Origin of the sequence: Curtobacterium sp. MCSS17_011, assembly GCF_003224275.1 — a bacterium.
Classification (GTDB): Bacteria; Actinomycetota; Actinomycetes; order Actinomycetales; family Microbacteriaceae; genus Curtobacterium.
In genome coordinates this window covers 1-223,145 of record NZ_QKLE01000004.1, presented here as the reverse complement: position 1 = coordinate 223,145, position 223,145 = coordinate 1, and the positions used below count along the sequence as shown (strand labels likewise).

The 223,145-nt window shown below is 70.8% G+C and carries 222 protein-coding genes, 1 tRNA gene, 2 rRNA genes and 1 pseudogene (1 of these 226 running past the window's edge); 106 read left to right on the top strand and 120 right to left on the bottom strand.

The window, feature by feature from the left end:
- The 3 genes in view from DEJ17_RS04925 to DEJ17_RS04915 are tightly spaced (at most 26 nt apart) and all read right to left on the bottom strand, a layout consistent with a single transcriptional unit that may run on beyond the window.
- Positions 1 to 221, bottom strand: the start of a protein-coding gene (locus DEJ17_RS04925; RefSeq protein ID WP_220033609.1) for a sugar ABC transporter substrate-binding protein. Its footprint begins 1,153 nt before the window's first position; the window shows 221 of its 1,374 coding nt (coding positions 1-221); its start codon is at positions 219 to 221; its stop codon lies off the left edge, out of view.
- A gap of 26 nt (positions 222 to 247) precedes the next feature.
- The gene (locus DEJ17_RS04920) at positions 248 to 1,189 is read right to left on the bottom strand and encodes a carbohydrate ABC transporter permease (protein ID WP_181421048.1); all 942 of its coding nucleotides are present in this window, start codon (positions 1,187 to 1,189) and stop codon (positions 248 to 250) included.
- Positions 1,190 to 1,200: 11 nt separating this feature from the next.
- Positions 1,201 to 2,175 (bottom strand): carbohydrate ABC transporter permease, encoded by a 975-nt coding sequence (locus DEJ17_RS04915; protein ID WP_258366661.1) that lies wholly within the window; start codon positions 2,173 to 2,175, stop codon positions 1,201 to 1,203.
- Between the two features lie 201 nt (positions 2,176 to 2,376).
- Between DEJ17_RS04915 and DEJ17_RS04910 the strand changes: the two genes are divergently transcribed.
- Both DEJ17_RS04910 and DEJ17_RS04905 read left to right on the top strand, forming a co-directional pair.
- Positions 2,377 to 3,657 (top strand): Gfo/Idh/MocA family protein, encoded by a 1,281-nt coding sequence (locus DEJ17_RS04910; RefSeq protein ID WP_375342554.1) that lies wholly within the window; start codon positions 2,377 to 2,379, stop codon positions 3,655 to 3,657.
- Between the two features lie 76 nt (positions 3,658 to 3,733).
- Entirely contained in the window at positions 3,734 to 4,747 is a 1,014-nt protein-coding gene (locus tag DEJ17_RS04905) for a LacI family DNA-binding transcriptional regulator (protein ID WP_258366660.1), read from the top strand.
- A gap of 70 nt (positions 4,748 to 4,817) precedes the next feature.
- Here DEJ17_RS04905 and DEJ17_RS04900 read toward each other — a convergent pair whose 3' ends face one another.
- A complete protein-coding gene (locus DEJ17_RS04900) occupies positions 4,818 to 5,273 on the bottom strand; it encodes a helix-turn-helix domain-containing protein (protein WP_110892325.1) in 456 nt (151 codons plus the stop codon).
- A 96-nt stretch (positions 5,274 to 5,369) separates the two neighbouring features.
- On the opposite strand from DEJ17_RS04900, the gene DEJ17_RS04895 reads away from it, so the two are divergent.
- Positions 5,370 to 6,065 (top strand): SDR family oxidoreductase, encoded by a 696-nt coding sequence (locus tag DEJ17_RS04895; RefSeq protein WP_110892324.1) that lies wholly within the window; start codon positions 5,370 to 5,372, stop codon positions 6,063 to 6,065.
- A 12-nt stretch (positions 6,066 to 6,077) separates the two neighbouring features.
- Here the strand turns inward: DEJ17_RS04895 and DEJ17_RS17680 are convergent, their stop codons facing one another.
- The 6 genes from DEJ17_RS17680 to serS all read right to left on the bottom strand — a co-directional run bounded on the left by DEJ17_RS17680 (position 6,078) and on the right by serS (position 9,700).
- Positions 6,078 to 6,218 carry a hypothetical protein gene (locus DEJ17_RS17680; protein WP_181421047.1) on the bottom strand — a complete coding sequence of 47 codons (141 nt, stop codon included), beginning with the start codon at positions 6,216 to 6,218 and terminating at the stop codon, positions 6,078 to 6,080.
- Positions 6,219 to 6,310: 92 nt separating this feature from the next.
- Positions 6,311 to 6,874 (bottom strand): GrpB family protein, encoded by a 564-nt coding sequence (locus DEJ17_RS04885; protein ID WP_110892322.1) that lies wholly within the window; start codon positions 6,872 to 6,874, stop codon positions 6,311 to 6,313.
- The gene (locus tag DEJ17_RS04880) at positions 6,871 to 7,389 is read right to left on the bottom strand and encodes a GNAT family N-acetyltransferase (protein WP_181421046.1); all 519 of its coding nucleotides are present in this window, start codon (positions 7,387 to 7,389) and stop codon (positions 6,871 to 6,873) included. Before DEJ17_RS04880 ends, DEJ17_RS04885 begins: the two co-directional genes overlap by 4 nt.
- Positions 7,390 to 7,403: 14 nt before the next feature.
- A tRNA-Ser gene (locus DEJ17_RS04875) sits at positions 7,404 to 7,488 on the bottom strand.
- Positions 7,489 to 7,571: 83 nt separating this feature from the next.
- Positions 7,572 to 8,435, bottom strand: coding sequence for an HAD family hydrolase (locus tag DEJ17_RS04870; RefSeq protein WP_110892320.1), 864 nt, complete (start codon positions 8,433 to 8,435; stop codon positions 7,572 to 7,574).
- Positions 8,432 to 9,700, bottom strand: coding sequence for a serine--tRNA ligase (serS, locus tag DEJ17_RS04865; protein WP_110892319.1), 1,269 nt, complete (start codon positions 9,698 to 9,700; stop codon positions 8,432 to 8,434). Before serS ends, DEJ17_RS04870 begins: the two co-directional genes overlap by 4 nt.
- A 55-nt stretch (positions 9,701 to 9,755) precedes the next feature.
- On the opposite strand from serS, the gene DEJ17_RS04860 reads away from it, so the two are divergent.
- The gene (locus DEJ17_RS04860) at positions 9,756 to 10,826 is read left to right on the top strand and encodes a diacylglycerol kinase family protein (RefSeq protein WP_110892318.1); all 1,071 of its coding nucleotides are present in this window, start codon (positions 9,756 to 9,758) and stop codon (positions 10,824 to 10,826) included.
- Between the two features lie 86 nt (positions 10,827 to 10,912).
- Here the strand turns inward: DEJ17_RS04860 and pheA are convergent, their stop codons facing one another.
- From pheA to DEJ17_RS04840, 4 genes are all read right to left on the bottom strand, one after another.
- On the bottom strand, positions 10,913 to 11,869 hold the full coding sequence (pheA, locus tag DEJ17_RS04855) for a prephenate dehydratase (protein ID WP_110892317.1): 957 nt from the start codon (positions 11,867 to 11,869) through the stop codon (positions 10,913 to 10,915).
- 62 nt (positions 11,870 to 11,931) lie between these two features.
- Positions 11,932 to 12,477 carry a MarR family winged helix-turn-helix transcriptional regulator gene (locus tag DEJ17_RS04850; protein ID WP_110862455.1) on the bottom strand — a complete coding sequence of 182 codons (546 nt, stop codon included), beginning with the start codon at positions 12,475 to 12,477 and terminating at the stop codon, positions 11,932 to 11,934.
- A gap of 28 nt (positions 12,478 to 12,505) precedes the next feature.
- The gene (locus DEJ17_RS04845; protein ID WP_110892316.1) at positions 12,506 to 12,988 is read right to left on the bottom strand and encodes a hypothetical protein; all 483 of its coding nucleotides are present in this window, start codon (positions 12,986 to 12,988) and stop codon (positions 12,506 to 12,508) included.
- Positions 12,985 to 14,370, bottom strand: coding sequence for a molybdopterin-dependent oxidoreductase (locus DEJ17_RS04840; RefSeq protein ID WP_110892315.1), 1,386 nt, complete (start codon positions 14,368 to 14,370; stop codon positions 12,985 to 12,987). Before DEJ17_RS04840 ends, DEJ17_RS04845 begins: the two co-directional genes overlap by 4 nt.
- A gap of 87 nt (positions 14,371 to 14,457) precedes the next feature.
- Here DEJ17_RS04840 and DEJ17_RS04835 point away from each other — a divergent pair, with 87 nt between their 5' ends.
- Genes DEJ17_RS04835 through DEJ17_RS04825 form a run of 3 tightly spaced genes read left to right on the top strand, consistent with a single transcriptional unit; the run spans position 14,458 to position 17,198 of the window.
- Positions 14,458 to 15,897 carry a glycosyltransferase 87 family protein gene (locus tag DEJ17_RS04835; RefSeq protein WP_110892314.1) on the top strand — a complete coding sequence of 480 codons (1,440 nt, stop codon included), beginning with the start codon at positions 14,458 to 14,460 and terminating at the stop codon, positions 15,895 to 15,897.
- 5 nt (positions 15,898 to 15,902) lie between these two features.
- Positions 15,903 to 16,955 carry a GTP 3',8-cyclase MoaA gene (gene moaA / locus DEJ17_RS04830; protein WP_110892313.1) on the top strand — a complete coding sequence of 351 codons (1,053 nt, stop codon included), beginning with the start codon at positions 15,903 to 15,905 and terminating at the stop codon, positions 16,953 to 16,955.
- 3 nt (positions 16,956 to 16,958) lie between these two features.
- Entirely contained in the window at positions 16,959 to 17,198 is a 240-nt protein-coding gene (locus DEJ17_RS04825; RefSeq protein WP_110892312.1) for a MoaD/ThiS family protein, read from the top strand.
- A 305-nt stretch (positions 17,199 to 17,503) separates the two neighbouring features.
- On the opposite strand, the gene DEJ17_RS04820 is transcribed toward DEJ17_RS04825, so the two are convergent.
- The 5 genes from DEJ17_RS04820 to DEJ17_RS04800 are packed head-to-tail and all read right to left on the bottom strand — an operon-like array spanning position 17,504 to position 21,675.
- Positions 17,504 to 18,544, bottom strand: coding sequence for an ABC transporter ATP-binding protein (locus DEJ17_RS04820; RefSeq protein ID WP_110892311.1), 1,041 nt, complete (start codon positions 18,542 to 18,544; stop codon positions 17,504 to 17,506).
- Positions 18,541 to 19,341, bottom strand: coding sequence for an ABC transporter permease (locus DEJ17_RS04815; RefSeq protein WP_110892310.1), 801 nt, complete (start codon positions 19,339 to 19,341; stop codon positions 18,541 to 18,543). Before DEJ17_RS04815 ends, DEJ17_RS04820 begins: the two co-directional genes overlap by 4 nt.
- Before the next feature lie 3 nt (positions 19,342 to 19,344).
- The gene (gene modA / locus DEJ17_RS04810; RefSeq protein WP_110892309.1) at positions 19,345 to 20,148 is read right to left on the bottom strand and encodes a molybdate ABC transporter substrate-binding protein; all 804 of its coding nucleotides are present in this window, start codon (positions 20,146 to 20,148) and stop codon (positions 19,345 to 19,347) included.
- Positions 20,145 to 20,561: a molybdopterin-binding protein gene (locus DEJ17_RS04805; protein ID WP_110892308.1), complete on the bottom strand. Its 417-nt coding sequence runs from the start codon at positions 20,559 to 20,561 to the stop codon at positions 20,145 to 20,147. The genes modA and DEJ17_RS04805 overlap by 4 nt, the downstream gene beginning before the upstream one ends.
- 58 nt (positions 20,562 to 20,619) lie before the next feature.
- Entirely contained in the window at positions 20,620 to 21,675 is a 1,056-nt protein-coding gene (locus tag DEJ17_RS04800) for a ThiF family adenylyltransferase (RefSeq protein ID WP_181421045.1), read from the bottom strand.
- A 95-nt stretch (positions 21,676 to 21,770) separates the two neighbouring features.
- Between DEJ17_RS04800 and DEJ17_RS04795 the strand changes: the two genes are divergently transcribed.
- Positions 21,771 to 23,423 carry a glycosyltransferase family 39 protein gene (locus DEJ17_RS04795; protein ID WP_181421044.1) on the top strand — a complete coding sequence of 551 codons (1,653 nt, stop codon included), beginning with the start codon at positions 21,771 to 21,773 and terminating at the stop codon, positions 23,421 to 23,423.
- A 63-nt stretch (positions 23,424 to 23,486) separates the two neighbouring features.
- Here DEJ17_RS04795 and DEJ17_RS04790 read toward each other — a convergent pair whose 3' ends face one another.
- The 5 genes from DEJ17_RS04790 to DEJ17_RS04770 form a co-directional block, all read right to left on the bottom strand.
- Positions 23,487 to 24,419 (bottom strand): 4-(cytidine 5'-diphospho)-2-C-methyl-D-erythritol kinase, encoded by a 933-nt coding sequence (locus DEJ17_RS04790; protein ID WP_027466065.1) that lies wholly within the window; start codon positions 24,417 to 24,419, stop codon positions 23,487 to 23,489.
- A gap of 9 nt (positions 24,420 to 24,428) precedes the next feature.
- The gene (locus DEJ17_RS04785) at positions 24,429 to 25,733 is read right to left on the bottom strand and encodes an O-acetylhomoserine aminocarboxypropyltransferase/cysteine synthase family protein (protein WP_110892306.1); all 1,305 of its coding nucleotides are present in this window, start codon (positions 25,731 to 25,733) and stop codon (positions 24,429 to 24,431) included.
- Positions 25,730 to 26,791: an LLM class flavin-dependent oxidoreductase gene (locus DEJ17_RS04780; protein WP_110892305.1), complete on the bottom strand. Its 1,062-nt coding sequence runs from the start codon at positions 26,789 to 26,791 to the stop codon at positions 25,730 to 25,732. The genes DEJ17_RS04785 and DEJ17_RS04780 overlap by 4 nt, the downstream gene beginning before the upstream one ends.
- 87 nt (positions 26,792 to 26,878) lie before the next feature.
- Positions 26,879 to 27,877: a RimK family alpha-L-glutamate ligase gene (locus DEJ17_RS04775; protein ID WP_110892304.1), complete on the bottom strand. Its 999-nt coding sequence runs from the start codon at positions 27,875 to 27,877 to the stop codon at positions 26,879 to 26,881.
- Positions 27,878 to 27,973: 96 nt separating this feature from the next.
- Positions 27,974 to 28,816, bottom strand: a complete 843-nt coding sequence (locus DEJ17_RS04770; RefSeq protein WP_110892303.1) for a helix-turn-helix transcriptional regulator — start codon at positions 28,814 to 28,816, stop codon at positions 27,974 to 27,976.
- 101 nt (positions 28,817 to 28,917) lie between these two features.
- On the opposite strand from DEJ17_RS04770, the gene DEJ17_RS04765 reads away from it, so the two are divergent.
- Positions 28,918 to 29,658 carry an SDR family oxidoreductase gene (locus DEJ17_RS04765; RefSeq protein WP_110892302.1) on the top strand — a complete coding sequence of 247 codons (741 nt, stop codon included), beginning with the start codon at positions 28,918 to 28,920 and terminating at the stop codon, positions 29,656 to 29,658.
- Between the two features lie 84 nt (positions 29,659 to 29,742).
- On the opposite strand, the gene DEJ17_RS17525 is transcribed toward DEJ17_RS04765, so the two are convergent.
- From DEJ17_RS17525 to rsmI, 6 genes are all read right to left on the bottom strand, one after another.
- Positions 29,743 to 30,078 carry a hypothetical protein gene (locus DEJ17_RS17525; protein WP_146239628.1) on the bottom strand — a complete coding sequence of 112 codons (336 nt, stop codon included), beginning with the start codon at positions 30,076 to 30,078 and terminating at the stop codon, positions 29,743 to 29,745.
- Between the two features lie 191 nt (positions 30,079 to 30,269).
- Complete coding sequence (locus tag DEJ17_RS17520; protein ID WP_146239627.1) at positions 30,270 to 30,542, bottom strand: hypothetical protein; 273 nt, start codon at positions 30,540 to 30,542, stop codon at positions 30,270 to 30,272.
- Positions 30,543 to 30,634: 92 nt separating this feature from the next.
- Entirely contained in the window at positions 30,635 to 31,486 is an 852-nt protein-coding gene (gene rsmA, locus DEJ17_RS04755; protein WP_110892300.1) for a 16S rRNA (adenine(1518)-N(6)/adenine(1519)-N(6))-dimethyltransferase RsmA, read from the bottom strand.
- 2 nt (positions 31,487 to 31,488) lie between these two features.
- Positions 31,489 to 32,421, bottom strand: a complete 933-nt coding sequence (locus DEJ17_RS04750; RefSeq protein WP_110892299.1) for a TatD family hydrolase — start codon at positions 32,419 to 32,421, stop codon at positions 31,489 to 31,491.
- The gene (gene metG, locus DEJ17_RS04745; RefSeq protein ID WP_110892298.1) at positions 32,418 to 33,986 is read right to left on the bottom strand and encodes a methionine--tRNA ligase; all 1,569 of its coding nucleotides are present in this window, start codon (positions 33,984 to 33,986) and stop codon (positions 32,418 to 32,420) included. Before metG ends, DEJ17_RS04750 begins: the two co-directional genes overlap by 4 nt.
- A gap of 134 nt (positions 33,987 to 34,120) precedes the next feature.
- On the bottom strand, positions 34,121 to 34,942 hold the full coding sequence (rsmI, locus tag DEJ17_RS04740) for a 16S rRNA (cytidine(1402)-2'-O)-methyltransferase (RefSeq protein ID WP_110892297.1): 822 nt from the start codon (positions 34,940 to 34,942) through the stop codon (positions 34,121 to 34,123).
- Between the two features lie 65 nt (positions 34,943 to 35,007).
- On the opposite strand from rsmI, the gene DEJ17_RS04735 reads away from it, so the two are divergent.
- Positions 35,008 to 36,639, top strand: a complete 1,632-nt coding sequence (locus DEJ17_RS04735; RefSeq protein WP_110892296.1) for a dolichyl-phosphate-mannose--protein mannosyltransferase — start codon at positions 35,008 to 35,010, stop codon at positions 36,637 to 36,639.
- A 114-nt stretch (positions 36,640 to 36,753) separates the two neighbouring features.
- Here DEJ17_RS04735 and DEJ17_RS04730 read toward each other — a convergent pair whose 3' ends face one another.
- The gene (locus DEJ17_RS04730) at positions 36,754 to 37,416 is read right to left on the bottom strand and encodes a TetR/AcrR family transcriptional regulator (protein WP_181421043.1); all 663 of its coding nucleotides are present in this window, start codon (positions 37,414 to 37,416) and stop codon (positions 36,754 to 36,756) included.
- 171 nt (positions 37,417 to 37,587) lie between these two features.
- On the opposite strand from DEJ17_RS04730, the gene DEJ17_RS04725 reads away from it, so the two are divergent.
- From DEJ17_RS04725 to DEJ17_RS04695, 7 genes are all read left to right on the top strand, one after another.
- The gene (locus DEJ17_RS04725) at positions 37,588 to 39,129 is read left to right on the top strand and encodes an MFS transporter (protein ID WP_110892294.1); all 1,542 of its coding nucleotides are present in this window, start codon (positions 37,588 to 37,590) and stop codon (positions 39,127 to 39,129) included.
- A gap of 233 nt (positions 39,130 to 39,362) precedes the next feature.
- Complete coding sequence (locus DEJ17_RS04720) at positions 39,363 to 40,223, top strand: sulfurtransferase (protein ID WP_181421042.1); 861 nt, start codon at positions 39,363 to 39,365, stop codon at positions 40,221 to 40,223.
- 99 nt (positions 40,224 to 40,322) lie between these two features.
- Complete coding sequence (locus DEJ17_RS04715; protein WP_110892292.1) at positions 40,323 to 41,390, top strand: NAD(P)-dependent oxidoreductase; 1,068 nt, start codon at positions 40,323 to 40,325, stop codon at positions 41,388 to 41,390.
- Positions 41,391 to 41,394: 4 nt separating this feature from the next.
- The gene (locus DEJ17_RS04710) at positions 41,395 to 41,925 is read left to right on the top strand and encodes an ATPase (RefSeq protein ID WP_110892291.1); all 531 of its coding nucleotides are present in this window, start codon (positions 41,395 to 41,397) and stop codon (positions 41,923 to 41,925) included.
- A gap of 91 nt (positions 41,926 to 42,016) precedes the next feature.
- Positions 42,017 to 43,849, top strand: coding sequence for a thioredoxin domain-containing protein (locus DEJ17_RS04705; RefSeq protein ID WP_110892290.1), 1,833 nt, complete (start codon positions 42,017 to 42,019; stop codon positions 43,847 to 43,849).
- 39 nt (positions 43,850 to 43,888) lie between these two features.
- A complete protein-coding gene (hrpA, locus tag DEJ17_RS04700) occupies positions 43,889 to 47,737 on the top strand; it encodes an ATP-dependent RNA helicase HrpA (protein ID WP_110892289.1) in 3,849 nt (1,282 codons plus the stop codon).
- A 19-nt stretch (positions 47,738 to 47,756) separates the two neighbouring features.
- Complete coding sequence (locus DEJ17_RS04695; protein ID WP_071246991.1) at positions 47,757 to 48,125, top strand: VOC family protein; 369 nt, start codon at positions 47,757 to 47,759, stop codon at positions 48,123 to 48,125.
- On the opposite strand, the gene DEJ17_RS04690 is transcribed toward DEJ17_RS04695, so the two are convergent.
- Positions 48,106 to 48,663, bottom strand: a complete 558-nt coding sequence (locus DEJ17_RS04690; protein ID WP_110892288.1) for a YbaK/EbsC family protein — start codon at positions 48,661 to 48,663, stop codon at positions 48,106 to 48,108. The genes DEJ17_RS04695 and DEJ17_RS04690 overlap by 20 nt on opposite strands.
- Positions 48,664 to 48,704: 41 nt before the next feature.
- Between DEJ17_RS04690 and DEJ17_RS04685 the strand changes: the two genes are divergently transcribed.
- The 5 genes from DEJ17_RS04685 to DEJ17_RS04665 all read left to right on the top strand — a co-directional run bounded on the left by DEJ17_RS04685 (position 48,705) and on the right by DEJ17_RS04665 (position 52,962).
- Positions 48,705 to 49,358: a CatA-like O-acetyltransferase gene (locus tag DEJ17_RS04685; protein ID WP_110892287.1), complete on the top strand. Its 654-nt coding sequence runs from the start codon at positions 48,705 to 48,707 to the stop codon at positions 49,356 to 49,358.
- 33 nt (positions 49,359 to 49,391) lie between these two features.
- Positions 49,392 to 49,772 (top strand): VOC family protein, encoded by a 381-nt coding sequence (locus DEJ17_RS04680; RefSeq protein ID WP_110892286.1) that lies wholly within the window; start codon positions 49,392 to 49,394, stop codon positions 49,770 to 49,772.
- 39 nt (positions 49,773 to 49,811) lie between these two features.
- Entirely contained in the window at positions 49,812 to 50,834 is a 1,023-nt protein-coding gene (locus DEJ17_RS04675) for a Gfo/Idh/MocA family protein (protein ID WP_110892285.1), read from the top strand.
- Positions 50,831 to 51,859, top strand: a complete 1,029-nt coding sequence (locus DEJ17_RS04670) for a Gfo/Idh/MocA family protein (protein ID WP_110892284.1) — start codon at positions 50,831 to 50,833, stop codon at positions 51,857 to 51,859. The genes DEJ17_RS04675 and DEJ17_RS04670 overlap by 4 nt, the downstream gene beginning before the upstream one ends.
- Positions 51,860 to 51,954: 95 nt before the next feature.
- A complete protein-coding gene (locus tag DEJ17_RS04665; RefSeq protein ID WP_110892283.1) occupies positions 51,955 to 52,962 on the top strand; it encodes a LacI family DNA-binding transcriptional regulator in 1,008 nt (335 codons plus the stop codon).
- 64 nt (positions 52,963 to 53,026) lie between these two features.
- Here the strand turns inward: DEJ17_RS04665 and DEJ17_RS04660 are convergent, their stop codons facing one another.
- Together DEJ17_RS04660 and DEJ17_RS04655 are read right to left on the bottom strand one after the other, a co-directional pair.
- Positions 53,027 to 53,701 (bottom strand): triacylglycerol lipase, encoded by a 675-nt coding sequence (locus DEJ17_RS04660; protein WP_110892282.1) that lies wholly within the window; start codon positions 53,699 to 53,701, stop codon positions 53,027 to 53,029.
- 77 nt (positions 53,702 to 53,778) lie between these two features.
- On the bottom strand, positions 53,779 to 54,552 hold the full coding sequence (locus DEJ17_RS04655) for an alpha/beta fold hydrolase (protein ID WP_146239626.1): 774 nt from the start codon (positions 54,550 to 54,552) through the stop codon (positions 53,779 to 53,781).
- A gap of 82 nt (positions 54,553 to 54,634) precedes the next feature.
- Here DEJ17_RS04655 and DEJ17_RS04650 point away from each other — a divergent pair, with 82 nt between their 5' ends.
- The 3 genes from DEJ17_RS04650 (at position 54,635) to DEJ17_RS04640 (ending at position 57,130) form a co-directional block, all read left to right on the top strand.
- Positions 54,635 to 55,159, top strand: coding sequence for a hypothetical protein (locus tag DEJ17_RS04650; RefSeq protein ID WP_110892280.1), 525 nt, complete (start codon positions 54,635 to 54,637; stop codon positions 55,157 to 55,159).
- A 21-nt stretch (positions 55,160 to 55,180) separates the two neighbouring features.
- Complete coding sequence (locus DEJ17_RS04645; protein ID WP_110892279.1) at positions 55,181 to 55,729, top strand: dihydrofolate reductase family protein; 549 nt, start codon at positions 55,181 to 55,183, stop codon at positions 55,727 to 55,729.
- A 102-nt stretch (positions 55,730 to 55,831) separates the two neighbouring features.
- A complete protein-coding gene (locus DEJ17_RS04640) occupies positions 55,832 to 57,130 on the top strand; it encodes an NAD(P)/FAD-dependent oxidoreductase (protein ID WP_071406544.1) in 1,299 nt (432 codons plus the stop codon).
- A 239-nt stretch (positions 57,131 to 57,369) separates the two neighbouring features.
- On the opposite strand, the gene DEJ17_RS04635 is transcribed toward DEJ17_RS04640, so the two are convergent.
- A complete protein-coding gene (locus DEJ17_RS04635; protein WP_110892278.1) occupies positions 57,370 to 58,284 on the bottom strand; it encodes an SDR family oxidoreductase in 915 nt (304 codons plus the stop codon).
- A 94-nt stretch (positions 58,285 to 58,378) separates the two neighbouring features.
- Here DEJ17_RS04635 and DEJ17_RS04630 point away from each other — a divergent pair, with 94 nt between their 5' ends.
- Positions 58,379 to 58,951 (top strand): TetR/AcrR family transcriptional regulator, encoded by a 573-nt coding sequence (locus DEJ17_RS04630; protein WP_110892277.1) that lies wholly within the window; start codon positions 58,379 to 58,381, stop codon positions 58,949 to 58,951.
- Positions 58,952 to 59,017: 66 nt separating this feature from the next.
- Positions 59,018 to 60,232 carry an acyltransferase gene (locus tag DEJ17_RS04625; RefSeq protein WP_110892276.1) on the top strand — a complete coding sequence of 405 codons (1,215 nt, stop codon included), beginning with the start codon at positions 59,018 to 59,020 and terminating at the stop codon, positions 60,230 to 60,232.
- 134 nt (positions 60,233 to 60,366) lie between these two features.
- Here DEJ17_RS04625 and DEJ17_RS04620 read toward each other — a convergent pair whose 3' ends face one another.
- Positions 60,367 to 61,338, bottom strand: coding sequence for a DUF2382 domain-containing protein (locus tag DEJ17_RS04620; RefSeq protein WP_110892275.1), 972 nt, complete (start codon positions 61,336 to 61,338; stop codon positions 60,367 to 60,369).
- Positions 61,339 to 61,399: 61 nt separating this feature from the next.
- On the bottom strand, positions 61,400 to 62,089 hold the full coding sequence (locus DEJ17_RS04615) for a hypothetical protein (RefSeq protein ID WP_258366659.1): 690 nt from the start codon (positions 62,087 to 62,089) through the stop codon (positions 61,400 to 61,402).
- Positions 62,090 to 62,226: 137 nt separating this feature from the next.
- Between DEJ17_RS04615 and DEJ17_RS04610 the strand changes: the two genes are divergently transcribed.
- Positions 62,227 to 63,420: an NAD(P)/FAD-dependent oxidoreductase gene (locus tag DEJ17_RS04610; RefSeq protein ID WP_110892274.1), complete on the top strand. Its 1,194-nt coding sequence runs from the start codon at positions 62,227 to 62,229 to the stop codon at positions 63,418 to 63,420.
- Positions 63,421 to 63,463: 43 nt separating this feature from the next.
- On the opposite strand, the gene DEJ17_RS04605 is transcribed toward DEJ17_RS04610, so the two are convergent.
- Both DEJ17_RS04605 and DEJ17_RS04600 read right to left on the bottom strand, forming a co-directional pair.
- A complete protein-coding gene (locus DEJ17_RS04605) occupies positions 63,464 to 64,333 on the bottom strand; it encodes a UbiA family prenyltransferase (RefSeq protein WP_110892273.1) in 870 nt (289 codons plus the stop codon).
- 42 nt (positions 64,334 to 64,375) lie between these two features.
- Positions 64,376 to 65,962 carry a long-chain fatty acid--CoA ligase gene (locus DEJ17_RS04600; protein WP_110892368.1) on the bottom strand — a complete coding sequence of 529 codons (1,587 nt, stop codon included), beginning with the start codon at positions 65,960 to 65,962 and terminating at the stop codon, positions 64,376 to 64,378.
- Between the two features lie 44 nt (positions 65,963 to 66,006).
- Between DEJ17_RS04600 and DEJ17_RS04595 the strand changes: the two genes are divergently transcribed.
- From DEJ17_RS04595 to DEJ17_RS17515, 3 genes are all read left to right on the top strand, one after another.
- Complete coding sequence (locus tag DEJ17_RS04595; protein ID WP_110892272.1) at positions 66,007 to 66,528, top strand: recombinase family protein; 522 nt, start codon at positions 66,007 to 66,009, stop codon at positions 66,526 to 66,528.
- 183 nt (positions 66,529 to 66,711) lie between these two features.
- On the top strand, positions 66,712 to 67,959 hold the full coding sequence (locus DEJ17_RS04590) for an MFS transporter (protein WP_110892271.1): 1,248 nt from the start codon (positions 66,712 to 66,714) through the stop codon (positions 67,957 to 67,959).
- 99 nt (positions 67,960 to 68,058) lie between these two features.
- The gene (locus DEJ17_RS17515; RefSeq protein ID WP_146239625.1) at positions 68,059 to 68,247 is read left to right on the top strand and encodes a hypothetical protein; all 189 of its coding nucleotides are present in this window, start codon (positions 68,059 to 68,061) and stop codon (positions 68,245 to 68,247) included.
- Between the two features lie 81 nt (positions 68,248 to 68,328).
- Here the strand turns inward: DEJ17_RS17515 and DEJ17_RS04585 are convergent, their stop codons facing one another.
- Both DEJ17_RS04585 and DEJ17_RS17510 read right to left on the bottom strand, forming a co-directional pair.
- Positions 68,329 to 69,150, bottom strand: a complete 822-nt coding sequence (locus DEJ17_RS04585; RefSeq protein WP_110892270.1) for an ornithine carbamoyltransferase — start codon at positions 69,148 to 69,150, stop codon at positions 68,329 to 68,331.
- Positions 69,151 to 69,307: 157 nt separating this feature from the next.
- On the bottom strand, positions 69,308 to 69,586 hold the full coding sequence (locus DEJ17_RS17510) for a hypothetical protein (RefSeq protein ID WP_146239624.1): 279 nt from the start codon (positions 69,584 to 69,586) through the stop codon (positions 69,308 to 69,310).
- 275 nt (positions 69,587 to 69,861) lie between these two features.
- On the opposite strand from DEJ17_RS17510, the gene DEJ17_RS04575 reads away from it, so the two are divergent.
- The gene (locus tag DEJ17_RS04575) at positions 69,862 to 70,188 is read left to right on the top strand and encodes a hypothetical protein (protein ID WP_110892268.1); all 327 of its coding nucleotides are present in this window, start codon (positions 69,862 to 69,864) and stop codon (positions 70,186 to 70,188) included.
- A gap of 97 nt (positions 70,189 to 70,285) precedes the next feature.
- Positions 70,286 to 70,537, top strand: coding sequence for a hypothetical protein (locus DEJ17_RS04570; protein WP_110892267.1), 252 nt, complete (start codon positions 70,286 to 70,288; stop codon positions 70,535 to 70,537).
- Positions 70,538 to 70,569: 32 nt separating this feature from the next.
- On the opposite strand, the gene DEJ17_RS04565 is transcribed toward DEJ17_RS04570, so the two are convergent.
- The gene (locus DEJ17_RS04565) at positions 70,570 to 71,247 is read right to left on the bottom strand and encodes a DUF402 domain-containing protein (protein ID WP_146239623.1); all 678 of its coding nucleotides are present in this window, start codon (positions 71,245 to 71,247) and stop codon (positions 70,570 to 70,572) included.
- A gap of 169 nt (positions 71,248 to 71,416) precedes the next feature.
- On the opposite strand from DEJ17_RS04565, the gene DEJ17_RS04560 reads away from it, so the two are divergent.
- Positions 71,417 to 72,178 carry a DUF3626 domain-containing protein gene (locus tag DEJ17_RS04560; RefSeq protein WP_258366658.1) on the top strand — a complete coding sequence of 254 codons (762 nt, stop codon included), beginning with the start codon at positions 71,417 to 71,419 and terminating at the stop codon, positions 72,176 to 72,178.
- A 60-nt stretch (positions 72,179 to 72,238) separates the two neighbouring features.
- Here the strand turns inward: DEJ17_RS04560 and DEJ17_RS04555 are convergent, their stop codons facing one another.
- From DEJ17_RS04555 to DEJ17_RS04545, 3 genes are all read right to left on the bottom strand, one after another.
- A complete protein-coding gene (locus DEJ17_RS04555; protein ID WP_110892265.1) occupies positions 72,239 to 72,916 on the bottom strand; it encodes a DUF998 domain-containing protein in 678 nt (225 codons plus the stop codon).
- Positions 72,913 to 74,334: an MFS transporter gene (locus DEJ17_RS04550; RefSeq protein ID WP_220033608.1), complete on the bottom strand. Its 1,422-nt coding sequence runs from the start codon at positions 74,332 to 74,334 to the stop codon at positions 72,913 to 72,915. The genes DEJ17_RS04555 and DEJ17_RS04550 overlap by 4 nt, the downstream gene beginning before the upstream one ends.
- Before the next feature lie 70 nt (positions 74,335 to 74,404).
- Positions 74,405 to 75,106 carry a class I SAM-dependent methyltransferase gene (locus DEJ17_RS04545; protein ID WP_181421041.1) on the bottom strand — a complete coding sequence of 234 codons (702 nt, stop codon included), beginning with the start codon at positions 75,104 to 75,106 and terminating at the stop codon, positions 74,405 to 74,407.
- Between the two features lie 149 nt (positions 75,107 to 75,255).
- Here DEJ17_RS04545 and DEJ17_RS04540 point away from each other — a divergent pair, with 149 nt between their 5' ends.
- On the top strand, positions 75,256 to 75,825 hold the full coding sequence (locus DEJ17_RS04540; RefSeq protein WP_110892365.1) for a helix-turn-helix domain-containing protein: 570 nt from the start codon (positions 75,256 to 75,258) through the stop codon (positions 75,823 to 75,825).
- A gap of 86 nt (positions 75,826 to 75,911) precedes the next feature.
- Here the strand turns inward: DEJ17_RS04540 and DEJ17_RS04535 are convergent, their stop codons facing one another.
- Positions 75,912 to 76,328 (bottom strand): hypothetical protein, encoded by a 417-nt coding sequence (locus tag DEJ17_RS04535; RefSeq protein ID WP_146239622.1) that lies wholly within the window; start codon positions 76,326 to 76,328, stop codon positions 75,912 to 75,914.
- A 570-nt stretch (positions 76,329 to 76,898) separates the two neighbouring features.
- Between DEJ17_RS04535 and DEJ17_RS17505 the strand changes: the two genes are divergently transcribed.
- The 3 genes from DEJ17_RS17505 (at position 76,899) to DEJ17_RS04520 (ending at position 79,313) form a co-directional block, all read left to right on the top strand.
- The gene (locus DEJ17_RS17505; protein ID WP_146239621.1) at positions 76,899 to 77,150 is read left to right on the top strand and encodes a hypothetical protein; all 252 of its coding nucleotides are present in this window, start codon (positions 76,899 to 76,901) and stop codon (positions 77,148 to 77,150) included.
- Positions 77,151 to 77,200: 50 nt separating this feature from the next.
- Positions 77,201 to 77,503 (top strand): hypothetical protein, encoded by a 303-nt coding sequence (locus DEJ17_RS17500; RefSeq protein ID WP_146239620.1) that lies wholly within the window; start codon positions 77,201 to 77,203, stop codon positions 77,501 to 77,503.
- A gap of 1,165 nt (positions 77,504 to 78,668) precedes the next feature.
- Positions 78,669 to 79,313 carry a hypothetical protein gene (locus tag DEJ17_RS04520; protein ID WP_146239619.1) on the top strand — a complete coding sequence of 215 codons (645 nt, stop codon included), beginning with the start codon at positions 78,669 to 78,671 and terminating at the stop codon, positions 79,311 to 79,313.
- Positions 79,314 to 79,514: 201 nt separating this feature from the next.
- Here DEJ17_RS04520 and DEJ17_RS04515 read toward each other — a convergent pair whose 3' ends face one another.
- Both DEJ17_RS04515 and DEJ17_RS04510 read right to left on the bottom strand, forming a co-directional pair.
- Positions 79,515 to 79,916: an ester cyclase gene (locus tag DEJ17_RS04515; protein WP_181421040.1), complete on the bottom strand. Its 402-nt coding sequence runs from the start codon at positions 79,914 to 79,916 to the stop codon at positions 79,515 to 79,517.
- A 16-nt stretch (positions 79,917 to 79,932) separates the two neighbouring features.
- Positions 79,933 to 80,886, bottom strand: a complete 954-nt coding sequence (locus tag DEJ17_RS04510) for a DMT family transporter (protein WP_258366657.1) — start codon at positions 80,884 to 80,886, stop codon at positions 79,933 to 79,935.
- 71 nt (positions 80,887 to 80,957) lie between these two features.
- On the opposite strand from DEJ17_RS04510, the gene DEJ17_RS04505 reads away from it, so the two are divergent.
- The 10 genes from DEJ17_RS04505 to DEJ17_RS04460 all read left to right on the top strand — a co-directional run bounded on the left by DEJ17_RS04505 (position 80,958) and on the right by DEJ17_RS04460 (position 91,027).
- Entirely contained in the window at positions 80,958 to 81,812 is an 855-nt protein-coding gene (locus tag DEJ17_RS04505; protein WP_110892258.1) for a LysR family transcriptional regulator, read from the top strand.
- A gap of 63 nt (positions 81,813 to 81,875) precedes the next feature.
- Positions 81,876 to 83,090 carry a sensor histidine kinase gene (locus DEJ17_RS04500; RefSeq protein WP_258366656.1) on the top strand — a complete coding sequence of 405 codons (1,215 nt, stop codon included), beginning with the start codon at positions 81,876 to 81,878 and terminating at the stop codon, positions 83,088 to 83,090.
- Positions 83,078 to 83,773: a response regulator transcription factor gene (locus DEJ17_RS04495; protein WP_110892257.1), complete on the top strand. Its 696-nt coding sequence runs from the start codon at positions 83,078 to 83,080 to the stop codon at positions 83,771 to 83,773. The genes DEJ17_RS04500 and DEJ17_RS04495 overlap by 13 nt, the downstream gene beginning before the upstream one ends.
- A gap of 53 nt (positions 83,774 to 83,826) precedes the next feature.
- Positions 83,827 to 84,639: a fructosamine kinase family protein gene (locus DEJ17_RS04490; RefSeq protein WP_110892256.1), complete on the top strand. Its 813-nt coding sequence runs from the start codon at positions 83,827 to 83,829 to the stop codon at positions 84,637 to 84,639.
- Positions 84,640 to 84,718: 79 nt separating this feature from the next.
- Complete coding sequence (locus tag DEJ17_RS04485; protein ID WP_258366653.1) at positions 84,719 to 86,887, top strand: glycosyltransferase family 39 protein; 2,169 nt, start codon at positions 84,719 to 84,721, stop codon at positions 86,885 to 86,887.
- Positions 86,888 to 86,922: 35 nt separating this feature from the next.
- Positions 86,923 to 87,645, top strand: coding sequence for a response regulator transcription factor (locus tag DEJ17_RS04480; RefSeq protein WP_110892255.1), 723 nt, complete (start codon positions 86,923 to 86,925; stop codon positions 87,643 to 87,645).
- On the top strand, positions 87,642 to 89,300 hold the full coding sequence (locus tag DEJ17_RS04475) for a cell wall metabolism sensor histidine kinase WalK (protein ID WP_110892254.1): 1,659 nt from the start codon (positions 87,642 to 87,644) through the stop codon (positions 89,298 to 89,300). The genes DEJ17_RS04480 and DEJ17_RS04475 overlap by 4 nt, the downstream gene beginning before the upstream one ends.
- A 100-nt stretch (positions 89,301 to 89,400) precedes the next feature.
- Positions 89,401 to 89,670: a hypothetical protein gene (locus DEJ17_RS04470; protein WP_110892253.1), complete on the top strand. Its 270-nt coding sequence runs from the start codon at positions 89,401 to 89,403 to the stop codon at positions 89,668 to 89,670.
- Between the two features lie 48 nt (positions 89,671 to 89,718).
- A complete protein-coding gene (locus DEJ17_RS04465; protein ID WP_146239618.1) occupies positions 89,719 to 90,261 on the top strand; it encodes a hypothetical protein in 543 nt (180 codons plus the stop codon).
- Positions 90,262 to 90,520: 259 nt separating this feature from the next.
- Positions 90,521 to 91,027: a hypothetical protein gene (locus DEJ17_RS04460; RefSeq protein WP_258366652.1), complete on the top strand. Its 507-nt coding sequence runs from the start codon at positions 90,521 to 90,523 to the stop codon at positions 91,025 to 91,027.
- 66 nt (positions 91,028 to 91,093) lie between these two features.
- Here the strand turns inward: DEJ17_RS04460 and DEJ17_RS04455 are convergent, their stop codons facing one another.
- Positions 91,094 to 91,729 carry a LuxR C-terminal-related transcriptional regulator gene (locus DEJ17_RS04455; RefSeq protein ID WP_110892251.1) on the bottom strand — a complete coding sequence of 212 codons (636 nt, stop codon included), beginning with the start codon at positions 91,727 to 91,729 and terminating at the stop codon, positions 91,094 to 91,096.
- 228 nt (positions 91,730 to 91,957) lie between these two features.
- On the opposite strand from DEJ17_RS04455, the gene DEJ17_RS04450 reads away from it, so the two are divergent.
- The 3 genes from DEJ17_RS04450 to DEJ17_RS04440 all read left to right on the top strand — a co-directional run bounded on the left by DEJ17_RS04450 (position 91,958) and on the right by DEJ17_RS04440 (position 100,934).
- Positions 91,958 to 93,250, top strand: coding sequence for a bifunctional glycosyltransferase family 2/GtrA family protein (locus tag DEJ17_RS04450; protein WP_110892250.1), 1,293 nt, complete (start codon positions 91,958 to 91,960; stop codon positions 93,248 to 93,250).
- A gap of 326 nt (positions 93,251 to 93,576) precedes the next feature.
- Entirely contained in the window at positions 93,577 to 99,147 is a 5,571-nt protein-coding gene (locus tag DEJ17_RS04445) for a glutamate synthase-related protein (RefSeq protein WP_110892361.1), read from the top strand.
- Entirely contained in the window at positions 99,144 to 100,934 is a 1,791-nt protein-coding gene (locus DEJ17_RS04440) for a sulfite reductase subunit alpha (protein WP_110892249.1), read from the top strand. The genes DEJ17_RS04445 and DEJ17_RS04440 overlap by 4 nt, the downstream gene beginning before the upstream one ends.
- A gap of 421 nt (positions 100,935 to 101,355) precedes the next feature.
- Here the strand turns inward: DEJ17_RS04440 and DEJ17_RS04435 are convergent, their stop codons facing one another.
- Genes DEJ17_RS04435 through DEJ17_RS04420 form a run of 4 tightly spaced genes read right to left on the bottom strand, consistent with a single transcriptional unit; the run spans position 101,356 to position 104,330 of the window.
- Positions 101,356 to 101,751 carry an ATP-dependent DNA ligase gene (locus DEJ17_RS04435; protein WP_110860885.1) on the bottom strand — a complete coding sequence of 132 codons (396 nt, stop codon included), beginning with the start codon at positions 101,749 to 101,751 and terminating at the stop codon, positions 101,356 to 101,358.
- 8 nt (positions 101,752 to 101,759) lie between these two features.
- Complete coding sequence (locus tag DEJ17_RS04430) at positions 101,760 to 102,953, bottom strand: S9 family peptidase (protein ID WP_110892248.1); 1,194 nt, start codon at positions 102,951 to 102,953, stop codon at positions 101,760 to 101,762.
- Between the two features lie 4 nt (positions 102,954 to 102,957).
- Entirely contained in the window at positions 102,958 to 103,863 is a 906-nt protein-coding gene (locus DEJ17_RS04425; RefSeq protein ID WP_110892247.1) for a hypothetical protein, read from the bottom strand.
- Positions 103,863 to 104,330, bottom strand: coding sequence for a hypothetical protein (locus DEJ17_RS04420; RefSeq protein ID WP_110892246.1), 468 nt, complete (start codon positions 104,328 to 104,330; stop codon positions 103,863 to 103,865). The genes DEJ17_RS04425 and DEJ17_RS04420 overlap by 1 nt, the downstream gene beginning before the upstream one ends.
- A gap of 79 nt (positions 104,331 to 104,409) precedes the next feature.
- Here DEJ17_RS04420 and DEJ17_RS04415 point away from each other — a divergent pair, with 79 nt between their 5' ends.
- Positions 104,410 to 104,793 carry a helix-turn-helix transcriptional regulator gene (locus DEJ17_RS04415; protein WP_110892245.1) on the top strand — a complete coding sequence of 128 codons (384 nt, stop codon included), beginning with the start codon at positions 104,410 to 104,412 and terminating at the stop codon, positions 104,791 to 104,793.
- Positions 104,793 to 105,788: an SRPBCC family protein gene (locus DEJ17_RS04410; RefSeq protein ID WP_110892360.1), complete on the top strand. Its 996-nt coding sequence runs from the start codon at positions 104,793 to 104,795 to the stop codon at positions 105,786 to 105,788. The genes DEJ17_RS04415 and DEJ17_RS04410 overlap by 1 nt, the downstream gene beginning before the upstream one ends.
- On the opposite strand, the gene DEJ17_RS04405 is transcribed toward DEJ17_RS04410, so the two are convergent.
- The 5 genes from DEJ17_RS04405 to mvk are packed head-to-tail and all read right to left on the bottom strand — an operon-like array spanning position 105,785 to position 111,047.
- Entirely contained in the window at positions 105,785 to 106,936 is a 1,152-nt protein-coding gene (locus DEJ17_RS04405) for a hydroxymethylglutaryl-CoA synthase (RefSeq protein ID WP_110892244.1), read from the bottom strand. The two genes, DEJ17_RS04410 and DEJ17_RS04405, sit on opposite strands and share 4 nt — an antisense overlap.
- Positions 106,933 to 107,997, bottom strand: coding sequence for a hydroxymethylglutaryl-CoA reductase (locus tag DEJ17_RS04400; RefSeq protein ID WP_110892243.1), 1,065 nt, complete (start codon positions 107,995 to 107,997; stop codon positions 106,933 to 106,935). Before DEJ17_RS04400 ends, DEJ17_RS04405 begins: the two co-directional genes overlap by 4 nt.
- Positions 107,990 to 109,072, bottom strand: a complete 1,083-nt coding sequence (locus DEJ17_RS04395) for a phosphomevalonate kinase (RefSeq protein ID WP_071247060.1) — start codon at positions 109,070 to 109,072, stop codon at positions 107,990 to 107,992. Before DEJ17_RS04395 ends, DEJ17_RS04400 begins: the two co-directional genes overlap by 8 nt.
- Positions 109,069 to 110,070, bottom strand: a complete 1,002-nt coding sequence (gene mvaD / locus DEJ17_RS04390; RefSeq protein ID WP_110892242.1) for a diphosphomevalonate decarboxylase — start codon at positions 110,068 to 110,070, stop codon at positions 109,069 to 109,071. The genes DEJ17_RS04395 and mvaD overlap by 4 nt, the downstream gene beginning before the upstream one ends.
- Complete coding sequence (gene mvk, locus DEJ17_RS04385; RefSeq protein WP_110892241.1) at positions 110,064 to 111,047, bottom strand: mevalonate kinase; 984 nt, start codon at positions 111,045 to 111,047, stop codon at positions 110,064 to 110,066. The genes mvaD and mvk overlap by 7 nt, the downstream gene beginning before the upstream one ends.
- Before the next feature lie 124 nt (positions 111,048 to 111,171).
- Here mvk and DEJ17_RS04380 point away from each other — a divergent pair, with 124 nt between their 5' ends.
- The 4 genes from DEJ17_RS04380 to DEJ17_RS04365 all read left to right on the top strand — a co-directional run bounded on the left by DEJ17_RS04380 (position 111,172) and on the right by DEJ17_RS04365 (position 114,793).
- The gene (locus tag DEJ17_RS04380) at positions 111,172 to 112,776 is read left to right on the top strand and encodes a Mur ligase family protein (RefSeq protein ID WP_110892240.1); all 1,605 of its coding nucleotides are present in this window, start codon (positions 111,172 to 111,174) and stop codon (positions 112,774 to 112,776) included.
- 36 nt (positions 112,777 to 112,812) lie between these two features.
- Positions 112,813 to 113,271, top strand: coding sequence for a MarR family winged helix-turn-helix transcriptional regulator (locus DEJ17_RS04375; protein ID WP_181421038.1), 459 nt, complete (start codon positions 112,813 to 112,815; stop codon positions 113,269 to 113,271).
- 97 nt (positions 113,272 to 113,368) lie between these two features.
- The gene (locus tag DEJ17_RS04370; protein WP_027466009.1) at positions 113,369 to 113,791 is read left to right on the top strand and encodes an organic hydroperoxide resistance protein; all 423 of its coding nucleotides are present in this window, start codon (positions 113,369 to 113,371) and stop codon (positions 113,789 to 113,791) included.
- 27 nt (positions 113,792 to 113,818) lie between these two features.
- Positions 113,819 to 114,793 carry a zinc-binding dehydrogenase gene (locus tag DEJ17_RS04365; protein ID WP_110892358.1) on the top strand — a complete coding sequence of 325 codons (975 nt, stop codon included), beginning with the start codon at positions 113,819 to 113,821 and terminating at the stop codon, positions 114,791 to 114,793.
- Between the two features lie 70 nt (positions 114,794 to 114,863).
- On the opposite strand, the gene DEJ17_RS04360 is transcribed toward DEJ17_RS04365, so the two are convergent.
- The 4 genes from DEJ17_RS04360 to DEJ17_RS04345 form a co-directional block, all read right to left on the bottom strand.
- A complete protein-coding gene (locus tag DEJ17_RS04360) occupies positions 114,864 to 115,568 on the bottom strand; it encodes a DUF4396 domain-containing protein (RefSeq protein WP_220033607.1) in 705 nt (234 codons plus the stop codon).
- Position 115,569: 1 nt separating this feature from the next.
- A complete protein-coding gene (locus DEJ17_RS04355) occupies positions 115,570 to 116,310 on the bottom strand; it encodes a ZIP family metal transporter (protein ID WP_110892239.1) in 741 nt (246 codons plus the stop codon).
- Positions 116,311 to 116,448: 138 nt separating this feature from the next.
- Positions 116,449 to 117,906: a sugar porter family MFS transporter gene (locus DEJ17_RS04350; RefSeq protein WP_110892238.1), complete on the bottom strand. Its 1,458-nt coding sequence runs from the start codon at positions 117,904 to 117,906 to the stop codon at positions 116,449 to 116,451.
- A gap of 155 nt (positions 117,907 to 118,061) precedes the next feature.
- Positions 118,062 to 118,598 (bottom strand): hypothetical protein, encoded by a 537-nt coding sequence (locus DEJ17_RS04345; RefSeq protein ID WP_110892237.1) that lies wholly within the window; start codon positions 118,596 to 118,598, stop codon positions 118,062 to 118,064.
- A gap of 133 nt (positions 118,599 to 118,731) precedes the next feature.
- Between DEJ17_RS04345 and DEJ17_RS04340 the strand changes: the two genes are divergently transcribed.
- Positions 118,732 to 119,637: a LysM domain-containing protein gene (locus DEJ17_RS04340; RefSeq protein WP_258366651.1), complete on the top strand. Its 906-nt coding sequence runs from the start codon at positions 118,732 to 118,734 to the stop codon at positions 119,635 to 119,637.
- 182 nt (positions 119,638 to 119,819) lie between these two features.
- Here DEJ17_RS04340 and pgi read toward each other — a convergent pair whose 3' ends face one another.
- The 4 genes from pgi to DEJ17_RS04320 form a co-directional block, all read right to left on the bottom strand.
- Positions 119,820 to 121,541, bottom strand: a complete 1,722-nt coding sequence (gene pgi / locus DEJ17_RS04335) for a glucose-6-phosphate isomerase (protein WP_110892236.1) — start codon at positions 121,539 to 121,541, stop codon at positions 119,820 to 119,822.
- Positions 121,542 to 121,734: 193 nt separating this feature from the next.
- The gene (locus DEJ17_RS04330) at positions 121,735 to 123,966 is read right to left on the bottom strand and encodes a cation-translocating P-type ATPase (RefSeq protein ID WP_110892235.1); all 2,232 of its coding nucleotides are present in this window, start codon (positions 123,964 to 123,966) and stop codon (positions 121,735 to 121,737) included.
- Complete coding sequence (locus DEJ17_RS04325) at positions 123,963 to 124,181, bottom strand: heavy-metal-associated domain-containing protein (RefSeq protein ID WP_027466002.1); 219 nt, start codon at positions 124,179 to 124,181, stop codon at positions 123,963 to 123,965. Before DEJ17_RS04325 ends, DEJ17_RS04330 begins: the two co-directional genes overlap by 4 nt.
- A 26-nt stretch (positions 124,182 to 124,207) precedes the next feature.
- Complete coding sequence (locus DEJ17_RS04320) at positions 124,208 to 124,498, bottom strand: metal-sensitive transcriptional regulator (RefSeq protein WP_027466001.1); 291 nt, start codon at positions 124,496 to 124,498, stop codon at positions 124,208 to 124,210.
- Between the two features lie 82 nt (positions 124,499 to 124,580).
- Between DEJ17_RS04320 and DEJ17_RS04315 the strand changes: the two genes are divergently transcribed.
- The 10 genes from DEJ17_RS04315 to DEJ17_RS18010 all read left to right on the top strand — a co-directional run bounded on the left by DEJ17_RS04315 (position 124,581) and on the right by DEJ17_RS18010 (position 130,354).
- Entirely contained in the window at positions 124,581 to 125,792 is a 1,212-nt protein-coding gene (locus tag DEJ17_RS04315; RefSeq protein WP_110892234.1) for an AraC family transcriptional regulator, read from the top strand.
- A gap of 160 nt (positions 125,793 to 125,952) precedes the next feature.
- A complete protein-coding gene (locus DEJ17_RS04310) occupies positions 125,953 to 126,411 on the top strand; it encodes an Asp23/Gls24 family envelope stress response protein (RefSeq protein ID WP_110892233.1) in 459 nt (152 codons plus the stop codon).
- Positions 126,408 to 126,599, top strand: coding sequence for a DUF2273 domain-containing protein (locus DEJ17_RS04305; protein WP_017885412.1), 192 nt, complete (start codon positions 126,408 to 126,410; stop codon positions 126,597 to 126,599). Before DEJ17_RS04310 ends, DEJ17_RS04305 begins: the two co-directional genes overlap by 4 nt.
- The gene (locus DEJ17_RS04300) at positions 126,596 to 126,910 is read left to right on the top strand and encodes a hypothetical protein (protein ID WP_110892232.1); all 315 of its coding nucleotides are present in this window, start codon (positions 126,596 to 126,598) and stop codon (positions 126,908 to 126,910) included. Before DEJ17_RS04305 ends, DEJ17_RS04300 begins: the two co-directional genes overlap by 4 nt.
- Before the next feature lie 9 nt (positions 126,911 to 126,919).
- Entirely contained in the window at positions 126,920 to 127,495 is a 576-nt protein-coding gene (locus tag DEJ17_RS04295; RefSeq protein ID WP_110892231.1) for a DUF6286 domain-containing protein, read from the top strand.
- Entirely contained in the window at positions 127,492 to 128,055 is a 564-nt protein-coding gene (locus tag DEJ17_RS04290) for a hypothetical protein (RefSeq protein ID WP_110892230.1), read from the top strand. The genes DEJ17_RS04295 and DEJ17_RS04290 overlap by 4 nt, the downstream gene beginning before the upstream one ends.
- An 83-nt stretch (positions 128,056 to 128,138) precedes the next feature.
- Entirely contained in the window at positions 128,139 to 128,312 is a 174-nt protein-coding gene (locus tag DEJ17_RS04285; RefSeq protein WP_071246087.1) for a CsbD family protein, read from the top strand.
- A 77-nt stretch (positions 128,313 to 128,389) separates the two neighbouring features.
- Positions 128,390 to 129,190, top strand: coding sequence for an Asp23/Gls24 family envelope stress response protein (locus tag DEJ17_RS04280; RefSeq protein ID WP_110892229.1), 801 nt, complete (start codon positions 128,390 to 128,392; stop codon positions 129,188 to 129,190).
- On the top strand, positions 129,187 to 129,603 hold the full coding sequence (locus tag DEJ17_RS04275) for an MFS transporter permease (RefSeq protein ID WP_110892228.1): 417 nt from the start codon (positions 129,187 to 129,189) through the stop codon (positions 129,601 to 129,603). Before DEJ17_RS04280 ends, DEJ17_RS04275 begins: the two co-directional genes overlap by 4 nt.
- Positions 129,604 to 129,703: 100 nt before the next feature.
- Entirely contained in the window at positions 129,704 to 130,354 is a 651-nt protein-coding gene (locus DEJ17_RS18010; protein WP_258366648.1) for a gamma-glutamylcyclotransferase family protein, read from the top strand.
- On the opposite strand, the gene DEJ17_RS04265 is transcribed toward DEJ17_RS18010, so the two are convergent.
- The 4 genes from DEJ17_RS04265 to DEJ17_RS04250 form a co-directional block, all read right to left on the bottom strand.
- Positions 130,330 to 131,316 carry an NAD(P)-dependent oxidoreductase gene (locus DEJ17_RS04265; RefSeq protein ID WP_110892227.1) on the bottom strand — a complete coding sequence of 329 codons (987 nt, stop codon included), beginning with the start codon at positions 131,314 to 131,316 and terminating at the stop codon, positions 130,330 to 130,332. The genes DEJ17_RS18010 and DEJ17_RS04265 overlap by 25 nt on opposite strands.
- Positions 131,313 to 134,030: an alpha/beta fold hydrolase gene (locus DEJ17_RS04260; protein ID WP_258366647.1), complete on the bottom strand. Its 2,718-nt coding sequence runs from the start codon at positions 134,028 to 134,030 to the stop codon at positions 131,313 to 131,315. The genes DEJ17_RS04265 and DEJ17_RS04260 overlap by 4 nt, the downstream gene beginning before the upstream one ends.
- On the bottom strand, positions 134,027 to 135,100 hold the full coding sequence (locus DEJ17_RS04255; protein WP_110892353.1) for a 3-oxoacyl-ACP synthase III: 1,074 nt from the start codon (positions 135,098 to 135,100) through the stop codon (positions 134,027 to 134,029). The genes DEJ17_RS04260 and DEJ17_RS04255 overlap by 4 nt, the downstream gene beginning before the upstream one ends.
- A 68-nt stretch (positions 135,101 to 135,168) precedes the next feature.
- Positions 135,169 to 136,347 (bottom strand): RimK family alpha-L-glutamate ligase, encoded by a 1,179-nt coding sequence (locus tag DEJ17_RS04250; RefSeq protein ID WP_110861118.1) that lies wholly within the window; start codon positions 136,345 to 136,347, stop codon positions 135,169 to 135,171.
- Positions 136,348 to 136,434: 87 nt separating this feature from the next.
- On the opposite strand from DEJ17_RS04250, the gene DEJ17_RS04245 reads away from it, so the two are divergent.
- Positions 136,435 to 136,917 carry a RimK/LysX family protein gene (locus DEJ17_RS04245; RefSeq protein ID WP_110892226.1) on the top strand — a complete coding sequence of 161 codons (483 nt, stop codon included), beginning with the start codon at positions 136,435 to 136,437 and terminating at the stop codon, positions 136,915 to 136,917.
- A 116-nt stretch (positions 136,918 to 137,033) separates the two neighbouring features.
- Here the strand turns inward: DEJ17_RS04245 and DEJ17_RS04240 are convergent, their stop codons facing one another.
- Positions 137,034 to 137,624: a TetR/AcrR family transcriptional regulator gene (locus DEJ17_RS04240; RefSeq protein ID WP_110892225.1), complete on the bottom strand. Its 591-nt coding sequence runs from the start codon at positions 137,622 to 137,624 to the stop codon at positions 137,034 to 137,036.
- A 62-nt stretch (positions 137,625 to 137,686) separates the two neighbouring features.
- Here DEJ17_RS04240 and DEJ17_RS04235 point away from each other — a divergent pair, with 62 nt between their 5' ends.
- A complete protein-coding gene (locus tag DEJ17_RS04235; RefSeq protein WP_220033606.1) occupies positions 137,687 to 138,889 on the top strand; it encodes an MFS transporter in 1,203 nt (400 codons plus the stop codon).
- Here the strand turns inward: DEJ17_RS04235 and DEJ17_RS04230 are convergent.
- A complete protein-coding gene (locus DEJ17_RS04230; protein ID WP_110892223.1) occupies positions 138,795 to 139,148 on the bottom strand; it encodes a YciI family protein in 354 nt (117 codons plus the stop codon). The genes DEJ17_RS04235 and DEJ17_RS04230 overlap by 95 nt on opposite strands.
- Positions 139,149 to 139,213: 65 nt before the next feature.
- Between DEJ17_RS04230 and DEJ17_RS04225 the strand changes: the two genes are divergently transcribed.
- The 4 genes from DEJ17_RS04225 to DEJ17_RS04210 all read left to right on the top strand — a co-directional run bounded on the left by DEJ17_RS04225 (position 139,214) and on the right by DEJ17_RS04210 (position 143,277).
- The gene (locus DEJ17_RS04225; RefSeq protein WP_110892222.1) at positions 139,214 to 140,488 is read left to right on the top strand and encodes a sensor histidine kinase; all 1,275 of its coding nucleotides are present in this window, start codon (positions 139,214 to 139,216) and stop codon (positions 140,486 to 140,488) included.
- Positions 140,470 to 141,177, top strand: coding sequence for a response regulator transcription factor (locus tag DEJ17_RS04220; protein ID WP_110892221.1), 708 nt, complete (start codon positions 140,470 to 140,472; stop codon positions 141,175 to 141,177). The genes DEJ17_RS04225 and DEJ17_RS04220 overlap by 19 nt, the downstream gene beginning before the upstream one ends.
- 145 nt (positions 141,178 to 141,322) lie before the next feature.
- Positions 141,323 to 142,204, top strand: coding sequence for an ABC transporter ATP-binding protein (locus DEJ17_RS04215; protein WP_110892220.1), 882 nt, complete (start codon positions 141,323 to 141,325; stop codon positions 142,202 to 142,204).
- Complete coding sequence (locus DEJ17_RS04210) at positions 142,201 to 143,277, top strand: ABC transporter permease (RefSeq protein WP_110892219.1); 1,077 nt, start codon at positions 142,201 to 142,203, stop codon at positions 143,275 to 143,277. The genes DEJ17_RS04215 and DEJ17_RS04210 overlap by 4 nt, the downstream gene beginning before the upstream one ends.
- A 67-nt stretch (positions 143,278 to 143,344) precedes the next feature.
- Here DEJ17_RS04210 and DEJ17_RS04205 read toward each other — a convergent pair whose 3' ends face one another.
- Entirely contained in the window at positions 143,345 to 144,376 is a 1,032-nt protein-coding gene (locus DEJ17_RS04205; protein WP_110892218.1) for a YeiH family protein, read from the bottom strand.
- Positions 144,377 to 144,433: 57 nt separating this feature from the next.
- Here DEJ17_RS04205 and DEJ17_RS04200 point away from each other — a divergent pair, with 57 nt between their 5' ends.
- Positions 144,434 to 145,099: a hypothetical protein gene (locus tag DEJ17_RS04200; RefSeq protein ID WP_110892217.1), complete on the top strand. Its 666-nt coding sequence runs from the start codon at positions 144,434 to 144,436 to the stop codon at positions 145,097 to 145,099.
- Here the strand turns inward: DEJ17_RS04200 and DEJ17_RS04195 are convergent.
- A complete protein-coding gene (locus DEJ17_RS04195) occupies positions 145,093 to 145,704 on the bottom strand; it encodes an LppP/LprE family lipoprotein (RefSeq protein ID WP_181421037.1) in 612 nt (203 codons plus the stop codon). The two genes, DEJ17_RS04200 and DEJ17_RS04195, sit on opposite strands and share 7 nt — an antisense overlap.
- 133 nt (positions 145,705 to 145,837) lie before the next feature.
- Between DEJ17_RS04195 and DEJ17_RS04190 the strand changes: the two genes are divergently transcribed.
- Positions 145,838 to 146,668 carry an alpha/beta hydrolase gene (locus DEJ17_RS04190; protein WP_181421036.1) on the top strand — a complete coding sequence of 277 codons (831 nt, stop codon included), beginning with the start codon at positions 145,838 to 145,840 and terminating at the stop codon, positions 146,666 to 146,668.
- Between the two features lie 146 nt (positions 146,669 to 146,814).
- Entirely contained in the window at positions 146,815 to 147,159 is a 345-nt protein-coding gene (locus DEJ17_RS04185; protein WP_110892214.1) for a hypothetical protein, read from the top strand.
- 119 nt (positions 147,160 to 147,278) lie between these two features.
- On the opposite strand, the gene DEJ17_RS04180 is transcribed toward DEJ17_RS04185, so the two are convergent.
- Both DEJ17_RS04180 and DEJ17_RS17675 read right to left on the bottom strand, forming a co-directional pair.
- Positions 147,279 to 148,643 carry an MFS transporter gene (locus DEJ17_RS04180; protein ID WP_110892213.1) on the bottom strand — a complete coding sequence of 455 codons (1,365 nt, stop codon included), beginning with the start codon at positions 148,641 to 148,643 and terminating at the stop codon, positions 147,279 to 147,281.
- 216 nt (positions 148,644 to 148,859) lie between these two features.
- Positions 148,860 to 149,030, bottom strand: coding sequence for a hypothetical protein (locus tag DEJ17_RS17675; protein ID WP_181421035.1), 171 nt, complete (start codon positions 149,028 to 149,030; stop codon positions 148,860 to 148,862).
- A gap of 161 nt (positions 149,031 to 149,191) precedes the next feature.
- On the opposite strand from DEJ17_RS17675, the gene DEJ17_RS04175 reads away from it, so the two are divergent.
- The 4 genes from DEJ17_RS04175 (at position 149,192) to DEJ17_RS04160 (ending at position 151,838) form a co-directional block, all read left to right on the top strand.
- Positions 149,192 to 149,962: a LamB/YcsF family protein gene (locus tag DEJ17_RS04175; protein ID WP_110892212.1), complete on the top strand. Its 771-nt coding sequence runs from the start codon at positions 149,192 to 149,194 to the stop codon at positions 149,960 to 149,962.
- Positions 149,959 to 150,591, top strand: coding sequence for an allophanate hydrolase subunit 1 (locus tag DEJ17_RS04170; protein WP_110892211.1), 633 nt, complete (start codon positions 149,959 to 149,961; stop codon positions 150,589 to 150,591). The genes DEJ17_RS04175 and DEJ17_RS04170 overlap by 4 nt, the downstream gene beginning before the upstream one ends.
- Positions 150,588 to 151,472, top strand: coding sequence for a biotin-dependent carboxyltransferase family protein (locus DEJ17_RS04165; RefSeq protein WP_110892210.1), 885 nt, complete (start codon positions 150,588 to 150,590; stop codon positions 151,470 to 151,472). The genes DEJ17_RS04170 and DEJ17_RS04165 overlap by 4 nt, the downstream gene beginning before the upstream one ends.
- A gap of 63 nt (positions 151,473 to 151,535) precedes the next feature.
- Positions 151,536 to 151,838, top strand: coding sequence for a putative quinol monooxygenase (locus DEJ17_RS04160; protein WP_110892209.1), 303 nt, complete (start codon positions 151,536 to 151,538; stop codon positions 151,836 to 151,838).
- Between the two features lie 46 nt (positions 151,839 to 151,884).
- Here the strand turns inward: DEJ17_RS04160 and DEJ17_RS04155 are convergent, their stop codons facing one another.
- The 4 genes from DEJ17_RS04155 to DEJ17_RS04140 all read right to left on the bottom strand — a co-directional run bounded on the left by DEJ17_RS04155 (position 151,885) and on the right by DEJ17_RS04140 (position 154,987).
- Positions 151,885 to 152,067, bottom strand: a complete 183-nt coding sequence (locus tag DEJ17_RS04155) for a hypothetical protein (protein ID WP_027465973.1) — start codon at positions 152,065 to 152,067, stop codon at positions 151,885 to 151,887.
- 61 nt (positions 152,068 to 152,128) lie between these two features.
- A complete protein-coding gene (locus DEJ17_RS04150; protein ID WP_258366644.1) occupies positions 152,129 to 153,214 on the bottom strand; it encodes a DUF2891 domain-containing protein in 1,086 nt (361 codons plus the stop codon).
- A complete protein-coding gene (locus DEJ17_RS04145) occupies positions 153,201 to 154,283 on the bottom strand; it encodes a DUF979 domain-containing protein (RefSeq protein WP_110892208.1) in 1,083 nt (360 codons plus the stop codon). The genes DEJ17_RS04150 and DEJ17_RS04145 overlap by 14 nt, the downstream gene beginning before the upstream one ends.
- Positions 154,280 to 154,987, bottom strand: coding sequence for a DUF969 domain-containing protein (locus DEJ17_RS04140; RefSeq protein WP_027465970.1), 708 nt, complete (start codon positions 154,985 to 154,987; stop codon positions 154,280 to 154,282). Before DEJ17_RS04140 ends, DEJ17_RS04145 begins: the two co-directional genes overlap by 4 nt.
- A gap of 97 nt (positions 154,988 to 155,084) precedes the next feature.
- On the opposite strand from DEJ17_RS04140, the gene DEJ17_RS04135 reads away from it, so the two are divergent.
- Positions 155,085 to 155,729 carry a GntR family transcriptional regulator gene (locus tag DEJ17_RS04135; RefSeq protein ID WP_181421034.1) on the top strand — a complete coding sequence of 215 codons (645 nt, stop codon included), beginning with the start codon at positions 155,085 to 155,087 and terminating at the stop codon, positions 155,727 to 155,729.
- An 82-nt stretch (positions 155,730 to 155,811) separates the two neighbouring features.
- Here DEJ17_RS04135 and DEJ17_RS04130 read toward each other — a convergent pair whose 3' ends face one another.
- Complete coding sequence (locus DEJ17_RS04130) at positions 155,812 to 156,390, bottom strand: TetR family transcriptional regulator (RefSeq protein WP_146239617.1); 579 nt, start codon at positions 156,388 to 156,390, stop codon at positions 155,812 to 155,814.
- A 55-nt stretch (positions 156,391 to 156,445) separates the two neighbouring features.
- The gene (locus tag DEJ17_RS04125) at positions 156,446 to 156,916 is read right to left on the bottom strand and encodes a hypothetical protein (RefSeq protein WP_146239616.1); all 471 of its coding nucleotides are present in this window, start codon (positions 156,914 to 156,916) and stop codon (positions 156,446 to 156,448) included.
- Between the two features lie 237 nt (positions 156,917 to 157,153).
- On the opposite strand from DEJ17_RS04125, the gene DEJ17_RS17495 reads away from it, so the two are divergent.
- The 4 genes from DEJ17_RS17495 (at position 157,154) to DEJ17_RS04105 (ending at position 161,540) form a co-directional block, all read left to right on the top strand.
- Positions 157,154 to 157,693, top strand: a complete 540-nt coding sequence (locus tag DEJ17_RS17495; protein WP_146239615.1) for a hypothetical protein — start codon at positions 157,154 to 157,156, stop codon at positions 157,691 to 157,693.
- Positions 157,694 to 158,315: 622 nt separating this feature from the next.
- Complete coding sequence (locus DEJ17_RS04115) at positions 158,316 to 159,782, top strand: DUF6421 family protein (protein ID WP_110892203.1); 1,467 nt, start codon at positions 158,316 to 158,318, stop codon at positions 159,780 to 159,782.
- Positions 159,779 to 160,462 (top strand): SDR family NAD(P)-dependent oxidoreductase, encoded by a 684-nt coding sequence (locus DEJ17_RS04110; protein ID WP_110892202.1) that lies wholly within the window; start codon positions 159,779 to 159,781, stop codon positions 160,460 to 160,462. The genes DEJ17_RS04115 and DEJ17_RS04110 overlap by 4 nt, the downstream gene beginning before the upstream one ends.
- A gap of 4 nt (positions 160,463 to 160,466) precedes the next feature.
- Entirely contained in the window at positions 160,467 to 161,540 is a 1,074-nt protein-coding gene (locus tag DEJ17_RS04105) for a low specificity L-threonine aldolase (RefSeq protein WP_110892201.1), read from the top strand.
- A gap of 9 nt (positions 161,541 to 161,549) precedes the next feature.
- Here DEJ17_RS04105 and DEJ17_RS04100 read toward each other — a convergent pair whose 3' ends face one another.
- Positions 161,550 to 163,043: a CitMHS family transporter gene (locus DEJ17_RS04100; RefSeq protein ID WP_110892200.1), complete on the bottom strand. Its 1,494-nt coding sequence runs from the start codon at positions 163,041 to 163,043 to the stop codon at positions 161,550 to 161,552.
- Between the two features lie 153 nt (positions 163,044 to 163,196).
- Here DEJ17_RS04100 and DEJ17_RS04095 point away from each other — a divergent pair, with 153 nt between their 5' ends.
- Both DEJ17_RS04095 and DEJ17_RS04090 read left to right on the top strand, forming a co-directional pair.
- Positions 163,197 to 164,906, top strand: a complete 1,710-nt coding sequence (locus DEJ17_RS04095; protein ID WP_110892199.1) for a sensor histidine kinase — start codon at positions 163,197 to 163,199, stop codon at positions 164,904 to 164,906.
- Entirely contained in the window at positions 164,903 to 165,559 is a 657-nt protein-coding gene (locus DEJ17_RS04090) for a response regulator (RefSeq protein WP_110892198.1), read from the top strand. The genes DEJ17_RS04095 and DEJ17_RS04090 overlap by 4 nt, the downstream gene beginning before the upstream one ends.
- Positions 165,560 to 165,632: 73 nt before the next feature.
- Here DEJ17_RS04090 and DEJ17_RS04085 read toward each other — a convergent pair whose 3' ends face one another.
- From DEJ17_RS04085 to DEJ17_RS04060, 6 genes are all read right to left on the bottom strand, one after another.
- Entirely contained in the window at positions 165,633 to 166,904 is a 1,272-nt protein-coding gene (locus DEJ17_RS04085) for an endo-1,4-beta-xylanase (RefSeq protein WP_110892197.1), read from the bottom strand.
- Positions 166,905 to 167,090: 186 nt separating this feature from the next.
- A complete protein-coding gene (locus DEJ17_RS04080; protein ID WP_258366643.1) occupies positions 167,091 to 169,244 on the bottom strand; it encodes a beta-galactosidase in 2,154 nt (717 codons plus the stop codon).
- Complete coding sequence (locus DEJ17_RS04075; RefSeq protein WP_110892196.1) at positions 169,241 to 170,149, bottom strand: carbohydrate ABC transporter permease; 909 nt, start codon at positions 170,147 to 170,149, stop codon at positions 169,241 to 169,243. The genes DEJ17_RS04080 and DEJ17_RS04075 overlap by 4 nt, the downstream gene beginning before the upstream one ends.
- Positions 170,146 to 171,093 (bottom strand): carbohydrate ABC transporter permease, encoded by a 948-nt coding sequence (locus DEJ17_RS04070; RefSeq protein WP_110892195.1) that lies wholly within the window; start codon positions 171,091 to 171,093, stop codon positions 170,146 to 170,148. Before DEJ17_RS04070 ends, DEJ17_RS04075 begins: the two co-directional genes overlap by 4 nt.
- A 12-nt stretch (positions 171,094 to 171,105) precedes the next feature.
- On the bottom strand, positions 171,106 to 172,443 hold the full coding sequence (locus DEJ17_RS04065) for an ABC transporter substrate-binding protein (RefSeq protein WP_110892194.1): 1,338 nt from the start codon (positions 172,441 to 172,443) through the stop codon (positions 171,106 to 171,108).
- Between the two features lie 147 nt (positions 172,444 to 172,590).
- Complete coding sequence (locus DEJ17_RS04060; RefSeq protein ID WP_209050904.1) at positions 172,591 to 173,652, bottom strand: LacI family DNA-binding transcriptional regulator; 1,062 nt, start codon at positions 173,650 to 173,652, stop codon at positions 172,591 to 172,593.
- 258 nt (positions 173,653 to 173,910) lie between these two features.
- Between DEJ17_RS04060 and DEJ17_RS04055 the strand changes: the two genes are divergently transcribed.
- Positions 173,911 to 174,459 carry a hypothetical protein gene (locus tag DEJ17_RS04055; RefSeq protein ID WP_110892192.1) on the top strand — a complete coding sequence of 183 codons (549 nt, stop codon included), beginning with the start codon at positions 173,911 to 173,913 and terminating at the stop codon, positions 174,457 to 174,459.
- Between the two features lie 261 nt (positions 174,460 to 174,720).
- Complete coding sequence (locus DEJ17_RS04050; protein WP_146239614.1) at positions 174,721 to 176,043, top strand: family 20 glycosylhydrolase; 1,323 nt, start codon at positions 174,721 to 174,723, stop codon at positions 176,041 to 176,043.
- Between the two features lie 65 nt (positions 176,044 to 176,108).
- Here the strand turns inward: DEJ17_RS04050 and DEJ17_RS04045 are convergent, their stop codons facing one another.
- Positions 176,109 to 177,050, bottom strand: coding sequence for a LysR family transcriptional regulator (locus tag DEJ17_RS04045; RefSeq protein ID WP_017886883.1), 942 nt, complete (start codon positions 177,048 to 177,050; stop codon positions 176,109 to 176,111).
- 120 nt (positions 177,051 to 177,170) lie between these two features.
- On the opposite strand from DEJ17_RS04045, the gene DEJ17_RS04040 reads away from it, so the two are divergent.
- Together DEJ17_RS04040 and DEJ17_RS04035 are read left to right on the top strand one after the other, a co-directional pair.
- On the top strand, positions 177,171 to 178,133 hold the full coding sequence (locus DEJ17_RS04040) for a putative oxygenase MesX (protein WP_110892190.1): 963 nt from the start codon (positions 177,171 to 177,173) through the stop codon (positions 178,131 to 178,133).
- A gap of 20 nt (positions 178,134 to 178,153) precedes the next feature.
- Entirely contained in the window at positions 178,154 to 179,203 is a 1,050-nt protein-coding gene (locus tag DEJ17_RS04035) for a methionine synthase (protein WP_110892189.1), read from the top strand.
- A gap of 187 nt (positions 179,204 to 179,390) precedes the next feature.
- On the opposite strand, the gene DEJ17_RS04030 is transcribed toward DEJ17_RS04035, so the two are convergent.
- From DEJ17_RS04030 to DEJ17_RS17490, 3 genes are all read right to left on the bottom strand, one after another.
- A complete protein-coding gene (locus tag DEJ17_RS04030; RefSeq protein ID WP_181421033.1) occupies positions 179,391 to 179,786 on the bottom strand; it encodes a DUF1648 domain-containing protein in 396 nt (131 codons plus the stop codon).
- A gap of 52 nt (positions 179,787 to 179,838) precedes the next feature.
- Positions 179,839 to 180,042, bottom strand: coding sequence for a PLD nuclease N-terminal domain-containing protein (locus tag DEJ17_RS18175; protein ID WP_375342556.1), 204 nt, complete (start codon positions 180,040 to 180,042; stop codon positions 179,839 to 179,841).
- A gap of 71 nt (positions 180,043 to 180,113) precedes the next feature.
- Positions 180,114 to 180,845, bottom strand: coding sequence for a hypothetical protein (locus tag DEJ17_RS17490; RefSeq protein ID WP_146239613.1), 732 nt, complete (start codon positions 180,843 to 180,845; stop codon positions 180,114 to 180,116).
- Between the two features lie 262 nt (positions 180,846 to 181,107).
- Here DEJ17_RS17490 and DEJ17_RS04020 point away from each other — a divergent pair, with 262 nt between their 5' ends.
- From DEJ17_RS04020 to DEJ17_RS04010, 3 genes are all read left to right on the top strand, one after another.
- The gene (locus tag DEJ17_RS04020; RefSeq protein WP_110892186.1) at positions 181,108 to 181,533 is read left to right on the top strand and encodes a hypothetical protein; all 426 of its coding nucleotides are present in this window, start codon (positions 181,108 to 181,110) and stop codon (positions 181,531 to 181,533) included.
- A 535-nt stretch (positions 181,534 to 182,068) separates the two neighbouring features.
- Complete coding sequence (locus tag DEJ17_RS04015) at positions 182,069 to 183,304, top strand: acyl-CoA dehydrogenase family protein (RefSeq protein WP_110892185.1); 1,236 nt, start codon at positions 182,069 to 182,071, stop codon at positions 183,302 to 183,304.
- A 125-nt stretch (positions 183,305 to 183,429) separates the two neighbouring features.
- Positions 183,430 to 184,419, top strand: coding sequence for a carboxypeptidase-like regulatory domain-containing protein (locus tag DEJ17_RS04010; protein WP_110892184.1), 990 nt, complete (start codon positions 183,430 to 183,432; stop codon positions 184,417 to 184,419).
- 199 nt (positions 184,420 to 184,618) lie between these two features.
- Here the strand turns inward: DEJ17_RS04010 and DEJ17_RS04005 are convergent, their stop codons facing one another.
- The 6 genes from DEJ17_RS04005 to nrdH form a co-directional block, all read right to left on the bottom strand.
- Positions 184,619 to 185,311 carry an HAD family hydrolase gene (locus DEJ17_RS04005; RefSeq protein WP_110892183.1) on the bottom strand — a complete coding sequence of 231 codons (693 nt, stop codon included), beginning with the start codon at positions 185,309 to 185,311 and terminating at the stop codon, positions 184,619 to 184,621.
- Positions 185,312 to 185,351: 40 nt separating this feature from the next.
- Positions 185,352 to 185,594 carry a hypothetical protein gene (locus tag DEJ17_RS04000; RefSeq protein WP_146239612.1) on the bottom strand — a complete coding sequence of 81 codons (243 nt, stop codon included), beginning with the start codon at positions 185,592 to 185,594 and terminating at the stop codon, positions 185,352 to 185,354.
- A gap of 208 nt (positions 185,595 to 185,802) precedes the next feature.
- Positions 185,803 to 186,804, bottom strand: coding sequence for a class 1b ribonucleoside-diphosphate reductase subunit beta (nrdF, locus tag DEJ17_RS03995; protein ID WP_110892181.1), 1,002 nt, complete (start codon positions 186,802 to 186,804; stop codon positions 185,803 to 185,805).
- A gap of 94 nt (positions 186,805 to 186,898) precedes the next feature.
- Positions 186,899 to 189,004, bottom strand: coding sequence for a class 1b ribonucleoside-diphosphate reductase subunit alpha (gene nrdE, locus DEJ17_RS03990; RefSeq protein WP_110892180.1), 2,106 nt, complete (start codon positions 189,002 to 189,004; stop codon positions 186,899 to 186,901).
- A gap of 17 nt (positions 189,005 to 189,021) precedes the next feature.
- Complete coding sequence (nrdI, locus tag DEJ17_RS03985) at positions 189,022 to 189,438, bottom strand: class Ib ribonucleoside-diphosphate reductase assembly flavoprotein NrdI (RefSeq protein ID WP_027465945.1); 417 nt, start codon at positions 189,436 to 189,438, stop codon at positions 189,022 to 189,024.
- Between the two features lie 111 nt (positions 189,439 to 189,549).
- Positions 189,550 to 189,783 carry a glutaredoxin-like protein NrdH gene (gene nrdH / locus DEJ17_RS03980; RefSeq protein WP_017886897.1) on the bottom strand — a complete coding sequence of 78 codons (234 nt, stop codon included), beginning with the start codon at positions 189,781 to 189,783 and terminating at the stop codon, positions 189,550 to 189,552.
- 355 nt (positions 189,784 to 190,138) lie between these two features.
- On the opposite strand from nrdH, the gene DEJ17_RS03975 reads away from it, so the two are divergent.
- Together DEJ17_RS03975 and DEJ17_RS03970 are read left to right on the top strand one after the other, a co-directional pair.
- Positions 190,139 to 191,344: an MFS transporter gene (locus DEJ17_RS03975; RefSeq protein WP_110892179.1), complete on the top strand. Its 1,206-nt coding sequence runs from the start codon at positions 190,139 to 190,141 to the stop codon at positions 191,342 to 191,344.
- Positions 191,345 to 191,535: 191 nt separating this feature from the next.
- A complete protein-coding gene (locus tag DEJ17_RS03970; protein ID WP_110892178.1) occupies positions 191,536 to 192,354 on the top strand; it encodes an aldo/keto reductase in 819 nt (272 codons plus the stop codon).
- Between the two features lie 5 nt (positions 192,355 to 192,359).
- Here DEJ17_RS03970 and DEJ17_RS03965 read toward each other — a convergent pair whose 3' ends face one another.
- A complete protein-coding gene (locus DEJ17_RS03965; protein ID WP_110892177.1) occupies positions 192,360 to 192,698 on the bottom strand; it encodes a hypothetical protein in 339 nt (112 codons plus the stop codon).
- Between the two features lie 118 nt (positions 192,699 to 192,816).
- On the opposite strand from DEJ17_RS03965, the gene DEJ17_RS03960 reads away from it, so the two are divergent.
- The 3 genes from DEJ17_RS03960 (at position 192,817) to DEJ17_RS03950 (ending at position 194,856) form a co-directional block, all read left to right on the top strand.
- Positions 192,817 to 193,647, top strand: a complete 831-nt coding sequence (locus tag DEJ17_RS03960; RefSeq protein ID WP_146239611.1) for a LysM peptidoglycan-binding domain-containing protein — start codon at positions 192,817 to 192,819, stop codon at positions 193,645 to 193,647.
- A complete protein-coding gene (locus DEJ17_RS03955; RefSeq protein WP_146239610.1) occupies positions 193,644 to 194,234 on the top strand; it encodes a hypothetical protein in 591 nt (196 codons plus the stop codon). The genes DEJ17_RS03960 and DEJ17_RS03955 overlap by 4 nt, the downstream gene beginning before the upstream one ends.
- Positions 194,235 to 194,334: 100 nt before the next feature.
- On the top strand, positions 194,335 to 194,856 hold the full coding sequence (locus DEJ17_RS03950; RefSeq protein ID WP_027465941.1) for a ribonuclease H: 522 nt from the start codon (positions 194,335 to 194,337) through the stop codon (positions 194,854 to 194,856).
- Between the two features lie 154 nt (positions 194,857 to 195,010).
- On the opposite strand, the gene DEJ17_RS03945 is transcribed toward DEJ17_RS03950, so the two are convergent.
- On the bottom strand, positions 195,011 to 197,581 hold the full coding sequence (locus DEJ17_RS03945; RefSeq protein ID WP_110892174.1) for an RNA helicase: 2,571 nt from the start codon (positions 197,579 to 197,581) through the stop codon (positions 195,011 to 195,013).
- Between the two features lie 122 nt (positions 197,582 to 197,703).
- On the opposite strand from DEJ17_RS03945, the gene DEJ17_RS03940 reads away from it, so the two are divergent.
- Positions 197,704 to 198,717 carry an LLM class flavin-dependent oxidoreductase gene (locus tag DEJ17_RS03940; protein ID WP_110892173.1) on the top strand — a complete coding sequence of 338 codons (1,014 nt, stop codon included), beginning with the start codon at positions 197,704 to 197,706 and terminating at the stop codon, positions 198,715 to 198,717.
- Positions 198,718 to 199,195: 478 nt separating this feature from the next.
- On the opposite strand, the gene DEJ17_RS03935 is transcribed toward DEJ17_RS03940, so the two are convergent.
- Positions 199,196 to 201,676 (bottom strand): glycoside hydrolase family 3 protein, encoded by a 2,481-nt coding sequence (locus DEJ17_RS03935; RefSeq protein ID WP_110892172.1) that lies wholly within the window; start codon positions 201,674 to 201,676, stop codon positions 199,196 to 199,198.
- Positions 201,677 to 201,851: 175 nt separating this feature from the next.
- On the opposite strand from DEJ17_RS03935, the gene DEJ17_RS03930 reads away from it, so the two are divergent.
- Positions 201,852 to 202,442 carry a TetR/AcrR family transcriptional regulator gene (locus tag DEJ17_RS03930; protein ID WP_110892171.1) on the top strand — a complete coding sequence of 197 codons (591 nt, stop codon included), beginning with the start codon at positions 201,852 to 201,854 and terminating at the stop codon, positions 202,440 to 202,442.
- Positions 202,443 to 202,490: 48 nt separating this feature from the next.
- On the opposite strand, the gene DEJ17_RS03925 is transcribed toward DEJ17_RS03930, so the two are convergent.
- Complete coding sequence (locus DEJ17_RS03925; RefSeq protein WP_110892170.1) at positions 202,491 to 202,922, bottom strand: hypothetical protein; 432 nt, start codon at positions 202,920 to 202,922, stop codon at positions 202,491 to 202,493.
- Positions 202,923 to 203,115: 193 nt separating this feature from the next.
- On the opposite strand from DEJ17_RS03925, the gene DEJ17_RS03920 reads away from it, so the two are divergent.
- Positions 203,116 to 203,979 carry an NAD(P)-dependent oxidoreductase gene (locus DEJ17_RS03920; protein ID WP_110892350.1) on the top strand — a complete coding sequence of 288 codons (864 nt, stop codon included), beginning with the start codon at positions 203,116 to 203,118 and terminating at the stop codon, positions 203,977 to 203,979.
- A gap of 3 nt (positions 203,980 to 203,982) precedes the next feature.
- On the opposite strand, the gene DEJ17_RS03915 is transcribed toward DEJ17_RS03920, so the two are convergent.
- Together DEJ17_RS03915 and DEJ17_RS03910 are read right to left on the bottom strand one after the other, a co-directional pair.
- The gene (locus DEJ17_RS03915) at positions 203,983 to 205,545 is read right to left on the bottom strand and encodes a methyltransferase (RefSeq protein ID WP_258366642.1); all 1,563 of its coding nucleotides are present in this window, start codon (positions 205,543 to 205,545) and stop codon (positions 203,983 to 203,985) included.
- A gap of 20 nt (positions 205,546 to 205,565) precedes the next feature.
- Complete coding sequence (locus tag DEJ17_RS03910; protein ID WP_110892169.1) at positions 205,566 to 205,931, bottom strand: helix-turn-helix transcriptional regulator; 366 nt, start codon at positions 205,929 to 205,931, stop codon at positions 205,566 to 205,568.
- A gap of 102 nt (positions 205,932 to 206,033) precedes the next feature.
- On the opposite strand from DEJ17_RS03910, the gene DEJ17_RS03905 reads away from it, so the two are divergent.
- A complete protein-coding gene (locus DEJ17_RS03905) occupies positions 206,034 to 207,290 on the top strand; it encodes an MFS transporter (RefSeq protein ID WP_110892348.1) in 1,257 nt (418 codons plus the stop codon).
- A 10-nt stretch (positions 207,291 to 207,300) separates the two neighbouring features.
- Here DEJ17_RS03905 and DEJ17_RS03900 read toward each other — a convergent pair whose 3' ends face one another.
- Positions 207,301 to 207,750: a TIGR02611 family protein gene (locus DEJ17_RS03900; protein WP_110892168.1), complete on the bottom strand. Its 450-nt coding sequence runs from the start codon at positions 207,748 to 207,750 to the stop codon at positions 207,301 to 207,303.
- A 130-nt stretch (positions 207,751 to 207,880) separates the two neighbouring features.
- On the bottom strand, positions 207,881 to 208,213 hold the full coding sequence (locus tag DEJ17_RS03895) for a TraR/DksA C4-type zinc finger protein (RefSeq protein ID WP_110892167.1): 333 nt from the start codon (positions 208,211 to 208,213) through the stop codon (positions 207,881 to 207,883).
- 50 nt (positions 208,214 to 208,263) lie between these two features.
- Between DEJ17_RS03895 and DEJ17_RS03890 the strand changes: the two are divergent.
- A pseudogene (locus DEJ17_RS03890) lies at positions 208,264 to 209,301 on the top strand (LLM class flavin-dependent oxidoreductase).
- Between the two features lie 108 nt (positions 209,302 to 209,409).
- Entirely contained in the window at positions 209,410 to 209,856 is a 447-nt protein-coding gene (locus DEJ17_RS03885) for a DUF2510 domain-containing protein (protein ID WP_181421031.1), read from the top strand.
- 100 nt (positions 209,857 to 209,956) lie between these two features.
- Here DEJ17_RS03885 and DEJ17_RS03880 read toward each other — a convergent pair whose 3' ends face one another.
- From DEJ17_RS03880 to DEJ17_RS03825, 13 genes are all read right to left on the bottom strand, one after another.
- Complete coding sequence (locus DEJ17_RS03880; RefSeq protein WP_110892165.1) at positions 209,957 to 210,937, bottom strand: site-specific tyrosine recombinase XerD; 981 nt, start codon at positions 210,935 to 210,937, stop codon at positions 209,957 to 209,959.
- Between the two features lie 38 nt (positions 210,938 to 210,975).
- The gene (locus DEJ17_RS03875; protein WP_110892164.1) at positions 210,976 to 211,575 is read right to left on the bottom strand and encodes a DUF1349 domain-containing protein; all 600 of its coding nucleotides are present in this window, start codon (positions 211,573 to 211,575) and stop codon (positions 210,976 to 210,978) included.
- Positions 211,572 to 212,147 (bottom strand): NUDIX hydrolase, encoded by a 576-nt coding sequence (locus tag DEJ17_RS03870; protein WP_110892163.1) that lies wholly within the window; start codon positions 212,145 to 212,147, stop codon positions 211,572 to 211,574. The genes DEJ17_RS03875 and DEJ17_RS03870 overlap by 4 nt, the downstream gene beginning before the upstream one ends.
- A gap of 180 nt (positions 212,148 to 212,327) precedes the next feature.
- Positions 212,328 to 214,043 carry a CTP synthase gene (locus DEJ17_RS03865; RefSeq protein ID WP_110892162.1) on the bottom strand — a complete coding sequence of 572 codons (1,716 nt, stop codon included), beginning with the start codon at positions 214,041 to 214,043 and terminating at the stop codon, positions 212,328 to 212,330.
- Positions 214,044 to 214,168: 125 nt separating this feature from the next.
- Positions 214,169 to 215,863 carry a DNA repair protein RecN gene (recN, locus tag DEJ17_RS03860; RefSeq protein ID WP_110892161.1) on the bottom strand — a complete coding sequence of 565 codons (1,695 nt, stop codon included), beginning with the start codon at positions 215,861 to 215,863 and terminating at the stop codon, positions 214,169 to 214,171.
- 36 nt (positions 215,864 to 215,899) lie between these two features.
- On the bottom strand, positions 215,900 to 216,823 hold the full coding sequence (locus DEJ17_RS03855) for an NAD kinase (RefSeq protein WP_071245131.1): 924 nt from the start codon (positions 216,821 to 216,823) through the stop codon (positions 215,900 to 215,902).
- Positions 216,820 to 217,632 carry a TlyA family RNA methyltransferase gene (locus DEJ17_RS03850; RefSeq protein ID WP_258366641.1) on the bottom strand — a complete coding sequence of 271 codons (813 nt, stop codon included), beginning with the start codon at positions 217,630 to 217,632 and terminating at the stop codon, positions 216,820 to 216,822. The genes DEJ17_RS03855 and DEJ17_RS03850 overlap by 4 nt, the downstream gene beginning before the upstream one ends.
- A 13-nt stretch (positions 217,633 to 217,645) precedes the next feature.
- On the bottom strand, positions 217,646 to 217,792 hold the full coding sequence (locus tag DEJ17_RS17670; protein ID WP_181421030.1) for a hypothetical protein: 147 nt from the start codon (positions 217,790 to 217,792) through the stop codon (positions 217,646 to 217,648).
- A gap of 10 nt (positions 217,793 to 217,802) precedes the next feature.
- Entirely contained in the window at positions 217,803 to 218,792 is a 990-nt protein-coding gene (locus DEJ17_RS03845) for an HAD-IIA family hydrolase (protein WP_110892159.1), read from the bottom strand.
- A gap of 13 nt (positions 218,793 to 218,805) precedes the next feature.
- The gene (locus DEJ17_RS03840) at positions 218,806 to 219,615 is read right to left on the bottom strand and encodes a hypothetical protein (protein ID WP_110892158.1); all 810 of its coding nucleotides are present in this window, start codon (positions 219,613 to 219,615) and stop codon (positions 218,806 to 218,808) included.
- The gene (locus DEJ17_RS03835) at positions 219,606 to 220,886 is read right to left on the bottom strand and encodes a hypothetical protein (RefSeq protein WP_146239609.1); all 1,281 of its coding nucleotides are present in this window, start codon (positions 220,884 to 220,886) and stop codon (positions 219,606 to 219,608) included. The genes DEJ17_RS03840 and DEJ17_RS03835 overlap by 10 nt, the downstream gene beginning before the upstream one ends.
- Before the next feature lie 76 nt (positions 220,887 to 220,962).
- Positions 220,963 to 221,079: ribosomal RNA gene (gene rrf, locus DEJ17_RS03830) — 5S ribosomal RNA — on the bottom strand.
- A gap of 154 nt (positions 221,080 to 221,233) precedes the next feature.
- Positions 221,234 to 223,145 (bottom strand): 23S ribosomal RNA (locus DEJ17_RS03825); the annotation flags it as partial.

The following is a 223,145-nucleotide window of genomic DNA, read 5'->3' as shown; positions in this document are numbered from 1 at the left end:
GTGATCTTCACGGTGATGTCCGGGTTCGCGCGGTGGAACGCGTCGGCGACGGCCTGGTACGCGGGCTGCTGGTTGGCGTCCCAGAGCCAGTAGCTCACGGTGCGCGCACCCGACCGCTTCGTCGTGCGGCGGCCGGGCGACGAGCAGGCGGCGAGCGCACCGAGGGCCAGGGCGGAGGCGCCGCCGGCGAAGAGCGTGCGGCGGGTCAGTTGGTTCGTCATGGTGTTCGTCCTGTCCGACAGCCGGGTCACTTGATCCCGGAGAAGCCGATGGAGTTGACGATCCGCTTGGCGAAGACGCCGAACAGCAGGATCATCGGGAGCGCCGCCACCAGGGTTGCGGCCATGAGCCCGGCCCAGTCGGTGCCGGACTGCGGGGTCTGCGACTTGAAGACGCCGAGCGCGACGGTCAGCACCCGTGAGCTGTCGGTGTACGACACCATGAGCGGCCAGAAGTAGTCGTTCCAGCTCGTGATGTACGTCAGCACGGCGAGGGTGGCGATCGGGGCGGCCGCCATCGGGATGACGAGCCGGAAGAACACGCGGACCTTGCCGGCGCCGTCGATGAGCGCCGCCTCTTCGACCTCCTTCGAGATGCCGAGGAAGAACTGCCGCAGGAAGAACACCGCGAACGGGGTCATGAACATCGTCGGCAGGGCGATGCCGAGCAGGTTGTCGACGAGCCCGAGCTGCTTGATGAGCGTGAAGTTCGGCAGCAGCGTGAAGATCGCGGGGACCATCAGCCCGGCCAGGAACACCCCGAACACCCTGTCGCGACCGGGCCAGCGCAGCCGGGCGAAGGCGTAGGCGGCCGCTGCCGAGAAGAACACCTGGCCGACGGTGACGAGCGTCGACACCAGGATCGAGTTGAGCAGGTACCGCCAGAAGTTCAGTGCGGCGCCGGAGCCGCCCTGCGCCAACGCCGCTTCGGTGGACTGCAGGCCGAAGACCCGCTCGAACCCGCCCAGGCTGAACCCGACGGGCAGCAGCGAGGTGGGGTCGGAGTTGATCGCGGTGTTCGACGACAGCGCGGTGCGCAGGATCCAGTAGAACGGGAACAGGGTGACGACGATGACGAGGATCATCGCGACCCAGGCGAGCACGCGGCCGAGCGACGGGCGACGACGGTGGCCGGCCCCCATCCGCGGCGGGCGGGACGTGGTGACGGAACGGGTGAGTGTCGTGGTCATGGCGCTTCCGTTCAGTCCAGGTCGGACTCACCCGAGCGGGTGAGGCGGTACTGGATGATCGTGATGATGCTGAGGACGATGAGGAGCGCGACCGAGACCGCGGACGCGTAGCCGAACTGGAACCGGCCGAACGCAAGGTTGTAGATGTAGTTCTGCACGACGTTCGTGGCGTTCGCGGGGCCGCCCTGCGTGGTGACGGCGACGGTGTCGAACACCTGGAACGACCCGATCACGGTGATGATGAGCACCAGGGACAGGATCGGGCGGAGCAGCGGCACCGTGATGCGCCAGAACATCTTCCACTCGCTCGCACCGTCGATGCGTCCGGCCTCGTACACGGTCTCGGGCAGCGACTGCAGGCCGGCGAAGATGAGCAGCGCCGTGTAGCCGACGTGCCGCCAGACGTTGATGAGCGCGATCGAGGGGATGCCCCAGACGTCGCTCTGCAGGAACGGGATGCGGTCGAGCCCGAGTGCGGCGAGCATCTCGTTGCCGATGCCGAGCTGGGTGTCGAGGATCCAGAGCCAGACGAGGGCGGCGACGACGTTCGACACCAGGTACGGCGCGAGCACGATGCCGCGCACGAAGGTCGACTTGGTCAGGCGGTGCATCATCACGGCGATGAACAGCGCGACGACGGTCTGGATGACGATGTTGATGAGCACGTACTCGACGGTCACCACCATCGAGTGCCAGAAGATCGAGTCCTGCACCAGTCGGGCGTAGTTCTGCAGGCCGGTGAACTCGGGCTCGGTGAGCAGGTTGTACGAGGTGAAGCTCAGGGAGATGCCCCGCACGGTCGGCCAGGCGAGGAACACCGCGAACCCGACGGCTGCCGGTGCGATGAAGACGAGCGCGAGCCACAGGTCGTTCCTGGGGCGGCGCCGTGGTGCGGTGGTGCGGGCACGGGCGAGGTCGGCGGATCGACTCCTCCGTCTCGTGCTGGCGGTCGTCAAGGGTGACGACACAGGGCTCTCGGTTGCCATCGCGACTCCTTCGTCTGCGGTGGACTGACGTGCAGCAGTCCGTGAGCCGGGAATCTACACGTGGGGACCACTGCTGGCAAGAGGCTCTTTCCGGGCCATGGACGGGAGTTGTCACGTGTAGACACCGTGTGTCAGGATGGCGCTCGATCGCATCGGAGCGACCCGCTCGGCGACGCATCCCACACCCTGGAAAGGTCACTGATGATCTCTGTCGGAATGGTCGGCGCGGGCCAGTTCGCCCCCCAGTTCGCCAAGCTGTTCAAGCTCCACCCCGACGTCGACCGGGTCTACGTCACGGACCTCGTCGGCGAGCGCGCGTCCGAACTCGTCGAGACGCAGCACCTCGACGGCACGTTCCCGGACTTCGACGCCGTCCTCGCCTCGGACGTGGACGCCGTCGCGATCTTCACGCAGCGCTGGACCCACGGGCCGCTCGTGGTCAAGGCCCTGCGCGCCGGCAAGCACGTGTACTCCGCCGTGCCGATGGCGATCTCCGTCGACGAGATCCGCGAGATCATCCAGGCGGTCCGCGAGACCGGCCTGACCTACATGATGGGCGAGACGAGCTACTACAACCCCGCGACGGTGTTCGCCCGCAAGCAGGTCGCCGCCGGTGCCTTCGGCCGGGTGTTCTACGCCGAGGGCGACTACGTGCACGACATGGACCTCGGCTTCTACGCCGCGTACCAGTACAGCGGCGGCGACGAGTGGAAGCGCACCGCCAGCTACCCGCCCATGCTCTACCCGACGCACTCGGTCGGTGGGGTCCTCGGCGCGATCCCCGGGCACGCGGTCAGCGTCAGCTGCATCGGCGTGAAGGACGACCGCGGTGACGGCGTCTTCGACAAGGACGTCAGCCAGTTCGACAACGACTTCTCGAACGCCACCGCCCTGTTCGAGCTCGACAACGGCGGGGTCATGCGCATCAACGAGATGCGTCGCGTCGGCTACCCGTCGCACATCCGCGAATCACGGTTCCGCTACTTCGGCACCGAGGCCAGCTTCGAGCAGCTCGCGAAGACCAGTGTCTGGCAGGACAAGGAGGACTCGTACGACATCAGCGACAAGATCGACACCCAGGCGACGATGTCCCTCGACGACCCGCGCCTGGCCGACGTCGACCCATCCCTGCGCGACGCATTCGTCTCCGGCTACGCCGAGGTGCACGACACCGACCGTCTGCCCGCCGAGTACGACGGCGTGCCGACCGGACACGAGGGCAGCCACCAGTTCCTCGCCGACGACTTCGTCCGCGCCGTCGTCGACCGGACCCTGCCGCCGGTGAACGCCTGGACCGCCGCACGCTTCACCCTGCCGGGCATCATCGCCCACCAGTCCGCGCTGCAGGGCGGTGCCCGCCTCGAGGTGCCGGACTTCGGTGACGCCCCGGAGACGGCGAGCACTGTCACGACGAGCACTGCGACGACGAGTGCACCGACGTCGGCCGGAGCCGCACCGTCGGCTACGATCGCGTCCGAGTAACACGTGTCGTTCGGGTGCCGGTCCGCCGTGGGCCGGCACCCGAACGAACCTCCCGGACCCGACGAAGGTGGCACCCGTGACCGTCCCGACGAACCCGAGGGCGGTCACCCGTGCGGACGTCGCCCGCTACGCCGGTGTCAGCACCTCCGTCGTCAGCTACGTCGTGCACGACGGTCCCCGCCCCGTCGCCGCCGCCACCGCCGCCCGGGTGCGCGAGGCCATCCGCGTCCTCGGCTACCGCCCGAACGCGAGCGCCCAGGCCCTGCGCACCGGCTCGTCGAAGATGCTCGGCCTGATCGTGCCCGAACTCGACAACCCGTTCTGGTCCGAACTCGCCGTGGCGGTCACCCACGCCGCCGCTGCCCGCGGCTACGACGTCCTGCTCGCCAACAGCGACGGCGACGCCGCCCAGGAACGCGAACGGCTCCGCAGTCTGTCCGCCCGCCAGGTCGACGGCATCATCGTGACGAGCATCATGACCCACCCGGACCTGTCGACCGTCACCGACCCCGGCCTGCCGATGGTCCTGCTCAACACCTTCTTCGAGGTCCCCGAGTACGCCAGCATCGGTGTCGACGCCCTGCGCGGCGCCCTCGACGGCACACAGCACCTGGTCGAGCACGGCTACCGCTCGATCGGCCTCGTGATGGGGCACACCGGCTCGATGGAGCTCCGCGAGCAGGGGTGGATGCGTGCCCTGCGCCGGGCCGGCCTGCCCGACGGCCCCATCGTCCGCACCGACTTCACCCGGCGCGGTGGCTACGAAGCCGGCCTCCGCATGTTCGCCGACGAGACCGGACCCCGAGCCGTCTTCGTCAGCTCCGACATGCAGGCGATCGGCGTGATGCGCGCACTGTGGGAACTCGGGCTCCGCGTCCCCGAGGACGTCGCGATCGTGTCCTTCGACGGCGCGGCCGAGGCGGACTACACGAACCCGCAGCTCACCACGGTCCGGCAGCCGATCGAGACGATGGCGGTCGCCGCGGTCGACCGTGTGCTCGGCCTCGACGCGGACAACCAGTGGCACCGCGACCTGGTCCCCGCCGAGCTGGTCCTCGGCGCGAGTTGCGGGTGCGACGTGCGCCGCTGACGCACCCGAGGACAGCCTGGAGGCGACGGACGGGGCCGCCACGGGCCTCCTGTCCGTCAGCTGGTCGCGTTCAGGACGCTGGCTCCATGACGGCGCGGAGGCGTGCGGTCGGGATGCGCTCCTGCGCATCCACGGTCACGGCGGCGGCCTCGACCGCCTCGCCGGTCTCCGCGTCGACGAAGCGCAGGTCCGACTCCCGCTCGGACGGCCTGTGCCGGTCGGCCCAGCCGCCGAGGGCGAGCAGCACGAGCGACAGGTCGCGGCCGGCGTCGGTCAGGACGTACTCCTCGCGGGCACGTGCCCCTTCGGGCTTGTAGGTCGTGCGCTCGAGCACTCCCCCGTCGACGAGTGAGGCCAAGCGTGCGGTCAGGACCTCGCGCGGGATGCCGAGGCTCTGCTGGAACTGGCTGAAGCGGGTCGAGCCACCGACGGCGTCGCGGACGATCATGAGCGTCCACTTCTCGCCGAGGACGTCGAGGGAGCGTGCGACGGGGCAGCGCTCGTCGCCGCCGAGGATGCCGAGCATGTGCTCATCCTAGCTGGGTTCGACTTCCGGACACACCGTGCTAGGTTCGGTTTCCGTACTCAACATCCCGCATCCCCCGCACGACTGGAGCACCCCGTGACCGACCTCACCAACGCCGTCGTCCTCATCACCGGAGCGAACGGCGGCCTCGGCGCCGAGTTCGTCCGCCAGGCCCTGGAGCGTGGCGCCACCAAGGTCTACGCGACCGCTCGCAACCCGCGCACATGGAACGACGAGCGCATCGTCCCACTCGCCCTCGACGTCACGAGCCAGGAGAGCGTCGACGCGGCAACCCGTGCCGCCGCCGACACGACGATCGTCGTGAACAACGCCGGCATCGGCGGCATGGAGCCACTGCTCGAGACCTCGGTCGCCGAGGTGGAGCGCCTCTTCGCGACGAACGTCTTCGGGGCGCTCCGCGTCGCGAAGGCCTTCGCTCCGACGATCGCCGGCGGCGCACTGGTCGACGTCCACTCGGTGCTCAGCTGGATCGCGCTCGGCGGCGCCTACTCGGCGTCGAAGGCGGCCTTCTGGTCGATCACCAACTCCCTGCGCCTCGAGCTCGCACCGCAGGGCACCCAGGTCGTCGGAGCGCACCTCGGCTACACCGACACCGGCATGACCGAGGGGCTCGACGTCGAGAAGTCCGACCCCGCCGACATCGTCCGTTCGATCTGGGACGCCGTCGAGGCCGGGGAGCACGAGGTCCTCGCCGACCAGGTCAGCCGTGACGTCCGTGCCGGCCTGAGCGCCCCGCTCACCGCGCTCTACCCGATGCTCGCCACCGCCTGAGTCAGGGCGAGGTCAGCGCAGGCCGCCAACGAACCCGGTGAAGATGATGAAGGCGAGCACGATCGGTGCCGCGACGAAGACGCACGTCGCGAGGATCTTCTTCCCCCTCGGCGACTTCGGAATCCATCCCCCACCACCGGCTGGCATCGTCATGGGTCGACCGTACTCGACGGAGCGCTGACGGTTCTGGTTCGCTGGCTCCGCCACTTTGGGCCAGCAGTCGCTCACGCCGTGAGCGCCCCGGGTCAGCCGGAGGCGCCGCGGTCGGTGATCCGGCGGTTCGTGGCGGCGATGGCGGCGCGCTCGTCGTCGGACAGGCCACCGGCGTGGAGGATCCGACCCAGCACCTCGCTCTTCCGCTCGATGTAGTCGTCGATGTCCTCGGCCTCGGTGGCCGCCCGGCGCTTCACGGCGGCGTACTCGTCGCGAAGCGCCGGGTCGGCACGCAGCACGTCGCGGACGGCCAGGTGGTTCCGCAGCGCGAGCGACCCGATCGTGACGACGTAGGTGTTGGTCGGGGTGAAATGCTCCGGAGCCCGGAACGCCTGCCGCCCCGGGACACCCAGTTCTCCGCGCGGCTCGAAGCCGATCGTCGCCATCGCCGCCACTGCAGCCGGGACGTCGGCAGCGTCCACGACGACGTCGACGTCGAGCACGGGCTTCGCGGCCAAGCCCGGTACGGATGTGCTGCCGACGTGCTCGATGCTCCGGAACGGCACGTCCGCGTCGTCGAGCGCGGAGGCGTACGCATCGTGCAGCTGCCGGAACCGCGCGGGCCAGGCCGGTCGGTACTCGACGACCTCGATCACGGGGCCGGCGTCGGGGCGACGAGCTGGAACATGACGTGGTCGCGCCAAACCCCGTCGATCTTGATGTACTCCGGCGCGAAGCCGTAGCGGGTGAAGCCTGCCGACTGGAGAGCGCGCTGCGAGCCGACGTTCTCCGGCAGGGTCTCGGCCTGCACGCGGTGCAGACGGAGCACGTCGAAGGCATGATCGGCGGCCGCGCGGACAGCGCGGGACGCGTGCCCCTGCCGGGTACGGTCAGTGCGGATCCAGTAGCCCATCGCGCACGACTGCAGGGCGCCGCGCGTGACCCCGCTCAGCGTGATGCGGCCGAGGAGTTCCCCGTCGGTCGACTCGATGACGAAGGGCACCGCGTTGCCGGACCGCTGCGCGGTGAGGGCATGCGTGATGACGTCCCGCTGCCCGGACTCCGTGTAGTACGACGGCGCCCGGGCCGGTTCCCACGGTCGCAGGTGGTCGGCGTTCTCGGTGATGACCGCAGCCAGGACGGCCGCGTCGTCGAGGCGGAGTGGGCGCAACCGTGTGTCCATCGCGGAGGGTGTGGGATTCGAACCCACGAGACATCTCTGCCCACCTGTTTTCAAGACAGGCTCCATCGGCCGCTCGGACAACCCTCCAGTGACGCGACCACGTGGCGAGACGTGATCGCGTCCCGGGAAGTCTACCCGGGCCTCCAGGCAGGGGTGCGCGCGAGCGCGGACTAGCGGGGCAGGGAGTCGAGCGCCGCTGCCAAGCCGTCGTCGGTGATACCGCCGGTGAGCTCGTTGCCGGCGTCGACGACGTCGTCGGGGGCCTGGCCCATGACGACGCCGCGACCGGAGGTCGAGGCCCAGCGGAGCATGTCGATGTCGTTGCGGCCGTCGCCCGCGGCGAAGACGCGGGAACGCGGGATGTCGAGCCACTCGCGCACGCGCTCCATGGCGGTGGCCTTCGTCACGCCCTCGGGAGCGATGTCGAGCCAGGACGTCCAGCCGACGGAGTACGAGACCTTGTGCAACCCCATCTGCTCGACGATCTGCAGGAAGTCCTCGGTGTCGTGACCGGGCGAGATGACGACGACACGGGTGGCCTCGACGCCGAGCAGCTGCTCGAACGGCACGTGCTCGCCCTCCACCGTCATCGTGTCGTCGGGGAAGTTGCCGGACAACAGGAAGTGCCCGGTCTCGTCCTCAACGCCGAACGCCGCGTTCTCGAGCGCTCCGTGGATGGTCTGCAGCACCTCGGACGGGTCGAACCGCTCGACGTGTTCGCGCACGTAGGAGCCGTCGGCGCGGCGGGCCAGGATGAGCGCACCGTTCGCGCACACCAGGTACTTCGGCCGGATGCCGAGGGTCTCGAGCAGGGGCACGGTCATCCCCTCGCTGCGGCCGGTGGAGAGCATGACCTCGTGCCCGGCGGCTTCGGCTTCGCGCACGGCGGCGACGACGGCCTGGGTGACGACGCCGTCCTCACGCATGGTGGTGCCGTCGATGTCGAGCGCGACCAGCCAGCGCTTGGTGCGGGCGGGCGCGTCGCTGCCCGCGCCCTGCGCGGTGCCGTCCACGAACCGTCCCTGGGTGCTCATCGGGGCTCGATCACCTCGACGCCACCGAGGTAGGGGCGCAGGACCTCGGGCACGACCACGGAACCGTCGGCCTGCTGGTGGGTCTCGAGGATCGCGACGATCCAGCGGGTGGTGGCGAGGGTGCCGTTCAGGGTGGCGACCGGAGCGGTCTTGCCGCTCTCGGTGCGGTACCGGATGTCGAGGCGGCGGGCCTGGTACGTCGTGCAGTTCGAGGTCGACGTGAGCTCGCGGAACGTGCCCTGCGTCGGGACCCAGGCCTCGATGTCGTACTTCTTCGCCGCGCTCGTGCCGAGGTCGCCGGCGGCGACGTCGATCACGCGGTAGTGGAGCCCGAGGTCCTGGAGCATCTGCTCCTGGTGGGCGACGAGGCGCTCGTGCTCGGCCTCGGCCTGGTCCGGGTGGACGTAGGCGAACATCTCGAGCTTGTTGAACTGGTGCACGCGGAGGATGCCGCGGTTGTCCTTGCCCGCCGAACCGGCCTCACGCCGGTAGCAGGTCGACCAGCCGGCGTAGCGGTGGGCGGCCGACGGGTCGGCGAACTCGAGGATCTCGTCGGCGTGGAACCCCGCGAGTGCGACCTCGCTCGTGCCGGTCAAGTACAGGTCGTCGGCCTCGAGCCGGTAGACCTCGGCCGCGTGCTCGCCGAGGAACCCGGTGCCGGCCATGGTCTCGGGGCGGACGAGCGTCGGGGTGATGAGCGGCTCGAACCCGGCGGCGATCGCACGGTCGAGGCCGAGCGACATCAGCGCGATCTCGAGCCGGGCGCCCAGGCCGCGCAGGAAGTAAAAGCGCGAGCCGGACACCTTCACGCCGCGGGGGATGTCGATGATGCCGAGGTGCTCACCGAGGTCGGCGTGGTCCTTCGGCTCGAAGTCGAACTCCGGCTTGGTACCGACGGTGCGGAGCGTGACGAAGTCGTCCTCGCCGCCCTCGGGCACACCGGGGAGCACCACGTTCGGGATGGCGCGCACGACGGTGTTGAAGGTGTCCTCGGCCGCGGTGACTGTGGCCTGCGCCTCCTTCACCTGGGCGGCGAGCGCCTGGGCCTGCTGCACGAGCGCGGCCTTCTCGTCCTTCGGCGCCTTGGCGACGGTCTTGCCGAAGGCGTTCTGCTCGGCGCGGAGCGACTCGAACGAGGTGATCGCACTGCGGCGGGCGGAATCGGCGGCGACGGCTTCGTCGACGACGGCCACGGAGGCACCGCGCGCCTGCTGTGAAGCCTTGATGACGTCCGGGTTGTCGCGAAGCAGCTGTGGATCGATCACCGCCCCATCCTAGACGGGGGCAACCGCACGCAGCCTCGATCGGTAGCGTGGAGGAATGTCGACCCCTTCGGAGACCGCGCCCGCGGACCAGGACGCCCTCCCCACCGAGCAGCGGACGGCCGCGGTGGTCTACAACCCGGTCAAGGTCCACCTGCCGACCCTCAAGCGCACCGTCGAAGAACAGCAGCAGGAGGCCGGCTGGGCCGACACCCTGTGGTTCGAGACCTCGGAAGAGGACCCGGGCGGCGGCATGGCCCGCGCCGCGATCGAGGCCGGTGCCCACGTCGTCGCCGCAGCCGGCGGTGACGGCACGGTCCGTGCGGTCGCCGAGGTCGTGCACGAAGCCGGTTCGACCCTCGCACTGCTGCCGAGCGGCACCGGAAACCTGCTCGCCCGCAACATGAAGCTGCCCCTCGACGACCTGGGCGCGAGCGTCCGCACGATCTTCCACGGCGACGACCGCAAGATCGACTTCGGCATGCTCAAGGTCGAGCGCCCCGGCGGTGAGCGCGAACGCTTCGGCTTCCTGGTGATGGCCGGCCTCGGGCTCGACGCCCGGATGCTCGTGAACACCCGTCCCGAGCTGAAGAAGAAGGTCGGCTGGCTGGCGTACGTCGACTCCCTGTTCCGGTCGGTCCGCGACGCCAACGCGTTCGAGTTCCGGTACCAGCTCGACGACGACGGCAACCGCTCGCTCCGCGCGCACTCCCTGATCGTCGGCAACTGCGGCATGCTGCAGGCCGGCGCGATCCTGCTGCCGGACGCCGAGATCGACGACGGCGTGTTCGACATCGCCGTCATGCGGCCGCGTGGGTTCTTCGGCTGGGTGCGGATCGGCGCCCGGGTGTTCTGGGAGAACGGGATCCTGCGGGCCTTCCGTCGTTCGACCCTCGGCAAGACCGCCGTCGGCCAGAAGATCGTCTCGAAGTCCCGCGAGGAACGCCCCTTGCGCTACCTGCGCGGGCAGGAGTTCACGGCCCGGCTCGAGCGACCCGACGAGTTCGAGATCGACGGCGACCCGGTCGGCGAGGTCATCGCGTTCCGCTCGCGGATCGACCCGATGGGACTCTCCGTGCGCGTGCCGGACCCGGCGGACGACCGCCACGGCTCGCGCCAGGTGCCCTGACCCTGAGCCTGGCCCTGACCCTGGCCCTGGCCCTGGCCCTGGCCCTGAGCCTGTCGCTCGGGCGTCGGCCCGCGCCGGGCGCTGCGCTACCGCGCCCCGGGCTCGCCCGACACGATGGCGCGCAGCCAGTCGCGCGCCTCGACGAACGCGGCGTCCGAGTAGCGAGCAGGCACCTCGGGGCGGGCGCCGTCGGCACGCGGGTACGAGCCGAGGAAGGTCACGCGGGGGCTGAAACGGCGCAGGCCGAGCAGGGCGTCCGCGACCCGCTCGTCGCGCACGTGCCCGTCGAGGTCGATGACGAACCGGTAGCGGCCGAGCTCGTCGCCGATCGGGCGTGACGACAGCAGCCCCATGTTGATGCCGCGCGTCGCGAACTGCTCGAGCATGTCCACCAGGGCGCCGGGGTGGTCGGCGGGCAGCTCGACGATGACGCTCGTCTTGTCGGCACCGGTCGGCTCCGGCAGCGCGAGGGTCTTCGACACGAGCACGAACCGGGTGACCGCCGAGGCGTTGTCGCCGATCGACGAGGCGAGCACGACGACGTCGTGGTGGTCGGTGATGCCGGGCGGCGCGACGGCGGCGTCGGCGGTCGGGTTCTCCTCGAGCAGGGCGAGCGCGGCGGCGACGTTCGACGACGCCGGGATGTGGCCGTGGCCGGGCAGGTTGGTCTCGAGCCAGTTGTGGGTCTGCGCGTAGGCGACGGGGTGTGCGTTCACCGTGCGGACGTCGGCCAGGGTCGTGCCGGGTCGGGCGACCAGCACGAAGTCGACGGGGACCAGGTACTCCCCCACGATCCGCACGCCGGGGATCCGGGCCAGAGCGTCCTGCGTGGCGCTGACCCCGCCGTCGACGCTGTTCTCGATCGCGATGACGGCCCCGATCGACCGGCCGGACATGACGTCGTCCAGGGCCTCGCCGACGTTGTTGACGCTCCGCCAGGGCTTGCCGGCGGCGGCCTCGACGAGCTTCAGGGCCGCCTCGGTGAACGTGCCGGCGGGTCCGAGGTAGGAGTACGTGTCGGACGGCGCGGCGGGGTCGGTCATGCGGCGAGCCTATTGCAGGGACGGGCACAGCCGAGCGAGCGTGACGCGGGCCACGACCGGCGTCAGTCGGACGCCGTCCCCGTCAGCCGCGCCTCGCAGATCGCGGTGTCGTCGTCCTCGCGCGGGTAGGTGAGCGCCGCGAAGCGCCCCTCGGGGTCGAGCCGTGTCAGGAGCGACGCCGCGATGCCGTCGAGCTGCGCGACCTGCTCGTCGGAGAGCGCGTCGATGACCACCCGGCGGGCGGTGCGGACGTGGTCCGGAGCAGCCTCGACGATGGTGGCGTAGCCGGCGTCGGTCAGGCGGACGTCGGTGGCCCGGCGGTCGGAGGTCGACGGGCACCGGGTCACGAGCCCCCGCTTCTCGAGGCGGGACACCACGTGCGACAGCCGCGGCAACGAGGCGTTCGTGGCCGAGGCGAGCGCCGACATCCGCAGGGTCCGGGTGTCGGTCTCGGAGAGCATCGCGATGACCATGTAGTCGAAGTGCGTCAGGTCGGCGTCACGCTGCAACTGCTGGTCGAGCGCCGCCGGCAGGAGTTCCATGACGGCGACGAGCTTCATCCACGCGCGCAGCTGCTCGCGAGTGAGCCACGGGGTCTCGTCGGTCATGACCTGATCATACCGAAAGGTTGTCTCGTCAACCAGTGGTGCGCACGGCGGACGAACCGGTCGAACCAGACGAGCCGGACGGCGCGGCCGGACGCCGACGCGCCAGCACCACCCCGACCACGAGCACCACGACCACGACCACGAACAGCGCCCCCTCGACGAGCAGCAGCCGCGTGCCGTAGTCGAACGGCAGCACCGTGGGGTTCTTCTGCCCGTGGTCCTTGGCCGCGATCTCCGGCAGGACCACCAGGGCGAGCACGCTGCCGAGCACGATCGCCGCCTGCACGACGACGAGCACCCAGGCCCGCAGCGAGCGTCCGGCCCGACGCAGCAGCAGCCCGGCGCCGACCACGAACGGCGACAAGATCGCGTCGTGCAGCACCACCGCCGCGAGCAGCCACACCCCGAGCCCGCCGATGCGATTCGGCTTGACGGACGTCACGAGCACGTACGCCCCGAACGCGATGACCAGCACGCCGATCACCACGAGCACGATCCGCGCGGCCCTCACCGGAGCACCTCGATCTTCTCGATCCACTTCGTCTGCAGCACACCGGGCCGCCCGGGAGCGATGATCCGCGCCGGGAACCCGTGGTCCAGGTCGAGCGTCGCACCGTTCAGCTCGAGGGCGATGAGCGTCGTGGGGTCCTCGGCGTACTCCGGCCCCATGTCCATGATCCGGTAGCCGCCGTGGCGCTCCAGGCTCGTCACGCGGACGTGCGACCCCTGCGGCGCCTGCACGGCGTCGAGCAGGTCACGCATCCGCACGCCCTTCCAGGTGGCCATCTGACTCCAGCCCTCGACGCACGAGATCGGCAGGTCCACCTGAGCGGTGCCGAGCGCGACGAGTTCGGCCCGCACGAAGGTGCGGCTCACGTCGTGGCCGACGACCTTGAGCGTCCAGTCGGCGGCGGTCGCGCTGGCGAGCACGCCGGCGGCACGTGCGGTGCGGTTGACCGGCAGACCGTGCGAACCGATGCCGCGGCCGCGGGCGCCGAAGACGTTGAACGGTTCGGCGGGTTTCGAGGACTGGCCTGCCGTGAGCACGACGACACCCACGGTCGCCGCCGTCACGCCGGCGAAGAACCCGCGTCGGGCGATGCGCTCGCGTCGTCCGGTGGCCGCGTCCGGCGTCGGCCTGGAGGCGCTGCCTGGCTCGTCGACGTCGGCCGTCGGCTGGCCGAGATTCGACTCCTCGGACACCTCGCGGGTGTCCGGGGCCGAGTCCGGTCCGGTGGGCCGAGACTCGGCGCCGCCGCTCGCGGCGGCGTCGACGCCGTCGATCCAGCGGAACACGCGGCCCAGCAGGCCGGGGGCGGTGGACCCGGCGGTCCCGGAGACCGCAGCGCTCGGGGCAGCCCCGTGTCGGGCCTCCCGGCCTGGTGGGAGCAGCTCACTGCCGGACGCGGGATCCGCGACGAACCGGCCGTGCACGTCGTAGGAGTCGCGCTTCCGCCAGTAGCGGGCGATGACCGGCAGCTTGGCCGCGATGTGGATGACCAGCGACCCGATGATCACGTAGGCCATCGCGTTGTGCACCTGCCGGAACGGGAACGGCCACGGGTACCACTGGTAGGTGTTCAGCAGTCCGGTGACGACCTGGATGATCGACGCGGACACGAGCACCGCGATCGACAGCCGCTCGAGCAGGTGCAGCACACCGCGCACCGGCGGCACCTGCACCAGGGCGGGCATGACGGTGTTGAGCTTGGCGAGCAGCAGCGGGATGATCGCGATGCCGGTCGTGATGTGCAGGCCCTGCGTGAACTGGTACAGCTGCGTCGGACGGGTCGGGAACCGCATCCAGCCGAGCGGTTCCTGCAGCAGGTGGCTGTAGATCCCGGTGCCGAAGCAGATCAGGAACGCGATGCCGAGCAGGCGCCCGAGCACCACCGCCGAGCGGGCGTTGCGGTTGGGGGACGCCAGAGCTGCTCGTCCGTCGTGCAGCAGGCGCTGGACGCCGGATAGCCTCGACGGACCATGAGCGACCGACTCCGTGCCTTCCGACCGTCCCTGGCCGACGGCACCGCCGCCCGGATCGGCACGGCGCTGGCCGCCGTGGGGGTACTCGCCCTGTCGGGCGTCATCGCCGTCGGCGTCACGCATCTGGGGTTCCTCCGATCGGGCCATCGTTCTGCATTCGTTGCGTGGACGCTGATCGCTTGGACCGTCTTCGTCATCGCCGTGCTCGCGGTGCGTTTCGTGCCCGTCCGGTGGATGACCACCATGGTCATCGGCGGAGCGGTGGTGATCGGCATCGCCGCGCTGGTCGGCCCGCCGAACACGAGCACCGACTCCGCTCGGTACGCGTGGGACGGCATCGTCCAGCATGCCGGTGTCTCCCCCTACGCGCACACCCCCCAGTCCACGGCACTGTCCGGTCTCCGACCCGACTGGTTGTTCCCCGACAAGGTGAACGGCACGTGCGACGACATCAAGCCCCGGTTCCGCGGGCTCGGCGACGGTGCGGACGGACACTGCACCGCGATCAACCGGCCCGACGTGACGACGATCTACCCGCCGATGGCCCAGCTCTGGTTCGCCGCTGTGCGGTTCTTCGTGCCGGCGACCGCGCAGTACCTGCCGTTCCAGGTCGCCGGGCTGCTCGTGTCCCTCGGCGTGACCGTCGGGCTCGTCCTGGTGCTCCGCCGGATCGGCCGTCCGACCTGGTGGGCGACGCTCTGGGCCTGGTCGCCGCTCGTCGCGTCCGAGGCGGTCACCAACTCGCACGTCGACGTCGTCGGAGCCGCACTCGCCACGGCCGGAGTCGTGCTCGTCGCGTTCGGGCGACCGATCTGGGGCGGCATCGCGCTCGGGGCCGCGACCGCGACGAAGCTCATCCCGGCGATCGTGTACCCACCGTTGCTCGGCCGCGGTCGGGCGTGGTGGGCGATCCCGATCGGCATCGCGGTGTTCGGGCTGCTCTACGTGCCCTACGTGCTGACGACCGGGCTCGACGTGCTCGGGTACCTGCCCGGCTACCTGAGCGAGGAGGGCTACGAGGACGGCTCCCGGTTCGCGCTGGTGTCGCTCGTGGTCAAGGGCGACGCGGCGACCCTGGTGGTGGGACTCCTGGTGCTGCTGGCGGCGTTCGTGGCGTGGCGGCTGTCCGACCCGTCGCGGCCGTGGTCCGGCGAGGTCCTGATGATCGGCGTGACCTTCCTCGCCGTGACGCCGCGCTACCCCTGGTACGCGCTGCTGCTCATCCCGTTCGTGGTGCTGTCCGGCCGGTGGGAGTGGCTCTCGATCGGGCTCGCCATCGCGCTGCGCGGGGTGTGGCCGTCGGCGGACGCCTACCGGTGGTGGCTGCTCGCGGCCGTGGTGGTCATCGTGGTCGTCACGCTGCTGCGCACGGAGCGGTCGGAGTGGCGGCGGTGGTGGGAGCGGCTGTCGTTCCGGCGCGTGGAACACGTACGCTGACGACCATGGCACCCGCGATCCTGCTCGGCACGACCGGCTCCGTGGACCCGGCCCCCGCCGGGCTCGTCGACCGCTTCGGGCGTCGCGCCGTCGACCTGCGGGTGTCGCTGACCGAGCGCTGCAACCTCCGCTGCACGTACTGCATGCCCGCGGCCGGACTGCCGTTCGCCCCGGACGAGGCCCTGATGACGGCGACCGAGATCGAGCGCCTGGTCCGTATCGGCTCGTCGCGGTTCGGCGTCCGCAAGGTCCGGTTCACCGGCGGGGAGCCGATGCTCCGGCACGACCTGGTCGACGTGATCGCCCGGTGCGCCGCACTGCCCGACGCCCCCGAGCTGTCCCTCACCACGAACGCGATCGGCCTCGCCCACCGCGCCCAGGGCCTGTACGACGCCGGACTGCGGCGCGTGAACGTGTCACTCGACACCGTCGACCCCGACGTCTTCACCACCGTGACCCGCCGCCCGTTCCTCGACAAGGTGATCGCCGGGCTGTCGGCCGCACACGACGCCGGCCTCGACATCAAGGTGAACGCGGTGTTGCTGCGCGGCATCAACGACGAGGCCGCCCCCGAGCTGCTCCGCTGGTGCCTCGAGCGCGGCTACGAGCTGCGGTTCATCGAGCAGATGCCGCTCGACCCCGACCACGCCTGGGACCGCACCTCGATGATCACCGCCGCCGAGACCCGCGCGCTGCTGGCGACGTCGTTCGTGCTCACGCCGGACGACGCCCCGCGCGACGGCGCTCCGGCCGAGAGGTACCGCGTGCACGACGCCGTCACCGGGGAACCCCTCGGCACCGTCGGGATCATCGCGAGCATCACCGAGTCGTTCTGCGCCGACTGCACCCGCACCCGACTGACCGCCGACGGGCACGTGCGCAGTTGCCTGTTCTCCGACGAGGAGACCGACGTGCTCGGACCGATGCGCTCCGGGGCGGACGACGACCAGATCGCCGAGCTCTGGCGGCTCGCGATGTGGGCGAAGCCGCGCGACCACGGTGACGACAGCGACGAGCTCGTGCACCCGACGCGCGGCATGAGTGCGATCGGCGGCTGAGGCATGACCACGATCCGGTTCTTCGCCGCTGCCCGTGCGGCCGTGGGTGTCGACTCGCTGACCACGACGGGTCCCACGATCGACGGGGCGTTGCGCGAGATCGACGCCGCCGACCCTTCACGCTGGAGTGCGTTGCAGGAGCGGTGCTCGTACCTGGTCGACGGCGTGACGACGCGCGACCGGGCGACCTCGCTCTCGGGCGTGGAGGTCGTCGACGTCATGCCGCCCTTCGCCGGCGGCTGAGGTCGGGCGGCTGAGTTCGGGGGCTGAGTTCGGCGGCTGAGCGGTACGCCCGTTCCTTCCCAGAACGCGCGCGATGCCTGGTGCTTTCGGGCATGCCGTGTCGGAACTTCCGACCAGGTACGCCCGATTCGACCAGGTACGCCCGGAACCACCTGGTACGCCCGACTCGACCCCGTGCCCGCGCGCCCCGTGCCCGTTCCTTCCCAGAACGCCCGCGATGCCTGGTGCTTTCGGGCATACCTGGTGCGAACTTCCGACCAGATACGCCCGATCCGACCAGGTACGCCCAGTCCGGCGCCCGTTGCTCAACCGCCGGGCGCGTAGACCGCCACCTCGGCTGCGGGGACGTCGATGCGCACGGCGTCGCCCGGGGCGATCCCGAGCGCGGTCAGCCGGGCGAGCGTCAGGTCCGCCACCAGGTCACCGGCCCGCACCCGCACCAGTCCGTCGCGCGGCTCGAGCGACGACACGGTGCGCGCAGCTCCGGCACCGTCTCGCGTCAGCACGGCGGCCGTCGGGTGGAAGGCGGCCAGGGCGGGCTGGCCGGGAGGCACGGCGTGCGTCCCGGACGCCAGCTCGCCCCCGCCGTCGATCGCGATCCCACCCCCGGTGGCGGTCCCGCGCACCAGCGCGAGTCCGGAGAACGTCGCGGCGAACAGGCTCGACGGACGACCGAGCACGGCCGCGGGGGTGCCCTGCTCGACCACCCGTCCGCCCTCGAGCACGACGACGCGGTCGGCCAGGGCGACGACCTCGACCGGGTCGTGCGTGACGAGCACCGCGGGCCGGCCGGCGACGGCGGTCCGGAGTGCCGCGCGGACCTCGTCCTGCGCGCCGACGTCGAGCGCCGACGTCGGTTCGTCGAGCAGCAGCACCGCCGGGTCGGTGGCGAGCGCCCGGGCGATCGCGACGCGCTGCGCCTGACCGCCCGAGAGTGTTCGTGGGTCGCGGGTGGCCAGGTCGGCGACCCCGACGGCGTCGAGCGCGTGGCGGGCGCGCTGCCGGGCCGCGGCACGACCGGTTCCGGCCGCACGGGGCCCGAAGGCGACGTTCCCGACGACGTCGAGGAACGGGAACAGGTCGGACCGCTGCGCGACGAGTCCGGCGCGACGACGGTGCGCGGGCACGGTGTGCTGTGGGGTCGAGACCTGGACCCCGTCGAGTTCGATCCGCCCGGAGTCGATCGGCAGCAGTCCGGCCAGGGCCTCGAGCACCGTCGACTTGCCCGCGCCGTTCGGCCCGATGACCGCCAGGCACTCCGCCGCACAGACCTCGATCGCGACATCGACGTCCCGCAACCCGACGACGACGCGCGCCCGGACACCCGCCGCGCCCTCGGCCGTCACGTCAGGGCTCCGCGGGACCGGAACGACGACGCCCCGATGACGACGACGGCCACCACGACGAGCACGACCGCCAGGGCCACCGCGGTGTCCGGGTCGACCTCGCGCTGCAGGTAGACCTCGAGCGGCAGGGTCCGGGTGACCCCCTGCAGGCTGCCGGCGAAGGTCAGGGTGGCGCCGAACTCGCCGAGCGCCCGGGCGAAGCAGAGCACGAGCCCGGACACGATGCCCGGCAGCACCCGGGGGGTCGTGACGGTCAGGAAGGTCCGCGTCGGCCCGGCGCCCAGGGTCGCGGCGACCCGCTCGTACCGGTCGCCCTCGACGCGGAGCGCCCCCTCGACCGAGGACACCAGGAACGGCATCGCGACGAAGGTCTGCGCGATGACGACCGCCGTCGTGGTGAACGCGATGTGCAGGCCGTGGTCGTCGAGGAACGCGCCGACCACGCCGAGTCGACCGAAGGCCGCGAGCAGGGCGAGTCCGCCGACCACCGGCGGGAGCACGAGCGGCAGCAGCACGACCGCCCGGGCGACGCCGATCCAGCGCGACCGCGACCGCGCGAACAGCACCGCGAGCGGGTACCCGAGGACGAACGCGACGCCGGTGGCCGCGAGCGCCGTGCCGAGGCTGAGGCCGAGCGCGGTCAGCGACGCGGTCGAGGTCACGAGCCCGACGAACGACGACCAGTCCACCCGGCCGAGCATCGCGAGCACGGGCACGACGACGAACAACCCGCCGAGCACCGCGGGCAGTGGGAGCCACCACGCGACCGGCGGCCGTCCGTCAGCGCGCGGAGCCACGGGTCAGGGCTTCCCGAAGCCCGCGTGGGAGAGCACTCGCTGCCCGGCGGCGGAGCGGACGTACTCCGAGAACGCCTGCGCGAGCTCCGGGTCCTCGGATTCCCGGAGCACGCCGATCGGGTACGTGTTGACGGCCTTGCTCGACTCGTCGAACGGGACGCCGTCGACCTTGCCGCCGGCCCCTCGGACGTCCGTCACGTAGACGAGTCCGGCATCGGCCTGACCGGACTCGACCTTGCCGAGCACGTCGGTGACGGACTGCTCCTCGCTGACCGGCTCGAGATCGATGCCCGATGCGGACTCGACCTTCGCCGTCGCGGCACCGCACGGCACCGGGGCGGCGCACGTGACGAGCTGGACGCCCGGAGCCGTCAGGTCGTCGAGGCCACCGATGCCGCGCGGGTTGCCCGGTGCGACGGCGATCTCGAGGACGTTCGTCGCGAAGTCCTGCGGCGACCCGGTCACCAGGTCATCCGAGGTCAGCTTCGCCATGTTCGCTTGGTCGGCGGACGCGAACAGGTCGGCGGGAGCACCGTTCTGGATCTGGGTGACGAGGTCGCTCGAGCCGGCGAACGAGAACCGGATCGAGGCGCCGGGGTTCGCGGTCTCGAACTGCTTGCCCAGGGTCGTGAAGGTCTGCTGCAGGGACGCCGCCGCGAACACGGTGATCGAACCGGTCGGCCCCTCGGTGTCGGAGCCCGCCGGGGCCGATGCCCCCGAGCCCGTGTCCGGAGCCGAACAGGCAGCGAGCCCGAGCGCGACGGTGGCGGCGAGGGCCAGCGCCGCGAACGGCCGGAGGCGGCTCATCGTTCGTCCTCGTGCCGGGCGGGTGCCTCGACGGCGACCATCGTGGCCTTGACGGACGCCACCGCGACGGACCCGACCTCGAGCCCCAGGTCGCGGACGGCCTCGGCGCTCATCAGGGACACCACGCGGTGCGGGCCGCACTGCAGTTCGACCTGCGCCATCACGGTGTCGACGACCAGGTCGGTGACGATCCCGACGAAGCGGTTGCGCGCCGAGCTCTTCACGGCCGACGACGGGTCGGTCAGCTCGGAGCTGCGATCCCGTGCATAGGCGGCGACCTCGCGACCGTCGACCACGGCTCGCCCCGCGTCGTCCGTGGCACGGGTGAAGGTGCCCCCGTCGACGAGCCGTCGAACGGTGTCGTCACTGATCCCGAGGAAGGCCGCAGCGTCCCGTACCCGCAGTTGCGTCATGATCCACCGATCCTATCCGCGAATGCGGTGGCCGACCCAGTAAAGTGAGCGGGCTGAGTCAGGACCGGTGCTCGATCGCCACGGGCAGCCCCTCGCGACGCCAGGCCTCGAAGCCGCCGTCGAGGACCGTCACGCGCCTCCCGGCCGGCTGCCGCGCCGCCCACGTGTCCGCACGGGGTCCGCGTGCGCAGTAGACGACGACCTCGTCCGCACCGGTGTCGTCCGTGACGGCACCGGCGACCACGCCGGCCGCCCGTTCCTCGTCGGTCCGGACGTCGACGACGACCAGCGGGTCCGACGGGTCCGCCACCCTGGCGGCCAGGGCGGAGGGCGCGATGCGCGGCGTCGTGACGGCGGATGCGGGTGCCGGTCGACGCGAGGCGGGCCCGCGACGGACGGGGCTCTCGGTCCAGCGCCACCGGCGGGCGTCGACGGTCAGGACGCGTCCGAGCAGCGGGTCGGCGGTGCCGGTGACCAACGCGAAGACCTGTCCCGCCATCACCGCACCGACCGCGCCGCACAGTGCGGGGACCACGCCGTCCAGGGCGCACGAGCCCTCGTCGGGCAGCGCGTCGGGGTGCAGGTCGTGGAAGTCGACGCCGTCCGGCCCGGCGTCGCGGAAGACGCTGACCTGCCCGTCGTGTCCGAGCACGGTGCCCCACACGAACGGCACGCCGGCAGCGGCGCAGGCATCCGAGACGGCCCGGGTGACCACGACCGAGTCGGCGGCGTCGACCACGACGTCGTGTCCGGCGACCAGGTCCGGCGTGAACGACCCGACCACGGCGACCGCGTCGAGTTCCGGGTCGACGGCGACGGCCCGGGCGACCGCGACCTGCGCCTTCGGTGAGCCGACGTCCGTGGCGGTGAAGAGCGTCTGCCTGGCCAGGTTCGAGGCGTCGACCACGTCGGGGTCGACCACCGTGAGCCGACCGATCCCGGCGAGGTACGCGACCACCGGCGCCCCGAGCCCGCCGGCCCCGACGACGAGGATGCGCGATGTGGCCAGGCGTCGCAGCCCGGCGACCCCGACGTCGGCGAGCGCGGCGGTCCGCGAACCGAGCTGCGTCCGCCCCGGGGAGAGCGCGGCGGCAGGGGCGACGAGGGGTTCCATCCCGTCATTCTGGCCCGTCGCACCGAACTCCTGCATGTGAGAGTTCAGCGTCCGGACGCGGCGGATCCCCAGAGCAGATCGGTACGGTCGCGGGCGTGAGTTCCCCGCGCACCGGTACCGTCCCGGTCCGACGCACGACGTCGGACGCGTCGGTGCGCGCGCGATCGCAGGGACTCGTCGTGGCGGCTGTCCGAGCCCTCGCACGGACGCCGGAGATCACCGTCGGCGCACTCGGTGTCGTCGTCGCAGCGGCCTTCGGCTGGGTGCCGTCGGTCTGGTACGACGAAGCCGCGACGGTCGCGAGCGCACAGCGAAGCTGGCCGGCGCTCTGGGCCGAGCTGCAGAACGTCGATGCCGTCCACGGCCTGTACTACGCCGTGATGCACGTCTGGTTCACGCTCGTCGGGTACTTGCCGTTCACGCTGCGGTTCCCGAGTGCCCTGGCCATCGGGGTTTCCGCCGGGCTCGTCGTCGCCCTCGGCCGTCGACTCGGTGGGGTGCGGCTCGGGGTCGTCTCCGGGATCGTGTTCCTGGTTCTGCCGCGCGTCGCCTGGGCCGGCACCGAGGGACGCCCGTACGCCACCGTCACGACCTTCGCCGTCGCGCTGACCCTCGTGGGGATCACCGCGGCCCGGCGCACCCGGGTCCGGCACCACGCGACCCGGTGGTGGGTCGTCTACGGCCTGCTCGCCGTGGTCGCCGTGCTGTTCAACGTCTACCTGGCCCTGGCGGTCGTCGCGCACGGGGTCGTGCTCCTCTGGACCGCCGTCGCCGACCGTGCCGCACGGCGCGACGCCGTGCTCTCGCAGCGCAGCGGTCCGGTGGCCGCGCCGATGGTCGACCGCGCCGCGTTCGTGCGCTGGGGCGTCGCCGCCGTCGGGGCCGCGCTCGTGGTGTCGCCGTTCATCGTCCTCGCCGCCGGGCAGGCGAAGCAGGTCGGCTGGATCACCGGCGTCGGGTGGGCCACCGTGCGCCAGGTCGTCGCGACCGCCTGGTTCGGTGCCGTCTGGCCGTACGCGGTGCTCGGGTGGGCGCTGATGATCGTCGGCGTCGTGCTCGCCGTGCGCGCGGCCCGACGCCCCGCTCCCGCTTCCCGTGACCTGCTGCGGATGCAGGCCGTGCGCGTCGCCGTCCCCCTGACGGTCCTGCCCACCGCACTGCTCGTCGGCGCGACCGCGGCCGGGGAGCACCTGTACTCCCCGAAGTACGCCAGCCTGAGCCTGCCGTTCGTCGCGCTGCTCATCGGCCTGGCGATCACGGCGATCCGGCCCCGGCGGTGGCTGGCGCTCGCGGTCGTCGGGATGCTGCTCGTGTCAGCACCGACGAGCACGATCGTCCGGCTGCCCCACGCCAAGCAGGACTCGCACTGGGCGAACGCGGCGGCGATCATCGAGCGCGAGCGGGACCGGCGCACCGACCAGAACGAGGGCGTCGTCTTCGGCAGTGTCTGGGAGCACCCGGGCACCACCGCGCAGGTCATCGCCGACTCCTACCCCGAGGCCTTCACCGGGATGCGCGACCTCGCCGTCGCCGAGACCGGTGCCGAACGCGGCCAGCTCTGGAACGTCAACGGCGACATCGCGACGACGGTGCCCGAGCGGATCTCCGGCATCGACACCGTGTGGTTCGTCGGCGGCAAGTCGCGGAACATCCGCCCGCAGGTCACCGACACGCTCGTGGCCGAGGGGTTCCACGTCGTGCGCTACTGGCACACCGGCACGGTCATCCTCTGGAAGTACAGCCGCTGACGGTGGCGGTCCGGCCGACGACGGTGACGGTCCGGCCGACGACGGCCGCGCCCGGAAGTCGGGTCAGTGCACCACGCGTGCGCCGTGCACCGGCCCGGTGGCGCGGAGTGCGACGAGCCCGGCGGCGCTGAGCTCGACCTGCAGTTCGAGCGCGGCGTCGCGGTCACCCACCAGGAACGCCACCGTCGGTCCGCTGCCGGACACCAGGCCGGCCAGGGCACCGGACTTCTCACCGAGTTCCAGCGTCGCCGCGAGCCGGGGCTGCAGCCGCATGGCCGGTGCCTGCAGGTCGTTGTGGACGCAGTCGGCGAGCAGGTCGGGGTCGCCCGCGCGCAGGGCCTGCAGCACGTTGGCCTCGACCACGGGGTGCGACGGCGCCGGGGAGATGTCGGCTCGGTAGCGCTCCCGGTGCTCGTCGAGCGCACGGTAGACGGCGGGGGTGCTCAGCCCGTCGTCGCTCAGGGCGAGGACCCAGTGGAACTCGCCCTTGGCCAGCGCCGGGCTCAGCTCGTCACCACGACCGGTGCCCACGGCGGTGCCGCCGGCGAAGGCGAACGGCACGTCGGCGCCGAGCTGCGCGGCGAGCCGGAGCAGCTCTTCGCGACCGAGCGCGGTGCCCCAGAGCGTGTCGACGGCGAGCAGGGTCGCCGCGGCGTCCGCGGAGCCACCGCCCATGCCGCCGGCGACGGGCACCTGCTTGTCGATGGTCAGCCGCACCCCACCGCGGTGTCCGGCCGCATCGGCCACGAGCCGGGCAGCGCGGATGGCCAGGTTCGACTCGTCGACCGGCACGGTGCTCGTGTCGATCGGCCCCGTGAAGGTGACCGAGAAGTCGTCGGCGGCCTCGGCGGTGACGTCCTCGTACAGGGACACCGCCTGGTACGCCGTGGCGACGTCGTGGTAGCCGTCGTCCTGCAGCGCCCCGACGGACAGGAACACGTTGATCTTGCCGGGGGCGCGCGTCCGCACGCGGGTCGGTGCGGCCAACGTGGTCATGCCCCCAACCTATCCCGCTGCGGCTGCCGTGAACCCCCGCGCCAGATCCGCGGTGATGTCGTCGATGTGCTCGAGGCCGATCGACAGGCGGATGAGCCCGTCCCCCACACCGGCGGCCGCTCGCTCGGCGGAGGTCATCTGCACGTGGGTGGTCGATGCCGGGTGCACGACGAGCGAGCGGACGTCACCGAGGTTCGAGACGTGGTCGAACAGCTCGAGCGCCGCCACGAACCGTCGGCCCGCGGCGACACCGCCCGCCAGGTCGAACGACAGCACGGCCGACGGCCCCTTCGGCACGTAGCGCTGCTGCAGGTGGTGCCACGGCGAGTCCGGCAGGCCGGCGTAGTGCACGTGCTCGACCTGGTCGTGCGCGTCGAGCCAGGTCGCCACAGCGGCGGCGTTCGACACGTGCCGGTCCATGCGGAGCGACAGCGTCTGGATGCCCTGCAGCACCAGGAACGCGTTGAACGGTGCGATCGCGGGTCCGAGGTCGGCGGAGAGCTTCGAGCGGGTGCGCTGGATGAAGGCCCGACGCCCGAACTTCTCGGCGAAGTTCGTGTTGGCGAACCCCGACTGCTCGGTCGTGGCCAGCTGCGGGTACGCGTCGGCGTGGGCCGCCCAGTCGAAGTTCCCACTGTCGACGATGAGCCCGGCGATGGCGCTGCCGTGTCCGGCCAGGTACTTCGTCGCCGAGTGCACGACGATGTCGGCACCGTGCTCGATCGGCCGGACCAGGTACGGCGTCGCGATGGTGTTGTCGACGATGAGCGGCACACCGGCCTCGTGCGCGACCCGGGCCACCCCGGCGAAGTCCAGGACGTCCCCGCGGGGGTTCGGGATGGACTCGCCGAAGAACGCCTTCGTCTCCGGGCGCACCGCCGCCGCCCACTCGGACAGGTCGGTCGGGTCCTGCACGAACGTGAAGGTGATCCCGAGGTCACGGAGCGTCGACGCGAACAGCGTGTAGGTCGCGCCGTAGAGCGAGGCGCTCGACACCACGTGGTCGCCGGCGCGCGCGACACCGAGCACGGCCAGCGACGTCGCCGCCTGCCCGGACGCCAGTGCCAACGCACCGATCCCGCCCTCGAGGTCGGCGATCCGGCGTTCGAGTGCTGCCGCCGACGGGTTGTTCACCCGCGTGTAGGTGTGACCGGGGGCGTCGAGCATGAAGCGCGCGGCGGCGTCCTCGCCCGACGGGTAGACGTAGGCGGCGCTCTGCGCGATCGGCGGCACGTTCGCGCCCCAGCCCGGGTCGGCCTTGAAGCCGGCGCGGATCTGGCGGGTCTCGAACGCCCAGTCGTCCTCAGTGCTCACGAGACGGTCTCCGAGGCACCCGCAGCCGTCGCCGCGACCGAGCGGACGAGCGGGATGACCTGCTCGCCGAACCGGTCCATCTCCTCGAGCTGCGGCGAGAACTGCAGCAGCAACGTGTCGACCCCGGCGTCCTCGAACTCCCGGATGCGATCCGCCACCTGCGACGGCGTCCCCACGAAACCGGGGCGCAGGCCCCGGTTCGACACCGAGTAGTCCTCGAGCGAGGGCACGTGCTCGAGCTGGGACTTCGAGATGAAGTCCTGGTACGACTCGTACGCGCGGCCGTGCTGGACGTCGGTGATCCGGGCGAGCTCGGCCTGCGCCTCTTCCTCGGTCTCGCGGACGATGACGTAGGCGGCCATGCCGAAGGCCTCGAACGGCGGCAGCCCGGCGTCGACGCGGCGCTGCTTCATCTCGGCGATCTTCGCGCGGAGCTCCTCGACCGTGCCGCCGTGCGTGACGTAGGCGTCGGCGTACCCGGTGATCGCCGCCTTGCCGGCCTCGCTCTCCCCACCGGCGTAGATGCGCGGCGTCACGCGGGGCTTCGGCTCGAGGTGGGCGTTCTCGATGTCGTAGTACTCGCCCGAGAACGAGTACGGGGTCTCCCGCCACAGGCCCTTCATGACCTCGACGAACTCCGCCGTGCGCTTGTAGCGGTCGTCGTGCTCGGAGAAGATCCCGCCGTACTGCCTCGCCTCTTCCGCCCACCAGGCGCTCACGACGTTGAAGGTGAACCGGCCGCACGAGATGTCGTCGATCGTCGCCGCCTGCTTCGCCGTCACCGCGGGCAGGTGGTACCCGGGACGCATCGCCGCCATGATCTCCAGGCGCTCGGTCGTCGCCGCGATGGCCGCCGCGAGCGACCACGCCTCGAGCGAGGGCGCCGCCGTGCCCTTGATGTCGTTGAGGTTGAGCTCCGGCACGAGGGTCAGGTCGAAGCCGATCCGCTCGGCGCGCTGCGCCAGGCGCTTCACGTAGTCGAAGGTGACCGGCATGTTCTCGTTGTCGACGTTGCGCAGCCAGCCGCCGAAGAGCGGGGTCCAGTATCCGAATCGCACGTGTGTTCCTTGGGGGGTGTGGGAAAGGCGGACTGGAGGCCCGTGGCGGGCCCGCCACGGGCCTCCAGTCCGGTGGTTCTTGCGTTCTCAGGCCGTGAGCTGTGCCGCGTACTCGTCGGCCAGGAGGCCGCCGAGGTACCGGGCGATGGAGCGCGGGCCGGAAGCCGGCGCGGACTCCTCGACCGCGGGGTTGTAGTTCGTGTTCGTGTTGATGTCGTAGACGACGGTGCGGCCGTCCGTGGTCTCCATGAACTCGACGCCTGCGATGGTGATGCGCTGGTCGGCGAGGAACGCGCGGAGCTGCTGGACCAGCGGGTGCTCGGCGGTGATCTCGGTCCGGACGCTGAACGCCGGAGGTGCGCCGGCGGTCTCGGTGCCGGGGACGTCGCAGACCGCACCGGCGATGACCTGGGGCACCTCGCACGCGTCGGCGGGGCAGAGCTCGAAGCTGCCGGCGCTCGTGTCGACGCGGACGGCGTACACGAACTCGCCGCCGACGAACTCGACGCGGGTGATGAAGGGCTCGCGGGCCGTCAGGTACTCCTGCAGCAGCGTGATGCCGTCGACCGGAGCCTCGAACTCGGGGCTGTCGACGTAGGCGTCGAACTCGGCGAGCGAGTCGAACCGCCGCACTCCCAGGCCCTTGCCGCCCTGGTTGTGCTTCGTGATGAAGGGGACGTCCCGCCCGTCGGTGAAGGCGCGGGCGGCGTCCTTGAGCGTCGTCGTGCCGAACACGGCGGTGGTGCGCGGCACGTCGAACCCGGCCTGCTGCAGGAGACCGTGCTGGGCGACCTTCGACACCTCGAGCTCGAGCACGTGGCTGCCGCCGACGACCTGGCGGCCGGCACGCTCGAGCCAGCCGAGGATCGCGCGGGTGTACTCCTTGCTGTACTCGTGGCCGCGGGTGTGGGAGCTCGCCGACATGCGGGACCAGTAGACGCCGGGTGCCGGCTCGGCCGCGAGGTCGATCTGTCCCTCGGTCAGCAGGATCTCCTCGACCGGGACGCCCTCGGCCTCGAAGGCGGCGGCGAGCGGGGGGAACCACTCGGGGTTCTCGTGGATGACGTACACGCGCGGAGTGCTCACGTCCCCAGCCTAGGCACGGTATACCGCACGTGCCCAAGTGTGTGACGTGGCGTTGCTTCTCGCGGCGGCACGTCCTGTTCGCACCGTGCGAGGTCGTCAGCCGGCGAAGGTCTGCTGTCCGACGACCCCGAGGAGCTCGAGCTTCTGCGCGTCCTCCGATCCCGGAGGCGCGGTGAACAGCAGCAGTGCCTGCGCCTGGTCGTCGGTGTGCAAGACCTGGCAGTCGACGGTGATGCGCCCGAGCTCCGGCTGCACGATCGTCTTGTTGTCCGACCAGCGTGTGGCCACCTCGTGCTTGGCCCAGAGGTCGCGGAATTCGGCACTGCGCGCCTGCAGCTCGGCGATGAGTTCGGTCGCCCGGCGGTCGCCGGGGCCCGCGAGCCCGACGGCCGCCCGGAGGGACGCGACCACCACCCGCCCCAGCCGCTCGTGCTGCTCGGGCGCGTACTTCGCGAGTTCCTCACCCGTCACGAACCACCGCCACGCCTGGTAGCGCCGGTTGCCCGGCAGGTCGACCGAGCTGCCGAGGAGCGCCGCCGCGAGCCGGTTCTCCACCAGGGTCTCGCCCAGGTGGCTGACGACGATCGCCGGGGTGTCCTCGAGCCGGTCGAGCACCCGCAGGATCGCCGGGTCGACGTGGTCGGCGCGGTGCATCCGGGTCGGGGCGTTCTGCCCGGCCAGGTGGAACAGGTGGTCCCGCTCGTCGAGGCTGCACCGGAGAGCCCGGGCGATCGCGGCGATCATCTGCTCGGACGGCTGCGGTCCGCGCTGCTGCTCGAGTCGCGTGTAGTAGTCGACGGACATGCCGGCGAGGGCCGCCACCTCTTCACGGCGGAGCCCCGGGGTCCGGCGCCGTGGCCCCTGCCCGAGACCGACGTCCTCGGGGCGCAGCAGCTCGCGGCGACGGCGGAGGAAGTCGGCGAGCGCGGCACGGTCCATGGGTCGATCATCGTCCGCTTCCTGCCCGGGTGCCAGGGATCGCCGATCCCCCGATGACCGCGCTCTGGTTGCCACCCTGTCCACGGAGCATCGTGGTGGTCATGGACATCACGAACTCCACCGTCTTCATCCCCGGCGCGACCTCAGGCATCGGTCTCGCCCTCGCCCAGCGCCTGCAGGCCGCCGGCAGCACCGTCGTCATCGGTGGCCGTCGTCAGGCGCTCCTCGACTCCCTCGCCGCCGAGCACGGCTTCGGCACCGTGCAGATCGACGTCGCCGACGCGTCGTCGATCGAGGCGGCTGCCACCTCGGTGCTCGAGGCGTACCCGACGCTCGACGCCCTGATCACCATGTCCGGCATCATGCGCAACGAGGACCTGCGCTCCTCGGACCACATGGACGACGCGATGGCGACCATCCAGACGAACCTGGTCGGGACGATCCGGCTCATCGACGCCTTCCTGCCGCACCTGCTCGAGCAGCCCGCCGCGACGCTGATGACCGTCACGTCCGGTCTCGCGTTCGTGCCGCTGACCGCCACGCCGACCTACAACGCCACGAAGGCCGGGGTGCACTCGTACACGCAGGCCCTGCGGCAGCAGCTCGTCGGTTCGTCCGTCGAGGTGCTCGAGCTCGCTCCCCCGGCGGTGTCGACCGACCTGATGGGCGGTGCCGACTTCGGTGGGATGCCGCTCGACGCCTTCGCCGACGAGGTCATGGCGCTCATCGAGTCCGGCGCTGCCCCGGAGATCCTGGTGCAGAACGTGCACCCGCTGCGCTACGCCGAGCGGAACGGCAACCACCAGCAGATCCTCGAGATGATGGCGTCCCGCGAGCACTGACCCCGGCGACGGACGGTGCGAGGTTCTGTGTTCGGTGCGAGGCACTTCGGCTCGCACCGACCACGGAACCTCGCACCATCGCGGTCAGCTGACACGCAGGCGTCGCGCCAGCTGAGCGCCCTCGGCGTCGATCATCAGCGGGAGGCGTGCCCTGTCCACCACACCGAACGAGGGATCGACGGTCACGAAGCCGTCGACCTCCCAGTGCTCAGCCGTGGCGACGTGCACGGCACCTGCAGCGGTCAGGCCGAACTCTTCCATGAGGTCGGGGACGTCATCGGCGACCGCGTCGACACTGGCCCAGTGCATCTGGGTCGAACTCAGCAGGTCCCGCCAGGCCGATTTGTGGTGGCGTGCCGCCTGCGGTCCCTTGCGATGAGCTGATTCGAAGATCTCGAACTCGGCGAACCCGCTGTACACGATGCTCGTGTCGGCCAGGTCGAGGTGATCCCAGAACGCCGCGGCTCGGGCATGTTGTGGCTCCGCACGGTGGAGAACGCACTCGATGAAACTCGTCTCCACGAGGACCGCGGCGGGTCGGCCGGAGCATCTGTGGAACTCGAGGACCCTGTGCTCGTCGAAGTCATCGGGTCCGAGAGACTCGAACACGGTCAGGGCACCCGGTGCAGGCGCTCGATCGGCTCGACCCGGCAGTCCGGATCGATCGCCTCGATCGCACGCCGCCGACGCTCGCGGCGCTCTTCGAACGTGCCTTCCGGTCGTGGCGTCCGTGCGAAGAACGCTCGGCGCTCGGCTGCTGTGGACGCGCTCGGCGCCCGCAGACGGTCAGGATTCGCTCGCCGCAGCGCGCGAAGACGACCTTCTACAATCTGTTCCTCGGTCAGGACACGCCGGGCCGGGCGGGGCGACTCGGTGGATCGCATGATGCCTCCTTGGTTGATGCGATCAACCGTAGGAGCACCGAACGGACACCACGAAACATTCCGTATTTCACCGTCATCGGGCGAGGAACGGACTACTCCGCAGCAGCGAGGACCGTCCGCCCGAGCCGCACGAAGTCGTCCACACCGATCGCCTCGCCCCGGGCGGTCGGGTCGATGCCAGCCGCCGTCAGGACCTCGGACGCGTGCGCACTGCCGCCGAGCACTCCGGACAGACTCTGCCGCAGCATCTTGCGGCGCTGCTGGAACGCCGCGTCCACCAGCGTGAACACCCGCGACCGCAGGAGCTCGTCACCCGGGGGCTCGTGCCGGTCGAACGCCACCAGGACGCTGTCGACGTTCGGCACCGGCCAGAAGACCTGACGGCTGACCAACCCGGCGGTGCTCCACGACCCGTACCAGGCGGCCTTGACGCTCGGCGACCCGTAGACCTTGCTGCCGGGGGTGGCGGCGAGCCGGTACCCGACCTCGGCCTGCACCATGACGAGTGACCGCTCGATCGACGGGAAGGTCGCGAGCAGGTGCAGCAGCACGGGGACGGAGATGTTGTACGGCAGGTTCGCGACCAGGTGCGTCGGTGCGGTGTCGAGGTCCGACGCGGCGACGGTCATGGCGTCCTGCTGCACGACGGTCAGCGTCGCGTCCGGCTGCATCGACGACACCGTCGACGGGAGCTTGGCGGCCAGGCGCTTGTCGATCTCGACCGCGGTGACGGGTGCGCCGGTCTCGGTGAGCCCGAGCGTCAACGACCCGAGCCCCGGGCCGATCTCGAGCACCTGAGCCGACGGGGTCACACCGGCGACCGACACGATCCGCCGCACGGTGTTGGCGTCATGGACGAAGTTCTGGCCGAGCTTCTTCGTCGGGGTAACGTCGAGTTCGGCCGCGAGCTCCCGGATCTCCGCCGGGCCGAGCAGCGCGCCCACGCCTACTCGTCCACCGTGACGGGCTCGGCGTCCCACGCGCTGTACACGAGCTCGGTGTTCGACGCGATCTGCGCCGCGAGCATCGATGCGTCGGTGCCGAGCGTCTCCGCCATCGACCGCAGGGTGAGCGGGATGAGGTACGGCGCGTTCGGGCGACCACGGAACGGAGTCGGCGTGAGGAACGGCGCGTCCGTCTCGACCATGATCAGATGCCGTGGGGCGACGACCAGGGCTTCACGCAGCACGGCGGCGTTCTTGAACGTCACGGTGCCGGCGAACGACATGTACCAGCCGCGCTCGGCGCAGAGCCGGGCGAGGTCCGGGCCACCCGAGAAGCAGTGGAAGACGGTCCGCTCCGGAGCACCCACGCGGTCGAGGACCTCGACCACGGCGTCGTGCGCGTCGCGGTCGTGGATCGTCAGCGCGAGGTCGTGCTCCTTCGCGATGCGGATGTGCTCCTCGAACGAACGGACCTGGGCGTCACGGCCGTCCTCACCGGTGCGGAAGAAGTCGAGGCCGGTCTCACCGATCGCCCGGACCCGGGGCAGGGCGGCGAGCCGTTCGATGCCGGCGAGGTGCTCGTCGAGCAGCCCCTGCTCCTGCAGCACGGGCGCTTCGTTCGGGTGCAGCGCGACGGCTGCCAGGACCCGGGGCTCCCGAGCGGCGATCGACGCGGACCACTCCGAGGTGGCGAGGTCCGTGCCGACCTGCACGACTCCACGCACGCCGACGCTCGACGCGCGGTCGAGGTGCTCGCGGTACTCGAGCGGACCGTCACCCCCGTCGCCGACACCGTCGGCGATCTCCATGTGGGTGTGGTTGTCGTACACCGGCACGACGAGCGCCTGCGGCAGCGGCGGGTATGTCAGGTCGCGCTTCGACCCACCGGACGCCCCGTCACCGCGGGACCGGACGTGCGACTCGGCGTCGGTCACGCGGAGACCTGCTCGATGCGCGGGAAGAGCCCGCTCTCGAGCGGCACCACGTGCGACGCACCCTGCCACTCGAACGCACGGTCGACCCGCTGCTCGGCGACGGACCCGCCTGCGCCGATCGAGGCCCAGAGCTTCTCGGTCGCCTTCGGCATGACCGGGGACAGCAGGACGGTGACGGTGCCGAGGCCACGGAGCGCGGTGGTCAGGACGGTGCCGAGGCGCTCGCGGTTGGCGTCGTCCTTCGCCAGGGCCCAGGGCGCCTGCTCGGTGATGTACCCGTTCAGGGCGTCGACGAGTTCCCACACGCTGGCGATCGCCTCGTGCGGGGCGAAGGCGGCGATGGCGGCGTCGGCACGCTCGGTGACCGACACGGCCAGGGCATCGATCGCCTGGTCGGACTCGGTCAGTTCGCCGCGAGCGGGGACCTCGCCGTCGCAGTACTTCTGCAGCATGGCGACCAGGCGTGACGCCAGGTTGCCGTAGCCGTTCGCGAGCTCGGCCTGGTAGCGCGCCGAGATGTCTTCCCAGCTGAAGTTGCCGTCCTGCCCGAAGGTGATGGCGCGCAGGAAGTAGTAGCGGAAGGCATCGGACCCGAACGTGTCGGTGATCTCCGACGGCGCGATGCCGGTCAGCTTCGACTTGGACATCTTCTCGCCGCCGACGAGCAGCCAGCCGTGGCCGAAGACGCGCTCCGGCACGGGCAGCCCAGCGGCCATGAGCATCGCCGGCCAGATGACGGCGTGGAAGCGGGCGATGTCCTTGCCGACGATGTGCACGCTCGGCCAGAGGCGCTTGAAGGCCTCGTCGTCGTCGGTGCCGTAGCCGAGCGCCGTGACGTAGTTGAGCAGGGCGTCGAACCACACGTACAGCACGTGGTCGCTGTCCCACGGGATCGTGATGCCCCAGTCGAAGCTGGAGCGCGAGATCGACAGGTCCCGGAGCCCCTGCTTGACGAACGAGATGATCTCGTTGCGGACGCTCTCGGGCTGGATGAACAGCGGGTTCGACTCGTACAGGTCGAGCAGACGCTGCTCGAAGTCGGACATCCGGAAGAAGTAGTTGCGCTCGGCCAGCACCTCGACCGGGATCGAGTGGATCGCGCAGACCTGCTGACCCTCGTACGCACCGGTACCGGCGACCAGGTCGCTCGGCTGCTTGTACTCCTCGCAGCCCACGCAGTAGAAGCCCTCGAACTCGCCGGCGTAGATGAAGCCGTCGTCGTAGAGCTTCTGCAGGAACGCCGTCACGCCACGCTCGTGCCGTTCGTCGGTGGTGCGGATGAAGTCGTCGTTCGCGACGTCGACCGTGTCGAGCAGTGGCTTCCAGGCGTCGTTGACCAGGCGGTCGGCCCATTCCTTGGGTGAGACGTCGTTCGCCGAGGCGGTGCGCAGGATCTTCTGCCCGTGCTCGTCCGTGCCGGTGAGCAGCCAGGTGTCGTCACCGCGCTGCCGGTGCCAGCGCGCGAGGAAGTCCGCGGCGACCTCGGTGTAGGCGTGCCCGATGTGGGGCACGTCGTTCACGTAGAAGATCGGCGTGGTGATGCTGAACGAGGACCCGGCGGACATGCGGACCATCCTACGGGCGCACGGAACCCCGATGACGCGTGCGGCGGTGGACTGTGGAGAACCACGTCCTGGAGGCCCGTGACGGGCCCGCCCCGCGCCTCCGGACCGGCGGACGCGAACGTGACGAGCCCCGCTCAGCGCGCCGCGAGCGCCCCTTCGTACAGGTCCCGCTTCGACAGCCCGGTCGCGTCCGCGACCGCCGCGGCGGCCTCCTTCATGCGCATGCCGGCGGCCACCCGCTCGAGCACCAGGCGCACCCCGTCGTCGAGCGTGGCTTCCTCGGTGGCCTCCGCGGCGCCGGCGACGACGATGCAGAACTCGCCCCGCACACCCTCGGACGCCCACTCGACGAGTTCGTCCAGCGGCCCGCGACGGACCTCTTCGTACAGCTTCGTGAGCTCACGGCAGACCGCGGCGCGTCGGTCACCCCCGAACCCGACGGCCATGTCGGCCAGGGTCTCGGCCAGCCGGTGCGGCGACTCGAAGAACACCATCGTCCGCTGCTCCCCCGCCAGCGCCTGGAACACCCGGCGGCGCTCACCGGCCTTGCGGGTGGGGAACCCCTCGAACGTGAAGCGGTCGGTGGGCAGCCCGGACACGGCGAGCGCCATGAGCACGGCCGACGGCCCGGGCAGGGCGGTGACGGTGACCCCGGCTGCGGCGGCGGCCTCGACGAGCGGGAAGCCGGGGTCGCTGATCGCGGGCATGCCGGCGTCGGTGAGGACGACGACGTCCTCGTCGCGGGCGAGCTCGACGACCTCGGACGCCTTCGCCCGCTCGTTGTGCTCGTGCAGGGCGATGAGCCGCGGACGGTTCTCGATGCCCAGGGCGCGCATCAGGTGGATGGCGGTCCTGGTGTCCTCCGCCGCGACGACCGTGGCGTTGGAGAGGGTCTCGACGAGACGGCGCGAGGCGTCCCCGAGGTTGCCGATGGGCGTTGCTGCGAGGACGATCACGCACCCATTGTCGTCGCAGCACCGACGCAGCGGGGACATGCGGTCGATCCGTAGGATGCTCAGCGATGACCAGCGAGCTGACCGACGACCGCACGGCCGTGCCCGACGGGCCGGTCGGCTCGCGCCTGGACGACTGGTGGGGGCGGGTGCTCTCCACGTCGCAGCGGGTCGCCGTGTGGCGGTGGACGGGTCCGCTCGCGGTGACGCTCCTCGCCGCCGTGCTGCGGCTGGTGAACCTCGGCAACCCCCACTCGCTCGTGTTCGACGAGACGTACTACGTCAAGGACGGCTGGTCGATCGTGCACCTCGGGTACGAGGGCACCTGGCCCGCGAACCCGAGCGGTGACACCGCCCCGACGACCGACGACCGGTTCGTCCGCGGCGAGACGGACATCTTCACGAGTGCGGCGGAGTTCATCGCGCACCCGCCGCTCGGCAAGTACCTCATCGGCCTCGGGATGCTGCTGTTCGGGGCGGACAACTCGTTCGGCTGGCGCTTCACGGTGGCCGTGCTCGGGATCGCGACGGTGTTCCTCACCGCGGTGATCGCCCGGTCGCTGTTCCGTTCGACGACGATCGGCACGCTCGCCGGCTTCCTGCTCGCGATCGACGGGCAGGCGATCGTGATGTCGCGGGTGACGCTCCTCGACGGCATCCTGACCTTCTTCGTCATCCTCGGGTTCGGGGCGCTGCTGCTCGACCGTCGGCACAGTCAACGGCGGCTCGACGAATGGGTCGCCGCCCGCGCCGCCGCGGGCCGGACCACCCTGTGGGGGCCGGTGCTCTGGTGGCGGCCGTGGTTGTTCGCGATGGGCCTGGCACTCGGGCTGGCAGCGGCGACGAAGTGGTCCGGGGTGTACTTCCTGGCGTTCTTCGCCGTGTACTCCGTGCTGAGCGACATGATGATGCGCCGCCGCGCCGGGGTCGAGTTCTGGTCGTCGAGCGCGCTGCTGCAGCAGGCACCGGTGTCGTTCCTGCTGACCGTGCCGATCGCCGCGGTGACCTACGTGGCGTCGTGGACCGGCTGGTTCGTGTCGAAGGACGGCTGGGACCGCAACTGGCTGTCCTCGGGCGGCGAACGCTGGACCGGGCTGCTCGCCTGGGTGCCGGACAGCCTGCAGAACTGGTGGCACTACCAGTCGGAGATCTACGCCTTCAACATCGGGCTGCACACCCCGCACTCGTACCAGGCGAACCCGCTGCTCTGGCTCGTGATGCAGCGCCCGACGTCGATGTTCTACGTCGGCACGGACGCCGGGCAGGACGGCTGCTGGGCGAACCGCTGCGGCGAGGCGATCACCGGCATCGCGAACCCGTTCATCTGGTACGCCTCGGTCATCGCCACGGTGGCGCTGCTCGTGCTCTGGATCCTGCGCCGGAAGTGGGAGTACGGCTTCGTCCTGCTCGGCGTCGCGGCGGGCTACCTGCCCTGGCTGATGTACGTCGACCGGACGGTGTTCCAGTTCTACACGATCGCCTTCGAGCCCTACATGGTGATGGCGCTGGCCGCCGCGATCGGGGTGGTGCTCGGCAGGCGGAGCGACGAGCGGTCCCGCCGGAGCCGGGCGATCCTGTGGGTCGGCGTGTACCTGGGCGTCGTCGTACTCGCCTCGGTCTACTGGTACCCGATGTGGACGGCGATGCAGGTGCCGTGGGACTTCGTCCGGTCGCACTACTGGATCCCCAGCTGGCTGTAGCTGGTCTGGCTGGTCTGGCCGGTCCGGCCGCGCCCGTCGCGCTGGGCGCTCTGGTGGCGACCACCGCCGGACTGGAGGCCCGTGGCGGCGCCGCCACGGGCCTCCAGTCCGTGGTCAGGACTGCGCGTGCATCGCGCGCTCGATCGACTCGCGGTCCAGCGGCTCGCCGAGCATCGGTGTGCTGTCGTCCGTGCCCGGCAGGACCCCCTGGATCAGGAGTTCCGCGTAGCGGCGCCAGGCGTCCGGGTCGTGCTCGCGGGTGGCGTCGGCGACCGCGCCGACCATCGCGGTGAGCATCGGCAGGTCCCGGGAGTCGAAGCCTGGTCGGACGACGCCGGCGGTCTCGGCACGGCCGATGATCGCGGCGACCTGGCGCTCGAGCCGGTCGCGCTCCTGCACGATGGACGGTCGGGCCTTGCCGGCCCGGACGATGGCGTCTGCGAGCGCGCGGTCACGGGCTCGGAACTCGAAGACACCCATCAGGTAGACCCGGAGCGCCTCGCGCGGATCGGTCACGTCCGCTGCCCGGGCGGCCGCGTCGTTCATCGCTTCGAACTTCGTGGCGAGCAGCGCCTCGATCAGGGAGTCCTTGTCGGCGAACCGGCGGTAGACGGTGCCGACACCGACGCCGGCCTCGTGGGCGATGTCGTTCAACGTGACGGAGAGCCCGCGCTCCGCGAAGCACTTGCGTGCCGTCTGCAGGATCAGCTCGCGGTTGCGCGCAGCGTCGGCGCGCAGCGGTCGCTCGAGGTCGGACGCGGACTCGGTGGTGCTCACGATCCGACCGTAGTTGCACTTTCTGGGAACAAGTGGATGCCTTCCTTCCGTTTCGGTCTACACTGGCCACAACCGGATGCCCTGCATCCGGTTTTCGTCACCACCACATCTCCGGAGTGCCCGACGGCGCGCACCTCCACCTCCCCTCCAACCTTCTCCAAGGAGGCTGCCGTGACGGCAGAACACACCGTGCCATCCCCCACCGGGGCAGCACCCACGACTCCGGGCGCCACCCCCGCCAAGAGCAACCACCGCTGGATCGCCCTGGCGGTCATCGCCCTCGCGCAGTTGATGGTCGTGCTCGATGCGACCATCGTGAACATCGCCCTGCCCTCGGCCCAGGCCGACCTGGACTTCGGCACCGACCAGCGACAGTGGATCGTCACCGCGTACTCGCTGGCGTTCGGCTCGCTGCTGCTGCTCGGCGGTCGCCTCGGCGACCTGTTCGGGCGGAAGAACACCTTCATCATCGGGCTCGTCGGCTTCGCCGTCGCCTCGGTGCTCGGTGGGCTTGCCGACTCGTTCGGCCTGCTCGTCGCGGCCCGCGCGCTGCAGGGTGTCTTCGGCGCACTGCTCGCCCCGTCCGCACTCGGCATGCTGACCACGACGTTCCGCGACCCCAAGGAACGCGGTCGCGCGTTCGGCATCTTCGGGTCCATCGCCGGCTCGGGTGCGGCCATCGGCCTGCTGCTCGGCGGCGTGCTGACCGAGTACGCCTCGTGGCGTTGGTGCCTCTACGTCAACGTCGTCTTCGCCGTGCTCGGCGTGATCGGCGCGCTCGTCTTCATGGAGCGCCCGCCGAAGGTCGAGCGTCCGCGCATCGACGTGCTCGGGGTCATCACCATCACGCTCGGGCTGGTCGGCGTCGTCTACGGCTTCTCGAACGCCGAGACGAACGGCTGGGATTCCCCCGTCACCATCGCGATGCTCGCCGGCGGTGTCGTGCTGATCGCCGCGTTCGTGTTCATCGAGACCCGCGTCGCCCACCCGCTGCTGCCCCTGCGCGTCGTGCTCGACCGTGACCGCGGCGGCTCGTTCATCGCGATCGGCCTGGTCGCGATCGGCATGTTCGGCATCTTCCTGTTCCTGACCTACTACCTGGAGCAGACCCTCGGCTTCAGCTCGCTGCAGACCGGTCTCGCGTTCCTGCCGATGCCGCTGTCGATCATGGTCTCGGCGACGCAGATCGGTGGCCGCCTGCTGCCGCGCGTCGGGCCGAAGGTGCTCATCTTCGCCGGTGGCCTGGTCGCCGCGACCGGGCTCCTCCTGCTGCTCCGCACCGACCTGGACAGCTCCTACGCGGGCACCGTCCTGCCGGCGTTGATCGTGATCGGCCTCGGTATGGGCACGATCTTCTCGTCCGCGATGAACACCGCGACGACCGGGGTCGCCCGGGCCGACGCCGGAGTGGCCTCGGCGACGGTCAACACGATGCAGCAGATCGGCGGCTCGATCGGCACCGCGCTGCTGTCGACGATCTTCGCCGACGTGGTGTCGAACAGCCTGTCCGGGCTGTCCGCCGCCCCGACGAAGCTGCAGCAGGCCCAGGCGACGCTCGACGGCTACCACGCGGCGTTCGGCATCTCGGCCGGGGTGCTCGTGCTCGTCGCCCTCGCCGGCGGCCTGCTCATCAACCGGCAGTCGGTGCGGGTCGAGCGGCTCGCACGTGCCGGGTCGGCCACGACCGGGAGCATCCCCGCCGCGGCGCACTGACCCTGGCGGTGGGGCGGCTGCACCCGTTTCACGACGATCCACCTGTCGAACAACGCGTGCATCGTCGATCGATGCGCACGCACTCGATGCCCGCGCATGTTCCGACGGACCACTCGTCGAACGACTGGCGCATCGTCGATCAATGCCCACGCATGCACCCCACCCTCACCCCCGGTTGCGCCGTGTGTCCAGGACCCTGGCCCACGTCAGGGGTGCGGATTATGGTGTGCGGCATGGCCCCCGTCCTGACCTCACCACTCGTGTCGACGCAGTGGCTCGCAGACCACCTCGGTGCTGACGAGCTCGTCGTGCTCGACGCCTCGGTGCACACGGTCGGGGCCGGGTTCGGCACCACCTGGCTCCCGGGGCGGGACGCCCACGAGCAGCGCGGCCACGTGCCCGGCGCCCGCTTCGCCGACCTGATCGACGACTTCTCCGCCGCCGACGCCGACGTCCCGTTCACCCGCCCCGGCGCCGAGCGCTTCGAGGTGGCCGCGGCACAGCTCGGCGTGACGAACACCTCGACCGTCGTGGTCTACGACGACAGCGTCGGCGAGTGGTCGGCGCGCCTGTGGTGGATCTTCCGTTCGTTCGGCTTCGACTCGGTCGCGGTGCTCGACGGTGGCTTCACGAAGTGGCGCGACGAGGGCCGCCCGGTGCGCGTGGGCGCACTGCGCACGCCCGCGGCGCCGTCCGACCCCGATGCCGGCGCGTTCCTGGCCGGCGAAGAACGTGCGCTCTGGGCGGACCACGACCGCGTCACCCGTGCCGTCTCCGGCGAAGAGCCGGCGTCACTGGTGTTCGCCGCGCCCTGGGCCGCCCTCGGTGACGACCACCCGCCGATCGTGCCGGGCAGCACCCCGATCACGGCGGACACCCTGGTGGACCCCGAGACGAACGCGTACCTGCGCGGTGGCGAACTCGAGCGGGCCTTCGCCGCGGTGATCGGTGCCGACGAGATCGTCACGTACTGCGGGGTGGGCAGCGCCGCGTGTGTCGACGCCCTCGCCCTGACGGTGCTCGGGCACGACCGGGTGAAGGTGTACGACGGTTCGCTGGCCGACTGGTGGCGGCACGAGCAACTCGCCTCCTGACGGAACCGACCGCGGAACGGCGGCCGCGCCTGGCCGACGGCCGAGGACCGACAGCCGAGGACCGACGGCGGACGGCCGACACCGCACTACCGTTGCACCATGAGCACCAGACGCGCGGTCATCCTCGGCGGCACCGGCGGGATCGGCTCGGCCGTCGCACGTGCGCTCCTCGACGCCTCGGGCCGTGGCGGCGACGACTGGCAGGTCGACCTCGTCGCCCGACGCGGTGGCCCCGCGGCCGACAGCCTGGCAGCCTCCGGCGCGACCTTCGTCGCCGGCGACCGGCGCGACCGTTCCGTCCTGCGTGACCTGCTGCGCCCCGGAGCCGACCTGCTCGTCGACACCGTCGGTGTGACGCGCGACGACGCCCAGCAGCTCCTGCCGTTCCTCGACGACGTCGGCTCGACGGTCTTCGTCTCGTCCAAGGCCGTCTACGCCGACGAGCAGGGCCGGCACGCGAACTCGCTCGACAAGCCGGTGTTCGGCGGTGCGGTCACCGAGATCCAGCCCACGGTCACCGCCGGGGACGGCGACCCGACGAGTCGTGACGGGTACGGCGCCGCGAAGGTGGCGGCCGAACAGGTCCTGCTCGACCACGGCGCCCCGGTCACCGTGCTCCGCCCGTCGAAGGTGTACGGCGTCGGCATCGGCCGCCCGCGGGAGTGGTTCGTCGTCCGCCGCGCGCTCGACGGCCGGGAACGCATCCTGCTCGCCGACCACGGCCGCGGCATCGACCACACGACGGCGGCGAGCGGCATCGGTTCGCTCGTCCGACTCGTGGCGGACGCACCGGACCGCCGGATCCTCAACGTCGCGGACGCCTCCGCCCCGACCGTGCTCGAGATCGTCCGCACGATCGCCGGACACCTGGACCACCGGTTCGACGAGGTCCTGCTCGACGAGGACGCGCCCGCCTTCGTGGGCGGCACGCCCTGGTCGTCGCCGTCGCCGTTCGTCCTCGACACCACGGCGGCACGTGCCCTGGGTTGGGAACCGCCGGAGTTCCAGGCCGCCGTCGCCCCGGAACTGGCATGGCTGGTCGAGACCGCCCACGCCACGCCCGCCGACGGCGACGTCCCCTGGGCCGACGACCCGTTCTGGGACCACATGTTCGACTACGGCCCCGAGGACGCCGCACTCGCACTCCTGTCCCTCAACCTGGGCTGACACGGTGCTCCGATCCGAGGTCCTGTTCATCGGCGGACGTTCCGGCGTGGGCAAGTCCACGGCGGCCGAGGCACTGCACGACCTGCTCGTCGCGGCGGACGTCCGGCACGCCGTGATCGAGGGAGACCTGCTCGACCTCGCTCACCCGGCGCCGCACGTCGAGCACCCCGAGGCGCACCTGGCAGAGCGGAACCTCGCCGCGATCTGGGCCGGCTACCGGGCGATCGGACACCACAGACTCATCTACACGAACACCGTGTCCGTGCTCCAACACGAGCGCCTCGCCGCGGCGATGGGCGATGATCCGCTGGTCAGCGTGGCCCTGCTCCGCGCGACGGACGACACGACCGCCGACCGCCTGACGCGGCGAGCAGGTGGTGCGGTCCCACAGGCGCAGCTCGCGCACAGCACACGGACGGCCGGGAGGCTCGACGCGGCCACCGCGGACACGGTCACCCGGCTGGACACCGACGGCCAGAGCCCCGCCCAGGTGGCCGCACGGCTCGCGTCGATCACGGGGTGGCTCGAGCGCTGATCTCCCCGCCCGGCCTGTGCAGAGCGGCCGTCCCGTCCACAGATGTCCCCGGGCGGTGGTCCGCCCAGTCGCGGGCGGGCACGCTGGAGCCATGAACGACAACCGCCTCGGCACCTCGGTCAGCCCGTACCTGCGTCTGCACGCCGACAACCCCGTCGACTGGCGCGAGTGGGGTCCCGAGGCGTTCGACGAAGCACGGGAGCGCGGGGTCCCGGTGCTGGTGTCGGTCGGGTACGCCACGTGCCACTGGTGCCACGTGATGGCGCGCGAGAGCTTCGCGGATCCGGAGATCGGCGAGCTGCTCCGTCGGGACTTCGTGTCGGTGAAGGTCGACCGCGAAGAGCGGCCGGACGTCGACGCGAGCCTGATGGCGTCGGCGAGTGCGTTCACGCAACAGCTCGGCTGGCCGCTGACGACGTTCCTGACCCCCGACGGCCACGTCTTCTTCGCGGGGACGTACTTCCCACCCACTCCCGTCGGGCAGGTCCCGGCGTTCCGGCAGATCCTGGCCGCCGTGCTCGACGCCTGGACCGAGCGTCGGCACGAGGTGGACGCGAACGCCTCGGCCATCGCGACGGCGATCCGGCAGGGCGCCGTGGCGGACGCGACCGCCCGCTCGGGCGAGGGCGGTGCCGGAGCCGGCCCGGGCCTCCCGTCCGTCGAATCCATCCGGGCCGTCACGGACCAGCTGTCGCAGGCCGAGGACACCACCTACGGTGGTTTCGGCGGCGCGCCCAAGTTCCCGAGCACGCCGCTGCTCGAGTTCCTCGCCGACGCGGCGGCCGACGGCGACGCCGAGGCCGACGGGCTGCTCGACCGGTCGTTGCACGCGATCCGCGCCTCCGAGCTGACCGACGCCGACGGTGGTGTCTTCCGGTACGCGACCAGGCGCGACTGGAGCGTGCCGCACTACGAACGGATGCTTTACGACAATGCGGGGCTGCTCGCGGTCGCGGGTGCCGAGCAGGCTCGCGGCATCGCCGACTTCCTCCGGGACACCCTGCGCCGGGCCGACGGGGCGTTCGTCGCCGCGCAGGACAGCGAGTCGACCATCGACGGCCGACGGGTCGAGGGCGAGTGGTACCGCCGACCGGTCGCCGAGCGCGCCCACGTCGACCCGCCACCGCTGGACGACCAGGTGCTCACGGGCTGGAACGGCCTGGCGATCCGGGGGCTCGCGATCGCCGGTGCGCGGCACGGTGATCCAGAACTCGTCGCGCTCGCGCGGGGTGCCGCCGACGCTGTCCTCGCTGCCCACGTGCAGGACGGCCACGTGACCGTACGGTCCAGCACACCGCGCGGGGCGTCCTCCGCTCCGGCCACCGTCGAGGACGTCGGACTGCTCGCCGAAGGGCTGCTCGAACTCGCCCTGGTGACGGGCGAGGTCTCCTACGCGACCGTCGCACGCTCGCTCGTCGACGACGGCCTGGCCGGGCGCTTCGACGTCGACCCGGTGCTGGCCTCCGCGGGGACCGCCACGGGCGAACAGCCGCAGACGGCGATGCGGTCCGGCACCGTGGCACTGGCATCGGCCGCAGCGACGCTCGGGGCACTGACGGGCGACGAGGCACTGCGGGTCGCCGCGGCACGACTCGTCGCCGACCGCGCCCGCACCGGGACCGAGCGACCCCTCGGTCACGCGGATGCCCTCGGTGTCGCCCTCGCCCTGCAACGGCCGTCGCGAGAGATCGTCGTCGTCACGAGCGGCACCGACGATCCGATGCGGGCCGTGGCACACCGCGCTCGGCGCCCCGGCACGGTCGTCGCCACCACGACGCGGCAGCAGGCCCGCGACTGGGCCGAGGCGGGGTTCTCGTTGTTCGAGGGCCGCGACGCGTTCGATCCTGCCGGGTACGTCTGTCACGACCGAGTGTGCGAACTGCCGTCCCGGTCAGCGGATTCCCTGGCCCAGCAGATCGCCTGACGCACCAGCCGCCCGGCGCGCCTGTATCCTGGAATGCTCATGTCTTCTCCGCTGCCCATCACGTACCCGCCCGAACTGCCGGTCTCGCAGCGGCGGGACGACATCGCGGCTGCCATCCGTGACAACCAGGTGGTCATCGTCGCCGGGGCCACCGGCTCGGGCAAGACCACACAGTTGCCGAAGATCTGCCTCGAGCTCGGTCGCGAGCACATCGGGCACACGCAGCCGCGGCGGATCGCAGCCCGCACCATCGCGGAGCGTGTGGCGGAAGAACTGGGCGGCGGCGAGCTCGGCGGACTCGTCGGGTACCAGGTCCGCTTCACCGACAAGGTGAGCTCCGAGACCCGCGTGAAGCTGATGACCGACGGCATCCTGCTGAACGAGATCCACTTCGACCGCGACCTGAAGCGGTACGACACGATCATCATCGACGAGGCGCACGAGCGGTCCCTGACGATCGACTTCCTGCTGGGATACCTGAAGCGGCTGCTCCCCCGTCGCCCCGACCTGAAGCTCATCATCACGAGTGCGACGATCGACCCGGAGTCGTTCTCGAAGCACTTCGACGACGCGCCCATCATCGAGGTGTCCGGCCGCACCTACCCGGTCGAGATCCGGTACCGCCCGCTCGTCGCCGAAGACCAGGGCGACGACGCAGACGACGAGTCGGATTCCCGCACCGGTGACAGCGGCAACGCAGCCGACGACCGCGACACCCTGCAGGGCATCACCGACGCCCTCGACGAGCTGGCACAAGAGGAGCCGGGCGACGTCCTCGTGTTCCTGTCCGGCGAGAACGAGATCCGCGACGCGCAGGACGCGATCGAGGGCAAGCGCTACCCGGGCACCGAGGTCCTGCCGCTGTACGGCCGGTTGTCCGCGGCCGACCAGCACCGGGTCTTCGAGCGTCGGAACACCCCGGGCATCCGCCGTCGTGTGGTCCTCGCCACGAACGTCGCCGAAACCTCACTGACGGTGCCGGGCATCAAGTACGTGATCGACACGGGGACGGCGCGCATCTCCCGGTACTCCCCGCGGGCCAAGGTGCAGCGCCTGCCGATCGAGGCGATCTCGCAGGCCAGCGCCAGCCAGCGCTCCGGTCGAGCGGGCCGCACCAGCGCCGGCATCGCGATCCGGCTCTACTCCGAGGACGACTTCGGCCGCCGTCCCGAGTACACCGACCCCGAGATCCTCCGCACGAACCTCGCCGCGGTGATCCTGCAGATGATCTCCCTGGGCTTCGGCGACATCGAGTCGTTCCCGTTTCTGCAGCCGCCGGACAGCCGGGGCGTGAAGGACGGCCTCGACCTGCTCCGCGAGCTCCGTGCCGTCGACAAGGACGGCCGCATCACGAAGTCGGGGCGACAGCTGACCCGGTTGCCGATCGACCCCCGCCTCGGCCGGATGGTGCTCGAGGCCGGGCGGCAGGGCGTCGGGCGCGAGGTCATCGCCATCGTCAGCGCCCTGAGCATCCAGGACCCGCGCGAGCGTCCCCTCGAGAAGCGTGCCCACGCCGACCAGCTGCACGCCCGCTTCGCCGACCCGACCAGCGACTTCCTGACCCTGCTCAACCTGTGGAACCACATCGAGGACCAGCAGGAGGAACTGTCGTCGAGCGCGTTCCGACGCCTCTGCAAGGCCGAGTTCCTCAACTACCTCCGCATCCGCGAGTGGCAGGACCTGTACCGGCAACTCTCCCGTGCAGCGAAGCAGGTCGACGTGCGGGTGGGCCAGTCCCGCTCCGACGACGGTGACGCGGTCCACCGTGCACTGCTCGCCGGACTCCTCAGTCAGATCGGTCTCCGCGACCGCGAGAAGCGCGATTACCTCGGCTCGCGGAACACCCGGTTCGTGGTGTTCCCGGGCAGCGTGCTGGCGAAGAAGCAGCCCGACGCCGTGATGGCCGCCGAACTCGTCGAGACGAGCCGGTTGTTCGCCCGGACCGTGGGCCGGATCGACCCCGCCTGGGTGGAACCGCTCGCCGGCGACCTGCTCAAGCGCACCTACGGCGAGCCGCACTGGGAGAAGAAGCAGGGGGCGGTCGTCGCCTACGAGCGGGTGACCTTGTTCGGCGTCCCGATCGTGCAGCGCCGCCGCGTGCAGTACTCACGGATCGACCCGGAACACTCTCGCGAGCTCTTCATCCGGCATGCCCTGGTCGAGGGCGAGTGGGAATCGCAGCAGGCCTTCGACCGCGCCAACCGGAAGCTCCGCAAGGAACTCGAGCAGCTCGAGGAACGCACCCGCCGCCGCGACATCCTGCTCGACGATGAGAACGTCTACGAGTTCTACGACGCCCGCATCCCCGCAGACGTGGCGACGACGCGTGACTTCGAGGGGTGGTGGCGAACCATCCGCCGTGAGCAGCCGGACCTGCTCACGATGCGCCGGTCGGACCTGCTGGACGAATCCGCCGCCGAGGCTGCCGAGGACGACGTCGAGTACCCGACCCAGTGGCGGAGCGGCGACCAACGCCTCGCGATCAAGTACCGCTTCGAACCCGGCGCGCAAGACGACGGCGTCAGCGTGCAGGTGCCCCTCGCGCTCCTGCCCCGGATGCGCGAAGAGGGCTTCGACTGGCAGGTGCGTGGCCTCCGCAAGGAACTCGTCACCGCGCTGATCAAGTCGCTGCCGAAGCAGATCCGCAAGAACGTCGTGCCCGCTGCCGACTGGGCCGAGAAGATCGTCGCCGAGCTGCCCGACGACGCCCCGACCGAGCCGACGGAGTCGTTCCGATCCACGCTCGCCAAGGCGATCCAGCGCATGACCTACGTGCCCGTGTCGGAGTCTGACTTCGACCTGGCCCGCGTCCCCGCACACCTGCTGCCGACCTGGGCGGTGGTCGACGAGCGCGGTCGCCGGGTCGAGACCGGCAAGGACCTGTCGGCCCTGCAGACCAAGCTCAAGGAACGCACCCGGCAGAGCGTCGCCTCCGCCACGGTGCAGGGTGCAGGACGGCCAGGAGGCGCGGCTCGAGTCGCATCCGCTGGTACCGGTCGTCCGCTGGAACAGTCCGGACTCACCGCCTGGCCCGACCAGGACCTGCCGCAGACCCTCGACACCAAGCAGGCGGGTGGTGTCATCCGTGCGTACCCGTCCCTGGTCGAAGAAGGCGCCGGTCCGAAGGCGACCGTCGGCGTGCAGCTGCTCGCCACGCCGTCCGACCGCGTCGTGCGGATGCCCGCAGGGGTCCGTCGTCTGGTGATGCACGCGGTGCCCTCACCCGTGTCGTACATCCAGTCGCACCTGACCGCGCAGGAGAAGCTCGCCCTCGCCGCGAGCCCCTACCCGTCGACCGCCGCGCTGTTCGACGACGTCCTGGCCGCCGTGGTCGACGCCGGCATCCGTCGGGCCCACCCGGACGGCCTCGTCTTCACGAAGGCCGAGTTCGAGTCCGTCCGCGATGCCGTGTCGGCCACCGTCGTCGACACGATGTTCACCGCGGTGTCCGAGGTCGCGGCCGTCCTGGCCGCACAGCGCTCCGCCGAACGAGCGCTCAAGCAGGCGAACTCGATGTTGCTGCTCGCCGCCCTGAGTGACATGCGGCAGCAGATGGAGCGTCTGGTGTTCCCCGGGTTCGTCGCGGTGGCGGGGCTCGACCGGCTCCGCCGCATCCGCGTGTACCTGCAGGGCATCGAGTCGCGCGTGCAGAAGCTGCTGCAGAACCCCGGCCGCGATGCGACCTGGATGCGCGAGGTCACCGTGGCGACCGACCGCTACGCCGATGCCGGGGGCACCTTCCCGCCCGCGGTCGGCGCGCACCCCGAGCTCGTGCACGCGCGGTGGATGCTCGAGGAGTTCCGGCTGAGCCTCTTCGCGCAGGAACTCGGGACCGCCGAGACCGTCTCGTTGCAGCGGATCACGAAGGCCCTGACCGCCGCACGCTGATGGGTCTACCGTGTCGGCCATGATCGGCACACTCGACGTCGTCGTCCTGGACTGCCCGGACACCCGCGCCCTCGCCCGCTTCTACGCCGAGCTGCTCGGCGGGGAGATCGTGGGCTTCGACGAGGACTGGGCGGAACTCGCCCTCCCGTTCACCGACCACCGTCCGATCCTGGCGTTCCAGCAGGTCGACGACTACCGGGCGCCGGACTGGCCGGGGCAGACGGTCCCGCAGCAGAGCCACCTCGACGTGAAGGTCGACGACCTGGACGACGGCGAGGCCGCGGTGCTCGCGATCGGTGCGACGGCGACGGGGTCGGGCACGGAGACGTTCCGTGTCTACCTCGACCCCGCGGGCCACCCGTTCTGCCTCATCCGGCCGTCGGACTGACCGGTTCGGTCGCCAGACCCTCGACCACGGTCACGTTCGGCAGCGCGGTGAGCGCGGCACCGGGCAGGAACAGCTTCGCGGCGCGCCGCCCGGCGCCGATGACCACCTCGGGGGCGTCGAGGACGCGCGCGTCGATGTAGAGCGGCCACGACGCCGGCAGTCCGATCGGGGTGATGCCGCCGTACTCCATGCCGGTCAGCTCGACCGCTTCGTCCATCGGGGCGAAGCTCGCCTTGCGGACGTCGAGCAGCTGCTTCACGACCCGGTTGACGTCGAGCTTGGTCGATGCCAGGACGACGCAGGCGGCGTAGCGGACCTCGTCGCCGCGCTTCCCCGCGACGACGATGCAGTTGGCGCCGCCGGCCAGCGGGTAGCCGTACGCCTCCGAGAACGCGGCGGTGTCAGCGAGGTCGGCGTCGATCGGGGCCCCCTCGATCTTCATGACGACCTCGGTCGGCAACGCGACGAGGGCTTCGGCGACGGGGATCGCGAGGAATCCGGTGGCGACCAGGGCGGGAACACGTTCGAGCGTCGGCATGGCTCCACCGTAGGGAAGCGATCCCGCACGAGGGTGGAGCCATGACCGAACTCCGGGCGATCGACGTCGACCAGTGGCCCCGCCGGGAGCACTTCGAGCACTACCGGCGCCGGGTGCCGTGCGCGTACGAGGTGACCGTCGAGCTCGACGTCACCGCCTTCGTCGAGCGCGTCCGAGCGACCGGCCGTCGGACCTACGCGTCGCAGCTCTGGGCCATCGCGACCGTGGTGAACCGGCACGACGAGTTCCGGATGCAGCTGCTGGACGACGGCTCCCCCGCCGTGTGGGACCGTGTCCACCCGATGTTCACCGTGTTCCACCTGGACACCGAGACGTTCTCCGCCCTGGTGGTGCCGTACGACGACGACTTCGGCGCCTTCCACGACGCTGCGGTGTCAACGATGGCGCAGTACCGGGACGACACCCGGATGTTCCCGCAGGACGACCGGCCCGGCAACGTCTTCGACGTCTCGACCCTGCCGGGAGCGTCGTTCACCGGCTTCTCGTTGCAGGTGCGCGACGGCTGGGACCACCTGCTGCCGATCATCACGCTCGGCGGGTACCGGACCACTGGCGACCGGACGCTGCTGCCGCTGGCGTTGCACGTCGACCACGCGGCTGCCGACGGCTTCCACACGACCCGGCTGCTGCGCGAGCTCGAAGAACTCTTCGCCGACCCTGGCTGGCTCGGCTGACCCCAGCGTCTCGGTCGGAGTAGAACGGCGCCCATGACGAACGCAGTGGTGCACGTCGAAGTCATCGGCCCCGACCCGGACCGGTTGCGGGCCTTCTACGCCGCGCTCTTCGGCTGGGACTCCCCCGCAGGTGCCCCGGTGGCCGCAGCCGTCTCCGAACAGTCGTCGTACTCGTTCCTCGACCCGGTGGCGGGTGCCGGACCGGTCGCGGGCGGAATCGGCGGCGGCCCGGGGTTCGCTGCCCACGCGGTGTTCTACGTCGGGGTCGACGACGTCGCTGCGGCGCTCGAGCGGGTGGAGGAGCTCGGCGGCACCGCGGTCCTGCCGCCGCAACGGAACGAGGGCGGCGGCGTGACGGTCGGCCACTTCCACGACCCGGCGGGCAACCTGGTCGGGGTGGCAGGGCCCGGCTGACGCCACCCGCCGTTCCCCCGCATCTCCTACGCTGACCCCATGACGTCGCAGTCGGAGTCCCTCGCCCGCAAACGCATCGGGCTCGTCGGTGCGGGCGGCATCTCCGTCGCCCACCTGCCCGGGCTGCTCCGCCTGGGCGACGTCGTGGTGCACGCTCGCGAGGGCGCCCACGAACTCGTCGCCGCGTTCACCGACACCGCCCGGGCCGAGGGCAGCACGATCACCGTCGCCGACAGCCTCGACGAACTCCTCGCCGGGGTCGACGTCGTCGACGTGGTGGTCCCGACGCACGCCCACGCCCAGGTCGTCCGTGCGGCGATCGCGGCCGGCAAGGACGTCGTCTCCGAGAAACCCCTGGCCCGGACCGACGCGGACGCGGCGGACCTGGCGGCCCGCGCTGCGGACGCAGGCGTGCAGCTCTACCCGGCCCAGGTGGTGCGCTGGTTCCCCGCGTACGCGCGCCTGCACGAGGCCGCGACCACGGGCCTCCTGGGCGACCTGGCGGTGTTGCGGTTCTCGCGGTCCGGCGCCTTCCCCACCCACGTCCCCTGGTTCGGCGACCGCGCGCTGTCGGGCGGGATCGTGATGGACCAGATGATCCACGACCTCGACATCGCACGCTGGGTGGCGGGCGAGGTGACCCGGGTGTCGGCGGTGAGCGTCCGCGCGGGTTCCGAGGCGGAGCCGGTCGAGGCGGCGCACGTCCTGCTCACGCACGAGTCGGGTGCGATCAGCCACGTCGCCGGGCTGTGGGGGCCGCAGCACCTCGCCTTCACGACCGAGTACTCGGTGACGGGGACGCTCGGCAGCCTGTCGCACTCGTCCCGGGCAGAGGAGGACACCCGGAGCGACCTCGCGGCACCGGCTTCCGTGGACGGCTTCCTGCCGTCGGTGGACCCGGCGGACGACCCGTACGCGCTGGAGCTCGCCGACTTCCTCGCCGCGTTCGACGGTGGCGCACTGCCCCGGGTCAGCGTGGACGACGGCGTCGCTGCGGTGCGGATCGCGAACGCGGCGATCGCCTCGATCGAGTCCGGCCAGCCGGTGGAGGTGTCGCGGTGACGCTCCGGGTCGGGGTGCTCTCCTTCGCCCACACGCACGCCATCAGCTACCTCGGCGCCCTGGCGGCGATGCCCGACGTCGAGGTACGCGGCACGGACCCGGGCGGGGTGTCCACGGGTACGAACCTCGGCGACCTGCGCGGAGCCGAACTGGCACACGCGCTCGGCGCCGGGTACTCGGACTCCGTCGACGAGCTGCTCGCCTGGGGGCCGGACGCGGTGGTCGTCACGAGCGAGAACGCCCGGCACCGCGAGTTCGTCGAGCTCGCGGCGGCAGCAGGGGCACACGTGCTCTGCGAGAAGCCGCTCGCGACCTCGTGGCAGGACGGCCTCGCGATCCGCGATGCGGTGGGCCGCGCCGGGGTGCTGCTGATGATGGCGTTCCCGGTGCGCTTCGCCTCGGCGTTCGACCGGCTGCGCGCGACGCGGGACTCGGGCGCACTCGGCACGGTGTTCTCGGTGCGGGGCGCGAACAACGGCATGCTCCCGCTCGCTCGCGACTGGTTCACCGACGTCCGGCTGAGCGGTGGTGGCGCCCTCGTCGACCACGTCGTGCACGTCGCCGACCTGATCGACGGGCTGACGGGCGCCGCGCCGGTGTCCGTCACCGCGGTCGCCAACCGGGTGCTGCACGCCGACCGCGCCAACGCCGAGACCGCGGGCCTGGTGACCATCACGTACGACGACGGCACGATCGCCGCGATCGACTGCTCGTGGAGCCGACCGGACACGTCGCCGGTGTGGGGCGGGCTGACACTCGACGTGGCCGCGACGGGCGGCACGGTGTCGGTGGACTTCTTCGGGGCGGCTGCTCGCGGGCTCGACGTGGTCGGCGGCCGGCCGATCGAGCTCCGGTACGGGCCCGACCACGACCTGCCGATGCTCCGGACGTTCCTGGCGGCCGTGGCGTCCGGTGAGCAGCCGCAGCCGGACATCGGGGTCGGACTCCGGACGCTGTCGATCGTGCTAGCGGCGCAGGAGTCGGTGCGGACGGGCAGGACGGTTCCGGTGCAGGTCACGGACTGAGCCCAGCGCCGCACCGCACGCCGCCGCATGCACAGCGCACCCGTCCTGGACCGCACCCGCCCTGCGCCGCACCGCCCCGCGCTACGCTCGTCCCGATGCGCGCAACCGTGCGGGACGTGGCCGCCCTCGCCGGGGTGTCCCCGAAGACCGTCTCCAACGTCGTCAACGGCGGCGTGGTCGTGCGCCCGGAGACCCGCGAACGCGTCGAGCGCGCGGTCGCCGAGCTCGACTACGTGCCGAACCTGTCCGCCCGCGGGCTGCGGAACGGCCGTTCCGGCGCGATCGCGTTGACGCTGCCGGAGATGGGCAGCGCCTACTCCGCCGAGCTCGCGCAGTCCTTCGTGGAACTCGCCCGCGAACGCGGCTGGGTCGTGCAGCTCGAGCAGACCGGCAACGACCCCGCCCGCGAACGTGAACTGGTCTCCCGTGCCCGGGCACACCTGGTGGACGGGCTGATCCTCAACCCGGTCTCGCTCAGCGCGAGCGTCCTGGCCTCGACCGAGGGGCTGCCGCCGACGGTCGTCATCGGCGAGGTCGAGCCCGAGCACGTCGACCAGGTGCACGTCGACAGCCGCGCGGCGGCCGAGCAGGTCACCGAACACCTCATCGCCCACGGGCACCGGCGCATCGCGGTCGTCGGGGCGTCACCCGAGGGCGCCGCGACGGCGACGAGCGAGCTCCGCGAACGCGGGTACACCGCGGCACTCACCGCCGCCGGCATCACGCCCGACCCGTCGCTGCGAGTCCCGCTGCCGGCGTGGACCACGAGTTCCGCGGCGACGACCTTCGCGGCGTGGCTCGACGAGCACCCCCTGCCCGACGCCGTCTTCGCGTTCACCGACTCGATCGCGTTCGGGGTGCTGCACGTGCTCGCCGCCCGCGGCGTCCGGGTGCCCGAGCAGGTCAGCGTCTTCGGGTTCGACGACGTCGACGGCGCCGCGTACGCGATCCCGTCGCTCAGCACGGTGTCGTTCGACCGTCGGGCGTTCGCGACGGCAGCGCTCGACCTGCTGACCCGTCGGATCGCGGACCGCGGTGCAGCGCCTGAGACGGTCGTCGTGCCGCACCGGATCGTCGAGCGGGCGAGCGTCGCCGACCGGTGAGCGCGTCTGGCCGACTCTCGGCCCGGCGGACAGTTCGCGCCCCCGGAAGCCCGAGAGCTGCCCGTCAGGCCGAGTCTCGGCCGCCCGGGTCCGCCGCCGCCAGCACCGCCGACCGCGTCCGCGCATCGCCGAGGATCCGGAAGTGCCCGCCCACCGGCAGCCGCACGTTCGTCGCGCCCCGGAGCTCACTGCCCTCCGGGATGAGGGTGTCGAACACCCCGTACACCGAGGTGATCCGCGCGTTCGCGTCGAGTTCCCGCGCCAGCCCGGCCAGCACCGGGTCGGCCGCCCGGAACGCCCGCAGGTGCGGCACCGGCGCGAGCCGCGCGTAGACCGAGCCCGCGAAGGGCGTCGACACCGCGACCATCCGGTCGATCCGCTCGTGCCGGTCGAGCTGCGTCATCGCGTACTTCCCGATCAGTCCGCCCTTGCTGTGTGCGAGCACGAGCACGTTCCGCAGGTTCTGCTCCTCCAGGTACGCCACCACCTCGCGCGCCGAGTCGGGCACGGGCCGCAGGTTGTGCCGCAGGACCGGCAGCACGTGCACCGGGTGTCCCCGGTCGTGCAGAGCGTCCATCAGCGGCCGCATGAAGTGCCAGGTCTCGTAGACGCCGGGGACCACGACGACGGGCTGCCCGGCGCCGGTCCGGTAGTCGTCCGCGGTGGTCGGGCCGAGGCTCCGGACCTGCCACCTCGCCGCGTACCCCCAATCGAGTGCGGCCCACCACGCGCGTCGCACCAGCGGAACACGGCCTGGAGGCCCGGATCGCGCCGTCCGTGCCGCCTCCGCCTCCGTCCCCGACGTGGCCGGCCGGGTCACCGCAGCCCCTCCAGGCGCTCGGCGCTGCGGAACGTCTCGAGGAGGCGTGCGAAGGCGTCCGGCTGCCGTTCCTGCACGTGGTGCGGGCCGGCCAGTTCCACGAAGGTGCCGTTCGGCGCAGCGGCCGCGACCCGAGCCGACCAGTCGTGCCGCGCGATCGGGTCCTGGGTGCCGCGGACGACGAGGACGGGCTGCGTCACCTCGGTGATCGTCCGCTCGGTCGGGTAGCGGAGCATCGGCCCGAGCTCACGCGTGTACTGCCGCATGCTCCGCACGTAGTCGGTGACCAGGACGGCGTTCATCCGGACGCCCTCGACGAACCCGTCGCGGCCCAGGTCGAGCGCCTGCAGCGGGAGCGATCGCCGCTCGGAGTCGATCACCGGACCGACGAGCACGATCGCCGCGACGGTCTCCGGGTGGCGCCGGGCGGACTCGACCACGACCTGGGCACCCATCGACTGCCCGACGAGCACCAGGTCGCCGTCGACCAGGTGGCGGACGGCCCGCACGACGACGTCGCCGAGCTCCTCGATCGACAGCCGTCGACCGGCTGCGGGCAGCCAGCCGAACCCCGGCAGGTCGACGCTGATCGTGCGGTGCTCGGCGGCGACGGCGCGCTGCGACCGAGCGAAGGACCGGTGGGACATCCCGATGCCGTGGACGAACACGACGGTGGGGTCGGTGTCGTCGCGGACCGGTTGCCGCGACGCCATCGCGTGCAGGCGCACGGGCAACCCGTCGATCCGGACGGTCTCCACAGCAGCGCGCACGAGCCGAGGCTACGCGGCGGTTCGCAGCACCGGGTCAGCCTCGTCATCGGCTCCCCATAGCCGGGCCGTGTGGAGTGCTGGCATGAGCGACACCACTCCCACCAACGGCCACGAACCGGACGGCTCCGACCCGGCGAACCGGGCGACGACGCCGACCGGCTGGGGCACCGCCCCGACCCCGACGTCGACCTCCACGCTCGACGGCCCCGCGCCACAACAACAACAGCAGCAGCAGCAGTACCGTGCGGACGCCGGACCCCGGACCCCGGGCGCCTGGGACTCCACCGCCCCGAACGGCACCACCCCCTGGTACGGAGCCGGAACCACGACCAACCGCCGCAGCACAGGTCCGAAGCCCCCGTGGTTCTGGCCGCTGCTCGCCGCGATCGTCGGGCTCGCCGCACTGCTCGTCGGCGGTGGCGTCGGGTTCGCCATCGGCCACGCGATCGGTGCGGACCGGACGCAGTCGACGACCCAGGTGCCCGGCACGAACCGGTTCCCGGGCAACGGCACCGGGCAGGCCCCCGGGTACGGCTCCGGCAGCAGCGACGGGAGCAGCAGCGACGGCACGAGCGACGGCAGCAGCACCGACGGCACCGGGAGCTGACCGGCGGGTACGATCCGTCCCATGCGGAAGACCACTGCCGGTCTGTTCACGTCGGTCGACGGCGTCGTGCAGGACCCCTACGAGTTCCAGTACGACAGCTTCGACGACGAGCTCGGTGCGGCGATGGGCGCCTGGATGGCCCGGACCGACACCGTGCTGCTCGGGCGGAACAGCTACCTGGAGTGGTCCGAGTGGTGGCCCGCCCACGCGGACGACCCGTTCGGGCAGTGGATCAACCCGATCGAGAAGCACGTGGCCTCCACCACGCTCGGCGACGACCTGACCTGGCAGAACAGCACGCGGATCCCGGGCGACGTCCCCGCGTTCGTCCGCGGACTGCAGCAGCGCGAGGGGGCAGACATCGCCGTCTGCGGCAGTGTCACGCTCGTCCGCAGCCTGCTGTTCGCCGGGGTCCTCGACGAACTGCAGCTCATGATCCATCCGGCGATCGCCGGCCGTGGCCGGCGACTGTTCGAACCGACCGACCCGCCCACGCGCCTGCGTCTGGTCGACAGCACCGTGACGAGCAAGGGGAACGTGCTGAACACCTACGGGCGGTTCGACGCCTGACGGACGCACCACGGGCCTCCCGGCCCAGCCCGTCATGCGCCCCGGCAAACCGCGCGTACCCTCGTGGGTGACCACACGCACCCGAGGAACACCGGAGCAAGCATGACCCAGGACACCCGCCCGCACGTCGTCATCGTCGGCGGTGGATTCGCCGGTGTGGCCGCCATGCGCGAACTCGCCGACGCGCCGGTCCGGGTGACCCTGGTCGACCGCCACGTCTACAACATGTTCCAGCCCCTGATGTACCAGGTGGCGACGGGCGGCCTGAACGCCGGCGACGTGACGTACTTCCTGCGCTCGCTCCGGGCCCGCCAGTCGAACGCCGAGTTCCGTCACGGCCTGCTCACCGGCATCCGCACCGACGAGCGCATCGCCGAGATGTCCGACGGCGAGCACCTGCACTACGACTACCTGATCCTCGCCAACGGCGTGAACACGAGCTACTTCGGCACCCCCGGTGCGTACGAGTACGCCTACTCGATGTACTCGCGCTCGCAGGCGCTCCGCATCCGCGACGAGCTGTTCACCCGGCTCGAAGAAGCGGCGGCGAACCAGGGCCCCGACGAGATCCGCATCGTGATCGTCGGTGGCGGTGCGACGGGCGTCGAGATGGCCGGCGCGCTCGCCGAGCTCCGCGACCAGGCCCTGGTCGGCGCGTACCCGGAGATCGAACGCGGCAACATCTCGATCACCCTCGTGCACCGGAGCGGCGAGCTGCTCAAGCCGTTCGCCCCGCGCCTGCGCCGCTACGCCGCCAAGGTACTGCGGAAGCGCGGTGTCGTGCTGCGACTGAACACCGGCGTCTCCGAGGTGAAGCGCGACGGCGTGATGACCGCCGACGGCGAGTTCATCCCCGCGTCGCAGGTGATCTGGGCGACCGGTGTCGCCGCCCACAAGGAGGTCTCGGGGTGGGGCCTGCCGCAGACCCACGGTGGCCGCATCCAGGTGAACGACGACCTGAGCGTGAAGGGCGCCGAGCGGATCTTCTCCGCCGGCGACATCGCCGCGCAGGACGACGCCCTCGCCCAGCTCGCCCAGCCCGCACTGCAGGGCGGACGGCACTCGGCGCGGCAGATCGTGCGCCTGCTCGAGGGCAAGGCCACCGAGCGCTTCAAGTACTTCGACAAGGGCACCATGGCGACGATCGGCACGAACGCCGCGGTCGCACAGCTGCGCGGCGGGATCACGATGGTCGGCCCGGTCGCCTGGCTCGCCTGGGTGTTCGTGCACATCACGAGCCTGCTCGGTGCCGGCAACCGGATGTCGACCCTGACGCACTTCTTCGTCCGCTACGTCTGGTTCATGCGGAAGCGCTCGATCCCGATCGTCGGCGACGTGCGCCCGGTGCGCCCCAACGGCGACCGCGAGCCGGACCCCTGGCAGTTGCAGAAGGCCGAGTAGCCGCCGAGGTCGCTCGCACGCTCGCTTCGTGAGCAGGAACGGTCGGGTCCGCACGTCGGACCCGACCGTTCCTGCTCACGATGGGCGTGCGGTGGACGCGGGGCGCGACAGCCTGGAGGTGCGGTGCGGGCCGGCCACGGGCCTCCCGGCCGACGCGTGGTGCGCGGGGCTGGCGCCGACGCGTGGCCGGGACCGTGGGACCGGCCGACGCGGAACGACCATGTCGCTGTCGTACGACGTCAGCCGGCCGACGCCACCCGGACGTCGAAGTACGCGCCGGCGGCGATGTCCTGGAGCAGCCCCGGACCGGTGGGCCGCCAGTCGAGCAGCTCGCGCGTGGCCTCGGACGTGGCGGACATGTCCATGCCGAAGAACGACGCAATGAACCCGAAGTGCGCGGGCGCGTCCGCGGGGTCGATCGAGGCGACGGGAAGCCCGAGGCCCTCGCCGATGGCTTCGGCGATCGCCCGGGTGGGGATGCCGGTCTCCGCCACGGCGTGCATCCGCGTGTCCGCCGGTGCCTGCTCGAGGCCGAGCCGCACGAGCCGGGCGGCATCGGTGACGTGCACGGCGGCCCAGCGGTTCGTGCCCTCGCCGATGTACGCGGAGACCCCGTGCTGCCGGGCGGTGGCGACGATGTACGCGACGAACCCGTGGTCCCCCGGGCCGTGTGTGGTGGGGCTGAAGCGTGCTGCGACAGCGCGGACGCGCTGCTCCACGAAGTCGAAGCCGCGGTTCTCGCCGCCACCGCGCGGAGCGTCCGGACCGACGAAGGGGTTGGGGTCGGCCTCGGTCGCCGGACGCCCTAAGGCGAGCCCGGCGACCCCGGCGGCGAACACGAACGGACGATCGCTGCCGGCGAGCGCTGCGCCGATCGTCTCGATGGATGCACGTTCAGCGGCGTCGGACACCGCCGGGTTCGCGAAGTCGTGCTTGTTGGCGAGGTGCAGGACGCCCTCGGACTCGGCCGCACCACGGTGGATGACGTCCAGGTCGTCGAGGTCGCCGCGGAGCACCCCGACGCCCTTCGCCGCGAGTGCCGCGGCCGAGGCGTCGGAGCGAGCGAGGCCCGTGACGACGTGACCGGCGGTGAGCAGGTCGTCGACGGTGTGTGAGCCGATCCAGCCGGAGGCCCCGGTGACGAACACGTGCATGAGCGTTCCCTTCCGCAGTGTCCACAACCCGATGTCATGAACTGACATCACCGTAGCACTCGATGTCAGCCACTGTCATCAGTAGACTGCGGGGATGGTTCGTTGGCAACCCGGCACCCGCGCGCGACTCCAGGCGGTCGCCCTGCAGCTGTTCGCCGAGCAGGGGTACGACCGCACGACGGTGGCCGAGATCGCGGCGGCGGCCGAGGTCACCGAGCGCACCTTCTTCCGGCACTTCGCCGACAAGCCCGAGGTGCTGTTCGCGGGACAGGACGGATTCCTCGCCATGTTCGTCGACCCGGTCACCGCCGCTCCCCAGGGCACCGCGCCGTTCGAGCTGATCCGCCTCGCGCTGGACGCCAGCGCCGACTTCTTCCCCGAGGACCGTCGGGGGTGGTCGCGTGCGCGCCAGCACGTGATCGACGCGAACGCGGCCCTGGGCGAGCGGGAACTCGGCAAGCTCGCCACCCTGAAGGCCCGCCTCGGCGAGGTCCTGCGTGAGCGAGCGGTGCCGGAGCCGATCGCGACGATGGCCGCCGAGGCCGCGGTCACCGTGTTCCACCTGTCGTTCGCCCAGTGGATCGCACCCGACGAGGACCGCCCCTTCGCCGCGATCGCGCACGAGCGACTCGATGCCCTGACGAGCCTGGTGCACCCCGCTCGTTGAGACTCCTCTTACCCGCGAAGAGGACCCTGGTCGGCGACACGCAACCGAGCAGCGCGGGGAGGGACCATGGCGACGACGACGCTGACCCAGGCGCCGACGCAGGCGCAGCCACAGCACCGCACGACCACCCCGGCGCACTCCGAGGCCGGGTCGCCGCAGGCTCCGCCGCCCCCGCTGACACACCGCGCACCCGCGCTCGACGGACTCCGGACCCTCGCCATCCTGGTCGTCGTCCTGTACCACCTGCACGTGCCGCAGTTCGAGGGCGGCTTCATCGGCGTGACGGTGTTCTTCGTGCTGTCCGGCTTCCTCATCACGACGCTGCTGCTCGGCGAACGGCGTCGCACCGGGCGGGTGCGCCTCGGCTCGTTCTGGGTGAAGCGGCTGCTCCGCCTCTACCCGGCGCTGCTCGCGTTCGTCGTCGTCGGACTCCTGCTCTGGAACTGGGTCGGTGACTACAAGGGCGCCTCGCTGTCATCCGGCGAAGCGGCGTTCATCGCGCTGACCTACACGGGCAACCTGTTCCGCGCGTTCTGGGACACCTCGCAGGGCGTCTTCGCGCACACGTGGAGCCTGTCGATGGAGGAGCAGTTCTACCTGGTCTGGCCGCCGGTCCTGGTCCTGCTCGCCGCACACCGGGTCCGCCGTCGTTGGCTCCTGACGGGCCTCGCGATCCTGGTCGTCGTGGCGTCGGCGGCGTCGTGGGCGAGCTACCGCAGCCCGAGCGGCGGTGCCACGCCCGACGTCTACTTCTCGCCCGTGCTCGGGGTCGTGCCGCTCGCGATCGGCTGCGCACTGGCACTGCTGCTCGACGACGAACGGGTGCGCGTGCGGGCCGCCGGGGTCCTCGGGCACGTGGCGACCTGGCTCGGTCTCGCGCTGCTGGTCGGGGCGCTGCTCTGGATCGACGACGACTGGACGCAGCACGCGTCGACGTTCGGCATCGTGCTGCCGCTGACCGGGTTGATCGCGGCGGTGGCGATCGGCGGGCTGGTCTCGGTCCGCTCCCCGGTGTCGGCCGCCCTGGCCTGGACGCCGGTGTCGTGGTTCGGCCGACGGGTGTCGTACTCGGCGTACCTCTGGCACCCACTGGTGATCGCGCTGCTCGGCACTTTCGCGATCGGCCCGTGGGGCACGGTCGGCCTGGTCGGCGCGGTGGTGATCGTGTCGATCGGTGCCGCGTTCGCCGTCGAGGTGCCCGTCGAGCGGTTCCGCGCACGGGTCCGAGCGGGTCGCGCCAGGGCCGAGCGCGGCACGCACGTCCGCGACGCGACCGGCTGACGTGACCGGCTGACGCAGCGGGAGCGGGACCTGGCCCGGGGCCACGGACGGACGGGAGGCGCGGTGCCGACTGGCACCGCGCCTCCCGTCCGTCCGCTCTCGCGTTCTCGGTCCCCGAACGCGTCGGCGACGCTTCAGCGACGCGTCGTGCCGTCCTGGTCGAGGTCGATCTCCTCGTGGGAGACGTCCTCGGAGACCTGCTGCTGCTCGGTCACGGTCTCCTTGCCGACCCGGACCCGCTCGACCGGGACGGTCTCCTTGTCGACGACGACGCGTTCCTCGTTCAGCGTCACCTCGTGCTGCTCGTCCGACAAGGCCGGGCCGTCGAGCGCCGCACCGGCATTCGCGTCGGTGATCGGCTCCGTCTCGACGCGGAGCTCCTCGTGCTGCACCGGCACCGTGACGTTCTGCTGCTCGGTGACGACGTGCTTGCGGAGTCGGACGCGGCCGGCGGGGACCTGCTCGGTACCGACCTCGAGGCGTTCCTCGGAGCGGGTCATCGCGTCGTCGGTGTCCGGACCCGAGGTGTCGTGTCCGGCCGAGCGGGTCGTGCCCTGCCCGGTCGACGCGGACGAACCCTGCCCGGTCGATCCGGACGTGTCGCGGCCGGCAGCGCCCGCCGTCAGGTCGGGGTCGGTACCGGTCGTCGCATCGGTCGCGTCGGAGGTCCTGCCGGTCTGCTGGTCGGCTTGCTGGCCTGTCTCCCGCCGTGCCTGCTGCCCGGCCTGCTGCCCGGTTTGGTACCCGGCCTGCTGCCCGGTTTGGTACCCGGCCTGCTGCCCGGTTCGGTGCCCGCCGCCGATCCCGTAGTGGTCGAAGACGCGGTCCTGCTCCTCGTCGCTGAGCTCGCCGTCACCTTCCACCCGCGGAGCGTCCTTGATCTGGTCCTTGCCGTAGGCCACGCGGAGTTCGTCCCCACTGAGGTCGGCGCCCTCGAGCGGCACGAAGGACTCGGACCGCCCGAAGAGCCCGGTGCTGACGCTCGCGAAGAGCGGGTGTCCGTCCTGCTGGTCGACGTAGACCTGCTTGACGGTGCCGACCTTGGCACCGTCCGGATCGGTGACCTGGGCGCCGAAGACGCTGTTCAGGTTCGTGGAGTCGATCATGGTGTGTTCCCTTCCGTGCTGACGTGCTGACGTGCCGTCCTGCGGTCGTGTCGGCCGGCACTCAGCGGCCGAGGCCGACGCGGTCGACCCGGCGGTGGTAGCGCATGCCGAGGACCCCGCCGAGGACGGCCCCCACCAGGCTGATGACGGCGACGACGACCGCCGTAACGATGCCCGTCACGGTGAGGGTGCCCTCGTCGATCGGGATCCGCGGGAAGCTGTTGAGGTTGCCGAGGACGTTGAACTGCGACCCCGCGACGGCGGTGACCACCGCCACGACGACGGCGATGACGACCGCCCAGATCCACACGGCGATGCCCTGCTTCGCACCGGCGAACCGGGCCATCCGTCCGGCGACGTACCCGCCGCACAGGTAGGCGACGAAGAGGATCACGGCCAGGGCGATCGCGCCGACGATCCCGACCACGTCACCGTTCCGGGTCACGTCCTTCGCCGCGTCGTCGACGTCGCCGCCGTTCTGGCCGAGCCCGACCCCGGCGCCCACCGCGCTGAGGATCGCCGTCAGGATGAGGGCGGTGCCCGTCGCGGTGAGCCAACCGAAGAAGGCCGATCCCCACTTGAAGCCGGAGAACTCCTCCTTCTCGCGCTCGAGCACGGTCTCGCGCTGGGTCGCGCCGCGTTCCGCCGGGACGGCTCGGGTCGCGCCGCCGTCGTCGTGCGCCGGTCCGGTCCCCGCGTCCCGCCGTGCGGCATCGACGTCGGGTCGGGTGCGGTCGTCGGGTGTGCTCATGGTCAACCTCCGAGGTGCTGGTCGTCCCCTCGGCGGAAGGCAACTCCGGCGCACGTGTGAGGCCGGACAGACGCCGCACCGGACTGCGCTCTCGGTACATCCGGCCCGGCGGCACCGTCGCTCCGTAGGCTCGGCCCGTGAACGCGGAACGAACGGACGTCCTGGTCGTCGGAGGTGGGCCCGTCGGCCTGTTCCTGGCGACGCTCCTCGCCACGCGGGGTGTCGACGTCCGTGTGTGGGAACGACGGGCCGAACCCCCGACCGGTTCGCGGGCCATCGGCATCCACCCGCCGTCCCTCGACGCGTTCGCCGCGATCGGGGTCGACGCCGCGGTGCTCGCCGAGGCCTCGCTGGTGCACGCCGGAGTGGCCCGGAGCCGCGGGCGGACCCTCGGCACCCTGCGCTTCGAGCGAGCCTCGCCGACCCATCCGTACGTGGCCACCCTCGACCAGCACCGCACCGAGTCCCTGCTCCGTGCACGGCTCGGCACCAGCGCACCGGACGCCCTGCAGACCGGGACCACCCTGACCGCGCTGTCCCGGCACACCGACCACGTCGACGCCACCGGGACCGGACCGGACGGCGACACGGTGACGATCCGCGCGGGCTTCGTCGTCGGTGCCGACGGTGCCCGGAGTGTCGTCCGCGACCTGCTCGGCATCGGCACGACCGGACGCGAGTACCCGGACCGCTACGTGATGGGCGACTTCGCCGATCCAGAGGAGCCGTCGGCCCGGTCCGCCGCACTGGTCGACGTCGGCCCGGACGGCGTCGTCGAGTCCTTCCCGCTGCCGGGCGCACGGCGCCGGTACGTCGCCCTGGTGCCGGACGACGACGCCTTCGCGGCGGCGGAACGCGGCGCGACGGCCGCTCCGGACCCCGTGGTCGTCACACGCCTGGCCAGGCTCGTCGCGGACCGCACCGGCGTCGTCCCCGACCCCGTGAGCTGCTCGATGACCAGCGGCTTCCGGGTACGCCGTCGCACCGCCGACCGCGTGGGCGTCGGCCGGGTCGTGCTCATCGGGGACGCCGCCCACGAGATCAGCCCGATCGGCGGGCAGGGCATGAACCTCGGTTGGCTCGACGCCGCCGAGCTGGCGCCGCTGCTCGCGGGTGCGGTCCGCACCGGAGTCGCCGGTCCTTGGCCGAGATACGCCGCCCGCCGTCAAGCAGCCGCCCGTCGTGCGGCCCGGCAGGCCGAGGTGAACATGGCCCTCGGCCGTCCGCTCGGCTCCGTCACGGCGACCGGCCGGGAGGCGCTGCTCCGGACCGCCCTGGCACTGCCGACCGCGCACGGCCTGGCCCGGCTCTACGCGATGCGCTGGGCCTGACGGCTCGCGTCCGGCCCACAGGCGCGCAGCGTGTTCCGCGTCGTCAGGCGACGAGTCGCGCGCCCGCGAAGCCGAGCTCGACGACGAGCACGAGGGACGACGCGATGACCAGCCGGAACAGGATGCGTGATGCCCGTCCCGCGAGCACCAACCGGACGCCGACGACCGCGAGCCCGGCCACCACGACGGCACCGAGGACCGCGAGCACGACCCCGAGGCCCCGCACCGGGTCGTCGCCGAGCACCTGTCCGCCGAGCACCAGGGCGGCCGCGACGACGAGCGACGCGAACGCGACGATCCCCGCGCCACGGAGCCCGAGCCGGTGCGGGAACCCCCGGACACCGGTGGCGGCGTCGTCGACCAGGTCGGGGAGCACGTTCGTGCAGTGGATGGCGATCCCGAAGACGGCACCCGTGGCGATCGCCCACCACGCCGGCCACTGCCCTTCGTGCCCGGCGGCGACGGACACGACGGGCAGCAGCCCGAACGCGACGACGAACGGCGCCACCGACCACACCGAACGCTTCAGCCCGGCGTCGTAGGCCCACCCCGCTGCGACGAGCACCAGGTGCGCGACCGCGGCGACGGGACCCAGGAACAGCGAGAGCACCACGGCGGCCCCGGCCGTGGCGTACGCGGCCGTGCGGACCGTGCCGACGGCGATGAGCCCGCGGGCCACCGGCTTGTCGCTCCGCCCGACGGCCCGGTCGCGGTCCGCGTCGATCCAGTCGTTCGCCAGGCCGATCGACAGCTGCCCGGCGACGACCGTCAGCGCCACCAGGGCCACGAGCCACACCGGGTGTCCGACGGCTGCGGCGATCACCGCGGCGAGGACGGTCACGGTGACGGTGGGCCCGGGATGCGACGACGCGAAGAGCAGTCGGGCGGTCGAAGGGGCGCTGCTGGCGGTCACCCGGTCAGCGTACGGACCGCCCCTGCGCGGTCGAGGGACGGATCACGGAACCGCCGTCACCGCGACGCCGAAACGGTCGACGAGTTCGCGCTTGAGCACCTTGCCGCTCGGACCGAGCGGCAGCGCGTCGAGGACGTGCACCACCCGGGGGTACTTGTACGCGGCGATCTCGGCGGCGACGAAGTCGACCAGGACCTGCGGCTCGACGGACGCGCCCGCGTGCAGGACCACCGCGGCCTCGATCTCCTGTCCGTGCACCGCGTGCGGCACGCCGAACACCGCGGCCATCGCGACGTCGGGGTGGGTGGCGAGGACCTCCTCCACCTGCCGCGGGTACACGTTGTAGCCGTTGCGGATGATCATGTCCTTGGTGCGGTCGACGATCGTCAGGTACCCGTCGTCGTCCTTCGTGCCGAGGTCACCGGTGCGGAACCACCCGTCGACGATGGCCTCTGCGGTGTCGTCGGGCCGGTCGAGGTACCCGTTCATCAGGTTGTGACCGCGGATCACCAGTTCGCCGATCTCGCCGTGCGGCAGCATGACGATCGCGTCACGGACCTCGGGGTCGGCGATCTCGACGTCGATGCCCCAGACCGGGGTGCCGATCGTGCCGGGCCGCGGGGGCCGTCCGACGTGGTTGAAGGTGGCGACCGGCGAGGTCTCGGTCAGCCCGTACCCCTCGTGGATCGGCGCGTCGAAGACCTGCTGGAACCGCTCGAGCACCGCGAGCGGCAGCGAGGCACCGCCGGAGATCGCGTACCGGAGTGTCGGACGGGCCTCGGAGCGGGTCGCGGCGTCGAGCAGCGCCATGTACATCGTCGGGACGCCCATGAAGATGCCGCAGCCGTGCTCGACCATCGCGGCGAGCGCCGAGTCGCCGTCGAACCTCGGCAGCATGACGAGCGTCGCGCCGGTCCGGAACCCGGTGTTCATCGTGCAGGTCTGCCCGAACGTGTGGAACAGCGGCAGGGCGCCGAGCAGGACGTCCCCGCGGTGCATGTCGAACGTGGTCATCAGGTTCGTGTTGACCTGCTCGAGCAGCGAGAAGTGCGAACCCTCGGCGCCCTTGGGCTGGCCGGTGGTGCCGCTCGTGTACAGGATCGTCGCGGTGTCGAACGGGTGCCGTGGCACGTAGGTGTCGAGTGGTTCGCTCTGCGCGGCCAGGGCCTCGAGCCGGTCGGGGCCGACCGCGGACCCGTCGTCGGTCGTCGCCGGCGCGAGCACGGTCACGACGTCGACACCGGCGAGCTCGGCTCCGGCGGCGCCCTCACCGAGCAGCGGGGCAGCACAGACGAGCAGGGTCGCTCCGCTGTCGCGCAGGACGTACTCGATCTCGCGGCGCTTCAGCAGCGCGTGCACGGGCACGGCCACCGCGCCGAGGGCCAGTGTGGCGTAGTAGACGCGGGGGAAGTCCGCGACGTTCGGCACGAGCATCGCCACCTTCGCCCCCTCGGTCACGCCCCGCGCGCGGAGCGCCCCGGCGTAGGCCAGGGTCTGCGCCCACAGCTCGGCGTAGGTCGTGCGGACGTCGCCCACGATGACGGCGACGTCGTCCGGGTAGCGCGCCGCCGACTCGGCGAGGATGGCCGCGACCGACGCGGTCGCGCGGGTGGTGTGGGTGTCGTGCATGCCCGTCTCCGTCTTCGTCGACGACCTCGTCGTCGTCACAGCCGATCCTACGACCGACCCCGGAGCCGCGTCCGGCGACGACGTGTCGGTCTCACCCGGCAGCCGACGCCGACGCCGTCCGAGTCGCACCTACGGACCGACTCGCACGCTCCCTCGGCGACCTCCGCGACCTCGTCGACGAGATCACTACCAAAGGAGCCTCCGTCGAGTTCCTGAAGGAGCAACAGGCCGACAGTCGCGACACCGACGACGCGATCGGTCGTCTCATGCTCAACCTTCTCCGCGCATTCGCCGAGTTCGAACGCATCTCGATCCGCGAACGCCAACGCCAACGCATCCGGATCGCCAAGGCCGCCGGCAAGTACAAGGGCCGCACCCGCAGGCCCAACAACGACCAGGTCACTGAAGCACACCGCCTCATCGGTACTGGCGTCCCCAAGGTCATCGTCGCCCGGAACCTCGGCATCGACCGCACCACGTTGCAGCGGATGCTCGGTCGCCCCGCACCGCGCTCCCCCACCGGCGACGAGCACACCGTGAAGCACCGAGAACCATGTAGCGTTTAGCGCCCCTTCACCGGGCATTTTCGCGGGACAGGCGTACGGCAATACCCCAGATCAGGCAGCAGGAGGCACCGGGACCTGGCAAGGGCAACAGCTGTCGTGTAGCGGTGGACGACCGGCTATCGGGACGGGGTAGTTGTTGTGAGCTTCCTTGCTCGGGGGGCTGCTCTCTGTCAGCGTTGGCTCATGGACGACGAGGTGACCACGCTGCGTCGAGTGCCAGGTTTCCGCTCGTACTGGTCTGCTGCGACCGTGTCTTCGTTCGGATCAGCGGTGAGCGCGGTCGCCGTTCCGGTTCTCGTGGTCACGGTGCTTCACGCCAGTCCTTTCGAGGTGGGCCTGGTGAACGCCGCTCAGTTCCTCCCGTACGCACTGTTCGGTCTGATCGTCGGAGCGTACGTCGATCGCTTTCGCCGGAAGCCGCTGCTGATCTGGGCGAGCGTCGGTCGCGGCGTGTGCCTCGGCACGATCCCGGTCCTGTGGTTGACCGGGCTCTTGAGTCTCTGGGTGACGGCGGCGGCGCTGTTCGTGTTCGGCATCTTGTCCGTCGTGGGCTTCGCCGCCACGCAGTCCCTCCTGCCTCGGATCGTGCCGCGCCCTCTCCTCCTGGCGGCGAATGCTCGCGTGGATCAAAGTGACGCGGCAGCACAAACAGTCGGCCCGGCCCTCGGAGGCGTCCTGGTCAGCATCGTCACAGCGCCGGTCGCGATCGCCCTCGACGCGGTGAGCTACTTCGTCGACGCTGTCCTCATCGCCCGGGTCCGCGTCATCGAGCAGAAGCCAGCACGCCAGGCCGGCGCCCGGCTGCGAAGCGACATCGTTGACGGATTGCGGTGGACGTACGGTCATCCAACGCTGGCGCCACTAGCGCTGTCCACGCACCTCTGGTTCCTCGCCAACGCCGCCGCACTGACAGTGTTCGCAACCCTCGCGCTCCGCACGCTCGCGCTCCCCGCGGCCGTGTACGGAGCCATCCTCGCCGTCAGCGGCATCGCAATGCTCATCGGCGCAACCGCTGCTCCCCGCCTCGGAACACGCTTCGGTGCCGGCCGCACGATCATCGCCGCACGGGCTGCCTACCCGATCGCATGGGCGGCCATCACGCTCGCGACCGTTGGCATTGGTGTTGCAGCGCCAACGGCGACTGTCGTGGTCCTGTTCGTCGCGTTCGCTGTGCACGGCGCTGCTGCGGGGTGCGAGAACGCGAACGAGATGAGCCTCCGCCAGACCGTCACACCTGACGTGCTTCTGGGTCGGATGAACGGCACGATGCGCAGCGCGAACCGAACGCTCGCAGCTGCGGGAGCAGTGGGTGGTGGCGCTCTCATGACCGTTGCTGGAGATGGCGTTGCGCTGCTCGCGGTGACCCTAGTCTTCACCGGCGCCGTCCTGGTCGCTACGTGCTCTCCACTGCGGACACACGCCGTCCGGTAGCGGATCGGCTACCGGGCGGCCGCAGTCTGGTTACATCGATGCGCGCGCTCGAGATCTCCTCGGGCCGCACCCGCCGTCGCTACAGGAGAGGTGCTCTGCATGTTCAAGATGAAGGGAAACCTGGTTCCGCCGACCATCATCGGGTTGTTCGCGGTTGCTATCGGTGTCGTCACGCTACTTTCACCTAATCGCGCAGATATCAGCGTTGCCGTCTGGGGTGTCCTCGCAGGATTGTTTGGTCTCTATGTGCTGTGTGGCGTCGTAGTTTCGTGGCGCGCGCGACGATGACGTTTCGAAGCGCAGTAGACCACGACGCCCCTCCAGGCGCCCGGGAGTGTCCGGTGGCCGATCGTTGATTGGGACGCCTCGTCATCCAAGGCCGAGGCAGAACGCCATCACGGCTTGCTGCACCGGGAGGAGTCCGGCTTTGAAGTCGTGCCCGACGAATGCGGGGTGTTCAACCGCGTCGGCACTCACCTCACGGCCGCGGACGAACGGTGGGCACGGGTTGAAGCGAGCTCCTGCTGGCGCGAGGTCGAGGAGCGCCGCCGTGATCCGGTACGGCTCGAGGGCCTCAGCGTGCGCACCGGGACCGTCTGTGAGGATCACGTCCGCTGACCGCACAGCTGTCTCCAGGTCGTCAGTCCACGCAGCTCCCGGGGTTGCGAGTTCGGCCGGGCAGCTTTGGATCAGGTCGAGTTGCAGGACGCGAGCAGCTTCCTGCCATGCCCTGGCGATGTTGCCGTCGGCACCCACGAAGAGGAAGCGAAGCGACGAGATGTCCCCCTGCTGCCGTAAGGAGTAGAGGTCGGACAGCACCTCGCACGGGTGATTCTCGTCGGTCATGGCGTTCACCACCGGCATCGCGTGAGTCGCGGCCAACGCTTCGACCACGGCGAGGTCATGGTGGCGCACCACAAGGAGGTCGATCCAGTTGTCGAGGTACTGAGCGACATCTGGCAGCGCCTCTGTCTTGTCGAGCGTCGTGTTCGGAAACACGATCGGTTCAAGCCCCATCAGCGAAGCTCCCCGCTCGAAAGTGACCCTCGTGCGCAGACTCGTCGGCGGGAAGAACATCACCGCGGAGCCCTTCGCCATTGGTCCCCGGCCCTCTCGGTACGCGTCAGCCAGGTCGAAGACCGCACCGACGTCAGATGAAGACCAGTCATCGAGCTTGACGAGAGAACGCATCCCACCACCGTAGAGACTGCCCGGAGCAGGATCCTCAATCGAGTCTCGCTGCTCCTTCCGGCACGGTGCATGATGGGGCCGTGAGTGAAGAACCTGAGGAGAAGCCATCGTGGTCTCGTGGCACCACGATTCTCGTCGGGTCCTTGCTCGTTCTGTCTCAAGTACTCACGATCACGTCTCGCGTTCTCAACGGCGATAGCTTCCTCAGCCCGTGGGTCATTACCAGCGCCGCTCTCGCCGTCATCGGCGCCATCTTCGCCGGGATCGCATTGACCAGGACGAAGCGATCGCGTTGATCGCTGGTGCCGCTCGCTGACGTCCGGTAGCCGATCGGCTTGCGGGACAGCTCGAAGCAAGTGCGTCCCAGATTTGAGTAGCGTGGCCTGGGAACGGAAACGGAGCGCCGAATGTCTGGACAGCAGGTCGCGATGGTCATCACAGGGTGCTTCGTGATCGTCGCCTGTGGGGGCATAATAGCGACCTCACGCGGACTTTCACGCGCCATCTACGAGGCGTCCTGGGGCAGGCTCGGAGTACCGTTCCGGCCGCGACTTGCGCGCACTGGCATCATCGGTGCTGGCGCGATCGGAGTCTTGATCGGCGCGACCGTCATCGTTCTGGCACTCACAGTCGCCGCCTCCTGACAGGCGACCGTTTGACCATCGGCTATCGAGATGCCGAAGCGCTCCTTGCCATCTCTAGGATCGCGACATGGAGTATTACCGGATCAGTCAAGACACCCTGGCGCAACTGTCGCTTCACGACGCGATGGTCCGGTCATCAGTGGCCCGGAGGCGGCACTGGGCTCCGCTGGATGTACGAGCGGCGTTTCCTGGAGTGCCGGAGCACGAACTCGAGACGGCGCAACAGCAACTTGACGAGCTGGAGTCAGACGCGGCTCGGTGGGCTTGGTCGCTGCGCGAAGCGGGAGGCTTGACCGAGACCGAGGTACGCGACGCGCATCGTGGCCTCTATCCCGAGTTCTCGGACGTCGCGATCGGAGACCTGATCGGGCTCGCCATGGACATGCAACGCTGATCGCTACTCCTATCGGCGTCATCAAGCCGCGCCCGGTAGCGGATCGGCGATCGGGACACCATTCGCCAACCGAAGCTCGACGGGTAGTGTCGCGCCCATGACCGAGCTGACGCGACGAACTGCCCTCGAGCGACTCATCGGTAAGCCCCGCCCATGGGTTGTCTGGGCGTGGGCCGCTCTGGCCACCGTCTGGATCATTTTCGCCATCATCGATCCGTCCGGCTTCCACACCTTCATGGCAATCAGCTGGTCGGTCCTCGCTGCTATCCAACTCGGCGCGGCCTACTACGCCCGCCGGCAAGAACGGCGTCGCGTGCAGGCGGCTGAGGTGCACACGATCACCCACTGAGCTTCGCCTGACTGTGCCCGGCGAGGGATCGTCTACCGGACTGCATCCCACCCTGCGGGCAGCTGAGGGGCGACCCAGTTCGGTTGCGGCGTCCACTGGGTCCAATCCGCATCAAACGGGAACGAGCCGGCGTGCACAGCAGCGGTGGCTTTCTCGCCTGTGTGTTCGATCATCGAGCGGTCTGCTTCGGAGACCAGGCCCTTGTCTGCGTAGAAGGCGAGTTCGTCTTCGTCCTTGTACCGAACCGACCAGCGACCCTCGGCGTCTCGCCGTGCGACGACGTCGAGAGTCCAGTCCTGACTGTCGAAGCCCATCGAGGTTCGGACCCATGGCAGCTCGAGGTTGATGTACCAGTCCGGGAGCCACTGCGTCCCGTCGTGCCAGCGCCACACCGACCACGCTGTCCTCTTCGGGTGTACGCGAACCACGGGTGCTCCGAACCAGGCGTCCTCGACGTAGGAACCATCCCAGTCGGCGGGGAGGACGAGCCTTGCGTTCGGCCCGCTCCCGACGCCAGCGCGACGCCGGACCGCGGCGCCGAGCGGGCTTGCGACCACGGCGACGTCATCGTCGTCGATGAGCACTCGACCTGCGACCGCGAACGAAACTGCCCGGCCGCGGGATCCGAAGCTGTGCAGGCTCCGGAGAACTACGGACGCACCAGCACGGAACGGTTCGCTCCGCACGTCTTTTGCAACATCGTCGTGCATCCTGTGATGCTCGCACAGCAACACTGGCGCCTCACCCGTCCCGGTGGACGATCGGCTGTCGGACGGTCTAGCGATCGTGGTCGAATGGAGGATGGACCCCGTTGCGTCAGCTATCCGCTTCGTCCGGCAGCGCTCAGGCGCAGGTCGTTCCCTGCCCGATGCCAGCCGCGTGAGCCTGCACTTCCACCCGTACTCCCTGTTCGACGGTAGTTCCACCCTCTCGGCCATCCTCAGCGATCGGCGGTACCACTCACAGTTCCTCACCGGGACGAGCAATGGTGGGCTGACGGCGCATCGCGGCGGAGACAGATGGACTTGGGAAAGCCGCATCTTCGGAGGCGCTTACGACGACCACGAACCAGACCACCGACCCGTGTACGGCGCACTCGACGACTCAGCCGAGGCCGGGTCTTACGGGCCGGCACCTCGATTCGGATCGGCTCACTTCCGGCTCCGACCCAACCTCCTCTCTAGAACGACGTTCGCGTTCCCTGACAGCACGTTCGAACCAACGACGTTCGGGGTGAGCGACCGCATGCAGCTGCTCGGTCTCGCTCGAAACGCTCCGACCCCCGACCCTCTGGACCACTACGTGGAGGCCCACGTTCACGGAGGAGTGGCCGTACCCGACGACGTAGAAGCACTCGTCCTAGATCCGTCATTCCACGATGACGCCGTTCACGACCTCGCGGTCCGTTCCGGCCTGACGGTTGAGTGGCATCAGGGGTACCGGGTTCCGGTGGCGGTGATCGAGGCGCACCCCGGGTACCGAGGGACCGACGTCGTCGCCGTCGCCCGCCAGCTAGCGGACAAGCGCACGGGGCACCTCACGCCCGCGTCGTTGATGGACCGGCCGATTGGCGCTCGAATGCAGAACGTGAAGAAGGTCTGGCACTACATCGCCCGCTACGGACGCCAGTCGCCTCGCTGAGCCATCAGCTGCCGGACACCGCCGGGAACCGTCATCGTTGGTCCCATCGGGCCAGAGCGGTCAGGGCCGACGGAAGAGGCTGATTCCGGCGACGATTGCCCACACCTGTAGCGGGAACACTGTGATGCGTTCGGCGATCCCGATCCCAACGGGGCCGGTGGGGTCGGCGATGGCGATCGCCGTCAGCGCGAAGCCGAGGAGGCCCGTGATTCCGAGTGCGAAAGCCGAGCGGCGGACAACCGGTCGGTTCCGGGTCGAGCCGGAGCGCCCGGCAACGATGAGAGCGATGTTCCCGACGATGAAGATCGGGAGTGCTCCGATGGAGTGTCCGGTGATGCTGACGTCTTCGGGGATCAGGCCGACGATGATCCAGGACAACCCGGAGAGGACGACCATGACCTGCCAGGCCAGCTTCCGGCCGGTCTGCGCCCAAGCGGTGGATACGAGGATGGTCCCGAGCGCCAGGAGGATGCCTTGCGCGATGAACGCGGCGTTCATGCCGGCGTGGAGGGGTGAGCAGACGTCGTTGCCGAGGATTGGTGCGCAGTGCACTGCACCGAGGTCGCTGATGTAGTTGGTCCACCAGCTGTAGCGGGGCTGCTCCCATGCGCTCTGCACGACGAGGTGCATGACGAGGAACTGCACGGTCCCGAGAATGAGCAGGGCTGCGCCGAATCGGGTCCTGCCTGTGGCGCGGCGGGACTCAGGTGCGAGGGACGTCGTAGTGGGGGTGGTCATTCGGCGGGGTCCTTCGGGGAGATGAGTGTTGTCGCGACGGCGCCGGCGAGGAAGATCGCGCCGACCCAGCCGAACGCGGTCGTGTAGCTGTGGACGACGCTCGCGGCCTGGGTTGCGGCCTGGGCTGCGGGGTGGGCGGTGAGGTAGGTGGCTGCTGCGGTCGCGGCGACGGTGTTCAGGACGGCGACGCCGACGGAGCCGCCTACCTGCTGCGCCGCGTTGACGGTTGCAGCGGCCGCTCCCGCGTCGGCATCGGCGAGGCGGGCGGTGGCGGCACCGGTCGCGGTAGCGATGACGAGCCCGATGCCTGCGCCGATGAGGATCAAGCTCGGCAGCAGGTGAACCGCGTAGGCGCTGTGCAGCCCGATGCGGATCAAGAGCAGCGCGCCGACGCCGGCCACCGTCAAGCCGATCGGGACGACGAAGCGGGCTCCGATTCGTCGGGTGAGCGCAGGTCCGATGAATACGGCGGCGACGACGAGCGCCGCCGGGACGGGAAGGAACGCCAGACCGGTACTGACCTGGGAGTACCCCAGCGTGCTCTGGAGGTAGTAGGGCAGGAAGAGGAACGTCGTGAACAGCCCCGCCGAGGACAGCACGAGCGCGACCAGCGCACTCCCACGCCCGCGCTCGAGGATCACCCGCATCGGCAGCAGCGGTGTGCTGACACGGGTCTCCACAACGACGAACACCGCGAGCAGTGCCGCTGCGACGACGAGTAGCGCCAGGGTGAGCGGATGCGCCCAGCCCGCGCTCTCCGCGTTCGACGTCCCGAGGACGAGCGCGAACAGGCCGAGCGTGATCGTCGCCGCTCCGCCGAGGTCGAGTCGCTGCGCGGTGGTCCGCGATGTGTTCCGCACGAGGAGCGCGGCCCCGATGAGCGCTGGGATCGCGATTGCGGTGTTGATGAACATCGTCCATCGCCAGGACAGCACCTCGGTGAGGACCCCGCCGAGCAGCAGGCCCACGGTGGTCCCGACCATCGACACCGAACCGAAGACACCGAAGGCCCTGCCTCGTTCGGCGGGGTCGGTGAACGTCGTCGACACCAGTGCCAGCGCGGCCGGGGCCAGCAGTGCTGCGAACACGCCCTGACCGATCCGGGCTGCGACGAGCATCTCGACGGTCGGTGCTGCGCCGCCGACAGCGGATGCGATGCCGAAGCCGGCGAGACCGATCAGGAGTGCCCGTTTCCGGCCCCACCGGTCGGCGAGGCGTCCGCTGAGCAGGAGCAGGCTACCGAACGCGAGTGCGTACCCGGTAACGATCCACTGCCGTGCACTGTCCGCAAAGCCGAGGTCGGCCTGCGCGGACGGGAGCGCGATCGTGACCACGGTGGTGTCCAGTGCGATCATCAGTTGTGCGAGCGCGAGAGCGGCGAGCAGCCACCACCGCCTCGATGAGACATCGGTCGTCACGGGTGTTTCCTCCTTGTTCAGGGCGCGACGATCACCGGTGACCAGTCATCACCGGCGTCGTGCGGGTCGGTCAGGGGCGGCGCGCAGTCCAGATCGTGCGCGTCCCACGGACTCGAACCTCGTCGAGGAGCTCGTGTGCGCCGTTCAGGTCGGCGGTGAGACGGCGCAGCGCGGCGATGTCCTCGCTGGACAGGCGGGGCAGTGCGTGCTGTGCAAGGCGGCGGAGTTCGAGTGCTGCGTACGCGCCTCCCGGCCCGCCCGCGGGGAGTGTCTGGTCGCTCTCGACGGTCTGCGCGGTGACAGCCTCGAAGCCGGCAGCGGTGATGGCGGCGGACCAGTCCGGTGCAGGCCCGTCGGCGCCGGCGGCAGCGCGCAGCACTGACTCGAGCGATGTGTACGCCGCCGGGAGGACCGTGGGAGGCGCGTCCATCTCGCTGACGAAGAGCGCGCCTCCCGGCCGGAGCACGTGGAACGCCGTGTTGAGCGCGGCGGCCCAATCGGGTACCTCGTGCAGCGCGTTCGAGGACCAGACGAGATCCACACCGCGTACGTCGAGTACCCCACTCGTGACGTCAGCGCGAACGGTCTCGACCCGATCGGTGATCTGCCGTTCGTCGGCGCCACGGCGCACCGCGTGGAGCATGTCCTCGTCGACGTCGACGGCCGTCACCTGTGCGTCCGGGAACGCCTCGACGAGTGCAAGTGTCCCTGTTCCGGTGCCACTGCCGACGTCCACGATGAGGCGGGCGCCAGGAGCGAGTGCCCTTGCCACGGCAATCGACTGCCCTAGAACGTGCGCGTGCACGACAGCATCGAGTTCCAACAGGCGAGGCAGGAGCGTCGGGTCCGCGTGATCGTGCGCGTGCTGAGGCATGCTCCTACCGTAAGAGCACTATGCCCCTACGGCATACGCTCTTGCTCATGGAGCAAGAACCAGATGTGGATCGCCTCGTTCGACTGCGGATCCGCGCGCTGCGACGAGCGCGCGGATGGACGCTCGACACGCTCGCCGAGCGCAGCTTCCTCAGTGCGTCCAACCTGAGTCGGATCGAGACAGGCTCTCGCCGGATCGCGCTGGACCAGCTGGTCCCGATCGCCCGCGCTCTGGACACCGGCCTCGATCAGCTCATCGAACCGGTTGACGACGCCGATGTCGTCATCCGGCCGCATCAGGACGAGCGGCGCGGACTGACGATGTGGACGCTCGCGAGCAACCGCACCCCGGGCGGCCTCACGGTCGCGAAGATGCGCATCACGACACCGGCACCGCCCGAAGCCGAAGCGGGTGTGCACCCCGGACGGGACTGGTTCACGGTCCTCTCCGGTACGGCTGAGTTGCGACTGGGTGACCGCCTCATTCGCGTCGAGGCCGGGAGTGCAGCGGAGTTCTCGACCATGATCCCGCACGCCATCGGAGCAGCCGATGGCCAGCCCGTCGAGGTCCTCACCATCCTCACCACAGCTGGCGAGCACGCGCACATCGCGCCCTGATCGCCGAACGGTGCGCCGACCCTGTCGGGGCACCGCTGGCAACCAGCGACTCATCGGAAGACGACGGTGGTCCTGCGGCTGATCGGCTACCGGGCGTGCTGCTCGCTGCCCGTTCGCATCACTTCAAGAGCGCCTTCGACGCGGAGCTTCAAGGCCTGGTATGGCCGCTCCCCGGGTCCTGCTGTGTTCCGCTCGCCCTGCACCTGGCGCGGGTTGAGAAGCTTCTCCCCCGGTGCGAACTGGTCGTTCGTCAAGTCGAGTTCAATCCCGCCGGATGTGACGTTCCAGTAGTGAACGCCGGTCACCACGTCCTCGTATTCCACGTCAGCAACCATCAGGTCACCACCAAGAAGCCCTTGAACGACGAGGGCCGTCGTACCGCACTGACCGCGCGAAGGAAGCTCCGGCCGCAGGGCCATGTACTCGTCCGAAGCGAGGAACGTGTCCGGGCCCCAAGAGGAACGAACTGCGGTCTCAATATCGCTCAGGTGCAACGTCGCCATAGCGAGAACCCTCCCATAGGAGTCCGACATCCAGATCGACCGCGACCTCGCCTAAGTGGATAGATGAATCGAGCCCGCCTCGACCGGTCCGAAAGCCGATCGGCTACTGGAACACGCTGCGCCTGCGTCCCGTCGTCCAGTCGCTGTGTGCGGGGGCTGTGGCTAGAGCATCCGGTGGGGCGAGCGATTCGGGTCCGCGCACCCCACCGGATCAGAAGGCTTGAGCCCCTGACAACACCGGCTGGGTAAGCCGGTGATGTCAGGGTTCACGATACGGAGGACCACCTCGCTGGCGGAAGGGAATCACGACCGATTGCGCGAAGCCGCACGACCGCAGTGCTCCTCACGGCCGCCCTGCCATCCAATCCCTGTGCAGGGCGAGGCTGCGCAAGCCCTGGCCACGGCTACCCGTGCTCTGCCAGAAGACGACCTCGCCCCGGCCATCAGCGCTGATCGGTGCCCTGCACGAAATCACCTTCTCGCGCAACCCCTGTCGCTCGTCGGCGATGTGGTGGACGATGGGCACCAGCGGACCTTCCGCCGAAGCAGCGACCCGACTGGAGATGCTGCATGAACTGGCAAGAAGTCCTCAACAGCGGCAGAGCCGAGGCCGAAGCCCACCGCCAGCAAGCTGTCCTGGAACGAGCCAGCGCCGCTGGCTACACCCGGAAGGCGAAGACGGCAGCCGACACGGACAGCGGTCTGCTGTGGCTCATGCGCGCCATGCAGCAGCGCTCCGCAGCAGTCAGCAGCGACGCAGCATCGGAGATCAGCGACCGAATCGCCGACCACGCCGACCGCGTACTCCACCCCACCCCATAACTCCACCTCCTCCCCAGCAGTTGCCTGGTCGCCTGCGCGAAGATGAGGGTGTGCGCTGGAGAACCGGATACGAACCCGACGGTGACAACGATCCCGAAGAGGTCATCGTCGAAGCGTCCACATCGGCAGATGCGCTCCATCGGCTCCGTGAAGTCGTTGGCACCGACACCGACGTCATCTACGTCATCCCGGGGCCAGCCGACGCAGAAGCGCCCGATGTCGAGCCAGCACACATCGATACCGTCGCGCGAGCGCGGAAGCAGTGGAAAACCACCGGCGCGACCCAACGAGACTCCGACGGTGGCGACTTCCTCCGCGAGGACAGCCCCGAAGCAATCCGAGAACGACCGTGAGCTGACGTCCAGTCGAACGGGCACGTGCTTCGGTATGGGTATCGGTCCTCGTTGTCCTCCCAATTCGGACAAGTAGGTTTGCCGTCAGCGAGCCGCATCCGATCGCGTTTCCCTGGACGTGCAGGATGGCACAGGGCATCGACGCTCCGACCCTGGAACGTCCCCCTGCGTCCCCGTCGTAGCGCGATCGCTCGAATCGGCGACACCTAGCGCCCGTTCACGGATCGGCAATCGGGCGCTCGAGAGCAGTACGTTGATCGCATGGATGTGGTCAGCGCGAAGGTGCTTGGAACGGCGCTTTCGTCTTCGGACTGATTTTCATCGTGACGTCGGCTGTGCGCCTGTCTCGCGCGGACCTCGATGTCGTCCTCTTGATCCTGAACACCGCACTCGGCATCATCTTGCTCTACGCCGGCGTGAGACTGTGGCGCTTTGCTCTTCGCGGAGCGAAGCGCGACCGGTAGGGGATCCCCTACCGGTCAACGTTCCGGCGGGGTTAGCCTGCGATGGTGACAGCGGGTGCAACACGTTCAGCGCCGGCGGAGCAGCGGTTGCACGTGCGAGCTGCGCTCGTGGTGGCGGCGGTGTTGGCCTGGGTGCCTCCGGCCGCAGTCGTCACAGTTCGTCTGAGCTGGGAGACGGTTCCTTCCCGTGTGCCGGTGCACTGGTCTGGAGCGGGACCTGACGAGTGGGCCTCTGTAGGGTCTGCTTTCTGGTCGTGCCTCTTGCCCGGCTTCGTCGGAGCAGCGGTGTGCAGCCTGTTGGTAGTGCCCTTGACGTCAGATGTGTCGCGTCTAAGCGCGGCACTCACGATGGGAGCAGTCTCCGCGGGGACCGGGGCCATCGCGTTCTTGTGGGTCGCGATGGTGCTGACCGCTGCCGGAACTGAGGCACCGTTCCTGGTCGTCCTCGCCCCAGTCGGTTGGGGTGCGCTCGTGTCCGGAGTCGCGCTGCTCACGAGGGTACGAACTACCCGGTAGCGGATCGGGTTTCCGAAACAGCAAGCTCGCCTACCCAGATGCCGCACTGGATCGATACGAAGCTGTTCCCATCGAGCGCGACGCTCGCAGCACCGTGGGAGCTCCCTGTCGCGGAAGCAACGGCCACCGCCTGACGTCGTGTCACATCATCGTCAGGTCGTGTCCCGGCCCCTATGCTCGCGGACATGAGCGTCGAGACACGTCCTCCCCGAACCGCCGTCACAGGCGTCGCCTCCGGCCTGGTGCTGATGGCGGTCTTCTCGCTCTGGTGGGCGAGCGACACCTACACCGGGTGGCCGACTGCGGCAGGGACCGTCGTCATGGTCGTCAGCGCCGTCGCGGCCGTGGTGTTCCTCGTGCAGGCGGTCCGGCTGTTCGTCGCGGGACGTCGTCTTTCGACGGTCCTCAGCGCCTCCGACCAGGCCCGAAAGCCGAATAGTGCGTTGTTCGGTGCTGTGTTCGGCGCCGAGGGGGTCCTCATCGGGATCGCCGTCGGGGTCCTCGGAGCGAACGGCCTCGACCGGTTCATCGTGCCGACGATCGCGGTGATCGTGGGCCTCCACTTCTACCCGATGGCGCGCGTGTTCCGGCGGTCCATCGACAATTGGATCGCGACCTGGACGACCCTCGTGGGCGTCGCCGGCGTGGTCGCCATCATCGTCGACGCAGCGGGCTGGCCGCTTGCCTGGTCGTGGGTGGGGCTCGGTGCCGCGCTCGCGACGCTGTCGTACGGCGTCTACATGACCGGCCTCGGAGAGCGGCTCCTTGCGCGCGTCGCCGCCGGGTCGGCGGAGGTCGCCCCCACCGCGCACCCGACCGCCCAGGGCTGACCCGACTGCGAACCGTCACCGATGCGCCCGGCGACCCGGCCACCCGCCCCGGTCGTCGACCGAACGGGAGGGCGCCGCTAGAGGGTGCCCGGTAATGCATCGGCTATCGGGCACTTCGTCAGTGGCACGCGGGACACAGACGCCGGGGAGGGTGCGAGCGAGAGATGAGTTCGTGCCCTCCGTGGTGGTGGTGCTTCGGGGTCAGCTCCAGGCGGTTGGCGTCGGCGCGTCAGCGGGAGCGTTGAGCTGGCCTATGAGGCCGGCGAAGTCCTCGAGGTGCCAGGTGGTGATGATCTTCCCGTCGCGGACCTGGTGTACGTCGATGGTGCGCATCCGGATGCGCTTGCCAGTGGGCTCGTGTCCCATGAAGGCGCCTTGGTGCGTGCCGGAGACAGTGTTGCGCACGGCGACCTTGTCACCCTGGACGATGACGTCCTGGTGCTCGACGGTGTAATTCGGCATTGCGTGGCGGAACAGTGCGATCTGTGCTGCCATGCCGCCGGGGTCCTGCTCCTGCCCGGGGGCGAACGGGAGGTCGGTCCGCTCGCCGGTGATCAGGACGTCGTCGTGCTCGGCGTCCGTCGCCGTGTGCGCGTCGGACACCGACGTGACGTCGGACTCACGGGCGGCCGCTGCGTGCGTGGTGGTCCGGATGCAGCAGTCGCTCGGTGCGCCGAGGAGGACGAGGTGTCGGACGTCGGAGGAGCACCCCGGACGCCAGGGCGATCCCGAGCAGGACGACGAGTCCACCGACGGGCTCGTTCCACCGCACCCGCTCCCCCAGCACGAGCACACCGAGCGCCACCCCGACCACCGGCGTCAGGTACGTGACGGTGGAGGCGCGACCGGCGCCCCACGCCTGCACGAGCCGGGTGTTCCAGGCGTAGGCCAGCCCCGTGCCGACGCAACCGAGCGCGACCATCGCGGCCACGATCCTCCCGTCCAGCCGCACCGGACCGGTCGCGATGACGGGCGCGACCAGCAGGAGCATCCCGGAGGCCAGCGTCAGCTGGACCGTCGCCAGCGTGACCGGGTCGTACGCGCTCGCCACGGCCACCCGGCGCAGGTAGGCGAGCCCGATGCCGTAGGACGCGGTCATGCCGAGCAGTGCGACCTGCCCCGGAACGCTCGCCAGGACCTCCGGGTCGGTCAGGACGTCCCACGGGCCGACCAGCACGAGCACCCCGACGATGCCGAGCACGATCCCGAGCACCTGCCGTCCGCGCAGCCGCTCGGACGGCACGAGCACCGCGAGCGCGGCCAGCGTCATGATCGGGGTCGTCGCGTTGTAGATGCTCGCGAGCCCGGACGGCACCGTCTGCTCGGCCCACGCCATCAGCGACGACGGCACCGCGTTGAGGAACACCGCGACGACCGCCAGGTGTGCCCAGGTCCGCGGCTCCCGCGGCCACCGGCGCCGGGTGGCGAGCAGCACGACCACGAGCGTCACGGCGCCGAGCACCGTGCGCACGGTGGCGACCTGCTGCGGCGCGAGACCGTCGAGCCCGATCTTCGCGAAGAGGAAGCTCGAGCCCCAGGTGAGTGCGACGAGGGCGTAGAGGAGGGCGTTCACGTGGCCTAGTGTCGGACCATCGGACGACATGCGGCAAACGCATGTCGTTCATGCCGACATGAGGAGGACGCATGGCCGTCTCGGTCCAGCAACTGCGCGCGTTCGTCGCCACGCTCGACGCCGGGTCCTTCACCGCCGCGGCCGTGGCACTGGGCGTCGGCCAGTCCGCGGTGTCGCACGCCGTCGCCGGGCTCGAACGCGAGGTCGGCGGGCCCGTGGTGCGCCGTGGCCGCGGCACGGTCGCAGCTCCCACCCCGCTCGGCGACCGCCTGCTGGCGCACGCCCGCAGCGTGCTCGCCTCGGTCGAAGCCCTGGAGGCGGTGGTCCGGCCCGCCACGGCGCGCGGCACCGTGCGCCTCGCCGCCGTCCCCACCGTCTGCCAGGGCCTGCTGCCCCGGCTCCGCGAGCTGTGGGCGGTCACCCTGCCGGACGTCGACGTGCAGGTCTACGAGGGCGACGACGACGAGATGCCGGAGTGGCTCGAAGCCGGCACCGTCGACGCCGCCGTGCTCGTCGACCCGTCGCCGGCACCCGCCGGTGGCGTGGTCGTGGCGCGGGACGAGATGGCCGCCGTGATCCGCCGCGACCACCCCCTCGCCGAGCTGCCCGCACTCACCCTCGACGACCTGCACGAGGACGGTCTGGTGGCGGGCGGCGGCGGCTGCGAGTACCAGGTCCAGAAGCTCCACGAGCTCGACGGCCGTCCGTTCCGCTACGCCCACCGGGTGCGGGAGATGAGCACGATGTTCGGGATGATCCAGCGGGGCGAGGGCGTTTCGATCGTGCCGACCCTGGGCCGCGGGATGCTGCCGCCCGACCTCGTGATGATCCCGATGGCCCGGCGGCTCGAACGGACCCTGGTGCTGAGCGGGCCGTCGTCCCGTGCGTGGCACCCGTTGGCGCGGGCCCTGGTCGACGCGGTCTGAGACACGGGGCACCTCCGACCTTCGGCGGATCCGCTCGTCCCGACGGCTCCCTAGGCTCGGGGCATGACCTCGACCGCGCTCCCCGCCGTCCCCCTCGGGCAGCGCGTGTGGGCCCAGACGTGGCGTGTGGCCGTCGCGGCCCTGACCGGGCTGCTCACCGCGGGGCTCGTGTGGCCGTCGATGGACACCCGCGGGTGGAGCGACCTGCACGTCGGCGCACTGATCCTCGGGGACACGGGTGCCGGTCTGGCTGCCCTCGTCCTCCTGCCGTTCCGTCACCGGGCACCGCTGTTGATCGCGGTCGTCATCGCTGCCCTCAGCTCGGTCTCGACGTTGGCGGTCGGGGCGGCCGCGATCGCCACGGTGTCGCTCGCCACCCGACGCCGGGCCGTCGAGCTCGCCGTCGCCGGTGCGGTGCTGCTCGGTGCCACGGTGCTCTACGACGTCGTCCTGGCACCCCAGGACGACGCCATGCCGCTCTGGCAGATCCTCGTCGCCGGTGCCGTCGGCATCGCCCTGCTCGTCGCGATCGGCATCGGGATCGGCCAGCGCCGGGCGCTCCTGCTGTCCCTGCGCGAGCGCGCGGCCCTGCTCGAACGCGACCAGCAGCTGCGCGAGGACCGTGCCCGCGAGCAGGAGCGCGCCCACATCGCCCGCGAGATGCACGACGTCCTGGGCCACCGGCTGTCCCTGGTCGCGCTGCACGCCGGTGCACTCGAGTACCGCGGCCCGGGGCTCACCCCCGACGAGACCGCCGCGGCGGCCGGGGTCGTGCGGGCCGAGGCGCACTCCGCGCTCACCGACCTGCGCGACGTCCTCGGGGTGTTGCGCGACCCCGCGGCGAACGGCGGCGACGAGGTGACCGGCACCGCGCCTCCGCAGCCGACCCTCGTCGACCTGCCAACCCTGCTCGACCAGGCGCGTGCCGGCGGTGCGACCGTCCGGGCGCGCGTCGACGCCGACAGTGCGGCGGTACCGACCGCCGTGGGGCGACACGCCTACCGGATCGTGCAGGAGTCACTGACGAACGCCCGCAGGCACGCCCCAGGAGAGCCCGTCGACGTCGTGGTCGAGACCGTCCGCGGACCGGCGATCCGGGTGGTGGTGTCGAACACGCTGGCCGACGGACCTGCGCCCGCGGACGCCTCCGGGCACTCGGCCGGGCACGGCCTGCGCGGGCTCGCCGAGCGCGCCCGTCTCGTCGGCGGGAGCTTCCGCGCCGGCAGCGACGACGGACGCGTGCACGTGGTCGAGGCGGTGCTGCCGTGGACCCCGTGACCGCTCCCGTCCGCGTCGTCCTGGTCGACGACGACCAGCTCGTGCGCGTCGGACTCCGCATGCTGCTCAGCGGCGACGACGGCCTGGTGGTCGTGGGCGAAGCGGGCGACGGGCACGAAGCCGCGGGCGTCATCGCCGAGACCGCGCCCGACGTCGTGCTCATGGACATCCGGATGCCCCGGTGCGACGGGCTCGTCGCCACCGAACGGGAACTGCGCCGCCGACCCGACCTGGCCGTCCTGGTGCTGACGACCTTCGAGGGCGACGACCTCGTGCTCGGGGCACTGCAGGCCGGCGCCCGCGGGTTCCTGCTCAAGGACACCCCGCCGCACGAACTCGTGCAGGCCGTGCGGACCGTGGCGGCCGGGCGCTCGATCCTGTCCCCGTCCGTGCTCGACCGGGTCATCGCGTTCGCGGCCGGGCCCCGCTCGGGCCGGGCGGCCGGTGGTCCGGGCGGCACCGACGCGCGCCGGCTGCTCGCCCTGCTGACCGAGCGGGAGCGGGAGGTCGCGCTCGCCGTGGCGAACGGGGCGTCCAACGCGCAGATCGCCGCCGACCTGTACGTGGGACTCGCCACCGTGAAGACGCACGTCGGGCACGTCTACGAGAAGTTCGGCGTCGAGAACCGGGTGCAGCTGGCACTCGTGGTGCACGCGGCCCGGCGGGGAGAGCCCACCGCGTGACCGGGTGAGCGTCGGCTGAGCGGGCAACGGGTGCCCCTCGGCAGGATGGGCCGATGGCCGAGACGCACGTGAAGACCTTCACCACCGCGGACGAAGCGGCAGCCGAAGCCGGCGGGCTCGCCTGGCTCGCCGAGGCCGAGGACACCGGAGGCACCCGCATCGCCCGCGTGCTCGGGCGTCCGAGCCCGACCGTGCTCGACCTCGAGCTGATCTCCGAAGGCTCCCCCACCGCCGCCCAGGCCGAGCGGTTCGGCCGGTCCCTCGCGCACACGCACGCCGCCGGTGCCGACCACTGGGGCGCGCCGCCCGCCGGATGGACCCGCGGTGCGGCGCTGCGGATGGGCCGCTCGCGCACGCCGTTCATCGCGGCCGAGCAGGCACCGGCGACCTGGGGCGAGTTCTTCGCCGAGTACCGGATCCGCGACTTCGTCCGCCGCATCGTCGACGCCGGCGGGTTCGACCACGCCGAGGCCGCCGTGTTCGAACGGGTCGCCTCGCGCGTGCAGGACGGCACGCTCGGGTCGCCGCAGCCCGCGCTCGTCGGGGACGGACCCGCGCGCCTGCACGGCGACCTGTGGGCCGGCAACGTCCTCTGGCCGACGGACTCGTCCGAACCGACCGGCGCCGTGCTCATCGACCCGATCGCACACGGCGGGCACGCGGAGACCGACCTGGCACTGCTCGGGCTGTTCGGACTGCCCCGGCTCGAGACGGTGCTCGCCGCCTACGACCGGGAGTCACGGCTGGCCGACGGCTGGCAGGAGCGCGTCGAGCTCCACCAGCTCGCGCCGCTGCTGCTGCACGTGTTCCTGTTCGGCGGCTCGTACACCGGCGCCGCACTCCGGGCAGCACAGCGGTACGCCTGACCCCGCGCACCGAGCGTCCTTAGCCCGCACACAGCCGGCGCAGTGCAGCGGTCGGGGAACGCCCCGGATGCTCATCGACATGACCACGTACCCGGTACCCGTGACCGACCGACGCGACCCCGTGCTCCGTGCCGCGCGGGATCGGCGCCGCCCGCCCCTCGCCCGGCTGTTCCTCGGCGAGCGCGAGGACGCCCGCTGGCTCCGGCCGGCGTTCTGGGCGCTCCTGGCCGTGACCGCCGCGGTGTACCTCTGGGACCTCAGCGTCTCCGGGTACGCCAACAGCTTCTACGCCGCCGCCGTGCAGGCCGGCACGAAGTCGTGGGAGGCGTTCTTCTTCGGCTCCCTCGACTCGTCGAACTTCATCACGGTCGACAAACCACCCGCCTCGCTGTGGGTGATGGTGCTGTCGGCCCGGCTGTTCGGCTTCTCGAGCTTCAGTCTGCTGCTCCCCCAGGCGCTGATGGCCGTCGGTTCCGTCGCCCTGGTCTGGGGCACGGTCCGCCGCACCCTGGCCCGACTCGGCGCCACCACCGCGAACGTCGGCGCCCTGCTCGCGGGCTTCGTCGTCGCGGCGACCCCGGCGGCGGCGCTGATGTTCCGCTTCGACAACCCGGACGCCCTGCTCGTCCTGCTGATGACCGCCGGGGCGTACTGCACGGTGCGGGCACTGCCGAGGGGCAGCTGGAAGTGGATCGCGTTCGCCGGGGTCGCCCTGGGCTTCGCGTTCCTGACGAAGATGCTGCAGGGCCTGCTCGTCCTGCCCTCCTTCGGCCTCGTCTACCTGTTCGCCGCCCGCACCGGATGGGGCCGGCGTGTGGTCGGCCTGCTCGTCGCCGCCGGCTCCCTCGTGGTGGCCGCCGGCTGGTGGGTCGTCGCCGTGTGGCTCTGGCCCGCCGAGTCCCGCCCGTACATCGGCGGCTCGACGAACAACACCGTCCTCGACCTGGTCTTCGGGTACAACGGCCTCGGCCGGATCTTCGGGGGCTCGGGCAACGGCGGCGGAGGCGGCGGCATGACCGGCGGCACCGCCGGAGGCTCGTTCGGCGGCTCGACGGGTCTGAACCGCCTGTTCTCGTCCGAGATGGGGCTCGAGATCTCGTGGCTCCTGCCCGCGGCGCTCATCGCCCTGGTCGTCGGGCTGGTCGTCGTCGGCCGCCGGCACCTGGCCGATCCCGCACGCGCCGGGCTGGTCCTGTGGGGCGGGTGGCTCCTGGTCACCGGACTCGTGTTCTCGTACATGTCCGGCACGATCCACCCGTACTACACGGTCGCCCTCGCCCCGGCCATCGCCGGCCTCGTCGGTACCGGTGGCGCCCTGCTCTGGCACGCACGAGCCCGGTTCGTCGGCCGCCTCGGCCTCGCTGCGATGATCGGCGTCACCGCGTTCTGGGGCTGGTGCCTCCTCAACGAGAACCCGACCTGGCTGCCGTGGCTGCGCTGGGTGATGCTCGCCGGTGGGCTGCTGTCCGCAGCGCTGATCGTCATCGGCAGCGTGCCGTCGCTCCGTAGGCTCGTCACGGTCGGCGTCCTCGCCGGCACCCTGTTCGGGCTGTCCGGCACCACCGCCTACGCCCTCGCCACGACGACCGTCGGGCACTCCGGTTCGATCCCGAGCGTCGGTCCGGCGGGCAGTGGCTCCGGCGCGACGGGCGGCGGCGGCACCGGGGGTTTCCCGGGAGGCACGGGCGGACCGGGTGGGTCGGCCTCCGGCTCCGACGACGACGGCTCCGACAGCACGTCGGACACCCAGCAGGGTCCCGGCGGGACCCCGCCGGAGGGGGCATCCGGCGAGGCACCGGAGATGCCGGACGGCACGTCCGGCACCGCACCGGGCAGTGGACAGGACGACGCGACCTCCGAGGGTGGGTCGGGGACGGGCCTCCAGGCCGGGGCTGGTGGCGAGGGCGCGTCGACCTCGTCCGCCCTGCAGGAGCTGCTCGAGGCGTCCGACGCGAAGTGGGCGGCCGCGGTCAACGGATCCCAGTCGGCGGCGCAGCTCGAACTCGACACCGACACCGCGGTCATGGCGATCGGTGGCTGGTCGAGCGACCCGGCACCGACCCTCGCCGAGTTCAAGGCGTTCGTCGCCGCCGGTGACATCGGCTACTACGTCTCGTCGGGGTCCGGAGGCGGCGGGATGGGCGGCGGATCGTCGACCGCGTCGGCGATCCAGGAGTGGGTCGCGGCGAACTACGAGTCGACGACCGTCGGCGGCCAGACCGTCTACGACCTGAGCAGCACGGAGTGAACGGCGACGAGGGCGCGGTGGATAGGCTCCGGAGCATGGCCGGCCCCCCGCTGCAGCGCACCGACGGCTCCCCCGTCCGCGCCCTCGTCGTCGACGACGAGCACGCACTGGCCGAGGCCGTCGCCCTGGCGTTCGAGGGCGACGGCTGGGCCGTGCGGTCCGTGCACCGTGGGCGCGACGTGCTGTTCGCCGCCCGGGAGTTCCAGCCCGACGTCATCGTGCTCGATGTGATGCTGCCGGACATCGACGGGTTCGAGGTGCTCGAACGGCTCCGCGACGCCCGCGACGGCGTCCGGGTGCTGTTCCTCACCGCACGCGACGCCCCCGAGGACCGGCTCGCCGGGCTGACCGGCGGCGGCGACGACTACCTGACCAAGCCCTTCGGCATCGAGGAGCTGCTCGTCCGTGCCCGGATCCTGGCGCGTACCTCGACCCGGGTCGCCGCTTCCGGGGCGAGCGCCGAGGTCGTGGTCGGGGACCTCCGGCTCGACGAGGACGCCCGCTCGGTCAGCCGTGCCGGGGACCCCATCGAGCTCACGCCGACCGAGTACGAGCTGCTGCGGCACCTGGCCCGGAACGCGAACCGGGTGCTGTCCCGCGAGCAGCTGCTGGCGAGCGTCTGGGGCATGGACTTCGGCACGTCGTCGAACCTGGTGGACATGTACGTGTCCTACCTGCGGAAGAAGCTCGACGCCGGACGTGACCCGATGCTGCAGACCGTCCGTGGGGCGGGGTACGTGCTCCGGTCGGCGACGTGAGCCGGCCCGGGCGCACCGGGCGTGTGCCGTCGTTGCGCTGGCGGATCGTGGCGGCCGTGGCCCTGCTGCTCGTGGCGACGAACGTCGTCGTGGGGGCGGTGACCGTCGTCGCGTTCCGGGGCTACCTGGTCGACCGGCTCGACGCGGAGCTGTCGACGGCGGCGATGCGGACCGTCGGCGGACGGGACGGGGCCGAACCGCCGCCGGGGGCTTCCGGGCCGCCACCGGGGTCGTCGTCCTCGTCGTCCTCGTCGTCGTCCTCGTCGTCGGACTCGGACTCGGATGATCTGCCGGATCCCGACAACGCCTTCATCGGTGCGCCGGGGCAGTCTGCGGGCACGGTCATCGCCATCGTCCGCGACGGCGACGTGGTGCTCGGTGGCTACACCGACGGCGACGGCGACCAGCGCCGTCTGACCGCGGCGCAGCAGCGGACGCTCGCAGCGGTCCGCGCCGGCGGCGACCCGGTGACGGTCGAACTCGGCGCACTCGGCGACTACCGGGTGCAGGCAGTCGGCGACGACGACGTCTTCGTCACCGCGCTCCCCCTCGGCGACCTGGACGCCGCGATCGCCCGGTTGCTGCTCGTCATCGCGGTCGTCACGGTGCTCGGGCTCGCCGTCGCCGCGTGGGCCCTCACGGTACTCGTCCGTCGATCCCTCCGACCGCTCGAACGGGTCGCCTCGGTGGCGTCCGGCGTCACCGCACTCGATCTGGAACGTGGAGACCCGGACATCCCCGTCCGCGTGTCCGATGCCGATCTCCGTGCGAACCGCGAGGTCGCGCAGGTCGGCAACGCGCTGAACCGGCTACTGGGCCACGTCGCCCGGGCGCTCACGGTCCGTCGCGACGCCGAGGCCGGCATGCGGACGTTCGTCGCCGACGCCTCGCACGAGCTGCGGACGCCGATCGCCACCGTCCGGGCGTACGCCGAGCTGTCAGCCGCCTCGGACGACGTCGACGCCGTGCACCGCCACGTCGGACGGATCGGACGCGAGGCCGTGCGGATGGGCGACCTCGTCGACGAGCTGCTGCTGCTCGCACAGCTCGACGCCTCGGCCCTGGCGCCGGGGGCACCGGCGTCACAGGTCGTCCGCGAGCCGGTCGACCTGACGTCGCTCGTCGTCGAGGCCACCATGGACGCCCGCGCGACCGCGCCGGACCACCGGTGGACGCTGCAGATCGTGGACGACCAGCCGGTGACCGTGGCCGGCGACGAGGTGCAGCTCCGACGGGTGGTCACGAACCTGCTGACCAACGCGCGGACGCACACTCCGCCGGGGACGGCCGTGGTGGTGTCGTTGCAGTCGGTGCCCGACCCAGGGTCGGGTGCGTCGGCATCGGCGTCGGCGTCGGCGTCTGCGTCTGCGTCGGACGGTGCCGTCGTCCGCTTCGTCGTGGCGAACGACGGGCCACCGATCCCCGCCGAGTCCCTGCCGACGCTGTTCGACCGGTTCACCCGGGGCGAGGCCTCGCGTTCCCGGGAGCACGGCACGAGCGGCCTGGGACTCGCGATCGTCCGGGCCGTGGTCGTCGCGCACGGCGGCAGCGTGCGCGTGGCGTCGGAGCCCGGTCGGACGGCGTTCACGGTGGACCTGCCCGCCTCGGATGGGGCCGGGGGCGTGTCCACGGGAGTCGCTGCGGACGCTTCGTGAGCAGAAGACGTCGGGTGCCGCGACCACACTCGACATCTCCTGCTCACCGAGTGCCGCCCGGGTCGCATACTGGTCGGAGAACGTCGGACGAGGAGGCCCAGTGACGAACGCGTACGACAGGCTGCCGGGCCGCCCGGACCCCACCGACCTGGTGGTCGAGGTCCCGGCGTTCGAGGACGACCGCCCCCAGCCCGAACCCGCACCGCCCGCCGCGGCGCCGGAGCTCGTGGCCGCGACCGAGTTCGCGCGGTCCTCGCACGCACCGCCCACGATCCGTCGGACGCAGATGCGGGCGGGCGCGTGGATCGCGGGCGTGCCGATCGCGGCGCTCGTGGTCGTCGCGATCGTGCAGATCCTGCTGCCCCGCTGACCGAGAGCCCCACTGATATGTAGAGTGGTACGCCGTGGGGACGCGGTGGTGACGACAGCGACGGGCGGGTACCGAGAGGTCTTCGTCGATGAATCGAAGGTCAGGGACTACCTCCTCGTCGCCGTCTGCCTCGAACGCTCATCGACACGGGCCGCACGGTCGGCACTCACCGGACTCGTCCTCCGCGGGCAGTCGCGCCTGCACATGCGGAAGGAGAGCGACGCCCGTCGTCGGCTGATCCTCAGCACGATCGCGTCCTTGCCGGTCGAGGTCACGGTCTTCCGTGCCGTCAAGGACGGGCGATCTGACACGGCGCGCCGCGCCGCGTGCCTCAGACGACTCGTCACCGACACCGCGGTGTCCCCGCGCGTCAGCGTGTGCTTCGAACGGGACGAGACCCTCGTCCGCAAGGACCGACAGTGGATCGTCGAGGCGACGCGGGACTCGGGTGGCACCCGTCTGGTCCACCGCCACGAGACGGCTGCACACGAGCCGCTCCTGGCCCTGCCGGATGCAGTGGGGTGGGCGTGGGCGAAGGGCGGCGACTGGAGACGTCGTTGTCCACCGGAGATCACCGTGATCGACGCCTGAAACGCGCAGAACCCGAGCGCCCAACCGTCCGGATGGGTCTCGGGTCCACTTCTCGAAGCTCAACGCAACGAGCACGATCACGCTACCACTGTGCCATGTCACACGCCAGGACCGGCAGACGATGGCACGGCGATCGGGCGTCGTCCGGATCGTCAGACGATCGACCAACGCCGAGCCCCATCGCGTGCATCCGCGTCGGAGCGCACGCAGGCTGGGTCCTGTCCGAGCAAGACGACCCGAACGGGTCACCACTGCAGAGATGGGAAACACGATCATGAACTCGTTCAAGCGCAAGTCCGTGAAGCTCCTCGCCGGCACCGCCCTCGGTGGTGCCGTCATCGCCGGGGCGTTCGTCGCAGCCCCCGCGCAGGCCGCCGAGCCCGCGCCGCCCAGCACCTCGTCGTCCGTCGGCGGCAACGTCAACGTCAACCTCGACCCGGTCGCGATCGTCAACGCGATCAAGGACGCCGTCAACGACCAGAGCGATCGTGGCGGTGCCGTGCAGGCGGCGCTCGACGTCGGCTACTGGAACGCCGGCAACCCCGACCGCCTCACCGTCGCGGTGGTCAACAAGAACCAGGACATCACCGTCGAGGGCGACGTCGCGGACGCCCAGTCGATCGACATCAAGGGTGGCAACTACGTCATCTACTGGTTCAAGGGCCCCGGCAAGGTCACCAACAACGGTGACGGCGGCTGGCTGAACTGGGGTGCGTTCGGCAACATCGAGCGCATCGACAACGTCATCCACGTCAACGGCGGCTGACTCCTCCGTTCGTCGGCGACGCCCCCTGGGACCTCGGTCTCAGGGGGCGTCGCCGTGCTGTCAGCCTCAGGGAGCGGCGTCGTCCGCCCGCGCCGCTTCGATCGTCGACGGCCGGTTGCGTGCAGCCAGCCTGAAGTCCCTCCGAGACCGGATCCAACCCCGGACGAAGGCGACCGACACCAGCGCCGTCCGGTTCGGCGCGTTCCAGGACTTCATCAGCCGGCCGAGGTGCCAGGCGACGGCCTGCCGACTGTAGGCGGTCTCCTTGGCGATGGCGTCGTTCGAGAGCCCACGGGCGGCGAGCGCCAGCATCCGTTCCTCGGTCTCGTCCAGGCCGGGCGCCGATGCCACCAGGTCGATGTCGTCGGTGCCGAGTGCTGTCGTCGCGTCCACCGACGCCCCTCCCCGGTGCTGCGCCCAGGCCTCCGCCCAGCACGAGCCGAGTTCGTGCGCCACGAGCGATGCCCGGCTCATCGCGAGCATCGTCCGGCCGGCGTGGTCGATCGTCGTCGCGTGCTCGCGGGTGGCCGTGTGCATGACGAGGGCGAAGACACGGATCGCGGGCAGGGCGCCGCGGAGCACGACCGAGACGTCGACCTGCGGGTCGTCGGCGCTGGCGGCTGCGACCTCGCGGAGCCGGACCAGGCACTCCGGATCGAGTGGTTCCCCACGCTCGACCGCGCGCAGTGCCGCGGGGAGCACGAGCGGGACGATCTGCTCGTACCGACGCCGGAGCCAGTTCGTCGAGCGCCAGCCCCAGCCGCTCCCCGGGGAGCAGCACGGCCGTCCGTCGTGCGTCGTCGCGCTCGGTCGTCATCGTGCGTCGACCGTATCCGGACAACAGGTGTCGTGTCCGCTGCGTTCACGTGGTGTTCGTTCTTACCCGGGCCACAGCGCCCTGCCTCGGCCCCCGTAGCCCCGCTGCCGAGCATGAGCGGCATGACGGAGACGAACCAGCCCCTCGACATCGACATCGTCGTCCCCTGCTACAACGAGCAGGACACACTCGCCGCCCACGTCCGACGGCTCCACACCTTCTGCCGGACGTCGTTGCACCACTCGTGGCGGATCACGATCGCGGACAACGCCTCGACCGACGACACCGCCCGGATCGCCGACGACCTCGCCGCGATGCTCCCCGGCGTGCACGCGGTGCACCTGCCCGAGAAGGGCCGGGGGCGTGCGCTCAAGGAGGTGTGGTCACGGTCGCCGGCGACCGTGCTCGTCTACGTGGACGAGGACCTGTCCACCGACCTCGCCGCGCTCGAACCCCTCGTGGCACCCCTGCTGTCGGGACACTCGGACCTGGCGATCGGCACGCGGCTGGCGGGTTCGTCGCGCGTGGTGCGGGGCAGCAAGCGGGAGTTCATCTCGCGTTCGTACAACCTGCTGCTCCGGACGACGATGGGGGTGTCGTTTTCCGACGCGCAGTGCGGGTTCAAGGCCGTCACGAAGGCCGCCGCCGACCACCTGCTGCCGCTGTGCGAGGACGACGCCTGGTTCTTCGACACCGAGCTGCTCGTGCTGGCCGAACACGCGGGACTCCGCATCCACGAGGTCCCGGTCGACTGGGTCGACGACGTCAACTCCTCGGTGCACATCGCGTCGACCGCGACCGAGGACCTGAGGGGCATGTGGCGGGTGTCACGGAACATCGCCACCGGGCGGGTACCGATCAGTGCGGTGTACGAGATCATCGGTCGGCAGCCGTTCACCCCACCGAGCGTGGGGTTCCTGGGGCAGGTCCTGCGATTCGGGACGATCGGGGTGCTCTCGACCCTGGCGTTCGCCGCCCTGTACGCCCTGTTCCGACCGGCGATCGGCGCCCAGACCGCAGACTTCCTCGCGCTGCTGGTCACGGCGATCGGCAACACCGCACTGAACAGGCGGTTCACGTTCGGGGTGCGGGGCCGCGCGGGAGCGGGTCGCCACCACGTGCAGGGTCTGGTGGTGTTCGGCATCGCCTGGGCCATCACGTCGGGGTCGCTGGTCGTGTTGCACGCGTCGGCGCCCGGCGCTTCGCACGGTGCGGAGATCGCGGTGCTGACGGCGGCCAACCTGGTGGCGACCGGGGTGCGGTTCGTGCTGTTCAAGGCGTGGGTGTTCCGCGGTCGTCGACGCCCGGAGCTCGTCCGCCCCGGAACCACCCCGGCGGCCGACGCCACCACTGCGGTCACCGAACCGATCGCGACCCCCGAGCGCACCGGCGACCGCGCCGCCTGACACCGTGCCGGGTCCGACCCACGGGCGGGCGTGGCGGGCGCGAGCAGCACGGCACATGCCCGCCCCGTCGCCCATCCGGTGCGAGGTCGTCCACTCCGTGCGGCGCTGCGACCTCGCACCGAGTGATCAACCTCGCACCAGCCGGAGAACCCCGCGCCGCGCCCCGCAGCAGCCGTGTTGCACGGTCGGTATACCAAGCCGTAGCATCGCCCTACCGCACCACCACCCCACAGGGCCCGACTGCCACCATCGGTCTGCCCGCGGCGAGCGCTCCATCGATGCAGCCCGCGCCGTCCGATGCCGGCAACGCCCCACTGGACCCGCACGTGAACCCCACCTCTTTCGGTCTCTACGACCCTGCCCGCGAATCGAGCGATTGCGGCGTCGGTTTCATCACCCGTCTCGACGGGACGCCGAGCCACGACGTCATCCGCAAGGGCGACGAAGCGCTGTGTTCGATCCCGCACCGCGGCGGCAAGTCCGCCGAGGGTGTCGGTGACGGCGCGGGCGTCAGCATCGACCTGTCGGTGGAGTTCTTCAGCGCCATCACCGGCCAGCAGCTGCGCGCCGGGCACTTCGGCGTCGCGAACTGCTTCGTGCCGAACGAGGCAGGCCCGACCGGCGCCGCCGACCGTGCCAGCGCCGAGCTGACCGTCACGGACGCCATCGAGGCCGAGGGCTTCGAACTCCTGCTGGTCCGTGACGTGCCGGTGGACCACTCCGTCGCGCGCCCCGAGGCCGAGCAGTACCAGCTGCCGATCGTGCAGTGGGTCTTCCGGGCACCGTCCGACTGGGACCGCACCGAGGTCGACGCCGCCGCGAACCGCGCCCTGCTCGCCATCGAGGCTGTCTCCTACGCCCAGGCCGCCGCCGAGCGCGCCGAGCACGCCGCCCTGTACCCGCTGTCGCTCAGCGCCCGGACCCAGATCCTGAAGGGCCGGCTGAACTCCGGCGAGGTGATCGGGTACTTCACCGACCTGCGCGACCCCCGGCACTCGGTGCGGACGCTGTACTTCCACACCCGGTTCTCGACGAACACCGAGCCGCACCCGACGATGGCGCAGCCGTTCCGCCTGATGGCGCACAACGGCGAACTGAACACCGACCGCAAGAACCGGCTGTCGGACGAGGCGCTCGCGCGGGCCCGCACCCGGAGCATCGTCCGCCCGCCCGGGCAGTCGGACTCGAGCCGGCTCGACCAGACCCTGCAGAGCCGCGTGTTCGACGACGGGCTCGAGATCATCGAGGCCGTGGTCTCGCTCATGCCACCGGCGTGGGAGAACGACCGCACCCTGACCCCGGACGTCCGGGACATGCTCGAGTACTTCTCGCTGTACGAGGAGAAGAACGACGGTCCCGCCGCCGTGATCTTCAGCGACGGCGACGTCGTCGGCGCCCGCCTGGACCGCCTGGGCCTGCGGCCGCTGCGCACCGTCGAGACGGCCGAGTACCTGATGGTGTCGTCCGAGGCCGGCCAGGTCGAGTTCGACGCCGACGAGGTCGTGCACCGGGGCCGCATCGAGGCCGGCGGCATGCTCGTCGTCGACCACCGCACCGGCACCCGCATGCGCACGGGCGAGGTGCTGCGCATGCTCGCGGCCCGCCGTGACTACGGCACCCTGCTCGACGCCGCCCGCGTGAACCTGGACGACGTGCCCGCTCCGGACTACGAGCGCACGACGTCCACCCTGGGCTACGACGGTGATCTGTCGGTCGCGGGCCGGTACGTGGCGTACTCGCTGAACCAGGAGAGCTTCCGGTTCATGCTCGACCCGATGCTGCAGAACGGGTCGGAGCGCATCTCGGCGATGGGCTACGGCAACGCGATCAACGCCCTGAGCGACACCGAGGGCGGCATGGCGAAGTACTTCTCGCAGCGCTTCGCCCAGGTGACGAACCCGCCACTCGACTCGATCCGCGAGGCGGACGGGATGTCGATGCGCGTGGCACTCGGCGCGAAGCCGGACGGCACGGGCACCACGGGGCGTCAGCTCGTCGTGCAGTCGCCGATCCTCGGGCACCTCGACATGGTGCGGCTGCGCGAGCAGGACATCGTGCCGCTCGAGCGTTTCGACATGCTCTACGTGCCGGTGCCCGCCGACGAGCAGGCCAACGCCGACGCGATGCGCGGCGCGCTGGATGCCCTGTGCGACGCGATCGAGGCGTTCGCGGCGGGCGGTGGCGGGATCGCGGTCGTGACCGACCGCGAGGTGTCGTCGACCCACGCGCCCCTCCCGGTGATCCTGGCCGTGGCCGCCGTCAATCAGCGGCTCATCGAGACCGGTCTGCGCCTGCGGGTGTCCGTCGTCGCGGAGAGCGGTCAGCTGCCATCGTCACACCACGTCGCGACCGCGCTGGGCTTCGGTGCCGCCGCTGTGTACAGCTTGAGCGCTCGGCTGCGTGCGGAGGAGAAGTACCCCGCCGCACCTGCACCCGCTGGCGAGCTGACCGCGACCGACCTGGCACTCAAGCAGTTCCGCAAGGCCGCCGAGAAGGCCCTGGCGAAGACCATGGGCCGCGTCGGCCTGTGCACCGCCGAGAGCTACATCGGTGGCGAGTTCTTCGAGCCGAACTACCTCGACACCGGCGACGACGTGCTCGCGCGGATCTTCCCGCACATGCAGGCGCCGGTCGGCGGCGTCGGCTTCGCGCGCATCGCCCAGGCGGCGACGGACTGGCACGAGCGTGCCCGTTCGGTGGCGTCCGAGGGCCAGGTCCCGCTGCTCGGCCTGTTCAAGGAACGCTCCGACGGCGCCGGCCACTCGTTCGGTGTCGCGAGCGTCCGCGGGTTCGGCGGCATGACCGAGGAGCGCCCGGCCTTCGAACGCTCCGGCGACTCGGACGCGCTGCGCCTGCTCACGCTCGGCCAGCTCGACGACTCGTTCGGCATCACCGACGCCGCGTACCGGAACACCGGGTACGACCGGCTGAGCGATGCCGAGATCGACGCACACCGCATCACGCCGGGCTACGTCACGTTCCTGCAGACGACCCACGACGAGCGGTCCCGCCGCCCCGCCGCGCTCCGCGACGTGCTCGCGCTGCCCGCGGACGTCACCGGCATCGACACGGCCGAGGACTTCGCCCGCGAGCTCGGCCGCTTCTCGACGAGCGGCAACGCCAGCGTCACCGTGCGCGGGCTCTCCGGCTCGCGTCCGGCGTCCCCCGACGGGCTCCCGGGAGGCACGGCTCGCTTCTGCCTGGAGCTCACGTCGACGGGACCCACGGGTGCACTGCGCCACGCGGCCCTGGCGGACGGCCTCGCGCTGCTCCACCCGGGGCAGATCGACGTCGACGCCGTCGACGACACCGGGGTGACGCTCCGCGCCACCGGTGCGGCCGTCGCCCTGCTCGCGCTGCTGCAGAGCGCCCCGGCGAGCGTCGAGCTCGACGAGGTGCAGCCGGCCCACGAGATCACCCGGACCCTGGCGTCCGGTGCGATGAGCCACGGTGCGCTCGTCGCCACCGCCCACGAGGCCGTCGCGCACGGCACGAACATGGTCGGCGGCATGTCGAACAGCGGTGAGGGCGGCGAGCACCACTCCCGCTACGGCACCATCCGCGGCTCGCGCATCAAGCAGTTCGCCTCGGGCCGGTTCGGCATCTGGGCCGGCTACCTCGCCGACCCCATGCTCGAGGAGCTCGAGATCAAGATCGGCCAGGGCGCGAAGCCCGGCGAGGGTGGCCAGCTGCCCGCACCCAAGGTCACGGTGGACATCGCCGCCGCCCGTGGTGGCACGCCCGGCGTCGAGCTGATCTCGCCGCCGCCGCACCACGACACGTACTCGATCGAGGACCTCGCGCAGCTCATCCACGACTGCAAGGCCGCCCGCGTCCGGGTGATCGTGAAGCTGGTCTCGTCCGAGGGCATCGGCACCATCGCCGTCGGCGTCGCGAAGGCCGGCGCCGACGTCATCAACGTCGCGGGCAACACCGGCGGGACCGGTGCCGCAGCGGTCACGAGCCTGAAGTACGCCGGCCGCTCCGCGGAGATCGGCGTCGCCGAGGTGCACCAGGCCCTGGTCGCGAACGGTCTGCGCCAGAAGGTCACGCTCCGCTGCTCGGGTGCCCACCAGACCGGCAGCGACGTCGTCACGAGCGCCCTGCTCGGCGGCGACAGCTTCGAGTTCGGCACGACCGCGCTCATGATGCTCGGCTGCGTGATGGCGAAGAACTGCAACGTGAAGTGCCCGGCGGGCCTCACCACGAACGCCGAGGCGTTCGAGGGCGACCCCCGCGCGCTCGCGCAGTACCTGCTCAACATCGCCCACGACGTGCGGCAGATCCTCGCCCGCCTCGGCCTGCGCTCCCTGCGCGAGGCCCGCGGTCGCACCGACCTGCTCCAGCTCCTCGACCACCCGGCGAGCGTCGGTCGGCTCGACGCCCGCGCCCTGCTCGCCCAGGTGCCGGAGAAGGTCGTCGCGGACCCGGAGTACCTGGAGAAGGACTTCCACACCGACGACGCCCTGCTCGAGCGCGTCCGCACCGCCCTCGTCGACCACGCCCAGGAGCACGTGCTCGTGCACGGCGTGCTGCTCGGCAACGCCGACAAGTCGGTCGGCGGTCAGCTCGGCATCGACCTCGAGCGTCTGCTCAACCACGAGCTCGGGGCCGAGGACGTGCAGGGCCTGCCCGCCGTGACGACGGACGACCGCGGACGCCGCCGGCTGCTGGACGGCGCGGTCACGATCCGCACGCAGGGCTCCGCCGGGCAGTCCTACGGCGTCTTCAACAACGACGGCGTCGTGCTCGAGCACACCGGCACCGCGAACGACGGCGTCGGCAAGAGCCAGAGCGGCGGACGGATCATCGTCCGCGCCCCCGGCGGCGGCAGCGCCGAGCAGGGTGGCAACGTGCTGGTCGGCAACTTCGCGCTGTTCGGGGCGACCGGCGGCCGCACCTTCGTCGAGGGCGAGGCCGGCGACCGGTTCGCCGTCCGCAACTCCGGTGCGACGGCCGTCGTCGAGGGCCTCGGCGACTTCGGGTGCGAGTACATGACCGGCGGCGCCGTCTTCAACCTCGGCGCGTTCGGCAAGGGCCTCGGCAACGGCATGTCCGGCGGGTTCCTCTACCAGTACGACCCCTCCGGCCAGGTCGCCGAGCGTGCCAGCACGGACTCGCTCCTGGTGTTCCCGGTCACCGACACCGAGCGGGGTGCGTTCCACGAGGCCGCCGCCCGCCTGCTGCTCGAGTGGCACCTCGAGGCGACCGGTTCGGCCCTGGCCGAGCGGCTGCTCGCCGAGTGGGACACCGCCCGCGCACACGTGTACGTCGGCATGCCCCGTGCCCTGCTGCTCACGCAGGACGCCGGCGAGATCCTCGCGGCGGCGACCCGGCCCGAGCTCCTTGACGAGCTCGCGACCTCGATCGCCACCGACAAGCTCCGCGCGTTCAAGCTCGACTACCGCGACCAGCGCACGGTGCTCGACGGCCGTGCCCCGGCGCTCGGCGACCAGGGCGAGGACATGTTCTCCCTGCTGTCGTCGTACACCGTGCTCGGGGTCGCCCAGGACGTCGCCCTGGAGCGCGTCCCGGGTGCGTTCGGTGCCACCGACCCGCGGGTCGCCGAGGCCGTCAAGAACCTCGTGCTCACCGAGGACTTCTCCGTCAAGCAGCGCGTCGTGAAGTACCTGCGCGGCACGCTCGACCGGTTCGCCGACGACCAGCTCGCGACCCTCATCGCGATCAAGCGGCTCGACGACTACAAGCGCGCACTCACGCAGCGGAACAACCGCAGCATGGACGCGCCGGGCACCACGGGGTGGATCATGCACCAGAACGCCAAGAACGACGGCCGCGTCCGCGAGGCCCGCTTCGACGAGCTGCTCGCCACCGCGGCGCTCGAGGACATCGCCCGCCGTGCACCGCAGGCGCCGACCGAGGCGGTGACCGCGTGAGCCTGCTCCCCCCGACCGGGTCGCTCATCCCCGTCGACGCACCGTTCTCGGCCGCCCAGGAGTCCTGGCTCGCCGGGTTCATCGCCGGCATCGCCGCCGCCGGCAAGAAGGTCGCAGCCAGCGCGCCCACGACGACGATCGACGTGCTCTACGGCACCCAGACCGGCAACGCCGAGTTCCTGGCCGACGAGCTCGTCGCCGGCGCGAGGGCCCGCGGACTCGGCGGTCGTGCCAGTGCGCTCGACGCCGTCACCCCCGAGCAGCTCGCCGAGATGTCGCACGTGCTCGTCGTCACCTCGACCTACGGCGAGGGCGAGATGCCCGACAACGCCGGGCTGTTCTGGGACGCGATCCAGGCGAGCACCGTGCCGCGGCTCGAGGGGCTGCAGTACGCCGTCCTGGGCCTCGGCGACACGAGCTACGACGAGTTCTGCCAGGCCGGCAAGCTCCTCGACACCCGGTTCGAGCAGCTCGGCGCGACCCGGATCCACGACCGCGTCGACTGCGACGTCGACTTCGAGGACCCGGCCGCACTGTGGACCGCGGCGGTCCTCGACCGTCTCGCCGCCGAGGCCGGCGTGACGACTGCGCCCGGCGCGACCACGGGTGGTGGTGCCGGGGACGGTGCCGCCGCGAGCGGCGGGGCGGGCGCGAGCCGTGCCTCCCGGCCGGGGTCGCAGTGGAACAAGCGCAACCCGTACCCGTCGCGCCTGGTCGAGAACCGGCTGCTCTCCTCGCCGCGCAGCGCGAAGGAGATCCGGCACTACGAGTTCGACCTCGGCGACTCGGGCATCGAGTACGCGGCCGGCGACGCCCTGGCGGTCGTCCCGGTGAACGACGAGGTCTTCGTGGCGGACCTGCTCGAGCAGGTCGGCGCGAACGGCGGCGAGGCGTTGGACGGCCGGCCGATCACCGAGGTCCTGCGGACCGACCGTGAGATCCGGACGCCCTCGAAGGACCTCATCGCCGACCTGGTGCAGCGCGCGCCGTCGAGCGAGCTCGCGGCCGTCGTGGCGCACGGCGACAAGCACGAGCTGGACCGCTGGCTCTGGGGACGCGACGTCCTCGACCTGCTCCGCGACGCCGGGCCGGCCGCCCCGGGACTCGACGAGCTGCTGCCGAACCTGCGGCCGCTGCAGGCGCGGCAGTACTCGATCTCGTCGAGCCCCCTGGCGCACCCGGACCGCATCCACCTGACCATCGCGTCGGTGCGCTACGGCGACCCGCACCGGATGTACGCCGGTGTGGCGTCGACGTTCCTGGCCGACCGAGTCGACCCGGACGGCACCGTCGACGTCTACCTGCAGCCGAACGCGTCGTTCGGGGTGCCGGCGGACGAGTCGGCCCCGATGATCATGATCGGACCGGGCACGGGTGTCGCGCCGTTCCGCGGGTTCCTGCACGAGCGCGCGGTGTCCGGGGCGACGGGGCGCAACTGGCTGTTCTTCGGCGACCAGCACCGGGACACCGACTTCGTGTACCAGGACGAGCTCACCGAGCTGCAGGAACAGGGCGTGCTCGACCGCCTCGACCTGGCGTTCTCGCGCGACCAGGCCGAGAAGGTGTACGTGCAGACGCGGATGCTCGAGCGCTCGGCGGAGCTCTTCGCCTGGCTCGAGGACGGCGGCCACGTGTACGTGTGCGGCGACGCCTCACGGATGGCGAAGGACGTCGAGGCCGCGCTGCTCCAGGTCATCCGGACCGGACGCGGGCGCGGCGAGGACGACGCGCAGGCGTACCTGGCCGACATGCGACGCGCGAAGCGGTACGTGCGCGACGTCTACTGATCGACGCAGGCGGGGCGGCGGCGCCCTGCTCCCGTCTGGTGAGTCCGCCCCGGCCACGGAACCCGAATCCGGTGGCCGGGGCGGTCCCGGAGGAGCGCCGGTCGATGGGGGCGGACCGGCGAGCCCTGCAGCGTGACGCACGCATCACCGACGCGCGGCGTCGGTGACCCGAGCAGCGAGTCCCCTGATCCGGGACTCACGTCCCTCGCTCGTCTCGGCCACCGGTGGTTGGTCGGTACCGGACTCGCTGTACGTCGCGCGTTGTTCGGGTTCCCCTCCTGCCACGGAGACTGCCAGCACCGACGCCCGAACGGGCCGGTGCGGGGACGACAGCGAACCGCGGTACGGAAACCGTACGAGGTGCGGAGTTCGAGCGGAACCCGTTGACCGGGATCAGCGCACTGTGCTACTGCTCCCGGGATCAGCGCGCGGTGCTCCCGCTCGGTGTCCCCGAGGCGTCGTCCGCGTCGCCGGGCGCCACCGCACGCGACCACGCCGAGTCGGCCGCCGTACTGGTGTCCGGCGGCTCCGGCGTCAGCACGAGCCCGGACCCCGAGGTGGCCGAGGCGTAGAGGTCCTCGAGCCAGCTGCGGTTGATCGACGGCACCCGGCTGCCGGTGAACTTGAAGTGCAGGCTCACGTTGGGGTTCAGCCAGATCGTGCTGCGACCGTTGCCGTGGACGACGTCGTCCTTCCACGAGAACGCGAAGCGGTGGTCGCGTCGGAGCATGTTGACGATGACGATCTGCAGGTGCGTGAGCGCGCGGTCGTCGATCCGCAGATCGAGCGGTTGGCCGTCGTAGATGAGCTGCCCCATGGCTCCTTCTACTCCTGTGCTCCGGTGTGTTCGAGGTGCGATGCCCAGTTGGTGATGGTGCGGTCGAACCAGACGGCGTCGACGTTGCGCTCCCACGCGTGCTCGGCCGGCTCGCTGACCGCCAGGGTCACCGTGCCCGGGTGCGCATCCGCGAACTCCTGGCTGGCCGAGAACGGCACCGTGGTGTCGCCGGTGGAGTGGATGAGCAGGGTCGGTGGAAGCCGTCGCGGCGCACGCAACCAGGACAGCGCACGCACGTCGACCGGCGAGCGGAGCCCCACCAATCGGCAGAGGACCGGGGTCGCCATCGCCCCGAGGGCAGCGCCCACCACGGGGCCCGGCAGTCCTGCGCGGCGGGCCTGGGACCGCACGGTGACGGACCAGTCCAGCGCGGGGGCGACGAGCACGACGCCGGCCAGGCGTTCGCGGTGCGCCGAGCGGGCGAGGAGCTCGTGCGTGATCGTCGCGCCCATCGACCACCCCACGATGACGAGCCGTTCGGCGCCGTTCGCGACGGCGTGGTCGAGCGCCGCCTCGACGTCCGCCCACTCACGGGCGCCGAGGTGCGAGGCCCGGCCCTCCCACGGTGCCTCGCCGTCGCCGCGGAACGACGGGACGATCGAGGTCCAGCCGAGCTCGAGCGCTGCAGGCACGGTCCGGAGCGCGGTGACCCGGGTCGTCCGGATCCCGTGCACGTGGACGGCCCACGTGCGGACAGTCTCGGGGTCGGCACCCTGGACAGCCGCGCGGTCGGGAGACGGAGCGCGGTCGGCAGCGCCGCCCGGGCCCGGCCGCACCACCCACGCGGGTGCCGGCCCCACCGGCGTCGGCAGCGACTCCTCGGACCAGTCGACGTCCATCGCCGCCGGGTCCGGGTGCACGTGTCCGCTCCACCGCACCCGCGACGACACGGTCCCGGTGGTCCGCACCACGGCCCGCCGCACGAACCCGGCGGCTTCGTCCACCTCGAGCACCGGCCCGACGGTGGTGTGCCCGGCGCCGTCGTGCCACAGGCCGTACTCCCCCGGCCGCACGGTGTCGTCGGTGATCGGCAGCCGGACGGAATCGGCGTCGGACTCGATCACGGGCGTCCACCGGTCGCCGCCGGGCAGCACGATCCTGCCCACGACCTTCCGGAGCACGAGCAGGAACGCCGCCGCCAGCACCACGAGCGCTCCGAGCGCCCACCACACGATCGTCACGCCGTCATCCTCCGAGGCTCCGGGTCAGGGTCCGTTCGGCCGACCGCACCTGCGCGAGCTCGGCGTCGTCGAGGGTCCGTCCCTGCACCTCGGCGTCGCGGATCGCGATGACCAGGTCGTAGGTCCGGGCCTGCGGGTCCCCCGGCCGCTCGACTGCCCGCACCGCGTGCCGACGGGCGATCCGGCGCAGGCGTCGGTGGTGCCCGCGGTGGCGCAGGTCACGGCCCCACCGCCGGAACGTCAGCGAGGCCATCGCCACGACGATGAGCACGATGCCGAGGTAGAACGGCGGGTCGAAGGCCAGGCGCAGTCCGTCACGCACCCCGGCCGGGAACAGGCCGAAGTGGTCGGCCGTGAGCGAGGCGACCTCGTCGACGCTCGCCACGACGACCAGGGCGAGCCCGACGCGGAACACCACGAGCGCCACCGGGTTCTGCAGCACGCCACGTCGCAGCGTCGTCGCGGCGATCAGCCCGACGCCCACCATGTACACCGTCGCGTAGAGCCACATCGGGGTCTGCTCGATCTCGCGCACGATGAAGTGGAAGTCGGTCCCGCCGCGCTCCTCGACCAGCAGGAACGGCACCGTGAAGGCCACGACCACGACGAGCAGCGCCATCGGCCGTGCGAGCACCGGGCGCTCCGGCAGGTCGTCCGTGCTCGCCCGCAGCATCAGCCAGAACGCGACGGTGGCGCAGACGTTCTGCACCAGGTTGATGAGGTTCGAGCCGCCCAGGGCTCCGTCGAGCACGGGCTGCGGCACGACGCTGCCGAGGGTCAGGAGCCCGAGCGCCCCGACGCCGGTGGCACCCCAAGCCGCCCGACCGCGGGGGTTCCGCAGCACGTACGGCGTGCGGGCGAGGAAGATCAGCGCCGCGAACCAGAAGGCCGCGGCGTGCAGGGCACCCATCAGCCGTAGGCCCGCTCGTCCGCCCCGGTTGCCCCGGCGAGCAGGACCGTCGCGAGCTCGTAGGCGAACCGCTCGGCGAAGTGCTCGTCGTCGTCGGAGATGCTCACGAGCCCGGAGTCGGCATCGAGCGCGCGACGGCACACGTGGCCCCCGGCGGCGAACTCGGCGACGGACGACGGGCTCGGTGTGCCGACGTCGCCGTGCACCAGGTGCCCGAGCTCGTGCAGCACGCAGTGCATGCGGTAGAGCGGCGGTGCGTCCGCCGGCACGAGCACCAGGTTCTCGTGCTCGAACTGCGAGACGAGCGCGGTGAGCGGACCCCAGCTCGGCCCGTCGACGTCGACGACGCGCGTGGGCTTGCCGACCATCCGACCGACGCCGGTCACCACGTCGGACAGCTGCGGCGCACGGGGCAGGGTGGCGACGAGGGCACGGACGGCACCGGACGCACCCAGCTGCTCCGCCATCGCCCCTCCGATCTCCGCGGCAAGACTACCGGCAGGTCCCCCTTGTGGACGAGACCGGCCGGACGTAACCTACAACCAAATGGTTGTACGAATCGAACTGTCCGACGCCGAGGTCGACCGGGTGTTCCACGCACTGGCCGACACGACCCGTCGTGACATCGTCCGGCGCACGCTCGTCGGGTCGTCGTCCGTGAGCGAGCTCGCCGACGCCTACTCGATGTCGTTCGCCGCCGTCCAGAAGCACGTCGCCGTCCTCGAAGGAGCCGGACTCGTGAGCAAGGAGGCCCGCGGCCGCACCCGCATCGTGCGCGCCGAGCCGGAGCAGCTCGACCGGGTCCGTGCCCTCCTCGACGCCTACGGCCGCCTCTGGCACACCCGGATGGACCGCCTCGGCGACGTGCTCGACGGCGACGCGTCCGGACACCCAGCACCAGACGACACCCGACGACACCAGGAGCGATGATGCCCACCACGTCCGTCCACACCGATCCCGACACCCTCTCGATGACCCTCGTCGCCGAGTTCCCCGTCCCCGTCGAACGCCCCTGGGCCGCCTTCGCCGACCCGCGCCAGCTCGAGCGGTTCTGGGGACCGCCCGGGTTCCCCGCGACCTTCACGACGTTCGACCTGCGCCCCGGCGGCCGCGCCGACTACCGGATGACGTCTCCGCAGGGCGAGCAGTTCCACGCCGTCTGGCAGGTCACCGAGGTCGACCAGCACCGTCGCATCGTCTTCCGCGACCTGTTCACCGACCCGGAGGGCACGGTCGACGAGTCGCTCCCCACCAGCGAGACCGTGTTGTCGTTCGGGCCGGCAGACGACGGCTCGCGGGTCACCGTGGTGTCCTCGTTCGCCTCGACCGCCGACCTCGACGCGATGCTCGAGATGGGCATGCTCGAGGGCTACCAGCAGGCGTTCGGCCAGCTCGACCGGGTGCTCGCCGACCTGCGCGAGTGGGCCCTCGGTGCGGGCACCGAGACCGAGGTCCTCGACGACACCCGCGTCCGGATCACCCGGGCGTTCGCGGCGCCGCGGCACCTGCTGTGGCGGGCGCACACCGAGCCCGACCTGGTGCGCCGGTGGCTGCTCGGCCCCGACGGGTGGGAGATGACGGTGTACGAGAACGACCTGACCCCGGGCGGTGCGTTCCGGCAGGCCTGGGCGCCGACGGGTGACACCGAGGGCGAGCCCTTCGGGTTCGAGGGCGAGAACCTCGTCGTCGAACCGGAACGCCGGATGGTGTCGACGGAACGCATGACCGGGGCGCCCTTCCCGCCGAACACGAACGACCTGCAGTTCGACGAGGACGACGGCGTCACGCTCATGACGCTGCTCGTCACCTACCCGGACCGGGAGCAGCGGGACATGATCCTCGCGACCGGCATGACGGAGGGCATGGAGGCCAGCTACCAGCGGCTGGAACGCGAGGTCCTGTCCGTCTGCGGGTGTCCGGCCTAGGACGCCTCGTAGTGACGCGCACCGCCGCGCACACCCGCGAACCGGAACGGCGCGGTCGTGACGCGCGGACGCTCGACGTCCTCGCTGGTGGCGGCACCCGCGGCGTGCAGCGCGCGGTACGCGTCGACCGTCAGCGGGACCCGTGCCTCGAGCAGCGACCGCACGCGACCCGCACGACGGTGCTCGCGGTAGTCGGGCCGGACGATGCCGGTGATGAGCTCACCGACGCTGCCCGAGCCGTAGCTGAACAGGCCGAGTCGCTCCCCCGCCAGGTCGTCGTCCAGGTCGAGCAGCGCTGCGAGCCCGATCCAGAGCGACGCCGTGTAGGTGTTGCCGGTCTGCCGGTTGTAGGTGAACCCGATCGCCAGGTCGGCCTCGTCGAACGGTGCGCCGACGTGCTGCGTGAGCTTGCGGTGCGCCTTGATCGCCATCTTGGTGAAGGGCTGGTGGTGCACGAACCGGGCGATGTCGTCGTACGCCGGGCCGCCCTGTTCCGCCAGGTCGTCCCAGGCGCCGACGAACGCGTTGACGTACGCGCTCACCGACAGACGTCCGTCGACGAGCGCGGTGGAGCGGTCGTTCGGTCGCCAGAAGTCGTCGACGTCGGCGGTGTAGACCCCCGCGGCCGGCTCGATCTCGATCAGGTCGGGGTCGGCGGACACCAGGATCGCGGCGGCGCCGGCACCCTGCGTCGGCTCGGCCGGGGTGTCGACGTCGTACCGGGCGACGTCGGCGGCGATGACGAGCACCCGCTCGTGCGGGGCACGGGCGACGATGCCGAGCGCGAGCTGCACCGCGGCCATCCCGCCGTAGCAGGCCTGCTTCAGCTCGACCACGCGGACGGCCTTCGGCAGCCCGAGCAGGCCGTGCACGTACACGCCGGCGGCCTTCGACTGGTCGACCCCGGACTCGGTGGCGAACAGCACCGTGCGGATGCCGTCGACACCGTGCCGGTCGATGAGCTCCTTCGCGGCGGCGGCGCCCATCGTGACGATGTCCTCGTCGGGCGCGGGCACGCTGAAGGCGTCCTGCCCGATGCCGACGTGGTACTTCGCCGGGTCGACGCCGAGCCGCTCGGCCAGGTCGTCGAGCTCGAGCACGTGGTGCCCGGTCGCGATCGCGATGTCGTGGATGCCGACGCCGGTCATGCCGCACCCCCTGCCGGCTTCGCGCCGCGGCGTTCCATGGCGACGTGGGCGGCCATCAGCTCGCCCGGGTTGGTCTGTGCGGCGAGGAGCGAGAGCTCCCCGCACAGGACGGTCGCGGCGCACAGGGCGGCGAGGCGGCGGGCGTTCCCGCCCGGCTCACGCTCCTGTCGGCAGCCGAGGCGCACCAGCGCGTCCTCGACGACGGGCAGGTCACCGCCCTTGCCGTTGCCGACCGTGCCGACGATCAGGTGCGGCAGCGAGGTCGCGAAGTACAGGTCACCGTCGCGGTCCTCGGCGCTCGTGATGCCCTGCGAGCCCTCGACGATGTTGGCGGCGTCCTGCCCGGTGGCCAGGTAGAAGCCGAGCAGCATGTTCGCGTAGTGCGCGTTCGCCGAGCGGATGGCCCCGGCGATCGTCGACCCGATCAGGTTCTTCGCGATGTTCAGCTCGACGATGCGCGCGGTGCTCGACCGCAGGCGCTTCTCGACGACCTCGCCCGGGATCACGATCTCGGCGATGGTGTTGCGGCCGCGACCACGGATGCCGTTCACCGCGGTGGCCTTCTTGTCGGTGCAGAAGTTGCCCGACACCGAGACGTACCGCAGGCCCGGCTGCCACTCCAGGATCGCCGGCAGCAGCTTGTCCGCCGCCTGCGTGACCATGTTGTGCCCGGAGGCGTCGCCGGTGGTGAACGCGAAGCGCAGGAACAGCAGGTCGCCGACGATCTCCGGGTGCACCTCGATGAGCTTGGCGAACCGGCTCTGCCCGGAGACGATCGCAGCGAGCTCGTCCTGGCGCGCGAGGATCTGCCCCGCGGCGACGTGGGCCGCGGCGGCGCTGTCGGCACGGACCACGACGGAGCGGGTCATGCGCTCGTCGACGACGGTCGCGACGATGCCGTCCTCGACCATGCGCGAGATGCGTGCGCCGCGGCCGACGGACGGCCAGAGCGGCGACTCGTAGGTGGCGAGGGGGACCTCGTGCTCCCCCTGCACGGCGTTGCCGCTGACGCGGATCGGGCCGACCCACTTGGTGGGGATCGGTGTGAGCAGGTCACTCATCGAGGGCTCCTTCTGGTGCTCGCACCGCGACGCTGAGGTGTCTGATGTCGTGCGCCTCCCAGGCGCGGTGGATGCCGGCGGGGTCGGTGTCCGCCGGGACGAGCGCGATGCCGCAGTCGCCGCCGCCGGCCCCGGACGGCTTCGCCGCCCCGCCCGCGGCCTCGACGACGTCGCACAGGGTCGCGAGACGCTCGGTCTCGATCTGCGACCCGACGGACGCACCGAGGCGCTGCAGCAGCCCGCGGGCGCGTCGGAGGGCACCGAGCGTGCGCTCGGCGTCGCCGGTCTGGAGGCCCGTGGTCAGGTCGTCGACGGCGCTGCGGCTCTCGTCGAGGAACGCCTGGTACCCGCCGTTGCGGTGCCGCCGCACCACGTCGACGAGCTTCGTGGTGGACGCGGGCGATCCGGTCCAGCCGACGAGCAGCTGCAGGTTCTCGGGGGCGGGCAGCCGCTGGACGTCGAAGCCGTCCCACGCGTCGGCGTCGGTCAGGATCGCGGACACGGCGTGGTCGCCGAGCATCGCGGCGAGGCGCTCGCGGTCGGGGGCGCTGTAGCGCAGCCAGCCGCCGAACGTGCTCGCGGCGAGGTCGCCGCCGGAGGCCCGGGGGTTCACCCGGATGGTGGCGAGCAGCGCGACCTGGAAGCGCTGGCGCTGCGTCAGGCCGATGCCGTAGAACCGGTCGAGAGCGCCGACGGTGGCGACGGTGACCGCGGCCGAGGACCCGAGCCCGAACTTCCGGCCACTGGCATCGTCGAGCTGGCTCTCGATGCGCAGGTCGTGGAACCGCGGGGCGATGCCGTGCTCGGCGCGGAGCTTCTCGACCAGGTCGATCGTGGCCATCACGTAGTCGTACGGGTGGTGCTCACGGTCGAGCGCCAGGCCGTCCTCGGCACGGGTCCACGTGAGCGGCAGGTGCCCGTACTCCTCGGAGTGCACGCTGCCCGCGCCGTGGCCCTCGCGCACCTTCGCCGTGATGGCGCGGTCGAGGGCGATCAGGACGGACGGTTGGCCCGGCTCGACGACGGCGTACTCGCCGGCGACGAACAGCTTGCCGTGTGCACGGAACTCGATCACTGCGCGGACTCCTTCTGGTCGGGATTGCTCCCGATCTCTTCGGAGCGGAGCACCCGCGCGGCAGGTCCGGTGCCGGACTCGATGACGTCCCCCAGTGACGCGAGCGCCCCGGCGACCGCCGACCGGTCCTGCGGCTTCGTGAGCACGACGACGTTCGGGCCGGCATCGGCCGTGGCGTAGGCCTCGACCCCGCCGGCGCGCAGCTCGGCGACGGCGTCGAACACGGCGACGCTTCGGGCGTTCAGGTAGCGGATCGGCGGGAACGCGCCCTCGATCGTCGCGTGCATGCGCAGTGCGTTGCTCTCGGTGATCTCGCCGATGCGGGTGAAGTCACCGGCGGCACAGGCCGTGAGCATGTCGCCGACGGTCTCGGTGGTCGAGGTGACCCAGGCCGGGTAGAAGGGCGACGTCGCGATGGTGCGGCGCATGGCCTCGCGCGACCCGATCGGCTTCGGGCCGGCGTCGATCGTCACCACGACCATGGCCATCGGCGGCGCGGGGATCGGCTCGGCGAACGAGCCCTGGTCGTCGCCGGCGTGCCAGACGGCGACACCGCCGGGGATCGACCGCGTAGCCGACCCGGAGCCACGTCGGGCCAGGCGGGACAGGTCGCGCGGCGACAGGTCGAGGCCGTAGGCCGCGGCGGCCGCGGTCGCCAGGGCGGCGAAGCCGGACGCGCTCGAGGCCAGCCCGGCACCGGTCGGGACGGTGTTCTCCGACACCACCGATGCCCGCTCGGACGACCCCGCGAGCTCGCGCACCAGGTCGAGGAACCGCTGCACGCGCACCAGCGCACCGTCGTCGACGACGTGACCGTTCAGCGTGAACGCGTCACGGGCTTCCCGTCCGCCGTCCACCGTGACGGTGGTCGTCGTCGGGAACACGTCGAGCCCCATCGAGACGCTGCCCGTGGCGGGCAGCGCGAGCTGCGCGTCCGCCTTCCCCCAGTACTTGACGAGGGCGATGTTGGGGTGCGCGACGGCGGTGGCTGTCAGCAAGCGCGGGCTCCGATCGTGGTGGTCCAGGTGGCTGCGGCCCCTGCGCCGCGGAGTGCGGCCGCGATGCGGTCCGCGTGGTCGTCGTCCGCGGCGAGCACGAGGACGCACCCGCCCCGCCCGCCGCCGGTGAGCTTCGCGCCGAGGGCGTCCGCAGCGCGTGCGGCGTCGACGAGCCGGTCCAGGTCGGCACTCGACACGTCGAGTGTGCTGAGCAGGTCGTGCGCGGCGTCCATGGTGGCACCCAGAGCCTGGGCATCGCCGTCCTCGAGTGTCCCCCGTGCCCGCCGGGCGAGCGCGCCGATCCGGTCGATCACGGCGCGGACACCAGCCGGGTCCTGGTCGTGGCGGGCGCGGACGGCCGACACCGCCTGTCGGGTGTGCCCGGGGACGCCGGTGTCCGCGACGACGAAGGTGAACCGGGCGCCGAGCGCCACGGGTTCGATCCGGCCACCCTCGAACCAGACCGGCGCAGACGCGACGACGCCCCGGGCGTCGAGGCCGGACGGTCGTCCGTGGGCGACGCGCTCGCACTCCTGGATGAGCTCGTGGTGGGTCTCGACGTCGAGGGTCTGGCCCAGGGCATCGGCGACGGCGGCGGTCACGGCGGCGGCGACCGCGGCGCTCGAGCCCATGCCGCGGGCGGTCGGGACCTCGCTGTCGACCCGGACGTGGAAGTGGCGGTCGGTGACCCCGAAGTGGCGCAGGGTCGCGGTGACGGCGGTGACGGTCGGCATCACGGCCGCGGGTGCGAGGTCGAGGGGGCCGGTGTGCACGGTGGACTGCAGGCTGTGACCGGGCTGCTCGGCGTCGGCGGCGACCGGGGTGACCGTCGCCACGACCCGCGCGTCGAGCACCGGCAGGACGAGAGCGGGTGCGCCGTAGACCACGGCGTGCTCACCGATCAGGATCGTCTTGCCGTGGGACGACGCCGATCCGTTGCCGGGGGTCGTGGTGGTGTCGAGGTCGCTGCTGGTCATCGTGGGTCACGTCAGCCTAACCGTCCGGGCCGTCGGCGTGTTCGTCGTGCGCTGCGGGCGGACCTGGGACGCCGTTCCGGGAGCGCGGCGCACCATCGGGGTCCGCCCACGACGAGGAGCCGCGATGCCGCATGCCCTACGACCGGCCCGACCGCGCCCGGTCCGGCTCGACGAGCTCGCCCGAGCACTCGGTGTCGACGGTCCCGGCGGGGGTGCCGGGCCCTTCGCGGGTGCCGGTGGCGGTGAGGGCCCCGGCGCCGTCCCGGTGACCGGCCTGGCGCTCGCCACCGACGAGCTCCGGCCGGGGATGCTGTTCGCCGCGCTCCCCGGTCGCGTCGCACACGGCGCGCAGTACGCCGAGGCGGCGCGCGACGCCGGTGCTGCCGCGGTGCTGACGGACCCGCACGGCCAGGCCGCGGCGCGACGGAGCGGGCTGCCGGTCCTCGTCGTGCCGGACGTCCGCGCACACCTGGGAGCCGTCGCACAGCTCCTCGCCGGCACGGAGTCGCTGCCGTTCCCGCTGTTCGGGGTGACCGGCACGAACGGCAAGACCTCGACGGTCCACCTGCTCGATGCTCTGATGCGCCGGCTGGGGTGGCGGTCGGCGATCAGCAGCACGGTCGAGCGCCGTGTCGACGACGAGTCGCTGCCGAGCGCGCTGACGACACCGGAGGCGCCCGAACTGCACGCGTTCCTGGCGCGCGCCGCTGAACGCGGGGTGGACGGCGCGGCGCTCGAGGTGAGTGCGCAGGGGCTGTCCCGGCACCGCACCGACGGCGTCCGGTTCGACGTGGCGGGATTCACGAACCTGTCGCACGACCACCTCGACGACTACGCCGACATGGACGAGTACCTGGCGGCCAAGGCCCTGCTGTTCACGCCGGCTCGGTCGCGCGCCGGTGTGGTGTCACTCGACTCACCCGCCGGCCGACGGATCGTCGAGCGGGCGACGGTCCCGGTGACGACGATCTCGACCGCCCCCGCGGCCGGGGCCGACTGGACCGTCCTGGTGTGGGAGCAGCGGCCCGACGGCACCCGGTCGACCCTGACCGCACCGGACGGCACGACGTTCGCCCTCGACCTCCCGCTGCTCGGCGTGCACATGGCGGCGAACGCCGGGCTGGCGGTGGCGATGCTCGCGACCGCCGGGGTGCCCGTCGCGGCCCTGCTCGACGCGACCGAGGGTCGTCTCGACGTCGTCGTCCCCGGGCGGATGGCGGACGCATCGGCCGCGACCGGGCCCCGTGTCTTCGTGGACTTCGCGCACACCCCGGACGCCTTCGCGAAGAGCCTGCAGGCGGTGCGGGCGTTCGCACCGGGCCGGGTCGGGATCGTCCTCGGGGCGGACGGCGACCGGGACCCGAGCAAGCGGGCGGCGATGGGAGTGGTGGCGGCCGAGGCCGCCGACGTCGTCGTCGTGGCCGACCACCACCCGCGGTTCGAGGACCCGGCCCCGATCCGGGCGGCCATCGTCGACGGTGCGCGCACGAGCGGGCACGACGCGTTGGTGGTCGAGGAGCCGGACCCGGCGAGGGCGATCCGCCGGGCGATCGCCGAGGTCGGTGACGACGGGGTCGTGTACTGGGCCGGTCCGGGCCTGACCGACTACCGGGACGTCCGCGGGGTGCACGTGCCCTACTCGTCGTTCCGGGATGCCCAGGCCGCACTCGCCGAGGCGGGGCACCTGCCCGGCGCTCGCTGTGAGCTCGCCTGCGAACCGTCGATGTAGGTTGCACACAACTCAGTTGCGTGGCAGTGTGAACACATGCCCGTGACCGACGAGATGGTGTGCTTCTCCCTCTACGCGGCGTCTCGCGCCACCACGCAGGCGTACCGCACGATGCTCGAACCCTGGGGCCTGACGTACCCGCAGTACCTGGTGCTCGTGACCCTGTGGGTCGAGGGCGACCAGACCGTCTCGGGCCTCGGCGAACACCTGCAGCTCGACTCCGGCACCCTCTCGCCACTGCTCCGCCGCATGGAGCAGAGGGACCTGGTCCGCCGCGAGCGCCGCAGCACCGACGAGCGCGTCGTCACGGTGGCCGTCGGTGACCGCGGCCGCGAACTGCGGTCCGAGCTGAGCGGCATCCCCGCACGCATCGCCGCCGGGATGGGCCTGTCCGACGAACGTGCCGCCGCCGAGCTCATCGCGACGCTGCACCGGCTGACCGAGACGATGCACGCCGCGGCCGTTCCCGAGCCCGACTCCGCCGTTTCGCGCTGAGCGACGCCGCACGCCCACGTGCGCCCGTGAACTGTCGCTGAGCGCGAGAGCACGCCGCACGTCAACTTCACGATCCGCCCCACAAGGAAGGAACACCATGGAAGCCCTCTACACCGCCGAGGCACTGGCCACCGGCGAAGGCCGCAACGGCCACGTCGCCACGAGCGACGGCACGGTCGAGTTCGACCTCGCCATCCCGAAGGAGATGGGTGGCTCCGGCAACGGCGCCAACCCCGAGCAGCTCTTCGCCGCCGGGTACGCCGCGTGCTTCCACTCCGCACTGCAGGGCGTCGCCCGCAGCCAGAAGGTGAAGATCACCGACTCCTCCGTCGGCGGCCGCGTGTCGATCGGCCCGAACGGCAACGGCGGCTACCAGCTCGCCGTCATGCTCGAGGTCGTCATCCCCGGCCTGGAGCACGACCAGGCCCAGGCCCTCGCCGACGCGGCCCACCAGGTCTGCCCGTACTCGAACGCGACCCGCGGCAACATCGACGTCACCATCGTCGTCTCGGAGGACTGACCCATGAGCACCACCACCCCCACCACCATGGGCGCCGTCGTCCACGAGACGTTCGCCGAGCCCGCCGACGTCCTCGAGGTGCAGGAGCGCCCCGTCCCGACCCCCGGCGCCGGCGAGGTCCTCGTGCGCACCGTCCTCTCCCCCATCCACAACCACGACCTGTGGACCGTCCGCGGCACCTACGGCTTCAAGCCGGAGCTGCCCGCCGCCTCGGGCACCGAAGCACTCGGCGTCGTCGAGGCACTCGGCGAGGGCGTCACGAACCTGCAGGTCGGCCAGCGCGTCGCCGGTGGTGCCTTCGGCGTCTGGGCCGAGTACTACACCGCGAACGCGGCCGGGCTCGTCCCGGTGCCGGACGCGATGACCGACGAGGCCGCCGCGCAGCTCGTCTCGATGCCGTTCAGCGCCATCAGCCTGCTGCACTCGCTCGACCTGCACGAGGGCGACTGGATCATCCAGAACGCCGCCAACGGTGCGGTCGGTCGCATGGTCGCCCAGCTCGGCGCCGCCCGTGGCATCAACGTCATCGGACTCGTCCGTCGCGCGGCCGGTGTCGACGAGCTCCGCGAGCAGGGCATCGAGCGCATCGTCGCCACCGACGCCGACGACTGGCAGGACCAGGTCGCCGCGATCACCGGTGGCGCACCGATCATCGCCGGTGTCGAGTCCGTCGGCGGCAAGGCCGCCGGCGACATCGCCTCGGTGCTGGGCGAGAACGCCACCCTCGTCGTCTTCGGCGCGATGGCGTCGCCGACGCTCGAGATCCCGTCGGGCAAGGTCATCTTCGGCCAGCTCACGGTGAAGGGCTTCTGGGGCTCCGTCGTCAGCAGGACGATGCCGGCCGAGACGAAGGGGCAGCTCTTCGGTGAGCTCATCACCCGCGTGCTCGACGGCTCGCTGACGCTCCCCGTCGCCGAGACCTTCGCCTTCGAGCAGGTCCGCGACGCCGTGCGCGCCAGCGACACCGCGGGCCGCGTCGGCAAGGTGCTCCTGCGCCCGTAGACGCAACGGCATGACGAACGGGAGGCCCGTGGCGGATCCGCCACGGGCCTCCCGTTCGTTCGCTGGTCCGTCACATGGCCTCCTTGATCCCCCGACGAACCAGCCACACGTTCACGGGGTACGAGCAGACGAAGCCCGCAACCATCGCCAGCTGCATCGCCACCCAGAACTCGGGCGAGAAGACGCTCGCGCGTCCGCCGACGAGTGCCGGGAACACGACCAGCTGCCACAGCGCCATCAGGCCGTACATGCCGACCTGCCACGCGATGATCGACAGCGTGTCGGCCTTGAGCGCTGCGACGAGCCCGGCCCGGACGCCGAGGCCCCGCATCGGCGCGATGGCGAAGTACTGGAACGCGATGCCGAGCACGAACGCGATGACGAAGTCGACGATCCACCCGGCGACCATCCGGTCCTGGTAGAGCGTGCCCAGGCCGACCGCCACCCCGACCACCGGGAACGCCGCGAGCCCGAACTCCCCGATCAGGTCACCGAGTGCGCAGCCGGCACCGCAGTGACTCGTGTCGATCGCGTTGCCTACCCACCGTCCGTGGCCAGGCGCGGTGGCCCGACCCCGGCGCAGGTAGAAGACGAGCCACACGACGCTGCCGAACAGCATCGTGAGCGGCCACACGAACGCCATCACGCGCATCTGCGGCGGGCGGCGCACGACGTCGACCGCCACGAACGCCGCGCAGCCCACGGCGATCACGAGCAGCGCGGCGCAGACCAGGGTGACCGGCACCGGGAACGCACCGGCGCCGAGTGCTTCCACGTCAGCCGCCGATCACGTGGATGCCGTACGCCGCGAAGAACCCGAGGACAGCGATGAGGCCCGTCCAGGGCCCGGTCTTCCGGAAGGCCTCGGGCAGCATGGTGTCCGCGAGCATCGCCAGGATGGCTCCGGCGGCGACAGCGGTCACGGCGCTCTGCACCCCGGCCGGTGCCTGCCCGAGGATCGCGTACCCGCCGAGCGCCGAGAGGGCGCACGCGAGGGCGATGGCGCCCCAGACGGAGAACACGTACCGCGCTCCCCGACCGTTCTCCTTCATGTCGGACGTGCTGGACAGCCCCTCCGGCAGGTTCGAGATGACGACCGCGGCCACGACCGCGATCGACAGCGAGCCGCCCGCGGCGAGCCCGACTCCCTGCACCGCCGTCTCCGGGATGCCGTCGAGCAACGCGCCGAGGGCGATGCCGAGCCCGGTGCCGGAGCCGGGCGACCCGGCCCCGCTGCGCTTCTTCCGCGCACCGCGCCGTTCCAGCAGCACGTCGAGGCCGACGTAGACGACCGCGCCGCCCAGGAACCCGGCCATCGCCGTCCAGAACGTGCCGGACCGGGTGGCCTCGGCGACGAGGTCGAAGGAGAGCGCCGAGAGGAGGACGCCGGCGCCGAAGGCGGTGATCGTCGCCACGACCGTCCGCGGCACACGGACGAACCAGGCGATCGCGGCACCGACGACGAGGGCGAGACCGGAGGCCAGACCGGCGCCGGTCGCCAGGAGGAGGGGATGCACGGGTCGAGTGTAGGAACCCGCCGATCCGTGGGCACCAAGGTCGCCCGGACACGATTGCGCGCCCATGGTGAGCAGAAGACGTCGGGTGCCCTGAGGCGACCCGACGTCTTCTGCTCACTCGGTACAGCGCGGTGTGGACTAGCGGCGCGACGCCTTCTCCGGGACGGTGAAGATGTTGCCGGTCGTGACGCCCTCCTCGACCTCTTCGAGGGTGCGGCCGCGGCTCTCCGGCACGAACTTCCAGATGAAGAACAGTGCCAGCAGCCCGACGACCCCGAAGCCGAAGAAGGTCCCGGTGATGCCGGTCGCGGCGACGATCGTCGGGAAGTACAGCCCGAGGAACGCGTTCGCGATCCAGAGGCAGAACACCGAGATGCCCATGCCGAGTGCACGGATCTGGGTCGGGAAGATCTCGGACAGGACGACCCACACGGCGATGTTGAGGAAGGTCTGCATCGAGCCGACGAAGGCGACGACCAGGAACAGGATGACCCACGGACGAGCCGGGTTGCCGTCCGGCAGCGCCACCGAGGCGATGCCGATGAGGAAGTGGCAGACGGTCGTCAGCGAGAACCCGATGATCAGGGTCGTGCGGCGGTTGATCTTCTCCATGTTGGAGATGGCGATGATGCCACCGATCACGGCGATGACGCCGGGCGCGATGTTGGCGATGAGCGCTGCCGACTGCTCGAAGCCCGACTCGATCAGCACGGTCTGGCCGTAGTACATGATCGAGTTGATTCCGGTGAGCTGCTGCGCGACCCCGAGCCCGGCACCGATGAGCACGATGCGGATGAGCCACTTGTTGCCGAGCAGGGTGCGCCAGCCGCTGACCTTCTGCAGCTTCGCCTCGAGGTCGTTGGTGCGCTTGATGTCGTCGAGCTCGGCGTTCGCCCGCTCGGTCGTGCGGATCTGCCCGAGGACCGAGAGTGCCTCGTCGTTGCGGCCCTTCGACGCGAGCCAGCGCGGCGACTCCGGCACGCGGAGCATGCCGACGAACAGCGCGATCGCGGGGAGCGCACAGACGGCCAGCATGACGCGCCACACGCCGTTGCCCTCACCCCACACGGTGCCGATGAAGGCGTTGACCACGAACGCAGCGAGCTGGCCGATCACGATCATGAGCTCGTTGCGGCCGGACAGCGACCCGCGGATCTCGTACGGCGCGAGTTCGGCGAGGAACACCGGCACCACCGTGGAGGCGCCACCCACCGCGAGCCCGAGGAGCACACGACCGACGACGATGACCTCGAACGTCGGCGCGAACACGCAGATCAGCGTGCCGACGAAGAACGTGACGGCCAGCAGGATGATGGTCTTGCGGCGACCCCAGCCGTCGGCGATGCGGCCGCCGAGCATGGCACCGATCGCGGCGCCGAAGAGCAGCGAGCTGGTGACCACGCCCTCGGTGAAGTTCGTGAGGCCGAGCTCCGCCTTCATCGGGTTCAGGGCACCGTTGATGACACCGGTGTCGTACCCGAAGAGCAACCCGCCGAACGTGGCGACGAGGGCCAGCACGCCGAGTCGTCGGCGGTGCGGCCCGGTCCCCAACGGGGGCAGTGCGACAGTCGGGGCTGTCGGTTTGATGTCGACCATTCGGTGACTCCTTCGTCGGTGATCGCGCTTCATCGCGTGGACCGATCGTAACCCGATTCCATGTCCTGTCAATTGGACATTCTGTCGTCAGGCTATTTGGATCGGTCCACATAACGCCTGATGAGGACGGGAGCGGTCCAATGCGCGGGTCGGGCCTAGCGCTCGTCGTCGACGGGGCCCTCGCCCAGGACGTCCCCCAACGAGGCCATGTCGGCGCCGTGGTCGGTGTAGCGGCGTACGGTCCGGCGGGCGGCGGCAGTCGCGGCACCGGACAGGGCGGGGTTGCGCCGGGCCGCGTCGGCGACGCGTCCGGCGTGCCCCGCGGTGGAGAGCAGTACGTTCGCGAGCGCGCGGGCGTCGCCACGTTCGGGGACCCCGGTCACGGTCCAGGCCGTGCGGACCTGGGCGTCGGGGGTGACGCCGCGACGGGTGCCCATCCGGTGCCAGTCCGACAGCACGCCCTCGGTGCGCGAGGCCGCTCGGTCTGCCTCGCCTGCGCGTCGGCGTGCGGCGTCGCGGGCGTCGGACTCGCCGTCCGAGCCCTCGACGGTGTCGTACCGGTCGGTGAGCCCGTCGGCCCGTCGTCGGACGCTGTCGGCCCGTTCACGCGCTGCGACGTCGTCACCACCGGCCGCTGCGATGCGGGCGGCGTGCGCGGCAGCAGCCGCGGCGAGGATCTCCGAACGCTCCATGCCCTCGACCGTAGCCGCTCCGACGGACATCACCCCGCCGCCGGGGCGGCCGGACTGCACCCCGGGACACACTCCCGCGGTCGCTGACGATCGCGCACCCGCAGTCGCGTTACCCTCGACGTAAGGGGGGATCATGAAACGGACCGGCGGAATCGCCATCGTGCTGGCGGCCGGCGTGGTGCTGTCCGGCTGCTCGCTGCTGCGGGGACCGGACGGCGCCCTGCCCACTCCCTCCACTCCGCCGGCGTCCAGCCCGACGGCGAGCGAGACCCCGGCCGCGACCCCGACCGGTGAGTCCGCATCGGACCTGATCGAGGCGTCGGCGAACCCGCGCACACCGACCCCGGTGCCGACGGAGGCCGCCGCACCCGCACCGACGCTGACACCGATCCCCGCCGGGACCGTTCTGGCCCAGGGCGACGTGGCCTCGCCGAAGGGCAGCGTCCACTTCCACTTCCGGGTGGTCGCGGACGGCGACGACACGTTCACCGCGCAGTACTCCGGGATCACCTCGACGCTGCCGGTGCCGATCGGCGTCGCGTTGTTCGACCTGCCCCGAGCGGTGGGTGACGGCCTGACCTACCCCGGTGTCGGTGACCGGACCCTCGGCGGCCCGACCAGCGGGGCGATCGCCACCGACGTTCCGTTGGACGGATCCGGGGTCGACCCGTCCCACCTCGGCACCCTCGTGACCTACTCCGCTGCGGCCGCCGGGCAGGACGTCCCCGTCGAGATCTCCGCCGGCAAGGTCCTCGCGGTGTCCTCCGTCCGGTGGTCCGTCCCCGCGCGGCAGACGAACGTGCACCCGAAGGACGCCGGACGACGGGCCAACGCGACCGGTACCGTCACCGCGACCACGGCCGCCGGCGCTCCGAGGTCCTACGGCGTCGCACCGGACGACCTGATAGGGGAAGTCGCGGCGCGGTTCGGCATCACCGTCCGCGACCTGGTCTGGCTCAACGAGGGCGTCCAGGTGTTCGGCGAGGACCAGCACCTGTACGAGGGCACGTCCCTCAACCTCGACCCGCTCGCCCGCTGACCTGCGGCGCGGCAGGCGGCGTTTCGCGCTGGGCGACACCTCACGGGCCAGCGCGCGCGTGAGGTGTCGCTGAGCGCGAAACCAACCCGGCGTCCGCCCCGCGGCCAGCGCACGCACACGACGGACGGGAGGCCCGTGGCGGATCCGCCACGGGCCTCCCGTCCGTCAGGTGGGGGCGTCCGCTACTTCCGCAGCTCCAGGTACTTCGCGATGAGCGCCTTGGTCGACGGGTCCTGCGCGTCGAGCGCAGCCTGGTCGCCCTCGACGGCAGGCGTGACCTGCAGCGCCAGCTGCTTGCCGAGCTCCACACCCCACTGGTCGAACGAGTCGATGCCCCAGATCGTGCCCTCGGTGAACACGATGTGCTCGTACAGGGCGATGAGCTGGCCGAGGACGCTCGGGGTGAGCTCCGGCGCGATGATCGACGTGGTCGGCTTGTTGCCGGGGAACGTGCGCGCCGCGACGATGCCAGCGTCGGTGGTGCCCTCGGCGCGGACCTCGTCGGCGCTCTTGCCGAACGCGAGCGCCTTGGTCTGCGCGAAGAAGTTCGCCAGGAACAGCGTGTGCACGTCGGTGCCGGGCGCGACGCCCTTGCCGTCTCCGGTCTCGTCCTTCAGCGGACGGGCCGGGTTGGCGACCGTGATGAAGTCGGCCGGGATCAGGCGGGTGCCCTGGTGGATGAGCTGGTAGAACGCGTGCTGGCCGTTCGTGCCGGGCTCACCCCAGAAGACCTCGCCGGTCTCGGTGGTGACGGGCGAGCCGTCCCAGCGGACGCGCTTGCCGTTCGACTCCATCGTGAGCTGCTGCAGGTACGCGGCGAAGCGGTGCAGGTACTGCGTGTACGGCAGGACCGCGTGGCTCTGCGCACCGAGGAAGTTCGTGTACCAGACGTTGAGCAGGCCCATCAGGACGGGGACGTTCTGCTCCAACGGCGTGGTGCGGACGTGCTCGTCGATCGCGTGGAAACCGGCGAGGAACTGCTCCCAGTTCTCCTTGCCGATCGCGATGACGACGCTCGTGCCGATGGCCGAGTCGACCGAGTAGCGGCCGCCCACCCAGTCCCAGAAGCCGAACGCGTTCTCGGGGTCGATGCCGAACGCCTCGACCTTGTCGAGCGCGGTGGAGACGGCGACGAAGTGCTTGGCGACGGCGTTCTTCTTCTCGTCGTCGGCGGCGTCGGTCAGGCCGAGCTCCTCCCACAGCCACTGGCGGGCGAGGCGCGCGTTCGTCAGGGTCTCGAGCGTGCCGAAGGTCTTCGACGCGACGATGAAGAGCGTGGTCTCGGGGTCCAGGTCGGCGGTCTTCTCGTAGATGTCCGCAGGGTCGATGTTCGAGACGAAGCGGGCCTCGAGGCCGGGCTGGACATAGGGCTTGAGCGCCTCGTAGACCATGACCGGGCCGAGGTCGGACCCACCGATGCCGATGTTGACGACGGTCTCGATGCGCTTGCCGGTGACGCCGGTCCAGGCGCCGCTGCGGACCTGCTCGGCGAAGCCGTAGACCTTGTCGAGCGTGGCGTGCACGTCGGCGTCGACGTCCTGGCCGTCGACGGTCAGCGGGGCCGCCGGCACGAGGCCCTCGGTCGCCTTCGGACGTCGGAGCGCGGTGTGCAGGACGGCGCGGTCCTCGGTGACGTTGATGTGCTCACCGGCGAGCATCGCCTGGAAGCGCTCGGCCACGCCGGTGTCCTTCGCGACCTGCAGCAGCGCGGCGAGGATCTCGTCGGTCACCAGGCCCTTGGACAGGTCGACGGTCAGGTCGGCCGCCTGGAAGGTGTACTGCTCGGCACGACCGGGGTCGCTGTCGAACCACCCTCGCAGGTCCGGGGTGAAGTCGGCAGCGATGCTGTCGAGCTTCTTCCAGCCTTCGGTCGATGTGGGGTCGACGGGAGCGGATTCGGTCACTTCGGTCCTCCTGGGGATCACGTTCAAGACGTACAGCCCGCGGGTCACGCAGCGCTGCGTCGCGGACCGTCTTCGAGCGTAGTGCGCTCCGGCAGGTGGTGCGCACAGTCGGCCGGGAGGCGCGGCTCGCGTTCGCTCCACGCGTCACGCCCCGGGGCCGGTCGCGTTCAGGGCCGCGGTCGGCTTGCCGGGTTCACGGCTGCGGTGCGAAGCGACGCAGGCGCAGGCTGTTGGTCACGACGAAGACCGACGAGAACGCCATCGCCGCACCCGCGAGCACCGGGTTGAGCAGCCCCGCCATCGCGAGCGGGATCGCCGCGACGTTGTACGCGAACGCCCAGAACAGGTTGCCCTTGATGACGCCGAGCGTGGCGCGCGACAGCCGGATGGCGTCGGCCACCACGGGGAGCCGACCGCTCACCACCGTGATGTCGCTCGCCGCGATGGCCGCATCGGTGCCGGCCCCCATGGCGATGCCGAGGTCGGCCGCGGCGAGCGCGGCGGCGTCGTTCACGCCGTCGCCGACCATCGCGACGCTCCGCCCCTCGGACTGCAGCCGGCGGACGGTCTCGAGCTTCGACGCCGGGGTCGCGCGAGCGTGCACCTCGTCGATGCCGACACGGGCGGCGACCGCGTGTGCGGCACCCTCGTTGTCGCCGGTGAGCAGGACCGGGTGCAGGCCGAGCGCCTGGAACCGGGCGATCGCGTCGGCGGCCTCGGGCTTGACGGTGTCCCCGACGACGACCACGCCCAGGGCGGTGCCGTTCCGGGCGACGACGACCGCGGTTGCCCCGTCGGCCTCGGCGCGCTCGACGTCGTCGGACAGAACCGTCGGCAGGGCGATCGACCACGAGTCGGCGAGCCAGCGGGTCGTGCCGACGAGCACGACGTCGCCGTCCACGACGGCCCGCACCCCGGCACCCGCGGTCGCGGTGAACTGCTCGGCCTCGGGCAGGTCGGCACCTCGGGCACGGGCCGCGGTGGTCACGGCACGGGCCACGGGGTGTTCCGAGCCGTCCTCGACCGCGGCGGCGAGGCGCAGGACGAAGTCCTCGGTCTCGTCGACGGCGGTCACCGACCGCAGGGTCATCGACCCCGTGGTGACGGTGCCGGTCTTGTCGAGCACGACGGTGTCGACGCCGCGGGTGCGCTCGAGCACCTGCGGGCCGCCGATCAGGATGCCGAGCTGCGAGCCTCGACCGGTCCCGACCAGCAGCGCGGTGGGCGTGGCGAGTCCGAGGGCGCACGGGCAGGCGATGATCAGGGTGGCGACGGCCGCGGTGAAGGCCGCGGTGACCGAGCCGCCGAACACGAGCCAGCCAACGAAGGCCAGCACGGCGAGCGCGATGACGATCGGCACGAAGAGCCCGGACACGCGGTCGGCCAGGCGCTGCACCTCGGCCTTGCCGGTCTGGGCGTCCTCGACCAGGCGACCCATGCGGGCGAGCTCGGTGTCGGCGCCGACGCGCGTGATCGAGACGACGAGCCGGCCGCCGACGTTGATCGTGGCGCCGGTGACCCGGTCGCCCGGGCCGACCTCGACCGGCACGGACTCGCCGGTGAGCATGCTGAGGTCGACGGCCGAGGAGCCGTCCTGCACCAGGCCGTCGCTCGGGATCCGCTCGCCGGGTCGCACCACGACGACGTCGCCGACGACGAGTGACGAGGCCGGCGCGCGGTGTTCGGCACCGTCGCGCAGGACGGTGGCGTCCTTCGCACCGAGTTCGAGCAGCGCCCGGAGTGCGGCACCGGACTGCGTCTTCGCGCGGGCCTCCATGTACCGGCCGGCGAGGATGAACACCGTCACGGCCGTCGCGACCTCGAGGTACAGGTCGGTGGCCTCGGGGTCCGTGGCGAACCACGAGAACGTCATGTGCATGCCGGTCGTGCCGGCGTCGCCGAAGAACAGGGCGTACAGCGACCACCCGAAGGCAGCGAGGACCCCGACGCTCACCAGGGTGTCCATGGTGGCGGCTCCGTGGCGGGCGTTGACCCACGCGGCACGGTGGAACGGGAGCGCACCCCAGACCGCGACGGGCGCGGCGAGCGTCAGGGCGAGCCACTGCCAGTTCGGGAACTGCAGGGCCGGCACCATCGAGAGCACCACGACGGGCACCGCGAGCACGGCGGACACGACCAGGCGTCGGCGCAGCGGGTCCGACGGGCCGGCATCAGCCGCGGGTTCGGCGTCAGCGGCGGCGGGCGGTGCCGGCACCGTGGCGCCGTACCCGGCCGACTCCACCGCGGCGATCAGCGCCTCGGGGTCGGCGGTGCCGTCCGCGGCGACCTGCACCTGCGCCTTCTCGGTGGCGTAGTTGACGGTGGCGGTGACCCCGGGCAGCTTGCCGAGCTTCCGCTCGATGCGGTTCGCACACGAGGCGCAGGTCATCCCGGTGATGTCGAGTTCGACGGTGCGGTCCGTCACGAGCGCACGACCTCGTACCCCGCCTCGGCGACCGCGGCGCGGAGGGCGTCCGCGTCGACGGGTGCCGCAGAGCTGACGGTGACCTCGGACGATCCGCCGGGGACGAGTCGGACGTCGACGCCGGACACCCCGTCGACCTCGGTGAGCTCCTCGGTGACGCTCATCACGCAGTGGTCGCAGGTCATGCCCTCGACGAGCAGCGTTTCGGTGGTCATGGTGTCTCCTTCTCGGTGATGGGTGGTCAGGAGCGGACGAGCCGGGCGATCGCCTGGCTGGCCTCGCGCACCTTCTCGTCGGCGGCGTCCCCGCCCTCGGCGACGGCCTCGGCGACGCAGTGCGCCAGGTGGTCCTCGAGCAGCGACAGCGCGACGCGTTCGAGCGCCCGGTTCGCCGCCGAGATCTGGGTCAGGACGTCGATGCAGTACGTCTCGTCCTCGACCATCCGCGCGATGCCGCGCACCTGCCCCTCGGCGCGACGGAGTCGCTTGAGCAGGTCGTCCTTGTCGCCGATGTACCCGACGTGTTCGTGCATGTCCGCCTCCACCGTTCTCAATACGGTACCCCCCTAGGGTATCCCGTTCCGGTCTCGCCGCAACCGGTGGCATGATCTGCGGATGGACCCCTCGACGACGAACGGATTCCGCCGACTGCGGTTCTCCGACGGCGCGGGCTCCGACTACTCGGACATCTTCGCGGCCGAGTACGGCGGCTCGGACTTCGCCTCCGAGACCTTCGCCACCGACGACGCCCGGTACGAGTACACGGTCGTGGGCGACGACGACCTGACGCTCCGCACCATGCGGGCCGAGGGCGGTCGGCGCGGCGGTGTCATCGGGGTGCGGGACGACCACGTGGTGTTCTGGCTGACCAAGGGTCGGCTCGAGATGCACTTCGCTGACCGCACCCGCGTCGTCGAACCGGGCAGCCCGTACATCGCCTCGGCGTCCGAGGCCTACCGGTTCGAGTCCGACGGCACCGTCTACAACGGCGTGCACGTGTCCGACCGGTTCCTGCGCAGCGTCGGCCGCGACCTCGGCTACCGCCTACCCGACGGCCCACTGTTGTTCGACCAGCAGGACGAGGTCGTCGCCCGGCGTGAACCGCTGCGACACCTGATCCGTGAACTCGGGCCGGCCCTGGTCGACGACCGCGTGCTCGGACCGACGCGGACCGCGCTGAACCGCCGACTGGCCGTCGTCATCCTGGACACGTTCCCCATCCGCAACCGCGGCGACGACGTCCCCGTGGCGAACCGGCTCCGCGACGCGATCCGGTTCATCGAGCTGCACGCCGCCGAACGCCCCTCGGTCCCCACGATCGCCGCCGCCTGCGGACTGAGCCAGCGCGGGCTGCAGGACGTCTTCACCCGCACCCTCGACACCACCCCGCACCGGTTCCTCCGCGACCACCGTCTGGACCGGGTGCGCGAGGAACTGCTGCGTGCGGACCGCGCCGGGGGTACGAAGGGACCGACGGGCATCTCCGCGATCGCCCGACGTTGGGGCTTCACCAACCCCGGGCGCTTCGCCGAGACCTACCGCGACCGCTTCGGAGAGGACCCGGCCACGACGAAGCGTGCGTCGCTCTCGGCGCAGCCGGAGGTCGGCAAGGCCTCGTGGCGGGTCCGGCGCGCGGTCTCGTTCATCGAGCAGCACCTCGACGACGCCCTCACGCTGGACGACATCGCCGCCGCTGCAGGTGTGCTCCCCCGCCGGTTGCAGCAGCTCTTCCGCGAGGAGCGCGGCGAGTCCCCGATGGCCTGCGTGCGGTCGATGCGGGTCGCCGCAGAACGCAACAGCGCGGCCGGAAACAGCGCTTCCGACTGACGGAACACCCCGGGGGTACACGCAGATCCCCGGATTTCCGGGGATCCCTGGATCTTCCCCGAATCCCGGAAGTCGTGTGTGACGAATCTCTTCCACAGCCCGTCTCATCCGTGAACAGCAACCGCTGGGAACGCCCGGCGGGTCAACGGAAGGAACGAACATGGCTGACACCATCACCCCCACCCCGGCCACCACGGCGACCCGTGCCACCTCGCACGCCGGCACCAGCGGCGTCACCGGCAAGACCGTCATCGACGACACCGTCGTGTCGAAGGTCGCCGGCATCGCCGCCCGCGAGGTCAACGGCGTGCACTCCCTCGGCAACGGCGCAGCCCGTGCCATCGGCGCCCTCCGCGACGCCATCGGCCAGCGCGACTTCGGTCAGGGAGTCAAGGTCGAGGTCGGCGAGAAGCAGGTCGCCGCGGACATCGTGATCGTCGCCGAGTACCCGGTGTCGCTCCAGCAGGTCGCCGACGGCGTCCGTGCCGGTGTCGCCCGTGCCCTCGAGCAGATCGTCGGCATGGAGGTCGCCGAGGTCAACGTGACCGTCCAGGACGTCTTCATCCCGGGCGACGACGACGACAACGAGGACGAGAAGAAGGAAGCCCGAGTCGCATGAGCAACACGCTGATCGGCGCCCTCATAGGCGCAGTCCTCGCCGTCGTGGCACTGCAGTTCGGGTTCTGGGGCTTCGTGCTCGTGATCGTGTTCGGTGCGATCGGGGCCCTCGTGGCCGCGCTCGCCACCGGGCGCATCGACCGCGGTGCCCTGACCGACGTGCTGACCGGACGCCGGAGCTCCCGGTGAACGCCGGCCCGGACGTCCCGGGCCGCGTCGAGATCACCGCACGCGCGCTCACCTCGCTGGCGCGGGCCGTCGCAGCCGAAGGGCTCGGCGCCCCCGCCAAGCGGGTGCGCGTCGGACTCGGCGACGCGTCGGGAGCACTGTCGCTCGACATCACCGGGCCGATCGCCGCGAGCGACGACATCGTCTCCGGGTCGATGCGGATCGCGGACCAGGTCAAGGGCCGCGTGAGCGACCTGACCGGGCGCCGCGTCGGCAGTGCCCACATCGAACTGACCGGGATCGTGCGCGAGCACGAGTCCCGTGCCCGCTAGGAGGCCATCATGAGCAACGGTTCCGTCGAACGACGCATCCGTCGTCGGAGCGTCCACCGTTCCCGCTCCACGGCAGTGGCGGTGGCCCTGGTGGTCCTCGCGCTGGTGGCCGCCTGGATCGGCACCGAGTCGGTGCTCAGCGCAATCGGACGCCCACCGCTGGTCGCTGACCCGCAGACGGTCGTCGACACGGCGCTCCGCCCGGACGCCGCGTTCGTCACCATCGTCGAGGTCATCGCGGGTGCACTCGTCGTCCTCGGCGTCGTGTTGGTCGTCCTGGCGCTCAAGCCCGGTCGCCAGCACCGATCGGTCGTCGAGCACGACCGCGGTGCGGTCGTCATCGACGCCCGCATCGTCGCCTCCACCGCGGCGAACGCCGCCGGCATGGCGGCCGGTGTCCCCGAGGGGAACGCCTCCGCCACCGCCCGTGGCCGTTCCACCGAGGTCCGCATCGTCCCCGTCACCGGCGTACCGGTCGACGAGGCGAGCGTCCGCGCCGCAGTCGTGGAGCGCCTGAGCGGTCTCGACGAGCGCTTCGGCCGACACGTCCGCGTCCGGGCCGAGGAGAAGGGAACCCTCGCATGACCAAGAGCAACCGGACCCTCAACCGGATCATCCTGTTCGTCCTCGGTCTCGTCGCCGTCGTCGTCGGGATCGCGATGGGGGCGGGCGTGCTGCCCGCCGTCCAGGACGCGGTCAAGCCGTACGTCGACCTCCCCCGCAGCCTCGACGTCCCCGCGTCCGCGCTGTGGATCGTCGCCGGGGCCGCGGCCCTCGTGATCGTCCTGTCACTCGTGTGGGTGTCCACCCGCGGTGGTGGCGGCACGTCCGTCGCCGTCCGGGAGCGCTCGGGCGACGACGCCGTCACGATCAACGTCGCACTCGTGCGGGACGTCGTCGAACACGAACTCGCGGGTGTCCGCGACGTGGTCGGCTCCCGTGTCGACACCTACCTCGTCCGCCGGCAGCGCGCCGCACGGATCCGTGTCGCGGTCCGCCGCGGCGGGGACGCCGTCACCGTGCTCGACGCCGTCGACCGAGCCGTCGCGGTCCTCGACCGCACCCTCGGCCGTCCGGTCCCGGTGCTCGTGCACCTGACCGGCGGTACCCGCTCCGCGCTCGCGAAGTCGACCCGCGTCCACTGACACCCGTCAGCCGGACGCACCCCGGGCCTCCCGGCCCACCACCACACCAGCGGGCGCACCGCCCACCCACGAAAGGACCCGTCATGGGACTCGACGACAAGATCAAGAACGCCGCTCAGGACCTCGCCGGCAAGGCGAAGGAGGCCGTCGGCAACCTGACCAACGACGACTCCAAGGTCGCCGAAGGCAAGAAGGACCAGGCAGCTGCGAGCGCGAAGCAGACCGGCGAAGACGTCAAGGACGTCTTCAAGAAGTAGGTCGCACGACCGCATCGGGACACCCGTCGAACGGGTGCCCCGATGCGTCCCGCGCAGATCCCGAACGAGGAGGAACCATGCAGCACGACCCCCGTGCGAACACGCAGGTCACCGAGGTGGCCCTGCCCGCAGAACTGACGGAGCCGCTGCCCGACGACGCGAGCACCGCGACGATCATCGCGCGCACCGCGGCGGAGACAGCGCTCGGCGTGCCCGGTGTGCACCACCTCGGCGGGATCGCGGCCCGGGCCGCCGATCAGCTGCGGAAGCAGCTCGGCCGCTCGGCGGGCACCGCCGGCGTGCAGGTCGACGAGCAGGACGGCGCCCTCGAGGTGCAGGTCGCGGTCGTCGTCAGCTACCCGCACCCGGTGCTGGACGTCGCCGCCGAGGTCCGGCAGCAGGTCACCGCAGCGACGCGGCAGCTGTCCGACCTCCGCACCACCGTCGACGTCCGCGTCCTCGACGTGCACGGCCCGTTCGACGACGAGCAGTCCCCGCTCGGCCGCGTCGCCGAGCAGGCGACCGATGTGGTCGAGCAGGCGGCGGAGGCCACCGGCGAGGCCGTCAAGCTTGCCGCCGATGCCACGGCCGACACGACGAAGCGTGCCGTCGACGCCACCGTCGAGACGGGCGAGCGTGTGCGCGACTCCGCCTCGGAGTCGCTCGCCCTGGCATCGGAGCAGGCCGCCGACGCGGCATCGTCCGCGAAGGACGCCGCCGAGCAGGCCCGGGACGTCGTCGTCGGCGCTGCCGGCAGGACCCGTGACCGGGCCGCCGACGCTGCAGGTGCCGCGGCCGACGCGGCCGACGACGCCGCCGTCGCTGCGGATGCGGCACTGGACGCCGCCACGGCTCCGCGGCACCGGGACCAGCCGTGACCACCGCGTGGTCCGGGGGGCGCCGGACCCGTGTCCGGCGCCCCCGACCGCGCGGCGTCTGGATCGCCGGCGGCATCGGTGTCGTCCTGGTGCTCGCCATCGCGATCGGCGGCTTCCTGCCCCTGGTCGGGTTCCTCGGCGGGGTCACCGCCACCACCGCGGGCCTCGTGCCGTTCCCGTTCGTCCGCGTCACCCTGATCGCCCTGCTCGGTGGGGTCGTGGTGCTCGCCCTGCTCGTGCTCGCCCTGACCCGCCGGCACACCGCCGCCGCGACGACGGCCGTCGTGCTCGCCGTCCTGGTGAGCGTGGCAGTCACCCTGGTCCCCGTCGTCCTGGTCGCCGTCGGATCCGCCGACCGTGCGGGCGACGTCTGGCCGATCGTCACCGAGCTCTGGACCCGCTTCACCGGCTGACGTCGTACGCACGGTCCCGGCCTGGAGGCCCGCCCCAGCCGACCACGTCGGCCCACGCGGGTGGTCCTCCGGTCCACTGCCCGTCCGCTAGCCTCGCGACGTGAAGCGTCTCTCCCCCGGCCAGCGCTGGGTCATCGGTCTCGGCGCGTTCGCGCTCGTCTGTCTCGTCGTCGGCGTCATCGGGCTGGTGGTCGGGGTCACGAACCGGTACGAATGCCTGTCCGGATCCGAGGTCTGGCCGCAGTCCAGCTGTCTCCGGCACGAATCCGGGATCTTCTGGGGCAGCGCCCTCGGCATCATCGGCCTGCTGCACCTCGGCCTGACGGGCCTGGCCGGTGCGCTCGTCTGGACCTCGACCCCGGCGATCGCTCGGCGTCCCGTGAAGCGTCCGACGCCGCGCCCCGGTGAGACGCACCGGGTGTTCTCGTACGGCACGCTCCAGCAGCCCCTCGTGCAGGAGTCACTGTTCGGCGACCACGTCCCCACCACCCCGGACTCCCTGCCCGGCTGGCGGCTCGACTGGGTGACGATCACCGACCCGGACGTCATCCGGACGAGCGGGTCCGACCGACACCCGATCCTGCGCCGCGGCACGAAGGACGACGTCGTCGAGGGTGTGGCCCTGACGCTCGGGTACGAGTGGCAACTCCGCGCGGTGGATGACTACGAGGTCGCCGACTACCAGCGCATCCGGGTCACGCTGGCATCGGGCTGGACGGCCTGGGTCTACGTGGCCGCCGACGAGGCCTGAGCCGCCGCCAGACGCTCGAGCCCCTCGTCGATCGACACCGACGGGGTCCACCGCAGGTCGCGCCGGGTCCGCCGCTGGTCGAACCAGTGCGCCGTCGAGAGCTGTTCGGCCAGGAACCGGGTCATCGGTGGCTCGTCCTCGCCCGGTCGGACGCGCCAGACGGCCTCGACCGCGGAACCGGCGACCCGGGCGACCGCTGCGGGTACGTGCCACTGCGGCGGTCGGACGCCCGACGCCGTGCAGATGCCGGCGAGCAGGTCGGCGACCGGGCGGGGCTCACCGTTCGTGACGACGTAGGCGTTGCCGTGCACGCCGTCGTCCTTGACGTGTTCGAGCGCCGCGACCATGGCCGTCGCGGCGTTGTCGACGTAGAGCGTGTCGATGAGCGCGGCACCGGAGTCGAGCAGCGGGAGCCGTCCGGCCCGAGCACGCTCGACGATCCGTCCGACGAGCTGCGTGTCACCCGGACCCCACACCAGGTGCGGCCGGACCGCCACGACGGCGAAGTCCGGGGCGTCGGCGTCGAGTGCCAGGAGCTCCGCCGCGGCCTTGGTGCGGGCGTAGTCGCCACGCGCACGGGACGGTTCGGCCGCACCGGCATCGGCGCCGACGAGCGACGAGCCGGTGTGCGCGACCGACGGTGACGACACGAAGACGAAGCGCCCGACCCCGGCTGCACGGGCGGCCTGCAGCAGCGAGCGCGTGCCCTCGATGTTGACCCGGGCGAAGTCGGCCGGGTCCCCGGCGAGCGACACCTTCGCGGCCAGGTGCACGATGGCGTCGACCCCGTCGACCGCTCGGGCGATCGCGGCGTCGTCGGTCATCGTCCCGGCGACGTCCTGGACGCCCGGCACCCCGGAGGGACGGCGCTGGAAGGTCCGGACCTCGTGCCCGGCGTCCCGCACGGCTGCGGCCGCGGCCTGCCCGAGGAACCCGCTGGCCCCGGTGACCAGGACCCTCACGGGCGCGCCATCCGGCCGCCGGACAACACCGAGCCGGCCCAGCGGGACAGCCGGGTGCGGTCGACCTTGGAGTTGTGCCGGATGTCGGTCGGCAGCACGGGCACGACGAGCACCGCGGCGACCGGCACCCCGGCGGCGGCACGGACCGCCGCGGCGAGCTGCGGTGACGCAAGCCCCGGCCGGCGCACAGCGGGGTCCGTCTCGACGACGGCCACCAGCTGCTGCGTGCCGACCGGACCGATGCCCGCGACACCGGCGCGTCCGACACCGTCGACGCCCTCGATGCGCTGCTCCGGCCCCACCGGCGTGACGACCCCGTCCGGGGTGGTGAGCACGTGCTGCAGTCGCCCTTCGACCCAGACCCGTCCGTCGGCGTCGAGGTGCCCGACGTCGCCGGTGCGGTGTCCGCGCGGGTCGTCGACTCCGAGGCGCGAGTCCCGGTCGGTGCGCCAGAGCCGGTCGTAGTGGTCGCGCACGTGGGGCGCCGCGACGACGATCTCGCCGGTGACCCCGGGCTCGTCCGTCAGGGCTCCGGTCGAGCGCCCGGAACCGTCGAGCGGCGCGATGCGGACGCGGACGTTCGCTGCCGGCACCCCGACGCAGATCCCCTCGTCATCGGACCGGCCGGCGGCACGGACCCCGTTCAGGTCGACGTCGGTCATGAGCAGCCCCTCGGTCATGCCGTAGGGGGTGTGCGCGCTGGCGTTCGGCATCAGCTCGGTCGCCGCGGTGAGCAGCGCAGCCGAGACGGGAGCCCCGGCCGACAGGAACAGCCGCACGCCCTGCAGTGCCTGGCGGTCGGCTTCGGTGAGCTCCGACGAGGTCGCGACGACGTTCGCCAGTGCTGCCGGCGACAGGAACACCACGGTGGCGTCAGCCGCGGCGACCGAGGCCGCGACCGCCTTCGCCGTCAGGGTCCGGGGCGCGGTGACGTCCATGTCGGGTGCGACCGACCGTGCCCCGAGGGCCGGGCCGAGCAGCGCGAACGGTGCGAAGCCGGCGACGAGCCCGGTGCCGACACCGACGTCGTACTGGGTGGCCAGGGCGTCCCGGACGGCGCTGAGCTGCCCGTGCGTGTACACGACGCCCTTCGCCGGCCCGGTCGATCCCGAGGTGAAGAGCACGGCAGCGGGTGCGTCCGACGACGGGGCCGCCGGCAGCGCGGTGCCGTGGGCGAGACGGCGGGCACCACGTCGGGCGACGTCGACGAGCGTGTGCTCCACCCGCAGCGCCTTCCGTGCCGGCGCGGGCAGCGAGACCGTCGCGATGCGTCGCCCCGGCCAGCCGAGGGCACGCGCGGCACCGAGCCCGGGCAGCGCGCCGATGATCCAGTCCGGTCGGGCTCCGCGGACGGCCCGGGTCAGGCCGCCGAGTCCGAGTCCGGCGTCCGCGACGACGACGACCGCCCCGATCCGCACGCAGGCGTACAGGACGGCGGTCAGGTCGGCACCGGGGGTCACCAGGAGCGAGACACGGTCGCCGCTGCGGACGCCCAGGTCGTCGAGTCCTGCGGCGATCTCGTCGACCCGCCGGGCGAGCAGCCGCCACGTGATCGTGCGGGGGCCACCGGCGGCGGCCATCTCGACCAGCGCGGGTTCGTCGCGCTCGCGCAGTTCGTCGAGCCGCGCCCAGAGCGGCGGAGTCGCCTGTGCGGGCTGGCCCGGGTCCACGACGTCGGACTGGAGGCCCGTGGGGGCCTGAGCAGCACGGCCTCCGTCCGGCAGGCGGTCACCGAGCCAGTCGAACACCGCGCCCGCCACGTCGGCGTCATCAGGCAGCAGGTGCCCGGCGCCCTCGAACCGGTGGACGTCGGCGTGCGGCACGCGTTCGGTCAGGTCGTCCAGGTAGCGCTCGAGGAACACCGGGTCGCGCGGCCCCCAGAGCAGGAGCACCGGCACGTCGAGCGCGGCGACCCCGGCGGCGATGCGGTCGAGTTCGGGTGCGCTCCGGTGCCGGGCGTCGACGGGGATGTCGGCGACGAAGCCGCCGATTCCCCCGCGTCGGGCAGCACCGCGGTAGGGCGCCCGGTAGCTGTCGGCCACGGCCCGCTCGAGCTTCGGGTGCGCGATGGCCAGGGTGGTCTCGAGGAACGCCGGGGTCACGACCGTCGCGCGGCCGAGCATCCCCGGCCCGAGCGCCAGCCGCAGCGGTGCGGGGATCGGCACGTCGTCGGGCTGGTGCACGGCGGTGTTGCACGTCATCGCGGCGGCCAGGACGTCCGGGTGGTCGACCGCCCAACCGAGCGACACCACACCGCCCCAGTCGTGGCCGAGGGTGACGACCGGTCCGGTCAGCCCGAGTTCGTCGGTCAGGGCACCGAGGTCCGCGACGCGCTGCGCCAGTCCGCGCTCGACGCCGGTGCGCTCCGAGAAGCCCATGTCGAGCTGGTCGACGGCGACCACGCGCCAGGCCGGGCCGCCGGCCCGGGCGACCTCGAGCGAGGTGCGGAGCACCGACCGCCACAGGTACGACCACGTCGGGTTGCCGTGCACGCAGAGGATCGTGCCGACCGGTTCCACGCCGAGCGCGGCCAGGGAGCCGGCCGTGTCGAGGAGGTGCCAGGTGCGCGCGGCGCGATCCGTTCCTCCTGGACGACTCTCGGACCGTTCCGGGACCGTGACCAGACGCGACCAGGCCGGGTCGAGGCCGGGCAGGGAGGGCGGCTGCGTCGCCGGAGCCGTGCTCGCGGCGACGCGGGGCAGCCGGGACCTCACCAGTGGAGTTCCATCATCGCCGTGTTGATGCCGGAGCCGACGCCGCCCAGGAACACACGGTCACCGCGACGGATCCCACCGGAGGCGACCTCGTCGGCCAGGGTGATCGGGATCGACGCAGGGCCGACGTTGCCGAAGCGCTGGTACGTGGTGGGCACCTTGTCGCGCGGGATGCCGATCGCCTCGACGAAGGCGTTCGTGTGGACGTCGGAGACCTGGTGCAGCACGTAGCGGTCCATGTCGGCCCAGTCGAAGTGTGCGCGGGCCTCGGTCCAGGCGGCGACGACGAGTTCCATGCCGCCCTTGAGCAGCATCTTCGCGTCCGTGAACATGCCGTCGACGCTGCCGACGCACAGGTCGTACCACTGGGTCGCCGCGCGGGTGACGCCGCCGACGATCCGGTGTCCTTCGGGGTGCAGGTCCGCCGGGCCGAGCACGGCCGCCGCAGCACCGGACCCGAGAGTCAGGCTGGCGAACTCACTCATGAAGTCCTTGCGGTTCCGGCCGCCCTGGTTCAGGCGGTCGATGGTGTTGAGCTGCACCTGGTCGGCGTCCTCGCCGTCGACGACGAGCGCGTACTTGATCTGCCCGGAGTCGATCATGCCCGCGGCGACGCTCATGGCGTTGACGAACCCCAGGCAGGCGTTCGCGATGTCGAAGTTGATCGCGGACGACGGCAGCCCGAGGCCGTGGTGCAGGCGGACGGCCACCGACGGCTCGAGGTGCGGGCGCGTCACCGAGGTGTTGATGAGCAGCCCGATCTCGTCCGGACGGACACCGGCCTCGGCCATGGCGCGGTGGCCGGCGTCGATCGCGGCGTCCTGGAAGGTCTGGTCCTCGCCCCAGTTGCGACGTTCGATGACCCCGGCGACGCGCTCGAGCAGCCCCATCGGCAGACGGAGTCGACGGAGGACTCCGCGCAGGCGGGCCTCGATGTCGGCCGAGGTCGTCACACGCTCCGCAGTGGTCGTCGCAACCGACAGCAGCGAGACGTTCCGGTGCTTCGCCGTGGCGTTGCCGGGCTGCTCCGGTTCACTGCTCGATGCCTGGTCGACCGGCCGTTCCGTCATGATCGTCACCGACACATACTTCCGCATTCGTGCTGAGTGCGCGATCCGGATGCGCTGGGCGGCCCGTTTCAGACGTCCTTCGGCAGCTTCCGAACCTTCGCACGACGCTTGCGGCGCTCCGGGATCATCGAGCGCATCTCCTCGAGCTTGCCGAAGCAGAGCAGGCGGTCGCCGGGCTCGAGGGCGACGCCACTGCGCGGGTTCGGGATGACGTTCGAGCCGCGGTGCAGGGTGAGGACCGTGATGTCGCGGTCCCAGAGCCCGGACTCCTTGATCGTCTTGCCCACCAGGTCGGCGTTGGTGTGCACGAGGAGCTCGGCGACCCCGTAGCCGGTCGAGACGGAGAGCCGCTGGCGGACGTCGATCTCGGGGAACGCGACCTGGTTCGCGATGAAGTCGACGATCGCACCGGCGATGTCGAGGCCGGTGGCACGCTCGACGCCCTCGAGCCCTGGTGAGGAGTTGACCTCCATCACGAGGGGCCCGTCGTTGCCCTCGAGCATGTCGACGCCGGCGACCTTGAGACCCATGATCTGCGCCGAGCGCACGGCCACGGCCTCGTACTCGGGCGAGAGCGTGACCTTCTCGACGGTGCCGCCGCGGTGCACGTTCGAGCGGAACTCGTCACCCGACGCGGTCCGGCGCATCGCCGCCACGACCCGGTCACCGACGACGAGGGCCCGGATGTCACGACCCCGGCTCTCCGCGATGAACCGCTGGATCAGGACGTTCTGCTTGGTGGAGTGCAGGGTCTCGACGATCGACTCGGCCACCTTCGCTTCGGGTGCCAGGATCACACCGATACCCTGCGTGCCCTCGAGGAGCTTGATGACGACGGGCGCGCCACCGACCCGTTCGATCGCCCCGCGCACGTCGTTGCGGCCGGCCACGAAGGTCGTCGCCGGCATGCCGATGTCGTGCCGCGACAGGATCTGGTTCGCCCGGAGCTTGTCCCGCGAGTTCGTGATGCCGTTCGCCGTGTTCGGCGTGTAGACGTCCATCTGCTCGAACTGGCGCACGACGGCGGTGCCGTAGTACGTGATCGAGTTGCCGATGCGCGGCAGCACGGCGTCGTAGTCGCTCAGCAGCTTGCCGCGGTAGAGCAGGTCCGGGTCGTCGCCGGACAGGTCGATCGCGAAGCGCAGGGTGTTGAGCACCTTGACCTCGTGACCGCGGTCGAGTGCCGCTGCGCGGAGGCGCTGGGTCGAGTACGCCTGGGGCGCGCGCGACAGGATGGCGAGTTTCATCGAGGGGTTCTCCGCTGGGTCGGATCGACGGCGACACCCCATCAAAGCATGCGGACGTGGCCGCGGAGCATGCGACAGGATGGGCACATGGCCCGAGCTCCGAAGTCCTCCGACAGCGGGCTCGTCGTCGCCGGGTGGCGGGAGTGGGCGGGGCTGCCGGACCTCGGCGTGCCGTGGATCAAGGTGAAGCTCGACACCGGTGCCCGGAGCTCCGCGCTGCACGCGTTCGACCTCGAGGAACTGGCCGGCGAGCGGGTTCGGTTCTCGCTCCACCCCTGGCAGGACACCGATGCCGACGCCACCACCATCGAGTGCGACGTGCACGACCGCCGCATCGTCCGCAGCTCGACCGGGCACACCCAGGAGCGCATCGTCGTCCGCACGCCGATCGCGTTGGCCGGGCAGGTCGTCGACTCCGAGGTCACCTTGAGCAACCGGGACCAGATGGGATTCCGGATGCTCGTCGGACGCGAGGCGCTCCGGCAGGGCTTCCTCGTCGATCCTGCGCGGTCCTTCCTGGCCGGGCGGGCTCCGAAGGAGATCCGGCGCCGCAACCGCGGTCGCGCCTGAGCGCTCCTGGTCACGCGACATCGGCCGGGGGCGATCGGTCGACGGCCTGGAGGCGCGGTGCGGGGCCGCCACGGGCCTCCCGTCCGCCTCGACGCGCGTCCCGGGCGCGGGTCGGGTCAGGCCCGGGGCACCGTTCCGTCTGGGGTGGTGTGTTCCCGGATGAGGGACGCGGCGACGGTCCGTGCCGTCGTCGTGTCGAGCGCGGGGTCGCGCAACCGCATCGCGAGGGAGCCGGAGACGATGAGGAGCAGCTGGTCGGCGAGGGCGTCGGCACGGGGACCGACCACCGGCACCGCCTGTGCGAGGAGCCGCCGTCGCAACGTGGTGGTCTCGAGGTCCAGGACCTGTCGGACCTCGGCGGGGGCGTCGGCGTACTCGGCGGCGGTGCCGAGGAAGGCGCACCAGCGGGAGCCCGTGGGCGTCGAGCGGTAGTCGTCGAGGGCGTCGAACACCGCCAGGAGTCGGCCCAGGTCGTCCCGTTCGGCGGCGACCGCACGGTCCCAGGTGGCGATCCAGTCCTCGTGGCGACGGGTGAGGGCCGCTGCGACGAGCGACTCCTTGCTCGCGTAACCGCGGTACAGGGTGGCCGTCGAGACCCCGGCCCGTTCGAGGACGGCGTCGATCGGCGTGGCGGCGATGCCCTGCGAGAAGAAGAGCTCCTCGGCGGCGTCGAGCAGCCGTTGCTCGGTCCCTGGGCGCATCACCATGAGAGCACCCTAGGCTCTGGAAAGTGAAACGATCGTTTTCGTTACGACATCGACTGCTCCTGGTGAGCGGACTCGGCCTGATCGGCGCCACCTACGGCCTGGTGCGCCTGGCGTACGGGCTGTTCCTGCCCGACGTGCAGCGCGACCTGGGGCTGCGGTCCGATGCCGCCGGGTGGGTCTCATCGGGTGCCTCGGCGCTGTACTGCGTCGGTGCGGTGGCCGGGTTCCTGCTCGCCGCACGGATGCCCCGGGTGCTCGTCGCGGTCGCCACCCTGGTGGCGGGAGTCGGTGCGATCGCCATGGCGACGGCCGGCGGCTCGCTGGCGTTCGGCGTCAGCGCCGTGCTCGCGTCGGCGGGTGCCGGACTCGCGTCCCCCGCCCTCGTCCGGATCGTCGCCGAGCAGGTGCCGTCGGCGCTGCTCGGTCGAGCGCAGGCGATCGTCAACGCCGGCACCGGCCCCGGGCTCGTGGGCGCCGGGGTGCTCGCACTCGTGCTGCTGCCCGACTGGCGGACGGCCTGGGCGGTGTCCGGGGTGTTCGCCCTGGCCGTCGGAGCCCTGCTGCTCGTGGTGTCCCGCGGTGGGGCTGCTGCATCCCGGTCACCGCTGCCCGGTGCTCAGTGGTTCACGGCACACCGTGGGGTCTTCGTGCTGGCGCTGCTGTTCGGGGCGGGGTCCGCCGTCGTCTGGACCTACGGTCGTTCGGCGCTGGTGGACGCCGGCGCGTCGGTCGTGGTCTCGGTGTCCGCCTGGATCGCGCTCGGGATCGGCGGAGCCGCCGTCGTGGTCACCGCGCGCTGGACGAACGGGTTGCGCGCCCGGACACTCTGGGCGGTCACGGCGGGCTCGGTCGCCGTCGCCGTCGTCGTGCTGGGGGCAGCGCCGCAGTCGACGGTCGCGGCACTGCTGGCCTGTGCCGTGTTCGGCTGGGGCTACACGGCGGCGACCGGGGCGCTGATCACGTGGACGACCGAGATCGATGCCGAGCGGTCGTCGGCGGGTACGTCGATGCTCTTCGTGGCACTCGTGCTCGGGCAGGCCGTCGGCGCTGCGGGTGCCGGAGCGCTCGTCGGTGCGATCGGCTTCGTCGCGACGTTCGTGGTCGGGGCAGGCGTGACCGCGGCGAGCGCCGTGCCCGCGGTGGTCCGTCGGCCGGGTGGCGTCCGTGCCGTCAGAGCAGCGGGCGGAGCTCGATCTTCCGGTTGCACGCCTGCGACGCCTGGTGCGCCACCCGGGCCGCCGTCTCGGCGTCCGGGAGGTCCATGACCCAGAACCCGGCGACGTACTCGTCGGTGTTCGTCGCGGGTCCGGTCGTCGCAGGCCCGGTCCTCGTGTCGGACGCGTCCCCGCGGGCGTCGACCACGGTGGCGTCAGCGGGTGCGGAGACCCCGGCGGCGAACACGATCGCGTCGGCCATCCGTTCGTTGAAGGCGTCGACCGCGGCGGCTTCGGCGTCGGTCGCGGAGTACGTGTTGCCGACGGCGGCGGCCTGGCCGTCGTCGATGACGTTGACGAGGAACTGCATGGCGTCTCCCCTGCTCGTTGGCGGGAGGCTACTCCTGACCGGGGGCACCCAGTAGCGTTTCCTGCATGGGGACGACGGCGGAGTGGTCGCGACTGCCGGTGGGACGGCACGAGTACCGGCAGGACACGGTGCTCGCGGTGGTGCTGGCCGGTGGGCTCGCCGTCACGACGTTCTTGTACGGGTCGGCCGGTACGTACGGTGACGACCAGGCCGAGTGGTGGGTCTCCGCGCTGATGATCGTCGCGAACGCTGCCCCGATCGCGTTCCGCCGACGGTTCCCGATGTCGGTGGCCCTGGTGTCGGCGGTGGCGTTCGCCGCGACGCAGCTGCTCCAGGTGCCCGAGGTCTTCCTCGTCAACTTCACGCTCTTCATCGCGCTGTACACGGTGGGTGCGTGGTGCTCCGACCGGGTGCGGGCCGAAGCGGTGCGCTGGGTCGTCATCGGCGGCATGTTCGCCTGGCTGTTCGTCGCGATCTCGTTCGGGTGGGCGTCCCCGAACGCCCTGCCGAACGACACGGACTCCCCCGTGGCGCCCTACGTCGCGATCTCGCTGCTCAACATCGTCATCAACGTGATCTACTTCGGCGCCGCCTGGTACGCCGGCAACCGGGCCTGGGCCTCCGCGGTCGCACGACACGAGCTCGCCGAACGCACCGCCGAACTCGCCGCCGAGCGGGAGCGGTCCGCGGCACAGGCCGTCACGATCGAGCGGGTGCGGATCGCCCGCGAGCTGCACGACGTGGTCGCCCACCACGTCTCGCTGATGGGCGTGCAGGCGGGTGCTGCACGGCGCGTGATCGACCGCGACCCCGCGCAGGCGTCGGCATCACTCGGGGTGGTCGAGGAGAGCGCCCGCACCGCGGTGGAGGAACTCCGGCGGATGCTCGGCACCCTGCGCTCTGACGACGACGCGGACGGCCTCGGGACGGCCGGTGGCGACGGCCCGAGCACCGAGGGCATCACGCGGATCGCCGAACTGACCGAGTCCGCCCGGGTGGCGGGCCACCCCGCCGAGTACGTCGTCGTGGGTGACGAGCGACCGGTGCCGCCGACGGTGGCCGCGGTGGCGTACCGGATCGTGCAGGAGGCCGTGACGAACATCCTCAAACACGCCGGCCCCACCGCCCGCGCCGACGTCCGGCTGCGGTACCTGGACGACGGCGTCGAGGTCGAGGTCACGGACAACGGGCTCGGTGCCCGCGCCGCCCGGAGCACCTCCGGCAGCGGCCTCGGACACGTCGGGATGCGGGAACGCGTCGCCGCCGTGGACGGACGGATCGAGATCGGGCCACGAGCCCGAGGAGGCTACCTGGTGCGCGCATGGCTGCCGACGACCTGACCATCGTGCTGGCCGACGACCAGGAGCTCGTCCGCGCCGGGTTCCGGGTCATCCTGGAGTCCGAGCCGGGGTTCCGTGTGGTCGGCGAGGCCGCGGACGGCGCGCGGGCGGTCGAGGCCGTGCAGGAGCTGGGCCCCGACGTGGTGTGCCTCGACGTGCAGATGCCCGGCGTCGACGGGCTCGAGGCGGCACGGCGGATCGCGGCGCTGCCGCACCCGCCGGCGGTGCTCATCCTCACGACGTTCGACAGCGACGACGCGCTGTTCCAGGCGCTCGAGGCGGGGGCGAGCGGGTTCCTGCTGAAGAACGCCTCCCCCGAGCGGCTGATCGACGCGGTCCGGACCGTCGCCGCCGGGGACGCCCTGCTCGCGCCGGACGTCACACGCCGGGTGATCAGCCGGGCGACGGCGGCGATTGCGGCCGAGCCCTCGGCGACCACCACGACCGCGACGACTGCGACACCTGCCACGACGGGCGAGGACGCACTCGCCGCCGCCGGACTCACCGAGCGGGAGACCGAGGTGCTGCGGCTGCTCGCCCGAGGGCTGAGCAACGCGGAGATCGCCGCCGAGCTCTACGTCGGGGACGCCACCGTGAAGACCCACGTGTCGAACGTGCTCCAGAAGCTCGCACTGCGCGACCGGATCCAGGCCGTCGTCTGGGCGTTCGAGCACGGCGTCGCCGGCTGACCGAGCCGGGCCGACGCGCCCTCCTCCCCCGCGCGGTGGAGCCGACCACCCACCCGAGTCCCCCCTGGCGGCGGAGGCGGGGCGTGCCTCCCGGCCAATAGCGTCGGACGCAGCGACGACCAGCGTCGCGACGAAGGGGAACGACATGCTCACCATCGAAGGGGTGACCAAGCACTTCGGTGACCGCCGGGTGCTCGACGACGTGGGGTTCACGGTCGGCAGCGGCCGCCTCACCGGGTTCGTCGGCGGCAACGGCGCCGGCAAGACCACCACCATGCGCATCATGCTCGGTGTCCTGCAGGCCGACGCCGGCACGGTATCGATCGACGGCACCGCGGTCCGTCCCGCCGACCGCCGCCGTTTCGGCTACATGCCCGAGGAACGCGGCCTGTACCCGAAGATGCCCGTGGCCGAGCAGATCACCTACCTGGCCCGGCTGCACGGCGTCGACAAGCGCGCCGCGACGAGCCGCACCGGCGAGCTGCTCGAACGTCTCGAACTCGCCGCACACGCCGGCGACCCCGTCGAGAAGCTCTCGCTCGGCAACCAGCAGCGCGTGCAGATCGCGGCGGCGCTCGCCCACGACCCCGAGGTGCTCGTGCTCGACGAGCCGTTCTCGGGCCTCGACCCGATGGCCGTCGACACGGTGCTCGGCGTCCTGCGCGAGACCGCTGCCCGGGGCGTCCCGGTGCTGTTCTCGAGCCACCAGCTCGACGTGGTCGAGCGGCTCTGCGACGACGTCGTGGTCATCGCCGGTGGCACGATCCGCGCCGCAGGTCCGCAGGAGGAGCTCCGCAAGCAGGCAGGCCCCGCCGCGTGGGAGCTGCTGGTCGACGGTGACGTCGCCTGGCTCCGCGACGAGCCGGGTGTGGCCGTCCGCGAGTTCGACGGCGGCTACGCCGTCTTCGAGGCCGACGCCGCCACCGCGCAGCGCGTCCTGCAGCGGGCCGTCCAGCACGGCACCGTCGGGTCGTTCTCACCGCGGGTGCCGCGGCTCAGCGAGGTCTTCCGGGAGGTCGTCCGATGAACAACTCCTTCGTGCAGGCTGTGCGGCTCGTCTCCGCACGCGAGATCCAGGCACGCATCCGCAGCAAGGCCTTCGTGGTCTCGGCGCTCATCCTGATCGGCATGGTCGTCGCATCGATCGTCGTCAGCGGGATCGTGAGCAAGGCCACCGCCGACGACACCACCCCGGTCGCGGTCGTCGACGGGGTCTCGCTGCCGACCACCAGTGGGCTCGACGTCACGACGTCGGCATCGGTCGACGACGCCGAACGGCTCGTGACCAAGGGCGACGTCGACGCCGCGATCGTGCCGTCGGACGACCCGCTCGGCTACGAGGTCGTCGGACTCGACGAGGCCCCGTCCGAGGTCGTCTCGGCGTTGAGCGTCACTCCGCGCATCGAGCTGCTCGACCCGGACGCGCTGCCCGGTGGCCTGGTCTACCTCATCGCCATCGCGTTCGGCGTCGTGTACTTCGCGTCGGCGGTGACGTTCGGCCAGTCGATCGCGCAGAGCGTGGTCGAGGAGAAGTCGACGAGGGTGGTCGAGATCCTGATGTCCGCGATCCCGGCCAGGGCGCTGCTCGCCGGCAAGGTGCTCGGCAACAGCATCATGGCGTTCGCACAGATCGTCGCGGTGGCGGTCGCCGCCATCGTCACGCTGGCGGTGACCGGGCAGGACAACATGTTCGCGATGCTCGGCCCGAGCATCCTGTGGTTCATCGGCTTCTTCGCGATCGGGTTCGTGCTGCTGGCGTCGCTGTTCGCCGCGGCGGCCGTGCTGGTGTCACGCCAGGAGGACGTCGGCAGCGTCACCACCCCGGTGATGATGCTGGTGATGATCCCGTACTTCCTGATCATCGTCGCGTACGACAACCCCACGATCCTCGGCATCATGTCGTACGTGCCGTTCAGCGCCCCCATCGGCATGCCCATGCGGATCTTCCTCGGCACGGCCGAGTGGTGGGAGCCGATCCTGTCGCTCGTCATCGTCGCCGCTTCGGTCGTCGCGGTCGTGGTCATCGGCGCCCGCGTCTACGAGAACGCCCTGCTCCGCACCGGCAGTCGCGTGAAGCTGTCGGAGGCGCTGCGCGGCTGACGCCGGCAGACCCGGCCAGGAGGCCCGCCCCGCGTGAGCAGATCCGCTCACGTCGGGCGGGCCTTCTTCAGAGCAGACCGAAGGCCGCCTGCATGCCCAGGCTCGTCCCCGCCACCAGGACCCAGAGCGCGATGCCGAGCAGCATCGGCCGGAACCCGGCACGGCGGAGCGCGACGAAGTCCGTCGAGCAGCCGATCGCGGCGAGCGCCACCGTGATGAGGAACGAGGCGGCCGTCGCGAACCCCGGTGCCACGGACGCGGGCAGGGCCCCGACCGTCCGGAGCAGCACCACCACGAGGAACCCGATCAGGAACCACGGCACCAACCGGAACACACGGAACCCGCGACCCGGCCCCGAGGCGGGGGCGAGCTGCTCGCGGGAGGCGCGGCGGGCCTCCAGTCCGGCCAGCCCGATGACGATCGGGATGATCATCAGGGTGCGCACAAGCTTCACGACGACCGCGGTGTCGGTCGCCTGGCGGCCGTAGACCGTCGCCGTGGCGACGACGGACGACGTGTCGTTCACGGCGGTGCCCGCGAAGACGCCGAAGGCATGCTGACTGAGGCCCAGAGCGTGCCCGAGCAGCGGGAAGGCGAAGACGGCCGCGATGTTGCAGAGGAAGATCGTCGACATCGCGTAGGCGACGTCCGCACTGACCGCGCCGATGACCGGTGTCACGGCGGCGATCGCCGAGGCACCGCAGATGCCGGTCCCGACGCCGATCAGGGTGCGGAGTGCGCCCGAGACCCGGAGCAGTCGGCCGATCCCCCACGCCGCCACCAGGCAGACGACGAGCGTCGCGAGCATCACCGGCAGGGTCTCACCGCCGATGCGCAGGACCTCACCGATGGACAGCTGCGCGCCGAGCAGGACCACCGCGAACTGCAGCACCCGGCTGGACGAGAACTTCACACCGGGAGCCAGCGCGGCGAGCGGGCCACCGGTGCGACGCCGGACGAGCCATCCCACGACGGCACCGATCAGGACGGCGGGGACGGGACCACCGACCACCGGGACGACCCGCCCGACGAGGGTGGCGACGATGCCGATCGCCACGGCGAGGGCGACACCGGGTGCGGCGGCACGGACGGACTGCATGGGAACAGCATGTCGCGCTCGCGGACGATCTGTGGCCGTGACAGGCAGGATGGCACGGTGGAGTACTCCGGGGAACGGTGGGTGCAGCGGCTGCGCGACGGGGAGATGCCGAAGCGGGGGCCGGTACTGCTCGCGGCGGTCGTCACCACGGGGGTGGGGCTCGCCGCGCTCGTCGCCGAGTTCACGTTCCCGGACTTCCTGCGCGGCATCGACAGTGCCCGGACACAGTGGTCGTTCGTCTTGTGGCCGACGGTGGTCGCCGGGTTCGGGCTGCTGCTGGCCGTGTCGACGCTGTCCTCCGGGCGAGGCGACCGCCGGACGCTCGCGCACATCGGAGCGGGCCGGGCACCTCGGTTCCACCTGCCCGTGCTGACGTCCGGCCTGCGCACCTCCGACGACTTCCCGAAGCCCCGCCCCGAGGTCTGGACCGTCGACGAGTTCGGCCTGCACGCGTGGGCACCGTCACGAGACGCGCCGGTGTTCGACCTGCCGTGGGCGCGCATACGACGGTTCTCCGTCGCGACCAAGGACTCCCGCGGCCAGCGCGCCGACTTCGGAGTCTGGATCACCACGACCGTCGGTGACGACGTGGTCGTGCAGCCGCGGTCGGCCCTCGGACGTGGGTTCGAGGCCGGACCGGACCAGCTCGCCACCCTCGTGCGGGTCCTCCGCACGCTGCAGCGGGAACTGGGCGTGGAACCCACGGCGTCGGACCGTCACTGAGCGGTTGGGGTGTCCCCCGTCATGTCGACCCGGCTGGTCTCGTCGTTCCAGGTGAAGGTGGCGATGGCGCGGCCGGAGGGTGCCGCGTTCGGTTCGCCCGCCTTCGCGAACCGGTAGGTCACCGTCACGGCCGACTCGCTCTGTCGTTCGATGGTCGGCTCGAAAGCGTACTGCTCGGCAGTCGCTGTGCCGAGGTACCGGCCTTCGTGGAACAGCAGGATCGCGTACGGAGAGCCAGCCGTGGCGAACTCGGGTTCGACGACGGACCAGGACAATGGTGCGCAGGCGTCGTAGCCGGAGTAGTCGGCGTTCGCAGCGTCCCACTTCGCTTCCTCGAGTCCGGCGGGCAGCGGCAGGGCCGCGATGCCCTCGGCCGCAGCCGCGGCACCGCTCGACGGCCCACAGGTCGGGGTCGGGGTCGGGGTCGGTGTCGGTGTCGGCGTCGGCGTCGGCGTGCTCGCCGGGTCGGAGGGCGGGGCAGTGACGGTCTCGGTCACGGTCGGGGTCGCCGCACCGCCGTCCGCTCCGTCCGCGCCGGAACACCCCGTCAGCAGCGCTGCCAGGGTCGCAGTGGTCAGGATCAGGGCGGTTCTCGTCAGGCGCATCCCTCCACGCTGCCTGCGCCGCCGAGCGGTCGCGCGCATCGTTACCGGGCTGTGTCACTCCCGACGCTGGAAAAGTATGCCTATTCAAGCGACGGGAGGGTGGCTCCCGCCAGGGTGCTGCAACACTGCTCCCATGCGGGGGTTGCACCAGGACACGATCGAGGTCGCGGACGACAGGATCGACGGACCACACGGACCGGTCCCGGTCCGGCGGTACCGACCGTCGGACCGGAGCGGCGGCACGGGATCGCCGACGCTGGTCTGGGTGCACGGCGGCGGGTTCTTCCGGGGCGACCTCGACCTGCCGGAGTCCGATGCGGTCGCACGGGCACTCGCCGAGCGCGGGCTGCCGGTCGTGACCGTCGACTACCGCCTCGGACCGCTGCCCGGACTGCCGTGGCTCGGCCGGAGGGGAGCACGTGGGCGACGACGGGCACCGCACGCGAGGGACGAGATCGTCGCAGCGCTCCGGCACCTGCAGGACGAGGCGCCCTCCGGCCTGCTGCTCGGCGGGGCGAGCGCGGGTGCGTGCCTGGCGGCCTCCGCGGTCGCGACCGCCCCGCCGCTGGTCGGCGTCGTGCTGACGTACGGGTTCTTCCACGCCCGACTCCCCCGTGACCCGGCGGTGCGGCGACTCGTTCGAGGGCACCGGCGCCTCACGCACGCGCCGCTGCTGCTCGACTTGAGCAACCGGTCGTACGCGGGCGGCCTCCCCACCGCGGTCTACCCGGCGTCCGGCGACCTCGGCGGCTTCCCCCGCGCACTGGTGGTCGACGCCGAGCGGGACGTGATGCGCGCCTCGGGCGAACGCTTCGCGACCGAGCTCGAGACAGCCGGCGTCGAGGTCGAACGACACGTCCTGCCGGACAGCCGTCACGCGTTCCTCAACCGCCCCGGCACGAGGGACTTCGACGATGCGATCGAGCGCATCGCGGGGTGGGTGGACAGGACGCCCATCCGTTGAACGCTCATCCGCCTGCGAACGGCGGACATCGGGGAGCGGCACGCCCGAGGCGGACGTACTCTGGAAACGGAAGCAACGGCGGTTCCGAATCCCCTCCGCCACGCTCCCTGCCGTGGCGTCTCACCACCGTGACGAAGAGTTCCATCGTGACCGAACACCTCATCGAGTACGTCGCCCGCGACCGCACGGGCATCACCGCCGTCGTGACACCGACCGGTGTCATCGACGTGGACACCGTGATCCAGCACATCCGCGCCGGCCACGCGGGGTACTACGTGGCTGCCGACTCGTGGAAGCGCACGCCGGTCCGGAGCATGTCGTTCATCGGCGGGACCTACCTGTTCGCGAACTGGGACGGATCGAAGCGGAACATGCTGCACGACCTGGCGTTCCGCTCGCCGACCCGCTCGATCGAGACCAGTCACGAGCCGGAGTCGCGGTTCTCGCGGTTCCTCGACGCGCTGTTCGGCAGGCGCACACCGCAGCTCTGAGCCAAGCCACCCCTGCCCGTCACGGCGCCCGCGCAGATGGGCACGTGCGGTGGAGGTGACCGTCCGGAGGCGCGGCGTGCGTCGCGGACGCCAGTCGCACCTCCAGGCGGTCACGTCGGTCAGCGGACCGACTTGATGGGCAGGATCACCAGGGCGCCGAGGATGACGGCGACGCCGGCACCCCAGAGCATGAGCGTGTAGTTCTGGCCACCACCGATGCCGAGCAGGAACAGGCCGACGGCGGGAGCGAGCGACTGCGGCAGGGCGTTCGCGATGTTGATGACACCGAGGTCCTTGCCGGGGCGCTCCGGGTCGGGCAGCACGTCGACGACCAGGGCGGTGTCGATGGCGGCGTAGATGCCGAAGGCGAAGCCGAGGACGATCTCGGCGAAGTAGAACCCGCCGACGCTGTTGACGTGGGCCAGAATCACCAGGCCGACGGCGGTCATGGCCGTCGAACCCCAGACGAAGACCTTGCGACGCCGGATCCGGTCGGACACCCAGCCGGAGACGGCCGCACTGACGAGCAGGGCGATCGTGTACAGGAGCACGCCGAACGCGACGACCCCGACCGCTTCGCCCTGCCGGAGCCCGATGCGGTCCTGCATGTAGAGGAGCCGGTACGTCGTGAACATGAACGTGCCGAAGGTGATGAGGAACCGGCCCCACCAGGCGAGCCCGAAGTCGCGGTGCTTGATCGGGTTCGTCCAGAACGAGCTGATGAGGTTGATCCAGCTGAAGGGCTTGACCGGCGTCGTCGGCAGGTCGTCGCGGGCGACGAACGAGTAGACGAGGACCGCGATGATCGCCAGGACGCCCGGTGCGATGAACAGGACCGGCAGGTTGCCGACCAGGTACACGGCCAGGTAGAGCCCGGCCAGGATCGCGATGTTCTGCGCCAGGGCGATGACGCTCGACGCCTTGCCGCGCTGGAACTCCGGCACGTTGTCGGCGAAGCTCGCCGTCAGCGTGGACAGGACGGCGTTGGCGGAGACCTGCGCCAGCACCCAGGCCAGGGTGAGCTGGAGCACGTCGGGCGAGAACGCGAGCCAGGCGAGGGAACCGACGAAGACGACGACACCGCCGACCATCCAGGGGCGGCGACGACCCCACCGCGTGCGGGTGCGGTCGGAGAGCGCGCCGAACAGGGGGTTGGCGAACAGGGCGCCGAGCGCTCCGAACGGCAGGACCGAGCCGACGACGGTCTCGGGGCTCGTCGGGTTCAGCTCCGTCGCCTTGATCGACATGCTCACGAAGACCGGGGTGAGCAGGGCGACGAACAGGCCGAACTGGGCGAAGCTCAGGCCCCAGAGGTACCCGCGGCCCACCCGGACGGTGCTGACGGACTGCGTGATGCCCTCGACCGAGAACGCCCGGGACGCCGCTGCGTCCGTGGCGGTGGCTCCGGCGGCTGCGGTGACCGCTGGGGACGCGGTCCCGGCGATGCCCCGCGTGGGTACTTCCTTCGACGTCGGTGTCGACATGACTCCTCCTTGAGTCACAGGGGGGCTTCGGCGCCCGCTGAATCCCTAGTGCTGCTAGGTGATCGGGACTGTAGCACCGGAAACCTCCTGCCGGAAGGTTTTGTCGCGCAGGTTTCGTCGGGTGCCGACGGAGGGGTGCAGACGCAGAACGACACCGCCGCTGTCGAGGACAACGACGGTGTCGTTCTGCATCGACCCGCGGGCCGGACGGAGCGCCTACTGCTCGCCGTCCTCTTCCGGGTTGAAGTGCGAGTCGTCACCCGCGTGACCGGCGGCGAGCCCGTCGGGGTTGTTGGGGATGGTGTTGTCGTTGCCGAGGCCGCCCGGCTTCTCGGTGCCCTCCGGGTCGTTCGCCGGGGTGCCGTGGGTGTTGTCGCTGTCGGTCATGATCTGCTCCAGTGGAGTGGTCGATCCGGAGGCGCTGCCCCCGGTGTTGCTGAGGACTCGGACAGTACGTGCCGCCCCTCGGAACGAGCCGTCCGGCACAGGTGACACGGACCGGCGCACTCGCTAGATTGTTCAACAACCCGCGAGGACAGGGAGCACCCGTGACGACGATCGACCTGAACAGCGACCTCGGCGAGGGGCTCGGCGCCTGGGCCATGGGCGACGACACCGCGATGCTGGACCTCGTCTCGAGCGCCAACGTGGCCTGCGGGTTCCACGCCGGCGACCCGACGATCATGCTCGCCACCGCCCGCGCCGCCGCCGAACGTGGTGTGGCGATCGGCGCACACGTGGCCTACCGCGACCTGATCGGCTTCGGCCGCCGACCCGTGCACGTCACGCCCGACGAGCTGTACGCCGACGTCGTGCACCAGCTCGGCGCGATGGCCGCCACGGCGCTCGTCGTCGGTTCAGCCGTCACCTACGTCAAGCCGCACGGCGCCCTGTACAACACCGCCTGCGCCGACCCGGTGCAGGCCGAGGCCGTCGTCCGCGCCGTCGCCGACGTCGACCCGTCCCTCGCCGTGCTCGCGCTGCCCGGGTCGGAACTGCTGCTGGCGGCCGAGCGGCACGGGCTCCGCGCGGTGAGCGAGTCCTTCGCAGACCGCGCCTACGAACCCGACGGCTCGTTGGTGTCACGGAAGCAGCCGGGGTCGGTGCTGCACGACCCGGATGAGGTCGCGGCCCGGGTGCTCCGCATGGTCACCGACGGCGTCGCGACCGCCGTCGACGGGTCCGAGATCGCGGTGCGTGCCGACTCGGTCTGCGTGCACGGCGACTCCCCCGACGCCGTCGCGATGGCCCGTGCCGTCCGAGCGCTGCTGACCGAGCACGGCGTGACGATCGCGCCGTTCGCACCGCTCGCGCCGTGACGGGTCCCGACGTCCGCTCCGTTGGCGGCACCGCACTCCTCGCCACGTTCGACTCCCTCGCCGACGTCGTCGCCTTCCGCGCCGGGCTCGCACAGGCCACCGTGCCCGGGCTGACCGAGGTCGTCTCCGGCGCCCGGACGCTGCTGCTCCGGTTCGACCCGACGACGACGGACGCCGGGCGGCTCCGCTCGGAGCTCACGCACGTCGCCCCGGTCAGCGGCACGCTCGATGCACACGACTCCGAGCCGCTCGTCATCCCCGTGACCTACGACGGCGACGACCTCGACACCGTCACCGAACTGACCGGCATGCGGCACGACGAGCTCGTGGCGTGGCACACCGGGCAGCTCTGGACGAGCGCGTTCTGCGGCTTCGCACCGGGCTTCAGCTACCTCACCGGCAGTGATCGACCGCTCGACCTGCCTCGCCGCAACACCGCCCGGACGGCCGTCCCGAGCGGGGCCGTCGCGGTGGCCGGCGAGTTCAGCGCCGTCTACCCGCGGACATCGCCCGGCGGCTGGCAGCTCATCGGCCGCACCGACGTCCCGATGTGGTCGCTCGACCGCACGCCTCCGGCACTCGCCCCCGCAGGCACGCTCGTCCGCTTCGTCGTGGCGGGTGCGGCATGACCGCGCTGACCGTCGTGCAGGTCGGGTACGGCGCGACCACGCAGGACCTCGGGCGCCCGGGCTTCAGCGACATGGGCCTCGGCGCCGCCGGGGCAGCCGACCGCGGCTCCGCGGCGCTCGCCAACCGGCTGGTCGGCAACCGTCCCGACGCGGCCGTCCTGGAGGCCCTGCTCGGCTCCGTCACGCTCCGTGCCGACGCGTACGTGGTCGCGGCCACCACCGGCGCGGCCTGCCCCGTCGAGGTCGAGCGGGCAGACGGATCGGTCCGCGGTGCGGCCTCGCACGAGGTGCTGCTGCTGGCCCCGGGCGACACGCTCCGGATCGGTACCGCGACCGTGGGCCTGCGCGTCTACGTCGCGGTCCTCGGGGGCTTCGCGGTCTCCGCGGTGCTCGGCAGCCGCTCGTGGGACTCCCTCGCGCGCCTCGGCCCGCCGCCGCTGTCGGTCGGCGACGTCCTGCCCGTCGGCGACGCCCGGGTGTCGTGGCCGATCGTCGACGCGGTGCCGCAGCCCGAACCGCGGTGGCCCGACGAGCCGGTCGTGCTCGACGTCGTGCCTGGTCCGCGCGACGACTGGTTCACCCCGGAGTGGCGTGCGACCCTGACCGGTCAGGACTTCTCCGTCAGTGCGGACAGCGACCGCGTGGGGGTCCGCACCACCGCCCGGACGCCGCTGGCCCGCTCCGTGGCACGCGAGCTGCCGAGCGAGGGCGTCGAGACCGGTTCGCTGCAGGTGCCGCCCGAGGGCTTCCCCGTGCTGTTCCTCGCCGACCACCCGGTGACCGGCGGGTACCCGGTCGTCGCGGTCCTGACACCGTCGTCGACCGACCTCGCTGCGCAGCTCCGTCCGGGCGATCCGCTCCGGTTCCGCATCGTCGACTGACCGACCCGGAACAAGCGCAGGGGGTCAGGGGTTGGCTTGGACACCGCTGACGAAAGGTCCCCCATGTCGATGACCGTCCTGCTCGAGGTCCAGTTCCAGAGCGATGCCCCCGAAGACGCACTTCACGGTGCGATCCGCGAGACGCTCGAACAGACGGCGTCGTTCCACGGCCTGGAGTCACTCGAGGTCTTGGTCGACGACGAGGATCCGGCGCGCATGGTCGTCGTCGAGTCGTGGACGACCACCGAGGACCACGACACCTACGTGACCTGGCGCGCGACGCCGGAGGGCGCTCCGGCGATGGCACCGTTCCTCGCCGCCGCTCCGGTCACCCGCACCTTCGCGAGGACCCTCCCGCTCGACTGAGCGGACACCGACACCGACGCCGACGCCGGAGCCACGGCGCGATCGCTCAGATCGTGTCGTCGTCGGTGTCGAGCGGCACCGGTCGGTCGTCGTCGGGGAGCAGTTCGTCGTCCGCGTCGTCGACCACCGGCAGGTCGTCGGGGTCGAGCACGGTCGGCTCCGGTTCGTAGTCGGTCTCCTGCGCCTCGCGGAAGTCGTCGAGGGTCTCGTCGTCCTTCGGATCGCTCATGGCCCCGAAGGTACCTCCGGATCCTCGTTGTGTCCGGAGACGACCGACCTTCCGCGAACGATCAGCGAGCAGCGTGCTCGCGTGCCTCCATGGCATCCCAGGCGAAGCTCGCCAGCCAGTGGGTGGAGTAGTACTCCTCGCCCACGCTCGCTGCGAGCCCCGAAGCCAGCAGCCGGTCGGCCGCGTCGTCGAGCAGGTCGGCGATGCCGGTGCCGGAGTCATCCGGACCGCCGGTGCCGGAGTCGTCCGGACCGCCGGCGCGGAGTGCGTCCGCGATGCGCCGGGCCGACCCCGCCCGCGACAGGTCGAGCCCGAACAGGTGCACCTGCTGCGGGTCGTTCTCGTCACGGACCACCGTCGACCGCAGGATCGCGTCGCCCGGCTGCACCGCGGCGAAGAAACCGCGCGCCCACGTGGCGAACTCCGTGGCGGGCAGCACCGCGCGCATCAGGTCGGCTTCGGCGAGGCCCGCGGACAGGAAGTCGTGCCCGCTCCGCTCCCAGGCGAACGGCCACCCGGCGTCCGCGCCGAACCAGTCCTTCGCAGCCCCCTCGACCGCAGCCGCCAGGGCCGGACGGTCGAGCGACCGGGCGGCCTCGAGCACGAGCAGCAACCCGAACGCCGAGTTCGAGTGCACGCCGTGCCGGACCGGGTGCGCGGCGCCGTCGATCCACCGGACGACCAGGTCTTCGAGGACGTCGACGACGGGCGCGAACCCCGGTGCCAGCGCCCGGACCGCGGGCGCCTCGGACGCTGACACCTCAGCGGCGAGCCGTGCGAGCCAGGCCCAGCCGTAGGGGCGCTCGTAGTGCGGCGTCTCACGCAGGTAGGCCGCCTCGGTCGCGAGGTGATCCGTCGTGAGGTGCGCCTGCAGGATCGAGGTGAGCCGGGCCTCCAGGTCGGTGGGCAGGCCATGCGCGACCAGGCGCGCCGCGAGCCAGTGCATGTGCACCGACGAGTGCCAGTCGTACGACGTGGCGAAGGCGGGGTGGAGCTCGACGGGCAGGGCTCGGTCGTCCGGTCCGGACGTCGCGTGGTGCGCGGCGTAGGGGTACTCGCGGGTCGTGTTGTCCGCGGCGACGGCCGCGAAGCGGTCGGCCCAGGCGGCCCGGGTCAGGTCGATCGGGGCGGCATCAGAATGCGACAAGGTACATGACTCCCATGTTGACGACGAGCAGGATGGCGGCGGTGGGGATCTGCGCCTTGATCGGGCCGTACTTGTCCCGCATCTCGAGCAGGGCGGCCGGCACCAGGTTGAAGTTCGCCGCCATCGGGGTGACGAGCGTGCCGCAGAAGCCGGCGAGCATGCCGATCGCGAAGATCGCGGCGGGGTTGCCGTCGAAGCCCTGCACCAGGACGGGCCAGCCGATCGCGGCCGTCATGATCGGGAAGGCGGCGAAGGCGTTGCCCATGATGATCGTGAACAGGGCCATGCCCAGGCAGTAGATGACCACGGCGGCGAGCAGCGAGCCGTCGGGCAGGACCGACTTGATGATCGTGCCGACGGCGTCACCGACCCCCGCCTGGGTGAAGACGATGCCGAGCGTCGAGAGCATCTGCGGCAGCAGCGCCGCCCAGCCGATCGCCTGCAGCAGGCGACCGCCCTCGCGGATCGGAGTGGCGATCTTCGGCGGGCGCAGGACGAACACGGCCACGACGACGGCGAGCACCGAACCGATGCCCAGGCCGGTCAGGGTCGCGCTGCCCTCGGCGAGCAGCGGTTGGCCGCCGAACGAGACGAGCGGGCCGAGCGTCGCGACCAGCACTGCGACCACCGGCACCACGAGGGCCGGGATGAAGAGCCGGTTGCCGTACTTCGTCGCGAACGCGGCGCGCTCGTCCGGGCTGGTGGTGGCCAGCACGCTGCCGCTGCCGCTTCCGGCGTTCGTGATCTTCTGCGTCACCCCGGTGGGCTCGGCGGGGCCGGTCTCGGCACCCGTGCCCGCGCCGGGGACGCTCGCGACCCGGGTGCGGCTCGTCGTGCCCGTGAAGCCGAGTCCGGCGAGCGCGACCATGACGAGGACGGCGATCCCGAGCGTCCAGGCCGGCACGGTGCCGGCGGCGACGAAGGTGCCGTAGAAGAACGACAGGCCCAGGATGCCCCAGAACGCCGCGTTGCCCAGGCGCTTCGCGTGCGCGGTGTCGGTGACGATCAGGACGGCGACGGCGATGAAGAACGCGCCGATGAGCCAGTAGAGCCATTCGCTGGTGATCACGCTGCTGCCCCCAGGGTCGGGGCGTCGGCACGGGCGTCCGCCGCCATCTTGTCGAGTCGGCGGTCGAACAGCAGCAGGCGTCCGCCGTGCACGATGAGCGCCGCGATGCCCGTCGGGATCGCCCACAGGGCCAGGTCGATCGGTTCGAGCGACAGCCCGTAGGTCGAGTCGACGAACGTCGTGATGAGCAGGATCGAGCCGACCGCGACGAAGACGTCCTCGCCGAAGAACACGCCGACGGTGTCGGACGAGGCCGAGTAGCCCTTGATCTTCTCGCGCATCCGGTCGTCGATCCGCCCGTACTTCTTGGTCGCCGCACCCTCGGCCATCGGGTACACCAGCGGGCGGACGGTCTGCGCCGGGCCACCGATGCTGGTCAGGCCGACCGCCGCGGTGACCTGGCGGATCACCAGGTAGCCCGCGAGCAGACGACCCGTCGTGAGCTTGTCGAGCTTCGCGATCAGACGCTTCGCCTGGTCCTGCAGGCCGTAGCGCTCGATCAGGCCGATGACGGGCAGGACGAGCGCGAAGGTCGTGACGGAACGACTCGAGGCGAACCCGTTGCCGAACGCGTCGAGGATGCCGACGGGACCGATCCCGCCGATGGCCGCGGTCACGATGCCCGCGACCGTGACGACGAGGAGCGCGTTGATGCGCAGCGCGAAGCCGACGATGACGACGGCGACGCCGATGAGGACGAACATGCGGGACAGTCTGGACCGCATTGTTCAACAATCGCAAGAGCCGGTTCTGCTCTGTAACACGCCCTTCACAAACGCCACCCGTGCCAGGATCGGTGCCATGACCCGAACCGTCGGCGGCGCTGACTCCACGGCCACTCGGTTGCGCACGATGATCGCGTCGGGTGGGTTCTCCCCCGGGGCGCAGCTGTCCGAGGAACGGTTGAGCGACCAGCTCGGGGTGTCACGGAACACCCTGCGCGAGGCCTTCCGACTGCTCGCCCGGGACCGCCTGGTCGAGCACGTGTTCAACCGCGGGGTGTTCGTCCGACGACTCTCCGCCGCCGACGTCGCCGATCTCTACGCGGCTCGGCGGGTGCTCGAGGAGGCGGCCGTCCGCGCCTGCACCCCCGACGCACCGGCACTCGCCGAGGCCGCCGCAGCGGTCGCCGACGCCCGGGCAGCAGCGTCCGCGGGCGAGTGGGGTGCGGTCGGCACCGCCGACATCCGCTTCCACGCCGAGCTCGTGCGCGCGGTGCCGAGCGAGCGGATCCACGCACTGATGGACGGGCTGCTCGCCGAGATGCGACTCGCCTTCCTGACCACCGACGACCCGGCCTCCTTCCACGCCGACTTCGTCGAACGCAACGACGCGATCGTGTCCGCGTTGCGCGGTGGCGACCAGGACGCCGCCTCGGCACTGCTCGCCGACTACCTCGACGACGCGGAGCGGACGCTGCGGGTCGCCGCCGGCGCAGCCGACTGAGGGGCGGCCAGGAGGCCCGGTGCGGCCCCGTCCCGCACGCTCGGTCCCAGCGCCCTCACGCTGGTGCTCGCGGACCCCTCGGTCAGGACTTCCCGCCGAGCAGGGCGGCGACCGCGTCCACCACGCCCTGGCGACGCCGCGGCGGCGTCACGGCCTGCACCAGCGGCTCGTACTCCGGAGCGGTCGCGCTCCAGAACGCCGCGGTGTGCAGCACGAGCCCGAGTAGTACTGCCGGACGGAACGCCCGCGGCAGGACCCCGGCACGCTGGGCGTGCTCAACCTCGGCCACGGCGTCGGCGTAGCTCGTCGCGACGGACTCGAGCGGGACGTCGGCGCGCTCGAGTCGGTGCCAGGTCGCGAGCCGCTGGGCCCAGGGGCGACGGACGTAGGAGTCGTGCACCCGGCCGGCCCAGGCGGCGAGGTCGGCGGTGTCGAGCGGGGCCTCGGCGAACGTCTCGGTCACTGTGTCCGCGACGAGGGCGTCGAACAACCCCTCCTTGCTGCCGAAGTAGTGGAAGACCTGCGCCTTGTTGCTCGACGCTGCGGCACCGATCCGCTCGACCCTGCCGCTGGCCAGTCCGACCGCGGCGAACTCGTCCCGCGCGGCGAGCAGGAGCCGGGCGCGCATCGCGTCAGCGGCTGGGGGAGTGAATCGGGCCATGGCGACCACCGTACCGATCACGCGGCCCGCAGAGCTGGAGTGCACCGCAGCAGCTTCAGGTCCGCTCTCTCCGCACAGCGCTCCAGAGGACCAGCGCGAGCGTCAGCAGGGCGCCGGCGACCACGGACCCCTGGACGAGGTCGGCGAAGCCGCGCTGCAGATCGTCACCCGTGACAAGGATCGCGACGGCCAACGCCGCCGTCACCGCGAGCACGATCGACCGGGCTCGCAGGCTTCCGTCGGAGCGACTCACGGCGGCATGGATCGCCACGAACGGGACCGGGAAGAGCGCGGCGAAGGCAGCCGAGCCGTCGAACAAGATGAGTCCGACGATCAGCCCTGCCCCGAGACCGGTCGACAGCACCACCCAGTCCGACGTGGAGGTCCTGGCCCACGCAGGGCCTCTGAGCCGACGCCGAACGAGCAAGAGCGACAGGGCGCAGACGGCGCCACCGATGAGCAGGAACGAGCCTGCCTCCCACGACGCCTCGTTCGAAGCGCTCAGCATCGAGGCCCCGAGCGCCATGCTGGCGAACAGGATCGCCCGGACCCCGCTCCGCCTCACATGCACAACCGCCCGCCGCTGATGTTCCACATCTCCACTCTAATGACCCAGCCCTCCTTCCGCTGAAATACAGATTGCTTGTTCTACGTTCTGGAAGATCAGTAGCGTGGGATCCTCGGCACGAGCCGGGACTGACCTGGGGAGATGACGTTGTCCCGCAAATTCATTGGAAGATCTTCGGTAGCGCTCGGAGCGTGTTTGCTCTTCGTGGCAGCTCTTGCCTCGCCAGCAACGGCGGCACCGAACGTCGCGGAGCCAGTCGCCGACGCGGACGTGCACGAACAGGCACGGCAACTCGCTGACCTTTCGCACGCCTACGACTCGAATCAGGCCGGCGGGGGCAACACGGTCAACGGTGGGTTCGCGACGTCACCAGTTGCGTCCTTCCGCTGGAGCTACCGAGGCGTGACGATCGTCGTACCAGCGGGGTGCTTCCTCAACATGTCCGTTCGAGGTTCGGGGCTGCGGGTCACGGGGTCGACGACCGCGGTCGAGTGCTATGGCCTCGCTGCGGTCGTCCCGGGCATGTTCTGCAACTGGAGCGGCGTCTACCGTTTCAAGGACGTCAACGGGCGGCAGTACGCGCAGGAAACGACGTCGGTGCGTTCAGGCTGCGGACAAGCCGTCTTCAACATCCCCAGCGTCAAGAAGCACACGTTGCGTCCGGGGAGCATGTGCGTCGACTTCCGGAACAACGGCGAAGTACGTGGCCGAACGTGTATGGCGATCTACCGTTGACCGTTCCGGAGCGAGCAGCGCCGGCTCGTCTCCGCCGCGGGCTCAGCAGGGTGCTCGCAACGTGCGCGGTCTTGCTCGGCGTCGCTTGCGTCGTGCTCGTCGTCAATGGATGGCCGCTCTCGGTCGCAATGGGAGCAGCTGGCCTGAGTGCCTCGGGCTTTGCTGGCATGGTGCACCCGAAGAGCAGGACAGCACCCGTTGCGTTCCTGATCTGCGTCGCAGCGATCGGCGCCGCGCTCGTCCTCAACCAGGTACTCGCGTAGTCCGACCGCGCGACGACCGGTCCGTCCGCCGGACGGGAGGCACGGTGCGGGCCCGCACCGCGCCTCCCGCCCGCCCATGCGCTCATGCGTCCGTCCGTCCGTCCGTCCGTCCGTCCGATGGTCACCTCCGGCGCTTGTCGGACAGTGGACGCAAGGAGGTCGCGACACCGGACCGCGCCATGGCCGCACGAACCGTGCGCGCAGCAGTCGGATACCGGCGCGAGCACCACGACGACGCACGATTCCACCGCAGATGGGCAACTTTGCGTCCCCCGAACTTCCCTAGGCTCGAGACGATCCGGTAACGCGCACCACTCGTCCGCAGATGCGCGGCCGACACCAGTGACGGGAGGTTCGACATGTCCCAGTTCGTCCAGAAGACCTCGCAGGACGCCATCGTCGGAGAGCCTGAGGTCGTCGAGGACCACCTGTCCGTGCGTGCGATCGCCGCCCACCCCGCCTGGCTCCGACTCAAGCGCGCGGTGATCGCCCTGCAGGCGCTGCAGACACGGGACGGCTCCGTCCCCGAACCGTCCGACCACCCCGCTGCCGCCGGTCACGTCGCGGTGATCGTGCCGGCCGTCGCCGAGCTCGCGCCGCACTTCCCGCACGACGCCGCGTTCCTGCAGGTGCTGCAGCACGACTTCGCACGCTGGCAGGAGCACGGGTTCGGGGTCCCCGACTTCCTCGACTCGCTCACCGCGTTCCAGCCGCAGCAGCACCGCGTCGACGGGCTCGGCCACCTGGTCGTGTTCCCGATGGTCACGCAGAACGGCAGCACTTCACGGTTCGTCGAGGCCGTCCTGGTCGAGGTCATCTGGCCGGAGTTCATCGCCGAGCTCGAGGCCGGCGACCACGGCAACGCGTTGTTCGTCGCGCTGCGGTTCGTCGACTTCACCCCGGGGTACGACACGAACTCGGCGGTGCTGTTCCCCGAGACCGTCGCGATGCGCGAGATCCCGACGTTCACGTGGGGGGCGATCTTCCAGGACCGCGAGGCCGCCCGCTACCGCCGGGTCGTCCGTGCCGCCGCCGACGTCACCAAGCTCGAGCTGCCGGCCGAGGCCGCTGCGATGCTCGACGACCAGCAGCTGACCGAGCGGGTCTTCGTGATGTGGGACATCATCCACGACCGGTCGCACATGCGCGGGGACCTGCCCTTCGACCCGTTCATGATCAAGCAGCGGATGCCGTTCTTCCTCTACTCGCTCGAGGAGCTCCGCTGCGACCTGACCGCGTTCCGCGAGTCCGTGCGTCTGGAACGCCAGCTGTCCGCCGGACCCGACGCGGGCCTCCAGGATGCGCAGCGCGCCATCCGCGACCACGCGCGCCTGGTGCAGTACGCGGTCGTCTTCGACCGCATCTTCCGCTTCGCGATCACCGGCAGCCGCGTCCGCAACTACGACGGACTCGGCGGCCAGCTGCTGTTCGCCTGGATGCACCAGCACGGCGTCCTGCACTGGACGGACACGCAGTTGACGATCGACTGGCCCGAGGTACCGGACGTGATCATCGCCCTGAGCGACGAGATCAACGAGCTCTACCGGCGCTCGATCGACCGGCCGAAGTCGGCGCACTGGCTCGCCGCGTACGAGATGCTCACCCGCACACTCACGCCGCACCCGGCGTCGAAGTGGGCCCGCGGACTGCCGGACGAGACCCTCGCCGGGCCGCCGCGCGGCTACACCGATGCGGTGCTGGACGACGAGTTCCCGCTGTCGATGTTCTACGAGGCCCTCGACAAGAAGATGGCGACCGTCATCGCGTCCACGGCCGGCATCACCGGCACCACGGACGCCGAGCTCGTCGCCGAGGCCGCCGCGTGACCGACGCCTCGGTGGCCGGTCGCCTGGTACTGATCGCCGGTGCGACCAGTGCCAGCGGCGTGGCCGTCGCACGCGCACTCACCGCCGCCGGTGCGGCCGTCGTCGCGGTCGGCACCAGACCCGACGCCCTGGAGGCCCTGCGCGCGTCCGTCCCGGGCGTCACGGCCCGCACGTGCGACCTGTCGGACCTCGGTGCGGTCACCGCGTTGGCCGACGACGTCCACGCGGACGCCGGCCCCGTCGACGGACTGGTCCACCTGGTCGGCGGGTGGCGCGGCGGTGGCAGCATCGTCGGTCAGTCCGACGCGGACTGGGACTTCTTCGACCGCGCCTTCCGGACCCTGCGGAACACGACCCGGGTCTTCCACGACGACCTGGTGGCCTCCCCCGCCGGAAGACTCGCGTTCGTGTCGTCGACCGCGGTCGACTCCCCCACCGCCGGCGCCGCGAACTACGCGGCGGCGAAGGCCGCGTCCGACACCTGGGTCCGAGCCGTCGCGCAGGGCTTCCGGAAGGAGGCGCCGGAGACCGCCGCGGCTGCCGTGTTCGTCGTCGGCGCGCTGTCCGGCCTCGAAGCGCAGTTCGGCGCCGAGGCCGTCCGGCTCTGGGACACCCCACCGGCCGACGTCAACGGTGCCCGCATCCCGCTCACGGCGCCTGATCCCTCGAACCTAGGATGAACGAGTGACCCTCCGACTGCACGACCTGGACCTGCGGGGCTTCGCCTCGGACAACTACGCCGGCGTCCACCCCGAGATCCTCGCCGCCATCGCCGCGGCCAACGACGGCCACCAGATCGCCTACGGCGAGGACGTCTACACCGCACGTCTCAACGAGGTGATCCGCGAGCACTTCGGCGCGCAGGCCGAGGCGTTCCCGGTGTTCAACGGCACCGGCGCGAACGTCGTCGGCCTGCAGTCGATGCTGCCGCGGTGGGGAGCGGTCGTGTGCACCGCGACCGCGCACATCCACACCGACGAAGCCGGTGCGCCCGAGCGCGTCGCCGGCATCAAGCTCCTGCCGGTGGAGGCGCCCGACGGCAAGCTCACCCCCGAGCTCATCGACCGCGAGGCCTGGGGCTGGGGCGACGAGCACCGCGCCCAGCCGCTCGTCGTGTCGATCACGCAGACGACCGAGCTCGGCACCGCCTACACGGTGGACGAGGTCCGGACGATCGCCGACCACGTCCACTCCCTCGGCATGAAGCTGCACATGGACGGCGCCCGCATCTCGAACGCGGCGGCGTCCCTCGGGGTGCCCCTGCGCGACTTCACCACCGACGCCGGTGTCGACGTGCTGAGCTTCGGCGGCACGAAGAACGGCATGCTCTACGGCGAGGCGATCGTCGTGCTGAACCCCTCGGCGTCCGAGGGGTTGCACTACCTGCGCAAGATGAACATGCAGCTCTCGTCGAAGATGCGGTTCGTCTCCGCGCAGCTCATCGCCCTGCTCAGCGACGACCTGTACCTGCGTTCCGCCGGGCACGCCAACGCCATGGCCGCCCGACTGCGCGGTGCGCTGGAGGCCGGCATCGCCGACGGCAGCATCCGGGGCGTCGGCTTCAGCCAGCAGACCCAGGCGAACGGCGTCTTCGCGACCCTGCCCGCCGGGGTGGCCGATCGGCTGCGAAAGCACTTCCGGTTCTACGACTGGGACGCCAGCCGCAACGAGGTGCGGTGGATGTGCGCGTACGACACCTCGGAGCAGGACATCGACGACTTCGTCGCGGCCCTGACGCGGGAGCTCGACGCCGTGTGACGGCAAGGGTCATCCGAACGGGATGACCCGCACCACGATCGCCACCACGAGCATCGCCATGGCGACCACGGCGGCCCGCCACAGCACCTTCTTGTGGTGGTCGCCGAGGTTCACGTTCGCCAGCGACACCAGCAGCAGGATCGCGGGGACGAGCGGGCTCTGCATGTGCACCGGCTGCCCGACCACCGAGGCCCGCGCCATCTCGGCCGGCGTGATCCCGTACGCCGCGGCGCTCTCGGACAGCACCGGCAGGATCCCGAAGTAGAACGCGTCGTTGCTCATGAAGAACGTCAGCGGCATGCTCAGCACACCGGTGATGCCCGCCAGGTACGGGCCCATCGAGTCCGGGATCACCGCGACGAGCCAGTCGGCCATCGCCGCGACCATCCCGGTGCCGTCGAGCACCCCGATCAGCACCCCGGCGGCGAACACCATCGACACGACACCGACGATGCTCGGGGCGTGCGCGACGATCTGCGCGGTCTGCTGCTTGAGCTGCGGGAAGTTCACGAGCAGGGCGATCGCCGTGCCAATCATGAACACGAAGTGCAGCGGCAGGAGCCCCAGCACGAGCGCCACCATCACCGCGACGGTCAGCCCGAGGTTGAACCAGATGCGCTTCGGACGGAGCGTCGGACGGTTCGGGTCGAGCATCGTCTCGGCCATGGTGCCGGTGCCCGTGCTCTCGTCCCCCGACCCGACGCCGTCGACGCCCTCGCCGTCCGCACGCCGGCCGTCGGCCTTCCCACCGCGCAGTCCGAGCGCCACCGTGGGGCTGGTGAACATCCCGCCGCCGGTCCCGCCGACCGCCGCGAGCACCCGTGACCCCGCTCGGGCGTTCGCCCGCTCCGGCACCCGTGCACCCCGCGAGGCCTCGGTGAACTCGATCAGCCCGAGCCGCTTCCGCTCCCGCAGGCCCATCGTCCACGCGAACGTGAAGCACAGCAGCAGCCCCACCACGAGCGACGGCACGAGCGGCACGAAGATGTCCGTCGGGTCGATCTTCAGCGCGGCGGCGGCACGGGCGGTGGGACCGCCCCACGGCACGATGTTGAGCGTGCCGTTCGTCAGCCCGGCCACGCACGTCATCACGACCGGGCTCATGCCGAGCCTCAGGTAGATCGGCAGCATCGCCGCCGTGACCACGATGAACGTCGTCGAGCCGTCCCCGTCGAGCGACACCGCACCGGCCAGCAGGGCCGTCCCGAGCACGATCTTCGCGGGGTCGTTGCCGGTCACCCGCAGGATGAACCGCACGAGCGGGTCGAACAGGCCGACGTCGATCATCAGTCCGAAGTACATGATCGCGAACATCAGGAGCGCGGCCGTCGGTGCCAGCGTGCCGATCGCCTCGGTCACCATGTCGCCGAGTCCCAGACCCGCCCCCGCGAACAGTCCGAACACGGTCGGCACGATGATCAGCGCGAGCATGGGCGACATGCGCTTGGTCATGATCAGGACCATGAAGGTCAGGACCATCGCGTACCCGAGGATGACGAGCATCAGGACTCCTTCGTCCGTGTCTGGCAGTCCGGGCACGCTACGACCCGACCCGGAGGCGCGGCGCGCTTCTGCACATTGGCGCACCATCGCGCGTTGACCGCTTTCTGCGCATTGTGCGCAGGCAGGTCGGCTCACCCTCCGTACGCTGGGGTCGTGACCGACGACCGTTCACGGCGCCCCAGGCTCCGCTTCGCCACCGAGGTGCTCGCGCTGCAGCTCGCCGTGGTCGTCGCCGTCGTCGCCCTGACCAGTGCCGTGTTCGTCCGGATCGAGGTCACCCGGCTCGAGCGCGCTGCCGAGGGGACCGCACTCGCGATCGCACAGAGCGTCGCCGCGCAGTCCGACCTCCGGGCAGCGGTCGCCCGGCTCAGCGTCGACGGCACCGACCTCGACCCCGCGGTCCTCGCCGACGGACCCGTCCAGCGTGCGGCCGTCGCGGCCCAGCGCCGGACCGGGGCACTCTTCGTCGTGGTCACCGACGACCGGGGCATCCGGCTGGCCCACCCCGACACCGACCGGATCGGCGAGATGGTGAGCACCTCCCCCGACGCCGCACTCGCGGGCCGCGAGACCGTGTCCTGGGCGCGCGGCACGCTCGGTGAGTCGGCGCGGGCGAAGGTGCCCGTCTCCGCGCCCGCAGCCGGCGGGGCGGAGACGAGCCGGGCCTCCCGGCAGTCCGCCGTCGTCGGCGAGGTGAGCGTCGGCTTCAACCGGGCACGCGTCTACGACACCCTGGTCGAGGACAGCATGCCGGTGATCGGTGCCGGGCTGGCGGCGGTCCTGCTCGCGGTGATCGCCTCGATGCTGATCCGGCGGCGACTGGTGCGGCTGACGCTCGGGCTGCAGCCGGAGGAGCTCGTGACGCTCGTGCAGAACCAGCAGGCCGTGCTCGGCGGGGTCGGTGAAGGCGTCATCGCGATCGGCCCGTCGGGGGTCGTCACCGTCTGCAACCCCGAAGCCGTGCGACTGCTCGGGCTGGCCGATCCGGTCGGCCGTCCGGTGGCATCGCTCGACCTGCCCGCGCCGCTCGGGGCGATGCTCGCTGCGTCCCCCGCGGCTCCGGCGAGCGCCACGATCGTCGCGGGGCACCGGGTGCTGCTCGTCGACGTCCGCACCGTGTTCCGCGACGGACACGACCTGGGCCGGGTCGCGGTCCTGCGCGACCGCACCGACGTCGAGGCCCTGACCCGGCGGCTCGACGCCGTCGGGGCGATGAGCACGGCGCTCCGCGCGCAACGGCACGAGTTCGCGAACCGACTGCACGCGATCTCGGGCTTGCTCGACGTCGGTGAGACCGCGCGGGCGCGGGCGTACCTGGCGGACGTGCAGGAGCGCGGGCCGCTGCGCTACCCGGTGCAGCACGCCGACCGGTTGACCGAGCCGTACCTGCAGGCGTTCCTCGGGGCGAAGGGCGTCGAGGCCGCCGAGCGGGGCGTGCTGCTGCGGATCGGGGCGGAGACGCTCGTGCAGGGGACGATCACCGAGCCGGGCGACGTGACGACCGTGCTCGGCAACCTGGTGGACAACGCGGTGGCGGCGGCCCTCGGCGGGGACGAACCCACACGTGACGGGGGCTCCCCGTGGGTGGAGGTCGAGGTGCTCGACGACGGCACGACCCTGCACCTGTCGGTGATGGACTCCGGGCCGGGGGTGCCGGCCGGTGCCGCGGACTCGCTGTTCGTCCGCGGGCCGACGGCTGCTCCTGCGTCGGAGGACGTCTCGCAGGTGCACGGGCTCGGGATCGGACTGCCGTTGTCGCGGGAGATCGCCCGGCGGCGCGATGGCGACGTGTGGCTCGCCTCCCCCGGCGGCGGCGACCACGGCGCGGTGTTCTGCGCTCGGCTGGAAGGAGTGGTGTCGTGAGTTCCGTGTTCACCGTGCTGGTGGTCGACGACGACTTCCACGTCGCCGACCTGCACCGGCGGCAGGTCGACGAGGTACCGGGGTTCCGGGCGCTCGAACCCGTCGGGACCCTCGCGGCCGCTCGCTCCGCGCTGTCGAGCAGGACCGTGGACCTGGTGCTCGTCGACGTCTACCTGCCCGACGGCAGTGGCCTCGACCTGCTGCGGTCGATCGACACCGACGCCTTCGTGCTGAGCGCGGCGTCGGACTCCGGCACCGTGCGGCGGGCGATGCGGAGCGGGGCGCTCGCCTACCTGATCAAGCCGTTCGCAGCCGGGGTGCTGGCCGAGCGGCTGCAGGCGTACGCGCGGTCGCGGAACGTGCTCGACGAGCGGTCGACGCTCGATCAAGAGGCCGTCGAGCGGGCGTTCCGGATCCTGCACGCCGGCGACAGCGGTGGGGCGTCGCCGTCCCGGGCGGCCACGGCGGCGCTGGTGCTCGAGCAGCTCGTCGCGGGCGAGGAACGGTCGGCCGCCGAGGTGGCTGCGGCGATCGGGGTCTCGCGGGCGACGGCGCAGCGGTACCTGGCGCAGCTCACGGCGGACGGGATCGTGGCGATGCAGTTGCGGTACGGGGCTGCGGGGCGGCCGGAGCACCGGTACGTGCGGCGGTAGCGGCGGTCGGCGCCGGTGAGGCGGACGGGAGGCGCGGGGCGGGGCCGCACCGGGCCTCCAGTCCGTCAGGTGGTCACGCGACGATCTGCACCTGCGTGGGCACGTCGGTGACGGCGAACGCCGTTGATTCGCCGCCCACGTCGACGCGGTAGTCACCGCGGAAGCCGCGGACCTGCACCTGGCCGCGTTCGTCGGTGCGCAGCGCCGTCGGGCCGAGCCACCACTCCTCCTTGACCAGCCGGCGGAGCGCTTCGTAGGACGGCTTCGGCGTGCCGTCGGCGCGGACGAGTCCGATCGGGGCGCCGAGCCAGGCGCCGACGTCGGTGATCCCCCAGTAGGTGATCCCCTCGACGGAAGGGTGTCCCACGAGGCTCCGGTAGTGCCGCTCGAGGTCGTCGGCCTGGCGCGCCTCACCCTCGGGCGTCGACGGCCACGAGGCGACCTGGTGGTCGTTGAGGTCGATGATGTGCGCGGGCATGAGATCACCGGAGACGAGCGAGGTCTCGGTCAGGTGCAGCGGCAGGCCGTAGCGGGCGAACCGGTCGACCATCGCGAGCATCGTGTCCTCGCCCCAGTAGCCCTGGTGCATGTGGGTCTGCAGCCCGATGGCGTCGATCTGCACGCCGGCCTCGAGGACGCCCTCGATCAGGCACTCGTACGCACTCGACAGGTCGAAGTCGTTGAGCAGCAGGGTCGCGTGCGGGTTGGCGGCGCGGGCCTCCTCGAAGGCCATCCGGATCATCGGGATGCGGCCCTTGGCCCGGGCGAGCGGGGTGATCGCGTTGTCGCCGTTGTCGAACACGGGCATGATGACGACCTCGTTGATGGCGTCCCAGGTGTCGATCGCGCCGGCGAAGGTGGAGACCTCGCGGCGGATGCGCTCCCGTTGGAGCCGCTCGACCTCGTCCAGCGGGAGCCCCAGCAGCCAGTCGGGTTGCACGGTGTGCCAGACGAGCGGGTGACCCTTGAGGGCGATGCCGCGGTCGCGGAACCACTGCGCCGTCGTCAGGAGTCTGGCGGTGTCAGGGGCTCCGCGCTCGGGCTCGAAGCGGCCCCAGTAGAACGGGAGCGTCGCGGTGTTGAAGACGTCGGTGTAGAGGTCGGCGAGGTGCTCGGTGTCTGCTTCGTCCTGCGCTTCGGCGCTGGCACCGCCGGTCGCTTCGCCGGTCGCCTCGCCGGTCGCTTCGCCGTTGGCGAGTCCGATGAAGTCGAAGCCGATGTTGCCGAAGGCGAAGGCATGGCGGGTCTGCTCGACGGTGATGTCGGCATCGGGGACGGGTGCGCCGGTGGCATCGACGACCGTCAGGGTCGTCTCACCGAAGCGGTGCTCTGTTGCGTGCGTCATCGCGCGTCCTCCGACATCGTCGTCCGGGATTTGTTGTGCGCGCAAACATAGCAGCGGAAGGCGGCGGCGTCACGGGCGATCAAGCGCGGAGGCCCACGGACCTCGCTGCACGCCCCCGCTGAGCTCGCACCCGGACAGAGGAGCAGGCGGACCGTCCGACCCGACGGCCCGCCTGCTCCGGTCTCGCTACGCGACGACGACCACCCGGACGTCCCACGCCCCGAGCTCGAGCACGGCATCCGGGGCGAGTGCCGTGCCCTCGAACAGGTCCTCCGCGGCGACCGGCACCGCGTACGTGCTCGGTTCCCACGACCAGTTGTGGATGACGTGCACCGTCTCGCCACGACCGTTGACCGAGCTCGCGACCGACTGCGTGTCGGACTGCGGCTGCCAGCTCGGCGACCCGCTGCCCTGCGCGACCGCCCACTCCGTGATCGCTGCGGCGAGCGCCGGATCCGGGACGGTCCCGACGTAGGTGACCCGACCGGCTCCGTGCGACCGGGTGGTCACCGCCGCGAACCGACCGTGGTGCGGATGGTCGTACCCGACGAGCACGTCGGCGTCGTCGACGAGCAGGCCGTCCGCCCACCGGGTGGCCGTCGCCCCGGTCGGCACGGTGAACCCGTGCTCAGCGGCAGCGGCTCCGGCCGACACCGGGATGCGCCGGCCGAGGTTGCTGAACTCGTCGTAGTGCACGCCCGCGGGCACGTCGAGGAACGCGGGCTTCGGTTCGAGCCGCGCACGGGCTTCTTCGTCCTCGTACCCGGTGCGGATGCCGACGACCAGGTGGCCACCTGCCTCGGCGTAGGCGGCGAGCCACTGCAGCTGGGCGTCGGTCGCGATGGTGAACGCGGCAGCGACGAGCACCGGACGCTCCGCGGCGAAGGACGCCGGCTCATGGTCGAAGACCTGCGACGGGTGCACGGTGTTCGCCTGCAGTCCCGCATCGAAGACGCCTCGGGCGAAGGCGTCGTAGATCGTCTGCCACGAGCGCCGGTCGGGCTCCAGGCCGTCGCCGAGCGCCGGGTGCTCGTTCAGCGCCCACTTCGACTCGTTCGAGAACAGCAGGGCGACGTCGGCGTGCGGGCGGAGGCCGGCGACCCGGTCCCCGGCGTGCGCGAACTCCGCTCCGATCCGGGCGATCTCCTCGTACGTGCGACCGGGCTGCTGCGAGTGCGGCAGGACGCCACCCCAGTACGTCTCGACGCCGTAGTGCAGCGTGTGCCAGTGCCAGTACTCGATCATCGACGCGCCTCGGGACACGAGCGCCCAGGCGGCCTGGCGCCACTGCCCTTCGTAGGCCGGTTCGTTCATCCACGAGAACCCGATGGCCTGCGCGTTGGTCTCGGTGACCAGGAACGGTGCCTGCTTCGACCCGTACATGCGGTCGCCCGAGGCGAAGATCGACCAGGCACCGGACGAGGTCCAGAACTGTGCGGGTTCCTCGGCACTCGGCAGCTCGAGGGCGTCCTGCATCCGGTAGTACGGGTTGCCGGCGGTGACGTCGAGCGTCCGGGTGAGCACCTCGTCCTCGACGGTCGGCCGCTCGTAGGCGATGCACGTGGTCACGAACTGGTCCGGACGCGAGTACTCCCGCACGACCGATGCCTGCCAGGCGATGAAGTCCGTCGTGATCGAGGCCTGGAACCGGCGCCAGGCAAGGTCGTACTGCGGCTGCGCGTTGCCGTCCGGCGTCCACAGGTCCGCCCAGGTGGACAGCCGGTGGGACCAGTAGGTCAGGCCCCACTCCTCGTTCAGCCGCTCGACGCTGCCGTAGGTGTGGCGCAGGTGGTCGACGAAGCGTTGGAACACCTCGGGGTTCGCGATGAGCTCGTTGCCCGGTTCGTTGTCGACCTGGTAGCCGATCACGGCTGGGTGCTCGGCGTAGCGGGCGACGATCTTCCGGATGACCCGCTCGGAGTGGAACAGGAACGCCGGGTGGGCGTAGTCGATCTCCTGCCGGGCACCCCAGCCCATCGCCTCGCCGTCGGTGCGGCGGCGGACGTTGATCTCCGGCACGATGCGGGCGAGCCACATCGGCACGGCGTACGTGGGTGTACCGAGGATCACCCGGATGCCGTGTTCGTGGGCGGCGTCGAGCACCGGTGCGAGCCACTCCAGGTCGAAGCGGCCGTTCTCCGGCTCCCAGGTGCTCCAGACGGACTCACCGACGCGGATGACCGAGAAGCCGGCCTCCTGCATCAGGCGCATGTCCTCATCGAGCCGAGGGGTCGGCTGGTACTCGTGGTAGTAGGCGGCGCCGAAGAGGACGCGGTCGTGCTGCATGGTGCTGGGTGCTCCGTTCGAGAAGGATCGGTGGTGGGTGCGGGTGTCGGTCATCCCTTGACCGCCCCCGCGGTCAGCCCGTCGAGCAGCTGCTTGCGGAGGAGCAGGAACACGAGGATCGTCGGCACGCTCGCCAGCACGGCCCCGGCGAGCACCAGGTCGTACGACCGGTTCTCCGACGCGAAGATCGCGTTGAGGCCGAGGGGCAACGTGTACTGGCTCGAGTCGGACAGCAGGACCAACGGCCACTGGAAGGAGTTGTAGCTCTGCAGGAAGCTCCACACCGCCAGGGCGCCGAGCGACGGTCGGAGCAGCGGGAGTACGACCCGGCGGAACGTGCCGAACTCGGAGTTGCCGTCGATGCGGGCCGCCTCGATGAGTTCGTCGGGGATCGCCTGCACGATGAACTGCTGCATCATGAAGATGCCGAACGCCGGCGCCACCCACGGCACGACGAGCGAGAACCAGGGGTTCGTCAGCCCGGACTTCACCACCAGGATGAAGAGCGGCACGAGGATCACCGCGAACGGCACCGAGAGCGACGAGAACATCACGGCGAACAGGATCCGCTTGCCCCGGAACCGGAACTTCGCGAAGCCGTACCCGGCCATCGCGCAGACGAACACGGACACGACGGTCGCGATCAGGGCGGTGCCCACACTGATGCCGAACCAGGCCCAGAACGGCTGGGTGGCGAGCAGGTTCGTGTAGTTCTCCCCCGTCGCCGGACTCGGGATGAGCGTGGGTGGCGTCGCGAAGATGTCGCCACGCTGCTTGAACGAGCCGGAAAGCGCCCAGAGCAGCGGGAACACGAAGACCAGCAGCAGCGCCACGAGTGTGGCGTAGAGCAGGCCGCGGCGAGCGATCCAGCCCCTGGTGCGGGGCGGGCCGGACCGGGATGCCCGGCTTCCGGCGGTCGTGACGGCCCGGGTGTCCGGGCGGTCGGTGGTGGCGGTCATGCGTCCCTCCCGATGGCGAGTGCGCGGTTGAGGATCTGGCTGACGCCGAACACGATGACGAACAGCACGACACCGGCGGCTGCCGCGTACCCGAACTGCTGCCGTTCGAAGGCGGCGCGGTAGATGAACATGGCGACGGAGAGGGTGGCCTCGCCCGGTCCGCCCTTGGTGAGCAGGTAGGGCTCGTCGAACAGCTGCGCGGCACTGATGAAGCTCGTGACCACGACGAACGCCGTGACCGGACGGATCGCCGGGAGCGTCACGTTGGTGAACTTCCGGAACGTGCCGGCCCCGTCGAGCGACGCGGCCTCGTACTGCTCGGGCGACACGTTCTGCAGTGCCGCCAGGAAGAAGATCGTCAGGTACCCGACCGTCCGCCACAGGAGTACGAAGCCGATGGCGACCTTCGCGAGCGTCGGGTCACCGAGCCAGTCGGTGTTCGGCACCCCGAACAGCGCCTTGAGCGTGGCGTTGAGCAGGCCGTAGTTCGTGTCGAACACCAGGCTGTAGATGAGCGCGATGACGATCGGTGACAGCACCATCGGGATGAAGAACGTCACCCGGAACAGGTCGCGGGCGCGGAGCCCCTTGGCGTTTAGTGCCTGCGCGACCAGCAGCGAGCACGGCACGATGACGAACACGGCGATGAGCGTGTAGATCAGCGAGTTGACCAGAGCGGTACCGAAGCTGGTGTCCCGGAACAGGTTCGCGTAGTTGGACAGGCCGATCCAGTTCGGTGTGCCGAGGCCGACCCACTCGGTGAGTGACAGGTACACGGCGGCGAGCACCGGCACGATCATGAACAGCCCGTACAGCACGTAGAACGGTGCGATGAACAGGTAGGGCGCACTGCCCCCGTTCGTGTTCAGGCGTCGGCGCCGAACGGGCGGATCGGCCGTGGTGGTGGCGGACACCGGGATGCCGGTGGCAGTTGACGTGGACATCGAGGGTCCTCCTCAGGCGCGGGTCTGGCCGCGGAAGTCGGCCGCAGCGGCGTCGAGCGCCTGCTTCGGGGAGATCTGGCCCTTGTAGGCCTTGATGAGGTAGCCACTCAGGACCGTCTGCAGGATCGAGGCATCGGCGCTCTGGTGCTGCGAGGGCACGTCGTCGACGACCGACTTGTAGACGCCGAACAGCTGCTGGCCGCCGAAGTACGGGTCGCTCAGCGCCGCGAGCCGCGGGTCGTCGTAGACCGATCGGAGCGTCGGCAGGTAACCGAGGTCCTGGTAGCGCTTCACCTGCTGGTCCGGGTCGAGGTACGCGGCGAGCACCAGATCGATCCCGGCCTTCGTGAGCGGCTTGTCGCGGAGCACCGAGAACCCGGTACCGCCGCCGACGCTCGTCGTGCTGCCACCACCCGCGAACCGGGGCAGGTTCCGCACCTTCCACTTGCCCTTCTGCTCGGGCACGTTCGGCTTGATGCCGTAGCTGGCGTACCAGGAGGGCATGTCGACGGCCAGGATCGTGCCCCCCTTCAGCCCGGACTGCAGGCTCGGTCCGTACATGTCGGCGACCGTCGCGATGGCACCGGACTGCACACCGTCGACCAGGAACTGCAGGGTGCGTTCGGCCTCCGGCGTCTGGATGTCGATGCCGCCGTCCTCGTCGTACAGGTCGCCGCCCCGCTGGAGCAGCAGGATCTGGTAGCTCTGCAGCGTGCCGCCCGGATCGGTGACCGCCACGGCGTGCAGCGAGACGCCCTTGCTCTTGTTGAGCTTCGCGCCGACGTCCATGTACTCCTCCCACGTCGTCAGGTCGTCGGGGATGCCGAGGGCCTCGAACTGGTCGGCTCGGTGGTAGTAGACGCACAACGGGGTGTCCGAATCGAGCGCGTAGAGGTGCCCGTCCTTCGAGAACGGCGTGAGTCGTGCAGCGATCAGGTCGTCCTTGCGCGACGCCACCGACGGCGAGAGGTCGCTCAGCAGTTCGGCAGCGATGTCCCCGCGGAGCATCCGGCAGAACGCCCCGATCTCGAGCCCGGCGACGTCCGGCGTCCCCGTGCCGGCGACGGCCTGCGCGATGAGCTTGGTCGGGATGTCCGCCGCCGCGATCGTGGTGATGTCGAGCGCGAAGTCGAAGTCCGACTTCCGGTCGGCGACCGGCAACGCCTCGGTGAAGAACTTCTCGTAGCCGGGGTCGTGGGTCCAGAAGGACAGGTCGGCGCGTCCGGAACGGACGGCGGCCGTCGACTGCGGGGAGCAGCCGGCGAGCAGCGCGCCGAGGGCGATGCTGCCGCCAGCGGCGGCGCCCCACCGGAGCAGGTCGCGTCGGCTCGGCCCACGGCCTGGAGGCACGGGTGGCGCAGGTGGGGAAAGTCGCCTGGGTACTGGGGTCACGGAGGTCTCCTGACGTCGTCGTCGAGGTGCGTGCGGAAGTGGCGGTGAGCGCGCGTGAGCGCTCACTCACGGGACGGACGCGGGCCGCGCCTCCCGTCCGGGGGTTCAGTCGGCGGGGCGGAGGTGACGCCGCTCAGCGGACGGCGGCGCGCTGGTGGCGCGCGTGATCAGCTGGCCGGGCAGCATCCGGTGGCGCTCGGCGGGCGGGTGGCCGTCGAGGGTGCGGAAGAGGCGGTGCATCGCGAGGCGGGTGGCCTCGTCGAAGTCCTGACGGATGGTCGTGAGCGGCGTCGGCAGGTACGCCGAGATCGGCATGTCGTCGAAGCCGACTATGCTGACGTCACCCGGCACGGACAACCCGTGCTGCTGGATGGCGGACATCGCGCCGATCGCCATCTGGTCGTTCGCGACGAAGACCGCCGTCAGGTCCGGACGGCCGAGCAACGAGCGCATGGCCTCGTAGCCGCTCTGCGGCGACCAGTCCCCCTCGACCGGCGCGTGCTCGGCGACGCCGGCGTCCTGCAGCGCCGCCCGCCACCCCGCCAGCCGGCGCGAACTCGAGGTCCAGTCCGCCGGACCCGCGATGTGCCACACGGTCTCGTGCCCGAGGGCCAGCAGGTGATCGGTGGCCGCGAACGCAGCGCCGCTCTCGTCCAGACCGACCGCCAGGGTGTTCTCTCGGTCGGCGACGTCCGGCGGCCCGAGCGTCAGCACCGTCACGCCCTGGGGCAGGCGGAGCTGGTCCATCTGGTTCTCGACCGGCTCGGAGAAGACGATCGCCTCGACGTCCTGGCCGACGAGCGAGTCGACCGCCGGCTGGAGCTCGGATGCGGTCGCGGCGACGGTCCGGACGATGGCCAGGCTGTACCCGTTCGTGCGGCACGCCTGCTCGACGCCGGTGAGCATGGCGGTCGGGCCGTACAGGTTCGTGCCGATGGTGATGAGGCCGATCCGGCGGGAGCGCTGCGACTTGAGGGAGCGGGCGGCTGCGTTCGGGCGGAAGCCCAGTTCGTCGATCGCCTTGAGGACCCGGGCGCGGACCGCCTCGGTGACGTGCGGTTCGTCGTTCACCACGCGGGAGACGGTCTTCTGGGAGACGCCGGCCAGGGTCGCGACGTCGGTCATGGAGGCCGGACGGAGGCGATGAACCGATGCGTTGCCGCTCATCGTCAGCTCCTTCGCTGCTCCGTGGGACCGGCCAGGACCGGGTGTGGGAGCAAGACAATCATGGGATTGTCTACGTAGTCAATAGTGATTCCGCGGTGATCATCGCAGCTGCAAGATTGTGGCTCGTATTGATGTGCAGCATTCTGGATCGGTTGGTCGTGCCGAGGCGCGAACCGAGAGGAAGAACATGGAGAAGATCCGGGTCGCATGCCACGCGGGCGGAGACAGACGGTGAGGGCGTCAGGCACCTGGCCCTCCATGCGCAGAGCTGCCGCCGCCGCCTTGATGGTCGCCACCACCGGTGCCTCGCTGCTGGCGGTCGACAACCTGCTCGGCTTCATCGGAACGCATCTGATCGCAGCAGGGCCAGCGTTGATGGTCGCTGCGGTCTCCGTGTCAGCAGGAGTCATTGCCGCTGCCGGTGCTGCGCTCGCTCGCGGCGCCGCGCACCTCGTCTTCGCGGCCGCCGCCGTCGTCTTCGTAGGCGCTCTGTCGCCGGCGACCAGCAGCCAGCTGTGGCTCCCCCTCGCGGTCGCACTGCAGGCGCTCGTCCCATTGGCCTTCGCAGCCGCCGGGCTGCTGGTCCTTCGCGGTTCGCGGAACTCCACCGCGGTGCGGGTCCTCGCGATGATGCTCGTGGGGTTCGCCGCCGCCTGGATCGTCACCGCGTTCATCCCGGTGCTCGTGGCGTTCCTCATCGCGCAGGCTGGCACGCTGATCGTCGCGGCTGCCCTCAGTCTGCAGCCGGTTCTTCGCCGCGGCCGGAGTCTTGCGCGTGAGCTGTGGTCGAGCGCGGAGGTCCGTTGAGAAGCCCCTCTGCACGCCGCCGGATGGTGTGCGTTCGACGCGGTGCGGATACGATCGTGCGCGCATCCTGATCCAGCGAGGGCAACGGGGTGTTCGAGGGGGGAGAACGTCGTGGTGCGTCAGCAGGGGAACGTGGGTCGCGGCTCGTCTGCCAGACGCACGCTCGCAGTTGGTCTGGCGATCGCCCTGTCGGCAGCAGCCCTGGTCGGCATCCGTGCAACGGCAGGATCAGCGGACACCGAAGCCTCGACAGTGACGGTCATGAAGGTCACCGCGTCCGCCACCGCCAACTCGACCGGCACCGCCGTTCGCACCACGCTCAAGGTCAAGAACACCACCTCGGTGCGGAAGCCGGCTTCCTCCGCGTGGCTGTACCTGTCCGCCGGCACCAAGAAGTACACACTCGGACGGGTCGCGGTGAAGGCACTCGCCACTGGTTCGAGCGCGACGGTCACCGCAGTCCGCACGACGCCTTCTCGTGCCGCAGCCGGCAAGTACTCCGTCCTCGCCTGCTCGGGGGCGTACTCCGCGAAGCAGTGCCGCACGTCGACCACGACCGTCACCACCAAGCCCACGAAGCGCGCGCGCCCGGAGACCGGCGTGATGCTCGACGTCGCTCGCGCCTACTACCCCGTGGCGTTGATCAAGCGGTACATCGACCTCCTCGCCGACGACGGCGGGCGCTTCCTGCACCTGCACCTCACCGATGACCAGAACGTCGGGATCGAGAGCACGGTCCTCGGCCAGACCCCCGCGAACGCGGATCTCGACGACGGCGTGTACACGAGCCGGGTGACCGGTCGCCCGTTCCTGAGCGCCGCGCAGGCACGCATGATCGCCGACTACGCGGCGAAGCGGCACATCGCGGTCGTGCCCGAGATCGACACCCCCGGCCACATGGCCGCCGCCTTCGCCCTGCTCGAGGCGCAGCACGGTAAGAAGTGGGTCGACCGCATCCGTTCGGGTGAGAACGAGCTCGACCCGTCGGCGCCCGGGAGTCTCGCGCTGGCGAAGAAACTGTACGCAGAGGTGCAGCGGACCTTTCCCGCCAGCCGGACCGTGCACATCGGCGCCGACGAATGGGGCGACGACGTCACCGCGGCCCAACGCGTCGCGTGGATGAACGGGGTGGTGGCCGCGCTCGGCGACCGCGAGGTGTGGGCCTGGAACGACGGGATCGATCGGATTGCGGTCGGGCGACTCGATCCGCGCATCCACGTCACGTACTGGAGCTTCGACGGCGACACCGAGGACGCAGCGGAGCGGCGCGAACGCCGAGCGCGGCGGGCGAGTGCCGTCGACCTGCAGCAGGCCGGGATCGACCTGCTCAACTACAACTCGTACTACCTCTACGAGGTGCCGACCGACCTCGACCCGGCCGACAGCGAATACACCGTCGCCGACCTCCGCGAGAACTGGTCACTCCGTGCGTGGGACGGCGACTCCGGTTCGCTGCTCGCGGCTCCGATGTCGGGTGGCGCCGTCGCGATCTGGGGCGAGAACCTCGAAGACCCGCCATCTGACGCGCTCCTGCAGTGGAGCGCACCGCACGTGACGGCGATGATCGAGACCGCAGCCTCCTGACGGACGCATGTCGTGCCTCCAGGCCGATTGCTGGAACCGCCGGACCCGCCGGACCCGCCGCCTGCCTACCCGAGCGGCTCGACTCCGTAGCTGGTGACCACCGCACGCAACTCGTCCAGGTACGCCTGCGCCTGCACGGTGAGGGGAACCGAAGCGTGCGCGATCCAGCCGATCTCGATGCGCTCGTCGACGTCGAGCGGGATGGCGACGATCTCGGGGTCGAGGTCGTCGCTGATGAGCCCGGTCGAGATCGTGTACCCGCCGAGGCCGATCATGAGGTTGAAGATCGTCGCCCGGTCCGACACCCGGATCTCCCGCTTGCTCGACATCGTCGACAGGATCTCCTCGGCCAGGTAGAAGGAGTTGTTCGCACCCTGGTCGAACGTGAGCCGCGGCAGGTCCGCGAGGTCCTCGAGGGTCGCACGCTCCCGCGACGCGAGCGGGTTCCGCTTGGCCACGAAGATGTGGGGCTGTGCGACGAACAGCGGTGTGAACACGACGCCGGCGTCCCGCAGCAGCTTGCCGAGCACCTGCTTGTTGAAGTCGTTGCGGTAGAGGATGCCCACCTCGCTGCGCAGCGTGCGGACGTCTTCGATGATGTCCCAGGTGCGTGTCTCACGCAGCGAGAACTCGTACTCGTCCGCAGCCGCTGCTTCGACCATGCGGACGAAGGCCTCCACCGCGAACGAGTAGTGCTGCGCGGACACCCCGAGCAGCCGACGCGACCGCTGTCCGCCGACGTAGCGCTGCTCGAGCAGGGAGACCTGCTCGACGACCTGCCGAGCGTACCCGAGGAACTCGACGCCGTCGACGGTGAGCACGACGCCCCTGGCCGATCGGGTGAAGAGCGGGCGCCCGATCCGCGTCTCGAGGTCCTTCATCGCCGCGGACATCGTCGGCTGCGACACGTAGAGCAGGTCGGCCGCTGCGCTGATCGAGCCCTCCGTCGCGACCTCGATGAAGTACCGGAGCTGCTGCAGGGTGATGTCGTTCGAGACCCGGGCCATAGGCCGAGGCTATACCGGTGCATAGCGTCTCGGTATTACCTGATGGCCCGGGAATCCCGCCATGATCGACGTATCCCCTTCCCCAGCACCCACGGGCGCTCGACGAACAGATTGCCGACCATGGCGAACGACCTCACCTTCAGCATCACCCGGACCCGCTTCGACGAGGACTACTCCCCTGCCGACAGCTCCCGGCTGACCACGAACTTCGCCAACCTGGCGCGCGGCGAGCACCGTCAGCAGAACCTCCGCGCTGCGCTGGCGATGATCGACGGGCGAGCGAACGAGCTCGCCGGGGCGCATGACCGCTACCGCCTGCAGCTCGACATCGTCTCGGCCGCACTGGCGTTCTCCGACGGCGGATCGGACGCCGAGTTCCCGCTGCTCGAGATGCTCGACGTCACGATCGTCGACCAGCACACCGGCGAGCGACACCAGGGGATCCTCGGCAACAACTTCTCGTCGTACCTGCGCGACTACGACTTCTCCGTCCTGCTGCCCTCGGCGTCGTCCGGCATCCCGTCCGACTTCGGACAGCTGCACGGGGCGCTCTTCCAGCGCTTCCTGGAGTCCGACGCCTTCCGTTCGCAGTTCGATGCCGAGCCCGTCGTGTGCATCAGCGTCTCGACGAGCCAGACCTACCGGCAGAACGGGTACGTCCACCCGGTCCTCGGCGCCGAGTACGAGCACGAGCACTCCTCGCTCACCGACGACTACTTCGGCCGGATGGGCATGCGGGGCCGGTACTTCCAGCCCGCCGGAGCGGCTGCCCCACTCGCGTTCTACACGCGCGGCGACCTGACCGGCGACTACACCGACCTCCAGCTCATCGGCACGATCGCCACCATGGAGACCTTCCAGAAGATCTACCGCCCGGAGGTCTACGCCGCGAACACCCCGGCCGGCAGCACCTACCGCCCCACCCTCGACCACACCGACTTCACGCCCACCCCGGTGACCTACGACCGCGAGGAGCGCAGCCGCCTCGGGATCACGCAGGGCCGGTGGACCGAGGAGCACCTCGTGACGCCGCACCACGCGCTCCTCTCGCATTTCGCTGCCGACTCCGTCCCCGCCCGCTGACCGTCTGGACCGTCACCTCCATGAGTTCTCTCCTCCCCACCTCGATCGTCGGCAGCCTGCCGAAACCGTCCTGGCTCGCCGAGCCCGAGCGGCTCTGGTCCCCCTGGCTGCTCGAGGGTGCCGCCCTGACCGAGGGCAAGCAGGACGCCCTGCGCTCCGCCGTGCACGAGCAGGAGCGCCGCGGCATCGACATCGTCAGCGACGGCGAGCAGACCCGGCAGCACTTCGTCACGACGTTCATCGAGCACCTGGACGGCGTCGACCTGGAGCGCAAGGAGACCGTCCGCATCCGCGACCGGTACGACGCAGCCGTCCCGACTGTCGTCGGCGCCGTCAGCCGCCGGGCGCCGGTCTTCGTCGAGGACGCTGCGTTCCTGCGAGCTCAGACCGATCGCCCGATCAAGTGGGCGCTCCCCGGCCCGATGACGATGATCGACACCCTCTCCGACCAGCACTACAAGAGCCGCGAGAAGCTGGCGTGGGAGTTCGCCACGATCCTCAACCAAGAGGCACGCGAACTGCAGGACGCCGGCGTCGACATCATCCAGTTCGACGAGCCCGCCTTCACCGTCTTCCACGACGAGGTGCAGGACTGGGGCGTGGCCGCGCTCGAGCGTGCAGCCGAGGGCCTGCACGCCGAGACCGCCGTGCACATCTGTTACGGCTACGGCATCGAGGCGAACAACAAGTGGAAGGAGACGCTCGGGGCGGAGTGGCGGCAGTACGAGCAGTCGTTCCCGCTGCTGCAGCAGTCGTCGATCGACATCGTCTCGCTCGAGTGCATCCACTCCCACGTTCCCCTCGAGCTCGTCGAGCTAATCCGCGGGAAGAAGGTCATGCTCGGGGCGATCGACGTCGCGACCGAGACCGTGGAGACCCCGGAAGAGGTGGCGGAGGTCCTGCGTCGGGCGCTCGAGTTCGTCGATGCCGACAAGCTCATCCCCAGTTCCAACTGCGGGATGGCTCCCCTGGCGCGGGGTGCGGCGCTGGACAAGCTCGGGGCGCTGTCGGCGGGAGCGGACATCGTGCGGGCCGAGCTGGTCGGCTCGGCGGTCCCGTCGGCCCACTGATCACCGCGAGACACCACGGCGGCTCTCTTCCGGAAGGAGGAGAGCCGCCGTTTGCGTTGCGTCCGCCGCGTGCGCGGCTCTCGATCCGGCCTGGAGGCGCGGCTGCCGTCCGGCTGACAGGTTGCGTTGGCAACGCCCGCACCCTCTACTGCCTCTCGACCCCGGTCACGGCCTCAGCGATCCGCTTTCAGTCCCTCGCGGGGGGAAGCAGCCACAACGGAACAACGGCCCACGCGGGCGCCGCCGCGAGAAGCCACCAAGCCGTCGGACTCAACGTCGAAGACGCCAATCCCACGATGATCAGCCAGCTCATCGCGAGAGCCGCGACGAACCCTGCGGTGACCGCACACGAGATGCGACCTCTGCGCCGGTCTCGAGCGAAGGCGGACCCGACAGCCGCCACGAGGAACGGCGCCTGTATCGCCGCGATCAGGATCGCGGTTCCCAACGGAGTTCCGTACCCGCTCGGGCTGCCATCCGGGCCGAACGTCGTCGCGATCCGGTCGGGCAACCGATCCCACCAGGCGCTGGTGAGCGCGACCTCGACGACGACCGGGAACGCAGCAGCGACGGCTGCGAACACGGCACACGGATTCATGCTGCGCACAGGGTGCTGATCCGACCGAAAGTTCCCCTCACCGCTGGCCAACGTCGTCATTTCTGGGCTCGATCGACCGTTCGCGGTGCCGAGCGACGAACCACGTTGCCGGCCCGATGATCGGAGCGAACAGGACGACGAGAGTCCATCCGAGCAAACGACGGCCAGAGGTCGACCGAGCTCGGATCAGCGAGATGAACGCTGCGAGTGCGAGGAACAGCGCGAGGAGGGATACGGCCATCAGCACACCGTCGAGCGCTGTTGGAACAAGTGGATTCATCATCTGGTCCTCCGCCCAAGACGCCATTCTCCTCACTCCCAGCGGTTGTAGGTGATCGCGCCGTTGCCCTTGGCGCTGAGGCGCTGGATCGAGGAGTAGGTGCTCCACGCAACCGTGCCCCATGGAGTCGGCACACCACGCTTCACAACGACCTTGCACTTCGCAGTGGCCTGTCCGCCGCTGATGTAACCGCTGCTCTTGGAGGTCCTCACTTCAGTGAACGGCTGGACGTTCCTGACGACGGTGCACGAGTAACCGAGCATCTTCCTCGCTGTAGTACCGCTGTACTGGTACGACATCGACACCTTCGTCTCGGTGAGCCGGATTCCAGCGAAAGCGAACCATTGCTTCCCCCAGGACGATCGGGATGCGGCCCTGGTCTCGACACCGACGCCGTTTCCTGCCTGTCCAGCGCCCGACGGCTCCATTTTTCCCCATTCAAAGTCCCCGTTCGTCCGAACAGTCTCCGGCCCGAGCACCCTCTCGTCGGCGGCGTCGGTGGCCGCGGACGCAATGCTCGGATCCAAGAAGTACGAAGCGAGCTCATGGCGCTGATCAGCGCTGAGGCGGTCGAAGGCCGTGACGTCGGACGGGGTTCCGGAAGCGACGAGGTCAGCGCGGATAGCCGACAACACCTCGGACGGCGTTCGCGGTTCAACAGCGTTGCTGTCGGCGGGCGGCGCGACCGTGGCGTTTGCCGGAACGGCGACGACGGCGCAGGCTGCGCCGATCGAGACGACACGTCCGTAGGTTGACTGCTTCATGGAAATTCCCCTCGCTCTCCGGCCTCAACGCCGGCTCTCGCGTCGGCGGCGTTGCCACAACGAGCAGTCAACTCAGTGATACATCAAATCTGCAACTTCAGAGGTGTTCCGGGCGTGTCGTTCACGCGCGGAGGGCGATCGGCCGATCGGCCGATCGAGCGGCGCGCCAAAGGCGGCCCCGGACTCCGAGGCTCGGGTCCACAGCGCCGGCCCGGGGGACGGCGTCTGCGAAGCGCCAGCTTCGAGGGCGTTGACTACGGTCATGATCACCAAGGGCGTCATCCACCAGGTCGAGAGTGCGACTGTCCGGGATCGCAACGGCGTGTCAGTCGGCAAGGTCGTGCAGGTGTTCCCGTCCGACGAGGACGGCAGTGCGGCCTACGTCTGTGTCGCAACCGGCTTGCTCGGGCGACACCAGGCGCTCGTCCCCGCCGACGACGCCACGTTCGACGGCACGGACGTGCACGTCGGGTACACGAAGGACGCGATCACGGGCGCGCCGTCCCTCGGAGCAGGACGCACCTTGTCCTCCGCCGAGGCGAACGCCGTCCGCAAACACTTCGGGCTGTCCCCCACCGGCGCTGCGACCGGGGACATGGGCGACCCACACGAGAACCTCGATCAGGCCGGAACAGGTCTTGCGGGCGCGGACGACACCGAGGGCGCAGGGACGACCCCGCCGGCCTGAACGTCACCGGGGTGAACGGCGCCGAGACCACGGCTTTCCCCCACACCAAGCCAGGCAGTGGCAGTCCCCTGGCAGGTGCGTGCTCCCTCGTTGATGCGCGCTTCTGTGAGCGCGGCATACGCGGGCTTCTCGGAGGAGTATGCCCGTCTTCGTCCGAGGTTGGCTCCCCAGCGATCACACACGCGCAGAACCGTGAAAGGGGCTGCTGCGAATGCCCACGCCGTCGCAGCGCGGTCACGTGTCATGGGAAGTCACTCTCCGACACACATCGACACAACCCCTCTCGCCGGTGTTCGGCCCTGTCACAGTCTCGCCATGGCGTCCATCTGCTCAGTGCTGCCCGAAGCCGCACTGCTCCGCGGGGCTGCTGACCGGACGGCTCGTAGGACACCGACCGCGGGCGCCCCCGCGGACGAGACAGCCGTGCCGACCGCCGCGGCCGGCTACCCTCGCGCCGCGCCCACACCGGACGAATCGACACCGTACGACGCCACTCCACGCGACAGGCAGCAACGCAGACCACGAAGGAGTCCTCATGACCATCAGCAACCAGACCGCCGACCGCATGATCGACGAGACCGCCGACGACGAGCTCCTCGCCCGCTTCCGCCCGATCTTCGACCGCATCGCTGCCGGCGCCTCCGAGCGCGAACGCGACCACCGCCTCCCGTTCGAGGAGATCCGCGAACTCGCCGCCGCAGGATTCGGCGCCGTCCGCGTCCCTGTCGCCCACGGCGGAGCCGGGGCGACACTGCCCCAGCTGTTCCGCCTGATGACCGAACTCGCCGCCGCTGACAGCAACATCCCCCAGGCGCTCCGCGGCCACTTCGCACTGGTGGAGGACCGGCTGGTCGCGAGGACCGGGGAACGCGAGGGGTGGCTGGACCGTTTCGGCCGCGGTGAGATCGCCGGCAACTCGTGGACAGAAGTCGGGTCGGTGCAGGTCGGCGACGTGATCACGAAGGTGACCCCGCAGCCGGACGGGACGTTCCGGATCACCGGGCAGAAGTACTACTCGACCGGCAGCATCTTCGCCGACTGGATCGACACCTACGCCGAGCGCACGGACACCGGCGAGCGGGTCATCGCGATCGTCGACGCGCACCAGCCCGGGGTCACCCACACCGACGACTGGGACGGGTTCGGGCAGCGCACCACCGGCTCGGGGACCAGCACCTTCGACGACGCCGTCGTGCAGGCCGACGCGGTGATCCCCTTCGACGAGCGGTTCAAGTACCAGACGGCGTTCTACCAGGGGGTCCTGCTGAGCGTCCTCGCCGGGTCCGTCCTCGCAGCCGAACGGGAGATCGCGCGCGAGGTCCGCAACCGCACCCGCGTCTTCTCACACGGCAACGCCGACACGTTCGCGGCCGACCCGCAGATCCTCCAGGTCGTCGGCGAGGTGTCGGCAGCCGGGTTCGCCGCCACCGCGATCGTCGACCGGGCCGCCGCCGCCCTGCAGGATGCGTACGACGGAGCCAGGCTCGACACGGCCGAGGACGAGCGCCGCAACGACCGCGCCGAACTCGCGACCGCGCAGGCGCAGGTGGCGCTGACCACGCTGGCGACGACGGCGACCTCGCACCTGTTCGACGCGCTCGCGGCGTCCGGGGTGAGCCTGACGAAGAACCTCGACCGGCACTGGCGGAACGCCCGCACCGCGGGCAGCCACAACCCGTGGGTGTTCAAGGCGCGGATCATCGGTGACCACGCGGTGAACGGTGCCGAACCGCCCCGCGTCTGGGCGATCGGTGCGACTCGAACCTCGTGACGCCTGTCGAGTCGGAGACGACTTCCGCGTGACCGCTGCGGCGATGCGCTTTCCCGCCACCCGCCCGCCCGCCCGACGCGTACAGTCCCTGGCAACGCACGGCTGGCCGACGATCGGGGAACACGATGCGACTGATCACGGGGACGACACTGGTCGTTGCGATGGCAGCAGGCGCGCTGATCGGCCTGGCGCCGCCAGCGGCTGCGGCCGGATCCGGAACGATCACCGTGCAGCTCGCAACGCCGGCCGGCACCGCAATCCGGCTGGCGGACGTCGAACTCGCGGCGATCGGCACCGACGTCGTCGTCGGGAACGCCACCACCGACGATGACGGCACCGCGACGTTCTCCGGCATCCCCGCACCGGACACCGTCACGGTGACGACGCGGCAGCTCCCGCCGCACGGAACGGAGACCTACGCACCCGGACTCCGCTCGGGCATCGCCGTCCGCGGTGGTTCGACGGTCGCGGTCACCGTGCCGCTCGTGATCGGTGCCACCGTGCAGGGCGGTGTGGTCGGCCCCACAGGACCCGCCGCCGGTCGCCTGATGTACGCCTGGAACGAGGACACCTCGCAGGTGTTCCGGACGACCTCGGACAGCGCGGGCCAGTACCGGTTCGTCGGTTTGAGCACCGGGAAGTACCGCATCGAGGCCTACGCCAGCGGAACGGCGTCGCCCGCCGTCTGGAAGACCCGGGTGTACCAGCAGCGAGGAACGCTCCCGGCTTCCCAAGTCACCTTGTCACGGCACTACGCCCACAGCGACTACGACCTGGTCGTCTACGCGGCCTCGGCGTCCCGCGCCCCGTCGGCGCAGCTGAGCGGCGCGAGCGTCACCGTGACGAACGCGACGACCGGGGCGTCGTTCTCGACCCGGTTCTCAACGCTGCTCGACAGCGAGCAGACGGCGCAGTTCCAGATCCCCTCCGGCCAGTACGTGGTGGAGCTCCGGACGGCGGCGACGACCGCAACGACCGCGCAGGTGCTGTGGCTCGGACGTCCGGGCGGCGTGTACCGGTACGTGGCCGACCGAGCGCAGGCCGTCCCCGTGAAGGTCGTGTTCGGCGGGTTCAACGGTTGGGGCGGCACGGTACCGGAGACGGTGTCGCGCTGAGTGGTCGGGCGCCACCCTTCGGTGGTTCGGCCCAGCACCATTTCCAGCAACGGACTGTCCGGACGCAGCTGGCTGCGTGGCTGCACGCTATCGCGTGAGAAGCGCCGGACGGGAGGCACGGTGCCAGCTGGCACCGCGCCTCCCGTCCGGAACACGGTCGCGGCAATGCGCCCGCGCTCCGCGCGCGGAAGCCGATCGGCTACCGGGCGTCGCCGTGAGCCGTGATGCACGCCAGCACGGCAGTCTTGATACCCACCGCTTCTTCCGCGGAGTGGTTGACCAACAGGCCGTGCATACCGGCGGTGCGCGCGCCAGCGATGTCGTGCGCTGCACTGTCGCCGACGAACAGGCAGTCGGAGGCGTCAACTCCGAGCTCGTGCGCCGCGGTCAGGAACGCCCGCTCATCCGGCTTCTGGAAGCCGATGCGTTCGGAGACGCAGACCGCGTCGAAGGCGCCGTCGAGACCAGTGTGCGTGAGCTTGTTGAGCTGTTGCTCTTCGGAGCCGTTGGTGAGCAAGCCCAGGCGGTATCCACGCCCCCGGAGCTCCCGCAGCAGCGACACGCTCCCGGGGAACACCCGCCACGACGCACGATACGAGGCCAGGTAGCCGTCGAACAACGAGTCCAAGCCGATCCCATCCGACGGAGGTTGGCAGCCGAGAGATGGCAACGCGGTGCGAAGACGCCCGCGTCGTTGCTCTTGGAAACTGATCTGCCCGGACCGCCACCGCTCGAACTGCGCGTCTTCGGCGGCAAACCACGAGTCCAGCGCGGACTCCGTCGCGGCTATCCCCAGGCTCTCGAGGAAGCGGGTTGCACCCGCTCGTGCTGACCCCCTGTGATCGAACAGGGTTCCATCCAGGTCGAAGCACACTGCTCGCAATACCCCCATCCGACCAGACTAGAACTCGTCTCGTCCGTTCCGCGATCCTTCACCGGTGCACCTCAGCTGCCTGCACGCGACGCTGTTCCTGCCGGCGGGCGTAGTAGGCGGCGCCGAGCTGAACCGCAGCGAGGACCGACCAGCTGATCGCCATGAAGGTGTGGAACCCGGACGGATCGATGATGGCGAAGATGATCCAGACGGCGGCCAGAGCGGCCCACGCCCAGACAACCCATGGGCGGGGCTTCCCGATGAGTCGCTCGAGGACGGTTCGCCGCGTCATCTCGGTCATGAGCGCGACACTACCCGTCGAGCTTCGGTTGGCGAACGGTGTCGACAGCCGGTCGGTCACCGGACGAACTGCTCCACTATTCAGAACGTCGACGAGCTTTGTCTCACCTACACCGTCCGCGCTTCGTCTCATCGATGGGACGACATGCGGACCCAGGAACGCCCCGCCAGCCGAAGCCAGCGGGGCGTTCCCACGAGTCAGACCAGGATCAGAAGTCCCAGTCCTCGTCCTCGGTCTTCTCCGCCTTGCCGATGACGTACGACGACCCCGACCCCGAGAAGAAGTCGTGGTTCTCGTCCGCGTTGGGCGACAGCGCCGACAGGATCGCCGGGTTCACGTCCGTCGTCTCCTTGGGGAACATCGGCTCGTAGCCCAGGTTCATCAGCGCCTTGTTGGCGTTGTAGTGCAGGAACTTCTTGACGTCCTCGGTCAGCCCGACCTGGTCGTACAGGTCCTGCGTGTACTGCACCTCGTTCTCGTAGAGCTCGAACAGCAGGTTGAACGTGTAGTCCTTGATCTCCTGCTTGCGCTCTTCGGAAGCGCCCTCGAGGCCCTTCTGGAACTTGTACCCGATGTAGTACCCGTGGACGGCTTCGTCGCGGATGATCAGGCGGATCAGGTCAGCGGTGTTGGTGAGCTTCGCGCGCGAGGACCAGTACATCGGCAGGTAGAAGCCGGAGTAGAACAGGAACGACTCGAGCAGCGTCGAGGCGACCTTGCGCTTCAGGGGGTCGTCACCGGTGTAGTAGTCGAGGACGATCTGGGCCTTCTTCTGCAGGTTCACGTTCTCGGTGGACCAGCGGAAGGCGTCGTCGATCTCGGGGGTCGAGGCCAGCGTCGAGAAGATCGACGAGTAGCTCTTCGCGTGCACCGACTCCATGAACGCGATGTTCGTGTAGACGGCTTCTTCGTGCGGGGTGATCGCGTCGGGGATCAGGCTGATCGCGCCGACGGTGCCCTGGATGGTGTCGAGCAGTGTCAGGCCGGTGAAGACCCGCATGGTGAGCTGCTGCTCCGCCGGCGTGAGCGTGTTCCACGACTGCACGTCGTTCGACAGCGGCACCTTCTCGGGCAGCCAGAAGTTGTTGACCAGCCGGTTCCAGACCTCGACGTCCTTGTCGTCCTGGATGCGGTTCCAGTTGATGGCACTGACCGCGCTGATCAGCGGGATGGACTTGCCCGTGGCGTGGACCGGGTCGGTGAGGGTCATGGGATTGTCTTCCGGATTCGAGATGGTGATCTGATGACGGACTGGAGGCGCGGGGCGGGGCCCGCCCCGCGCCTCCAGGAAGAGAGCAGCAGCTCTACAGCATGCAGCTGACGCAGCCCTCGACCTCCGTGCCCTCCAGCGCGAGCTGGCGGAGACGGATGTAGTAGATCGTCTTGATGCCCTTGCGCCATGCGTAGATCTGCGCCTTGTTGATGTCACGCGTGGTGGCGGTGTCCTTGAAGAACAGCGTCAGGGACAGGCCCTGGTCCACGTGCTGCGTCGCCGCGGCGTACGTGTCGATGATCTTCTCCGGGCCGATCTCGTACGCGTCCTGGTAGTAGTCCAGGTTGTCGTTCGTCATGAACGGCGCCGGGTAGTAGACGCGGCCGAGCTTGCCTTCCTTGCGGATCTCGATCTTCGACGCGATCGGGTGGATCGACGACGTCGAGTGGTTGATGTACGAGATCGAACCGGTCGGCGGGACGGCCTGCAGGTTCTGGTTGTAGATGCCGTGCTCCTGGACGGACGCCTTCAGCGCCTTCCAGTCATCCTGCGTCGGGATCGTGATGTTCGCGTTGTCGAACAGCGAGGCAACACGAGCGGTCGCGGGGGTCCACGTCTGGTCGGTGTACTTGTCGAAGAACTCACCCGACGCGTACTTCGAGTCGCGGAAGCCGTCGAAGGTCTCGCCGGTCTCGATCGCGATCTTGTTCGACGCACGAAGGGCGTGGAACAGCACCGTGTAGAAGTAGATGTTCGTGAAGTCGATGCCCTCTTCGGAGCCGTAGTAGACGCGCTCACGAGCCAGGTACCCGTGCAGGTTCATCTGGCCCAGGCCGATGGCGTGCGACTTGTCGTTGCCGTCCTCGACGGAACGCACCGAGGTGATGTGCGACATCTGCGAGACCGAGGTCAGGCCGCGGATGGCGGTCTCGATGGTCTTGCCGAAGTCGGGCGAGTCCATCGTCAGCGCGATGTTCAGCGAGCCGAGGTTGCAGGAGATGTCCTTGCCGATCTCCTTGTAGGACAGGTCCTCGTTGAAGGTCGTCGGGGTGTTGACCTGCAGGATCTCGGAGCACAGGTTGGACATGTTGATCCGACCCTTGATCGGGTTGGCCTTGTTCACCGTGTCCTCGAACACGATGTACGGGTAGCCCGACTCGAACTGGATCTCGGCGATGGTCGTGAAGAAGTCACGCGCCTTGATCTTCGTCTTCTTGATGCGCGAGTCGTCGACCATCGCGCGGTAGTTCTCGGAGATCGGGACGTCGCCGAAGGGGACGCCGTAGACCTTCTCTACGTCGTACGGCGAGAACAGGTACATGTCCTCGTTGTTCTTCGCGAGCTCGAACGTGATGTCCGGCACGACGACGCCGAGGGACAGCGTCTTGATGCGGATCTTCTCGTCGGCGTTCTCGCGCTTGGTGTCGAGGAACTTCATGATGTCCGGGTGGTGGGCGCTGAGGTAGACCGCGCCGGCACCCTGACGCGCACCGAGCTGGTTCGCGTAGGAGAAGGAGTCTTCCAACAGCTTCATCACGGGGATGATGCCCGAGGACTGGTTCTCGATCTGCTTGATCGGGGCGCCGGCCTCGCGGATGTTGGAGAGGAGCAGGGCCACGCCGCCGCCGCGCTTCGAGAGCTGCAGCGAGGAGTTGATGCCGCGCGAGATCGACTCCATGTTGTCCTCGATGCGGAGCAGGAAGCAGGAGACGAGCTCGCCGCGCTGTGCCTTGGCGGTGTTCAGGAACGTCGGGGTGGCGGGCTGGAAGCGGCCGGCGACGATCTCTTCGACGAGGTCGATCGCGAGCTGCTCGTTGCCCTGGGCCAGGCCGAGGGCGGTCATGACGACGCGGTCCTCGAAGCGCTCCAGGTACCGCTTGCCGTCGAACGTCTTGAGCGTGTAGCTCGTGTAGTACTTGAACGCGCCGAGGAACGTCTGGAACCGGAACTTCTTCGAGTACGCCAGGTCGTTGAGCTGCTGGATGAAGTCCAGCGAGTACATGTCGATCGTGGCTTTTTCGTAGTACTCGTTCTCGACCAGGTAGTCGAGCCGCTCCTTCAGGTTGTGGAAGAAGACGGTGTTCTGGTTGACGTGCTGCAGGAAGAACTGCTTGGCGGCCTCACGATCCTTGTCGAACTGGATGTTCCCGTCCGCGTCGTAGAGGTTGAGCATCGCGTTGAGGGAGTGGTAGTCCATCCCCGTCTGCGGCGACGTCAGATCGACGTCTGCAACTGCTGCGTCCAAAATGCATCCAATCCTGAGTTGACCGCCGACACGTCGTCAGGGGTCCCGAAGAGTTCAAACCTGTACAGAAGGGGGACGTTGCACTTCTGCGCGATGACGTCCCCTGCGAGGCCGTACGCCTCGCCGAAGTTCGTGTTGCCACCCACCACCACGCCGCGGATGAGCGAGCGGTTGTGGGCGTCGTTGAGGAACTTGATGACCTGCTTGGGGACTGCACCCTCGCCGTTGCCGCCACCGTAGGTGGGCAGGACCAGGACGTAGGGCTCGTCGACGTGCAGGAACGGTTCGCTCGGGTAGAGCGGGATCCGGTCCGCGTCGCGGCCGAGCTTCTCGACGAAGCGCGCGGTGTACCCGGACACGCTCGAGAAGTAGACCAATCGGCTCATGGTGCGCTCCTCTGGAGAAGGTGCGGAACAGGCGGACCGGAGGGTGTCCTGCGGGCGATCGCCGGGCCTCCTGAGCGGGTCCGGGGTGACCGTCCGCAGGACGGGAGACGACTACGCCAGTTCGGCGCTGAGGGTCGCGATCTTGTCGGGGCGGAAGCCCGACCAGTGGTCGTCGTCCGTGACGACGACGGGGGCCTGCATGTAGCCCAGGCTCTTGACGTGCTCGAGCGCTGCTTCGTCCGTGGAGACGTCGTGCACTTCGTACTCGATGCCCTTGTTGTCGAGGGCCCGGTACGTCGCGGTGCACTGGACGCAGGACGGCTTGGTGTAGACGGTGACGGCCATGTTCTCCCCTGGTTCCTACTGGTTTCTGCTGTGCTGTGGAGGTGGTGCTGATGTCTGTCCGCAGTCGTGTCCGGGAGGGGCCGCTGCGATGCCTCCACACTACATCTAGTGGCTAGCCGCAGCACCGACCACAAGAGGAAGTGTTACAGCCATGTAGTTCTCCACAACGTCCTCCACAGTCTGTGGATTCCCGAGAGGCCCGAGTTTCCGCCAGTCTCCGGCCGACCACCGACACTTCCCCACACCGGTGGACAGTCCCGATCCACATGTGTGGAATCAGCGCATCGGCGTGTCGCGAACCGCCCCTCCCCAGGACGGGGGACAGCCCCTTCCGGCTGGTCCGTACACTCGTCTCGTGAGTACGTACGGGCCCCTCCTGAAGACCCCTGGCGTGGGTCGTGTCATCGCCGCACAGCTCACCGCGCGGTTCCCGTTCGGCATGCTGTCGCTGGCGTACCTGCTGCACGTCGAGCACGTGTTCGGCTCCTACGGCGCCGCCGGGCTGGTGCTCGCGACGACGAGCATCGGGCAGGCGATCGCCGGGCCGCTGACCAGCCGGTGGATGGGCAGCTGGGGCATGCGCCCCGTCCTCATCCTGACGAGCATCGTCGCGCTGATCAGCATGGTGGTCATCGCGTTCGTGTACATGCCGCTCTGGGGGTACGTGGTGGTCGGGTTCCTCGGCGGCCTGGCGGTCCCGCCCGTGCAGCCCGCGGTGCGCACCATCTACCCGAAGATGGTGACGTCGGCGCAGCTCACACCCCTCTTCTCCCTCGACGCCAGCGCGCAGGAGCTCATCTGGGTCGCCGGCCCGGTCATCACCACCTTCGTCGCCACCCAGGTCGGCACGGTCGAGGCGATCGTCGTCGCGATGGTGTTCCTGGTCGTCGGCGGCGCGTGGTTCATCGCCTCCCCCGAGCTCGGACGTGTCCGCATCCCCCGATCGAAGCGCGCCTTCGGTGTCGTGCTGAAGCGCCCCGCGGTCGTCGTCGCCACCCTGACCGGTCTGCTGCTGATCGGGGCGTGCGCCGCGGTCGAGGCGAGCGTCACCAGCGTGTTCGGCGAGGGCAGTCCGAACGCCGGCATCGTCCTCGCGGTGTTCGCGGTCGGTTCCCTCGCCGGCGGCCTGGCGTTCGGCCACCGCCCGATCTCCCGCAACACCCTGTGGACGCGCATGGCGGTCGTCTTCGTCGGTCTCACCCTGGCCCTCGGCGGCACGGGCTTCTGGTGGCTCTGCCTCGCCCTGGTCATCGCTGGCGTGGGCATCGCGCCGGCCCTCGCGGTGATGTTCGGCTCGGTCTCCGCCACGGTCAAGTTCTCCGACACGGCCGAGGCCTACGGCTGGATGGGCACCGGCCAGCTGATCGGTGCCGCAGGCGGTTCGGCGATCGCCGGCTTCCTGATCGACGGCAGCGGCCCCGTCGGCGGCTTCACCGTCGGCGCCGTGATGGCCGGGCTGGGCGTGCTGCTCCCCCTGGCGATGCGCAGCTGGCTTCCCGACCTGCGCGGTCGCGACGCCAGCCCGCTCCCCGACACCGAGCCGGTGCGCCTGCCGACCTGAGCGGCGGGCGGTTCCGGGCGTACCTGGTCGAAACGGGCGTATCTGGTCAGAAGTTCTGACCAGGTACGCCCGTTTCCACTCGCCATCGCGGCCGATATGGGAAGGAACGTGCGCCCGGCGTTCACGTCGCGTTCTCCACAGATGGCCTGGAGGCCCGGCGCGCGCCCGCCAGGCACCGGCAGGATGGGTGCATGGTCACCTCAGTTCCCCTGCACGACGGGCGCTCGATCCCCGCGATCGGCTTCGGCGTCTACAAGGTCGACGACGCCGAAGCAGAGACGGCGGTCGGTCTCGCGCTGGACGCCGGCTACCGGCACATCGACACCGCCGAGATGTACGGCAACGAGACCGGCGTCGGCAAGGCGATCCGGGCCTCCGGGCTGGACCGTGACGACGTCTTCGTGACGACCAAGGTGTGGAACGACCACCAGGGGCGCGACGCGACCCTGCGGGCGTTCGACGGCAGCCTCGAGCGGCTGGGGCTCGACGCCGTCGACCTCTACCTGATCCACTGGCCGGCCGCCGCGAACGACCGCTACGTCGAGACGTGGCGTGCGCTGGTGGAACTGCGCGAGTCGGGGCGGGCGCGGAGCATCGGCGTCTCGAACTTCCAGGTGCCCCACCTGCAGCGGCTCATCGACGAGACCGACGAGGTGCCGGCGCTGAACCAGGTCGAACGCCACCCCTGGCTGCCGCAGCGCGAGCTCATCGCGTTCCACGAGCAGCACGGCATCGTGACCGGGGCGTGGTCGCCGCTCGGTCGTGGGCGCCTGATCGACGAGCCGGTGCTGACGGGCATCGCCGACGCGCACGGGGTGAGCGTGGCGCAGGTGCTCGTGCGGTGGAACGTGCAGCAAGGCGTGGTGGTGCTGCCGAAGTCGGTCACGCCGTCACGGATCCGGTCGAACCTCGACGTCGACGGGTTCGAGCTCACCGACGACGAGCTCGCGGCGATCGGGACGCTCGAGTCCGGGCAGCGGACGGGCTCCCACCCGGACTCGGTGTCGTAGCCGAACTAGCCTCGGCGGTCCTCCTCGGACTGCCACGGCAGGTGCAGGTCGCCCGGTTCGGGCTCGACGTCGCCGGCGTCGTCCGCGCCGCCCGTCCCGGGGGCCGCAATGACCTTGGACGGGTCGATGCCGTCCTCACGCAAGTCTCCGTCGTCGCGCTGCTTCGTCTGGGACGCGTCCATCTCGCGCTCGCTCGACGGGCTGTACGACGTGTCCGCCGCCCGCTGCTCACGGCCACTGACCCCGTCGACATCGTCGCTGTGAGCGGCGTCGCGGAGCGCGTCGTTGCGTGCGCGGTCGTCGGACGGCTCGGGGCCGGGGGCGTTCGGGATGCTGTCGCTCATGGTGTTTCCTCCTGCAGCGGACGGTAGTCCTCGGCCCCGTGTAACGAGTCTGGCTCGGTCCGCTCCCCGCACTCGATGACGTCCCTGGCCCCCGCTACGCTGCCGACGAGGGGGAACGATGGGACGAACACGGACCGCGACGACCGCGGTGATCGGCTCGGCACTGGTGGGGCTGCTGCTCGCCGGGTGCACGGCGTTCGGCGGCGACGACGCGATCCCGACACCGACGCGACAGGCGGCCGAGCGCACGGCGGAACCCGAGCCGGACCCGACGCGCGGCACCGATCCGGTCGAGACCGAGCCCGAGCAGGCGCTGCCCACCGGCACCGTGGCGGCGGAGACCGACGTGGTCTCGCCGAGCGGTGAGACCAGCATCCACGTCCGGGTGGTCGCGAACGACCGCGGTACCTTCGACGCTCAGCTCTCCGAGTACCGGACGACCAATCCGCAGCCCATGCGCCTGGAGTTCCGACACCGGACCGCGAAACCGCTCGACGGCGCCGACGGCTCGGTGCGCGAGACAGTCGAGTGGGACGCCGCGGTTGCTCCCCCGACCTCGTTCACGATGGGTCAAGCGGGTCCTCGCCCCGACTACCTGCGCAGTGTCGTCCTCGTCCCGGCGACGGTGGCCGACGAGGACTCGTCCAAGCGCCCGTGGGCGGGGTCGGTGCTCGCCGCCGCTGACCTCGCGTGGAAGATCCCGAACCCCTACCCCGACCTCCGGGTCACCGTCGGCAAGGACCGACCAGGCGCCTACGGCATCGTCACCAACGCCGATGGCCGACCGGCGAACTACCTGGTCGCACACGGCGACGAGCTCTCGACCGTCGCGGAGCGGTTCGGCATCACGCCGGCGCAGGTGCAGTGGATGAACCCCTTCATGGAGCAGCGCGACGACGACTGGCTGCTCGAGGGCAGCACGCTCAACATCGATCCTGAGCGCCGTTGAGCGTGCCGGTCACGAGCACTTCCGACCAGCGCGCACTGATCACCGCCGAGCTCCGCGCCGGAGAGCGGCTGCTCTGGGTGGGACAGAGTGACCCATCGAAGATGCTGGGGTTCCACGACCGGTGGCTCGTCCCCTTCAGCGTGTTGTTCGCCGCTGCCGTGACGACGGGGCTCGTTCTGGCCATCCGCGACGGAGCACATCCGCTGGTGCTGGTGCTGTTGGTTGTGTCCGTCGTGGCCAGCCTGCACATGGGCGGTGGCCGCTTCCTCGTGAAGCGTCACCGCAAGCGCACCGAGGTCTACGCCGTCACCGACCAGCGCGCGCTGATCGTCTCCGGAAGGGTGAGTCGGGAGACCGACATCCGTCGCACCGACCGCGGAACCGACCTGATGGATGAGCACGTGTCGGTCGAGTGGAACGACACCGGCGACCTCGACACCCTTTTCTGGGGCGGCACGGACGCGATCCGGCAGTACGCGAACACCGGTCTCGACGGACTGTTCGGTATGCGGAGAGACTTCGCCTTCTACGACGTCACCGACGTCGTCGGGCTGCTCGACGCCCTGGAAGCGGTCGCCCCGCGCTGACCACGCACCGGTGCAGAACGCCGGAGCGTGAGCCGTCGGCGTGGTCCGTTACGGTGGACCAGCACCACCGCGCACCCCGGCACCACCAGGAGGTCCCATCGTGACGATCGTCGCCGCCGCAGACGGCTCAGCCCTCGGCAACCCCGGCCCCGCTGGCTGGGCCTGGTACGTCGACGACGACCGGTGGGCGGCCGGTGGCTGGCCCCGCGCGACGAACAACATCGGCGAGCTCACCGCCGTGCTGCAGCTGCTCCGCGCCACGAAGGACACCGGCGAGCCGCTGCACATCCTGTGTGACAGCCAGTACGCCATCAAGGCCTGCACCGAGTGGCTCGCCGGCTGGAAGCGCAAGGGCTGGCGGAAGGCCGACGGCAAGCCGGTCCTCAACGTCGAGATCATCAAGGAACTCGACGCGGAACTGCAGGGCCGCAAGGTCACGTTCGAGTGGGTCCGCGGCCACGTCGGTCACGAGATGAACGAGGCCGCCGACGTGCGTGCCCGTGGCGCTGCCACCGCGTTCCAGAACGGCACCGACGTGCCGCACGGTCCGGGTTGGCCCGGCGCCGAGGTCCCCGAGCCGTCTGCGCTGCCCGACGCGACCCCGCCCGCGACCCTCTTCTGACCCAACCGGGCGGTCAGTAGGTCCCGTCGCGCCGCTCCTGCTGCGTGATCTGCTCCCCCGACGCCGGGTCGACACCCGAGCGCGTGGTGGTCGTGGTGCGGCGACCCCCAAGCCGGAGCGGCCCCGAGCCCCGAGCCGACACGCCCCGCCCCGCTCAGTCGACGTCGACCTCGGCCCACCCGTCGAACCGCCCGATCTCGGTGACACGGACGACGGCCTCGCCGACCTCGTCCGAGGCGTCCAGGTTGATCGTCGCCGAGAACCCGAAGTCCTTGTCGCCCTCGGGGTCGGCGAAGATCTGCCGTGCCTTCCAGACCCGGGGTGACGCCGTGGCGCCGCTCTCGTCGAGCACCAGGTACTGCATGGAGCGCGCGTCGGCATCGGTGCCGATGCTGTCGTGCTCCTCGTAGTACTCCTCGAGCACGTTGTCCCACGCCGATCGGTCGAAGCCGACGGTCGCGTCGAGTTCCCCGAGCCCGTCGATGTCGTCGGCGGCGGCGAGCAGCACCCGCTGGAACAGGGCGTTGCGCACGAGCACCCGGAACGCCCGCGCGTTGCCGGTGAGCCGTGCGGGCTGCGGCGGCGCGATCTCCTCGTGCTCCTCGGATGCCAGCAGGACGTCGCCGTTGAGCAGCGCCTCCCACTCGTCGACGAGCGAGGAGTCGGTCTGCCGCACGACCTCGCCCAGCCACTCGATCAGGTCGTCGAGCTCCTGGGTCCGCTGTTCCTCGGCGATGGTCTGCCGCATGGTCCGGTACGCGTCGGACAGGTAGCGGAGCACGAGCCCCTCGGACCGGGTGAGCTGGTAGAAGCGCACGAAGTCACCGAAGGTCATCGCGCGTTCGTACATGTCGCGGACGACGGCCTTCGGGGACAGCTGGAAGTCGAGCACCCAGGGCTGTTCGGCGGCGTAGGCCTCGTACGCGGCCTCCAACAGCTCGGACAGCGGGCGAGGCCAGGTGACCTCCTCGAGCAGCTCCATCCGCTCCTCGTACTCGATCCCCTCCTGCTTCATGCGGGCGACGGCCTCGCCGCGCTCCTTGAACTGCTGCTGCGACAGGATCGCCCGCGGGTCGTCGAGCGTGGCCTCCACGACCGAGACCATGTCCAGCGCATAGGTGGGAGAAGAAGGGTCGAGCAACTCGAACGCGGCGAGCGCGAACGGCGACAGTGGCTGATTGAGCGCGAAGTTCGGCGCGATGTCGACTGTGAGGCGGTAGGCGCCGTCGACCTTCTCGATCACGCGCGCGTTGATGAGGGTCCGCGCGATGACGAGTGCCCGCCGTGCCATCGCGAGCTGGCGCGATCGCGGTTCGTGGTTGTCGTAGACCAGCGACCGGACGTCCGCGAAGGCGTCCCCGCCACGGGCGACGACGGACAGCACCATCGCGTGCGTGATCCGCATGCGGGAGACCATCGCCTCGGGCTCGGCCGCGATCAGCCGTTCGAACGACGCCTGCCCCCAGGACACGAAGCCCTCCGGTGCCTTCTTCCGCTTGATCTTGTTCTTCTTCTTCGGGTCGTCGCCGGCCTTGGCGACGGCGCGGGCGTTCTCGATGTCGTGCTCGGGTGCCTCGGCGACGACGTCACCCTCGGTGTCGTAGCCGGCACGTCCGGCACGACCGGCGATCTGGTGGAACTCCCGCGCGGACAGCTGGCGCATCTTCGTGCCGTCGAACTTCGTCAGCCCGGTGAACAGCACGGACCGGATCGGCACGTTGATCCCGACGCCCAGGGTGTCGGTTCCGCAGATGACGGGCAGCAGGCCGCGCTGGGCGAGCTGCTCGACGAGCCGTCGGTACTTCGGCAGCATGCCGGCGTGGTGCACGCCGATGCCGGCCCGGATCAGCCGCGACAGGGTCTGCCCGAACCCGGCGCTGAAGCGGAAGCCGGCGATGGCGTCCGCGATCTGGTCGCGGCGTTCGCGTGACGCGACCTTCGCGGACATCAGCGACTGCGCCCGTTCGAGGGCTGCGGCCTGGGCGAAGTGCACGATGTAGATCGGCGCCTTGCCCTCCTCGAGCAGCCGTTCCACCGTCTCCTGCACGGGCGTCATCACGTACTGGTACTCGAGCGGCACGGGTCGGGAGACACCGGTCACGCGGGCGGTGGGCCGTCCGGTGCGTCGGGACAGGTCGTCGGCGATGGTGGTGACGTCGCCGAGGGTCGCCGACATGAGCAGGAACTGCGCACGCTCGAGCACGAGCAGCGGCACCTGCCACGCCCAGCCGCGGTCGGGGTCGCCGTAGAAGTGGAACTCGTCCATGACGACGACGTCCACGTCGGCGTCCGGCCCCTGCCGCAGCGCCAGGTTCGCCAGGATCTCGGCGGTGCAGCAGACGATCGGCGCGTCGGCGTTGACGCTCGAGTCACCGGTGACCATGCCGACGTTCTGCGCACCGAACAGCTCGACGAGCTGGAAGAACTTCTCGGACACCAGCGCCTTGATCGGCGCCGTGTAGTAGCTCCGCTTGCCCTCGGCGAGCGCCGCGAAGTGCGCGCCGGCTGCGACGAGCGACTTCCCGGTGCCGGTCGGTGTGCTCAGCACGACGTTCGCGCCGGAGACGAGCTCGATGACCGCTTCGTCCTGCGCCGGGTACAGCGGCCGGCCGCCCTCGGCGGCCCAGGCTGCGAAGGCCTCGTAGACCTCGTCGGGATCGACGACGCCGTCCACCGCCGCCGGGATCGCGGCGACGAGCGGGGGCACGGTGGTGACGTCGGTCATGTGCCCATCCTCCCAGGTGCGCATGTGCCGGACGGGAGGCCCGGTGCGGCGCCGCCACGGGCCTCCCGTCCGCCCGGTCACCGACTCGGGCCCATTTCGATACGTGCGCATAGACTCGCGTCATGCGCGAACTCGGCTTCCTCTCCTTCGTCCCGAACCACGGTGGCACCGGGGGCGCCGCCGGCGCCCTGGAGGACGGGCTGCGCCTGTTCGAGACCGCCGAGTCGCTCGGCTACGGGACGGGCTGGGTACGCGGTCGGCACTTCGAGCCGTACCTGACGAGCCCGATGACCTTCTTCGCGGCCGCAGCGCAGCGCACCAGCACCATCGCGTTCGGCACCGCCGTGCTCGGGATGCGCTACGAGGACCCGGTGCGCCTGGCCGAGGACGCCAGCACCGTCGACCTGCTGAGCGGCGGCCGGGTGCAGCTCGGCATCAGCACGGGCATCGCCGGGTACGGCCCGATCCTCGACCCGGTGTTCGGCACGGTCGACCGCAGCTTCCGCGACGAGGCCGAGGCGCGCGCCGCACGCCTGCTCGAGGTCCTCCAGGGTGAGCCCCTCGGCAGTGCCGGCAAGGGCTACGAGAGCATCCCCGCCGGAGCCGACCTGACCCTGCAGCCGCTCAGTCCGGGCCTGCGCGAGCGCGTGTGGTGGGGCGGCGGCAGCATGGGCACGGCGGTCCGCACCGCCGAGAAGGGGCTCCTGCTGCACTGCTCGACCCTGAACACCGAGGACACCGGTGCGCCGTTCGCGCAGGCACAGGCCGAACAGATCGCCGCCTACCGCGAACGGTTCGCCGAGCTCCACCCGCAGCGCGAGTCCAAGGTCGCGGTGGGCCGGATCGTCGTGCCGCTCCTCGACGACCACGACCGCGCCGTGCACCAGGAGTTCCTGACCGGCTACGCATCGGGCATGGACGACGAGGGCCGACCGCTCTCGGGCACCCCGCCGTTCCGCTTCAGCAAGGTCGTGTCCGGCGAACCGGCCGGCATCGTCGACGCACTGCTCACCGACCCGGCGGTCACCGCCACCGACGAACTCGTCATCACCCTGCCGGCGAACGGCGACCGCGCGGCGCACGAGCGGATCCTGCGCATCGTGGCCGAGGAGATCGCACCCGCCCTGCGGGCCTGAGCACCGGCACCGCGGGCCTGATCACTGCGAGCCTGCCACCGAGAGTCAAGGGCATCCGGTGGGCTCTGGACGAGTTGGTGAGTCTCACAGAGCCCGACCGGATGACCATCTCGTCCCTGATCCGTACGAGATGGTGCACCCATCGTTCCACCTACCGAGCGGTTTGTCACACCGATCCGCGCACCCGGGACGTAGAAAGTTGACCAAGTGTCACTCGTTTTTCCGAGGCGGGACGAAGTGCGTCAACCGGTTCACCGATGCGGTTCCGTGCCGGAACGACGAATGCGTCCCCGCGCGGACGCGGGGACGCATTCTGGGACGCACCGGGGAGGCCAGGGCGACAACGGCCGGATCAGGAGACCGAGTCGCTCACCCAGCGACCCCGTAGTCGGTGCGTGCGCGGACGGTAACCAGCCGACTCGCGCAGAACGATGTTACTGAATGGAGTTGGGAGCTGCGCGGAAACCGGACGACTTCGTCACTCCAGTTCGAGGGACGCGGTTCCGGCGTCGTCGACGACCGAGGCGCCGACGTGCAGCGTGAAGGTCCCCGACTCGTACTGCCACGAGCCGTCCCAGTGAGCGAAGGCACGCGCCGGGACCTCGATCGAGACCTCCGTCGAGGCGCCTGCGGCGAGCCGGACCGGGGCGAACCCGACCAGCCAGCGCACCGGGCGGTCGACCGCCGACTCCGCACGGGACGCGTAGACCTGCACGACGTGCTTGCCGGCGCGGTCACCCGTGTTCGCGACGGTCGCCGTGACGATGACGGCGTCGCCCTCGCGCACGGTCGGGGTCGCGGACAAGCCCTCGATCGACCACGTGGTGTAGCCGAGGCCGTGCCCGAACGGGTACGCGGGCTCGGTGCCGGCCCGCAGCCAGGCCCGGTACCCGACGTGGACGCCCTCGTCGTAGGCGACCTTGCCGTCCACCGGGGTGACGTCGAGCACCGGGACGTCTGCCATCGCGACGGGCCACGTGGTGGGCAGGCGGCCGCCGGGCTCCTGCGTCCCGGTCAGCACATCGGCCAGGGCGTTGCCGTACTCCTGCCCGCCGAACCATGTCAGCAGCACCGCGGCGACGTCGTTCCGCCACGGCATCTCGACCGGCGACCCGGCGTTCACGACGACCACGGTGTTCGGGTTCGCCGCGGCGACGGCGCGCACCAGGTCGTCCTGGTGACCGGGGAGTGCCAGCGAGGAGCGGTCGTAGCCCTCGGACTCGACCTTGGAGTTCGTGCCGACCACGACGACGGCGACGTCCGCACCACGGGCGGCGTCCACCGCGGCCTCGATCAGCACGGCGGGGTCGTCGTCCGACGGCTCGGTGCCGAACTGGTACGCCAGCACGCCGCCGAGCGTCTCGTCCTGCACCACGTCGTACTCGATGCGGATCGCGACCTGCTGTCCCGCGATCACCTCGACCGGCACCGACCGCGCCGGCGGGTTGAGGAACGCGGCACCGAGCTGGTCGCCCTCGAACGGCACGTCCTCGTCGAGCAGCAGCTCGCCGTCGATCCACATGCGTGACCGGCCGGCCGCGCCGATGCCGAACCGCACGGTCCCGGTCGACTCGGCCGTGTAGGTGGTGGTGATGTCGAGCCGGTCCGCCTGACGGATCGGGGCGTCGCCGCCGAACCAGAACAGCGCCGTCGCGCGGCGGTCCTCGACGAACAGCTCCTCGCCGTCCTTGACGAACGCGACCCGCGCACCGGGTTCGCCGGTGCCGGGGTTCGTGATGGTGGACAGCGGGAACTCCGCGATGCCCTCCTGCACGACGGCGCCGATCGCGTAGTCCACGCTCGCGCCGGGGAAGGCCGAACGGATGCCGTCCAGCGGTGACACGACCTGCGACGGCACGACCGTGGCCGAGCCACCGCCCTGCGTGCGGGCCTGGTCGGCGTTGTGCCCGATCACCGCGATGCGTGACACGGCAGGGGCGTCGAGCGGCAGGACACCGGTGTTGCGGACCAGGACCGTACCCTCGGCCTCGGCCTCGCGCACGAACGCGATCCCGTCCTCGACGTGCACGGGCGACGCGGCGACGGGCTCGAAGCCCTCGAGCGCGCCGACGCGGGCGGCCAGGGTCAGGATCCGGCGGACCTTGCGGTCGATCGCCGCCATCGGCACTTCGCCGGACTGGACTGCGGCGAGCAGCGGGCCCTCGCTCCACCACGGGTTCGGCCCGGGCATCGCGACGTCCTGCGACGCCTTCGCCGAGTCCACCGAACGCACCCCGGTCCAGTCGGACACGACGATGCCGTCGAAGCCCCACTCCGAGTTGAGCGGGGTCTCGAGCAGGTCGTTCTCCGATGCCGTCACGCCGTTGATCGCGTTGTAGGACGACATGATCGCCCAGGCGTGCGCCTCGGTCACGGCCTTCTCGAACGCCAAGAGGTACAGCTCGCGCAGGGCGCGGTCCGACACCTCGGTGGACGCGGTGAAGCGGTCGGTCTCGTAGTCGTTCGCGATGTAGTGCTTCGGGGTCGCGGCGACACCGTTCTCCTGCACGCCGTCGACGTACGACGCCGCCAGGTCACCGGTGAGCACCGGGTCCTCGCTGAACGCCTCGAAGTGCCGGCCACCGAGCGGGGACCGGTGCAGGTTGATGGTCGGGCCGAGCACGACGTCGACGCCCTTGCGGCGGGCCTCCACCGCGGCGGCGGCGCCGTAGCGCTTCGCGATCGCGCGGTCCCACGAGGCACTCAGCGCGGTTGCCGACGGCAGGTTCAGCGACGGGTCACGCTCGTCCCACACCTCGCCGCGCACGCCCGAAGGTCCGTCCGACATCAGGATCCGGCGCAGCCCGATCTTCTCGATGGGCCAGGTGGTCCAGAAGTCACGTCCGGTGAGCAGCTGCACCTTCTCGTCGGTGGTCAGCTGGCCGAGGAGCGCATCGATGCGCTCGGGCAGCGGCGTCGCCGGACTGGAGGCAGTGCTCGCGTCGTTCACGGTGGTCACGGTGGTCGGTCCTCTCGTTCAGGGCCGCGGGGCGCCGCCTGGACGGCCAGGGCCTCGTCGCCCCACCCACCATCCACCGGGTTCGCCGCCCGCGCTGGCAGCTCCTGCACCGTACCACCCAAAACCAACCGTTGCTTGGTTTCTCCGGGTCTCCCGCGAGCGGTACAGTCTGGCCATGGCACGACGGGGTTCGTACGCAAAGGGCATCGCGAAGCGCGAGGAGATCCTGACGGTCGCGCTGGACCTCGTGGCGTCGCAGGGCTTCCGGCGGACGAGCATCAAGGACATCGCCGACGCCGTGGAGCTGACCCAGGCCGGACTGCTGCACTACTTCGACTCGAAGGACGAGCTCTGGGTCGAGATCCTCCGCCGCCGTGACGAACTCGACCTCGCGCACGACTGGCAGGCCGCGGACCCCGCCGCACTGCTCGCCGCGATCGTGCGGCACAACGCCGAGGTCCCCGGCCTGGTGCAGATGTTCGTCAACCTCTCCGCCGCAGCGGCCACCGATGCCGAGCACCCGGCGCACGAGTACTTCCGCGAGCGCTACGAGCGCAGCCGCCGCGAGCTGTCCGCCGACTTCCGCACGATGCAGCAGGACGGCCGCCTCCGCACCGACATCGACCCCGATCAGCTCACTAGCGTGCTGCTCGCGGTCTCCGACGGCATGCAGATCCAGTGGCTGTTCGATCCCACCCGCGACATGGCCGAGCACGTCGAACTCGTCGCCCGCCTCGCGATCGCCCAGGTCGCCCCCACCGCCTGACCGGAGGCGCAGCGCACGTCCGCACCGAGCCTCCCGCCGGCGAAGTGGTCAGGGCAAGCGCACGGCAGCGAGTTCGTCCGCCGCGGTGCTCCACGCGCGGACCTGCGTCTTCGAGAGGGGTTCCTCCGGAGACATCGACCAATCTGAGATGTTCCGGCCCCGCATCTCCCGCGCGAGGTGGTCACGCACCGCTCGCTTCGAGTCGGTCGACAAGGCCGCTCCGTAGTGCTCGGCACCAGGGACGTCGGCCAGTTCGGTCAGGTACGCCTGGCAGAACCGATCCGCTGCTTCGGCCCGCAGGTACGGGCTCTCGAGCGTAACGTACCAGCGACGGAAGAACTCGTCGTACGGGCCAGAGTCCTGCATGAACCCACCAGAAGCAAAGAGAAGTTCACGGACCCGCTGCGGGGTGAGCCCGTGGGCGGCTCGGACGGCATCACCGATCCTTCCTCCGTCGACGAGGTTCGCTATCTCGCTCATTCCACCCATCCGTTGCTGATGTGACCGCCGGTCGACGCCCATGGTGCCCACCCTGGCATATGAGCGTTGACATCTGAAACGATCTGCGACGCCAGCTCCGGGGTACGGACAGGGCCTGGTCGCGTCAGGTGCGTCGGGGCAGGATGGTCGGTGCCCGCCAGGGTGTGTTCCGACGACGATGTGGAGTGACGCGATGACGCGTGTAGTGGTGACCGGTGGCAGCGGCAAGCTCGGACGAGCGGTGGTGCGCGACCTCGATGCGCACGGGTACGACGTGGTCCTGCTCGACCGTGTCCCCTCGCCCGACAAGCCCGAGCGTGTCCCGTTCGTGCGGATCGACCTGACCGACCACGGCCAGGTCCTGAACGCCCTGCTCGGCATCGACGACCGGTACGACCACGTCGACGCCGTCGTGCACCTCGCGGCGGTGCCGGCCCCGGGGCAGGTGCCCGACGTGGCCCTCATCACGAACAACGTGACCTCGTCGATCAACGTCTTCCACGCCGCCCGTGCCGCGAAGATCAAGAACGTCGTGTGGGCGTCGAGCGAGACCCTGCTCGGCATCCCGATGGGCGAGCACCACCCGCCCTACCTGCCGGTCGACGAGGAATTCGCCGTCCGCCCGCAGTCGTCGTACTCGCTCGGCAAGGCGGTGGAAGAGGAGATGGCCCGCCACTTCACGCGCTGGGACCCGGAGCTGAAGATGATCGGGCTGCGCTTCTCGAACGTGATGGACGAGACCGACTACCCGGCGTTCCCGTGGGACGCCACCCCCGAGGCGAAGACGTTCAACCTGTGGTCGTACATCGACTCGCGCGACGGGGCCCAGGCCGTCCGCAAGTCGCTCGAGGCCGACCTGACCGGGTTCGAGGCGTTCGTCATCGCGAGCCCCGACACGGTGATGGACACCCCGACCATCGAGCTCGTCGAACGCTTCGTGCCGGACATCGAGCGCCGTGCGGACATCGACGGCGTCAGCTCGCTGCTGTCGTCCGAGAAGGCCCGCGAACTCCTCGGCTATACGCCCGAGCACAGCTGGCGCGACCACCGCGCCTGATCGTCAGGCGGCGGGGACGAGCAGCCCGTCGAGCACCAGGTCGCGCGCCGCCGGCAGCAGGTCGGCGGCGAGCGCCTGCTCGTCCACGCCGGTGATCTGCGCGAGCGCACCGATGATCGCCGCGACGGACAGGTCGCCGTCGCACGCGCCCACGAACGCCGCGAGTGCGGTGTCCGCGTCCACCCGGCGCCCGAGCCCGCCACCCTGCACCAGGGTCATCACCGTGGGGTCGTCGTTGCCCGGCCAGTAGTACCGCTCCTCGGTGACGTCACCGGCCACCGACAGGTGGGCGGCGGCGAGCGCGGTGTCGTCGTGCGCGGCGAGCCAGGCGGCCGCGTCGAGGACGCGGGCGACCGTCGCGCCGAGGCCCGCGGGGTTGGAGCCGAGCGTCTCGGGGACGCGCTCGAACCGGCGGAGGCCGGACGGGCCTCCAGGCAGGGGTCGACGCACCACGACGTAGCCGAAGCCGACGCCGGTGACGCGACGGTCCGCGAAGTCGTCGAGCCAAGCGCCCATCAGGGTGTCGAACTCGGCCGTGCCGGGCTTCGTCCCGCCGTCGCGGATCCAGGTCTCGGCGTAGGACGTCGGGTCCTGCCGCTCGCGCTCGATCACCCACACGTCGAGATCGGTGTCGGCGAACCAGGCGCGCACGCGGTCCAGGCCGTCGACGCCCCAGTGGTACTCCCAGTTGCCGAGGAGCTGGGCGGTGCCGCCGGGCTCCAGGTGTGCCTCGAGGCCGCGGAGCACCGTCTCGACCAGGGCGTCGCCGACCATGCCGCCGTCGCGGTACTCGTAGGACGGCACACCCTCGCGACGGGGTGTGATGACGAAGGGTGGGTTCGAGACGATCCGGTCGAAGCGCTCTCCCGCGACCGGCTCGAACAGCGAACCGACCCGGAAGTCGATGCCCTCGATGCCGTTCAGCTGGGCGTTGAACCGGGCGATGTCGAGGGCACGGCGCGAGATGTCGGTGGCGACCACCTGGTCGGCGAAGCGTCTGGCGTGCATCGCCTGGATGCCACACCCGGTGCCGAGGTCGAGCACGCGCCGGACCGGCACGGGCACCTGCAAGCCGCTCAGTGTGGTGGTGGCTCCGCCGATGCCGAGCACGTGTTCCTCGCTGATGGCGTGCCCGAGGGCGAGCTCGCCGAGGTCGGAGACGATCCACCAGCTGCCGGCGCCGAGGTCGTCCACGAAGGCGTAGGGGCGCAGGTCGACGGTGGGGTGGACGAGCGCGTCGGCGCCTTCGCCTTCGCCGCGCAGCAGACCCGCGGCGATGACGGCGCGGAGCCCGGCGGTCGGGAACGCGGCTGCGGCGTCGGCCTGAGCGACCGGCAGGCCGAGCACGAACAGCGTCGCCAGGGTGCCGAGCGGCGTGGTCTCGCGGGCGGCGAGCGCACGGAGGGCGGCGACCCGCGAACCGCGGTGCAGCGATGCGGCGGCCTCGGCGCCCCACAGCGAGTCGAGCCGGTCGACGGTGAAGCCGGCGGCGTCGAGGTCCGCGGCGAGCGCCGTGGTGACAGCAGGGTCCGCGACGATCGACGGCAGCGTGTGCAAAGTGTCCACGCCGGCGCTCCCGCCGGTGCTCACGAGGCGATCCCCTCACGCAGCAGGACGGCGGGGACCTGCCAGTCGAGCACCAGGTCGAGGAGCCCGGCGAACCGCTGCTGCACGTCCTCGACGCGGACGCGGCTGACGCGGGTCAGGCCCTCCAGGTGCTGCTCGAGCAGACCGGCCTCGCGCAGGACCCGGAAGTGGTGGGTCAGCGTGGACTTCGGCCGGTCGATGCCGACCCAGCCGCAGCTGCGCTCACCCCCGGCCGCGTCGACCAGGTAGCGGTGCAGGATCGCAAGCCGGATCGGGTCGCTCAGGGCGTCCATCACGACGGGGAGGTCCATCTCGGCCACGGACGGCTGCGGCAGCCGTTCAGGAGCATCGACGTGCGCGGGCATGGACGGGACGCTACCACCGTTCGGCTTGCTGTACGACTTGCGTCGTACTGTTCGGGTACGGTACGAATGCAGTCGTACTGCACGGAGATGGAAGGGGTGCGCATGCACCAGTCAGCTCGTTCAGTCGCCGGGTTCTGGATCCTGGCGGCGATGCTCCTGGTCTCGGTCGCGTCGTCGGCCGTCCCGTCGCCCATCTACCCGGTCTACGCAGCCGAGTGGCACCTCACCCCGCTCATGCTCACCGGGGTCTTCGCCATCTACGTCGCCGGCCTGCTGGCGAGCCTGCTCGTCGCGGGGCGGCTGTCCGACCACGTCGGTCGGAAGCCCGTGCTCGTCGTCGGCGGCCTGGGCGTCGCACTGTCGCTCGGCCTGTTCGCGATGGCGGACGGGGTCGTCGCGCTCATCGTCGACCGGATCGTGCAGGGTGTCTCGGTCGGCCTGCTCATCGGGGCCCTCGGCGCGGCCCTCATCGACAACTCCCTCGAACGCCACCCCACCATGGCCGGCGTGCTGAACGGCGTCATCCCGCCGATCGCCCTGGCCACCGGTGCGATGTCGAGCGGCGCGCTGGTGCAGTGGGGTCCGGCGCCGGAGCAGCTCGTCTACCTGCTGTTCGGCGCGCTCCTCGTGCTGCTGGTGCTCGCGTTGTTCGTCGTCCCCGAGCAGGTGCAGCGTCGCCCCGGAGCACTCCGCTCCCTGCGCCCGACGATCAGCGTGCCGCGGTCCTCGCGCCGGCTGTTCCGCGGCGTCGCCGGTTCGCTCGTCGCCAGCTGGGCACTCGGCGGCATGTTCCTGTCGCTCGTGCCCTCGGCGCTCGGCGCGGTGTTCGGCATCACGAACCACTTCGCCGCCGGTGCGCTCATCGCCGTGGTCACCGGCGTCGGTGCCCTGACCGGCCTGGCGATCCAGCGGATGGACACCCGTCGCGCGGTCCTGCTCGGGCTCGTCGCGCTCGTGCTCGGCCCGATCGTCACCGTGTCGTTCGTCTTCGCGCACTCCCTGCCGGGCATGGTCGTCGGCAGCGCCATCGCCGGTGTCGGCTTCGGCGCCGGGTTCCAGGCGCCGCTGCGGATGCTGCTCGCCACCGCTGCCCCGACCCACCGCGCCGGACTGCTCTCCACGATCTACGTCGTCAGCTACCTGGCGTTCGGGGTTCCCTCGGTCATCGGAGGCCTGCTCGAGCCCTCGGTCGGCCTCGTTCCGGTCATCGCCGGGTACGGCGGCTTCATCGTGCTCGCCGCGGTCGTCGCCCTCGTGCTGCAGCTGTCGTCGAAGGACGCCGCCGAGGTCGAGGAGCGCGCCGCCGAGGTCATCGAGCGCACCGTAACAGGCTCGATCCGGGTCGCTTCCGCCGACTAGCGCCGCGGCGCTAGTGGCCCGGTCGCGCCGAGTTCGCCCCGCCAGCGCGCGCACGCACCCCGACCGTCCGCGCCGCACCGGTGTGCGCAGCGTCGACGTCGGCCTTGCCCCGGTCCGCAGCATCGCGCAGGCGCTTCGGGCCGTGCCGTTTGGCCCAGTCCCAGAAGCGGTGCAGCTGCGCCTTGAGCCACGTGATGATCTTGTGGAAGAAGTGGAACTCACTCGCCAGCACGGTGAGACCGATGAACACGACGAGCCACCCCGGGCCCGGCAGCGGCACCAGGATCAGCCCGACGATGACGACGATCCCGCCGACGATGCCGACGAGCACCTTGTAGAGCAGGTGCACGTGCGGCCGGGCGTGGATCCAGGCACGCAGACGGTGGAACCACTGGAAGCGCTGGCGCGGCGCGCCGTCGGCCCGGGCTTCGCCGGGTCGGTCGTTCGGGTCGCCGTCCATGCCGAAAACGTAGGGCGCGCGGCTGGGAATCAGCGGCGCACGGGGTGGACGCGGGGTGCGCATGCCGGGAGGCGCGTGGCGGGGCCGCACCGCGCCTCCAGGCCGTCAGGCGGCACCGGCCGCATGCCCCTCACGCGTGCGCAACGCACGTCGCCGCCCACGGGACGGCGGTCAGCCGGGCCTCCGGGATCGGCTCGCCGCCCACCGTGCAGCGACCGTAGGTGCCGTCGTGGAGTCGCGCGAGCGCTGCGTCCACCTGGCGGACTCGCAGCTGCGCGCCGTCACGGACCGCACCGAGCGAGCCGCGTTCCCAGGCCAGGGTCGCGCCCTCCGGATCGTGCTCGTCGTCGGAGTTGGCGTCCTGCCGCGCGTCACTGACGTCGCGCATGCTCCGCTCGACCTCGAGCAGCAGCCGTTCGTTGCGGGCGCGTTCGGCCTCGAGTGCGGGGCGGGGGTCCTCCATCCCGGCCACGGTAGTCGCGGCGGAATGGCCCCGCCTGCGGATGCGTTCGCATGGACATGACGAAGATCGGGTTCCTGTCGTTCGGACACTGGCGTGACGTGCCGGGGTCGAAGGTACGCAGCGGGCGGGAGGCGCTGGTGCAGGCGATCGACCTCGCGGTCGCAGCCGAAGAGGCCGGCGTCGACGGTGCCTACTTCCGCGTCCACCACTTCGCACCGCAGCAGGCCGCACCGTTCCCGCTGCTCTCCGCCATCGCCGCGAAGACCAGCCGGATCGAGATCGGGACCGGCGTCATCGACATGCGCTACGAGAACCCGCTCTACATGGCGGAAGAGGCCGCAGCCACCGACCTGATCTCCGGCGGGCGACTGCAGCTGGGTGTCTCGCGGGGATCACCCGAGACCGCCCTGGCCGGCTACCAGCAGTTCGGGTACGTGCCCGACGCCTCCGACGAGAACGGTGGCGACATGGCCCGAGCGCACACGAACGTGTTCCGCCGTGCGATCGCCGGCGAGCCGATGGCGAACGCCAACCCGCAGATGACCGGTTCGGTCGGGTCCCTGCCGATCTCCCCGCTGTCCGACTCGCTCGGCGACCGCATCTGGTGGGGCGCCGGCACCCGTGCCACCGCTGAGTGGACCGCCGAGCAGGGCATGAACCTGATGTCCTCGACCCTGCTGACCGAGGACACCGGCGTGCCCTTCGACCAGCTGCAGGCCGAGCAGATCGAGCGCTTCCGCCGGGTGTGGGCGGAGTCGGGCTGGGAGCGCGAACCGCGGGTGTCGGTCTCGCGCAGCATCATCCCGATCATCGACGACGAGTCGCGCCACTACTTCGGCGTGCGCGCGCAGGTCGAGGGGCAGGACCAGGTCGGGCACCTCGACGGCGGGCTGGCCCGGTTCGGCCGGTCCTACATCGGTGAGCCCGAGTAGCTCGTCGCGGAACTCGCGGCCGACCAGGCCATCCGTGCTGCCGACACCGTGCTCGTCACCGTGCCGAACCAGCTCGGCGTGGACTTCAACGCCCGGCTGCTCGCCGCCGTGAAGGACGTCTTCATCGAGGTCGACGCGGAGCCGGTCCCCGCCTGACCCATCGCGGTCCCCCCTTGTGCTGACACCCGGCTGGGGACTGGGGCGGGGACGACCTCGCTCCTAGGCTCGGGAGGGTCGATCCACCCCGCACCTCGAGGAGCAACCGTGACGCTGCCGGCCGCAGGCTGGTTCCCGGACCCGCAGGACGCCCGTCGTCTGCGCTGGTGGGACGGTCGCACCTGGGGCGCAGCCACGCGGGTCCCCGCAGCCGCTGCAGAACCGGTCACGCCGATCGTCGTCGCTCCGGCGGGGCCGTCGTTCTCGGTGCAGACCTCGGCGATCCGGACGGACGCGTGGGCGTCGGGCACCGCCGGCGACCGTCGACTCTGCGTGTTCACGGTGCTCGCGGTGCTGCTCGCCGTGGTCTCGGTCGTCGCGAACCCCTGGGGCCTGGTGGGGCTGCTCGCCGTGGCGTGCGGCGTCATCGGCATCGTCCGTCCCGGGGCCGTCGGCGCCTGGGCGGTCCTGGCGCGGAGCGCTTCGGCGAGCGCCCTCGTCGTCGCGGTGACGACGACGGTCATCGCGGCGTCGGCCCAGTTCCACCTGTTCTGAGCGTCGCCGCCGTCACCCGCCGCTTGCAGTTCGTGAGCAGGAATGGTCGGGTGCGCCGGCGCGACCCGACCATTTCTGCTCACGAAGCACGACGATCCGCCTACCGCCGCGCCCGCGGGTGCGCCGTCTGGTACACGTCCCGCAGCATGTCCGCCGTGACCATCGTGTAGATCTGCGTCGTGGCGACGCTGGCGTGCCCGAGCAACTCCTGCACCACGCGCACATCAGCACCGCCCTCGAGCAGGTGCGTCGCGAACGAGTGCCGGAACGTGTGCGGTGACACGTGCGCCTCCAGGTCGGCGGCAGCAGCGGCGGCCTGGATCACGAGCCAGGCGCTCTGCCGCGACAACCGCGCTCCACGCGCGCCGAGGAACAGCGCCGGCGTCGACGGCCCGCGCGCAGCGAACACCGGCCGTGCCCGGACCAGGTAGGCGTCGATCGCGGCCCGGGCGAAGCTGCCGAGCGGCACGATCCGCTGCTTGTTGCCCTTGCCGGTGACCTTCACGACGGAGAGCTCGCCGTCGGCGTCCGACAGCGTCGTCACGTCGTCGACCGACAACCCCACCGCCTCGGAGATCCGCGCGCCTGTGGCGTAGAGCAGCTCGAGCAGGGCCTTGTCCCGCAGCTGGACGGGGTCGTCGGCGTCGACGGACACGGCCCCGAGCAGCCGTTCCATGTCCTCGACGGGGATCGCCTTCGGCAGCCGCATCGGGGCCTTCGGCGGCCGGACGGCGGTGCCGGGGTCGAGCGGAAGCCAGCCCTCCCCCGCGGCGAAGGCTGTGAACGAGCGCACCGAACTGAGCATCCGCGCGATCGACCGCGGTGCGAGCGGGCCTTCCGGTCGGGTGGCCAGGTGTGTCACGAACTCCGAGACGTCCGCCCGTGCCAACCGTGCCACGTCCTGCAGCGCCGAGGACCCCCCGGTCCGGCCCGCACCGTCCGACTCGACGACCGGAGCGGCCGCCAACCACGACGTGAACACGGCGAGGTCCCGCCGGTACGCGGACAACGTGTGCTGCGAGAGTCCCCGCTCGATCGCGACGTGCCGCAGGTACGTCTCTACGGCACGGTCGAGGGGCATCACCTCAGCAGGCTAACCGGCGCTGGGCTGCCCGCCCGTCAGTGCAACGCCTCGTCCGGCCCGTCCACGCGGAACCCGGTGAAGGTCACGGTCAGCCCCGCCCGCGTCGGCCCGGCGCAAAGCAGCCCCGCCGACACGACGGCGTCCGGGTCGAGGTACGCGACCCGGACGAGGCGGGACTCGTCGCCCTCGGCCCACGCCCGGATCGTCACGGCGTCACCATTGCGGCTCGCGCGGACGGTCACCACCCGGCCCGCCCACTCCGGCACGGGCGACACCGACCAGTCCGAGAACCCACGCGTCACCACGGCGCCGAGCTGCGGCGCTCCGTCCGAGAACTCCACGCCGACCTTGATCCAGGTCGCCTCGTCGACGCGCAGGAACACCCCGGCCTGGTCGAACTGCTCGGTGAAGTCGAGCACGAACGACGCCTCGACCGAGAACGGCCCCTCGGTCGGCTGCAGCAGCGCGTGCTCGGAGTCGTGCACGAACCCGTACGAGGTGGTCCGCCAGGCGTCACTGCCCTCGACCGCGGTGACGCGGAACACGTCGCCGTCGAACTCGGCGGCCTCCGGCTCGTGCGTCCACGTACCCGTGGCGACCAGGTCGCGCAGACCGTCGGCCGCGGACCCGCTCACTTGCCGCGCTGTTCGATGGCCTCGACGGCGAGCGTCGCGACGACGAGGGCCGAGTTGTTGAGCCGACCGCCCAGGATCCCCTCGAGCAGCTCCGCCCGCGGGACCCAGCGCGTCACGATGTCGGCCTCTTCCGCCTCGCGCTCGAACGCGGACTCGGTCGACCGGACACCGCGCGCCCGGTAGATCTGGATGAACTCGTCGCTGCCACCCGACGACGTGTTGTAGCGGACCAGGGGCTCCCACGTGTCGGCCTCGAGGTCGGCCTCCTCGCCCAGCTCGCGCTTGGCGGCCGTCAGGTGGTCCTCGCCCTCCATGTCGAGCAGACCCGCGGGCAGCTCCCAGTCGCGCAGCCGCACCGGGTGCCGGTACTGCTGGATGACCAGGACGCGGCCCTCGTCGTCCTCGGCGTACACGGCGACGGCACCCGTGTGGTCGATGTACTCGCGGACCATCGAGTCGCCGTTGTAGGCGACGGTGTCGCGGCGCACGTCCCAGACGGCTCCCGCGTACACGACGGTGGATTCGGTGACCTCGAAGGAGGCGGACTCGTCAGCGATCGGTGCGTCTGTCACGTCTCCATCCAAGCACGCGCGCACCTGACTCCCCCATCGGAACCAGGTTCCGGACACAGCACCGCGTCGTTCCGTGGTTCCGCGTCCGGAACCAGGTTCCGTCGACGCGGCCCAGGGACGGACGGAAGGCGCGGCGCCAGCTGGCACCGCGCCTCCCGTCCGATCGTGGTGACCCGGCGCTTACGCGACCTGCTCCTCGGTCTGCGGGTCGAACAGGCTGGAGGCCTCGTGGCGTTCGATCGCCGCCGCGATGAGCCCCGCGAAGAGCGGGTGCGCGTCGGTCGGACGCGAACGGAGCTCCGGGTGCGCCTGCGTGGCGATGTAGAACGGGTGCACGTCGCGCGGCAGCTCGACGTACTCCACCAGCGTGCCGTCGGGCGAGGTGCCCGAGAAGACGAGGCCGGCCTCGGCGATCTGCTCGCGGTACCTGTTGTTCACCTCGTAGCGGTGACGGTGCCGCTCGGAGGCCTCGGGAGCGCCGTACAGCTCCGCCGCCAACGAGCCCTCGGTGAACGACGCCGGGTACAGGCCCAGGCGCATCGTGCCGCCCAGGTCGCCGCCGGCGATGATGTCCACCTGCTCCGCCATGGTCGCGATGACCGGGGTCGACGTCTCGGGGTCGAACTCGGTGCTCGACGCGTCGGTCAGACCGACCTCGTGCCGGGCGTACTCGATGACCATGCACTGCAGGCCGAGGCACAGGCCGAGGGTCGGGATGCCCTGCTCACGCGCGAACTTCAGCGCACCGAGCTTGCCCTCGATGCCGCGCACGCCGAAGCCACCCGGGATGCAGATGCCGTCGACGTCGCCGAGCTGCTTCGCCGCGCCCTCGGGCGTGGTGCAGTCGTCGGACACGACCCACTTCAGCGTCACCTTGGCGTCGTGCGCGAAGCCACCCGCACGGAGCGCCTCGGTCACGGACAGGTACGCATCCGGCAGGTCGATGTACTTGCCGACCAGGGCGATCGTGACGGCCTTCTTCGGCTCGTGCACGGCCTTCAGCACCGGGGTCCACGCGGTCCAGTCGACCGGACCGGCGTCGAGCTTGAGCGCCTCGACGATGACCTGGTCGAGGCCCTGGTTGTTCAGCAGCGTCGGCAGGTCGTAGATCGAGGGGACGTCCACCGCGTTGACCACGGCGTCCTCGTCGACGTCGCACATCAGCGCGATCTTGCGCTTGTTCGACTCCGACACCGGACGGTCGCTGCGCAGCACGAGCGCGTCGGGCTGGATGCCGATCGAGCGCAGCGCGGCGACGGAGTGCTGCGTCGGCTTGGTCTTCTGCTCACCCGAGGCGTTCATGAACGGCACCAGCGAGACGTGCACGAAGAACACGTTGCTGCGGCCGAGCTCGTGCCGCACCTGACGGGCGGACTCGATGAACGGCTGCGACTCGATGTCTCCGACGGTGCCACCGACCTCGGTGATGATGACGTCGGGCTGCGGGTCGTTCTGCGCCTGCTCGCGCATGCGACGCTTGATCTCGTCGGTGATGTGCGGGATGACCTGCACCGTGTCGCCGAGGTACTCGCCTCGACGCTCCTTGGCGATCACCGTCGAGTACACCTGGCCGGTCGTGACGTTCGCCGACTGGGACAGGTTGATGTCGAGGAATCGCTCGTAGTGCCCGATGTCGAGGTCCGTCTCCGCGCCGTCGTCGGTCACGAAGACCTCGCCGTGCTGGAACGGGTTCATGGTGCCCGGGTCCACGTTGAGGTACGGGTCGAGCTTCTGCATGACGACCTTGAGGCCGCGAGCCGTGAGCAGGTTGCCGAGGCTGGCCGCCGTCAGGCCCTTGCCGAGAGACGAGACGACCCCGCCGGTCACGAAGATCTGCTTCGTCACCTTCGGGGTCGAGATCGAAGAATTGGTACCGCCGCTGAGAGTGTCCGCCACGGGATTCCATCGTACGTCAGAACTGCCGGGAGGCGCGACCCCGGTTCGCCGTGGGCGTTGCGCGGGTGGGCGGCCGGGTCCTCGGGCCGTGGCCGGGTCGGCGGGCAGCACCCGCCTGCCTGCCGTCAGGCCCGCTGGCCGGCCACGTCGAGCAGCTCACGGGCGTGCTCGATGCCGCTGGCGCTGTCGCCGAGTCCGGAGAGCAGCCGTGCCATTTCCTGCAACCGGTCCTCGCCCTCGAGCCGGCGCACGCTCGACGAGGTGACGGCTCCGCTGGCGTCCTTCACGACGTTGAGGTGGTTGTTCGCGAAGGCCGCGACCTGGGCCAGGTGCGTGACGACGATGACCTGCGTCCGTTCGGCGAGCTTCGCCAGGCGTCGGCCGATCTCGATCGCCGCCGCCCCACCGACACCCGCGTCGACCTCGTCGAAGACGAACGTCGGCACCGTGGTGCTGCCGGCCATGACGACCTCGATCGCGAGCATCACGCGCGACAGCTCACCGCCGGACGCCCCCTTGCCGATCGGCCGGGGGTCGGTGCCGGAGTGCGGCTGGAGCAGGATCGTCACCTGGTCACGGCCGTGTCGGCGGTACTCGCCGGCGTCGGTGATCTCGACCACCAGGGTGGCGCCACCCATCGCGAGGGTCTTCAGCTCAGCGGTCACGCGCTTCGCCAGGTCGGCCGCGGCCTTGGTGCGCGCCGTGGTGAGCGCGGCGGCGGCGGACTCGAGCGCCCGCTCGTCCTGCTCGACCGACTGCTGCAACGCCGCGATCCGGTCGTCGTCGCCGTCGAGCTCGAGCAGCCGGTCGCTCGCGCGCTGCCCGTAGACGATGACGTCGTCCACCGTCTCGCCGTACTTGCGGGTGAGGCCGGCCAGCAGGGCTCGGCGTTCGTTGATGAGCTCGAGGTCGTGCCCGGCCTCGGGTTCCAGGGAACCGAGGTAGCTCGAGATGCTCGCCGAGGCCTCGGCCGCCTGGATCCCGAGTTCCGTGAGCTGCTCGAGCACCGGCTGCAGGGCACTGTCCGACGACACGACGCGCTCCACGGCACGGCGTGCGGACTCGACCAGGCCGACGACGTCGGAGACGCCGTCGAGGGACTCGCTGGACAACGCCTCGTGCGCCAGGGCCGCGGACAACCGGAGCTCTTCGAGGTTCCCCAGCCGTTCGGCGCGCTCGGCCAGCTCGAGGTCCTCGCCGGGCTGCGGGTCGGCGGCCTCGATCTCGTCGGAGGCCGCACGGATCCGCTCGGCCTCGGCCACCCGGTCGTCCCGGTCGCGGACCAGGACCTCGAGTTCACCGGCGTGCTGCTGCCAGGCGTCGTAGGCGGCGACGTACCGGGCGAGGGCCTTCTCGAGCGAGGCTCCCCCGAACCCGTCGAGCGCAGCCCGCTGCGCGGTGGCCGAGGTCAGGCGGATCTGGTCCGACTGCCCGTGCACGGTGACGAGCTGGTCTGCGAGCTCGCCGAGCACCGCCACGGGCGCACTGCGACCGCCCACCGTGGCACGGCTGCGCCCCTCGGCGGAGACCGTGCGGGTGAGGATGAGTTCGCCGTCCTCGACCGTGCCGCCGGCGTCCTCGACGCGATCGGCGACGGCGTCCTGTTCGGGGACGTGCCAGCGGCCTTCGACGACGGCGCTCGACGCACCGCGGCGCACCGAACCGGCGTCGGCCCGCGCACCGAGCAGCAGTCCGAGCGCGGTCACGATCATGGTCTTGCCCGCACCGGTCTCCCCGGTGACGACGGTGAAGCCCGGCCCGAGTTCGAGCGTGGTCTCACCGATGACCCCGAGGTCGCGGATCGCGATCTCCTCGATCATCGCTCGTCCTCCGTGCTCATCGGTCGCCCTCCGTGCTCATCGGTCGTCCTCGTCGCTCTGGGGTCCGCGCCACCCGGCGACGGGCAGCTGGAACTTCGCGACCAGGCGGTCGGTGAACGGAGCGTCCTTGAGTCGAGCGACACGCACCGGGTCGGGCGAACGCCGGACCTCGACACGGGCGCCTGGGGGCAGGTCGTGGGTCCGTCGGCCGTCGCACCACAGGACACCGACGCCGCTCGTACGCCGCAGGACCTCGATCGCGAGCGTGCAGTCCGGCCCGACGACGATCGGACGGGCGAACAGGGCGTGGGCGCTCAGCGGCACCATGAGCAGCGCATCGACGTCCGGCCACACGATGGGGCCACCGCCGGAGAACGAGTAAGCGGTGGAGCCGGTCGGGGTCGACACGACCACGCCGTCGCAGCCGAAGGACGACAGCGGACGGCCGTCGACCTCGGTCACGACCTCGAGCATCCGCTCCCGCGAGGCCTTCTCGATCGTGGCCTCGTTCAGCGCCCAACTCGAGTAGACGATCTGGTTGCCCACGACCACGTCGACCTGCAGGGTGACGCGTTCCTCGACGTTGTACTCGCCGGACAGCGCTCGCTCGACCGTCTCGGACAGACCGTCACGCTCGCTCTCGGCCAGGAACCCGACGTGCCCGAGGTTCACCCCGATCAGCGGAGCGCCGGTGTTCCGCACGAGTTCCGCGGCGCGGAGGATCGTGCCGTCGCCACCCAGCACGATGACGATCTCGAGCTGGTTCGGCTGGACGTCGACGCCGAGGATGTCGACCTTGCCGACCGACGCTTCGGCGCGACGGATGTCGGCGTACTCGTCGAAGGGCATGACGGGCGTGAGACCGGCCGCGTGCAGGAGGTCGCAGACCTCGACCGCAGCGTCGATCGAGTCACGGCGACCCGTGTGGGACACGAGCAGGATGTGCCGTTCGTCACTCATGAAGACCCTTCCGTGAGTTCGGTCGCCCGGACTCTCCATTCTGTCGGATTGCCCCCGACACCGCGCTGGAAGCGGGCCAGGTACTCGTGGTTGCCGTGCGTCCCGACGATCGGGGAGGCGGCGATCCCACTGGTGCCGAGGCCCAGGTCCCACGCCGCCCACAGCACGTTCATGAGTGCGTCGTTCCGCAGCCCGGCGTCGTGCACGATGCCCTCGCGCACTCCGCCGCGGCCCACTTCGAACTGGGGCTTCACCAGGAGCACGAACTCGTCCGCGGGGACGGCTTCGGCCAGCGCCGGCAGCACGAGACGGAGCGAGATGAAGGACAGGTCCCCCACCACCAGGCTCGTCTCGGCGGCGGCGGGATCGAGCGCCAGGTAGTCGGCGCGCGTGAGGTTCCGCGCGTTCGTCCCCTCGACCACGGCGACGCGTTCGTCGAGTGCGATGGTGGGGTGCAGCTGTCCGTGGCCCACGTCGAGCGCGACGACACGGCGCGCGCCGCGTGCGAGCAGCACCTGGGTGAACCCGCCGGTGCTCGCGCCCACGTCGAGCACGACCCGGTCGGCGGGGTCAACGTCGAACGCGTCGAGTGCACCGACGAGCTTCCGGGCCGCGCGCGAGACCCATTCGTCGGCGGCGTCGACCTCGATGTCCGCGTCGGATGCGATCGGCGTCGACGGTTTCAGGACGGCACGGCCACCCACGAGTACCCGGCCGTCCTGGATCAGCTTGCTGGCGACGGTGCGGGACCGTGCGAGCCCACGTGCAGCGAGGAGGGCGTCGAGGCGGACCGAGGTCGCGTCGGGCACGGCTCCGTCCGGCTCAGGCACTCGCGGAGCCGCCGCTCTCGAGCCGCGTCCGCAGCTCGTCGTGCAGGGCGGAGAAGGCGTCGGCACGGTCGGCGAGCGGCAGGGCCTCGGCCTCGGCCGTGCGCGCGGCGAAGGCGTCCTGCTGCTCGGGGTTCGGCACGTCCGACACGCTACTCGCCGCCGTACAGCTGCGGGTCCACGTCGAGGCCGTAGATGGCCAACCCGGACTCCCAGATGAGCGCCGAGCCGGCACGGAGCCGATCGATGTCGGTCCCGGCGTCGAGTACCCGGACGACGTGCCCGCGCATCGCCACCGTCGAGGTGCCGACCGTCACGTACCGGGTGCCGTCCTCGTCCTCGCGCCGGACCGTCTCCGGGTAGGGCTGGGACAGCCCCCGGAGGTCCTCGAGCACGTACGTTGGCCGCGAGCGCTGGTCGGCCGCGAGCACCTGCTTCGCCTTGTCGATGCCGGTGAGCACGAGCACGCTCGGGATCCCGACGTCGTTCGCGCCCTTGATGTCGGTGTCCAACCGGTCGCCGATGAACAGGGTCCGACCGCCACCGAACCGTTCGACCGCCGTGTCGAAGATCGGACGCTCGGGCTTGCCGGCGACCACGGGCATCCGGCCGACTGCCTGGTGCACGGCGGACACGAGCGTGCCGTTGCCGGGCGCGATGCCCCGCTCGACCGGGATCGACCAGTCCATGTTCGTGGCCACCCACGGCACGTCCGGGTCGGCCAGCGCGAACGAGGCCTCGGCCAGTTCCTTCCAACCGAGGTCCGGCGAGAAGCCCTGGATGACCGCGGCCGGGGAGTCCTCGGCACTCGAGGTGACCGTGAACCCGGCTGCCTCGACGATGCTCGACAGGCCGAGCCCGCCGGTGACCAGGACGGTCGATCCGGCCGGCACCAGGGTCGCGAGCAGCTGGACGCCGGCCTGCGACGAGGTGACGACATCACCCTCGGACACCTCGAGCCCGTAGCGTTCGAGGTGCTCGGCGACGTCGATCGGGCGGCGCGACGCGTTGTTCGTGATGTAGCCGACCCGCGCCGTGAGCGATGCCCGGGTCAGGGCTTCGACCGCGTGCGGGATGGCGTTGCGGCCGCGGTAGACGACGCCGTCGAGGTCGGTGAGGACCACGTCGACGCCGTCGGTCAAGGCCGCCGAGCGCTCAGTCGGCTGCGGAGCCGTCGACGTCGCGGGGGTTGTCGTCGTCGATCTCGCCGGGCTCGTCGGCTGCGGAGGTGTCGTCATCGAGGTCGTCGAGGACGGGTTCGTCATCGAGGTCGTCAGTCGCGACGTCGTCGACTCCGAGGTCATCGGCGTCGTCGTCTCCGGCGTCTCCGTGTTCTTCGACTTCGAGCGTTTCCTCGACCACATCAACTGTCTCCCAAGCGTTGTCGTCCGCGATTTCGGCGAGGGCCGCTGCCGCACGGTCCACATGCGCCCACCACTCGTCGGCCTCGTCCTGTCGACCGAGCTCCTCGAGCGTGGCCGCGTAAGCACTGTAGAGCGCCGGGGACCACGTGTAGGCGGTGGACGGGTCGAGCTGTGGAATCTCCAGCTCACCGAGGGCGGCTGTGGGATTCCCGAGGTCGAGACGAGCGCCGGACATGGCGATCGCGAGCTCGACCTGCACCGGGGTATCGAGGGCCGAGCGCTCGACCGACCGACCGAGTTCGAGTGCCCGCTCCGGACGGCCCAGGCCACGCTCGCAGTCCACCATCATCGGCAGCTGGTCGTTGCGACCGGAGATCCGACGGTAGGTGCGGAGCTCCCGGAGCGCGGTGGCGAAGTCGCCGAGGCGGTACGCGGTGATCGCGGCCGTCTCGCGGACGACACCGACGCGACCGGCACGACGAGCCGCGCTCAGGGCGTGCTGGTTGGCCGTCTCGGGGTCGTCGTCGACGAAGAGCGCAGCGGCCACGAGGTGACGCGCAACCCAGTCGGCGTTGTCCTTGCTGAGGGTCTTCAGCTCCATCCGGGCCGCGGGGTCGAGGTCGCGCGCCTGGATCTCCTCGGGGATCTCCGGGTCGTCGTGGCGCGGGCGGATCGACTTCGTGCCGTAGGGGTCGCGGTCTTCCCAGTCGTCACGCGCGGCCTCACCGAAACGGGCGCCGGCATGACGGCTGCCGTCACCGAAACGACGACGGTCCTCACCGCCGTCGCGAGCTGGGCGGTCCGACGAACCGCCACGGAACGGACGGTCGGAGGAACCGCCACGAGCGGGACGGTCCGAGGAGCCCCCGCGGTACGGGCGGTCCCCATCACGAGCAGGGCGGTCGGAGCCCCCGCGGTAGGGACGGTCGCCATCCCGAGCGGGACGGTCCGAGGAGCCCCCACGGTACGGGCGGTCCCCATCACGAGCCGGACGGTCCGAGCCCCCACGGAACGGACGGTCGCCGTCACGTCGCGGACGGTCCGAGGATCCACCACGGAACGGCCGATCCCCGTCACGAGCCGGACGGTCCGAACCACCGCGGTACGGGCGGTCCCCGTCACGAGCGGGGCGGTCGGAAGATCCACCACGGTACGGGCGATCGCCATCGCGACGCGGACGGTCAGAACCACCCTGGAAGGGCCGGTCACCGTCCCGGCGCGGCCGGTCCGAGGAACCACCACGGTACGGACGATCCCCGTCACGAGCGGGGCGGTCGGAAGATCCACCACGGAACGGCCGATCCCCGTCACGAGCCGGGCGATCGGAGCCGCCACGGAAGGGACGATCGCCATCGCGCCGCGGTCGATCGGCAGCGCGCGGACCGTCGCCACGCGGCGGCCGACCGGAGTCACGACGGTCGCCCTGCCACGAGGGACGGTCGTTTCGGTCGGCGGAACGGAACGGACGATCGCCGTCCCGACGCGGAGCACTGTCGCGGCGAGGTGCACCGTCACGGAACGGACGGTTTTCGCCCTGTGGACGATCACGACGGTCACCTTCACGACGCTCGAACTCACGAGGACCGGACGACCAACGACCATCGCTCTGGCCGTCCCGACGAGGAGCGCCGTCGCGACGGGGGAACCGGTCGCCGTCCCGTCGGGGTCGATCTCCGCGGTCCCCGTCGTTCCGCCGCTGATCGTCGTCGTTCGCCACCGTTGCTCCTCATCGCGTGCCCGGTGCAGTGCCTCGGGCGTTCGTCCGCTGTGTCGTTGTGTTGGGTGCCGCGTCGGTCGCCCGACGACGGCCTCCAGTCCATCACGGACCGGAGCCGACGTCGAGTGATCGGCGGCAAAAACAGAAATGGCCACCGGCCCCGACCGAGAACGAGGGTTTCCCCTGCGAATTCTCGATGGAGGGCCGATGGCCACATCATTCTTACGTTAAGTCCGGCGGCGTCCTACTCTCCCACAAGGTCCCCCTTGCAGTACCATCGGCGCTGAGAGGCTTAGCTTCCGGGTTCGGAATGTGACCGGGCGTTTCCCTCTCGCTATGACCACCGGAACACCTTCGACCATGGATCTTGGTCTCAAAGCTGTCCCGACTGCTGCCTCCCGTGAAGAAGACAGAGCGGTGTATTCAGTTTCGATTCCCGATCGTCTGTCGGGAACCACAAAGTGGACGCGAGCCCGTGCAACACGTGCACGGAAATCAGTGTGTTATCAAGTCTTCGGCTTATTAGTACCGGTCAGCTCCACGGGTCGTTAGTCCCCGCTTCCACATCCGGCCTATCAACCCAGTAGTCTGCTGGGAGCCTCTCACACTCAAGGTGCATGGAAATCTCATCTCGAAGACGGCTTCCCGCTTAGATGCTTTCAGCGGTTATCCGGTCCGAACGTAGCTAATCAGCGGTGCCCTTGGCAGAACAACTGACACACCAGAGGTTCGTCCATCCCGGTCCTCTCGTACTAGGGATAGATCTTCTCAAATTTCCAACGCGCGCAGCGGATAGGGACCGAACTGTCTCACGACGTTCTAAACCCAGCTCGCGTACCGCTTTAATGGGCGAACAGCCCAACCCTTGGGACCTACTCCAGCCCCAGGATGCGACGAGCCGACATCGAGGTGCCAAACCATGCCGTCGATATGGACTCTTGGGCAAGATCAGCCTGTTATCCCCGAGGTACCTTTTATCCGTTGAGCGACAGCGCTTCCACAAGCCACTGCCGGATCACTAGTCCCGACTTTCGTCCCTGCTCGACCTGTCAGTCTCACAGTCAAGCTCCCTTGTGCACTTACACTCGCCACCTGATTGCCAACCAGGTTGAGGGAACCTTTGGGCGCCTCCGTTACTCTTTGGGAGGCAACCGCCCCAGTTAAACTACCCATCAGGCACTGTCCATGAACCCGATCAGGGTCCTACGTTAGACATCCAAAGTGACCAGAGTGGTATTTCAACAATGACTCCACGAACACTAGCGTGCCCGCTTCACAGTCTCCCACCTATCCTACACAAGCCACTCCGAACACCAATACCAAACTGTAGTAAAGGTCACGGGGTCTTTCCGTCCTGCTGCGCGTAACGAGCATCTTTACTCGTAGTGCAATTTCGCCGAGTTCGCGGTTGAGACAGCTGGGAAGTCGTTACGCCATTCGTGCAGGTCGGAACTTACCCGACAAGGAATTTCGCTACCTTAGGATGGTTATAGTTACCACCGCCGTTTACTGGGGCTTAAATTCAGAGCTTCGCCCAAAGGCTAACCCTTCCTCTTAACCTTCCAGCACCGGGCAGGCGTCAGTCCGTATACATCGTCTTGCGACTTCGCACGGACCTGTGTTTTTAGTAAACAGTCGCTTCCCACTGGTCTCTGCGGCCTTCAACGCTCACGGAGTAAATCCGGTCACGTGTCCGGCCCCCCTTCTCCCGAAGTTACGGGGGCATTTTGCCGAGTTCCTTAACCACGATTCTCTCGATCTCCTTGGTATTCTCTACCTGACCACCTGAGTCGGTTTCGGGTACGGGCGGCTGCAACCTCGCGTCGATGCTTTTCTCGGCAGCATAGGATCACTGATTTCCCCTGACGGGTACGCGTCGGATCTCAGGCGTACAGACGACGGATTTGCCTATCGTCAGCCCTACATCCTTACACCAGGTTCACCTTACGGATACCATCGCCTGGCTCAGCTACCTTCCTGCGTCACACCTGTTCATACGCTAACCGCACCAGCATGGGGTCGAGCGTTAGACCGGCCACCATCACCCCGAAGGGATCCGGTTGTACCGGGTTAGGACTCTTAGCACCACTGGATTAGCTTGGGCGGTTGTTCGCCGGTACGGGAATATCAACCCGTTGTCCATCGACTACGCCTGTCGGCCTCGCCTTAGGTCCCGACTTACCCAGGGCGGATTAACCTGGCCCTGGAACCCTTGGTCTTTCGGAGGACGGGTTTCTCACCCGTCTTTCGCTACTCATGCCTGCATTCTCACTCGTGTAGCGTCCACGGCTGGATCACTCCGCCGCTTCACTCGCCACACGACGCTCTCCTACCACTCCGCACGACTGAACCACGAAGGCTTGTCTATAGTGCGAAATCTACAACTTCGGTGGTGTGCTTGAGCCCCGTTACAT

Excerpts from the sequence above, each read along its gene's own strand:
- DEJ17_RS04920 (WP_181421048.1), bottom strand. The coding sequence starts at position 1,189 with ATGACCACGACACTCACCCGTTCCGTCACCACGTCCCGCCCGCCGCGG.
- DEJ17_RS04915 (WP_258366661.1), bottom strand. The coding sequence starts at position 2,175 with ATGGCAACCGAGAGCCCTGTGTCGTCACCCTTGACGACCGCCAGCACG.
- DEJ17_RS04910 (WP_375342554.1), top strand. The coding sequence starts at position 2,377 with ATGATCTCTGTCGGAATGGTCGGCGCGGGCCAGTTCGCCCCCCAGTTC.
- DEJ17_RS04900 (WP_110892325.1), bottom strand. The coding sequence starts at position 5,273 with ATGCTCGGCATCCTCGGCGGCGACGAGCGCTGCCCCGTCGCACGCTCC.
- DEJ17_RS17680 (WP_181421047.1), bottom strand. The coding sequence starts at position 6,218 with ATGACGATGCCAGCCGGTGGTGGGGGATGGATTCCGAAGTCGCCGAGG.
- DEJ17_RS04870 (WP_110892320.1), bottom strand. The coding sequence starts at position 8,435 with ATGAGCACCCAGGGACGGTTCGTGGACGGCACCGCGCAGGGCGCGGGC.
- DEJ17_RS04860 (WP_110892318.1), top strand. The coding sequence starts at position 9,756 with ATGTCGACCCCTTCGGAGACCGCGCCCGCGGACCAGGACGCCCTCCCC.
- pheA (WP_110892317.1), bottom strand. The coding sequence starts at position 11,869 with ATGACCGACCCCGCCGCGCCGTCCGACACGTACTCCTACCTCGGACCC.
- DEJ17_RS04850 (WP_110862455.1), bottom strand. The coding sequence starts at position 12,477 with ATGACCGACGAGACCCCGTGGCTCACTCGCGAGCAGCTGCGCGCGTGG.
- DEJ17_RS04835 (WP_110892314.1), top strand. The coding sequence starts at position 14,458 with ATGAGCGACCGACTCCGTGCCTTCCGACCGTCCCTGGCCGACGGCACC.
- moaA (WP_110892313.1), top strand. The coding sequence starts at position 15,903 with ATGGCACCCGCGATCCTGCTCGGCACGACCGGCTCCGTGGACCCGGCC.
- DEJ17_RS04825 (WP_110892312.1), top strand. The coding sequence starts at position 16,959 with ATGACCACGATCCGGTTCTTCGCCGCTGCCCGTGCGGCCGTGGGTGTC.
- modA (WP_110892309.1), bottom strand. The coding sequence starts at position 20,148 with ATGAGCCGCCTCCGGCCGTTCGCGGCGCTGGCCCTCGCCGCCACCGTC.
- DEJ17_RS04805 (WP_110892308.1), bottom strand. The coding sequence starts at position 20,561 with ATGACGCAACTGCGGGTACGGGACGCTGCGGCCTTCCTCGGGATCAGT.
- DEJ17_RS04800 (WP_181421045.1), bottom strand. The coding sequence starts at position 21,675 with ATGGAACCCCTCGTCGCCCCTGCCGCCGCGCTCTCCCCGGGGCGGACG.
- DEJ17_RS04790 (WP_027466065.1), bottom strand. The coding sequence starts at position 24,419 with ATGACCACGTTGGCCGCACCGACCCGCGTGCGGACGCGCGCCCCCGGC.
- DEJ17_RS04770 (WP_110892303.1), bottom strand. The coding sequence starts at position 28,816 with ATGGACCGTGCCGCGCTCGCCGACTTCCTCCGCCGTCGCCGCGAGCTG.
- DEJ17_RS04765 (WP_110892302.1), top strand. The coding sequence starts at position 28,918 with ATGGACATCACGAACTCCACCGTCTTCATCCCCGGCGCGACCTCAGGC.
- DEJ17_RS17520 (WP_146239627.1), bottom strand. The coding sequence starts at position 30,542 with ATGCGATCCACCGAGTCGCCCCGCCCGGCCCGGCGTGTCCTGACCGAG.
- metG (WP_110892298.1), bottom strand. The coding sequence starts at position 33,986 with ATGTCCGCCGGGTCCTCGTTCAGCATCACCACGCCGATCTTCTACGTG.
- DEJ17_RS04735 (WP_110892296.1), top strand. The coding sequence starts at position 35,008 with ATGACCAGCGAGCTGACCGACGACCGCACGGCCGTGCCCGACGGGCCG.
- DEJ17_RS04720 (WP_181421042.1), top strand. The coding sequence starts at position 39,363 with ATGGCCCCCGTCCTGACCTCACCACTCGTGTCGACGCAGTGGCTCGCA.
- DEJ17_RS04715 (WP_110892292.1), top strand. The coding sequence starts at position 40,323 with ATGAGCACCAGACGCGCGGTCATCCTCGGCGGCACCGGCGGGATCGGC.
- DEJ17_RS04705 (WP_110892290.1), top strand. The coding sequence starts at position 42,017 with ATGAACGACAACCGCCTCGGCACCTCGGTCAGCCCGTACCTGCGTCTG.
- hrpA (WP_110892289.1), top strand. The coding sequence starts at position 43,889 with ATGTCTTCTCCGCTGCCCATCACGTACCCGCCCGAACTGCCGGTCTCG.
- DEJ17_RS04695 (WP_071246991.1), top strand. The coding sequence starts at position 47,757 with ATGATCGGCACACTCGACGTCGTCGTCCTGGACTGCCCGGACACCCGC.
- DEJ17_RS04690 (WP_110892288.1), bottom strand. The coding sequence starts at position 48,663 with ATGCCGACGCTCGAACGTGTTCCCGCCCTGGTCGCCACCGGATTCCTC.
- DEJ17_RS04685 (WP_110892287.1), top strand. The coding sequence starts at position 48,705 with ATGACCGAACTCCGGGCGATCGACGTCGACCAGTGGCCCCGCCGGGAG.
- DEJ17_RS04680 (WP_110892286.1), top strand. The coding sequence starts at position 49,392 with ATGACGAACGCAGTGGTGCACGTCGAAGTCATCGGCCCCGACCCGGAC.
- DEJ17_RS04675 (WP_110892285.1), top strand. The coding sequence starts at position 49,812 with ATGACGTCGCAGTCGGAGTCCCTCGCCCGCAAACGCATCGGGCTCGTC.
- DEJ17_RS04665 (WP_110892283.1), top strand. The coding sequence starts at position 51,955 with ATGCGCGCAACCGTGCGGGACGTGGCCGCCCTCGCCGGGGTGTCCCCG.
- DEJ17_RS04650 (WP_110892280.1), top strand. The coding sequence starts at position 54,635 with ATGAGCGACACCACTCCCACCAACGGCCACGAACCGGACGGCTCCGAC.
- DEJ17_RS04645 (WP_110892279.1), top strand. The coding sequence starts at position 55,181 with ATGCGGAAGACCACTGCCGGTCTGTTCACGTCGGTCGACGGCGTCGTG.
- DEJ17_RS04640 (WP_071406544.1), top strand. The coding sequence starts at position 55,832 with ATGACCCAGGACACCCGCCCGCACGTCGTCATCGTCGGCGGTGGATTC.
- DEJ17_RS04635 (WP_110892278.1), bottom strand. The coding sequence starts at position 58,284 with ATGCACGTGTTCGTCACCGGGGCCTCCGGCTGGATCGGCTCACACACC.
- DEJ17_RS04630 (WP_110892277.1), top strand. The coding sequence starts at position 58,379 with ATGGTTCGTTGGCAACCCGGCACCCGCGCGCGACTCCAGGCGGTCGCC.
- DEJ17_RS04625 (WP_110892276.1), top strand. The coding sequence starts at position 59,018 with ATGGCGACGACGACGCTGACCCAGGCGCCGACGCAGGCGCAGCCACAG.
- DEJ17_RS04620 (WP_110892275.1), bottom strand. The coding sequence starts at position 61,338 with ATGATCGACTCCACGAACCTGAACAGCGTCTTCGGCGCCCAGGTCACC.
- DEJ17_RS04615 (WP_258366659.1), bottom strand. The coding sequence starts at position 62,089 with ATGAGCACACCCGACGACCGCACCCGACCCGACGTCGATGCCGCACGG.
- DEJ17_RS04600 (WP_110892368.1), bottom strand. The coding sequence starts at position 65,962 with ATGCACGACACCCACACCACCCGCGCGACCGCGTCGGTCGCGGCCATC.
- DEJ17_RS04590 (WP_110892271.1), top strand. The coding sequence starts at position 66,712 with ATGGACGACGAGGTGACCACGCTGCGTCGAGTGCCAGGTTTCCGCTCG.
- DEJ17_RS17515 (WP_146239625.1), top strand. The coding sequence starts at position 68,059 with ATGTTCAAGATGAAGGGAAACCTGGTTCCGCCGACCATCATCGGGTTG.
- DEJ17_RS04585 (WP_110892270.1), bottom strand. The coding sequence starts at position 69,150 with ATGCGTTCTCTCGTCAAGCTCGATGACTGGTCTTCATCTGACGTCGGT.
- DEJ17_RS17510 (WP_146239624.1), bottom strand. The coding sequence starts at position 69,586 with ATGACCATCGCGACCTGCTGTCCAGACATTCGGCGCTCCGTTTCCGTT.
- DEJ17_RS04575 (WP_110892268.1), top strand. The coding sequence starts at position 69,862 with ATGGAGTATTACCGGATCAGTCAAGACACCCTGGCGCAACTGTCGCTT.
- DEJ17_RS04570 (WP_110892267.1), top strand. The coding sequence starts at position 70,286 with ATGACCGAGCTGACGCGACGAACTGCCCTCGAGCGACTCATCGGTAAG.
- DEJ17_RS04565 (WP_146239623.1), bottom strand. The coding sequence starts at position 71,247 with ATGCACGACGATGTTGCAAAAGACGTGCGGAGCGAACCGTTCCGTGCT.
- DEJ17_RS04555 (WP_110892265.1), bottom strand. The coding sequence starts at position 72,916 with ATGACCACCCCCACTACGACGTCCCTCGCACCTGAGTCCCGCCGCGCC.
- DEJ17_RS04540 (WP_110892365.1), top strand. The coding sequence starts at position 75,256 with ATGGAGCAAGAACCAGATGTGGATCGCCTCGTTCGACTGCGGATCCGC.
- DEJ17_RS04535 (WP_146239622.1), bottom strand. The coding sequence starts at position 76,328 with ATGGCGACGTTGCACCTGAGCGATATTGAGACCGCAGTTCGTTCCTCT.
- DEJ17_RS17505 (WP_146239621.1), top strand. The coding sequence starts at position 76,899 with ATGAACTGGCAAGAAGTCCTCAACAGCGGCAGAGCCGAGGCCGAAGCC.
- DEJ17_RS04520 (WP_146239619.1), top strand. The coding sequence starts at position 78,669 with ATGAGCGTCGAGACACGTCCTCCCCGAACCGCCGTCACAGGCGTCGCC.
- DEJ17_RS04505 (WP_110892258.1), top strand. The coding sequence starts at position 80,958 with ATGGCCGTCTCGGTCCAGCAACTGCGCGCGTTCGTCGCCACGCTCGAC.
- DEJ17_RS04500 (WP_258366656.1), top strand. The coding sequence starts at position 81,876 with ATGACCTCGACCGCGCTCCCCGCCGTCCCCCTCGGGCAGCGCGTGTGG.
- DEJ17_RS04490 (WP_110892256.1), top strand. The coding sequence starts at position 83,827 with ATGGCCGAGACGCACGTGAAGACCTTCACCACCGCGGACGAAGCGGCA.
- DEJ17_RS04485 (WP_258366653.1), top strand. The coding sequence starts at position 84,719 with ATGACCACGTACCCGGTACCCGTGACCGACCGACGCGACCCCGTGCTC.
- DEJ17_RS04480 (WP_110892255.1), top strand. The coding sequence starts at position 86,923 with ATGGCCGGCCCCCCGCTGCAGCGCACCGACGGCTCCCCCGTCCGCGCC.
- DEJ17_RS04460 (WP_258366652.1), top strand. The coding sequence starts at position 90,521 with ATGGGAAACACGATCATGAACTCGTTCAAGCGCAAGTCCGTGAAGCTC.
- DEJ17_RS04450 (WP_110892250.1), top strand. The coding sequence starts at position 91,958 with ATGAGCGGCATGACGGAGACGAACCAGCCCCTCGACATCGACATCGTC.
- DEJ17_RS04435 (WP_110860885.1), bottom strand. The coding sequence starts at position 101,751 with ATGGGGCAGCTCATCTACGACGGCCAACCGCTCGATCTGCGGATCGAC.
- DEJ17_RS04425 (WP_110892247.1), bottom strand. The coding sequence starts at position 103,863 with ATGGGTGCCCTGCACGCCGCGGCCTTCTGGTTCGCGGCGCTGATCTTC.
- DEJ17_RS04420 (WP_110892246.1), bottom strand. The coding sequence starts at position 104,330 with ATGGCGGAGCAGCTGGGTGCGTCCGGTGCCGTCCGTGCCCTCGTCGCC.
- DEJ17_RS04415 (WP_110892245.1), top strand. The coding sequence starts at position 104,410 with ATGGTTGTACGAATCGAACTGTCCGACGCCGAGGTCGACCGGGTGTTC.
- DEJ17_RS04410 (WP_110892360.1), top strand. The coding sequence starts at position 104,793 with ATGCCCACCACGTCCGTCCACACCGATCCCGACACCCTCTCGATGACC.
- DEJ17_RS04405 (WP_110892244.1), bottom strand. The coding sequence starts at position 106,936 with ATGACCGGCGTCGGCATCCACGACATCGCGATCGCGACCGGGCACCAC.
- DEJ17_RS04400 (WP_110892243.1), bottom strand. The coding sequence starts at position 107,997 with ATGAGTGACCTGCTCACACCGATCCCCACCAAGTGGGTCGGCCCGATC.
- mvk (WP_110892241.1), bottom strand. The coding sequence starts at position 111,047 with ATGACCAGCAGCGACCTCGACACCACCACGACCCCCGGCAACGGATCG.
- DEJ17_RS04380 (WP_110892240.1), top strand. The coding sequence starts at position 111,172 with ATGCCGCATGCCCTACGACCGGCCCGACCGCGCCCGGTCCGGCTCGAC.
- DEJ17_RS04375 (WP_181421038.1), top strand. The coding sequence starts at position 112,813 with ATGCCCGTGACCGACGAGATGGTGTGCTTCTCCCTCTACGCGGCGTCT.
- DEJ17_RS04370 (WP_027466009.1), top strand. The coding sequence starts at position 113,369 with ATGGAAGCCCTCTACACCGCCGAGGCACTGGCCACCGGCGAAGGCCGC.
- DEJ17_RS04365 (WP_110892358.1), top strand. The coding sequence starts at position 113,819 with ATGGGCGCCGTCGTCCACGAGACGTTCGCCGAGCCCGCCGACGTCCTC.
- DEJ17_RS04350 (WP_110892238.1), bottom strand. The coding sequence starts at position 117,906 with ATGGTCGACATCAAACCGACAGCCCCGACTGTCGCACTGCCCCCGTTG.
- DEJ17_RS04345 (WP_110892237.1), bottom strand. The coding sequence starts at position 118,598 with ATGGAGCGTTCGGAGATCCTCGCCGCGGCTGCTGCCGCGCACGCCGCC.
- DEJ17_RS04340 (WP_258366651.1), top strand. The coding sequence starts at position 118,732 with ATGAAACGGACCGGCGGAATCGCCATCGTGCTGGCGGCCGGCGTGGTG.
- DEJ17_RS04325 (WP_027466002.1), bottom strand. The coding sequence starts at position 124,181 with ATGACCACCGAAACGCTGCTCGTCGAGGGCATGACCTGCGACCACTGC.
- DEJ17_RS04320 (WP_027466001.1), bottom strand. The coding sequence starts at position 124,498 with ATGCACGAACACGTCGGGTACATCGGCGACAAGGACGACCTGCTCAAG.
- DEJ17_RS04315 (WP_110892234.1), top strand. The coding sequence starts at position 124,581 with ATGGACCCCTCGACGACGAACGGATTCCGCCGACTGCGGTTCTCCGAC.
- DEJ17_RS04310 (WP_110892233.1), top strand. The coding sequence starts at position 125,953 with ATGGCTGACACCATCACCCCCACCCCGGCCACCACGGCGACCCGTGCC.
- DEJ17_RS04305 (WP_017885412.1), top strand. The coding sequence starts at position 126,408 with ATGAGCAACACGCTGATCGGCGCCCTCATAGGCGCAGTCCTCGCCGTC.
- DEJ17_RS04295 (WP_110892231.1), top strand. The coding sequence starts at position 126,920 with ATGAGCAACGGTTCCGTCGAACGACGCATCCGTCGTCGGAGCGTCCAC.
- DEJ17_RS04290 (WP_110892230.1), top strand. The coding sequence starts at position 127,492 with ATGACCAAGAGCAACCGGACCCTCAACCGGATCATCCTGTTCGTCCTC.
- DEJ17_RS04285 (WP_071246087.1), top strand. The coding sequence starts at position 128,139 with ATGGGACTCGACGACAAGATCAAGAACGCCGCTCAGGACCTCGCCGGC.
- DEJ17_RS04280 (WP_110892229.1), top strand. The coding sequence starts at position 128,390 with ATGCAGCACGACCCCCGTGCGAACACGCAGGTCACCGAGGTGGCCCTG.
- DEJ17_RS04255 (WP_110892353.1), bottom strand. The coding sequence starts at position 135,100 with ATGACGGAACGGCCGGTCGACCAGGCATCGAGCAGTGAACCGGAGCAG.
- DEJ17_RS04250 (WP_110861118.1), bottom strand. The coding sequence starts at position 136,347 with ATGAAACTCGCCATCCTGTCGCGCGCGCCCCAGGCGTACTCGACCCAG.
- DEJ17_RS04245 (WP_110892226.1), top strand. The coding sequence starts at position 136,435 with ATGGCCCGAGCTCCGAAGTCCTCCGACAGCGGGCTCGTCGTCGCCGGG.
- DEJ17_RS04240 (WP_110892225.1), bottom strand. The coding sequence starts at position 137,624 with ATGGTGATGCGCCCAGGGACCGAGCAACGGCTGCTCGACGCCGCCGAG.
- DEJ17_RS04230 (WP_110892223.1), bottom strand. The coding sequence starts at position 139,148 with ATGCAGTTCCTCGTCAACGTCATCGACGACGGCCAGGCCGCCGCCGTC.
- DEJ17_RS04225 (WP_110892222.1), top strand. The coding sequence starts at position 139,214 with ATGGGGACGACGGCGGAGTGGTCGCGACTGCCGGTGGGACGGCACGAG.
- DEJ17_RS04220 (WP_110892221.1), top strand. The coding sequence starts at position 140,470 with ATGGCTGCCGACGACCTGACCATCGTGCTGGCCGACGACCAGGAGCTC.
- DEJ17_RS04215 (WP_110892220.1), top strand. The coding sequence starts at position 141,323 with ATGCTCACCATCGAAGGGGTGACCAAGCACTTCGGTGACCGCCGGGTG.
- DEJ17_RS04210 (WP_110892219.1), top strand. The coding sequence starts at position 142,201 with ATGAACAACTCCTTCGTGCAGGCTGTGCGGCTCGTCTCCGCACGCGAG.
- DEJ17_RS04205 (WP_110892218.1), bottom strand. The coding sequence starts at position 144,376 with ATGCAGTCCGTCCGTGCCGCCGCACCCGGTGTCGCCCTCGCCGTGGCG.
- DEJ17_RS04195 (WP_181421037.1), bottom strand. The coding sequence starts at position 145,704 with ATGCGCCTGACGAGAACCGCCCTGATCCTGACCACTGCGACCCTGGCA.
- DEJ17_RS04190 (WP_181421036.1), top strand. The coding sequence starts at position 145,838 with ATGCGGGGGTTGCACCAGGACACGATCGAGGTCGCGGACGACAGGATC.
- DEJ17_RS04180 (WP_110892213.1), bottom strand. The coding sequence starts at position 148,643 with ATGTCGACACCGACGTCGAAGGAAGTACCCACGCGGGGCATCGCCGGG.
- DEJ17_RS17675 (WP_181421035.1), bottom strand. The coding sequence starts at position 149,030 with ATGACCGACAGCGACAACACCCACGGCACCCCGGCGAACGACCCGGAG.
- DEJ17_RS04165 (WP_110892210.1), top strand. The coding sequence starts at position 150,588 with ATGACCGCGCTGACCGTCGTGCAGGTCGGGTACGGCGCGACCACGCAG.
- DEJ17_RS04160 (WP_110892209.1), top strand. The coding sequence starts at position 151,536 with ATGTCGATGACCGTCCTGCTCGAGGTCCAGTTCCAGAGCGATGCCCCC.
- DEJ17_RS04155 (WP_027465973.1), bottom strand. The coding sequence starts at position 152,067 with ATGAGCGATCCGAAGGACGACGAGACCCTCGACGACTTCCGCGAGGCG.
- DEJ17_RS04140 (WP_027465970.1), bottom strand. The coding sequence starts at position 154,987 with ATGTTCGTCCTCATCGGCGTCGCCGTCGTCATCGTCGGCTTCGCGCTG.
- DEJ17_RS04135 (WP_181421034.1), top strand. The coding sequence starts at position 155,085 with ATGACCCGAACCGTCGGCGGCGCTGACTCCACGGCCACTCGGTTGCGC.
- DEJ17_RS04130 (WP_146239617.1), bottom strand. The coding sequence starts at position 156,390 with ATGGCCCGATTCACTCCCCCAGCCGCTGACGCGATGCGCGCCCGGCTC.
- DEJ17_RS04125 (WP_146239616.1), bottom strand. The coding sequence starts at position 156,916 with ATGGCGCTCGGGGCCTCGATGCTGAGCGCTTCGAACGAGGCGTCGTGG.
- DEJ17_RS04115 (WP_110892203.1), top strand. The coding sequence starts at position 158,316 with ATGTCCCAGTTCGTCCAGAAGACCTCGCAGGACGCCATCGTCGGAGAG.
- DEJ17_RS04100 (WP_110892200.1), bottom strand. The coding sequence starts at position 163,043 with ATGCTCGTCATCCTCGGGTACGCGATGGTCCTGACCTTCATGGTCCTG.
- DEJ17_RS04085 (WP_110892197.1), bottom strand. The coding sequence starts at position 166,904 with ATGACGCACGCAACAGAGCACCGCTTCGGTGAGACGACCCTGACGGTC.
- DEJ17_RS04080 (WP_258366643.1), bottom strand. The coding sequence starts at position 169,244 with ATGACCGACACCCGCACCCACCACCGATCCTTCTCGAACGGAGCACCC.
- DEJ17_RS04075 (WP_110892196.1), bottom strand. The coding sequence starts at position 170,149 with ATGACCGCCACCACCGACCGCCCGGACACCCGGGCCGTCACGACCGCC.
- DEJ17_RS04070 (WP_110892195.1), bottom strand. The coding sequence starts at position 171,093 with ATGTCCACGTCAACTGCCACCGGCATCCCGGTGTCCGCCACCACCACG.
- DEJ17_RS04060 (WP_209050904.1), bottom strand. The coding sequence starts at position 173,652 with ATGAGCGGCAACGCATCGGTTCATCGCCTCCGTCCGGCCTCCATGACC.
- DEJ17_RS04055 (WP_110892192.1), top strand. The coding sequence starts at position 173,911 with ATGCGCAGAGCTGCCGCCGCCGCCTTGATGGTCGCCACCACCGGTGCC.
- DEJ17_RS04050 (WP_146239614.1), top strand. The coding sequence starts at position 174,721 with ATGAAGGTCACCGCGTCCGCCACCGCCAACTCGACCGGCACCGCCGTT.
- DEJ17_RS04045 (WP_017886883.1), bottom strand. The coding sequence starts at position 177,050 with ATGGCCCGGGTCTCGAACGACATCACCCTGCAGCAGCTCCGGTACTTC.
- DEJ17_RS04040 (WP_110892190.1), top strand. The coding sequence starts at position 177,171 with ATGGCGAACGACCTCACCTTCAGCATCACCCGGACCCGCTTCGACGAG.
- DEJ17_RS04035 (WP_110892189.1), top strand. The coding sequence starts at position 178,154 with ATGAGTTCTCTCCTCCCCACCTCGATCGTCGGCAGCCTGCCGAAACCG.
- DEJ17_RS18175 (WP_375342556.1), bottom strand. The coding sequence starts at position 180,042 with ATGGCCGTATCCCTCCTCGCGCTGTTCCTCGCACTCGCAGCGTTCATC.
- DEJ17_RS17490 (WP_146239613.1), bottom strand. The coding sequence starts at position 180,845 with ATGAAGCAGTCAACCTACGGACGTGTCGTCTCGATCGGCGCAGCCTGC.
- DEJ17_RS04020 (WP_110892186.1), top strand. The coding sequence starts at position 181,108 with ATGATCACCAAGGGCGTCATCCACCAGGTCGAGAGTGCGACTGTCCGG.
- DEJ17_RS04015 (WP_110892185.1), top strand. The coding sequence starts at position 182,069 with ATGACCATCAGCAACCAGACCGCCGACCGCATGATCGACGAGACCGCC.
- DEJ17_RS04010 (WP_110892184.1), top strand. The coding sequence starts at position 183,430 with ATGCGACTGATCACGGGGACGACACTGGTCGTTGCGATGGCAGCAGGC.
- DEJ17_RS04005 (WP_110892183.1), bottom strand. The coding sequence starts at position 185,311 with ATGGGGGTATTGCGAGCAGTGTGCTTCGACCTGGATGGAACCCTGTTC.
- DEJ17_RS04000 (WP_146239612.1), bottom strand. The coding sequence starts at position 185,594 with ATGACCGAGATGACGCGGCGAACCGTCCTCGAGCGACTCATCGGGAAG.
- nrdF (WP_110892181.1), bottom strand. The coding sequence starts at position 186,804 with ATGACCCTCACCGACCCGGTCCACGCCACGGGCAAGTCCATCCCGCTG.
- nrdE (WP_110892180.1), bottom strand. The coding sequence starts at position 189,004 with ATGGACTACCACTCCCTCAACGCGATGCTCAACCTCTACGACGCGGAC.
- nrdI (WP_027465945.1), bottom strand. The coding sequence starts at position 189,438 with ATGAGCCGATTGGTCTACTTCTCGAGCGTGTCCGGGTACACCGCGCGC.
- nrdH (WP_017886897.1), bottom strand. The coding sequence starts at position 189,783 with ATGGCCGTCACCGTCTACACCAAGCCGTCCTGCGTCCAGTGCACCGCG.
- DEJ17_RS03970 (WP_110892178.1), top strand. The coding sequence starts at position 191,536 with ATGGTCACCTCAGTTCCCCTGCACGACGGGCGCTCGATCCCCGCGATC.
- DEJ17_RS03965 (WP_110892177.1), bottom strand. The coding sequence starts at position 192,698 with ATGAGCGACAGCATCCCGAACGCCCCCGGCCCCGAGCCGTCCGACGAC.
- DEJ17_RS03960 (WP_146239611.1), top strand. The coding sequence starts at position 192,817 with ATGGGACGAACACGGACCGCGACGACCGCGGTGATCGGCTCGGCACTG.
- DEJ17_RS03945 (WP_110892174.1), bottom strand. The coding sequence starts at position 197,581 with ATGACCGACGTCACCACCGTGCCCCCGCTCGTCGCCGCGATCCCGGCG.
- DEJ17_RS03940 (WP_110892173.1), top strand. The coding sequence starts at position 197,704 with ATGCGCGAACTCGGCTTCCTCTCCTTCGTCCCGAACCACGGTGGCACC.
- DEJ17_RS03930 (WP_110892171.1), top strand. The coding sequence starts at position 201,852 with ATGGCACGACGGGGTTCGTACGCAAAGGGCATCGCGAAGCGCGAGGAG.
- DEJ17_RS03925 (WP_110892170.1), bottom strand. The coding sequence starts at position 202,922 with ATGAGCGAGATAGCGAACCTCGTCGACGGAGGAAGGATCGGTGATGCC.
- DEJ17_RS03920 (WP_110892350.1), top strand. The coding sequence starts at position 203,116 with ATGACGCGTGTAGTGGTGACCGGTGGCAGCGGCAAGCTCGGACGAGCG.
- DEJ17_RS03910 (WP_110892169.1), bottom strand. The coding sequence starts at position 205,931 with ATGCCCGCGCACGTCGATGCTCCTGAACGGCTGCCGCAGCCGTCCGTG.
- DEJ17_RS03905 (WP_110892348.1), top strand. The coding sequence starts at position 206,034 with ATGCACCAGTCAGCTCGTTCAGTCGCCGGGTTCTGGATCCTGGCGGCG.
- DEJ17_RS03900 (WP_110892168.1), bottom strand. The coding sequence starts at position 207,750 with ATGGACGGCGACCCGAACGACCGACCCGGCGAAGCCCGGGCCGACGGC.
- DEJ17_RS03895 (WP_110892167.1), bottom strand. The coding sequence starts at position 208,213 with ATGGAGGACCCCCGCCCCGCACTCGAGGCCGAACGCGCCCGCAACGAA.
- DEJ17_RS03880 (WP_110892165.1), bottom strand. The coding sequence starts at position 210,937 with ATGCCCCTCGACCGTGCCGTAGAGACGTACCTGCGGCACGTCGCGATC.
- recN (WP_110892161.1), bottom strand. The coding sequence starts at position 215,863 with ATGATCGAGGAGATCGCGATCCGCGACCTCGGGGTCATCGGTGAGACC.
- DEJ17_RS03855 (WP_071245131.1), bottom strand. The coding sequence starts at position 216,823 with ATGAGTGACGAACGGCACATCCTGCTCGTGTCCCACACGGGTCGCCGT.
- DEJ17_RS03840 (WP_110892158.1), bottom strand. The coding sequence starts at position 219,615 with ATGGAGCTGAAGACCCTCAGCAAGGACAACGCCGACTGGGTTGCGCGT.